This is a genomic window from Geobacillus sp. YF-1 (genome assembly GCF_052692335.1).
The window spans coordinates 1710303-1940988 of sequence record NZ_CP199850.1; the positions used below are offsets into that span (position 1 = coordinate 1710303).

A 230686-nucleotide genomic window follows, 5' to 3' on the forward strand; every position below is an offset into this window, starting at 1 on the left:
GGATGGGAACGGGTGTTTCCCCTCCGCTATCACCACTAGGCAATGGCGACGATATTTATTATAAACCAATCAAAACATTTGTCAAGTTTTTTTGTCGCTCTTTTTCTCTTTCGTGCTTTGAGCATCAGAACGACAATATGAAATTTACTATAAAAAATCGAAAGAGTCAACACCATTTTTCCTCTTTTCGATATGCGCCGTCTCGTTTTGGAAAGTTCTTGTCATCACCTTCGTTGTGCGCGTATAATAAAAGAAACAGAAACGTACAATAAAGCAGGGCACTGGCGGCCACCAATGCCCTGCATGCACAGCCGCTGCAAGAAGCGCAGTGGCCCAAGCCTCGGGCATCGTAACCTACCCTCGCCTCGGCCTAGCAGGGTGGGTTACTTTTTGTCTTTTGCGACGGCGATCACCGCAACGACGAGCGACGCAAACGCAATCATAAGCGTCAGCGCATCGGCAATCGTCACCATCAGCACCACCCCCTTTCATTCAGGGAGTGGCCACTGCCCACCCTGCATCTGGCTATGCATGTTTCATTATACCATCAAATCCGGGAAATGCGAATATACATTCGTATCTTCGATGCGAATTAGGAATGTTTCCCTACCTGAACCTCCTCTCTTACCTCGCTGGCCTCTTCTCCCCTTCTTTCTAGTTCTGATCACCGTTTGAAAACTCCGCTGTTTTCATCAGGCGCTCGAAAAGGTCGGTGAAAACCAACTGTTTCTCTTGATCGATGAGCGAACGTGTGGAAAGCAGAACGGATGCTGCAAGGGTTTTCTATTTAAGAAATAGTCCGCACCCCTCGCCTTCCCGTCGTGTTCTAACCTTTCTGCAAGGTTTTTCTATTTGAGAAATAGTGCCATGAAGCGGTGTTCTCCCCTCAATCACCGACTCTCGAAAAATGATTTGTATAAAATCCGCGTTTTTCCGAATAATGACCATAGACAAATCTCGCTGTTCCAAGGAGGAAAACAAGTGGAGCAGGCAAGGCAGACTCGCGTGCATCGATGGTTATTGCTGATTGTCGCCGCCGTGTTCGTCTGGTCGGCCATTCGTCCGGCCAGCTATGCGGTGTGGGCGCTTGAAGTCTCCCCAGCGCTGATTGGGCTTGCGATGGTGATCGCTCTATACCGGCGTTTTCCGCTGACAACGATGTCATATGTCATCATCGCCATGCTGGCGATCCTCATGTTGATCGGCGGCCATTACATTTACTCCAAAGTTCCCTTTTTCAACTGGATCAAAGAGGCGTTCCATTTCGAACGCAACCATTACGACCGGTTTGGCCATTTCCTCAAAGGGACATTCGCCATCGTCCTAAGGGAGATCGTGCTGCGGAAAACCCCGCTGCCGCGCGGCGCTTGGCTTTTCACGATCGTCACAAGCATGTCGCTCGCCATCGCTGCCCTGTATGAGATCATCGAATGGCTCGTGTCCATGATCTCCAAAGGGGGAAAGGCATCAAAAGACTTTTTGGGCACGCAAGGCGACATTTGGGACACGCAATGGGATATGCTATGTACATTGAGCGGGACGCTGATGGCTCTATGGTTGCTCGCAAAGTGGCACGACCGGCAGCTTGTGCGGTTGGATCAGTCCCGCAGCTAGAAGGCTGGTGATTTCGTGCAAAATACTGCTGATTCCATCCGTTTCTCAATTGGATAAACCTAGAATAATCAGCTTTCTTTTCTGAATGAAAATGCCACCGAATCGTGTGTGACAGCGGTTTTTTACCGGCCTTCTAGGCTCATCATCTAGCGGCTTCCACTGCCAATGAGGAAGCTGCTGTTTTTTATTGCAAGCGCAAACTGCACATATATGATGAGCGGACGCAAAAAATGGAAGCGGGCGAAGTTAAACGTATCTAAAAAATGAAACCGCTCGGTCAATGGAAGCCACCCTTTATAAAACCAAAAGGCGTACTAGGCCGACAGCGCGAAATCACAAAACTCGAATAAAACGGAAGAAGCGTCAGCACGGCGACATTTTTCCACGACCGCTCTCCCTTCCGGATGTTCAAAAACGCCCAAAGCGCAAGCGGCATGCCTAACGTGCTTAACATCCCTGATGGCCAAAACAGCGTCAGCGCAAAGGCGAGCGCCACACCGATGCGAACAGCCATCCACCGCCGCTCAGGCAGGAAGTGCGTTTTCAACAACAAATACATGCCCAAAAACGCCACCACTCTTGTGATCGTCTGGCTGAGCGCATAGGCGGTCATCGTGGGAAACAAGGCGTGCAGCCAGACGATGCCGGTCAACTCCGAGCCAAGGGCGTTTCTTGACAGCTGGCCGTTAGCGATTTGCGGAATGTTCGCATCAAGCGGCCCGGTGATTTGCCCGCTTTCAGCGAGCACTTTATACCAAGCGATGTTGGAATCCAAATTATCGTGGACGCGAATGTGCGCATCCTCGCCAAGGATAAACAGCGGGGATACATAAAGGGCGATGACGCCAAGCGCGAAAAGGATCCATCGCCGTTCGCTTTGTACGGCCATCGGCATCACGCTCCTATCTCTACAATTTCCGTGAAAATGCCGAACTGGCGCGAGATTTTCATTCCTGGGTGGAGGGCAAAACGTTGCCCATGGATCTTTTCTGTGAAGTGGTTTACCCGTATTGTAGCAAGTTTCGCTACGACCACAACATTTTTTAATGTTGCAAATGTTGAGCGAACCCTTGATACAACTACTTCGATGATTCCGACTGGGCTCGAACCAGCGACCTCCACCCTGTCAAGGTGTGGGAGTAGGTGAAATCGGGAATTAGTTCATTTCAAAATGGTCGATTTTACAACATTCTAAAGTCATTATGAACCATAAAAAATTACATGAACAAAAAATTTGGTCAGCAGAATGTCGACAAGATTGTCCGCATACAATATCCTTCAATCCCCACTTGTTAATGCTATACACATTCGTTGACCACATTTCACTAATTGATGACGAATCCATTTGATGGCCCAGCGTCATTGTAGACACCGTCTGCTATATCGAGAACATTCGTGGAATGTGTCTTCTGAAAAAAGATTTCCAACCCCAAAGCAATGCCAAGCTCGTTCTCAAGTAAATACTAGTAATATACCTAGAAGGCTGGTGAAAAGCCGCTGATTTCCTTCATCAATGGAAGAATGATTGAAAAGCAGTCCCGATACAACAAGGTTTTTCTAATTGAGAAATGACATTGGAAAGCTGTATACGCCATTATACATCACCAGCCTCCTAGGGCCGGTGAAAAACGGCTGCCACGAGCAAATCAGCGACATATGGCCAAAAAAGAAGGCTAATTTCGCTAGGCTTTTCTAACTGATAAATAGATGGAATAGCAGCATTTTGTACTAAATCACCGCCCTTCTAGAACATGAATGCTAATATTAGCTTACTACCAAAGACATGAAAACAGGATTCGTTTTTATATAATGTATATTTTTAAAATTACCTTCCGTGAGAAACGAATTGACTTGTTTACGGTTAAAATAATCAAAGCCACTTCCCATTAAGCGTTCAAAGTTACGAGCAATTTGACCGATTAAACCATCACCTCGAATATCTACAATAATGAGCCTTCCCTCTGGTTTTAAGACCCGACGTATTTCATGAATAGCCTCTGTTGGGTTCCACCAGTGATGCATAGAAAAAGTACTTATAACATAATCGAAGGAATCACTAGCAAATGGGAGTTTTTCGGCTTCTGCTATTAAAAACTTCGATTTTCTTCGATCCCCTTCTTTCAATCTTGCTAATCGAATCATCTTTCGGGAAGGATCTATACCTACAAACTTTCCAATGAAACCTTTTTTCCTTAAAAACCTAGCTGCTTCACCTGTACCACAACCTACATCTAAAATCGCAACAGAAGAGCTCAGTTGAATTTGCTTAAATACTGTGGAATAAGCTCTATGAAACACAAACTTGTGTAGAAGATAGTTGTCATAAGAATTGACCCACTGTTCAAACATATAGAATTTCCTCCCTAAAACCTAATTCCTCCGTCCACTCTAATAACAGCACCATTTACAAAATCACTAAGTGATGAAGCTAAAAAAAGAGCGACTCCAGCTACTTCAGAAGTTGTTCCTGGGCGTTTTAAAAGTGTTTCATCCACCTTCATTTGCTTGACAGCAGTTGGAACACGTCGCGACATTTCAGTATCAATCACACCCGGGGATATAGCATTAGCTGTAATCCCTTTTGCACTATATTCTTGGGCAATTGATTTAGTTAACCCGATAATTCCTGCTTTAGAAGCTGCATAGTTGCTTTGTCCTGCATTTCCTAGTAGTCCACTAATGGATGACATGTTAATGATCTTACCATATCGTTGCCTAACCATTTTTCGAAGTGCAAACTTGCAACAAAGAAACGTACCGCATAGATTATTTGAAATAACATAGTTCCAATCATCAACGGACATATTAATTAAAAGTCCATCTTTTGTAACCCCCGCATTATTAACCAATATGTCGATTCGCCCGAATTTATCGCAAGTAAAGTCAATTAATGCTTCTGCCTCTGTTTCTTTTGAAACATCTGCTTGGAACAACTCCGCCCTCCCACCATTTTTTCTGATTTCTTGGACTACTTTTTCAGTTTCTTCTAGGTTATGTGCAAAATTTAACACTACAACTCTTCTTTCAACACAGTGGTCATAACTGGCTTGCAAGGTTCAATTAATGGTGTAATAATGGTACCACCGTTCCACAAAAATTGTCGAAGTGCCTCCTTTTGAGATAGAGTCGGAAGAATTGCTTTTAAACTATATGATGTTGGGGTAGAACCGGTCTTAAATAAGAACCGGTTCCGCACATTAATTACAACCACATCACCCTTATTTAAAACGGGTAAGTCAGTCTCAATTGATGTTATACCTTGAAAATTAGGAAATCCAATTGCGTAGATCAAGATAATCCCTCCTCAGTTTCTACATTTTTTCGGTTATTAATCGGGACGGCAAAGCGGAACGGTAACCACCAATTCGCTTCGCCAAGTACTCTCATTATGGCAGGAACTAGAACGGAACGAATCACAGTCGCATCTAAAAGAATAGCTACTGCCAAACCAAATCCCAGTTCTTTAACAACTTCAACTTTCACCATAGCAAATGCACCGAACACTGCAATCATAATGGCAGCTGCTCCATTAACAAGACCAGCGGTTTCGGAAATACCTTTTACAATACTTTCTATAGTAGGAATCCCTTCGTCTTTCAGCTCCCGAATTCGGTTAATAATAAGAACTTCATAATCCATAGACAGACCAAATAAGACGGCAAACAATACAACAGGAGTAATAGAATTAATTGCTCCTCGGAAGTTGCCCTGTTGGAAAACAGCTACTAACATTCCTATACTAGCCAGTGTAACGAGAGAGTTTAATACCAACGCTTTTACTGGAAGGAGAATTGATCGGAAAGACACTATCAAAACCACGAAAGAAATTACAAAAACCGTAACGATAATCATAGGTAAATTGTTGAAAATTCGTTGATCAAAATCTACTCCAATTGCTGATTGACCTCCAACATAAGGTTCAAAATTTTTTGTCGAATTTCCTTTTAAGAGATTCCGTATTTTTCTAACTAATTCGCGCGATGCTTTACTGTCAGCATCTGTTTTCGGTGATACCAACAATATCGTCGTTGTATGCCCCCGATCATGATTAGTCAGTTTATTTAATTGGTCTTTAACGAAATCCGGAAGTTTGTCATAAGCTTTATAAGCCTGTTGATAATTCGATAATTTCCATTCCATATTCCAGTTTGTTAACGAAACAACTTTATCTACATTATTGAAATTTTGAATATCGTTCGTAATCTGATCAATTGCTTTTAAATTATCATCTGATAGTACTGTACCATGCTTGGCCTTCAAGACCACTTGAATCGGAAACACATTTCCTTGACCGAAGTCCCCCGCTAACACTTCAAATCCTTTTCTAGCAGAATCTTGTTCCGGAAGAATTGAAGCAGAAGCAACAGGAACCTGCATATTTAACTTGTAAGATGGATAGGCCATGAAACTTAGTAATATGAAACTTGGAATTAAAAAAATAACAGGACGTTTCATTAAGAGTACAGCAATTTTCTCCCAATATTTAGAAGGCTTACGTTCTTTAAATAATGGTATTCTTCCCCAATGAATACGTGGTCCCATAAGAGTTAGAAGAGCTGGCAAAAGTGTAATTGCCACCAGTACTGCCATTGTGACCACGATTACACCGCCAAGTGCAATGGAGTTAAAAATCATGATGTTTGGCAAAAACAATGAAGAAAGCGATATAGCAACAGTAGCTCCAGAGAAAAAAACAGATCGTCCAGCTGAAACGATAGCTCGCTGCACCGCTTCAACAGTACTGTGATGTTCTAACTCCTGACGATAACGGCTAATGATAAACAATGCATAATCTACAATTACTCCTAATCCGATCATACTCACTGCATTTTGAAGAAGTATATTCATCGTATAATCTTTCGCAAAGAAATACGCAATTGCCATCGTAATCACTAGCGCAAACGCGGACATCAACAGCGGAAGTACAGTAGAAGCTACTGTTCGGAAAACCAGTAATAAGATAACAATCATTACAGGAAATGCAATCATTTCAGCAAAAGACAAATCTTTTTTCGTTGCATCGTTCAGTGCATAACTTAACGCTGGTCCGCCAGTAACCCACCATTGGTAGTCATCTAACCCCGTTACTTTCTCTTTTAGTTGTCTACTTAATACTGGAACAAAGTTAGCGGCTTCATCTTCACTCATATTTAGTCCAAGGACTAGGAATGTATTGTGCTTATCTTTCCCTATAAAAGCATCATTTTTATGATCGTAATAGCTTTCAATATTTTCTATCTTTGAGTTCTGACGTACGACACTCACAATCCGTTTTACAGCTGTTTCGTAATTGGGGTCATCGACAGTGTACCGACTGCTCTTAATTACAATGAGTAATTGCTGTGGATACTGGTTACTAAAATTTTCCTCGAGGATTTTTTGAGCCTTCATTGATTCACTCTTTGGATCATTAAACCCTCCAGCGGTCAACACGTTCGGTAATTTGAGTGCAAAGCTAATAGATGACAATAAACAAAGAATCCAAAAGAATATAATTTTCTTTGGGTGACTAGTCACCCATTTTGCAAGCCAGTAAAACATGAATATATCAACCCTCTTTCAAATTTTGTGTAAGGCTCAATTCTTAATAACTGTACCATAGCTTCTAGCTTTCTTCTGTCATCCTCAGGACAAATTGAAGGCAATTCAAGAACACGCAGGAAAGTTTTTCTTGCATCTTCAATCAAGTTAAGTTTTAATTGACATTGTCCAAGTCCCATATATAAAAAGATTTCCTCTGGATTCAATTGCATTGCTAGCTGATATTGGGCCAAAGCCTTTTTCGGATCCCCACCAAACATCTTTGGAATGGAAAGATACCACATACCTAGAGCATAGTGAGCATGTGCAAATTTGGGATCTAAACGAATTGCCATTTCAAATCTTCTTTTTGACTTAAAAGCCAAAAAAATCTTTTTAACCGGATTACTTAGAAGAGCCAAACGACCAAGGGCCCTTCCTAATTCAAAATGCGCCCGTGGAAGTTCAGGATTTGTCTTTAGCACTTCCTCCGCAATATACTTTGCACGATAAAATAATAACTTTGGAGGAATTGGGTAGGTTAAGCCTTGCCGTATTCCAATTTCATTCCATTCTGTAGCAACCTCTAACATCTCAAGTGCATTGGGAGGCTTAATTCCATTCTCATTCGAAAGCTTTTCGTAATCTGTTCCAGTTTCATTGCTCAGTTTTGCAATTTCTCTCATAACATGAAGCGTAGCTACCTCAATCTCTTTTTTCCCTCGTCCCTTCCCCGGGTAGATTGGTTCTCCAATTCGGACGATGGCTCTTATCCGCCGAGGAATCATTCGATTTTTCGGAAGGATATCGAAGGTCCTTTCCATTCCGATAGGTACAATTGGAACCTTAGCAAGCATTGCTAATTTAACAGCTCCTGGCTTACCTGGCAACATTCTTCCAGTAAAACTTCTCGTACCTTCTGGATAAATACAAATAATTTTACCATCTGCCAGATAACGAAGCACTGTACGAAAGGCAGTTGTATCCGCTGCATTTCGGTTCAAGGGAATACATCCAACTGAAAGATGCCAGATTCGTGAAAGAAAAGTTTCGAAAGATTCTTTTTTTGTTAGATAGTAAACCCTTTCTTTCCGGTAATATCTAAGCACAGTTGCAATAATAAAATGATCCATGAAACTTGCATGATTTGCTACAATTATATAAGGTCCTTTATCTGGCAAGTGTTCAATCCCATGTATCTTTCCAAGGAAAAATCGACGTGTGATGGCTGTAATAACTGCCCTAGAAATTACGCCGATCATAATAATACCCTCTTTTCTGGATATAATTTTTTATCTCTTTGAAGTCATTTCCATGCCTTGTTTGTCAAACTTCAAACGGTATTCAATTAAATCAGCAATTGTTATATATGGGATATTAAACCTCTTTTTAAATTCAAATAAATCTGGTTGCCTTGCCATTGTACCATCCGGATTAATAATCTCAACGATTACACCCGCTGGCTTGAAACCTGCTAACCGTGCAAGGTCAGTAGCAGCCTCAGTATGCCCCATTCTTGTGAAGACTCCCCCGTCACGCGCAACCAAAGGGAAAATATGTCCAGGTCGAACAAGGTCGTCCGGTACTGCATTTTCTCGCAAGGCTATCTCAATAGTTTTAGCACGATCCCATGCAGAGATACCAGTAGTAACACCAAACTTTGGATGAGCGTCAATCGACACCGTGAATGCAGTTTTTAAATATTCTTCGTTAATTTCCACCATTGGATGAAGTTCAAGTTTATGAGCAAGTTCCGTTGTAATCGGCATGCAAACAAGCCCTTTTCCATAAGTGATCATAAAATTAATTGTTTCTGGTGTTATAAGCTCTGCAATCGCAACCAAATCACCTTCATTTTCCCGATTCTCATCATCTGAAACAATAACCATTTTCCCTTGTGCTAGAGCTTCTAGAGCAACTTCTACAGAGTCAAACTTCATATGCTTATCCCTCCTACATTTTATTGGGTGACCGTTCACCCATAATTATTTAGAAATAGAGAGGGAGTAACCTCCCTATTTCTGTAACAATTTTCGCACAATATCTAAGATAAAGGGTATGCGTTCTTCCTCCTGAACCAAAGGTACACTATTCGGACGTTGAAGATTTGGCATTAGCATTACGATTAACGATAGGATAAAGTAACCTGTGACAGTTGGGTAAGGGGTTGAAAACTCTCCTTTCTCAACACCTTCCTCAATAATTTCGCATAATGGCTGCCGCAAGTCTTTAAAAATTTTTGATACTTCTTCAGGAAATACAGGATTATGTTGGAATTGATGTCGAGACCACAGCTTTAAGTAGAATATGCTTTCTCGTTCCAGCTGGAAGAACGTCTCAATAACAAGCTTAAGCTTTTCAAATGGATTTAAATCCATGGAAACAATCTGCTCAGACATCTCATTAAACCTATCAACAATTGCTCGAATAGTTTCGAGATAAAGATCTTTTTTTGTTTTGAAATAAAGATAGATTGTTCCCTTTCCGATACCAGCCATTATTGCAATTTCATTAATGTTTGCGCCGTCATACCCTTTTTCTGCAAATTCTCTAGCAGCCACTTCAATAATTTCTTCTTTTTTTCTTTTTTGATTTATTATTTCCATTTTACCTCCTTGGGTGACTAGTCACCCATATAATAAAAATTTTTTTAAATGTTGTCAACATATTTTTTTATTAACATTTTCATGATATTTTATCTTCTTAATATTATCAATGGTACTTTATTCATATTTTATAAAGGCAAGGGCTAGAGGGTTCACAGTTTATTGATATTATCTTTAAAGTTTTGAGGGGGCCAAAAGTATGACTTTTGGAATCCTCCCTCTCACGTAAAATCTAATTCCTACCAAACGACAGGGTTCGTAATTTTAGAAGAGCATATTCCATGTCTTTGGTCCGACAATTCCATCCGCCGTAAGACCTTTTCGCTTTTGATATGCTTTCTGTGAAAATGCAGGACTGGCGTGGGATTTTCATCCCCGGGTGGAGGGCAAAACGTTGCCCATGGAACTTTTCCGTGAAAATGCCGAGCTGGGGCGGATTTTCATTCCTAGGTGGAGGGCAAACCATTGCCCATGGATCTTTTCCATGATGATGGTCCTATTGGATACGGTGTGCAATGGGGAAGGAAATGATTCCTGCCGCTGCTGTCGCCTGAGGATAAAAAATGAACGGCTCCGCGTTGGTCGGAACCGTTCGTTTTAATTAGGATACTCTTATCGGATTGATCCCTTGCGTTGATCTTTCCCTCCGGAGAACACATCGTCGCAACGATCAATCAGGCCGGGCGCTGAAACGCACGCTTGGAACAGCAGGCATAGGCGAAACGTTCGCTGTGGCGATGGCCGCTTCGCCTTCCCCCTCGATGGCGATCGCTTTTGCTTGGCCCGATTGATGCCGAGAGGTGAAGGATACAGCACCGTTCGTATTTCCGATGCGGCGCTCGCTGCTCTTTCCTTAACAGATCGATCCTTCGCTCGTTGCGATATCTTCCTCCTGCCGGAATGCGACGTCGATCGCAATCCGCAATCCTTTCACCACCGTTTCCAACGCCATGCTCGGCTGCCCTGGATGACGGGCGGCTTGTTCCGGCAAATACGGAATATGGATGAACCCGCCTCGAATGGGCCGTTGCGACTCAGCGATATAGTGCATGAGTCCATAGAACAGGTGATTGCACACAAACGTTCCAGCCGTATGCGAGACGGAAGCCGGTATGCCGTGCCGTCTTAATTCATGGACTATCGCCTTGACCGGCAATGTGGACCAATAACCGACCGGACCATTGGGAACAATCGGCGTGTCAATCGGCTGATTGCCTTCATTATCCGGAATGCGCGCATCATTCACATTGAGCGCCACTCTTTCAATCGAAAGATCAGGCCGTCCTCCCGCTTGACCAACGCAAATGACAAGATCAGGAACCACGTCTTCCATCGCGGCATACAACGTCTCAATCGCTTTGCCAAATACCGTTGGAATCTCCCTTGTCTCAACCGTATACGTATCGGTTTTCCAACCGGCGAATGGCTTGATCGCCTCTAGCGATGGATTCACCGTTTCTCCTCCAAACGGCGCAAATCCGGTCACAAGTACGGTTTTCATCGCATCTTCATCCCCTTTTGATCATGACTTTATCAGTCCATGAGCGTGACGACATACATCGCCGCAATGTTAAACGCCAACAGAATGAGCGCGGTCGGCACTTGCACGCGAATGACATGATGTTGATCTCGTAGATCAAGCAAAGCGGCGGGAACGATGTTGAAATTCGCTGCCATCGGCGTCATCAACGTGCCGCAGTAGCCGGAAAACATCCCGAGAGCGGCGACATGATTCGCGTCGACGCCAAATTGTTGAATCAGCAGCGGGACCGCGATTCCAGCGGTCATAACGGGGAAGGCGGCAAAAGCATTGCCCATGATCATGGTAAACAATGCCATACCAACGCAATAAGCCACAACAATCCAAAACAGCGAATGCGTCGGAATGATGGTACCGATCCACTCGGAAACAGCGGCACCCACCCCGGCTGTTGTAAAGATCGTTCCTAACGTCGCCAACATCTGCGGCAAAAGGGCGGCCCAACCGATCGTTTCAAGCAACCGGCGCGATTCTTTGACCGCTGCAAACGGAGTCGACCGAGTCATCGCCATGCTGATGAGCAACGCCATGAACGTCGCCACTCCCAATGATACGAGAGTAACGTTGTTCGGATCGAGAAGGAACGCGCCTCCGATTTTGACATTTTTCAGCCAAGTCACACCGATGACAGTCAAGATCGGGATCAACAGCGCCGGGATGAACAGGCGGTTGTTCAAACGCTGGCGATGTTGTTGCCTTTCTTCCGGGGATGCTTCTTCGTATTTTCCCAGCTTCAATCCTCCGAATCCTACAATAGCCACCATGATGAGGACTAGCACCCCTGTATAAAAAGGCGGGATGACGCTGCCAAACAATAACGTCACACCGTAAAGCAAGTAAAACAGCCCGGATGTGAGGCGTTTCGGGTTGCTTCGGTCGGCAAACGTCCAGACGCTTCCTAACGTGACAACGATTCCTAAGAATATGTAAACCGCTTCCATTGACAGCCACATTTATGCTCTCCCCTTTCCATTCTCCCGATAGAGAAGTTTGTGAAGGGAGCGGTCCAGCCGATGAAGGCGGAAGCTGTGCACGATCAACGCAGCTACGGCAGTTGGGATCGCCCATAACGCCATATGCAGCGGATCAGAAGGAATGCCGTTTTGATCAAAAAATCCTTTCATCAACAAAATCGCCCCGATCGCAATGAACACATCTTCGCCGAAAAACAGCCCGATGTTGTCCACGGCTGCCGCATGGGCGCGAATGTCGTCACGGACGCGATCCGGCAATGTTCCGTATTTCGCCTCGGCCGCCCCCTCTGCCATCGGAGCCACAAGTGGGCGAACCATTTGGGCATGTCCGCCCAAGGAGGTGAGTCCAGCCGCGGCAGCCGCTTCCCGTATGACTAAGTACGCGGTCAAAATGCGCCCGGTTGTCGCCGCCTTGATGTTTGACACTACATGTTCGGCCTGTTCGCGCAATCCAAACCGTTCCAAAAGACCAATGACAGGCAAAGTGGCGATGAACACCGCCATATATCGATTGGTTGTAAACGCCTTTCCAAATTGTTCAATAATCTCATAGAGCGATTGATGGGCGAAGAGTCCTGTTGCCAATCCAGACAAAGTGACAACAAGCAGCGGATTGATGCGAATGATAAAACCGACGATCACGATCGCAACACCAATAAGCACCATGTTCTTCTTTTCCCCCTTCGACGTAACTGATTTCGCTGTCCAGCTTTCATCACGCCTTTGCCTTCCCTTTCTTCGCCAGCCTCTCCCTCCCACCTTTGTTCCGAAATTCGGAACAGCTGTTTCAAATTTGTTATTATCATTATATAATTAGGAAAAGTAGAAAATCAATAAATATTGACAAAAATGTTCCGTATCCAACTTGGCTTCATGGCAAAATGACTCCGCCATTCCTTTCCCCATCCTTACGTTTGCCATCCTCCGCTTCCTCGACGTCAGAAAAACGGAAGCGCCCATCCTTTCTTTCGGATATGATATAATGGAAAAACAGGGAGAACTACGTTGGATCTTCCAGCCTTGATGCTCGATGCGGGGAGAAGCCGTTGCCACCGAAAAACAACGGATGTCATGCCGGCCGACAAAACCGATGAGCATGACCCATGGTCCATTGGGCGGACGGCAATGCCGGCAACAAAGGAAAATGACGTCTGTTCGCCTCCCTTGCGCCGATGTTCGACCATCAATCATAAAGGAGTGGCTGCTTATGTCGAAACAACTCCCTCCTGGCCAATTCGAAACGGAAAAATGGCCGATTTTGCACGAAGGAGACGTATACTTATTTGATGAAGCGACGTGGAATTTTCGGCTGTTCGGTGACGTGAAAGAGGAAGTGTCGCTGTCATATGAGGAAGTGATGCGGCTGCCGAAGACGATTTCGACCGTGGATATGCACTGCGTAACGACGTGGTCGAAATTCGACACGACGTTCGAAGGCATCGCCTTCCGCGAATTTTTGCGTTTTGTGGAGCTGCATCCCGATGTCAAATACGTGAAAATTTACGGCTACTTAAACGGCGACCGGTTTGGCTATTCGGCGAACTTGCCGCTTGACGCGTTGATGGGCGATGATGCACTGTTTGTCTACCGCTGGAAAGACAAGCATCACGATTGGCAAGACATCTCGCCGAAGCACGGCTATCCGCTCCGCTTTATTCCGCCGGCGACGTTTTACTTATGGAAAGGGGCGAAATGGGCGTCCGGCATCCGCTTCATGAAAAAGGACGAGCCGGGCTACTGGGAAGAGCGCGGGTATTCGATGACCGCCAATCCGTTTAAAGAAGAGCGGTTCGCCGAATCGGTATCCAAGTTTCGGTTTTGGTGAAGAGAATCGAATCTCCTCACTCATCGACAGCAGAAATGAAAAAACGAGGGGTTGGAACAGAACCCCTCGTTTTTTCGCTATGCTGCCCGGCGTGCGGCAGCCTGTTTTTGTAGCCACGGGCGAAGGCGCAAAAAGAGAAGCATAAACACAACCGCCATAAGCACTCCTTTTGCCGCGTTAAACGGCAAAATCGCAGAAATGACCAATGCTTTTGTTTCCGGCGCACTCATCGCCGGAGCGCCGAGAAAAAGCGTATACGCCGGCAAAAAAACGTAGTAGTTCAGCACGCTCATGATCAGAACCATTGTCGCTGTTCCCGCCGCCAGTCCAAGCAGCATGCCTTTTTTCGATGCCGCTTTTCGATAAATAAAGGAAACAGGCAAAATGAACGCCACCCCGGCCGTGAAGTTGGCGATCTGTCCGATGGGAACGCCGGTGGCACTGCCAACGAGAACATAGTTCAGCACGTTTTTCAGAAGTTCCACAAGCACGCCGGCAAGCGGGCCGTACAAAAGCGCGGCGAAAAGGGCCGGGATGTCGCTGAAATCGACTAGCAAAAAGTTCGGAAACGGTGGAAGCGGAAAATTGAGCATCATGAGCAAATACGCACCAGCGCTCAAAATCCCGACAGCCACAAAGGTGCGGGTGTTGATGAATTTCACGCTTGTTCTCCTCTCCTTCTCGTGATTCATCCTCACAAGAAGAAGGCTGCCGAGCGGGGACGCCAATAAAAACTCCCTTAAACCCAAGGGCGTAAGGGAGAAAAAGGGCGAACTCAACGAAGCGTCAGGCGAATGACGCCAAACGCCGGCAAACCTTCATCTTCTCCCATCCAGACTATACTGTCGGCTCCGGACTCGCACCGGATCCTGCCTTGCGGCTCGCGGGCTGAGAGGCCAAGCGCCTCATCACCGCCGGTCGGGAATTTCACCCTGCCCCGAAGATGAATCGTTTATTCATTTTTATTATTCCGATGAATTTAGTATACAATACCTCTTTTCGTTTGTCTATCATTTTTTTCCACGTTATCCTACTCCGCCGATTTATCCATTCTCCTTTGGCAGCTCATCCCCCGGCTCGAGCACCGGCGGGGCGACTTGAATCAAATCGGCGTATTTCAATCCCGTCCCCGTGTTGAGTACAACGACCGTCTCCCCGTCGCGAATCCAGCCGCTCTCGCGCAGCTTGCGGGCCGCCGCAAACGCCGCCGCCCCTTCCGGACAAATGAACGCCCCTTCCAGTTTCGCCACCGCCTGCTGTTCCGCCAAAATGTCCTTATCGCTGATCGCAATGGCGCAGCCGTCCGTTTCATACACCGCCTCAAGCACAAGGAAATCGCCGAGCGCTTTCGGGACATTGATGCCAAACGCCACCGTATGGGAATTCGGCCAAAACTCCGATTCGCGCTTTTTCTCGTTCCACGCCTTCACGATCGGCGCGCAATGCTCAGCCTGCACGGCGACCAGCCGCGGCATCTTGCCGTCCACCCAGCCAAGCGCCTGCAGTTCTTTGAGCGCCTTGTAAATGCCAATGATTCCGACCCCGCCGCCGGTCGGGTACAAAATGACATCCGGAAGCTGCCAAGCGAACTGCTCGGCGATCTCAAGCCCCATCGTTTTCTTCCCTTCAATCCGGTAGGGTTCTTTTAATGTAGAAGCATCGTACCACCCGTATTCGCGGATCGCTTTCGCCACGATTTGCCCAGCGTCGCTGATGAGGCCGTTGACGAAATACAACTCCGCCCCAGCGATGGCGCATTCTTTTCGCGTCAGTTCCGGCGCATCGACCGGCATGACGACCGTCGCGCGGATGCCCGCCCGCGCTGCGTACAGCGACCACGCCGCTCCCGCATTGCCGTTGGTCGGCATCGCGAGCTGTTTGACGCCCAGTTCTTTCGCCTTGGAAACTCCGACCGCCGCCCCGCGGGCTTTAAACGTTCCTGTCGGAATGACTCCTTCGTCTTTCATATAGAGCGAGTCAATGCCGATGTTCCGGCCAAGGCGCGGCATCGGCACGAGCGGCGTCATCCCTTCACCGAGCGACACGATATGTTCCGGGCGTTTCACCGGGAGCAACTCATGATACCGCCATAAGCTCGGCTCGCGCTCCTTGAGCATCTCGCGCGCCACTTGTTGGCGCATCGCCTCCAAATCATAGGCGACTAGAAGCGGGGAACCGCATTCGCAAAGTTGATGCACGTGATCGACATCATATGTACGTGCACATTTGGGGCAATACAGATGGGACACATAGCTGAATCGCATCGTTTGGCTTCTCCTTTCCGTTTGTTTCATCCGCCCGAGGCAGAAAGCACTTACGTTCGCGTTTCTAACGAGGCACTGGCCTTTTCATTATACCATAACCGTCCTCTGCCACCGGCGCCTGTAATGGCAGCGGCCGTACGCCAACCTCGGGGCATCATAGCGCTAAGTAGGAAATGGTCCCATACCCGTCAAGTTTAGCGGTATAAAATTTTTAAGACGATCCTCGTGTTGATCCCGTCAGTAAATGCTGGGGATCACATCCATTATTGGGCATGGAAATGGTCCCCTCTTTTTTTACCGTTTGAAGCCGCCTATGGTAAAATAAAACGGGAACCGCCTCTTTTTTCTTACTGCATCGGCGGAATGATTCGCTCATTCAAAAAAACTTGTACATAAGGAGATGAATCCATGAAACAGGAACTGATCGAACGCTTCATCCGCTACGCGAAAGTCAACACTCAATCCGATCCAGAAAGCGATACGTGCCCGTCGACTCAAGGACAATGGGAGTTGGCGAACATGCTGGTCGAGGAGCTGAAAGCGATCGGGATGGAAGAAGTGACGGTCGACGAAAACGGCTACGTGATGGCGACATTGCCGGCCAATACGGACAAAAACGTGCCAGTGATCGGCTTTTTGGCTCATATGGACACCGCGTCGGAATTTACCGGGGCCAACGTCAACCCGCAATTGATCGACTCGTACGACGGCGGCGACATCGTGTTAAATAAGGAACAAGGCATCATCTTGTCGCCCAACGATTTCCCGGAGCTTGCCCACTACAAAGGGCATACGCTCATTACGACAGACGGAACGACGCTATTGGGCGCCGACGATAAAGCGGGAATCGCGGAAATTATGACGGCGATGCACTACCTCATCAAGCATCCGGACATCAAACACGGCAAAGTGCGCGTCGCCTTTACGCCGGATGAAGAAATCGGCCGCGGGCCGCACAAGTTTGACGTCGCCAAATTCGGCGCCCAATTTGCCTACACAGTCGATGGCGGGCCGCTCGGCGAATTGGAATACGAAAGTTTCAATGCGGCGGAAGCCAAAATCACGATCAAAGGCAAAAACGTCCATCCGGGCACGGCGAAAGGAAAAATGATCAACTCGATCAAAATCGCCATGGAGTTCCAGCAACAGCTGCCAGCGAACGAAACGCCTGAGCATACAGAAGGATATGAAGGGTTTTACCATTTGCTTTCGTTCCAAGGCAATGTAGAGGAAACGAAGCTCCATTACATTATCCGCGATTTTAACCGCGAGTCATTTGAAGCGCGGAAAGCGAACATGAAAGACATCGCGGCTTCGCTCGCCCAAAAATACGGAACCGATCGAATCACGCTCGAAATCAACGACCAATATTACAACATGCGCGAAAAAATCGAACCGGTGCGCCATATCGTCGACATCGCCCACGAAGCGATGACGAACTTGGGCATCGAGCCGAAGGTGAAACCGATCCGCGGCGGCACGGACGGGTCGCAGCTCTCCTATATGGGACTGCCGACGCCGAACATTTTCGCCGGCGGCGAAAACTTCCACGGCCGCTACGAATACATTTCCGCCGACAATATGGTGAAAGCGGCCGAAGTGATCATCGAGATCATCAAGCTATTCGAGCAAAAATCATCTTGAGCGGTGGAAACCAATCGCTTGAACGATCTGTTTTCGGTCGTTCAAGCACAAGCGGCAGCAACCCCGCCATTCGCAGCGAAAAAAGGTGTCCCCGGGCCTTTGGGGGACACCTTCTTCATTCGCTTGGCGAGCGTTCGCCTTGAGTCAACACGTGTTACGGAAGGCGGTTGATCCGCCCCTCCATCCGTGCCGAAAACGGCTGCGCAAGGCCGCGAATGTACGAGACGAGGGCATCCAAATCGACCGGCCCTACTTCGCGGTTCGTCCCTTGCGTCAGCACCGTGAACCCATCGCCGCCGTCGGCGAGGAAGCTGTTGACCGTCACCGTGTACTCGCCGTTCGGATTGAGCGGTGTGCCATCAGGAAGCTGAATGTCGATGACTTTGTTCCCTGCCGGTCTGCTGGCGCTCCATGTATAGCGGAGGCCGGAGATTTGCAGCATGCGCGTTTGGGTCGGCTGCCATTGTTGATTCAAAAGCTCGCGGATTTGCGCGCCGGTGAGCGTCATTTTCACGAGCTGGTTGTTGAACGGCTGAACGTTGTACAGCTCTCCCCACGTTACCTCACCTTGTTCAATATCCGCGCGAATGCCGCCCGGGTTCATAAAGGCAAAATCGGTGTTCATCGCCGCCCGCTGGGCATCAGCGATCAAATTGCCCAAAGCCGACTCGCCGCTCGCGTTTTGCTCGTCGGTGATCGTTTCAGCCGCCGTGCCGACGACTTGGTTGACAAGCGGTGCGACTTTCGCTTCATATTTTTCGACGAGGGCCCGGATTTCCGGATCCGGCGTGATGCCGTCATGATACGTCGTCACGATTTCCGCTTGTTTGGCCACGACGTCTTTTGTGCGCGGGTCGATTTTCAGATCGACATCAGAAAACGCCGTGCCGTACGAATACGACTGAACGAGCAGCTTGCCGTCCACCACCGCATTCAAATACGCATGGTTATGGCCGGCGAAAATCACATCGACTTCATCATCGACCGTTTTGGCGATGTCGACGATTTCTCCGCTTGCGTTTGTTCCATCCGGATTGGATGCACCTGGGTTATGGGCGAGAACGACGATCGTGCGCACCCCTTTTTTCTTCAGTTCCCGCACGGCTTTGTTAATCGCCGTCGCTTCGTCGATGAATTCCACCCCAGCGACGCCGCTTGGTGTCACGATCGATGGTGTATCTGTCAATGTCACCCCGATGAACCCGATTGGCATGCCGTTGACCCGCTGAATGACGTACGGCGGAAGAATCGGTTGTTTCGTTTCTTTGTCAACGACGTTGGCGCTCACGTACGGAAAATCCGCCCCAGCGAAATCGCCGGTCGCCGGGTGATACCCGCCATGGATCAGGCGGAGCATTTCCGCTACTCCTTCGTCAAATTCGTGGTTGCCAAGCGTGCCGACGTCAAAGCCGAGTTTGTTCAGCACTTCGATCGTCGGCTCGTCCTGCAACAGCGCCGATACCGGCGGGCTGGCGCCGACCGCATCGCCGGCATGGACGAGCAGCGTGTTTTTGTTTTCTGCCTCCCGCTGTTTCAAATAAGCGGCCAAATAATCCGCTCGCCCGACTTCTCGCCCGCCGACTTTTCTCGTCACGTTGAGCTGACCGTGAAAATCGTTGATGCCAAGAAGCTGCACCTCAATATAACGGTGCGAAGAAGCAGGCGGCTCTCCTTTGCTTTTCCCGTTCCCTGCCGCCCCAACCGGCGTTGCCGCCAATACAGCGGCTGCCGCCAATGCCGACAACATCCGTTTTCCCCACCGTTCCGAACCCTTCATCGTTTCCTCTCCTTCCCTGTGTAGTATCTTTCCTTCATCTACCGATTATATCTTTATGAATAAGTAGAATAATAGGGACAAAAGGATTCTTTTTTGTAAATTTTTTGTAAATTAGAAAAAAGGCTGTCCACCAAAGGCCGTCAGACAGGCCTTTTCGAACAACCTCTGTAATCTTATCCGACGGCGTTTTTATTGTTTAACGGCGCAACGCGAATGCCGGTCGTCTCCTTCCAAACGACTGATCACCGTTATCTGTTCCAACAAAAAAGTGTCCCGCAAACGATCGGAACACCTTGTTCATCATATGGTCATCCGGCGCTATGCCACACGAAACGGCCATGAACGCCAAACCCTTCTCCTTGTTAGATCGTCTCCTTCCCGCGCACGCCGTTGATCGAATAGCTCGCCGTAATGGCGGCGTGTAACGAATGGGAGACGGAACAATATTTTTCTTTCGACAGCCGGATGGCGCGGACGACTTTTTCTTCCGGCAAATCGCCTTCAAAGGCGTAATGGATATGAATCTCTGTAAACCGCTTCGGGTGGTCTTCAGCCCGCGTTCCTTCCACTTCCATCGAAAACGCGCGGACCTCTAGGCGCATTTTGCGCAAGATCAGGATGATATCAATGCCGGTGCAGCCGGCTAAGGCGTGAAGCAACAGCTCCATCGGCCGCGCGCCCGAATCGTTGCCGCCGACATCCTTCGCGGCATCCATCGGGATCGTCACCCCGGAGGCGCTTTGACCGCTGAATGACATGTTTCCGTTCCATACAACCGTCGTTTTCATCAAGGTCGCTCCTTTCTCATCTGCCCGGAGTCGGACGAACTTGCCGACAGCCCGTTTCTTCTTTTCAGTTTAGCGGCTATGTCCTTGAAATGCAAAATTCCTGTCTACCGTTTTTGGCCGCACATGATAAAATAGAAACATGCACAAACTTGTTGAGTAAAGGGTGTTGGGCTTCATGACTGCACTGATTTTGCTTCTCGCTTATCTTCTTGGCTCGATCCCGTTTGGCCTTCTTGTCGGGAAAATTGGCTACGGAATCGACATCCGCGAACATGGAAGCGGCAATCTTGGAGGGACGAACACGTTCCGCGTGCTTGGGGCGAAAGCGGGAACGATCGTCATTGTCGGTGACATGCTAAAAGGAACGTTGGCGGCGAGCTTGCCGATGTTTTTTTCCGTCCCTGTTCATCCGCTGTTAGCCGGGGCGGTCGCTGTCGTCGGCCATATGTATCCGGTGTTCGCCAAGTTCCGCGGCGGCAAGGCGGTGGCGACCTCGGGCGGGGTGATGCTGTTTTATTCCCCGTTGTTCTTTTTGTCGCTCATCGCCGTGTTTCTTGTTGTCTTGGCGATTTCGCGCTACGTCTCGCTGTCATCGATGGCCGCTGCGCTGTATGCGGTCGTGTATACGGTCTTTTTCACAGACGATATTCCGTTGACGGTGGCGGTGTTGTTGCTCGCCTCGTTTATCTTCTATCGCCATCGCGCCAACATTCAACGCATTTTGAACAACACTGAGCCGAAGATCAAATGGCCAAAAAAAGGCGCATGACGGTGATCAAGAAAGGAGTTTGGCTGCATTGAAGTTGCCGGAAGCGTTTGCCGCAAAAATGAGAACGCTGCTTCAACAAGAAGCGGACGCGTTCTTGGCTGTCTATGAACGCGAGGAGAAAACGAACGGCCTGCGCGTCAACCCGTTGAAAATCGACCCGGACGCCTGGGCAAAAACGGCGCCCTTTTCCCTTTCCCCGGTGCCGTTTTGCCCGACCGGGTTTTATTATGACCCGAATGAACAACCGGGAAAACATCCATACCACGCGGCCGGTCTGTACTACATCCAAGAGCCGAGCGCCATGGCGGTCGCCGAAACGCTCCGCCCTGCCCCGGGGGAGAGGGTGCTCGACTTGTGCGCCGCCCCCGGTGGGAAAACGACCCAGCTTGGCGCCATGATGGAAAACAAGGGACTGCTTGTCGCCAATGACATTCATTCGAAGCGGGTCAAAGCGCTGGCCGAAAACATCGAACGGCTTGGCTTGACCAATACCGTGGTCGTCAATGAAGCGCCGGAAACGCTCGCCGAGCGGTTCCCTGGCTTTTTTGACAAAATTTTAGTCGATGCCCCGTGCTCGGGTGAAGGAATGTTTCGCAAAGAGGAAGAGGCGGCTTCGTTTTGGAGCCAAGCGCACGTAGAAGAATGCGCGGCCCGGCAGCGCCGCATTTTGCAAAGCGCTTATGCGATGCTGAAAGAGGGCGGCATTCTCGTTTACTCGACGTGCACGTTCTCCCCCGAAGAAAACGAACAAACGATTGAATGGCTGCTTGAGACGTACGAAGATTTGCGGTTGTTGCCGATTGCGAAAATCGGCGGCATCGAGCCGGGGCGGCCGGAGTGGACGAAAACAAAGCGATCCGATCTCGCGCACACCGCCCGCCTTTGGCCGCACCGCGTCAAAGGGGAAGGGCACTTTATCGCCAAGCTGCAAAAGCAGCGGCCCACCCCATCGTGGCGGGGGCGGTGGGCGAAATCGAACGCGCCAAAAACGGTTCTTCGCCTGTATCGCCAGTTTGAACAAGAAGCGTTGCGAACAGAGCGAAGCGGCGTGTTCGTATCCTTTGGAACCCATGTGTCCGTTTTGCCCGATCCTTGCCCTGACTTATCCGGCTTAAAAGTCGTTCGCGTCGGCCTTCATCTTGGCGAGGCGAAAAAGGAACGGTTTGAGCCGAACCATGCCCTCGCCTTGGCGCTTCGGGCGGAAGAAGCACGACATGTGCTGGATCTGGCAAGTACAAGCGAGGAAATCGTCCGCTATTGGCGCGGGGAGACGCTGTCCACCGGTGGCGACCGCGGTTGGCTGCTCGTGACCGTGGATGGATTTCCATTCGCCTGGGGGAAAGAAGTGAAAGGAACGGTGAAAAACTTTTATCCGAAAGGCCTGCGCTTGGGATAGGCGCCCAAAAGTGAGGAACGCGTTTGAAAAGCCGCCGCTCTCCTTGGAGGCTGGTGATTTCATCGTGGATACGGCTTGATGTTGCATCGGTTCTGTTATATAGGCAAAAACACGGCAGCGAACAAAGGGTCTCACCGCTCGGGAGACCCTTCGTTTCCATTTTTGGACGACTTGGTTGGGATCGTCAACGTAAACACAATTTTGTCAGCGGCCAAATCGATGTTTTTCACCGCCACTTGATAGCCGTTGCCAAAGCGAATGTCATTGAGCGCCACATAGACGCGCGCCTTCTCCGGGTCAATGGCGACTTCGTCAGGGAGCGGGGCGTGCTTTTGCAAGTAGCTAAGCACGTATGTCACCGGCAGCTTCCAGTCGCCAAGCAAAATGACCGGCTCGGTCAGCTCGACATTCCCCCCTTGCACCACTTTCGGCACAAACGAGACGACCAATTCCACGCGGCGGCCAAGAATGGGGATGTCGCTCGAAACATAGACGCGGTCGGCTAGCCAAACATGATATGACAGCGGGTGATCTTTCGTTTTTTCCGCCAAATAATCGTGAATGACCGCGTTCAAATGCGCTTTTTTGGCGTATACCGTAAACGTAGCTCCCTCGGCGCTCGGACGCGCCGGCCGCTTCACCGCCGGCGATGGCTGAAACAGCCAAACAGCGGCCAGCATGATGACCGCTGCGTTCACGGCAGCCAAGATCCAAAACGCTCGTTTCCAATTCATCATCGATGCTCCTTACTCTAGAAGGCTGGTGGAAAACCGCCGTTTCCCTTGATCAACGAGGGAACGTGTGAAAAGCAGTCGCGAGGCGACAAAGCTTTTTGAGAAATGATGCCGGGAAGCGACATACTTCCTGAAATCACCGCCCCTCTAGACGGTTGTTCCTGTCCAACCACCAATCTTTTCGTTCACGCAAGGCTTGATGCACCCTGCGGGCGATTTGCTCGTATCCGGCTGCGTTCGGATGAAATTCATCGCGGTAAAGCAAATCGTCGCGGCCGGCAAAAATGTCCTGAATCTCCACAAAGACCGTTCGCGGATAGCCCGACAGCACCGCCTGGCTGGCGCGGTTCCATTCCGCGATGACATCATCGATTTCCGGAACGTTCGGCAGCGTGCTTGAAAACGGATTGTATAGGCCGACAAGCACAATGACCGCGTCCGGATTGAGCGTGCGCAGCGAACGGATCAGACGGTCGAGCCGCGCGGCAAACGTTTCGCTTGCTTGGGCAAACCGCTCGCGCGACAGATCAAAAAAGTGCGAGCGGACAACGTTCATGACATCGTTGCCGCCAATCGTCAACCAAATCAAATCCGCCCGTTCCAATTCTTTATGATGGGCGTCAATGACCGGCGCCAATTCGCTGACACGCCGGCCGCGTTTGCCGAAATTCGCCACCGTCACCGTCCGCACGCCATCCTCCGCGGAAAGCAGCGGCACGAGACGGCCGACATATCCACCTTTTCGCTCTTGATCCCCGACCCCTTCGGTCAGTGAATCGCCGAAAGCGACAACGTAAAGATCCTTTGGCGGCGGCTTGGACTCCCGCTGCTGCTTGGCGGCCGCCTCTTCTGGACGCTTCAAGCTCCCGTTGGCCGGAAAAGCGACGCAGCCAGCGAGCAGCACCATCAGCGCCATCAGCCATCCCCATCGTTTCATGTTTGACACCTGCCTTTTGCCGCAAACAGGGGATCGGCGCCAAGAACGCCAAACGGCCGCGCCGTTTTGGCGTTATCGCGACGATTGCACGATCTCAATATGCTCTAAAATGGTGTCGTACGGCACATCCTGCACCCCGTTGTACGTTTGGACCACCTTGCCGTCCGGACCGACTAGATAAAAGCTCGTGCCATGGACGACTTGATCGTCATTGGCTGGCTTTTGCACGATCGTTTTAAAGCTTTTTTGCGCCAGCTCGCTAATTTCAGCCGGGCTGTATCCAGTCAGCAAATGCCAGTTTGATAGATCATTGGTAAACTGTTTCGCATAAGCGGCCAGTTTTTCCGGCGTATCCACTTCCGGGTCGACGCTGAACGAGACAAACTCCACATCCAGCCCCTTCTCTTTTGCCATTTTCTTTAATTTCGCCATATGAGCCGTCATCGGCGGACAAACTGTTTCGCAGTTCGTAAAAATAAAATCGGCCACCCATACTTTTCCCTTCAAATCGCGCAGCCCAAACGGCTGACCGGACTGATCGACAAACGTAAAGTCGGCGACAGGCCAGTTTTTCGCATCGGGAATCGTTTTGCCGCACGAAGCAAGCAAGCAAACGGCAGCGATCATGATCATCCGTTTCCACATCAATGATCCGTTCCTTTCCATCGTTGAATCACTTCATCGGGCTCTCTTCAAGCACGGTCTTCGTCCCGCTTTTCATTATATAACGAAACGAGTCAAAATCCCACCAAAAAAAAGTTGTTTTGCCGCGGGGCAAAACAACTACGCATTGTGCTTGAGCACCGTTTCTTTAAAGATCTGTTCATACACAGGCCATTTCAACACTTTTTTCAAATGCTCGCGAAATGAGTAAACGGAACGGTTCGTTCTCGACCGGTACACGTTTGCAATAAACGCCTCTAAACGCAGCTGAATCATAAATCGGTACGTGTTCTCTTCCTCCAATACAGGAATTTCGATAATCTTGACCTTCTGTCCATATGCGTTTTTGAACTCGAGGCTTTTGAACAGCAAAATATCAATCCTCTTTTTCACCGATTTATTTATATTATACACCAATCTGGTGAAAAAGTATGTCGGAATGAGTGAATGGATTTCGACTTTTTTCGTCAAATCAACAGATGGAACAAGTTCGGATCTTTGTTGACTTCTTGGAACGGGAAGCCTTTTTTCTTCATCCGCTCGATGAGCGGGGCGTAGTCCTCGCGCCGTTTCAACTCGATGCCGACGAGCGCCGGGCCGCTTTCTTTGTTGTTTTTCTTCGTGTATTCAAACCGGGTGATGTCATCGGTCGGCCCGAGCACCTCATCCAAAAACTCGCGCAGCGCCCCGGCCCGCTGCGGGAAGTTGACGATGAAATAGTGCTGCAGCCCTTCATAAATCATCGAGCGCTCTTTAATTTCCTGCATTCGGTCGATGTCGTTGTTGCCGCCGCTGACGACGCAGACGACCGTTTTGCCGCGGATTTGTTCCTTATAAAAATCAAGCGCGGCGATCGGCAACGCCCCCGCCGGTTCGGCGACAATGGCGTTTTCGTTGTACAACTCCAAAATCGTCGTGCACACTTTCCCTTCCGGAACGACGACGATGTCATCCAGCACCCCGCGGCATAACGCAAACGTCTTGTCCCCGACCGTTTTGACCGCGGCTCCGTCCACGAACTTGTCGATTTCCGCAAGCGTCACGACATGGCCGCGCTCGAGCGCCGCTTTCATCGACGGGGCGCCAGCCGGTTCGACGCCGATGACTTTGGTGGACGGGGAAATGCTTTTCACGTACGTCCCGAGCCCGGCCATCAGCCCCCCGCCGCCGATGCTGGCGAACAAAAAGTCGATCGGTTCGTCGCAATCGTTCAGCACCTCGACACCAATCGTCCCTTGTCCGGCGATAACGTATTCGTCATCAAACGGGTGGATAAACGCACGCCCTTCCGCTTCCGCGCATTTGACCGCCTCGTTGTATGAGTCGTCAAACGTGTCGCCGACAAGGACGATTTCAATCATTTCCTTGCCGAACAGCTGCACTTGTGACACTTTTTGCCGCGGCGTCGTCGCCGGCATATAAATTTTCCCGTGCACGCCGAGCGCCCGGCACGAGTAAGCCACGCCTTGGGCATGGTTGCCGGCGCTGGCGCATACAATTCCGTTGCGCCGCTCCTCATCGGTTAAATGCTTCATCCGGTTGTACGCGCCCCGCAGCTTAAACGAGCGGACGACTTGCAAATCTTCACGCTTCAAATAAACGTTGCACCCGTAACGTTCGGACAAGAGCGGGTTTTTTTGCAGCGGCGTATGGAAAACGACATCTTTGAGCGTGTGGTACGCGATCAAAATGTCCTCGACGTATACCGCTCCTTGCTTTCGTTTCAGTTGCTGTTCCATGCTCTCGTTCCCTTTCTTTTCTAAGTTGTCTTTGATTTGTAGATTATATCACAAATTCGCAAAAAGAAAAGGGAATTTTCGAAAAGTTTTTGTGCCGGGGCGAGCGAATGCCTCATCCGTGCGGTCCCGCCTCGGTGGGTGGTTGGCGCGAAGCAACGGCACGTCTTCCAAAGAAAACAGTCGTTCGCCGGCCGCCAAACAAAAAAAGACCGGCGCTACCGCCGATCTTGATCTCGATCTTGATCAAATTCTTCCTCTTCAGCCAACTCCATCGCCCATCTTCCTTCATCATACCACCGGTGCGCCTCCTCCCGTCCCGCTTCTTCAAGCACGTGGTTTTCCATATACAGATGGAAAAACGCTTCGACCGCCCCGATGGCCAAGGCGCTGAAAAACGCGCCGTACGCCATGTTGACGGACGGGGCAATAAGGGCCACACTGGCCGGCCAAATAAGCAAAAAGGAAAGCGGCACGTCAACAGCGGCGGCGACAAAATGGCCGAAGCGCGGCAACACGAACAAATCGCCGACGACGTAGGAAACGAGCGCCGTGATGATCGTCATGACTGAAATCAACGAGAGCGGAGCATTAAAAATCGTAAATATCGAAAACAAGACGACGCTCCAAGCGGCCAACTTGACGACAAACGGAACGATATGCTTCATCATCTTCCTCCATTTCCAAGCATCGTTCGTATACCGTTATCGTGTCTTTTTTGCCCCGCTTCTATGCAAACAGGGCGCCTTGCCGTTTGGCAACAAGCGCCCTGTTTTTCCGCTCACTCCGCTTTTTTCCGCTCATAAATGAGAAAGGCGTGCTCATATGGATTTTTTTCGTCTTTGATTCCCGGCGTACAGGAGACGATTTTCCACTCTTTTTCGGAAATGGGCGGGTAAAACGTATCACCGGGGAACGAAGCGAAAATGTTCGTGATATACAGCCGGTCGGCCATCGGCATCGTCGCCCGAAACAATTCGGCCCCACCGATGATAAACACTTCATCGCGGCGCGCCGCGATCCATTGCTTGACCTCTTCGAGCGAATGAAGCACAACGCAACCGTCCGGGCGAAACTGCGGGTTGCGCGTGACGACGACGTTTTCCCGGCCGGGAAGCGGGCGGCCGATCGCTTCAAACGTTTTGCGCCCCATCACGATGGCATGCCCCATCGTTACCCGTTTGAAATACGCTAAATCGGCCGGCAAATGCCACGGCAGCCGGTTGTCTTGGCCGATCACCCGGTTCTCGGCCATCGCGACAATGTGCGAGATCATCGCTTTCGCTCCTTTACACCGCCACCGGCGCCGGTATCGCCGGATGCGGGTCATAGCCGACAATTTCGAAATCGTCGTATTCGTAATCGAAAATGGACGGCGGCTTCCGTTTAATGACGAGTTTCGGGAGCGGGCGCGGCTCGCGCGTCAGCTGCAATTTCGCTTGCTCAAGATGATTTTTATACAAATGGACGTCGCCGCCGGTGAAAATGAGTTCACCGACATCAAGTCCGCACTGCTCAGCGATCATGTGCGTCAACAGCGCATAGCTGGCGATGTTAAACGGCAAGCCTAAAAACGTATCGACGGAACGTTGCTGCCACATGCACGACAGTTTTCCGTTCGCTACATAAAACTGAAACGCATAATGGCACGGCGGCAGCTTCATGTTATCCAGCTCTCCAACGTTCCAAGCGCTCACTAGCAGCCGGCGCGAGTTCGGATTTCGCTTGATCTCCTCAACGACCCAAGCGATCTGGTCGATCGTTTTCCCGTCCGCTCCTTTCCACGACCGCCATTGCGCACCGTAAATGGGACCGAGGTCGCCGTTTTCATCGGCCCACTCGTCCCAAATCGTCACGCCGTTTTCCTGCAAATAGCGGACATTCGTGTCGCCTTTTAAAAACCAGAGCAGTTCATAAATGATCGAGCGGATATGCAACTTTTTCGTCGTCACGAGCGGGAATCCGTCCTGCAAGTTAAAGCGCAGCTGACGGCCGAACACCGACAGCGTGCCGACGCCGGTCCGGTCCTCTTTTTCGACGCCGTTTTCCAAAATATCTTCCAACAGCTGCAAGTATTGCCGCAATGTCCTCACCTCACGCTTTATCATACCATAAGGACGGCAGCAAGCAACGATTTTTCGCGCAAAACACCGCGGCGAAAACACGGGCTTGCTCTATCGGCCGCATGACCGGTTGCGCCGATCTTTTGCAAGCGGGCGACGTGTCAGTCTAGCCCCGCTCCGCCAACCGACGGATGAATGCATACGTGTTCGGGGCCAACGCCCGCAGCTTGTCCCGCGTTTCATCGCTGGCGTAGTAATAGGCGAACGATTCAGCGAAATACTCCTCGGGATACGTTAAAAAATAAGACTCGCCCGGAAACAGCCGCGGCGCCTCCTCCCGCCAAATCGCTTGAAAGGCGCTTGAACGGTGAATGCTGTCAAAAACGATGGAATCAAGCGAATGGGCAAACTCATGCAGCTCCAAATTGACCGAGCCGTGCCCTTTTCCTTTCTCGCTATGGCCGAGGCGGACGAGCACTAACTGCGATCCGCCGAGCCCCGGCACCTCATCCCATGTTTTGGATCCCGGCGCATAGCCGCGCGGCGTCTTCCCGCGCAAGTGACGAGCGGTCGGCTCATTCGTGATCGGGCCCGTCACCAGCTGGATGTAAATATGATGAGCAGCCGCCTGCTCCAAAATGGCGCGATCAATGCGGGCAAGCGTGCGAATCGTCTTGGTGGCTTGAGCGGCAGAAAAGTCCGCTTCCGGCACGATGACGATGCGTCCAAGCAGATCGTGCGACGGAATCGTTTGCACCTTCAAGCCGCTTTCGTTGAGCAGCACGCCATGTGCGGCCGGGTACGGTGAGAGCGACAGAAGCGGAACGGCAAACAGCGCCACTAGCAAGCTCATAAGCAGCCGTTTCATCATGGTTTCCCCCGCTTCTTTTTCTTTCAATCTATGAAAATCATAACATAGAACGAAGCGGGGAAAAACGCGCAAAATTAGGAAAGAACCGCGAACCGCTTAGGTGCGCCAGTTCGGCGGCGTATTTTTGGACCAGTAAATTTTCCCAAGCTCATAGTGGGCTTGAAAGCCGTCCTCACAAGTATGATAGTGGAACTGAAACCAATAGCCGTCTTGCGGCGGATGCTCGCGGCGGACGTGAAAGCGGAGCAGATCTTCCCCCGTATCGACCCGATACAAATGAAAGATGCGTTCCCCTTGCCCGCCGGACGGATTTTCTGAAACCGCCAAATAGCGGAGTTCGTCCTCTGGATAACGCTCGGCAAGCTCGGCGATCACCGTTTCGATGCGCGGCAAAATGACGGTGCGAAACTCCTCTTCAATAACCGGAGCGATTTTGCGACCGAATTTTTCATGCGACTGGGTAGCGGCCTTTTCGATCGTCTGCTCAATGAATTGGGCGCGCGTCAAGGAGCCGGCTTCATCGGCACGACCGACTGGATTGTGTTGCCAATCGGGAGACGAGGCATCGTCTGACGGCGGCTCTTTGGCGGCCAGCAATGAGGCGGGCGGCGTGACAAGTCCAAACGTGGAAACGGTAATGGCGGCAACAAGCGCTTTTCGCAGCCAAGCCGGCAGTTTCATCGCTTTCACCTCCCGTTACCGCCGCCTAGCGGCTGAAGACGCGAACAAGCCGGTCGCGCTTAATTTCGCCACCGCGCGGCGCAACACTTCTTCCGGCTGGACGAGGGCGATGCGCACGTACCCTTCACCGCTCGGCCCAAACGCGTGCCCAGGCGTCACCACGACGCCGGCGCGGTCAATCAGTTCGTTCGTAAACGACAGCGATGTAAACCCGTCCGGAATTTTTGCCCACACGAACATGCCGGCTTGTGGACGGTCCACGTGCCAGCCGATTTCGGCCAGACCGGAAACGAGCGCGTCGCGGCGCGCTTGGTAGATGGCGCGAGTTTGGGCGCAAAAAGGAGCACCGTAACGAAGCGCTTCGGCAGCCGCCTTTTGAATCGGCCAAAAAATGCCGTAATCCAAATTTGATTTGAATTCAGCGAAGGCGCGGATCACCTCGGCATTGCCGCATACGTAGCCGACACGGCAGCCGGCCATATGGTAGCTTTTTGACAACGAATTGATCTCCACACCAACGTCCTTTGCGCCTGGAACAGAAAGAAAACTCACCGGCTTGTTTCCGTCATAATACAGCTCGCCGTAGGCAAAATCGGAGACGACAAGCACGTCGTAGCGTTTCGCAAACTCAACTACTTCGCGGTAAAACGATTCCGTCGCCATAGCGGGCACCGGGTTGCCGGGAAAGTTCAAAAACATGATTACCGCCCGTTTGGCGATCTCTTCCGGAATGGCTCCCAAGTCGGGCAAAAATCCGTTTTCCTCCTTAAGCGGCAGAAAATACGGCTCCGCCTCCGCCATGGCCACTCCCGCGGCGTACGCTGGATACCCGGGATCCGGCAGCAAAATCACATCGCCCGGGTCGGCGAACACGATCGGCAAATGTACAAGCCCATCCTGCGACCCGATGACGTACGTCACTTCCGTTTCCGGATCGAGCGTGACGCCGTGCGAAGTCCGGTAATATTCCGCGACCGCTTCATGAAACTCGCGAATGCCTTTTAATGTATAGCCATACGCGTTTGGTTCATGAGCGTAGCGAGCGAGCGCCTCGCGCACAAACGGCGCCGGCGGCAAATCCGGGCTGCCGACGCTTAAATCGATCCATTCGTCGTGAAGATGATGCCGCTGTTTTCGATACGCCGCAAGCTCGGCAAACACAGACGCCGAAAACGCGGCCATTCGCTTCGCTTTTTTCATGGCCATTCCTCTCCCCTTGCCAAGACAAAAACCGCTTTTCCTTTTTGCTTTCGTTGGTATATACTATGGTTATATGAATAGTGTACCATATGTTCAAGGGGAAAATATAGACAGAAAGGCGGGAAAATGGGGTATGAATACGATCTTTTTTGCGGCCAGCCTCATTACGTTGTTGTATTTCATTTACAGCTGCATCGCCAATGCCTAACAGAGGCAAAGAAAAAGAGGGCATCCCCAATGGACCGGGACGCCCTCTTTCTCGCTATATATACGTACTGACTGCTTCTGCCGCACGATATGTTGTGCCTATCTGGAAGGAAGGCGACCTTTTAGGTCAGCTCCTTTTTTAGTCCACTTTCGTTTTTTTGCGGGCGGAGTCAAGCTCATAAGCGCCTGTTTCCGCTTGTGTCGTCCCTTGTCCTCTGACGTCCGGGGCGCTGATGCCCGTTTTCGAACGATCTTTTTTCCGCTTCGGCACGCCGATCACCTCCGTCTTTATCGTTCCCGGCGGCGCGCCTCCGTATGCGAAAGCCAAGAAGGACGGCGCGTCTGTTCGGGAGCGGATGCCAGCGCACCCAACCGCCCGCGAGGCGGCCCCGGCACAAAGAGGCGGACGCAACGGCCATTAGCGGCAATGCGTTTGAAAGGCGGAGACAATATTGGCCATGACCTCTTCTAACGAATGAAATTCAATCTCTTCACGGGGAATGAAATGAACGACTTCTTTTCCTTTTAAGAGCGCCATCGACGGCGAGGACGGCGGATAGCCGACAAAGTACTCGCGCATTTTCGCCGTCGCCTCTTTATCTTGGCCGGCGAACACCGTCACCAAATGATCCGGCTTTTTCTCGCTTTGCAGCACCGCTTGCGTCGCCGCCGGACGCGCCAACCCAGCCGCACAGCCGCACACCGAGTTGACAAAAACAAACGTCGTTCCTTCCACTTGTTCCATAAACTGCTCGACTTCCTCGCTCGTGCGCAGTTCGCGGAAGCCGGCGCGGACGAGCTCGTCGCGCATCGGTTGCACGAGCTGGCGCATATAGTCTTCGTACGCCATCGACATGACCATCATCCCTCCATCTCATCGTGATCGCGTCATCAGCATACTACATTTCAAGCAAGAAAAGCAACGAAGACGGCGGCCGGCCCGGACAAAACCAGCGATGCCGGAAAACGGCATGCTTCCCCACAGCACCGGCCTCTTCAGTCAACCTCTTTTTCCGCCTCTGTTTCTTTTTTCCGGCTTTCGGTCATTTGTTTCCAAACCGACCCTTTTGCCGCTTCACCGCCTTCGATCCGTTCAATGGCCATTTTCACTTGCAAACTCACTTCAAACTCCGGATCGTCTTCCGCCGCTTTTAACGCCGCTAGCGCCGATTCATCGCCGACCTCGTACAAAAACATGGCCGCGCGCCAACGGACGAGCTTGCTTTCGTCCTTCAGTGCTTCAATCATGGCCGGAATGGCCTCCGGATCGCCGATGTCGGACAAACAGTCGCCGGCGGTGCGGCGGACCGCAACGGCCGGATCGTTTAACGCTTCGTACAAATACGGAAGCACCTTTTTGCCGCCGATCATGCCAAGATACGCGGTCGCCAAACGGCGGATGGCCATTTTTTCATCCTTAAGCGCCTTCGCCAACACCGGGATATCGTCCTCGGTCGGCTCAGCCATCTGTTCGAGCGCGGCATACCGTTTGCGCCAGTCCGGGTCATCGAGCATCTCGCTCGTCACTTTGAGGCTTGGCCGCTTTTGCGCCGTTTTTTCCTGCTCGCCGCGGCGGAACATGTTGACGATCCGCTCGAGCCGCTCGGGCGGATAGGCGGCCGACAGCTCATCGACGATTTCGCGGCCGATTTCCTCAAACGTGCCGTAGCGCACTCCTTTTTCAACCCATTTTCGCTCAAACACGACATTTCCCGCGTATTTTTGCGCCTCAATGACCGCGTCCATAAACGGTTTCGGCAGCCCGACGCGATGCTCGCGCTCCCCGTCGACAAGCTTCACTTGCATCGGCAAGCCGTACAACATTTGCACGAACACTTTCACTTCGCCGAAATGTTCGTTTCCTTTCGGCTTGGCCGCGGCGCCGTCATCCGCTTCCTCGCCGAACACTTTGCGCACGTTCGCCAAAATGTCGCGCCAGTCGTATTTCGGATGGCGCTCAATCGCCAAAAAGTCGGCGACATGGTAGATGCTTTTCACCCCGTCAATGCGCAGCAACGCTTGAATGAGCGGCGGCGCTTCGCTGATGTTGTCCGATTTATAGTTATGGCGCACGCCGGATGGCAACTCTTCATCAAGCAAGATTTTCATCGTGTTCGGGCTTGGCGTCGGTTCAATCGCTTGAATGCGCAAACGTCACCCCTCCTTGTTTGACAGCAGCTTTTCAATTTCCTTTCTCAACTCGTTCGGCTTCGTTTGCGGGGCGAAACGAGCGACAACCTCGCCGTTACGGTCGACCAAAAACTTCGTAAAGTTCCATTTGATCGCCTTTGTTCCTAATGCGCCCGGCGCTTGCTCTTTCAAATAGTGAAACAGCGGGTGGGCGTGATCGCCATTCACATCCACTTTCGCAAACAACGGGAACGTCACGCCGTAATTGAGCTGGCAAAATTGCTCAATTTCCTCTTCCGTCCCCGGCTCTTGGCCGCCGAACTGGTTGCACGGAAAGCCGAGCACCACAAACTCGCGATCGCGATAGTCGTCATACAACTCTTGCAGCTCTTTATACTGCGGCGTAAAACCGCAACGGCTCGCCGTGTTGACAATCAACAGCACCTTGCCTTGATAGACGGAAAGCGGTTGTTCCTCACCACGAATCGTTTTGGCGCTAAATTGATATACACTCATGATTTTTCACCTCATCCTCATCATAACGGATTTTATCGTTTCGTTCCACTTTTTGCATCGCTGCTAGTCAACGAACGATTGCAGCTGCTCGAGCGACGAAATCATATACGGCACCATCGCCGGCAAATCGGCCGCATTTTCTTCATAAATGAGGCGGGCAAACTCAACCGCGACTTCATTTTCATACGGACCTTGTTCATATGGAAATGGAAAGCGGAGCGTTTGTCGGATGATTCGCTCCCGTCCCCAAATCGTCCGCAGCGTGCCTTCAATGAACGGACAAACGGACGAACGGCGAACCGGCAGGGCAAACAAAAGAGCGAGTCGGCAGCCGGCTTGGCCGCGATAGAGCCGCTCGTTGGCGAGCTCAGCAAAATCGAGCGAAAGCCGCGCGGTGCAGACGACGAACCGATCCGGCGCATCATTGAGCCGAAATGAAATGGCGTACTCCCGCAACAAACGGGCCAAATCGACAAGATCGCGGCGGTCGACGACGGCGATGCGCCCTTGCAAGTCCGCGTCGTACACGGCCCCTTCCAGCACTGTTTTTAAATTGTCAAACGCCGTCGGATCCAATTGCCATCCCTCCTTTTGATTCGCAAGCGGTTTCAGAGCAAAAAAGCCATTGAAGAATGTTGACAAAGTTTTTATAATTAAGGTATTTAATAGCGAGACCGAAACGGAGGGGACAACCATTGCCAATCAACATTCCAAAAGACTTGCCGGCCAAGGAAATACTCGAACAGGAAAACATTTTCGTCATGGATGAAGAACGGGCTTACTCACAAGACATCCGCCCGCTCAACATCGTCATTTTAAACTTGATGCCGGAAAAAGAAAAAGCGGAGACGCAGCTGCTTAGGCTGCTCGGCAACTCGCCGCTGCAAGTGAACATCACCTTCTTGCGCCCGGCGACCCATGAACCGAAAACGACAAGCAAACATCATTTGGATCAATTTTATACCATTTTTCCGCAAATCCGCCATCGAAAGTTCGACGGGATGATCATTACCGGAGCGCCGGTCGAACAACTGCCGTTTGAAGAAGTGACGTATTGGGATGAATTGACGGACATTATGGAATGGACGAAAACGAACGTCACTTCAACGTTACATATTTGTTGGGGAGCGCAAGCCGGCTTGTATTACCATTACGGGATTCCGAAATATCCGCTGCCGGAAAAATGTTTCGGCGTGTTCAACCATACGGTGGAAGTGAAAAACGTTAAGCTGTTGCGCGGCTTCGACGATGTGTTTCGCATGCCGCATTCGCGCCATACGGATGTCAAGCGCGAAGACATCGAAAAGGTGCCGGAGCTGACGATTTTGTCGATGGCTGAACGAGCAGGCGTTTGTCTCGTCGCCTCAAACGACGGCCGGCAAATTTTCTTGACCGGCCATCCGGAATATGACGCCACGACGCTGAAAGAAGAGTATGAACGAGATTTGGCGAAAGGGCTGCCCATCCAACCGCCGGAATCGTATTTTCCAAACGACGACCCGAGCCAGATGCCGCTCAATACATGGCGTTCGCACGCCAATTTGCTGTTTATCAACTGGCTGAACTATTACGTTTATCAAGAGACGCCTTACGAGTGGGAATAAGCGGCATGTCGGCGAAAAAGCGGCTCGCTTGGCCACCCGGACGATGCCGCGCTCGCCCGCGAAAAGAAAAAACAGCTCGAAAAAACGCCTTCGCTGTTCTGGCAAGGCGTTTTTCTCATTTTCGTCACCTATCGACAATTCCCTCAGTCATTCACGCCGATGCGGCATATCATATGGTAGGCTTGATGGGGAGGTGAATCGGGATGGGCGCTTGGTATGGCAACGGATTTGCCTTGATCGTCGTCTTGTTTATTTTGTTGATTATTGTCGGTGCCGCTTTCGGCGGTTACGCTTACTAACCTGTTCGCCTTGGCCGCTTGTTTGCCAGCATCCGCACGAACGACGGGGAGACGCCGCTGATGGCGTTGCCCCGTTTTTTTGCGTTCGCGAATAAAATCGGTTGAGAGGCGGATGCTAATGATGCAACCCGGCGCAATAAGGAGGTGGCGGCGATGACGAAGCGGCCAAATAAAGGAAGCCGGAATCAAAACACGCCGACGCAAGATCCGATGGCGCTGCTCGACGGTCCGGTTTCCGGTGACAACAGCAAAGGGCGGCGGCAAAACAAAGCCCAACATGACAAAACTGATGAATATCCGTAACCTGCAAAAAAGCGGCCTTGGTTGCGCCGCTTTTTTGTGCTACTAAAATTCAATCCCTTTCATCGCCGTTGTCCCTTGTTCATAGTCGTGCTTCACTAGCTTCATTTCCGTGGCGATATCGGCGGCCGCCATCAGCTCGGGGTGCGCCGCGCGGCCCGTGATGACAAGGTGGAGCGCCGGCGGTCGGGTGCGGATCAGTTCCAGCACATCGTTGACTGATAAGATGTCGCTGATCGGAAACCGGTCAATCGCCAAGGCGTTGTTCAATTCATCTAACACGATGACGTCATACCGGCTGGAATGGACATACTCGTTCGTCACTGCCCAAGCGCGCCGCAGCGCTTCGCGGTGCACTTCCGGCGTTTTCGTCCATGTGAAGCCGGCGCCGAGCTGGCGCACTTCGACACCGAGACGCCGCAACGCCAACTGCTCGCCATACGTACGCTCAGGTGACTTGATAAACTGCAGCACAGCGACTCGCATTCCTCGGCCGACGGCGCGCAACGCCAAGCCCAAGGCGGCCGTCGTTTTCCCTTTTCCATCGCCGGTATAAACGATGACCCGCCCGCTACGACGAGGCGTCGGCATCGACCATGCCCCCTTGCCGCTCCGGAAACCATTGGAGCGTCTCACGCAGACGAACGACCTCACCGATGATGATGATGGCCGGATGAGAAATGCCCGCTTTTTTCGCCTCGTCTGGCAGTGTCGAAAGCGGCGCCGCTACCGTGCGCTGCCGCTCCGTCGTCCCCCATTCGATGATGGCCGCCGGCGTATTCGCCGGCTTTCCGGCCGCCAGCAGCCGGCCGCAAATATCCGGCAAGTTGGCCGCTCCCATGTACACGACGATCGTATCGCAGCCGCGGGCGAGCGCCTCCCAGTCGATCCGCTCGCTCCGATGGCCGCTGACCATCGCCACCGAGGCGGCGTAATCACGGTGGGTGACGGGAATGCCAGCGTACGCCGGCACCGCGATGCCGGATGTCACCCCTAGAACGATTTCAAACGGAATTCCGGCTTTCGCCAACACTTCCGCCTCTTCACCGACGCGGCCAAAGACGCACGGATCGCCGCCTTTTAAGCGGACGACCGTCTGGCCTTGACGCGCGCGGTCAACGAGCAAGTCATGAATCTGTTCCTGCACCGTATCATGTTTTCCCGGCTCCTTGCCGCAGTAAAGAAGCTCGGCGCCGGGCTTCGCATAGCGCAGCAGCTTCCGGTTGATGAGCCGGTCGTAAACGACAACGTCCGCCCGTTCTAGGCATTCGCGGCCGTAAACCGTGATGAGCCTTTCATCCCCCGGCCCGGCGCCGACCAAATACACTTTGCCGACGGTCATGCTTGTTTCTCCCCTTTCTCTTCCCCTGTCGAAATGCCCGCGGACGCAAACGTCGCCATCTCATTCACCATGACGGTTGCCGCCACGTCTTCAAGCCGGCCAAGGCTGCCGGGCGGTTTGGTCAATTGATCAATATAAGCACGGGCTTGTTCCGCCATTTCGCGGCGGATCGGCGGGATGGAAACGTTCATCATGGACGCGCCATCCTCCCTTTTCACGGGAATAGGCGCTTCCTCCTTTCTCATCTAGGATTGCAGGAGCGCAAAAGCCTTTATTTTCAGCCGGTGCCGTGGGAAAAGAAACGAACGAACAACACTTGCTTTCCGCTTCCTGCCTCAAGCGCGCGACCGGGCTCGCTTCGCCGGCGCCGGACTCCGGAAAACCGCAAAGGTCGAAGCGCGGGTCAGTCATGCGAGCGCCTCGTTTTTCAGAGCTTACTCATGCTGAAATTGCCGCATCATCTGTTCGATCCGTTCGACCGCCACATGTTGGCAAACGTGGGCGGCTAACCGGTCAAACGCCGCTTCCTTGAGAGCGCGAAACGGGACGGGTTCCGATAACGACAGCCCTTTTTCCTTGCGAATGTCGTTGAAAAACGCCGCGCGAAACGCATCGTTATGAAACAAATCGTGCATATAGGTGCCGAGAACGCGGCCATCGTCGCGCTTCGCCCCCATCTGGCCCCCATCGTCCTCCATCAGCGGAACATAACCGGCAAGCGGTGTCGAGCGCCCCATATGAATCTCGTATCCTTGCACAGCCAATCGGTTCCCGTTCCATGTCAGCACCGCTTTCGAACGAACGGTCACTTTCGTCCGCTCCAGCGTCGTCTCGATCGGCAACAGCCCGAGTCCTTTGACCTCGGGAAGCGATGTCTCGACCCCATGGGGATCGCGGATGACCGCTCCGAGCATTTGATAGCCGCCGCATATCCCGACAACCCTTGTTTTGCCTTCGGCGACAAGCGCAGCGATGCGGGAGGCGAGCCCGCGCTGTTTCATGTACACAAGGTCTTCGATCGTGTTTTTGCTGCCGGGAAGCACGATGACATCCGGCTCGCCAAGCTCGGCGGCGTGTGTCACTAGCCGGACGCGGCAATCCGGTTCAGCGAGCAGCGGGTCAATATCGGTGAAATTGGCGATTTTCGGACAGCGGATGACAGCGATGTCAATCGCCCGCTCGCCACCAGATGAGGCGGCGAAACGCTCTAGCGCCAGCGAATCTTCGGCATCGATTGCCAAATCGGGCAAGTACGGAACGACGCCGAGCACCGGCACCCCGGTGTAACGCTCAAACCAATCGAGGCCCGGCTGCAAAAGCGACCGATCGCCATGGAACTTGTTGATGATCACGCCAATGACCCGCTTTCGATCCCTAGGTTCCAGCAGCGTCAACGTTCCAACGAGGCTCGCGAACACCCCACCCCGCTCAATGTCGCCAATCAGCACGACCGGGGCGTTGGCAAGCCGGGCGACGCGCATGTTGACGAGCTCACGGTCGTTTAAATTCACCTCGGCCGGGCTGCCCGCTCCTTCGATGACGATCCGCTCATACTCGCTCATTAACGTGTCAAGCGACTGGCGAATGATGGCCAATCCTTGCTCAAAAAATTCACTTCGGTAAGCCATCGCCGGCATGGTGGCGTACAGTCGGCCGAGCACAACCACTTGCGATTCATTCATTCGGCTTGGCTTCAGCAAAATCGGATTCATTTCCGCCCGCGCCGGCACACCGGCGGCTTCGGCCTGAATGCCTTGCGCCCGTCCGATTTCTTTCCCGTCCGGCGTAACGTAGGCGTTCAGCGACATGTTTTGCGCCTTGAACGGGGCCGTTTTCCAGCCGGCTTGGGCAAACAGCCGGCAAAAAGCGGTGGCGATGACGCTTTTACCGGCATCGGAATGGGTGCCTTGAAACATGATGGGCAGCGCTTTAGCCATGGATCGTCACCTTCTCGCATTCAGCGAGCCAGCGCTCAACCATCATCGGTGCGGACGCAAAATGGAAGTGGACATAGCCGGCAACGAGCCGATGCGCCAAATACCCGTCCGGTTTCGTTCCTTTCCGGCCGCTCGTTTCGTAGGCAAACGGCACCTCTCCCCGCGGTTCGTACACGGAATAGTGAAACTCATGGCCGCGCGCCTGTTCTCCCTCCGGCAAAAGAACGTTTCCTTTTCTTCCGTGCACTTCACGATATCCAAGAGCAGCCAGCTTCGTTTTCATCATGACCCGCCCCGGGATGACGCCGGCCATCTCATAAGCCGTGCCGTCCGTCGCGACAAGCTGTTCCGTGAGAAACATAAACCCACCGCATTCGGCGAGCGTCGGCAGCCCGCGTTCGATGGCGGCGCGGATCGACTGCTTGACCGCCGTCTGGCGCGCGAGCTGGTCGGCAAACTCCTCCGGAAACCCGCCGCCGATGTACAAGCCGTTCACCCGATCAGGAAGCGGTTCGCCGGCGAGCGGGGAAAAGTAGACTAGCTCCGCGCCGCAGGCCGAAAGCATTTCTAGATTTTCAGGATAGTAAAAATGAAACGCGGCATCTTTCGCGACCGCTATGCGCGCCCGATACGGCCGCGAGGGGCGAATGAGCGGCGCGGACGGTCCGAAAGCCGGCGCTTGGGCGATGGAAAGCAGCAACTCCCAATCGATCGTGCGCATCACTTTTTTTCCCAGTTCAGCAAAAAACGAGTCGAGCTCCCCCCGCTCTACGGACGGCACCAACCCTAAATGGCGCTCCGGCAAGGTCAGCTCTTCCGCTTTTGGCAAATAGCCGACGACCGGTATTCCACACGTCTGCTCAATCGCCGCTTTGACGAGCCGGAAATGCCCTTCGCTGCCAACGCGGTTGGCAAATACGCCAGCAATATGCACGTCGGGACGGAACGTCTGAAAGCCGCGAACGATGGCGGCCGCGCTGCGGGCCATCCCGGAACAATCGACGACAAGCAACACCGGGCTTTGCGTCAGCACGGCAATTTCCGCCGTCGATCCTTCATCCGAGAGCGGCTGTTTCCCGTCAAACAGCCCCATCACACCCTCGATGATGGCGATATCCGCTCCTTGACAGCCGTTGGTGAGCACCGTTTTGACCGCTTCGCTTCCCATCATCCAGCTGTCCAAGTTGCGCGCCGGCCGGCCGGTGACCGCCGTATGGTAAGTCGGATCGATGTAGTCCGGACCGCATTTAAACCCTTGCACCGTATAGCCTCGCTGCTTCAGCGCCGCCATCAAGCCGAGCGTCACCGTTGTTTTGCCGGCGCCGCTTCCCGGGGCGGCGATGACCAATCGTCGCATGACTCGCTCCCCTTTCCTCGTCTATGGCGAATCAACGCCACGGAAATCGTCACATTGCCCGCTTTCTTTTTTACGAGCGCCATCCGCTCGGCCCCGCTGTACAATTTCGCCGCCGGCTCGCTCACCCCATACGCGCCGGTGTAGCGGTAGACGGTCTCGGACGGCGCTTCGATCGGCACCGCGTTCAGCTCCTCCGGCGTGTACGTGACGAACTCCCAGCCGTATTTGCCGACAACTTCGCGAAGCCCGGGCTCGTCTTTTTTCAAATCGATCGTGCACACCGCTTTGACGCTTTTTGGCGAAAAACGCAGCTCATGGAGCGTCTCGAGGATGACCGCTTCGATTTCATCAGCCGCTGTGCCGCGGTTGCAGCCGATGCCAAGGGCGATCACCTTCGGGCGGTACAGCACACCGTTTTGCAAAATCGCCTCTTCATCCGGCTCAAGCAGACGATGAGTGACCACGAGCGCGGCCGCCGGACGGGCGGCAAGCGCCTCCGCGATTGAGCCGTACACGGTGATGTTTTTCGGCAGCGGCCGCCCCTCCGGCCACCAATCCGGTTCCCCGGACTCTTGCACGATCGCCACCGGCTCTTCGTTCACGACCGCAGCGCTCACCGGCGTCAGCTTGGCATCCGACTCCCATTCCCAGCCGAACTGGCGGCCGAACAAATCAACGGCGATCGTCTGCTGCACGTCAGAAGCGGTCGTAATGACCGGGCGGGCTCCAAGAATCGCAGCGACGCGCCGCGTCAAGTCGTTTGCCCCGCCTAAATGACCGGACAGCACGCTGATCACATGCTCCGCCTTATCATCGATGACAACGACCGCCGGATCGGTCTTTTTGTCTTTTAAGAGCGGGGCGATCATCCGCACGACGGCGCCAAGCGAAATGAGGCAAATAAGGCCGTCATAGCGGGCGAACAGTTCCGGCAGCAGCGCCCGGACGTTGCCGGAAAACAGGCGAATCTGTTGTTCTTGTTCGTCGCCGCGAGCAAACTTGTCCGTATAATAGACGTCTGCTCCAGCTAGGGTGCGGCCCAGCCGACGGGCAGTCTCCACCCCATGCTTCGTAATGGCGACAACCGCATATCGTCCGTGTTCCTCAATCTTGTTCACGCTGTCCTTCCCCCTTCCGGTATCCGTGCGTAAACGTGCGGTCGTACAGGCGCGAACGGTAGCCACGTTCATGAACGGACGGGTCAAGCGCCCAACCGATCAGCATAATCGCGTGCTTCGTCACTCGATGACGGCGCATCTCTTCCGCCATAGCGGCGACGGTCGTGCGAATGATCCGCTCATCCGGCCATGTCGCCTTGTAGACGATCACCGCTGGGGTATCGCCGCTCCAGCCGGCGTCAAGCAGCGCCGCGCTCACTTTTTTCGCCAATGTCGCGCTTAAAAACAAGACGAGGGTGCAATGATGTTTGGCCAGCTCTTCCAGCCGTTCGCGCGGCGGCACCGGCGTCCTCCCCTCAGCGCGCGTGAAAATGACCGTCTGCGTCAGTTCCGGAACGGTGAGTTCAGCCTGCACAGCGGCGGCGGCGGCAAACGCCGAACTGACGCCGGGAACGATTTCCACTTCCACTCCTTCTTCTTTCAACATAGCGATTTGCTCAAGCGTTGCCCCGTAAATCGATGGATCACCGGTATGGACACGCACGACAAGCCGGCCTTGTTTCGCTTGTTCCACCATCGCCGCGACCATTTCTTCCAAATGCATGCCGGCGGTATGAAAAACGTCCGCTTCCGGCTTCCGGTAGCGTTCAATCAATTCCTCGCTCACCAACGAATCGGTGTAAAAAATGGCATCCGCCGCAGCCAAAAGCGCGGCGCCGCGGACGGTGATCAAGTCCGGCGCTCCCGGCCCCGCCCCTACGATATACAGCTTCACTTTCTCACCACCATCAATGTCAAATATTCGAGCGACGCGCCAGCCAATTCCTCAACGTTCCACACTACTTCCTCGCCGGACGTCACCTTCGTGATGACGGCGGCGCGCTGAAGCAAATCGAGCTCCCGCAGCAAGTCGAGCAGGAGATCGATCACTTTCGCCACCTTAAAAAAAACGACGCAATCGTGTCGAAGAAGCGCGGCTTTCATCGCCTCGTAATCGTCGCGCGCCGGCACGATCGCCACCGTTTCATCCCCATCCGCCAACGGCAAACGCAGCCGAGCGGCGGCAGCGTTCGCCGAACTGACCCCTGGGATGACTTCAATCGGCACTTCTGGATAACGCTGTTCCATCACGCGCATCAAATGGATGAACGTGCTGTACAGCAGCGGATCGCCTTCGGTCACAAACGCCACATCGCGTCCGGCCGCCAGTTCCGCCCAGATGGCGTCCGCCGCCTCGTTCCATTTCGGCTCAAGCACTGCTGGGTCTTTTGTCATTGGAAAATGCAAGCCGAGACGCCGCTTTTCATCCGGGGCAAAATAGGCGTCAACCATTTGTTCCGCGTAACTTTTGCTTTGTCGCCCTTTCTTCGGATACGCGATGACGTCCGCTTCTTTCAGGCGGCGATACGCCTTCACCGTCATGAGCTCCGGATCGCCGGGACCGACGCCAACGCCGTACAACGTGCCGGTCATTCGTCTCCCTCCCGTTTTGCCGCGATGATATAAACCGGGTTTAACGCCTCAAAGCGCGTCAAGTCCAAAATCGGTTTGCTGCGCGATGCTTGCGCCAGCGTAATGTCCACTTGAAACCCGCGCTCGCGCAAAGCGGCGCACGCTTCGGCAAGCGTCTCCACCGTCGCCGCGTTGATCACGATGCGCCCGTTTTTCTTCAGCCGTTTCGCACAGACGTCCAACAGCGGCGCCATCGCCCCTGACGTGCCGCCGATAAAGATGGCATCCGGGTCAGCAAACTCATCAAGCCGATCAGGGGCCTTGCCGTGCACAAGCGTGATGTCGACGCGGAATTTGCGCAAGTTTTGCCGGCAAATTTCCACATCATGTTCATTTTTTTCAATGGCGAACACCGCCCCGTCGCGGGCGATTTTCGCCGCTTCAATCGCGACCGAACCGGTGCACGTGCCAATATCCCAGACGACGCTGTCCGGGCGCAAACGCAAAGCGCTCAAGCTGAGCACGCGCACTTCTTTTTTCGTAATCAACCCTTTGTCTGGTTTGCGCTGGAAAAACTCATCATCCTCAATGCCGAGCGGCCAAGAAGGACTGGGCGCCGTCCTCCGCAGCACCACTATATTTAATGGAAGAAACTCGGCTTCCGCCATTTCTTCTAGTTTGAAAAACCGGCACCGCTCATTCGGCCCGCCGAGCTCCTCGCCGACAAACGCCTCATACTCCGTCATGCCGTATGCCAGCAAGTAGCGGGCGATGGCGGCTGGTGAATTTGTCTCATCCGTTAAAATCGCGACTTTGCGCCTCCCGTCAATCCGTTGGGCCAAGCCCGTTAACGGCCGGCCATGGACGCTGAGGAACACCGCGTCTTGCCAAGACTCGCCCATTTTGGCAAACGCCCATTGCACCGAGCTGACAGCCGGGTACACGTCGATCGGCAGTTTGCCGGCTAAATAACTGCCGATTCCATAAAAAAGCGGATCACCGGAAGCGAGCACGACCGTGTTGCGCGTTTCATGGCGGAGCCGCTCGACGAGCTCGCTCAGCCCGCTGCGAATCACGATCGTTTCTCCTTCATATGCCGGAAACATCGCCAGCTGCCGTTCGCCGCCGACAAGCAATTCGCTTTCGTCAATCCAGCGTCGATACAGCTCAGGAAGGCTCGCTGGCCCGTCAGCTCCCACTCCGATCAACTTCATCGTCGCCATCCAACAGCACCGCCTTTCCTAATCGTTGTCCGTTCATCGTGTAAATGGACACAGCCACGTTCAAGCCGCCCCCGACTTCGTGGAGCGCCGCCTGGCAGCACGCTTCGCACAACAGCTCGAAAAACTTCGTGCAGCCGGCTTCTTGCATCATGTCGCCGACTTGCGCCGCCGTATTCGCTCCTCGCACGGCGTCAACCAGCTCCTTGGAAGCCCCGGCTTGTCGAGCGAGCGTTGCCAAAAAACCGAAGTCAACCGGCGCGCTTTTCGAGTGCACCATCATGACGCCTTGGGCGACTTTGGAAAACTTCCCCATCATGCCGACCATCGACACCATTTCCATGCCGAGCCGTTTGCACTGCTTTAACGTAAATCCGACAAAGTCGCCCATTTCGATAAACGCTTCTTCCGGCAAATGGGGATATTCTTGCATGGCGTATTTCTCGCTCCGCCCCCCGGTTGTAATGACGACATGGCGGCAGCCATTCGCCTTCGCCACTTGCAGCGCCTGCACGATGCTCGCCCGATAAGCGGCGGTGGAAAACGGAACGACGATGCCGCGCGTTCCTAAAATCGATATGCCGCCGATGATCCCAAGACGAGCATTCAACGTTTTTTTCGCAATCTCTTCGCCGCCCGGCACGGAAATGACGACGTTCACCCCGCGGTCAACGCCGTGTTGCGCGAGCACTTCGTTGACGGCTTCGTGAATCATTTTGCGCGGTACTGGATTGATCGCCGCTTCGCCGACCGGTACCGGCAATCCCGGCTTCGTGACCCGCCCGACCCCTTCTCCGCCGTCAAGATGGACCCCGGGCTCCGGCGCCCAAGAAACGGTGGCAACGATGCGGGCGCCATGCGTCGCATCCGGGTCATCGCCGCCGTCTTTCACCACCGCCGCGGTCGCCGTCGCGCCGTGGATCACGCACGATTCAACAGCGAAAGTGACGACTCGGCCGATCGGCAGCCGAATCGTCGCCTCCGTCTGCACCTGACCGGTAACGAGCGCGGTGAGGGCCGCTTTCGTTGCCGCCGTCGCACACGATCCGGTCGTGTACCCTTCCCGCAGCGTTTTGTTTGCCCCCATCGCCCGTCACACTCGCTCGGCCAACAGCGATAAAGCGTTTAAAGCGGCGACCGTCACCGTGCTTCCCCCTTTGCGCCCCCGGTTGGTAATAAACGGCACATCGAGTTTCGCGAGCTCCTCCTTTGACTCCGCCGCCGACACAAATCCGACCGGCAAGCCGATGATCAATCCGGGCCGCGCTTTTCCTTCCTTGATCAAACGAATGAGCTCCAGCAGCGCGGTCGGGGCGTTGCCGATGGCGAAAATGCCGCCTTCCGCCTCCTTCACTGCTTTGCGCATGGCGACGATCGCCCGTGTCGTATTGAGCCGCTTCGCTTCAGCGATAACATCTTCATCGGAAATATACACGCGCACCGAACTGCCGAATTTCGCAAGGCGCGCTTGATTGACGCCCGCTTGCACCATTTGCACGTCGACAACGACAAGCTTGCCGCTGCGAATGGCGTCAATGCCGGCGCGAACGGCGTCGGGATGAAAGAGAAGGCTTTTTCCGAGCTCAAAATCAGCCGAGGCGTGAATGACGCGCTGGACGATCGGATATTGCTCAGCCGTAAAGGAGTGCTCGCCGATCTCCTCGTCAATGATTTGGAAACTGCGCGCTTCGATCTGTTCCGGTTGGACGGTCACCGGGCGAAATGTTGTATGAAATTCCATGCTCACTCGCTCCTTTCCTTTTTCCATATCCACACGTGCGTTCCGTCTCTTTTCCCCGCCGCGGCGAAGAAGAGAATGAAGGCCGAACCGCTTCCTGTCGCTGCAGAAACGAAGGAAATGAAGACAAGCGCGCGGACGGCAATCGTTTGCCGCCGCGCGGGACGTTTGGGCGGCGCGCCTCAGCCCGCGGGGAGCGGAACGCGCTCTTTCAATGCCGCCAGCACGCCGGCAAACTCGTGATGCACAATGCCGTACGCCAAGCGCGGACGGCGGATGACGATGACATCGATGCCGAGCTCCTCGGCGGCGGCGATTTTCTCATCGACAAACCCGACTTTGCCGCTTTCTTTCGTCACCACGACCGTGACGCCAAAATGGCGGTACAGCGCCCGGTCGAGCTCTTTTGTGAACGGCCCTTGCATCATGACGATCTGCTCTTGGGAAAAACCGAGCCGCTCGCATTTATCAAGATTGTCTTTGCGCGGCAGCATTCGCGCGATCACCTTGACGTTCGGGCGGCCGATGAGCCTGGCGGCGAAAATGTCGAGCGTTTTGCTGCCGGTGGTGAGCATGACGACGCCGCCCTTTTCCGCCGCCAAGTCCGCCGCTTCTTCATAGCTGTCAACAAATGTCACCCGCTCCGAGGCAATCGCTGTCTCGCGCCGCTCATAGCGGATGTACGGCAAATCCATCTCCGCTGCCGCCTGCATGGCGTTTTTCGACGCCTCTTCGGCAAACGGATGGCTCGCGTCGACAATCACCTTCGCCCCTTCCGCTTTGGCGAGTTCGGCCAGCTGAAAGGCGTCCAGCCGCCCGACGTACGTTCGAATGCCCGCGGCTCGCAACTGTTCCGCGGCGTGATCGGTGACGACGGTCGCCGTCACGTCATATCCGGCGTGCTGAATCATCACCGCTAATTCGCGGGCATCGCTTGTTCCAGCCAACAACAAAATCATCACTGCTTCCCCCTTTCAATGATGATGGTGATGATGGTGGTGATGGGCGGCGTGAATCCGGTATTGACAGACATCACAGTTCATCGCCGCCGTTTGCCCGAGCGCCTCCTCGAGCCGGTCGAGCACAATGTCAGCCAGCTTCGGATGAAAGCCGAAATAGCCGGCAAGCGCAAATGAGAGATGCGAGTGCTCAGCTTGGTATTGCGCCACTTGCCGCTCAAGCCGCTTGATGAGCACGCCGGTGAACAAAAAATACGGCAAGATGACGATCCGTTTCGCACCAAGCGCCAAACAGCGGTGAACGGCATCATCGAGCGACGGGGTGGTCACGCCCATAAACGCCGGCTCAACGAGCGAATAATCGGTCTGTTCCCAAAACAAGCGGGCGATTTTGTATAAATCGCTGTTCGCGTCTGGATCGCTGCCGCCGCGGCCGAGCAAAATGACCGCCGTTCCGTCGCCCGGCTGTTCCGGACGCTCGCCGATTTCCCGCAGCCGGTCGCGCAAAATGGCAAACGTCTGCTCATGAATGCCGATGGGGCGGCCGTAGCGAAACGTAATATGCGGATAACGCCCTTTCGCTTCGTCGATTTCCGCTGGAATATGGAGCTTCGAATGCCCGGCCGGCAATAAAATGAGTGGAATGACCGCGACGTCCGTCGCCCCGGCTTCGGCACAACGTTCGATTCCTTCGCCGATCGACGGACGGCCAAATTCAAGGAAGCACGTTTCGACATGAAAGGAAGCGGCAAGGCGCGGCCGCAGCCGCTCAACAAACTGCACCACTTGTTCGTTTCCTTCCGGATCGCGGCTTCCATGGCCGACAAATAAAATGGCTTTCATCGTTTTCTCTCCTTCTTCATGTATTGGCTCGCCTCCTGCCTTCTAGAAGGACGGTGATTTACTCGCGCAACTGCTTTTTGGGATCGTTTCTGCGGTTTTTCACCGACCTTCTAACGCAAGCGGCAACGAAGCCGGCCGCTGTTTCCGCCGCCGTCGGAAACGGCTTGCGGTTGTCAGTCGCCGCAGGCGGCCGTTTCCACAGCAGCGGCGGCCGTTGCTTCTTCGTGACGAAACGGGCCGATTTGCTTGACGCGGGCGAAAAACTTATGAAACCGTTCGTTCGGATGACCGTGTTCTTTATAGTGTTCAATAATATCAGCGATGACGGTGATGATTTCTTCTTTTGGAATGCCCTCGGCGACAAGCTGGCCAGGGTGGGCGTTGCGGCCGACCGTTTTTCCACCCAAAAACAAATCAAATTTCCCTTTCCGATACACAAGCCCGATGTCTTCGCGCACCGCGCCGTAACACGCCATCCCGCAGCCGTTGATGCCGAGCTTCAGCTCTTTCGGCAACGTCATGCCGCCCAATCGCCGCGCCAGTTCCTCGGCGTACGGAATGGCGTCTTTTTTCTCCCCGTCACAAAAATCACATGCCTTCACCGTCAGCACATCACCGATCGGCATGACCATCAGTCCGGCGGCCTCGAGCCGGGCAATCAGTCCATCCGGATCTTCCGTCACCCGTTCGATCTTCATATAATGATCGGGTGTGTAGGTCATTTTTCCATCCGTCCCTACCACTTCCGCGAGCACGATAAGCTGTTCCGGAGTGAACTGTTTATTGGCCACGCCCGGACTGACGGCCGCCTCGAACAGCACCGGGGCTGGGCGCATAGACCGGTGGGTTAAGGCAGCGAGGGCGTCTTCGGCAACTTCTTTCGCCGCCATGGGACGGTCGACAGGCGGTATGGCCGCCCCCGACTCCTTCGCCTGCCGGGCCGCCGCCGGCAGAGCGGCGCTCGAAGCAGAGAGAGGTAGAGACGCGGATGGCACAGAAACACGGGGTCGCTCAGTCTCTGGCTCGCAGGCGGTTTCAAGAGCGGAGCCGCCGTTCAACGGCTTCGTCTGTTCGAGCGCCCACGGCTCCGCTTCTTTGCGCAGCCGCTCATGCGGCTTGAGCGGCTGGACGGCCGCGGTCAAATGATATTTGCGCTGATAGCCGCGCGGCGTGATCATCAGCCCATCGTGAACAAACGTCGTTGAATTGCCGATAATGACCGTCGTCAACATGCCGATTTCATGATCAAGCATATGGGCTAAGTCGGTGAGGACGATCTGCTGGCGTTCGCGGTACGCGCTTTTCACTAGTCCGACTGGCGTCTCGGGCGACCGGTGGCGAAGCAGAATGCGCTGTGCTTCCACAATTTGCCGCGTGCGCCGCCCGCTTTTCGGGTTGTAAAGCGCGATGACAAAATCGGCCGCCGCCGCGGCTTCGAGCCGCTTTTCAATCAGCTCCCACGGCGTCAAATGGTCGCTCAAGCTGATCGTGCACGCATCGTGCATAATCGGCGCCCCAAGCAAAGCGGCGCACGAGTGAATGGCGGAAATGCCCGGAATGACTTCCACTTCAATCGGATCGTCTTTCGTCCAGCCTTTTTCAATCAACACTTCGTAGACAAGTCCGGCCATGCCGTACAGCCCGGCGTCGCCGCTGGAAATGACAGCGACCGTCTTGCCGCGCTCCGCCCATTTCACCGCCGCTTGGGCGCGGCTTACTTCTTCGGTCATGCCGGTGCTGATGATTTCCTTTCCGGCGATCAAATCGCGCACAAGCTCAATGTATGTTTTGTAGCCAATGATGACGTCGCTTTCTTCAATGGCTTCGCGGGCCCGCTTCGTCATATGGTCAACACTGCCGGGTCCGAAGCCGATGATCAACAACTTACCTCCCATGCGTTTCCCCTCCTTGTTCTTCTGGCCATGGCCGCGGCATCGAAACTCCCTTCGGCCCCCACTCCTTCCAGAACCGAACAAACAGCGGCACGTCCAAACGGACCGCGAGCAGCTGGCGGCGATCGGCAAAAACGTCTTCCGGCGGTCCTTGCTTGACAATCCGGCCTTCGTGCATGACAGCGACCCAATCGGCCCATTGCCAGACGAAATCCATGTCATGTGTGGCGATAAGGACGGTCGTTCCCTTTTGATGAATGACATTGATTTGCCGCAAAAACTGTTTCGTTTGATGCTGGTCCAAATACGCCGTCGGTTCATCCAACACAAGCAAGTCCGGCTTTGTCGCCATCGCCGAACAAAGCGTCAGCCACTTTTTCTGTCCAAGGCTGAGCTGGTGGGTCGGGCGATCGAGCCAATCACCGAGTCCGTATTCATCAACAAGCGCCGACAAAGCGGTTCTCATCTGTTCTTCATTGACCCCAGCGTGAGCGAGGCTAATCGCCAATTCATCGCGCACGAGCGGCGCAATCAGCTGATGTTCCGGATTTTGAAAAACGAGGCTGACTTCACGCCGCCAGCGCCGCCAATCGGCCCCGCGCTCATACATGTTGCTCCCTTTCCAATACAGCGCGCCCGACCGGGCCCGCAGCAATCCGTTCAGATGAAGAAACAGCGTCGTTTTGCCGCAGCCGTTTGCGCCGATGAGCGCGCATTTTTTTCCTGCTGGAATTTCCCAATCAACCCCGTTGAGCACATCGCGCGAGGAATCGTAAGCATAGCGCACTTGTTCCATCCGTAGCAGCACCTTTTTCACCCTTTCCACCAAACCATGCCGAGCAGCAGCCCGATTAACGCGGCGCCGGCCGCCATATCAATGGTATGTGGTTTTGTGTCCAACGGCTGATGTCGATAGACAAACGAGTCGATTCCTCCGCGAGCGGTAAGCGCACACCCGAGCGCTTCGTACGATTGCCCGGCCTTCAGCCACAATTGGTACATGAGCATCCCCCCATGCCGCCAATGTGTTCCCCCGTTGCGGGCGCGCAACGCCAGCCACAGCTCAGCCGCCGCCTGCTCAAGCAAAAAGATGAAGCGGTACATCAAAAAACAAAGCTCAATGACCGCCGCCGGAAGACGGCAACGCCGCAGGACGGCAAACCATTCCGGCGCCGGCGTAGTGATCAAAAGGAAAAACAAACAAGACCACGCCGCCAACGAGCGCACGGCCAATTCAGCGGCCGGCCGCAGCTGGCTATAGGAAATAGACAAATGAAAGGGAAGGGAAATAGAAATGATCATGGTCAATAAGCTGACTCCTAAAAAAACTGAAGCGGCGGCCATTGCTTTTCCATACAGCGAAAGCGGTACACCGGCGCGACCGATGATCCAATACGTCATCCCCGCCATAATGAGCAGCTGTTCGCGCCAGCTGCTTATCATCCCAAGCACCAACAAAATCAGCGCCATCGCCAGCTTCCATTCCGCTCGCCACGTTCGCAGCCGATTGTCGTAGGCGAACCGATCAAACTCGCGAATCATGCCCGTTCTTCCGTTCCGACCGCCCTTTATACAGGCCGATCACGTAGCCGATGACACCGGCGCCAAGGGCGGCTTGCAGCGAAAACAGCAGCGTTTCCACTTCGCCGCCCGGCGGGGTGAAAATCGATTCAAACCACGGCCGGTAATGCGGAGCGAGCGTTTGAATCGCCCGTTCCGCCTGGTCATCGGTGCCGCCAAATTCCGAGCCGCGCGCCCACCAAAGCGGAAGAAGGATCAACACCAAGGCGAAAGCGAACAGCCACCGGTTTTTCTTCATCGAATCACGCCCCCTTTTCCCGTTCAAATAGCGGAGAAGCTTGGTATGAAGCGAGCCAGTTCCAGACCATCACCGTCAAAATGCCTTCCGTCACCGCCAGCGGCACTTGAGTGATGGCAAAAATGCCGGCAAATTTTAAAAACGAAGCGAGCACGCCGCCATCCGGCGCTGGAAACGCGACTGCCAATTGAACGGATGTAGTGACATAGGTCGCCAAATCTGACAAACAGGCAGCTAAAAACAGCGCCACCCGATGTGAAACAAGACCGCGCCGGTGCAGCTGATACACACTAAACGCAACCAGCGGCCCAACGACCGCCATCGACAAAGCGTTCGCCCCCAATGTCGTCAATCCGCCATGAGCAAGCAGCAACGCTTGGAACAGAAGAACTAGCGTGCCGATGACAACCATCACCCACGGCCCAAACAACGCGGCCCCGAAGCCGATGCCGGTCGGGTGGGAACTGCTGCCGGTGACGGACGGAATTTTCAGCGCTGACAGCACGAACGTAAACGCCCCAGCCAAGGCCATGAGCAGCTTTTGTTCCGGATGCTCTTTCAGCGTGCGGACGAGACGACGTAAACCCAACAAGAAAAACGGAAGAAACAATCCCCACCAAAACAGCGCCCATTTCGCTGGCAAAAATCCTTCCATAATGTGCATGGCGTACGCGTCTTGTTCATTCGTCAAGAAGAAGTAACTTGTCAATAGCGCCGCGATGACAAGCCAACGACTTGTTCGCATCATTATCGATTCGCCTCCTTCGGTTCATTGGCCGTTTTCCGCTTCCCAACCGGCGCCTCGCTTTCCCCTGCTGGCGCCCATTTGCATCCTGCCTCCTCATCAAACTCATACGTCGCCCATTCGCGAATCGGCGCCCCTTCACAAAGATGAATGCGCACCACCTCCCGCGCTTTTTCCGGCGTCATTTCTCGGTACCAGACGCCCTCCGGATAGACGATCATCACGCATGCATCCTGGCAGCGGCCGTTGCAGCGCGTTCGCGTCGTATGAACAAGATCGTCCAAACCAAGGCGGGCGATCTCTTCGCGCACCGCCAGCGTCACTTCCTCCCCGCCATGACGGAGGCACGTCCCGCCGTTGCAAATGAACAAATGATGCCTCATTCCCCGCAAATCCCACGTCGCCATCGAATCCCCCCTTTTGGCTAGAATGATAGAATTCAGATGCAGACAGACGAGCAGGTTTCAGGCAAAAGAAAAAGCACCTCTACAGCAGAGGTGCAGAAAAATGTATACAAAAAAGTCTTAAACGAACCAAACAGGCCTTATGCAGCCCTCATTCTCCCGCACGTCTGCCTATAGTCCCGTAGGCATCCGTCCGACCCAAACAAGGCAGGTCTCCTGACTTAGGATCATCGCTTGCGGCGCCTTCCCGAAGTTCTCTTCAGTGACTTGTTGCCGCAAGCTCCCCATCACAGTGGCGGGCACCGTGCCGGATTTTCACCGGACTTCCCTTTTCACCCGAGCCGGTTTGACGAGCTCAGGCACCTTGTGGGTTCTTCACCATATCTACACTGTCATGGAACAAGCATCCGTCTCCATCGTAGTACAAGCGGGACGCTGCCGTCAACCGTTTTTTGCCGACAAATCGTCGCGGGCCACGACGATGCCATCCGCATCGGCGTACACGTACGCTCCCGGTTCCCAACGGACACCGCCAAACTCGAGCACAACATCGCGGGCACCTTTTCCCTCTTTTTTGCTTTTCACCGGGCACGTGCCAATGGCCATGACGCCGATCGGCATCGCACCGATTTCTGCGGAATCGCGGATGCAGCCGTGGATGATGACGCCAGCGAGCCCCCTCTCGCAGGCGAGTTGCGCCAATCGGTCGCCGAATAACGCAACGCGGCGCGACCCTTTTCCGTCGACAACCAACACCGTCCCCGCTGGAACGGTCTCGAGCGCTTCGCGGACAAGCACGTTGTCCTCCCACACGTCAACCGTCGCAATCGGTCCGGAAAACATCTGTTTTCCGCCATATGATTGGAACGGCACCTCGCATACTTGCAGCTCGTCTAAAAATTGATCGCATAAATCGGCTGTTTTCATTGTCGCTCTCCCCTTTCCCTTTTTTGCATTCGCCGCCATTCGCCAAAGTCCTGCCGACTACGCTTTTTTGCGGCGCTGTTTATATTTGAAAAAAGCGGATGTGGAGTTTTGCTAAACTAGACGTTGAACGTATTGGCTCGTCCTCGCTGTCCGGCGAACGAAAAAATGGCCCCGCACGATCTGGCGCGCCTATGCGCCATGGGCGTAGACGGGATCTTTACCGACTATCCCGACCGCCCGGCTCGCATCGCCGCTTGCCGCCGGCCGCCCGACTATTGACTAGCCTTCAGAGAGAAGGCCGGAATTTTAGTTTACATAATATTATTATTGTTTAAAAACAAAATCGTTTCCATCTGATCCGATTCGGTGTATCCTTTATGAAAAAGGAGGCCGCCGCGCCAAGCGAGCCGAAGCGGCTGATGGAACGGATTCAAGAGCCGCAAACGGGGGAACCGGCAAAAAAGGACAGGACGCCATTGGTCCGCCCTTGCGCCAAGCGCCCCGCCCCCTATTTCCTCTGTTGCCTTCATTACCGCTTCGGAAACTGAAACGACAATTTCTTCTCGTTTTCATCCCACACAAGGACAGCGTCAAACGTTTTTCCGCCTTTTTTGAATCCTTTAATGACATTGGTTTTTCCTTTTGCCAGCAGCTTTTTCACATTGGCCGCCGAAATCGATTTGCCGAGAATGCGTTTGGCGATCGTAAACGAGCATTTTGTTTTCGCGTACTGGTCGCAGCCGTACAACGTTCCTTTGTCGATGACGGTCCCTCCGCAAAGCGGGCACGGCCCGAGCTTCTCACCGATCGTTTTTTTCGTTCTCGTCCGCTGGATCGAGGCGGTGTCGACCCCGTTGAAATTCCAAGCTGGGGCGGCGGCGATGGCGTCAGCGACCACTTTTTGCGCCAGCTTTTTCACCTGTTCCATAAACGCGGCGGGCGAGGCCGCTCCTTCGCCGATTTCGCTTAGGCGCTGCTCCCATTTCGCTGTCATTTCCGGCGAGGCGAGAATCGTGCCGCCGAGCGCCTCGATCAATACTTTCGCCTTGTCCGTCGGATAAACGAGGTTATTTTTTACTTCAATGTATTTTCGTTCCTTCAGCATCGTAATGATCGCCGCCCTTGTCGCTTCCGTGCCGAGCCCTTCCGTTTTGGCGAGCACTTTTTCCAGCTCCTCGTCGTCCAAAAATGTTCCCGCCGTTTTCATCAAGGTGATGAGTTCGCCTTCCGTATACCGTTTCGGCGGCTCGGTTTTCCCTTCTTTCACCTTGACAGCGGCCGCCTCCCCCGCTTCGCCCCGCTCGAGCGGCGGCAACACCGCGTCTTTCTCCTCCTCATGCGGACGGATGACGGTGCGCCACCCCTCGTCAACGACTTGCCTTCCTTTGGAAACGAAGCGAGCCCGACCGTCAACCAACGTCGTGACGGTCGTATAATCCATGACCGCCGCTTGGTGGTGGGCGGCGATCAAGCGGCGCACGACTAAATCGTACACTTTCCGCTCGTCGGCCGACAGCTTCTCCGGGTCAACGACCTGTTCCGTCGGAATGATCGCGTAGTGGTCGGTCACTTTTTTCTCGTTTACATAACGTTTATTCTGTAAAATCGACGGCCGCGGCAGCGGAAAATACGAAGCGTACGCCGGAAACGACGACAGCTTTTGCAAGATGGCCGGGAACGTTTCCGCCTCTCCCCTAGTCACATGCATCGAATCCGAACGCGGGTACGAAACGATTCCTTTTTGGTAGAGCGATTGCAGCACATCGAGCGTTTTTTTCGGCGAGAAGCGGTACAGCTTGTTCGCTGTCGCCTGCAGCGTCGATAAGTTGAACAACAGCGGCGGCTGATACGTTTTCCGCTCGGTGCGGACGTCGGCGACTTCCGCTCGTTTTCCTTGGCAAAAGGCCGCGATTTGTTTCGCCATCTCCTCGTCCTTGAGGCGCGTTTGACCGTTTTCATCCGTCCATTTTCCTTCATAGCGCTTATCGCCGATGACAAACGAAGCGACGACTTCCCAAAACGGCTCCGAGCGGAACTGCTCAATTTCCCGCTCGCGCCGGACAATAAGAGCCAAGGTCGGCGTCTGCACGCGCCCGACGGAGAACACATCGTTCATCCCGCGCTCTTTCAGCAACAGGCTGTACACGCGCGAAGCGTTCATGCCGACGAGCCAATCCGCGCAGGCGCGGGCGTACGCTTCTTCATAGAGCGGACGCGTCGTCTGCTCATCGAGCAGGCGGCGAAATCCTTCGGCAATGGCCTTTGGGGTCAACGATGACAGCCAAAGCCGCTTGATCGGTTTGTGGACGCCGCTCAGGCGGATCACGTTACGTACAATGAGCTCCCCTTCGCGCCCGGCGTCTCCTGCATGGATGATTTCCGTCACTTCCGGCTTCCGCAGCAACTCCTTAATCACTTGAAACTGTTTCGCCTTCGCTTTTTCGATCTCATACTCGAACCGTTCCGGGACGATCGGCAACGTGTTGAGCGTCCACCGTTTCCACTCCGGGCGGTACCGCTCGGGCGGGGCGAGCTGGAACAAATGCCCGATCGCCCATGTCATATACGCCCCATCCGGAAACAAGTCATTCGGCAAAATTTCGATATAGCCTTGCCGTTTTTTCGTCTGAAAAATCGAGGCGAGCGTCGCCCCTTGGTCCGGTTTTTCCGCAATAATGACTTTCATCGGCTTCTCCCCTTATGGCACCTCATGCCCCATGGAACTTTGCCAAATGGCGAACCATTGCTCGCGGGAAAGCGGCAAAGACAGCGCCCGCACCGCCCGCTCGATGCGTTCTCGTTTTCCGGAGCCGACAATCGGCATCATCCGCGCTGGATGAACGAGAAGCCACGCATACAGCACTTCATCGATCGTCGCAGCGCCCGCTTCGCCCCGCACTTGTTCAAGCGTCCCGCGCAGACGCACCGCCCGGTCATCGTCAGCGGAAAAAATCGCTCCACCGGCAAGCGGCGACCACACCATCGGCGGAACCCGCTTTTCCAGACAAAGATCCACTGTGCCGTCTGCAAAATTTTCGAGCCGGTACGCCGATGCTTCGATTTGGTTGGTGACGAGAGGAAACGGCAAATACGACTGCAACATTTCCCACTGCGAACGTTTAAAGTTCGAGACGCCAAAATAACGCACCTTTCCATCCTGTTTCAGCCGCAAAAACGCCTCGGCCACCTCTTCGGGGTTCATGAATGGATCGGGGCGGTGGATCAGCAGCACATCGATATAATCGGTGCGGAAATTCCGCAGCGACTGCTCGACCGAAGCGATGATATGATCTTTGCTTGTATCGTACGACTTCATTCCGTACTTTGATGGCCGCTTAATGCCGCATTTCGTCACGATCTCCATTTGGCCGCGCCAGCTTGGCTTTAACGCCAACGCCTCGCCAAAGCGCGATTCGCACGTGTAGTTGCCGTAAATATCAGCATGGTCAAACGTGGTAATGCCGCGCTCAAGGCAAAATTCGATGAGCCCGAGCAGCTGCTCGGCCGAATAGCCCCAGTCGGCAAGCCGCGAACAGCCGTGAATCAGGCGAGAAAAAGTCAAATCGTCTGCTAAACGGATTCGTTCCATGGATCGTCTCCCTTTCTTTTTTTGGCTAAAATCGTTCTGCTTGCGCATACTACCAACAAGAGGAAAACAGGCAAAGGACGTGATCATATGAAGCGCTGGCTCCTTGGGCTCGCCGCCGGGCTTCTTTTGACCTCCCCATGGCCGACATCGGCCGCCGAAACCGCATACGAATGGAATGTAGCTGACATTTACCCATCCGAGCACGAGTGGATGCGCGACTATCAGGCGGTGCAAAACGCCTTGCCGAAACTGGCGGCGTTTGCAGGGAAGCTTGACGATGCCAAGACGATCGCCCAACTGTTCGCCCTCAACGAACAAACGGCCCGCAAGCTCGAAAAACTGTCGCTTTACGCCCATTTAAAACGCGACTTGAACATCGAAGACAAGACGGCCGCGCGGCTCGGGGCAAAAGTGGAAGCGCTCGCCGCCCACTATGCGGCAAAGACTGCATTTATCGAACCGGAGCTGCTCGCCCTTCCGGAGCGGACGCTCAAGAAGCTGCAAAACAGCGAACCGCTGAAGGCGTACCGCTATTACTTCCATGAGTTGCGCGAACAAAAACCGCATACGCTCACGAAACGCGAAGAACAGCTGCTCGCGAAACTATCGCCGGCGCTCGGGGAAGCGGAGAACATTTATGACCACGCCGCCCGCGGCGATTATGAGCCGCCGTCTGTCAAGATGCCGAACGGAAAAACGGTGACATTGACCGATGACCAATACGCCGCCATGCTTGAACACTCGGACCGCCGCTATCGAAAAGCAGCGTTTGAAGCGAAAGCCAAAAGCTATGAAGCCATGGAACAAACTGCCGCCGCGACGCTGTATGCTTCGGTCAAAGCGGATGAATTGTATGCGAACGTGCGCCGCTATCCGTCCGGCCTCGCCGCCGCCCTCGCCGCCGATGACGTACCGAAGGAAGTGTTTGATCACTTGATCGCCGCCACCCGCCGCCACTTGCCGGCGCTTCACCGCTATGTCGAACTGCGGCGGCGCGCGCTCGGGCTGGACCGCGTCCATAGCTATGACTTGTACGTACCGCTTGTCAGTGAACCCATGAAGCCGATTCCGGTTGAAACGGCGAAGACGCTCATCATGGAAGGGCTCAAGCCGCTCGGTGCCGACTATATTCGCCGCGTGCACCGCGCGTTTCAAGAACGATGGTTGGACGTCTACCCGCGCCCGAAAAAATATACGGGCGGCTATAACACCGGAGCGTATGACACCCATCCGTTCATCTTGCTCAATTACAACGGTTCGCTTGACAGCGTGTTGACGATGGCCCACGAACTTGGGCACGCCATGCATTCCGTGTATACGAACGAGACGCAGCCGTACCATTATTCCGGCCATTCGATTTTCACCGCGGAAGTGGCATCAACGGCGAACGAATGGCTCCTGCTCGATTATTTGTACAAACAGGCGAAAACAAAAGAAGAAAAACTCCGCCTGCTCATCGAACAAATCGAGCAAATTCGCGGCACATTGTACACGCAAGTGATGTATTCCGAATTTGAGCGAACGATTCACGACAAGGTGCGCCAAGGCGGCAGTCTCACGGCGGACGAATTGAACGATCTTTGGCTTGGCCTGCTCAAAACGTATTACGGCCCGGCGTACGCTGCCGATCCCGGCGCCGCGCGCGGCTGGCTGCGCATCCCGCATTTTTACGACGCCTTTTATGTATACAAATATGCCACTTCGCTCGCGGCCTCGCACGCCATTGTGCGCGCTATCAAAACCGATCAAAGCGGCGAAGCGGTAAAGCGGTACAAACAATTTTTGCGCGCCGGCGCATCCGATGACCCGATCCGTCTGCTTAAGCGGGCCGGAGTGGATATGACAAGCCCCGAACCGATCGAGCGCGTCTTGCGCCATTTCGCCTTCCTCGTTGACGAACTCGATCGGCAGCTGTCAAGCCAAAACCGGCAACCGTCCACACTGCAAGAGACTAACTTAAAAGGGCGGCTGTCTTCATAAGTCTCAAGCAAAACGTTCTATACGTACGATGTCGCGATGGAAGAGGGTGTCCCGTGCCGATTCGGGACACCCTGCTTTCGTCGTGGCTGTTCAGCTCGTCATTGACCAATCCGTTTCTCATCCCGTGCCGATTCCGCAAACCTTGCTTTCGTCGTGGCGGCCGTCCCGCTGTTTTCCGGACGGCAAGCCCATGGCGCAACTTCCGCCATCCGCGGCAAACAAAAAGGAGGCGGTGCGTCATCCGCCGCTCCACCAGCCGAGAACGAGGTACAGCGAGACGCCTGGTGGGTTCACCATCCCATCGCCGCCTGTCGCGCGAGCGCCGATCCGCCTCTCAGCTTGTCCGCGTCCAGCGGCCGGCTACTCGTTCATCGACATGCGCGCGATCGTTTCTTTCACTTTGCGGATGTTTTCCATCTTATTGTCCCAGCACGCCTGGCTTAAATCGACCGGATATTGCTCGGGATTGAGCGTCCGTTTGTACTCCTCCCAAAACAAGCGCAAGCTTTCTTTCGCATACGCCTGAATGTCGGCAAGCGGCGGCGACGTATAGACAAGTCTGCCATGGTCGAAAACGGTCACATGCAAATCGCGCGCTTCGAAATTGGTGACGAATTTGCTGATGAATGTATACACTGGATGAAACATTTTCAATCGTTCTTCTTGCTGCGGGTTTTCGCTCTCTAAAGCGATGTAGTCGCCTTCCGCTTTCTGGTTGATTTTGTTGACGATGCGGTACACCCGCTTCAACCCCGGGGTCGTCACTTTTTCCGGATTGCCGCTGATTTTGATCGTATCGACCATTTCCCCTTGTTCGTTTTCGATCGCCACCATTTTGTACACGGCGCCGAGCGCTGGCTGATCGTACGCGGTAATGAGCTTTGTGCCGATCCCCCAGACATCGATTTTCGCCCCTTGCGACTTCAAGTTTAAAATCGTATCTTCGTCCAAATCGTTTGAGGCAAAAATTTTCGCGTTCGGGAATCCGGCTTCATCGAGCATTTTCCGCGCTTCCTTCGACAAATAGGCCAAGTCGCCGCTGTCGATGCGGATGCCGATAAAGTTGATTCGGTCGCCCAACTCCTTAGCGACGCGAATGGCGTTGGGCACTCCCGATTTCAACGTATCATACGTATCGACAAGAAAAACGCAATCTTTATGGCGGCGGGCATACTTCAAAAAGGCGGTGTATTCATCGTGATACGCTTGAATCATCGAATGGGCGTGCGTTCCGGCGACCGGAATACCAAACAGCTTGCCAGCGCGCACGTTCGATGTCGCCTCTATCCCGCCGATGTACGCCGCGCGCGCGCCCCAAAGCGCGGCGTCCATCTCCTGCGCCCGCCGGCTGCCGAACTCCAAAGCCGGTTCGTCCCCGAGAATATGCTTAATGCGCGACGCTTTCGTGGCGATGAGCGTCTGAAAATTGATGATGTTTAAAATGGCCGTTTCAATGAGCTGCGCCTCGGCGAGCGGCGCCTCAATGCGCATGATCGGTTCGTTGGCAAACACCACTTCCCCTTCGCGCATCGAACGGACCGTGCCGGTGAAGCGAAGCGTCCGCAAATAATCCAAAAAATCGTCGCGGTAGCCAAGTTCTTGCCGCAAATAGTCGATGTCGCTGGCCGAGAAGCGGAACTGTTGCAAAAACTGGATGACGCGCTCCAACCCAGCGAACACCGCATAGCCGTTGCCAAACGGCAGCTTGCGGAAAAACACCTCAAACACGGCGCGGCGCTCATGCATCCCGTCTTCCCAGTACGTTTCGACCATATTGATTTGATATAAGTCCGTATGAAGCATCAAACTGTCATCGGCATATTTTCCGTTCATGAATGCAGAACCTCCAACGTACAAATGACTGCGCCGCAGCAAAAGAGAACGTTCATCGTCTATTCTATCACGTTTTCGCCATTATTCCACTATTTCCGCGCCCAACGTATGGCGAAAATGGCGAAGCGCCCACTCGTGTCCCGCCGGGTCAAAACTCGCGACCGCCCGCCGGTGAACGACGATGCGAAACCCTTTGTTGTAGGCATCGACGGCCGTATGGAGAACGCAAATATCGGTGCAGCAGCCGACCAAATGCACTTCCGTAATGCCTCTCTCGCGCAATTTGATCTCCAAATCGGTTCCGGCGAATGCGCTGTAGCGCGTTTTGTCGATCCAGTACACATGGTCTTTATGCTTGTTCGCCTCATAGACGGCTTCAAGCTCTCCGTACAGCTTTCGGCCTTCTGTCCCTTCAATGTTGTGCGGCGGAAACAGCTTCGATTCGGGATGGTAACGATCCCCTGCCGTATGTTGATCAATGGCAAACACGACAAAGTCGCCATGATCTATAAACTGTTTCGTCACGCGCACCAGTTCGGCCTCGATTGCCTGCCCCGGTTTGCCGCATGTCAGCGCGCCGTCATCGGCGATAAAATCGACCGTATAGTCGATGATGATCAGTGCTCTCTCCATCAACATACCTCCCGTGTATTTGTCGATCAGATTGTACATTGGCACTGCTATACTTTTACTCTACTCGAACATGCAAAATTTGGGCAAGCAGAAGCCATCAACGAGCGAGTCCATCGAGCCTTCCCTTATGGCTTTTTTTGTCCGAATCATTTTTGCAGCGATTTTCTAGGAGGCTGGTGAAAAACGGTTGTTTCTGTTGAGCAATGGGAGATCGTTTGAAAGGAGATCCTGATGTGACAAGGTTTTTCTATTGGAGAAACGGACCTGACAAGCGGCTTGCTCCCTTAAATCACCAGCCTCCTAGAGGGGAGGTGATTTAACAAACACATCCCCTGCCTGCTTTTGGTTTGGAAAGCAAACAGGGGATGCGGGCTAGTTGTTTTCCGCCGCTTTCGCCGTTTTCAGCTGACTGCGCAAAAGGAGCGACTGAATGATCGAGAAGCAGCCCCCGACGACCCAATAGAGCGACAGCGCCGATGGGACGGAGCTGGCGCCGATAAAGATCATGACCGGCATGATGTATGACATCATCGCCATTTGCGGCAGTTGTTCTTCGGTCATCGATGGCGACAGGCGGAGTGAGATGAGCGTCGTCAACGCCGCCAATACCGGCAAAACGAAATACGGATCGCGATGGCCGAGTTCGACCCACAAAAACGAATGGGTTTTGATTGCCTGCGTCCGTGAAATCGCATAATAAAGCGCCATAAAAATCGGCATTTGAATGAGCACCGGCAGACAGCCGCTCGCCGGGTTGACGCCGTGTTTTTGATACAGCTGCATCATTTCTTGCTGGAGCTTGCGCTGCGTTTCCGGATCTTTGCTTTTATATTTTTCTTGCAGCTTCAACAATTCCGGACGCAGTTTTTGCATGGCGAGCGAGGCGCGAAACTGCTTCAAAATGAGCGGCAGCAAGCAAAAGCGAACGATAAGCGTCAGCACGATAATGGCGATGCCGTAGTTGTCGCCAAACCAATGGCCAAGCGTCAACAAAAGTTTCGACATCGGGTAGACAAAATAATGGTTCCAAATGCCTTGACTATGTTCGTCGATCGGTTCGTTGCGGCTGCAACCGGAAAGAAGCAAAACAGCGCCCAATAAAATCATGATCCATTTCTTCATGAAAAGCCCTCCTTGATCTTGTCCAAACATGATGCGCGTTCATCAAGGAGAGGGCCTTCCATCTTCATCCGTTCGGCTGGCCTGTTCCCGCATCGGGATTTTCCGCCGCCGCGGCAAAAACAGCGGGCGCGATGGAAGCGCCGCGCCCATGGCGCTCCCATTCGCCCCTTGCTCGCGAACAGAGGCCAACATTGGCTCACAAAACAGTGAAGCGGCTCTCCGACGCACGCCCTTATGCCCTTTTACGATCATCCACAATGCCCCGACAAGCGACATATAGACGAATAATTCGATCGGCGCTTCCATCCGTCCCGTTCACCTCCCTTAACCTCTCTTCTCACAATAGCAAACTTCTCGGCAAAAGAAAAGTTTAAAAAACAAAAGTTCGCCCCCTCGTCGGGGATCCTTCTTGAACGTCACCACAAATACTTTACTCACACGGCCGCCGCTCACACCCGAGCCATGCGCTGAAAGGCCGGCTCCTCGGCCGCCAGCGCCGCCCACTCCCCGCTTTCATCGTCGGAAAGAACCCGGTCCAGTTCCCGCTTCGCTTCATCGAAACGCCCAAGCAGAGCAAGATAGCGAGCGCGCTCATACTGAAGACGGACATCTTCCTTGGCACGAACGCACCGGTCGATGGCGGCCAACGCCTTGTCGAGACGTCCCATTTCTTCGTACATCGCGGCGAGGTGCAGATGCCACTCTCCGTCTTCCGAATACCAATCGGCATATCGTTCCCAAAGCGCTGTCGCTTCTTGCCAGCGCCCTGTTTCCTCATATCGCTCGGCAAGCAGGAAGAGCGCGCCACGGGAGAGCGGCTCTTCCGCCACGATCGCCTGCAACTGCCGTTCGGCTTGTTCCTGCCGCCCGTCCTGAAGCCAAACGATGGCCTGCAAAACGCGCAGCTCGACATCATCGGGATCATCGGCGCGCAGCCGATCGAGCCATGTTTGCGCCTCTTGACGTTGATTGACGTCGTCAGCCGCCAACAAATGCTTGACAAATTCCCGCGCCAATTCAGGCTCCTCGCCGCGCGCCAGCGCCTTGCGCCACATTTTCGCGGCATCGTCCTCCAGTTCAACCGCCGCATAAAAGCGAGCCAGCTCGGCATACGCTTCCGGGTTTTCGCGGTCAAGGCTGATCGCCTCTTCGTACAAATCAACAATGGCGGAAAACAACGAAAACTTCCCGACCCATACCTTCATTTTCGTCCACCACCGCCCGGGCATTTCATCCATTCTCCCTAACTCCTCTTCCCAATGGGGAAGAAGAGCTGCGGCAGCGCGCACATAGATCGCGCGTTTTCGCTGGCGGTCAGTCTGCAAACGCTCCAGTCGGCGGCGCAGCTGCGCCAAGCCGCGCCCATGTTTCGGAAACAGGGCGAGGTAAGTAACATACAGCGATTCATCGCCCGGCTGCTCGACGATCAACGACTCGAGCATCTCCATCGCTTCTTTCGCTTTTCCTTCCTTTATCATCACTTTGGCGTAATGGTGAAGCGCCTCGTGATCGTGCGGAGCGAGCGAGAGCGCCTTTTCCACCGCTTCTTTCTCCCGCTCGTTCTGCCCGAGCGCTCCATATACGTAGCCGAGGTTGTCATAATACCACGCCTCCCCAGCCTGCCGGCGGGCGTCAGCCAACGCCGAAAGAAGCGCCGACGGTTCGATGAGCGCCGCCATCGATTCGATATCGGCGCGCAGCGGGGCGAGGCGGACCGCTTGAAGCAAATGGGCGCGCTCCTCTTCTTCCTTTCCTTCCCCTCCGTATAACACAGCCAACCGAAAATGGCAAAGGGCAAAGGACGGATCGGCGCCGAGGCACGCTTCGTAATGCTGCTTCGCCTCGTTTTCGCGCCCAAGCGACGCGCACAGCTCGGCGAGACGGAACAGCGAAAGCGGGTGGCCCATGGCAGCGCCCTCGCGGTATGCGGCCATAGCCTTAGCCGGCCGATGTTGCCGCTCATAAAGAACACCAAGGGCGCAGCGAGCGGCGGCGAGGCGGGGACGGTCGGCAGCGAGCCTCTCCAAAAACTGGAGGCCGCGTCTTGTGAGCGACGGGGTAGTCAGCTGGCTGATGTAAAACTCGTACGCCTCTTCCACGTCAAACTGAGCGAGGCGCAGCCCTTCCTCAAGCCATGCGAGCGCCGTTGCTCGCCCCTCTTCATCATCGGCGAAGCCGTAAGCCATCAGCCACTTGCCCGCATTCAGCCAATACTCGCTGTTGTTGGCAAAACGGGTGCATAGTTCAGCCACGCGCCGTCTTGCCGCCTCTCGCTCTCCCCGCTCCGCCAAAGTCGAGGCCAGTCCGAGATGGGCGAACACGTCATCCTCATCCAAAGCCAGCGCCTGCTCGTAGCAGGCGGCCGCTTTTTCCGCTTCCCCTTCATCGATATAGAAATCGCCAAGCCGAACGTAAAGCGGCGCCGGCCGTTCGGCGGCGGCAATCCCCTCTTGCAGCAGCTGCTTCGCCTTTTCACGCTCACCGGCTTCATGATACAAATCGGCTAACATCCCATATGGATGCGGTTCGCGCGGATCGAGCGCCTTAGCTACGTAAAACCCGCGCTCCGCCTTGCGCCGGCGGCCAAGCTCCATATCGCAGCGAGCTCGCTCATACCAAAGCTGGGCATCGCGCCGTTCGCGGCGCACAAGCATGTCAAACCAGGCGCGCGCCTCAGCCGTGCGCTTGGCGTGGAACAGCAGCACACCATGATTCGTTTCAATAAACAGATCGCCCGGATACAAGCGGACGGCCACTTGTGAACAGACAAGCCCGCGCTCCGTACGGCCGGCATACGCCAAAGCAAGCGCCAAATAGCTCCACACTTCCGGCTGGTCTGGATCCAACTGGAGCGAGGCGCGGAAATAGCGGGCCGCCTCTTCATAGCGGCTCGCGAAAAAGGCGATGCGGCCGCGCAAGTAATGATAGAGCGGGCTTTGGCTTTTTCCTTTTGCCTGCTTGAGCGCTTGTTCCGCCCGTTCCATCTCTTGGGCATACACGTATGCTTTCGCCGCCACCAGCCGCAAATCGTCGTGCTCAGGATACTTGGTCAAGACCCGCTCCGTATAATCCAACACGAGCGGTTTCGCCTCGTCGCTGCTAAAATGTTTCATGACATACAGCCATGTATACGGAATGTGCTCATGGCGGCGCAAAAAAGCGACAAACGCCGCGAAATGGGCTCGTTCATCTTCATCCATTTTTTCGGCAAAAGCGTGGAGCGCGCGGAAATAGCGGTCCTCCTCGTCAGGAAGCTCGATAGCGAGCGCCGCTTTTTCCCGGGGAAGCGCAACGATCGACAAATAATGTGTTCCCGCGTACCATTTTTCGAGCTCGTTTTCCGAAACCACAAACGGTTCAAAGACGTTAGGGTCTTGCACATAAAACGCCTCAAGCCGCTCATCGTAGCCGAACAGCACTTGCACATGGGACGACTGCTCATAATCAACGCTTAAAAGCACGGGAATCCCTTCATCAATAAGCCGCTTCCAGCGCGCAGGCGAACCGATGAAAAAGCGGCAGACGAATCCAAGCCCTTCGAGATAATGAACCGTCGTCGATAATTTGGAGCCGCGCACATCAAAAATCTGTTCAGCCACCTCATCTTGCGTCCGCGGAGCGCCAAGGATGCGAAGCATCATTTCGACGCTCGCTGGCACGCAATAGTTATGCTTTTGCACGACCGGAACAAGCGGCAGCACGACCGCCCGCTCGTTCGTTCTCCCCACCGCGCGGGCGTACGGCGTTTTCTCAAGCTGCGGCACGGCGCTCACCAACGACTCCAGCTTCTCCCATTCCCCGAGCTGATAATACAGTTCAGCGCGCAAATGGTTGAAATAACGGCGATGCATATGGAACGGATTCAAGCGGTCAAGCTCCTCCATCGCCGCCAACGCCTCACGGTGGGCGCGCACATCGCGAAACCGGCGCACGCGCTCCGCGTAAAACGACAGCACTTGCGGAAAGCGCCGCCGCCCTTCTTCCAAGACGGCTAGCGCCTCATGATGACGCCCATCGAGCGCATACAAATCGGCAAGAAGCAAATGACATAGGTCGCCGCGCTCCGGATCGTCCAGCCCGGCCCGAATCACTTGTTCGGCCTTCTGCCGGTCGCCGGCCTCGATATAAAAATACCCCCATTTATCATGCATGGACGCCGTCTCATAGCGGGCCACCACCTCCATCCATTCCCGCGCCTCATCAATCCGCTGCATATCGAGCAGCGCGCGCACGAATACAAACGCCGCCCGCGCCACCGCCTCCTGCGGCTCAGCGGTTCGCCCATCCAACGCTTCGGCTAGGCGCGGCCCCAGCGCCTCTTCGACATCGAGCGGCCGCCGGCTGTCCAGCCACTCATCGCACACCCAAGCCAACGTCTGCAGCGTGTTCAGCCGGCGATGGGCATAGCGGGCCACAATCCCGCTATGACGGTACATGAGCGCATAATCAAACAGCCGGACGAGCGCCCGGAACGGTTCAATGCTGTCCCATGACGCCAATAACGGCCGCCATCCGAACGGTTCGGCTTTTTCTAGCTGCGGCCGCACTTCGGCGAGAGCGTCCACGATTTTCTTTTCCTGAACAAGCAAACGGATGCGTTCTATATTCATAAAGTCGGAACTCCTTTTCGAAATTAGGCTTTTCCACTTCTACTATACTATAACTGTAGATGAGCAAATTTGCTAACATAAATTGACAACTAAACAAAAAAGGAGACATGAACCCAACTCCTTGAGTAAAATAGATGTGCTCAAACCCATTCACACAAGGAGGTTCATGTCTCATGAATAGATTAGCACATCATCAAGGAATCCACAAGTTTTTCATGACGTTGGGATTGGCGCTTTATTTCTCGAAGCCGGTCATCAAGCATCTCGTTTACCTTGTCGACGCCTTGACTACCAAGGGATTTTCGGGGACATTGACGGATGTCCGGTACTGGAGTTTTCATCCCAACCATCGAACCACGCTCAGCCATTTTTTCACGAAAAGCCCTTGGAACGAGGAAAAACTGCTTGAGAAGCTTCAAGAATGGATTCTTCGCCAGATCGAACGCCTAGCCAAACGGGAGAATCAACCCCTTTTTGTTTCGATTGATGATACGATTTGCCAAAAAACGAAGCCTTCGTCACGGGCTGCCCGCGCCATTCAAGGGTGTGATTGGCACTACTCGCACAAAGATCATCAATCCGTTTGGGGGCATTCGCTTGTTTGGCTGATGGTGCATACTTTCTCGCAAGCGTTTCCGTTCGCCTTTCGTCTGTATGACAAGACGGCGGGAAGAAGCAAAATCGACCTGGCGATCGAGATGCTTTCCTCGCTCAAGGGGAAGCGGGCTCAGCCGGTGTATGTGCTCATGGATTCCTGGTATCCGTCCCAAGCGCTCATCGAAGCCTGCCTGAAACAAGGATTCCATGTCATCGCCATGCTCAAGACGAACCGGATTCTCTATCCGAAAGGTATCGCCATCCAAGCGAAGAAGTTCGCCCGCTATATCGAGCCCAACGACACCCACCTCGTCACGGTGGGGAAGGAGCGTTACCGCGTGTATCGCTACGAGGGAGCGATCCATGGCCTCGATGACGCGGTGGTGCTGCTGGCTTGGAAGGCGGATGAACCGATGACGCCAGATCATCTCCATGTCGTCTTGAGCACCGACCGGGAGCTAGGCGATGAAGAGATCTTGCGTTATTATGCCCAGCGCTGGACGATCGAATGCTTTTTCCGGCAGGCCAAAGACCAGCTGAAGCTCGATGGGTACCGTGTTCGTCACATTCGGGCGGTGAAACGGTATTGGGCCGTGGTGCTGTTCGCCTGCGTATACAGCATCGCCGAATCTCAGCAAGACCTCTCTTCCGGCCTGGAGCTTCTTCGGTCTCGGAAAGGGCACAGCGTCGTCGAGTTCATCTACGATGCCGCGAAGCAAAATATTCCCATTGATGTGATCAAAAAACAGCTCCATGTCGCCTAAGGGGTCCCCTGTTTGTCTCTTAGGGCATGGAAATTATTGTAATGAAAAATGCTCATCTACAGTATAAGTTTAGACGAATTTTTCGGAAACGACCATCTATTTTTTCACAAAAATAACGACAAAAAACAAATAGCCGGCCCCGTTTTGAACAGGACCGGCCATAGGCTGGCCGCTCAACCGGCATGGTTGGCGAAAAACTGCAGCGATCGTTCAATGATGAGCGGCTGATCGTAATCGAGCGTTGCCACATGATAGCTGTTGTGAAGGCGGACCATTTCCTTCTCTGACGAACGAATGCCTTGAAAGATGAGATCAGCATTCCCGGGCGGCACGACATGGTCTTCATCGGAAACGAAAATCAGCGCCGGGCAGGTGATGCGCCCGAGTTCGTTTTTCACGCGCTCCATCAATTGGACGAGCTGAAGGAGCGATGCCGTCGGCGTTTTTTCGTACGCCAGCTCTTTCACATCGGGGTTTTTTATGTCCGATCCGATCGAGTCAAGATACCGCGGCACCTCGCCACCGCCCGCCATTCCAGCGGCGATGGCCGGGATGTCGACCGCGGCGTTAATCGGCACGATCCCGCGGATTTCCGGATGCCGTTCCGCCAAATAAAGCGTGAGCGTCCCGCCCATCGACAATCCGGTGACAAAAATGGTTGAGCACCGTTGTTTCAGCCACTCGTATCCTTCTTCGACCGAGGCGATCCAATCGTGGAACGTCGTCCGCTCCATGTCTTCGTAGTGCGTCCCGTGCCCTTTTAAACGCGGCAGACAAACGGTATAACCGGCTTTCGCATACGCTTCAGCGAGCGGGCGCATGCTGTGGGGCGTGCCCGTAAATCCGTGCGATAGCAGCACTCCGACCGGCCCGTTTTCGGCATAAAACGGCTCGGCGCCAGGCAATACACGATATTGTTCGCTCATTTTCCCCTCTCCCCCTGTCCATTTTTGGCTGTCCACATAGGTGATTCGCCGTTTTGTCCCATTTTCCTTTTTCGAATTGATTACCAAATGGCCAAAAGTGACCGCCACCATTCGTAAAACAGCCCGCTGACGCCGAAATAAACGAAGCCGACCCAGGCAGCAGCCACGAACAGCTTTTCCATCCCTTTTCCCGTCCGATAGAGCGGCACTTTCCACCGCTTGGACGAAAACGGCCAAAACAACGGCACCCCTTGGACGGAAAAAAAGTCTTCGATAATGTGAAACAAATAGCCAAGCACAACCCCAGCAGCAAACGGTGACGCCGATTCGCGCCAAACAAGCGCAGCAAGCACCCCCCAGACGATGAGCGAATGCGTCATCCCGCGATGGCCGAACGCTTCTTTTACTTTCCCCGCGACGCCGAACGAACGGCGGCCGACATACGACGACGGCTCATCGATGTCAGGAAGAAGGCTGCCGATGACAAGCCCCGCCGTATAAGCAGCGGTAAACGGAAGCGCCGTATACGCCGTCGCCGCCGCCCCAAAGCATAAGGAAACAATAACATGACTCGAATATCGCAACAAACATCCCCTCAAACTTCCATCGTTTTCCCCATTATACCATAACAAAGAATATTTGTTCGTTTTTTGGCGCATCGTGAGGCGTTGCCTCCATTATACCGTGGGCGGCACGATGACCGTTGTGACCGATATCACACCCGGAAGCAAAAGCGCTCAAAACGCGATCGATTGTTGAAAATAACGGGCAAGCGTCACGATCATCGCCCCCATCCGCTCATGTTCCGGAGCGATGACGCGATGGACTCCCTCTTCTTCCAACGCCTCTTTTGTCACTTTGCCGACGGCGCAGGCGACAACATCGGTGCGGAACGCCTCAAGCAGCGGGGCGATCTCTTTTTTCTCGCGGGCAAACGAAAAGAAAAAACGGACTTGCATCGCCGAGGTAAAACAGACAGCATCGACCTCGCGACCGACCACTTCGTTGTATAACGTCTCAAGCGTCTCTTCATCCGGAGCGACATGTCGGTATGGAAGCAGTTCCGTATAGGACGCGCCCCGCTCAAGAAAAAATTGGCGAAGCGCCGGAGCCGTGTCGCCGTACAGTTGCACAACCACGTTTTGGTTCGCAAAGTCGTGCCCACCGAGAACAGCGATCAACCCTTTCGTCGTCCCGTCCTCGCTTGCGGCCACCGGGGTGACGCCGATTTGTTTCAACGCCGTTACCGTTTTATAGCCACGGGCGGCGACACAAGCATTCTCGATCGCCCGCCTCCACTCGTTGATGATCCCTTCTCTTTCGGCCGCTTCCCAAAGCGCCGCAAACCCAATGCCGGTCGTAAACACGATCCAGTCCGGACGCATCGCAATGGTGGTTCGTATTTCTTCCCCCAACTCGTTTCCTTTCGCCAATACCGTTCCTTGCGCCGGGCGAATGACGGCCGTTCCTCCTTGCTTTTCAATAAGAGTCGTCATCTCATCCAGTTTGCGTGAGGCGCACAACGCAATTCGTTTGCCACGCATCCGTTTTCCCTCCGATCGTCTAGCCGTTGTCGTTTTCATTCTAAAAAATCGCCCCTGCCTATGCAAGAAACGAGACCGAAACGCCCCGAACGGTTTTGCGCACCATTCCGAAAACCTGCAAACGACCGTTCGTTCGGTTAAAAAACAAAATAACCGAAGCTACCGTGACGCGGGAATCGAGCGCTTGTTCAAACCATCCTCCCCCAATCCCAAAAGGTTAATAGAATTTTATATATTAAAAACATTATAAAATAGAAAAAAGAGGAAAGAGACTTTTTTCATAGTTCAAAAGCAGCCCTTTTTACCTATAATATATGGCATTTTTGTTTGACATCTTGCCATCGCTCGTCGTTTTATACTATATCAGCTTGCATTTAGGAGGCGGGTGATTAAATCGTGCATACCGTTTCCTAGCATCGTTTCTCAAATAGAAAAGTCTTGCAACAATGCACACTTTTATTCATCGACCAAAGGAAACCAATGTTTTTCACCAGCCTTTTAGATGAAAACGGAAACGAAAAATCAGAATCTTTTTGTCGAAAAAACAAGATTTATATCAAAAAAAGGCTACGAAATCCGCCTTAACATCCTAGTGGTTTTCCGGTTACAATGTAGTATATTCGCAGTTTTTGTAGAATTTCGGCTATGCAGCTGACGATGGAAAGAAGGTGCCGCGATGATCAGTATTTTCAAAGATCTTTTGCTCAACGTATTCTTCATTCTCCTGCCGGTGTTTCTCGTTCCATTCTGGATGGAGCGGGAAAAGGGGACGGAGCGCCTCCGCCTTTACTTGCCGACGGCTTGTTACGCGGCCGTGATCGTTTTATGCATCACCCTGCCTGTCGGGGCGGGAAGCAGTTTTATTTTCGACTTGCGGCAAATCCCTCTTTGGCTTGGCAGTTTGTATGGCGGAGCAGGAGCGGCAGCGTTTTTGTCGTGCACGGCGATTGTCTATCGTTCCCTATTCGGCGGAGCGGGCGTGCTGGTCAATGCTCTCGTGTCCATCGCCATCGCAGCGGCAAGCAGTGTATTGACAAAAACGTTTGTACGGCTGCCGACCAAACAGCGAACGTTGCTGGCGACAGCGCTCAGCTTTGCTTCCGGCCTGTTGACGACCGTCTTGACGGTGTGGATCAACACTCCGGACCGTCCCCCGCTTTCCGTCTCACTCCTTTTTTTGCTTATGCAGCCGGCCAGCATGGCCGTCGCCTGTCTGTTTCAAGAAATGGTGCACCATAATATCGCGCTGCGCAAGCGGATTATTCGCGCCGAGAAAATGGAGGCCATCACCCATCTCGCCGCGTCCATCTCTCATGAAATCCGCAACCCGCTCACCGCGGCACGCGGGTTTATCCAACTGATCGAAGAGCAGCCGCTTGCCGCCGATAAGCGCCGCCAGTACGCGCGCATCGCCATGGAAGAGCTCGATCGGGCCGAAGCGATCATCACCGATTATTTAACGTTTGCCAAACCGGCGCCGGAAACGCCAGAGAAACTGAACGTCAAGCTCGAAATCGAGCGGGTCATCGACATCATCCGCCCGCTGGCGAACATGAGCTGCGTTGACGTTAAGGCAACGCTCGCCCCTTTTTCCGTCATCGGCGAACGGGAAAAATTCCGCCAATGTTTGCTCAACGTGATGAAAAACGCTATTGAAGCGATGCCCAACGGCGGAATTTTGCACGTATACGTCTCTGTTGAACAAGGGCGGTTGCTCATCCGCATCGCCGACACCGGCGTCGGCATGACGAAAGAACAGCTCGAACGGTTGGGCGAGCCGTACTTTACGACGAAGGGCATCAAAGGCACCGGCCTCGGAATGATGGTCGTCTACCGCATCATTGAATCGATGAACGGCACGATTCGAATCGAAAGCGAGATACATAAAGGGACGACGGTGTCGATTTATTTGCCGCTCGCTCCGTCTCCTTCTTCCGCAACGATTTCCGATAAGGAAAAGCAGCTGTTTGCCGCTTTGTGACAGAGAAGATTGGCGAAACGATCTCGGGGAGCGGTCCTTCCCTTTCGGTCACCAGCCTTCTTTCCATTTAGAACAAATCGCCGCGGTTTCACATCACCGTTCTTTTTGCTACAATACTATCGAAGCGAAACACATCGAGGAAAAGGAGACAGTTGCATGATTCACGTCAAAACCGAACGGGAGATTCAATTGATGCGCGAGGCGGGGAAGATTCTTGCCGCCTGCCATCAAGAAATCGCCAAACGGATCAGACCGGGAGTGACCACGATGGAAATCGACCGGTTCGTCGAGACGTTTTTGGCTAAATACGGCGCCAAACCGGAACAAAAAGGATACCGCGGCTATCCGTATGCGACATGCGCTTCCATTAACGATGAAATTTGCCACGGGTTTCCGCGCAATGAGCCGCTGAAAGAAGGCGATATCGTCACGATCGACTTTGTCGTCAACTGGCGCGGGGCGCTCGCCGATTCCGCTTGGACGTACGCCGTCGGCGAGGTTGACAAAGACGTGAAAAAGCTGCTTGACGTCACCGAACAGTCGCTCTATAAAGGGATCGAACAAGCGGTTCTCGGCAATCGAATCGGCGACATCGGCCACGCCATTCAAACGTACGTCGAAGCGCACGGCTTTTCCGTCGTCCGCGATTTCACCGGACACGGCATCGGCCCGACGATCCACGAAGAGCCGTACGTCCCCCACTTCGGTGAAAAAGGAAAAGGGATGCGCTTAAAGGAAGGGATGGTCATCACGATCGAACCGATGGTCAACATGGGGGCATGGCAAAGCAAAATGGATGCGAACGGCTGGACGGCGCGGACGATCGACGGCTCGTATTCAGCGCAATATGAACATACGATCGCCATTACGAAAAACGGACCGCTCATTTTAACGACGTTGGCGTAAGATGGCAACACCAACCGGCTGTTTGCCAACAGAAAAACCCGGGCAATGATGGCCCGGGGGCTTTTCTATGCTTTTTCCCATTGGCTGACGATATGATTCAGCTATCCTTTTTCCTTGTTTTAATGTTTACATAATAAAATTATGGTTTCATCCCCTGATAACTTTCACGTAAAACGTCCGTTGGCGCGGCCCATCGTACTCGCAAAAATAGACCCCTTGCCACCGTCCAAGCAGCAGCCGGCCTTCGTGAATGATGACGTGCTGCGAGGCGCCAACCGTGCTCGCTTTCATATGGGCGGCCGTGTTTCCTTCCATATGGCGATCAAGCGGATGCTCCCACGGATAGATGTCATCAAAGCGGCGCATCATGTCGCGCTTAACATCGGGATCCGCGTTTTGGTTGATCGTGATTCCCGCCGTCGTGTGCGGACAATAGACAACAGCGACCCCTTCGGTCACATTAGCCTGGCGCACCGTCTCCTCGACAAATGAAGTAATGTCGATCATTTCATCCCGCTTGGCGGTGCGGATTGCAAACGAACGAAGCATACATTCCCCCCCTGCCTGGGCAAACATTTTGTATTGAAAAGAAAGGTTTGCTACTCTAATCATAGCGCAAAAACAAGGAGAGGACCACGATGCCGAAACGATACGAAAATTTAGACAATGTATCTACGCACAAAACATGGGCCGACTTTCGCCGCTGGCAGCAGGAGCGAAAACAAAAACGAAAAGATTTGTCATACGTCGTACCGCATGTTTCCCCCGCTCAATATGAGCGGCTTCAGAAGCCGAACGGACGGCCCCAGCTCTGCTGGATCGGCCATTCGACATTCATCGTGCAGATGAACGACATTACGATCGTCACCGATCCTGTCTGGGCGAAGTGGATGGGAACGGCCAAACGCCTGTCGGCCCCGGGTGTGCCGCTTGATAAGATGCCGCCTGTTGACGTCGTGCTCATTTCCCACGGCCATTATGACCATTTGCATTTCGGCAGCCTCCGCCGTTTGCCCGGCGACCCGCACATGTTCGTGCCCGAGGGGCTCGGCCGCCTATTCCGCCGCCGCGGCTACCGCCATGTCACCGAACTGTCATGGTGGGAAACGGCGTCTTTCCGCGGTCTGTCCTTGACGTTCGTTCCCGCCCAACATTGGACGCGGCGGACGTTGTGGGACACGAACACCTCACACTGGGGTGGATGGGTGATCGAGGCAGACGCCGCCCCCACCATCTACTTCGCCGGTGACAGCGGTTATTTCCGCGGTTTTCGCGACATCGGCGAACGCTTTTCCATCGACTATGCGCTCTTGCCGATTGGCGCGTATGAGCCGGAATGGTTTATGGGACCGCAGCACACCACACCGGAAGAAGCGGTGCAGGCGTTTTTGGACTGCCGCGCCCGCCTGTTCGTGCCGATGCATTACGGCACGTTCCGTCTCGCCGATGATACGCCAAAAGAGGCGCTTGACCGCCTATGGGCCGAATGGCAGCGGCGCGAGCTGGACGATGCCCGCCTGCTTTGCCTGAAGCTCGGCGAGGTGATCGATACTACCCAAGCGTTGGCGACCGTCTCATTCATCGGTGCGCCCAGTCAAACTACGGAAAAACAACAGACATAATGATCGTCACGCGCAACAGTGCCGCGGGCGGCGGGATTCACGGAGAAGAGCGGGCCATCCCGTCGGCGGCCCGCTCTTATTCATTGAATTGACGATATACGTACGGCTCCTTCGGCTTTTCCACCCGCTTCCATGACGTCACCTTGACATACGGGAGCGTCAGATGAAATGGCTGGTAATACATAGTCGATAACGTACCTTTCGCATGAACCCACTCATCATTTTGCAGCGGCACCGCCTTTGGAAACTGAACAAGCAACCCATATACTCCGGAATCGGCCACACAATGAATGATTCCAAAGCGAAGGAGAAACGCCTCATTGGCGCGCGCCGTTTCCTCACGGTAAACAAACCCGGTGAATTCAATGTCGCGGGCGGCAAATGCACCGGGAAACTGATAAATCGTTTCCATGACATTTAAATAGTTTTGCTCATTCAACTCTAAGCGAGCGAGACGACGATACTTCTTTAACTCTTTGTCCATGGCGTTTTGATAATCGTCCCGTCCATAATACATGCTCGAATCCGGACGCAAAAACTGCCGCTGGGCAAACGGGTCGCCGCTGTCAGCCGCCATCCCGGGAATATGGATTCCTTTCGCCCGAACGATATCAGAATCTAGCGTCGCCACTGGAAACAAGAAGGCGGAAACAAGCGGAAAAACAAAAATAAGGTAATGGACCGCCCGCTTCCAGCGCGCGGACGGCTCATGATGGTGATGGCCGCAGCACTCCTCCCCATGATCGCGCGCTTCCTCGTTGCGGCTTGCCAGCACAAATTGCACAACCGTTAAAAAAGCAAACATAATCATCGCACTAAACGAAATATACGAATATCGCATATTAATGTATTGGCTCAACTCTCCAGTAATGTACAAATGAAAAAACAAAAACGCAAACCCAAGCAAAAGATACATGCGAATCATGCCGCCACCTCCTTGCTAGATCAACAGCGAACCGGCAAACACGAACAACGTGATATAAGCAATCAGCTTCCACACAAATCGGGCGCGAAACGACTGGAACAACATGAGCGTATTTTTCACATCAAGCATCGGCCCAAAAACGAGAAACGCGGCCAACGCGTGAAACGGAAACGTGCTTTGAAACGACGAGGCAATAAACGCGTCCGCTTCCGAACAGAGCGACAAGACAAAGGCAAGCGCCATCATGACCAAAGAAGCCGCCGCTTTCCCATTGCCGATCGAAACAAGCGCTGACGTTTTCACATACGTTTGCATCGCCGAAGCAATGAACGCCCCGATGATCAAATACTTCCCGGTCGCAAAAAATTCATCGATCGTATGGCGCAGAGTGCCGATCAGTTTCTCTTTCCACGTGCGGGGCATCGGTGACAATTCGCGCCGCTCGTCGCGCAACTCGCCACCTTTATGCCGAATCGCCACCACGGCGCCGACCGCGACCGCGACAGCGCAAGCAAACAAAGCTCGACACAATACCATCGTCCAACTGCTTCCGAAAGCAATATATGTCGAAAACAGTACGACCGGATTGATGACCGGCGCCGTTAACATAAACGGCACGGCCGCGTAAAGCGGCACCCCTTTCGCGACGAGCCGCCGAGTGATCGGCACGATGCTGCATTCGCAGGAAGGGAAAAACACCCCGAGCAACGTGGCAGAAACAATGGCCAACAAGCGGTTTTTCGGCACCCACCGCTTGACGGTCTCTTCACTGACAAACATTTGAATGACTCCGGAAACAAACACCCCGAGCACAACGAACGGCAACGATTCGATCAATAGGCTGAGAAAAATCGTATTCAGCTGCAAGAACGTGTTCATCATGGGTTCTCCTCTCATTTACAACCGTTCATTTTATCATGAGAAATGACCATTGTCATGAAAATTTGGTAAGAAAAATAATACACTCCATAACAAAAAAGGCGCTCCGCCTTTGGCGAAACGCCTCTTCTTCTATTATTCTTCCACTTCTTTTTTCCACAGCCCGACCATCAAGGCCGTGATGATGGAACCAATCAAAATAGCCAACATATAAAGCCATGCGCTGCCTTTGACGATCGGGATGACGAAAATCCCGCCGTGCGGCGCCGGCAACCCGATATGGAACCACATCGTCAACGCGCCCGCCACCGCCGAGCCGACGATAATCGATGGAATGACCCGCACCGGGTCCGCGGCGGCAAACGGAATCGCCCCTTCGGTAATGAACGAAGCGCCCATGATATAGCACGTTTTTCCAGCTTCCCGCTCCGCTTTCGTGAATTTCTTTTTAAAGAACGTTGTCGCCAGCGCCAATCCGAGCGGCGGCACCATCCCGCCAGCCATAATCGCTGCATGCGGCGCAAAGTTGCCCGCTTCAATCATCGCTAGGCCAAACGTATACGCCGCTTTGTTGATCGGTCCGCCCATATCGACCGCCATCATGCCGCCCAACACCGCGCCAAGCAGCACTAAGTTGGCGGTGCCCATGCCGGAAAGCCAATGTTTCAGCCCTTCATTCAACGCCTTGACAGGATCGATGACGACATACATCATAATGACGCCGGTGAGGAAAATGCCGAATACCGGATAGAGCAGCACCGGTTTAATCCCTTCCAGCGACTGCGGCAACCGGCTGAACAGGTGGCGCAGCCCGACGACCAAATACCCGGCCAGAAAGCCAGCGATCAATCCGCCCAAGAACCCCGCCCCGCCGTTCGCCGCCAGAAACCCACCGACCATCCCCGGCGCAAACCCTGGCCGGTCGGCGATGCTCATGGCGATGAACGCGGCCAGCACGGGAACCATTAACGCAAAGGCATTGCCGCCGCCAATGTCCATCAACAATTTCGCAAACGGATGATACGACGGATCTTTCGGATCAAACGCTTTAATGCCGAAGGTGAAGGAAAGCGCAATCAAAATCCCGCCGCCGACGACAAACGGAAGCATATTCGATACACCGTTCATCAAATGCTTGTAAAAACCGGTGCGCGGCTTCGCTCCTTCCGCGCTGCCCTGAACTTGGCCGCTCGCCCGATAAATCGGCGCATCTTGGCGCAACGCCTGCTCGATCAGCTTTTCCGGCTGACGAATTGCCTGGGCGACCGGCACTTGAATGACGCGTTTGCCGTCGAAGCGGTCCATTTCGACTTGTTTATCGGCGGCGACAATGATCGCCGTTGCCTCTTCAATCTCCTGCGCCGTCAGCGCGTTTTTCACGCCGTCGGAGCCGTTTGTCTCGACTTTGATCGCCACCCCCATTTCCGCCGCTTTCGCCTTCAGCGCATCCGCCGCCATATACGTATGGGCAATCCCGGTCGGGCAGGCGGTGACAGCAAGCACCTTCCGGCCGCTGCCAGCCGATGCGGCCTGCGGCGACGATGCGTTCCCTTCGCTCTCTTTTGCCGCCAGCAAACCGATGACTTCCTCTTCACTTGAAGCGTTTTCAAGCCGTGCGCGGAACGACGCATCCATCAGCAGCGAAGACAATCGGGCCAACGCTTGCAAATGCGTCTGCTCCCCTCCTTCTGGCGCGGCGATCATGAAAAACAAATGGCTTGGCTTGCCGTCGAGCGACTCGTAATCAATGCCGGCGACTGAACGGCCGAACGCCACGGCCGGGCGCTTGACCGCCGCTGTTTTGGCGTGCGGAATGGCGATGCCATCTCCGACGCCGGTCGTGCTTTGTTGTTCGCGCGCCCAAATGGCTTGTTTGAACGCCTCGACATCGCTGACCGCTCCCGCTTCGGCGAGCTTCGCCGCCAACTCATCAATCACTTCGCTCTTTGTCTTCGCCTGAAGATGAAGAATGATCGTTTCTTTCGTTAACAAATCAGTGATATTCATTGTGTGATCCCCCTTGATTTCCGGTTATAAACGCGCGACGCGGACGCGACCAACGAACGTTTCCACTTCTTCTTTCGTGCATAAATCCTCGGAAAACGCCGTCGCGCTTCCGGCAGCCACGCTGTAGGCGAACGCTTCCTCGATCGATTTTCCGCTCGCGTGGGCGGCTAAAAACCCGGCGACCATCGAATCGCCTGCCCCGACCGAGTTTCGGACCGTTCCCTCGGGCGCTTCGGCAAACAGTTCCGCCTCCTCGCCAAAATAAAACGCGCCAGCGCCGCCCATCGACACAATGACATGACGGCCCATCTCGGCCAAACGGCGGCCATAGATGACGACTTCTTCTTTCGTCAGTGCAGAGACGCCAAACAGCTCAGCCAGCTCATGATGGTTCGGCTTGACAAGAAACGGCTGATACGCCAGCAGCGTCCGGAGCGCCGGTCCGCTCGTATCGATGACAAGACGGACCTGCCGCTTCGCTGCCTCCGCAGCCAGCTGTTCATATGCCTCCACTGGCAACGAAGGTGGCGCACTTCCCGCCAACACAAGGACGTCACCGGCGGAAAGCGCTGCGATTTTCGCGATCAGCCGCCTCGCCTCCTCGCTGGCGATCACCGGGCCTTGACCGTTAATTTCCGTCTCAAGCCCGGCTTTTAGCTTCACATTGATGCGCGTCGGGCCGGGAACGTGAACGAAATCGCACGCGATCCCTTCGTTCCGGAGCTCACTTTCGATAAACGCGCCGGTAAATCCGCCGGCAAACCCGAGCGCCGTGCTGTCGACGCCGAGGCGTTTGAGCACCCGCGACACGTTAATGCCTTTCCCACCCGGAAATGTCAACGTTTTCAAAGCGCGATTCAGTTCACCGACGCGCAGTTCATCCATATGGACAATATAATCAACCGATGGATTGAGCGTACACGTGTAAATCATGATGTCACAACCTCTACCGTCGTTTTTGCCTCATACCAATGATGCCAATCTTCATCCAACTGATCGGTAATCAAAACCGCCTCATGCAAATCGGCAATTTTCGCGAACGCGCTTTCATTCAACTTTGAATGGTCAGCCAGCACATACGCGCGTTGCGCCAGCTGCATCGCCGTATATTTCACCAACGCCTCTTCCGGATCCGGCGTCGTATACCCGTAGTCGTAATGAACACCGTTGGCGCCGATGAAGCATTGGTCAAAGCGGTACTGCCGCAGCGACTCGATAGCGCCGCGACCGATCAACGCCTTCGTTTTCGGCTTGATCATGCCGCCAATCAAATACGTCGTCACGTTATGCTCAAGCAACCGCTCGACATGCATCACACCGTTCGTGACGACAGTGACTTCTTTGCCCGCCAAGTGCGGGATCATTTCCCACGTTGTCGTCCCCGCGTCCAAATAAATGCAGTTCCCTTTTTGCACCAAGCTGGCCGCATAGGCGGCGATCCGCCGTTTTTCTTCGATATACTTCAGCGATTTTTCCGATACGCTTAACTCTTCACGTTTTTGCTGCAACAACGCCGCCCCGCCGTGCACGCGGCGCAGCTTCTTTTCATTTTCAAGCTGCGTCAAATCGCGGCGAATCGTCGACTCGGACGAACCAGTCGCCTCCACGAGCTCTTGCAGCTTCACCACTTCTTTTTGCGCCAAAAGCTCCAAAATGAGGCGGTGGCGCTCTTCGGTCAACACGTTCCCACCTCCCGTGAAGGGCGATATCGCTTACAACTCTATCATACGCCAAAGGAGAGAAAAAATCAATCAAAAACATTCAATTTCTATCAATATCAATCAAAAATAAAAACAAACCAATCAAAATCAATCAACATTCCGTTTCCGAATCGATGTTCTTCGGTCTCCGTGAGATTCTAACTACCACTGGAAACTTTCGGCGGACATCCTATCGGCAAACGGTCATATTCATAGTCAAGTGGAGGGCAAACCGCTTCCGAAAAAAATAAAAACACTTGCCATTGGCAAGTGCCTCCCTCTACTCCAACTGTTGCAGTTCCATCAGCGGCAAACAATGTTCACGAACAAACGCGATAAACTTCGCCGCGTATACCGGGTCAAACTGCGTCCCCGCGCAACGGTCGATTTCCTCAAGCGCTTCTTCAAACGTTTTCGTCGGCTGATACGGCCGCTCCGTCGTCATGGCGTCAAACGAGTCGATAATACACAAAATGCGGGCCAATTTCGGGATTTCTTCCCCTTTCAGCCCGTACGGATATCCTCTTCCATCATACCGCTCATGGTGAAGCTCAATCAGCGGAAGCAGGTCATCAAACCGCTTCTCCTCCGCTACAATTTCGCGTCCCCACGTCACGTGTTTTTTAATAATTTCCCATTCATGCTTTTCCAATTTTCCACGCTTATTTAAGATATCGCGCGGCACCTCGATTTTGCCGATATCGTGAATCAGCGCCCCCAAGATCAAGGTCTGCCGCTCATGGTCGGTCAACTCGCTGAGACGGCTGCCAAACTCAAGCGCATATTTAAACACTCGTTTGCTATGGCGGTATGTATACACATCTTTTGAAAGGAAAAACTTCACTTGTTGCTCGAGCGCTTCCAAATCTTGTTTAAAACGAATTTCATCCAATCTCATATGATGCTTATCGTACAGCTGCACGTTATTTTTCCCTTGCGCTTTTGCATAATAGAGCGCCTGATCGGCTCGATGAATCAGCTCCTCGCTTTCATACATATCCTTTTCCATCTCGGCGATGCCGCACGAAAACGACAAACAACGGTACGGGATATGCTCAACGCCTTCAAAATATGTATCGTTCACTTCCTTGCGCAGCCGGTTTAAAAACACGTACGCCTCGTCCTTCATGGTATTGGGCATCAAAATGGCAAACTCTTCTCCGCCATAGCGGGCAACCGTGAAGTTGGTCCCCTCTACCGCGTTTTGCAGCAGCTTTCCAAAAAACGTCAACAACCGATCCCCTTGCAAATGGCCGTTGCGATCGTTATATTTTTTAAAATCGTCCAAATCAAGAAACGCCAACGTCAGCGGCTGCTTCAGCACCTTGCAGTCGGAGAACTGTTGCTTGAGCGTTTCTTTGAAATAGCCGTGGTTACAAAGACCGGTGAGGTGGTCTTTGTTGGCACGGTTAGATACTAACTCATATAGATTTATAAATTTTTTAAATACTACTGATAGAATAATGACTAAAACAATAAACAAAAACAAACCAAAATATTGTTCTTTATCTAATAAAATAGCTAGAACAAGCGATAATATTAAAGTAACACAGTAACTAACCATGGCTTCAAGCAAGACACCAAAGTTAAAAGCACCTTTATATACACGCTCTAAGAAAACAAAGAACATAAATATTAAACTAATATTCACACAAAAATATACTAACAAACTAATCATATACGGAAACAAATGATCAGTTTTAATTTCTCCAATCTGTCCACCAAACAACAAAAAGGAGTAGAAAGCTCCCGCAATCATCAAAGAATACATAGAAAAGTTAAATAGATGTTTCCACCATGCCATTTTTCGCTTATATAAAAATTCTACTAAAATACTAATCAATAGAACCTTCAATGCAAGGGAAATGCCATACAAAAACATAACAGCTAAGTAAATGGCCGAATCCATCGAAAAAGAATTATCCTTAGGCGGGAGATGAACAGAAAAATAGCTTAATAAAAGGACAGCGGACACTAAAAAATAAACAAAAACCCAATCTTTAAGAGATGGAGTAGAAAATCCATCTCCTGTAATAAAAACAATTAAACTAATGGAAGAAATGAAAAATAAATATATTTTCCCTTGCCATTTTAATGTCGGAGTCATCCTATAATCACTCTCATTTTTATCAAAAAAATTCTGTTGGCTCTTTACCACAAAATGTACTAAGAAGGGTGATAAAGAAAACCAAAACAGCATTTTTAAACAACATCTTTACCATATTTGAACTTTAGAAAAATACCCATTCTCTTCTATATTTGTCTACAATTCCGCCCTTCTTAAACTTTAACTTCCAATTCTAAACCCCGACGTCAACGCCACAATCACCGAACCGAGGATAAAGAGATTGATCAACACTTGTTTTGCTTTGACTTTCATTTTCTTCTCCTCCTTAAAAATTGGATTTATTTGTTGATCGCAGGAGCGGTCGTGGTTTCTTTCTCAGCATCATCTGCTCGATGTCGCGGTGCGCTGAGCATCAGATGCTGGATAAAGACGAACGCCCCTACGTTCATCACAACGTCGCCGATGCTGATGACTTGTTGGCGCGGGTACGGCGGAGACAGCGGGATGATGTCGCCGAGAAACGGCAGCAACGTGTCCGATGTGATCGCTTGGTGCTTGCCGTACAGACCGGCTTTTAACGCTTCAATGTATTCGCGGCCAAGAAATTGCGCAGCTTCGACGGATACCGGCATTCGCCCCCCGTTGACAGCCATCACGATAAAGTTGAGCAACACGCCGGCGAAAATCACTGAAAATCCTGGCTGATGGCGGTTGAGCCATAAAAAGACAAGCCCGGTGATGTAGACGAGAAGAAAAATCTCATTGCTTATTTTCGCGATCCATGTTACGTCTTCCTGAAGGAAAAAGATGACCATCTGCACCACCAGCAGCAGTGGAAACAACCAACCGCCGCGCAGTTTCATAGTAGCAAGCCCTTTCAAGCTGCCGCCGCGAAACCAGCCGATCAACAACGACAAGATGATTCCATCGTAAACCATAACGCCGTCCCCTTATACACCGAATTTTCTATCTTTTCTAAAACTAACGTCTTCACTTCTATTTTTACCGTTTTTTTCATCTCATGTAAATAGGCTATTCGTCCTAACTGTGAACAAATTTTAATAAATATCGTCTTGTTTCCCTTGGCTTCATTGTTTTTCGCAACCAAAAGCGACAAAAACAGCGCAATGTACATTTAGAAGGTTGGTGATTGAGGGCAAAATACTACCGATTTTATCCGTTTCTCAATTAGAGAAACCTTGCAGAGCGAGCTTTCTTTTCTGAATGAAAACGCCGCCGATTCGTGTGTGACGGCCGTTTTTCACCACCCACTTAGACAACAGGAACGTCTTCCGTCGAACAATCAAGAAAACGGATTCCGATCACCATCAGGAATCCGTTCCCCTACCGATCATTGCCGCTCTGGTCCGCAGCTGCCAGCGCAACGGTCGGCCGCATGGCATGCAGCGCATCTTCCTTTGGCGCTTTTTTTCACGTGACGGACTAGCGTCCACCCAGCATAGGAGAAAATTGCACCGCCAATGACGAGATTCGCAATCATCATCTTCTCCTCCTTTCATTGAAAACCGAATATCATTCCAGCTTGGTAAACAACAAATGACAACATATAAGCGACTGTTAAGGCAACGCCGATCGACAACAGCATCCATTTCCACGATCCGGTTTCTTTGCGGATCGTCGCTGCCGTCGCTAAACATGGTGTATATAGAAGGACAAACACCATAAAGCTGAAGGCTGACAACGGAGTGAAATGGGAAGCGATCACCGATTTCAATCCGGCCGCCTCATGGACGTGATAAATAATATTCATCGTTGATACAACAACTTCTTTCGCCAAAAAGCCGGTAATTAACGCAGCCCCGGCCTGCCAAGCGCCAAAACCAAGCGGCGCCAACAGCGGCGCAATCATCCCGCCGATGGCCGCCAGCAGGCTGTCATCCATTGAGACCCCAACCCCATGCGGCCCGATATACGTCAACAGCCAAATGGCAACCGAGCCGCCGAAAATAAACGTTCCGGCTTTGCGGACAAACCCTTTCCCTTTCTCCCATGTGCTGCGCCATAATGTGAGCGCCTGCGGCACACGATATGGGGGCAATTCAATGACAAAGAGCGAGCTTTCATTTTTGAATACGGCCGATGAAAACAATTTGGCCAGCCCTAAGGCTACTATGATGCCAAGCACGTAAAGCGAAAAGACGACAAGCGCCTGTTCGCGAACAAAAAACGTCCCCGCAAACAGCGCGTACACCGGCAAGCGGGCGGAGCACGACATAAACGGCAACAGCAACATCGTCAACAGCCGTTCTTTCGGCTGCTCGATCGTGCGCGCCGCCATCACTCCGGGAACGTTGCAGCCAAAGCCGATAATCATCGGAATAAACGCTTTGCCGTTTAACCCAATCGCTTCCATGATTCGATCCATCACCATCGCGACACGCGCCATGTATCCGGAGTCTTCCAGCAATGAAATGAAAAAGAACAAAATGAAAATTTGCGGCACAAATACAAGCACACCGCCGACCCCAGCGACAATGCCATCCAACACAAGCGCTTCGATAAACGGCGACGCTCCCGCCCAATCAAGCAAACGCGACAACCAATCGGTGAGCGGTCCGGAGAAAAAGGCGTCAAGCCGGTCGGCAAGCGGCGTGCCGAGCCAGTTGAACGTGAGCATAAACACGATATACATCAGCGCCAAAAAAATCGGCAGCCCAGCATAACGGTTTGTCACCACCGCGTCGATTTTTTCCGTTAGCGTCAGCGGCTTTGGCGCAAACTCGATGGCCGCCGCCGCGATCGTTTCGCTGATCCAGCGGTCGCGCGCTTCATAAATACGCTTAGCCACCGGGCAGCCAAGCACCTGTTCCGTCTCCGCTCGAATCGCTACAAGCAGTGACAAATCGCAACGGTTGCTCAAATAGGCGGCGATGCGCTCGTTTCCTTCTAGAAATTGCAGCGCCATCCAGCGCTTATCTCCCGGCACGTCATCGGGAAGTTGCTCGGCAATGCGGCGGATCGCGCGTTCCACTTCGATGCCGTAATCAATAAAAATGCGGGAATGGCGTCCGTCTTTTGTCGACAAAATGGTGTGCGATAACTCCTTTATCCCCTTTCCCGTCCGCGCGATGACCGGAACAACCGGGACGCCGAGATGGCGTGACAGCTTGGCGGCATCGATGTTGATGCCGCGCTTTTCCGCGACATCGACCATGTTCAAAGCGATGATGAGCGGCCGGCCAAATTCCAATAGCTGAACCGTCAAATGCAAGTTGCGCTTGAGTTGCGACGCGTCAACGATATTGACGATCACTGAACACGGCTCGGTCAATAAAAAATCAGTCGCCACTCCTTCATCACGCGACAGCGGTTGGAGCGAGTAAAGGCCGGGCAAATCGACGACCGGCACACCGTGCTGGCGAAGCACTCCTACTTTCTTCTCGACCGTCACTCCGCTCCAGTTGCCAACATATTCATAGGAGCCAGTTAAACAATTAAACAATGACGTTTTGCCAGTATTGGGGTTGCCAAACAGCGCTACGTACGCCATCATTTCACCTCAATCGCCGACGCTTCTTTGCGCCGCAAGCCGATGGCCTGTCCATCGACTTCGACCATCACCGGCCCGCCAAACGGCATCGCGGCTTTTAACCGCACCATTTTTCCTTCTTTGACCCCTAGATGAAGAAGACGCTGTTTCAGTGCCTCATTGTCAACAGCCAAACGGACGACGACCGCTGTCTCTCCTTTATGCAAATCGGTCAGCACCATCGTCTTTCCCCCTATTTCCCTGTCTACACTTATTGATGCCAATAATGATTCTTTTTCTCAATTCCTATCATAGCACAACTGAAGAAAAAGGGAGTGAATTTTTTCACAGCGACTCCATATTGTCAACGTTTCTTCAAAATTTGGCGATTCATTAGTTGAACTTTTCAAAAAAATGTATATAATTTCTTGTATATCTTTCCCATCTTTGTTCAAGGAGTGAGTACAGTGAATACACTAGGAAGAATCAGCAACGTTGTCGGCAATACGTTTGCGATCTGGGTGCTTCTGTTCGGCGCGCTCGCTTTTTTCGTTCCCGGCGCGTTTACGTGGATCGCCCCGTATATTGTGCCGCTGTTAGGCATCGTGATGTTTGGCATGGGATTGACACTTTCAGCAGATGATTTCAAAGAAGTATTCAAACGTCCGCTTGATGTGTTGATCGGCGTCGTTGCCCAGTTTCTGATCATGCCCCTTGTCGCGTTTTTGCTCGCTTACTTTCTGCCGGTTTCGCGTGAAGTGGCGCTCGGCATTATTTTAGTCGGCTGCTGCCCGGGCGGAACGGCGTCCAACGTCATGACGTATTTGGCAAAAGGAGATACGGCGCTGTCGGTCGCCGTCACGTCTGTTTCGACGATTTTAGCGCCGATTTTGACGCCTTCGCTCATTTTGCTTTTCGCCGGAAAATGGTTGTCCGTATCGGCTGCGGCTTTGTTTTGGTCGATCGTCAAAGTCGTCCTGATTCCAATCCTTTTAGGACTCATCGCCCAGGCGCTGTTCCAAAAGCAAGTCAAAGCGTGCATCCCGGCGCTCCCGCTCGTTTCGGTCATCGCCATCGTGGCCATCGTCGCCGCCGTCGTCGGGCAAAACCAAGCGGCCATTGCCAAAAGCGGACTGCTCATCTTCCTTATTGTCGTGGCCCATAACGGGTTGGGCTTGTTGCTTGGGTATTGGTTTGCCAAACTGTTTCGCCTGTCACCGCCCAAACAAAAGGCGATTTCCATCGAAGTCGGCATGCAAAACTCCGGGCTTGGCGCGGCCTTGGCGACCGCCCATTTTTCGCCGCTCGCCGCCGTTCCGAGCGCCATTTTCAGCGTCTGGCACAATATTTCCGGTCCGATGGTCGCCACATACTTCCGCAAACAAGCGGATCGCCAACCACCGGATGACAAGACGGTTTCCGCCTAACCTTCCCTCTTGCGCCTTGTCCAACGGCAGGAAACAAAAAAGCGGCCTCCCGGCGGAAACGCTCGTCTTCCGGGTGCCGCTTTTTGTTCATCGCCATGCTCAAGCGGCCAGGCGCTATTCAGACAACGCTCCGTTTGCCATCGTCCCTTCAAACGGAAACACCATTCGCCCCGCCAGTTCAGGGAAATCAATGAACGGGTTGCGGTTGCCTTGGATGAAAAAAATCGCGCTGTTGCGATGATGTTCATACACCGTCGGCGGAAATTGCTCGTGCCAACGGACAAGGAGCGGAATATCGATTTTGCGCCGAAACGGCTTTGCGATCGCCTTCGGATAGCGAAGCAGAAAGTACAGCATGGCCCTTGCCGCCGTCCCTTTGCCGTACTCCGGCTCGAAATAGCCGTTATAGACAACGCCGCAACGGTTTTGCACTTGCTCGTCGGGGTCTTCCGGATTGTAAAACGGAAAATCCGCATACGGAAAATTCGACCGCATCGTGTTGCACTCCGGCTGGCAGACGAACAAATGATGCAAATCACCTTTCATCGGTTCGCGGGCGCCAAACCACGACTGCGGCACGACATGTTCGGCATTGAATTTCCATTGCTGCTCGATCGTTTTCACCCGCTCGTGCATATCGCCGAGCCCATGCTTCATGTTTTTCAACAACTGGCGAAATTCATCGTAGCGCCGTTTCATCGTTTCGACATCTTGGACGATCAACATCTTCGGGTCTTTTCGCTCGCCGGAGTACAAGCTTCGCACCGTTCCGTCCGGCTGCAAGTCGACCCATGTGTACAAATATTCGTCCTTGCTGAAAAAATACGGCAGCCGCCGCTTATGGGTGCGCGCCACCAGTTCGTGATAGCGGACAAACAACATCCATCCGTCCCCGTCAAACGGCAGATGACGATAATATCGGGCGCGCGCCCTCTCATCTTCGGCGGCCTGGTAATACGCGTCCTCCAGAGCGAGCCGCTCGTGCAACGGCTCGAGCTGCGCGACCACATCTTCCGTTTGCCATTGGCTGAGCTCGTCAAGCTGCCGTTCCGTCTCCCCCATCGCCGCTCCCCTCTCTTCCTTTTTCTTTTAGTGTATCACGAAAGGAGAAGAGGCGACAGCAGCGCTAATGCAAAAGAAATGACGTGGCGCCGAACAAAACGGCGGCGATGCCGGCGGCGATGAGCGACGGAACCAGCTTCGTGCGCGCATACTCGATCACCGGCAAATCCAAAATGGTGCACAGCGTCACGGTATTGTCGCTGAGCGGCGACGCGAACGCCCCGAACGTCCCGCTCGCAAACACCGCGCCGATGACCGGTAAAATGTTCGCTCCCGACTGGCTCGCGAGCGTTACGCCAAGCGGCATCAACATCCCCCATGTCCCCCACGACGAGCCGATGAAATAGGAAATGACGGCGCCAAGCAAAAACAAAATCGGGGCGACAAAAAACGGCGGAATCCATTCTTTGACATGGCCCGTAATGTATTGCGAAAACCCTAAATCCTCCGCCACCGCCGACAGCGCCCAAATGAGCGCCAGCATCAAAATGACAGACATAAGTTCATTGCCGCCCTTGACAAAATGAGTCAACAAATCCGTCAAGCGAAACCGCTGCCAAAGGAAGAACGCAACGGTGATCATGACCGTAAACAAAAGCGCCTCTAACATCGCCCCGAGCGCATCGCTTTGCAAAAACGCCTCCCAAAACGTTCTCGCCCCGCGGTGACCGTCCCACCAGCTTAAAAACAACGTCAAAACGAGCACGATCGAAAGGGGAACGATCAAATTCCAAGGCTTGACCGGCGTTTCTTTTTGATACGCGCGCGGGCATGTCTGCATCGCGTCTCCTTCTTCCCCTTGCGCTTCGTTGGGCGGATGGTCAGCCGGTCGCTGTTCTTCCGCCATTTCGAGCGCCAAACGCGGATCCCAACGCTCGATCGGCTTTCCCCCCCGCTCTTTGCTGATCTCCGCCTGTTTTTTGCGCGAGTAGACAAAAAAGCTGTAGTACAGCCCGACGGCGAGAATGGCATACGAGAAAAAGTTAAACGGAATGCTGCGGACGTACACGATGTACGGCTCCGCTCCGATGCCGGCCGTATCAAGCGCCTTGTCGATGACCGACACCATATAGCCGACGAACGCGGTGGCAATTGGGATGAGCGCGACAACCGGGTTGGAGGTCACCTCAATGGCAAAGCCGATTTGCTGGGACGACAGCCCAAGCCGTTTGCGCAGCGCCTTCATGATCGGCGCGACGGTGACGATGCGAAAATCAGGGTCGCTAAACGTCACCATCGTCGAGATCCACGTCAGCAGCATGGCCGCTTTGGCCGATTTCACTTTTTGGCTGACGAGATGGACGAACCCTTTGATTCCCCCGGTATATTTGATCATGCTGACAAGACCGGCAAACACGTATAAAAACATGATGATGCGAATGTTGTTCGTCTGCATCAAGTTATCGACGACGTAATGAAGCATCGTTCGCAATCCGCCGAGCAGCGACGGCGTCAATAAATAGCTTCCGACCAACAGCCCGACAAACAGACCGGGAATCACTTGCTTCGTCCAAATCGAAACGGGAATGACAACGAGAAACGGCAACAGCGCTCTCCACGACGGCTCCATACACTACCACTCCTTTCTTTCTAAAATTATGGGAATGATTTCTCGTTTCTATTCAGCCCGCCATCAATCTTTGTCGCTCGCGCCTGGATGTGAACCATATTTCGCTGCCGCTTCCCGTTCGGCTAAGGGACGATCCTACTGCCGGCGCCAAACGTTCTGCGATGAATACAAGCTTCAGCACAAGACGCGTTTCCCATAGCGATGAAAAAGCGGCCAAAGCTGCCCATTTAGACAGCCTTGACCGCTTCCGTTCCCGCCACAGGCGGCAACGCCATGACGTGGAGCGTCACTTCCGGCTTCGAGCCGATCCGGATGTTCACTCCCGTTTGCCCAAGCCCTTCGTTGATATAAAACGGTTTTCCTTCCCATTCATGATAACCTTTGATCATGTTCCGCTCGGTGAGCGTTTTGCTCATTTTCGCCAAATGGTACGGCTTCGGCCAATGAATTTGCCCGCCGTGGAAATGACCCGACAGCAAGTAATCAAAATGATAATCTTTCATATGCGGCACGATGTCTGGATCGTGCGTCAACACGAGGTTGATGCCGTCTTTCACGCCGGCGTATGCCTTTTTGATGTCACTGCGCCCCGTGTAAAAATCATCGATGCCGATGATATGGACGGTTTGACCGTTGACCGTGATCGTTTTCGTCTCGTTTTGCAAGACGGTGCAGCCGTGCGCCTCAAGCGTCGCTCTCAAGCGCTCAAACGCTTCACCTTGAAGCACGTAATCATGGTTGCCAAACACCGCATACATGCCGTACGTCGGTTTCAATGCATTGAGCGCAGCCAAATACGGACCGAGCTTGGCGATGCTTTCCTCACGGTCCAAAAAGTCGCCCGTCAACGCGATCAAATCGATCGCTTCGTCTTTCAGCTTGTTGTATACATCGTCCGGGGTGATGGACAGTTTTTCAAGATGCAAATCCGACAGCTGCAAAATCCGAAGGGCTCCGTCCCCACCCTCTGGACAGCCGCCGACTTGGACTTTATGCAAAACCGCTTCATACGTGTTGCGGTGGGCTTTACGAATGATGAAAGCAAGCAATAACAAGATGGCAAGAACGCCAAAAAAGATGGTCATCGTCTTCTCTCCTCCCTCGATACCCATTATAGTGAAATGGAGGAGAGAAGAAAGAGGGAGTTAGTGGATAAGATGGCAACCGTAGAGCGAAACCAGCTTTTCTTTTGACATCACCAAATACTTCGGCGGGCGGACGCGAAAAATGAAACGTCGCGTCGTCCGCCATTCCCCTCCACGGCATATTCAAGCCGGGATTCACCATTGATCAAGGAAAACAGCAGGTTTGCCCCTGCCCTCCAAGCCAACTTTTTCCACAGCCCATTTTTTTGAAAGGTAGGATCTTCACGAACGCCTCCGAAAATGGGCGTTCATTTGCCCTTTTAACATTCGCTCGCGCAGCTCTTTCGTCATCTCTTGACGAATTTCCCAAGTCGATACACCTTCCTCGCGTTGATTAGCAATTTTCATCAAATGCTCCACATCGGCGAATGAATATTTGCGAGTTCCTTTGGAACGGTCAGGGAACACCAGCTTCCGTTCCTCGTAATAACGAATTTGCCGCTGCGACAGCCCGGTCAGTTCGCTGACGACACCGATCGAAATGACTTTTTTATATTTGTAATGATCCTCTTGTGGATGAGCAGTCATCTTCCTCACCTCTATACGTTACATTTTCTAACGCAATTATACAAAAAATCATGGTATCTCGTTAACTTTTGTAAATAAAATTAACACATTTTTTAAATTTCCTGTAAATGTGCTTAACACATTCGCTGTACACTAAAGAAAAAGGTGGTATCGTAAAGGTAAAAACAGGGAGGGAGCGACATGGGGAAATGGATGCAACAGGCAGTAAAACAACAAAAACAGTTTTATATTAACCACCTGCTGCGAGTGGGTTTGACCGATGATCCAGCACAGCTCGAACACTGGACGATAGAGGAATTGCGCCGCGAATACGAACGATTTAGACCCATTTGGACCATGAAAGGGGGCCAGTTCCATGAACGAAAAAGCGCTCGAGCTGGCGAAACGCATCATTGAGCTCGATCTGCAGCGCGACGCCATGTTTGAACAGCTGATTCAACTGGTCGGAAACCGCGCTGAGGAGCTGCTCCGCTTTTTCCAAAACCGACTTTAAAACAACGCTAGAAGGTTGTTGGAAATCAGAGGTTTCCTTTGGTCGATGAATAAAAGTTGAGAAACAACTTTGAGAAGCGATTGCGCGAGTCAATCACCAACCTCCCTCCTAAACAGGTGGGCTAGCGGACGATGTCGGTTGACCACCAACGAACAACCGCCCCACAAACAGAAGGTGTCCCCACCCCACATCGTTAAGGGACACCTTCGCTGATGGCCGTTATTCGTTGACAGAAAGCGTTACGTCAATATTGCCGCGGACCGCTTTCGAATACGGGCAGATTTGATGAGCAGCATGCACCAGCTCTTCGGCCGTTGGGCGATCAACGCCTAGCACACGCACTTCGAGAGCAACCGCCAGCCGAAACCCACCATCTGCTTCGTCTTTGCCAAGCACCACCCGAGCGGTCACTTCCGTACCATCGGTTTTGATCTTTTTTTGGCGAATCACTAAATTCAATGCGCTGTCAAAGCAAGCAGCATATCCCGCCGCAAACAATTGCTCAGGATTGGTCGCACCACCCGGTCCTCCGAGTTCTTTCGGCATTTTCACCTCGAGAGAAAGGATCCCATCGTCGGACACTACCTTTCCGTTTCTCCCACCATGAGCTGTGACGGACGTTGAGTAAATCGATTGCATCCTCCAGCACCTCTCTTCCTAAAATTTAATTTTGCACAACTTAATTTTAAACAATACAAATTTAAAAAGCAAGTCTCTCCTCCTCACGAACTGGTTTGCGCCATTTCGAGCCGTTGAAGCAGCGAACGCAACAAAGGCAACAATTGATTCCACTCCTCACTAGGAAGTCCCACTCGTTCTGCAATGGCTTGCGGTATGCATTGCGCTTCTACTTTTAATTTGTCGCCTTTTTCCGTTAGCGTGATGTGGACCACTCGTTCATCTTCCACCGAGCGCGACCGATGAATGAGTCCGTTTTCTTCCATTCTCTTTAACATCGGTGTTAGCGTGCCGGAATCTAAATACAATCGTCGACCTAACTCCTTCACTGTTGATTCCCCCTTCTCCCATAACACCAAAAGCACTAAATATTGCGGATATGTAATTTCAAGTTTTTCAAGCAACGGACGATAAAGTTTGGTCAATTCGCGCGAACAAGCATAAATCGCAAAACAAAGCTGATCGTCAAGTCGCAATGCATCGTTGTACTTCATCAACCATTCCTCCATGATTCAACTTTTTTTATGCCCTCCTTTGTTCATTATACGTTGATCTGCACCACAACTGAAAAGGAAATCACTGCCCTTTGAAAATCCATCTCACAACGAACCGATCAATTCCCCAATGATCCCTTCATCAATGGGAAAATGAGCGAAAACGAGGACCGACGCAACCAGGCTTTTCGAATTGAGAAATGACATTGTAAAGCCGGATCGAAACGAAGTAAGACCGCACTATTCCTCTCCTCTTCGATCACTGCCTCCCTAGTTTTTCATGAAGGTGAAGCAAAACTATCTTTTCCACCTTGTTTCATCCGCATAAACACGAAAAGGTGTCCCTAAGCTCCGGACACCTTTTCGCTGTCTCTTGTTTGATTGCAGCCTTTTATCCAGATCGCTCCACCATACCGTTCGCACGGGGGACATCCTCAACCGCCTGCGCTTGTAAACGGCGCGCCGTCAGCATAGCCCCTCCGAGAACAATGGCAAACAGCCAAAATCCGTATGCCGGGGAACCGAGCCACTGCTTCATCGCCCCGAGCACGTTCGGCAGCAAAAACCCTCCCAACCCGCCGGCCGCCCCGACGATGCCGGTCAGCAATCCGACTTCTTTCAGAAACCAAGTTGGAACGACTTGGAACAAGGCACCGTTTGCCGCACCAAAGCAAAGGAAAAGAACGACCATCAATCCAAACACGATAAAAAGGGGCGGCAATGCGCTGATGAACGCAAGCAAAACCGCTCATCGCCACCATCAGTGGATCGGCCGCGAAGCAAGCAATTCATCGATGATTCGCGAATAATGGTCAACGCGCCGTTCGAGCTCATCGACTTGCTTCTCCAACTGCGTCATATATTGCCGGAACGTAATCGGCACCCCGTGCCGCTGTTCGAGCCGCTTCTCGATTTGCTGCCGCTCGCCGCAGACGGACACGAAAATGCGCATATCGCGGCCAAACACCTCGCGCACCGTCTCGCCGATCAGTTCGCCGTATCTGATTTGCAGCCATTCACATTGAATCTCGTTCACGCATTCGATAATCAGCCAGTCTTCATCCACCGTCGCGGACGTCGACGCGAACCAAGCATCAAAAGAGGCGCCAGACAATTTTTGCGCGAGCTTGGCTTTGACCTGCTCCCACAAATGTTCCTTCACCGCTCCTCCTCCTTCCGCTAAAAAATAGGCCACACTCAACAGTGACAGAGCGAAACAATGCAAAACGAAGAATTCGTGATGAGAAAACATGACGTTTGCGTCGCGCCATGGGCGAAGTTCACCATTCGCTCCCCTCGAAGGCTGGTGAAAAACCACGGATTCCCTTCATTAATCGAGAATGAGTGAAAAGCAGAACCGATGCAACAAAGTTTTTCTAGTTGAGAAATCACATTGTAAAGCCGTATCCCCGATGAAATCGCCAGCCTTCTAGAAAGCGGGGCATGTTGGGTAACATACGGCCAGACGTCACTATTTTTCACCGAAAGAAACCTTATCGAATCCGTTTTTTGGACAAGATGCCGCTGCTTGGCGTCCGGTAACCATCGGTTCATTAGCCTTCTAGAAGGCGGATCAAAACCTCTTGAGCAGCCCCCTTCTTCCCTATTCGTTCGGCTGCCAAAGATGCTCACGCAATGCGCTGCGAATGTCATCCGGAATCCGTTCAGGACGTCCCGTCTCAAAATTGAAATTGACATACACCGCCCGTCCTTTGGCGCAAACCACCCCGTTTTGATGGATCTCCTCATAAATCGTCAGGCTTGTGTTGCCAATACGCTCAATACCGGTGTACACTGTCACATCTTGTCCGTAATACATTTGATGGACATAGTCGACTTCCATGCGAATGATTACCATCCGCCAGCGCCGAAACGACAAATCCGGCGTAAACAGTTTGAAAATTTCATGCCGACCGGCTTCAAACCAAACAGGCACCGTCGTGTTGTTAATATGACCGACACCGTCCGTTTCCGACACGCGCGGCGTGATGACCGTCGTAAACATCCTCTTTCCTCCCTAAAAACACCTCAAATGTATTCGAGCTCGTTGTCGTTCTCTTTTTGTCGAATCGAGACGATTGATGTATATTCGTTCGCTTCAAGAGGCGAAAATTCCTTCTTCACCGTCAAGAAAATGCGGAAAATGTTGCCTTTTGAGCGAAAAAAGCCGTAAACCTAAACATGGAAAACCACTTTCGCTTTCCAAACAAAAAATACAGGAGCCAACCAACAGCCCCTGTATTTCTTCCTTATTCATGGTTCGGTTCGACGATCGTCCCGGCAAACGCGGCTTCGTAAATCGCGCGGATGTCGACTTCCAACAGCGGCAGCGGGCTGCGGGCGAGCAGCCGTTTCTGTTGGACAGCATCTTTCGTCAAGCTTTCTAACGCGCTTTCCGGGATGCCGAATCCGCCCAGCGTCTTCGGAATGCCGACGTCGGCGACAAGCCGTTCCAGTTCCTCGACGCACCGATACGATGCTTCCACTTCGGACAAAAAGCTCGAGTTGCCGCCGAGCGCGTTTAAAATATCAGCCATTCGTTTCGTGCAGCTTTGACGGATGTAGCCCATCACATACGGCAAAAGCACGGCGTTCGATTCGCCATGGGCGATATGAAACTGCCCGCCGAGCGGATACGCGAGCGCATGCACGCCGGCCACCCCGGCGTTGAAAAACGCCAAACCCGCTAGGTAACTACCGTTCGCCATATCCGTGCGCGCCTGTTTGTCCGTTCCGTTTTCCACCGCTTTGCGCAATGAGCGAGAAATGAGGCGCATGGCCGCGATCGCCAACCCATCCGATGTCGGGCTCGCGTTGACCGACACGTACGCTTCGACCGCATGGGTGAGCGCATCAATCCCGGTTGCGGCCGTCACCCGCGGCGGAACGGAAACGGTCAGCTGCGGATCGACGATGGCTACATCAGCCAACAAGTAATCGTGCGTCACGACATCCTTTGTCGTTTCTAAGGACAAGACAGAGATATTCGTCACTTCCGACCCGGTGCCTGATGTCGTCGGAATCAAAATTTTCGGCAGCCCTTTTTTCTCGAGTGCCCGCGTTCCCGTCAAGTTTAGGTAGTCGGCAACCGAACCGTCATGCACCGCCAAAACAGCGGCCAGTTTTGCCAAATCGAGCGCGCTACCGCCACCGACGCCGATGACAAGATCGAACTCCCCATCGCGGGCAAACGCCACCGCCTTTTCCCCCGTCGCAAGCGGCGGCTCGGGCACAACATCCGTATAGACGTGCACGCTGTACCCTGCTTGCCGGAGCGGAGACGTCACTTGCTCGACAAGGCCGATTTTCTCAAGCATTGGGTCAGTAATCACTAAAATTTGTTTCGCTCCCAACCGCTTCACTTCCGGAACCAAATGCTTAAGCGCCCCCCAGCCGACATGGCTGAGCGGCGGAAACACAATGCGAGCTACAGTCATGGTTCTCCCCATCCTTTCTATTCGTTGATCAAACAGCGCCATTTAGACACTCGCTCAAAACGACGCGACCCGCTTTTTCCATCAGACAAATGCAAGGGCTAATTTAGCGGCCCTGCGCCTCCTCCAGCTCCCGCTTCAGTTCCTCGACAAGCTCCGCCGCCGGAAGTTCCCGCGCCAGCCGGTATCCTTCTCCAGCCCAAAGCGACATCCGCTCCGGATCGCCCGCCTTGGCGGCGGCAGCACGCAGCGGCTTCGTCATATGGTGCACGTGCGGATACGCCGCCGGCGCTAGATCGCGATATTCGGCCATAAAGCGGTTCGCCAGCCCGCGCGCCGGCCGGCCGGTAAACGCCCGTGTCACAGCCGTTTCGGTAAACCGCGGATCGGCAAGCGCTTGCTTATGGAGCGGATGCGCCCCGCTTTCTGGGCAGCGCAAAAACGCCGTCCCGAGCTGCACCGCGCTCGCCCCCGCTTTGAGCGCCGCCGCGATGCCGCGCCCGTCCATGATCCCGCCCGCCGCCACAAGCGGGAGCCGAACCGAAGCGCGCACGTCGGCCAACAACGGGAACAACGCGATCGCCTCACCCTGCTTTGGATCGTTGCCAAACGACGCGCGATGCCCGCCCGCTTCCGCCCCTTGCACACAAAGGGCGTCCGCGCCGGCTTCAGATGCAATGTGAGCCTCTTCCACCGATGTCACCGTCACGATCACAAACACCCCAGCTTTCTGCAAGGCGGCGATCACCGTTTTGTCCGGGCAGCCAAACGTAAAGCTCGCGACCGGCACCTGCTCCTGAAGCAGCACATCCAGTTTCGCTTCCCAATCATCGTCCTCCCATTTCGGCTCGCCGACTGTTGCGCCGAGCCGTTCCGCCTCAGCCGCCAATACGGCGCGGTAGCGTTCGAGCGCCTTTTCATCCACCGTTTTATCCCCCGGCACAAACACATTCACCCCAAACGGACGGTCCGTTAGCGCCCGCAGCTTGTGAATTTCTGCCCTCATCGCTTCCGCCGTCTTGTACCCGCCAGCCAAAAATCCAAGCCCCTCGGCGCTCGACACCGCCGCGGCCAGCTCGGGCGTTGATACGCCGCCTGCCATCGGCGCTTGGATGATGGGGACGGGAAGTGTAGAAAGCATAGCGAATTTATCCCACCTTCCCCTAAAAACTAATCCTTTCTTAACTTTTTTCGCGTTCAAAATCAAAAATTCCTATATGAAATAATAAGACCCTTGTCAAAGATTGAATTTTTATATAATCCCGAACCAAAGCAACATATGTTAATATCTGTAGCTTCTATATATTTTAGGCTCTTCACCAAAAGTTGTACTTGATTTTTTCATCACGTACCTGATTTATGCAACCAAGAAAGAACAGGAAACCAATCATGTTTTGCATACACTTGTTCAGAGAAGTGAATCGTCTGTCAAGTACATGTTGTGGTGATGAGCCATATTTTAGGAAGAGAAATACCTTTTGTTATCCTTAGACCACACTTCCCTAAAACGTTTTAGAAGACTAGTAAAAAACCGCTGTCACACACCAATCGGCAGCATTTTCATTCAAAAAAGAAAGATGAAACCCGAAACGAAAAGTCGGAAATTCTTTATTGCAACTTATATAGCAACACCCATAAAAAATAAAAAATTTTTGTATTGACAGACAAAAAGCTCATTGATATCATATATCCAAGTAAACTTATTGGTATTGTAAAAATTGAGTGGTGCTTAAGGAGAGGAGATATATGAATGAGCAATTAAGAAAATCAATCATAACGAAAATCATTTCATTAATCACGATCATTTTCACATTGATATTATGGATGGTCAGTACGAAGCTTAAATGGATTGATCCTGTTTTTCTTCCATCTCCTCAATCCTTATGGAAAACATTTTTGGATTTATGCCATAACGGCTACAAAGATAGCTCCTTAGGTCTTCACATTATGCAGAGCATGTATCGACTATTAGTTGCTCTATTATTGGCGTTTGTGACAGCTGTCCCTTTAGGAATTGTGTGTGGGATGAACAGTTACATATTAGCTATTTTCGAACCTTTTATTGAATTTTATCGTCCATTGCCACCATTGGCCTATTATACACTTCTTGTATTATGGCTCGGTATTGATAATTCTTCAAAAATTGCTCTTCTTTATTTAAGTGCATTTGCACCGCTATTTTTAGCAACTCTATCGAGCGTTAAACAGGTTCCAAAAGATCGAATTCATGCTGCTTTATCGTTAGGAGCCAAACGGATGAATGTTCTGTTTTCGATCATTTTTCCCTCCTGTCTCCCAGATATTATTACCGGATTGCGCACGGCAACCGGAGTCGCTTATTCCACCTTGGTCGCTGCCGAAATGGTTGCCGCAACATCAGGAATAGGCTGGATGGTATTGGATGCCAGTAAATACTTACGCAGCGATGTTGTGTTCGTTGGTATTTTCATCATGGGAGGGATTGCTATTTTGCTTGATGGAGTGATTCGTTTATATCAACGTAAACAGTTTACTTGGGTGGGAAAAGAGTAAACACCGGGCATTAATCACACTAGTGGAGCATAGAGGCTTTCAGCACCAATGGGGAACTACCTCACATCTAGCAGTGTAGGAGGCTGGTGATGAAAGAAGTAGATCACTTCACTACCTTGTTTTTTAAATGGAGAGAACCATTGTGGCGGCGGTTTCTTTCACGTCGGCCAATGTGAACCAAGGGCCAGTGCTATTTTTCACTAGAGTCCTATCGACCGAAGGCAAAAGCGGTCATCTTACCCTAGCGAAATCTGTCCCAATTTACGCTCACAATCAACACCATGTAAAACATTCTTAAAATAAGGGGTAGACGTCCATATGAATAAATTACGAAACTTTATTACATTTTTAACACTTATCATATCTTTTTTTATACTAATGACGGGATGTACTCATGCAAATTCAACTAGTTCTTCTAACAAAACAAAACAAGGTTCAAACACAGCTGAACCTAAAGAAATTCGTATAGGGTACCAAATTTCTCCTAATGGAGAATTATTAGCAAAAGCACTAGGATTGCTCGAAAAAAAATATCCGAACATTCACATTCGTTGGATTAAGTTTGATGCCGGACGAGACGTGATTAACGCGATGGCTAGTAAAAGTATTGACTTTGGCCTTGTTGGCACACCTCCAGGAGCTATCGGAATTGCGAATCACTTACCGTTTAAAGTGTATTATCTTCACGACATGATCGGTGAAAGCGAGGCCCTTGTGGTGAAAAAATCATCTTCCATCCATTCTCTCAATGATTTACAAGGGAAAAAAATCGCAACCACTTTTAGCTCTACATCACATTTTAGTTTATTGAGAGCGTTGCAACATGCGCATATCGATCCTAAAAAAGAACAAATCATCATTCTTGATATGCAGCCACCTGATATTTATGCAGCATGGCAACGAGGAGATATTGATGGAGCATATATATGGCAGCCTACACAAGCAAAATTACTTCAACATGGCGGGAAAGTTATCATCACGTCTGCCGATCTGACCAAGGAAGACATCATCACTGGTGAGTTTGGTATTGTCAGCGATGAATTTGCTCAAAAATACCCATCAATTATCAAGGGATACATTTCTGTTTTAAACCAAGCTGTCCATTATTACCGTGATCATCCAAAAGAAGCAGCGCAAGCTTTATCAAAAGAATTAGGATTATCACCTGAACAAAGCCTACAAACTATGCGACAAATTATTTGGCTTGATGCTTCTCAACAAAAAGATTTTTTTGGCGATCCTGACAATCCTGGAAAACTTTCTCGTGTTTTAAAAGAAACAGGAGATTTTATGAAAGAGCAGGGAAACATAACAACCTCCCCCTCTCTATCAACATACCAACGAGCTTTGTTAACTGATTTGTATCAATAGAGAAATTAAAAATCTATATCATAGAAAAGGAGGCTCAACCGATGACAACATCGCTTACGGTGCGCCCGCAACCGAATTACAATCGCCATCCTCCTTTGATTGATATCCAAAATGTATCATTAGTCTATAAGACAAAAAAAAAGGAAAAACCTACTACGATTCTTGAACATATTAATCTGCAATTAGCGCCCGACGATTTTGTTTGCCTATTGGGGCCTTCTGGTTGCGGCAAATCTTCTCTGTTACGAATGATTGCTGGATTTCAAAAGCCTTCAACCGGTGAAATTGTCATTAATGGGCGGGCGCATCAGCAACCAAGCAGCGAAATCGGTGTTGTTTTCCAACATCATCAATTATTCCCTTGGATGACTATCGAACAAAATGTCGCTTTTGGATTAAAAATGAAGGGAATCAAAAAACGCGAGCGCCTTAAAATTGCTAATAAATATTTAAAACTTGTTGGACTTGAAGAAGTGGGTCACCTACTTCCATACCAACTATCTGGTGGCATGAAGCAACGAGCAGCTATTGCCCGAACATTAGCCGTCGATCCAAAAGCTATTTTAATGGATGAGCCATTCAGCGCTCTCGATGCCTTAACTCGGGAAACGATGCAAACCTATTTAAAAGAGCTTTGGATTCAAACAAAAAAATGTATCTTGTTTATTACACATGATGTTGATGAAGCACTGCTTCTTGGTCGTCGCATTTTAGTCATGCAAGCTCGTCCCGGACAAATTGTACTCGATTTAGAAAACCCGCTTTATCGTTATACATTAACGTCCAATGAATGGAAACAAGAAAAGGAATTTGCGCGTTTACGCCAACAACTATTAACCGCTATTGGTTCCTAAATTACCAATTACAAACAACAAAATTTCTCTTCATATTCAGAAAGGAGTAGAGCGAAATGAGTTTCTTGACACGTTACCCCCGTCCACTGAAATTTGAGAACCGCGACAATTACGTTGGGCCGCGCCAACTGCGCCGCCTTCCTGAAGGAGTTGAAGAACAACCGTATACCCTTTTCGAGATTAAACCATTAACTCCGCTGATTGGTGCTGAAATTTCGGGCGTAGATCTACGTCAACCTGTTTCATCGGATCTTTTTAAAGAGTTGAACAGGGCATTGTTAGAATGGAAAGTCCTCTTTTTTCGCAATCAAGAGATTTCAAGTGAACAACAGCGTGCTTTCGCTAGACTATGGGGAGAACTTGAAATCCACCCTTTTTACGAAAAAGAAGAAAATCAGCTAGAAGAAGTCGTTCGTTTCTCTCGCAATGAAAAACAAGCAGGATTTGAGAATATTTGGCATGCTGATGTTACATTTCGTACCAATCCCGCTAAAGCAGCTGTGCTACGTTTAATTGAAGTTCCACCAGTTGGAGGAGATACGCTTTGGGTTGACATGGCTGCGGCTTATGATAATTTGCCAGACCAAATCAAGGAACGCATTGATGGTTTAACTGCCTTACACGACTTTACACCGGCATTTAGTCATATTTTGAGCCAAGAAAAATTAGAAGAAATGCAGCAACAATTTCCACCAGTCGAACACCCAGTCGTCCGCACTCATCCAGAAACAGGACGCAAAACTTTGTTTGTTAATCCATCATTCACTACGTATATTGTTGGACTAGAACCAGAGGAAAGTGAACAATTATTGCAATATTTGTTTCGACAAGCCCATATCCCAGAATATCAAGTCCGTTTCCGATGGACAAAAAATACAGTTGCCTTTTGGGATAATCGAGCAACGCAGCACTATGCGGTATCCGACTACTATCCTTATCCAAGAAAAGCGGAACGCATAGCTATTGTTGGAGATCGTCCATACTGATTGAGTTTCTAAAAACGGTGGATCGGTACACAAAGACCTAAAAGGCTGGCGAAAAACCGCTGATTCCCTTCAACAATGGGAGAATGAGTGAAAAGCAGGACCGACGCAACAAGGTTTTTCTAGTTGAGAAATGACATTGTAAAGCCGTATCCGTGATGAAATCACCAGCCTCCTAAAAGTAGTATCATTTGGACATTCACTTCCCCACTTTCGTTAAGTTTTTCTCAATTCTCAAGCGGCAAAGTGGGGAGCTCCTTTCACTGCAAAAATATGATAATAATTTGTTTATTGAATCGATCCATCTTTTCGTCTCTAACAAAAATATGTTGAAATTTTGTTTTACATCCAGCTGATCAGACGGTGCACTTCTCTGAACAGGTGAGGCAAAAATGATTGGTTTCCTGTTCTTTCGTGGATGCATAAGTAAGATGTGTGATAGAAAAATCAAGTACAACTTGTGGTGAAGAGTCAATAAAAAGGTGAACCAGAAAATGAGTTGGTTTTTTTTATTGTTTGGAATTATTTTCGAAGTAATAGGAACTACTTGTATGAAACTATCTAAAGGATTTATGAATATCATTCCTTCGATTCTGCTTTTTTTGTTTTACGGACTTAGTTTAACCTTTGTCACCTTATCTCTCAAAAAACTCAATGTTGGCGTAGCTTATGCGGTTTGGTCAGGATTAGGCACCGTGCTGATCACCATCATTGGGATTACATTCTTTCAAGAATCCTATTCATTCGTGAAAATGACAGGGATCTTATTAATTATCATTGGTGTTATCATTCTTCATTTTTATAGCTAATCTATGTAACATTGGTTAGATCGCAATTTCAGAGCCGAAACACAGGAAGAAATCAATCAACCGCTCGATGAAAAGATCGCAAACAGAAACATGCTTCTCCCCCAAACCAGTTGTTGATTTGGGGGAGAAAGATCACAACCGAAACGATTTTAATCGTTTCACCATCTCTTTTGTGTGCGAATACACATCTCGATAGATGGAAAACAGCTCTTTGTATTTCGCCACCGCATCCGGCCGCGGTTCGACGATGGAATCGACTTGTTTGAACGCATCGGCGCATTGCTTGAGCGAATCAAACCAGCCGACGCCGCAGGCGGCGATCATCGCGGCGCCCAGTCCCGGCCCTTGTTCGTTTTTCAATTTTTCCACCGGGATGCCGAAAATATCGGCTTGGATTTGCAGCCACTCGGCGCTTTTTGCCCCGCCGCCGATCGACACGACCGAATCGATCGTTTTGCCGCTCGCTTTGATGATCTCCACCGACTCGTTGAGCGAGAACGTAATGCCTTCGATGACCGCGCGAGCGAAATCCCATTTCGTCTGCGCCGAATCAATGCCGACAAACGACCCGCGAATATCGGCGTCGGCATAAGGCGTCCGCTCGCCGACCAAATATGGCGTAAACAACAAGCCGTTGGCGCCAATCGGCGACTCAGCAGCGTGCTTGACGATCTCGGCAAACGGCACGTCCTCGGCAAACGTCCGCTTCCACCAGTCAAAGCTGTAGCCCGCCGCCAGCGTCACCCCCATAATATAGTAGGCGTTCGGCTCGGCATGGTTGAAGTAGTGCACTCGTCCAGCGAAATCTTTTTCCCCGCTTTGCTCATACGCCAAGACGACGCCGGATGTGCCGATGCTTGACATCATCTTCCCTTCCGCCAAAATGCCGGCGCCCACCGCGCCGCAAGCGTTGTCCGCCCCGCCGGCAAACACGTTCACCGACGCCGGCAGCCCGGTCTGTTCCGCCACCTCCGGACGCAGCGTCCCGACCCATGCCGTCGCCTCAACAAGCGGCGGGCAAAGCGAAAGGTCGACATCCACCGCCCGGGCAATCTCCTCGCTCCACGTTTTCTTTTCGATATCCAGCAACAGCGTCCCCGCCGCATCGGATACATCCATCGCGATCTGCCCGGTCAAACGGAAACGGACGTAGTCTTTGGGCAATAAAAACGTCCGCGCCCGTTCATACAGCTTAGGTTCATGGTTTTTCACCCACAACAGTTTCGGCAGCGTAAACCCTTCGAGCGCCTCATTTTTCGCCGCCGCAAGCAGCGTCTCTCGACCGACTTTCGCTTCAATTTCCCGGCACTCGGCTGTCGTTCGTGTGTCATTCCATAAAATCGCGTTGCGCACGACGTTCCCGTCGCCATCAAGCAACACAAGCCCGTGCATTTGCCCGGAAAAACTCAAGCCCACGACCGACTCCGGAGAAATGCCCGCCGTTTCCCAAACGCGGCGCAGCGCCGTAATCGTCTTCTCCACCCAATCGTCCGGGCGCTGCTCACTATAGCCGGAATGCGGCTGGTAGAGGGGATAGGACTCGGTCCATTCCCCTCTGACTTGCCCATTGCGGTCGACAAGCAACACTTTCACCGCACTGGTTCCTAAATCGACGCCAATGACATATTCCACGCTCATCCCTCTTTCACGAACGAGATCCACTCGGCACGCTGACTTCGAGCAAATATTGATTCAGCAACGTTTTCAAGCGCTCAAGACGGCCGGACGTATTGCGAATGTCGCCAAGCTGCAACGCGTATTGCTCGAGCTTGTGGAAGTCCGCTGTTCCTTCGACGATCTCGCGGCCAATGCCTTCCGTATAGCTTTTGTACCGCTCTTCGATGAATTGTTCAAACACGCGGTCTTCCAGCAAGCGATGGGCGACTTTTAAACCGATCGCAAAGCTGTCCATCCCGGCGATATGAGCGTAGAACAAATCTTCCGGTTCGAACGAGCCTCTCCGCACTTTCGCGTCAAAGTTCAAGCCGCCGCGCCCAAGGCCGCCGTTTTGCAAAATTTCATACATCGCCAACGTCGTCGTATACAAATCGGTCGGGAATTCGTCCGTATCCCAGCCAAGCAGCGTATCACCTTGGTTCGCATCGACCGAACCGAGCATGCCGTGGATGCGGGCGACGCGCAGCTCATGTTCAAACGTATGGCCCGCCAACGTCGCATGGTTCGCTTCGATGTTGAATTTGAAATAATCCTTGAGCCCGTACGTTTGCAAGAACGCCAGCGCCGTGGCCACGTCAAAATCGTATTGATGCTTCGTCGGCTCTTTCGGCTTCGGCTCGATCAAAAACTGGCCATCAAAGCCGATCTCTTTCGCATAGTCGACCGCCATATGCAAGAAGCGGGCCAAATTGTCAAGCTCCAGTTTCATATCCGTGTTCAGCAGCGTCTCATAACCTTCCCGGCCGCCCCAGAACACGTAGTTTTCCGCCCCGAGCCGCTTCGCGATCTCCAACCCTTTTTTCACTTTCGCCGCCACATAGGCGAACACGTCAGCGTTGCACGACGTCGCCGCCCCGTGAACGAAGCGCGGATGGCTGAACAAGTTCGCCGTATTCCAAAGCAGCTTCGTTTTGCTTGTTTTCATGTATTCTTCAATCATATCGACAATTTCATCCAAATTTTTGTACGTCTCGCTGAGCGTTTCCCCTTCTGGAGCGATGTCGACGTCATGGAAGCAGAAAAACGGAACGTTCAGCTTTTCAAACAGCTCAAACGCCGCCTCGACGCGCGCCTTCGCCAAATCCATGCCGCTGTATTTATTCCATGGACGAATCATATTGCCGACGCCAAACGGATCCGATCCATCGCCCGTAAACGTATGCCAATACGCCACTGAAAAGCGCAAATGTTCCTCCATTGTTTTGTCGCCGACTTTTTCTTCTGGATTGTAAAACTTAAACGCGAACGGATTGCGCGACTCCGGCCCTTCATACGCAATCTTGCCGATATTCGGAAAATAAGCCATGTCTAGGTCCCCCTTCATTATGAATCAAGTTCAATCAGCGAAAATGGCTTGCTTCGGTTTTATTATAACGCTTTCACATTTGTTTGTCTATCATATAAACAAAGTGTTCTACAATTCTTTGTACAAAAAGTAGTCAAAATCGGCGTAGTTGTTTTGTCCTGAACCGTCCCGGCAATGCATGCCGACAAACGCCCCGGTAAACGCCGCGCGGCTTTTGATATAGTCGTTTCTATGATTCAAAGGTGACGGGAATCTAAAGCCGTATCCATGAGTAAATCACCTGCCTCCTAGGATTCGACAATCAAAATCAAATTACGGACTGTAGATGAGCAAATTTGCTAACATAAATTGACAGCTAAACAAAAAAGGAGACATGAACCCAGCTCCTTGAGTAAAATAGATGTGCTCAAACTACCCACAAGGAGGTTCATGTCTCATGAATAGATTAGCACATCATCAAGGAATCCACAAGTTTTTCATGACGCTGGGATTGGCGCTTTATTTCTCGAAACCGGTCATCAAGCATCTCGTTCATATTGTGGATGCCTTGACTACCAAGGGATTTTCGGGAACATTGACCGATGTCCATCACTGGAGTTTTCATCCCAATCATCGAACCACGCTCAGCCATTTTTTCACGAAAAGCCCTTGGGATGAAGAGACGTTGCTTCGCAAACTCCAGCAATGGATCCTTCATCGCATCCAGCGAATCGCCAAACAGGAGAATCAACCCCTTTTTGTTTCGATTGATGATACGATTTGCCAAAAAACGAAGCCTTCGTCACGGGCTGCCCGCGCCATTCAAGGGTGTGATTGGCACTACTCGCACAAAGATCATCAATCCGTTTGGGGGCATTCGCTCGTTTGGCTGATGGTGCATACTTTCTCGCAAGCGTTCCCGTTCGCCTTTCGTCTGTATGACAAGACGGCGGGAAGAAGCAAGATCGACCTAGCGATCGAGATGCTTTCCTCGCTCAAGGGGAAACGGGCTCAGCCGGTGTATGTGCTCATGGATTCGTGGTATCCGTCCCAAGCGCTCATCGAAGCCTGCCTGAAACAAGGATTCCATGTCATCGCCATGCTCAAGACGAACCGGATTCTCTATCCGAAAGGTATCGCCATCCAAGCGAAGAAGTTCGCCCGCTATATCGAGCCCAACGACACCCACCTCGTCACGGTGGGGAAGGAGCGTTACCGCGTGTATCGCTACGAGGGAGCGATCCATGGCCTCGATGACGCGGTGGTGCTGCTGGCTTGGAAGGCGGATGAACCGATGACGCCAGATCATCTCCATGTCGTCTTGAGCACCGACCGGGAGCTAGGCGATGAAGAGATCTTGCGTTATTATGCCCAGCGCTGGACGATCGAATGCTTTTTCCGGCAGGCCAAAGACCAGCTGAAGCTCGATGGGTACCGTGTTCGTCACATTCGGGCGGTGAAACGGTATTGGGCCGTGGTGCTGTTCGCCTGCGTATACAGCATCGCCGAATCTCAGCAAGACCTCTCTTCCGGCCTGGAGCTTCTTCGGTCTCGGAAAGGGCACAGCGTCGTCGAGTTCATCTACGATGCCGCGAAGCAAGATATTCCCATTGATGTGATCAAAAAACAGCTCCATGTCGCCTAAGGGGTCCCCTGTTTGTCTCTTAGGGCATGGAAATTATTGTAATGAAAAATGCTCATCTACAGTTACGGAGCTGACTTGATATGCACATCGATCGACTTCGTGATTCTATCCCACAGATAACCTTTCGAGTCAGTCTCTCCTTCGTTGTTGTCCCAAAAGTTTTCTCTTATCGTTCAATGCCGCTCGATAAAATATTACTCATCATTCCTTTTTGCAACAATTTATTTCCCTTGTTGCCACATTTCCTGCTTTTCTTCCATTTTGCCAAACACACGCAATGCAGTGCCCATCACGACCAATGCCATCGTGCTGATACTGAAAAACGGAATCAACCCCGGGATATACATTAGGACGAGAAGCAGTATTCCAACACTGACCAACATGACAAGCGTCATGAGCGGATTGGCCATTCCGATTAAAAAAGCATACTTCATATACTGCCAAAAACGCAATTCATAATGCACATAAATAGGAAACACGTACAACAACATCACCATATAAAAGAGAAAAATAATGAGCAAAGCGACAGAAAACGGAAGTTTCCATCCTGGCGGAACATGAGCGAGATAGATGATATCAATATAGAAAATATACGCCATCGCCATAAGCAACAATCCAATCCGATTGGCCCGCCAAAATTCGCGCTTATACGTCTGGGCAAACGTTTTCAGCACAGGAATCTCTGTATCGTGAAAAAATATCCATTTCCTTATAATTGTAAATAGTGCCACTGTCGCGGGAGCAATCCCGAAGATCCCCAGCCCGATAATAGTAAAAACCATCCACAACAAGTTAACGTATGCGAGCCTTGTAATCCATTCGCAAACCCGATAGAGCTTCCCATCCATCAAACTGATACGCATCATTCATCCACCTTTTGTTTCTTTTTGAACTACTCCCACTTTCGTTTCGCTTCGAAGCGGGAGATTCCTACCAACTTCGCTCGATCGAGCGAATATCTTAGTAGGCGATCCCCGCCGTTCCTGCGGTTCGAAGCCTGATGGCTTTCTTTTTGATATTGATGCTTGCATTCACATCCGGGTCGTGATGGACATGGCAATTTGGACATTCCCATTCACGCAAAGCGAGATGTTTCACGTCTTTATTTTGGTAACCACAAAACTCGGCTAAAACGATAAACTTAGTATACCATAACTGTAGATGAGCAAATTTGCTAACATAAATTGACAACTAAACAAAAAAGGAGACATGAACCCAACTCCTTGAGTAAAATAGATGTGCTCAAACCCATTCACACAAGGAGGTTCATGTCTCATGAATAGATTAGCACATCATCAAGGTGTTTTTTGCAAGCAAAAAGTGCAGAGAATTGCAAGAAAAAATACATAGGCTTGCCGGCTCAATGAATTTACCTTTCAACCGAGTGAGAAGGGAGCGACTGAACGGCAGAAAGCGCATGCCGCAAGCGGTAGCTCTCACCCGTAAACGCGAGAATGTGGGCGTGATGGACCAAACGATCCACCAGCGCTGCCGTCAGGCGGTTGTCCCCAAACACTCGATTCCACTGTCCAAACTCTAAATTCGATGTCACGATGACACTTTTTCGTTCATAACAATCGGCAATGATGTGAAACAGCAGTTCCGACCCCTGCTTTTGGAAAGGTACATAGCCGAGTTCGTCCAAAATCAACAGCTCGCATGTGTCGATGTGCCGTTTGAGCCGTCCGAGGGTGCCGTCTTTTAACGCCTCTTCGAGCTGGGCGACAAGATCGGCGACACGGAAAAACCGAACTTCATGGCCCCGTTCACACGCTTTTAATCCTAATGCGGTGGCGAGATGGGTTTTTCCTGTTCCCGGCGAACCTAAAAGCAGGACGTTCTGTTTTTGCTCCAAAAAGCGAAGGTCGCAAAGTTCTTCCTTCGAGGTCGTGGTCGGCCAATGAATCTGATCCGACCATTCGTCATCGTTGAGCCATTTCAACTCCCGGAACTTCGCCTTCTTGATCAATCGAGCCTGTTTTGCTTTCTGACGGAACGACAGCTCCAACGCCAACACATCACGCAAAAACTGTTCCTTGGTCTCGTAGGCCACCTCCTCGAATCGATCCGCGATGTACGCCAAATGCAGGGCTTTACAAATCTCTTTTACATCCATCTTCATGCCCGGCTTCCCCCTTCCCTTGACGGACAAAGACGTTGATCATACACATGTAAATCGGTTTCATAGTCGACGAAAACGGAAGGGGTATAGGCTTCTTCCCATTTCGCGGGATACTCCGAACGCTTCGCCTCCATCAACACCCCGATCTCATGGGGCGCCAAATCCCACCGTTGATACTTGTCAAGCCACTGAGCGATCTCATAGACGGTGTACCGGTCCAGCAGCTTCTGCACCCCTCGAATGCGTGATGCCGTCTGTTTCGGTTGTTCCATGAAGTATTTCCTAATGGCCTCCGGTAAGTAAACTCGAAACCGCGAATACTCCACCACCCGGGGCTTTTGCGCCCATTCCGCCAAAATGTCCTTCCAAGGGAGCTCCCGTTGCTTTTTCGTGTACGGCCTTGGCGCTTCCAGGTACACCTCCCCTTCTTGGGACAAAACCATGAAACGATCCCATTCCTTTTTGACAAGGACACGGTTGGGGACCGGGATCCCATGAACCACAAACGCCTCCCCATCCACCGTTACTTCCCCGTATTTATTGACATTGGCGTGGTGGAAGGAGAAGATCGGGAGATCTCTCTCCGGCAGGACAAGCAACTCCTTTTGTTCTTCCTGCCATAATTCCTCAATGGTTCTCCCTTTTTCATAGTGGGGGCGGGCTCGATCTTCGATCATCTTGCGATGCAGCCACTCCGTCAGTTCTTCATCCCCCTCGATCAACGGAGCAGGGACAAAGCAGTGTTGCCGAGTATAGTAAACTTTCCGTTCGACATTCCCTTTTTCGTGTCCGCTATACGGATTGCATGCCTGTACGTCAAACCCATAATGAAGCCGGAATCGCTCAAATGCTTCAGTATATTGACGTTCGCCTCCTTTTCGAATCGAAACCACCGCCGCCGCCAAATTGTCGATGCGCAGTTTTCTCGGGACGCCTCCGGCCTGTCGAAAGAGCTGAGTGAGCCCGTGAAGAAAACATTCGCTGTTTTCCGCCGGCAATGGATACGCATACGCGGCGTTGCTGTACGGAAAGCTCAAAATCAGAATTGATCGGTCTTCCTCTTTTCCCTCCTTCGTCACAACGGACATGGTGCCGAAATCCACCTGCGCTTCCCCCGGAGGGTGTTCCAGCCTCTCGTAACGTTGTTCCTTCTCCAGCTTAAGCTGAGGTCTTCGTTTTTGAACGTAGGCGCAAACCGTTCGATAAGACCCTTTAAAGCCATGTTCCTGCTTTAATTGTTCGTACATCTTCTTGCTTGTCCGCCGTTGTTTTCTTGGCAGTTTGGCGTCCTCCTCCAGCCAGTCATCAATGATTTGACCGTATCCTTCTTCCTCCATCATTCCCCGTTTTCTCTTTATTTTTTGTCTGACCGAAATGTCTCCATCCGCATATTTCTTGACTGTTCTCCAGTTAAATCCCGTCCTGCGGACAATTTCGGAAAGCGATAACCCTTTCTTTTCACGCAAATGTTTGATATGATGAATTTCAGGCATTGCTAGCATCCTTTCTTTACCTCCACTGTTTTGTTCTTCACAACCTTAACAGTAGAGGGAATTTTAGGAGCTGGCAAGCCTTTTTTTATGCCATGAAGCTCTGCACTTTTTTGTTGCAGAACTCTGTACTTTCATTTTGCACTAAACATCAAGGAATCCACAAGTTTTTCATGACGTTGGGATTGGCGCTTTATTTCTCGAAGCCGGTCATCAAGCATCTCGTTTACCTTGTCGACGCCTTGACTACCAAGGGATTTTCGGGAACATTGACCGATGTCCATCACTGGAGTTTTCATCCCAATCATCGAACCACGCTCAGCCATTTTTTCACGAAAAGCCCTTGGGATGAAGAGACGTTGCTTCGCAAACTCCAGCAATGGATCCTTCATCGCATCCAGCGAATCGCCAAACAGGAGAATCAACCCCTTTTTGTTTCGATTGATGATACGATTTGCCAAAAAACGAAGCCTTCGTCACGGGCTGCCCGCGCCATTCAAGGGTGTGATTGGCACTACTCGCACAAAGATCATCAATCCGTTTGGGGGCATTCGCTCGTTTGGCTGATGGTGCATACTTTCTCGCAAGCGTTCCCGTTCGCCTTTCGTCTGTATGACAAGACGGCGGGAAGAAGCAAGATCGACCTAGCGATCGAGATGCTTTCCTCGCTCAAGGGGAAACGGGCTCAGCCGGTGTATGTGCTCATGGATTCGTGGTATCCGTCCCAAGCGCTCATCGAAGCCTGCCTGAAACAAGGATTCCATGTCATCGCCATGCTCAAGACGAACCGGATTCTCTATCCGAAAGGTATCGCCATCCAAGCGAAGAAGTTCGCCCGCTATATCGAGCCCAACGACACCCACCTCGTCACGGTGGGGAAGGAGCGTTACCGCGTGTATCGCTACGAGGGAGCGATCCATGGCCTCGATGACGCGGTGGTGCTGCTGGCTTGGAAGGCGGATGAACCGATGACGCCAGATCATCTCCATGTCGTCTTGAGCACCGACCGGGAGCTAGGCGATGAAGAGATCTTGCGTTATTATGCCCAGCGCTGGACGATCGAATGCTTTTTCCGGCAGGCCAAAGACCAGCTGAAGCTCGATGGGTACCGTGTTCGTCACATTCGGGCGGTGAAACGGTATTGGGCCGTGGTGCTGTTCGCCTGCGTATACAGCATCGCCGAATCTCAGCAAGACCTCTCTTCCGGCCTGGAGCTTCTTCGGTCTCGGAAAGGGCACAGCGTCGTCGAGTTCATCTACGATGCCGCGAAGCAAGATATTCCCATTGATGTGATCAAAAAACAGCTCCATGTCGCCTAAGGGGTCCCCTGTTTGTCTCTTAGGTAATGGAAATTACTGTAATGAAAAATGCTCATCTACAGTACCATAAAACAAAAAAAAGAAGGGAGGCTTTGTTTATCCTCCCTCCAAATTCCGGCATAAGCCAAAAAACCGCCATCAACAGAAACAACCGCCCCAGTGACAAACCCGCTTGTCTGAGAATCTAAAATCCTCGGTCCCCTAATCCATTGCCTTAACCGAAGCGATGTGATTTAGATTTACTCGCACAACCGCTTCGCGGAATCGCTTCTCAAATAGAAAAACTTGTTTCATCAGTCTCCATGTTCACACGTTCCATCGCCGATCAAGGCAAACAGCGGTTTTTCACCAGCCTTCTAGAAAGATACATCTATCGGTGTATCGACGAGAGAGGAGAGTCAAAACAAAAGCTGGTCGTCTGCGGCTTGTAAGCCGTCTGACCAGCCAATTCATTCGCCTTGATATTTCATTTTTGTTCACACTGATGATCGTGCGGCAATTCTTGCTTTCATTCAGAAACCGGCAGGAGACAATCGCGATGTTAAATGCCATGATCCCAATCGTGTCTAAGAAAGGAAGAAGAGTTTCGATCAAGATCAACGAAAACTGATGATTTTGATCGTTTCTAAACTTAACCCGGCAACCTCGATATTGATATTTGCCTCGATTTCCAAACTATTTCTCAATGGAAACATTGACATTTTATTTCTCATTCATCCACACCACCATCTCTCCTTCTCCTCGGTTGCACCAAGCATAGTAAGGAATCGCTCGAAACGGAACTTGATATGTTTGAGGTTCAATCGGCCGATACAACTCATCATTCCATGCTGATTCATCAATTCGCTCGGCGGTTCCGGTGATTACCACGACCCCTTCTAGCAAGTCAGGCTCAAAGTGCGCCTCAAGCTTGGCGTCGCGCGGGAGAAACAAATTGGCTAAATTCGGTCCGTTATCGACTTCTTCCAAACAATACACGATCGGCCCGCGCTGCAACGCAACCTTGCCGGCGTTGGCACGCACTTGGGGATGAGCCTTGATTCGTTCGATCGGCATCGGGAAATAGAGCTTGATTTCATCCCCTTGTTGCCACACTCGGCGGATATAAGCGTACCCTTTTTTGATCAGCGGAACAATGTCTACTTTTTCACCATTGATCATTACCTCCGCTGCCCGACACCATCCAGGAATGCGCAATCCGAGCGTAAATTCTCGAGCGGATTCCAGAGAAACCGTCAATCGCACCATTCCATCCCAAGGATAATTCGTCTCTTGCAAGATTTCGACTGACCGCCCATCGAGCTCCATCTGAATGTCGCTGCCGACATAAAGATGAACGAACAGCTCATCCGATGTTTGTGAATAAATATAATGTCCAATCGAAGCGATGAGCCGAGCCAAGTTCGGCGGACAGCACGCACAGCGAAACCATGGTTGCCGCACCGCTTTCACATGGCGTTTGTCATGGCGTTCGCATGCCTTCGGCCACACTTCAAGCGGATTGACGTAAAAGAACTTCTTACCGTCCAAATCCATACCGCTAATGGTACCATTGTATAATGCCCGCTCCATTACATCCGCGTATTTCCCGTCCATCTCCAGTTCCAGCATGCGGCGTGCCCAGAATACTAAAGCAATCGATGCACACGTTTCCCCGTATGCCGTATCATTTGGCAAATCGAAATCAAACGTGAACGATTCTCCAAAAGCGCTGGAACCGACGGCGCCTGTGATGTACATCTGCCGTTTCGTCACGTTTTCCCATAACGTTTGGCATGCTTGTTTCAACGATTCGTCTCCCATTTTCGACGCCAGCCCAGCCATGGCGGTATACATATAGAGGGCCCGCACGGCATGCCCGACAGCTTGTTTCTGCTCCCTGACTGGAATGTGTGCTTGATGGTAGCGATACCCACCGTCATACCAAAATGGCTCCGTTTCCCCTCTTGCTTCTTTTTCCTGATCAAAGTAATGCGGCTGTTGCCCGCGCTGATCAATAAAATATTGGCTCAGTTTAAGATAGTTCTCATTTCCCGTCACCTCATACAGTTTCAACAGCGCCAACTCAATCTCTTGATGTCCGTCGTATCCAGGAATTTGGCCTTCTCCCCGGCCGAATACCGTGCTAATATAGTCGGCATATTTGCACATGATATCCAAAAAGCGCCGTTTGCCTGTGGCTCGAAAATAAGCGACAGCCGCTTCGATCAAATGACCGGCGCAATACAACTCATGGTTGTCGCGCAAATTCCTCCAACGCTTGCCAGGCTCCTTGACCGTATAATACGTATTAAGATAGCCGTCCGGCTGTTGAGCCCGTCCTAACAATTCAATTACGTCATCCGCGAGTTTTTCCAATTCTGTATCGCGCTTCGTCTCTAACAGGTACGCCACCGCCTCCAACCATTTTGCCACATCGCTGTCTTGAAAGACCATACCGTAAAACTCTCCATCTAATTCACCAGCGGCGATGCGAAAGTTTTCGATCGCATGGCTCGGTTCGGCATCAGGAATGCGGTCATTGAGCGCTTTCCATTGATAAGGAACGACCTCATTCCGCACGACATCGATGTACCGTTTCCAAAACCGATCCTTGACGTTCACGTTTGTTGCTACTTTTTCCACTCCCATCCCCTCCTATCATTCCACAAAAATCCACTCATTCAAAAAATAGAGTATGGTGAAACGATTCGGGCGCAGCCGATGGGCTTCCTTTAAACTACGCTCTACTAGCCAGCGGTCGATACCAAGCTGTTGTGGCGCAACCGCCCCACCTACTCTCTCGACCATTGAGCGAAGACGCTCTGGGGACGGCAATGATTCGAGCAGCTCCCGAATAGAAGCGGTATGCGCTTTGAGCCGTTCCCATATCGTTTCGTCCATGGACGTTCGGCATTTTTCTAATTCACTTAACAAAGGCCAAAAGACGCGTTGATAGTGCTCCACAATGATCGGAGTCGATACTCCCACTTTTGCGCCGTGGAGCACTTGCCGTTTGTTCTGGCGCAAAAATTCTATTTCCCAATAGTGGGAAAGGTGGTGTTCAGCGCCCGAAGCGGGGTACGATTGACCCATGAGCAACATGGCGATGCCCGATTGCAACAGCGCATCCATTACTACACGAATTCCTTGTTCACCGCCATCGGCAATGTCATCGAGGTGATCGACACACGTTTGCAACGACTGTTCCGTCAACTGATGAACGAATGGGCAATATGGCTCATCCGTCATCCAATGGGCAAACTGCCAGTCAGCCAATGACGTATACTTCGCCAGCATATCACCAACCCCAGCAGCGATCATCGCTTTCGGCGCATTCCGCAACACTTCAATATCGGCAAACACTGCCATCGGCGCCTGTGCTTGAATGGTTTTTTTCACCCCGCGAATGATGAGCGGAGCACCCATGGATGTAAATCCATCGACCGATGGAGCAGTAGGAACCGAAATAAACGGGACTTTCATTTTATAACTGCCAAAACGGGTAATGTCGTGAATCGTTCCCGCCCCTACGGCAATGAACGCATCGACATCGTCCGGCGTTTCCAGCAGCACTTGCACGATGGCACGCTCATCGGCGATGACATCGCCATTTTCATCCGGTTGCACGAAGCATACCGTGCAGCGAATCGCTTCATTTTCCAGCTCATCACACAATGATTGTCCCGCCGCCGCAAACGTCCGCGCGTCGGCCACCACAGCCACTTTCTTATATCGCTTGTACTGCAAATAAGCTGCCAGCCGTTTGAACGCCTCATGGCTCACGACAATTTGTTCAATCGGAATATCATAATGACGATGCCCGCACTGACATTGCTTGGCTAATGAAACGATGCCGTCCACTGTTTGATTCACTGCATGATCTCCTTCCCTAAGCGGATGATGTCACCAATCGAGTCCAACACATAATCGGGCCGTTCCTTGGCCCGCAATGCGTCAAGCTGACTCCGCTTTGTATTACCGGTCAACACAAGAGCCGTCTTCATCCCGTGCATCCGCCCCATGCGAAGATCTGACTCCACACTGTCACCAATGAGGAGACAACGGTGAGGCGGCACTTGCAGCTGGCGCAAGGCCGCTTCCGCCATAAAGCAAGAAGGCTTGCCTAACACGATTTCCACTGTTCGGGCTGTCGCCGCTTCAATCGCCCCGACCATCCCCGCCACATCAATGGCATTCCCATGTTCACTCGGAAACGTTTTATCGATATTGGTCGCCATGATGCGCGCTCCATGCCAAACCGCGCGAAAGGCCAAATCTAACTCTCGATAGGTCACGGTCTCATGCAACGTGATAACGAGAAAGTCCGCTTCCTCCGGCACGGCTGCCAATCGAACGTGGTGGAGGCGCAACTCTTCGCGCAGCCCCTCATCCCCCAGCGTCCAAACTTGACAGAGCGGATAGTGTTGGCGCAAAAATTGCGCCGTGACCGTCGAAGATAAAACAATCTCCTCCTCTGCCACAGCCACCCCGAATCGTGTAAACTGTTCATAGCACATGCGCCGCGACCAATTGCCGCGATTGCTGACGAACACGATTCGTTTTCCAAGAGAGCGGAGGTAGGCAACCGCCTCCTCCGCCTGCGGAATGAGTTCATTTCCCCTCCATATCGTCCCATCAAGATCAATCAACACCCCTGCGATTTCCTCCATCAAGGGCAATCCACCTCCCATCCGTCTATGATGTCCGCACGCCAAACCGATAGACCGTCGTTGATACCCGCTCCTTGTCAGCCGGCAATACGATCGAGGGAAACTGCGGATGGTGAACCGCATCCGGCAACCCTTGCGTTTCTAAGCAAATGCCGAGATGTTTCCGCGACGGCACGCCGCCTAAATCTATTCCTTCCGGCAGCTGGTTCGATGTGTACACGACCACGCCGACTTCGTCCGTCTCCACCGTCAACGTTCGTCCGCTCTCTTGGTCGGAAAGAACAATTTCCTTGTCATGATGCCGGTCGAGCCAAAACGGATGGTCATAGCCCCCACCAACGAGTTCGATTTGCGGATGCCCAGATTCAACCGCCTCCCGGATCATCTTTCCGTGCCGCAAGTCAAACGGCGTGCCGGCGACATCCAAGACGCGCCCGGTCGGAATCAGTTGCTCATTTAGCTCGAGCACACGCGAGCTTTGGATCGTTAGCGTATGGTCCAAAATATCCCGCTTGCCGTTGCCGCTCAAGTTAAAATACGTATGATTCGTCACGTTGAGCAACGTCGTTTTGTCCGAACGGGCTCGGTACGTCACCGTCCATTCGTTGTCATTGTTCAGCCAGTACGCCACTTGCACTTCCAAAGTTCCCGGATACCCTTCCTCCCCGTCCGGGCTTGTGTACGAAAAAACGACGCCGACCGCATCATCGCGTTGAACGGTCTCAGCCTGCCAAAGCACGTGATGGAAGCCATTCGGACCACCGTGCAGATGGTTGTTGTTTTCGTTTTTCGCCAATTGATACGTGATTCCATCGAGTTCGAAGCTCGCCCCGCAAATGCGCCCCGCCACCCGGCCGATGACCGCGCCAAAGTACGGCGCGTTTTCGATATACGGTTCAAACCGGTCAAACCCGAGCACGACATTTTCGATGTTGCCGTTTCGGTCAGGAACGCATAGCCTCGTGACAACACATCCATAGTTCATCGCCGACAATTCTACGCCCCGATCATTGGTCAATGTAAACAAAAGCACGTCTTTTCCGTTATATCCAGCCCATTTCTCATATGTCACTTTCATGTTGCTTCCCCTTCCTTATAACCTTACGATGTTTCCCGTTTTCATCGATGTGCGGCAAGCGTCGAGCGCCCGCGCTTGTTTGATCATGCGCTCTGGCGAATACAACAGCGGTGTTCCTTCAAGACTGGCGCGCGAGAAGTGCTCGATTTGCAGCGCGTATTGATCGCCTGACACCATTTCCTCGCGCTCCCTTCCATCAGCCGTTACGATCGCAATCCGTCCCTCACCGCCATGGACATCCGGCCGATACGCCCGCGAGACAACGATTTTTCCCTTCGTGCCCATCACTTCGTATTCGTTCTGAAAGAACATGTCAAAACTGCACGTGAACTGCGCAAGCACACCGTTTTCCATCCTCATCCACCCATTCGTCGTTACATCGACCGAACGGTGCGGATCAAAATGGGACTGAACAAATAGCTCCATAGGTTCGGCGCCAAGGATGTGTCTTGTCGAGTGCACGCAATAGCAGCCGACATCGAACAAGCTCCCCCCGCCAAGCTCAGGGTTCATGCGGATATTCGTTTCCCGGCCTTGCAAGTAAAAAGAGAAATGGGCACGCATGTACGTGACGTCACCGATCTCACCGGCAGCGAGAAGCTGTTTGACTCGCTCATGCTGCGGATGGAACTGGTACATGAACGCTTCCATGAATAAAACATCGTTTCTCTCGCACGCCTCGATCATGCGTCGGACATCCTCTTCACATAAGGCAGCCGGTTTTTCGCAAAGCACATGTTTTTTCTTCTGTGCCGCTTTGATCGTCCATTCCGCGTGCAGGCTGTTCGGAAGCGGAATGTACACCGCGTCGATGTCCGGATCATCAAGCAGCTGTTCGTAGTTGTCATACACCTTCGGAATGCCGAGCTCCCGCGCCGCTTCGCTGGCTTTCCCGCTTTCACTGGCGATCGCCACGACTTCGGCGCGATCCGTCCGGCGAATGGCCGGAATCATCACGTCTTTGGCAATGGCCGCTGTACTCATAATACCAAAGCGAACTTTACGCCCCATGTTTCGTCTCTCCTTTCCGTTTTCAAAGGGAGAGGCTGGCCATCAGACCAGCCTTCATTTCCTTATCGTTTTCCTAAACGAATCACATTCCACGATAACTTCGACAACGTCGCCGACACTTTCCCGCCGGACAGTTGAGCATCGCCGTTGCGGTGCGGAACGACCGGGGAAGATTGCGCGGAATTCGTTTGTTTCACGTTTTCATGTTCCAATACGATATGTTCAATAACGCGATAATCGTCAAAATGGCGGACATCGCACTCAAGCAATAACGAATCGTCCATATCACGGTTGACCGCGAAAATCGTCACTTCTTCTTTTTCTTCATTGTAAACCGCGATCGCCTCTAAATACGGAACATCTGTGAAGTCTTTGCTGTCGTATTTCGGGCTTGAAATAACTGGGTGCAACGCCACTCCTCTGCCGTAAACCGAGGCATGCATAAACGGATAGTAAATCGTTTGCTTCCATGCCGGCCCGTTCGGTTCCGTCATGATTGGCGCAATAACGTTCACTAACTGAGCCAAGCAAGCGATTTTCACCCGGTCGGCATGTTTCATGAGCGTAATAAGCATGCAGCCGACAAGAAGCGCATCTTCAAAGTTATAAATATCCTCTTAGCAAGTGTAAGTTTTTCTTAACTATTCAAATAAATCAGAGGAGTAAGAAAGTCATTCCAATGATATGCAATCGATAAAACTGCAATTGTTGTCAAAGCAGGTTTTATTTGTGGTAAAAGTACTTTGATAATATAGTTTGAAATGAATTTGCGCCCTCAATCGAAGCGGCTCGTCTAATCCTTTAATACTTGACCTTACAAACGTTGTATTTTCGTGTGATTATACTTTATGTTGTACGTATAAATTCCAACTTCATTGTACCATTGTGTATATTTTTTTCAATAAAAATTTCGAAAAAATCTAGAAATATTTCGGCCTAACTCACATTGACGCTAAAGGATGTCCATATAACTTCCCTTGCGTTCTGTGTTAATTGCTGCGGTTAAACCATCCCCTCTATTGATTGCCAACGTTTATATAAAACTACTTGATGAAAAGCAAGGACATGAGCCCTCCTTCCAGCCCATGCCCTTGGTGTCGTGCCATATGGATTTGCACGCTGGCTTCACCTTACCGCCCCCGCCAGAATACTTCATTCCATCTTAGTTCGTTCTTGAATGAGGAGACGGACGTATGTTCATTGATCACGACGCATTCAATGCCGGTCATTTCCGCAAAGTCTTGCAATTGTTCTGTTGTGACGGCAAACGAGAAGCACGTATGGTGGGCGCCGCCGGCTAAAATCCATGCTTCGGCCGAATCGCGCAACGATGGGCGCGGTTTCCATAAAATGCGGGCGACCGGCAATTTCGGCATGTCGTGTTCTGGCTTCACCGCATCGACTTCATTGACAATGAGACGGAAACGGTGCCCTAAATCGATCAGCGAAGCATTGACCGCCGCGCCCTCGCCGCCGTCAAACACGAGGCGGGCTGGATCTTCTTTTCCGCCAATCGAAAGCGGATGAACTTCGATGCGCGGCCGCGTTGCCGCGATCGTCGGACATACTTCGAGCATATGAGCGCCGAGAATCAGTTCGTTGCCCGGCTCAAAGTGGTACGTGTAGTCTTCCATAAACGACGTCCCTTTGCCATCGGCCATCACTTTCATCAACCGGACGAGGGCGGCCGTTTTCCAGTCGCCTTCGCCGCCGAATCCATATCCTTCCGCCATGAGCCGCTGAACGGCGAGTCCTGGGAGTTGCTTCATGCCATGCAAATCCTCGAATGTCGTCGTAAAGGCGGTGAAGTTGCCATCTTGCAAAAAGGCTTTTAACCCAAGCTCAATCCGAGCCTGCTCACGGATGGACTCGCGAATCGGTCCATCTTGACGGCCGGCGGGTACAATGTCATACAGCTCCTCGTATTCATCGAGCAACTCGTTCACTTTTTGTTCGGAAACATCGCGGATGTATTGCACCAAATCCCCGATGCCATAACCGTTGACCGACCAACCGAATTGAATTTGCGCTCCGACTTTGTCCCCTTCTGTAACTGCCACTTCGCGCATGTTATCGCCAAAACGAGCCACTTTTAGGTTTCGGCTTTCCGCAAAGGCAACAGCCGTCCGCATCCATTTCGCCAGCCGCCCGCGGACTTCTGGGTCTTCCCAATGACCAACGACCACTTTCCGGGCCACTCCCATTCTCGCACCGATAAATCCGTATTCCCGGTCACCGTGAGCCGATTGGTTTAAGTTCATAAAGTCCATATCGATGCTGTCCCATGGAATATCACGATTAAACTGCGTATGAAGATGCAATAACGGTTTTCGCAACTCCAACAGGCCGCCAATCCACATTTTCGCTGGCGAGAACGTATGCATCCAGGTGATCACCCCGGCGCATTGTTCATTCGCATTCGCCTCAAGGCAAACGCGCCGGATTTCCTCTGGCGTCGTTACGACTGGTTTAAAAACGAAGGGGAACGGGAACACGGAATCCTGATTCAACTCATTGACGATCGTTCTTGAATGCTCTTCCACTTGTTGTAACGCTTCTTCCCCGTATAAATGCTGGCTTCCTGTCACGAACCAAAATTCATAAGGCCGGAATGATAACATGATTGCCCCTCCCCATTTACGATAAAGTCACCGATTCGTTCGCCGTCCGTGCAGTTTCTCTCCAATGTTTGAGCCGTTTCATGACATCGTTTTCCCCACGGCCGAAATAGTCATGAAGCTTCGTATATTCTTGGTACAACTGCTCGTAGATCGCGACATTCTCTGGAATTGGCTTGAACGTCTCTTCGCGTACTTTCCCCATCTTTTGGGCTGCGTCGACGATCGATTCATATCCACCGTTTTCTTTGCCGGCCGCAACCGCCGCGAACATGGCAGCCCCGACTGCCGGGGTTTGCTTGGACGCCGCAATTTTAATCTCACGGTTGGTCACATCAGCGTAAATTTGCATGAGCAGCTTATTTTTTTGCGGCAATCCGCCGCACGCGTACAATTCGTCAACCTTGACACCGTTTTCAACGAAAGCATCGATAATTTTGCGCGTGCCAAAGGCCGTTGCTTCCAGCAATGCGCGGTAAATCTCTTCTGGTTTCGTCAGCAACGTATAGCCGATGATCAGCCCGGTTAAATCGGTGTCGACCAATACGGAGCGGTTGCCGTTCCACCAGTCCAACGCCAACAGCCCGGTTTCTCCCGGCCGATAGGCAGCAGCCCGCTTCTTAAGCCATTCGTGGACGCCGACTCCTTCTTTTTCTGCCGCTTCTTTCACATATGCCGGAACACCTTGCTCCACATACCAAGCGAAAATGTCACCAACTGCGGATTGGCCGGCTTCGTAACCGAAATACCCGGGAATGATGCCGTCCTCGACGACCCCGCACATGCCTTCGACATATTTTTCTTCCGTGCCCAGTAGCATGTGGCAAATCGAGGTTCCCATCGCCATCACCAGTTTGCCTGGTTCAACGACCCCGACACCCGGTACGGCCGCATGGGCATCGACATTGCCGACGGCAACGGCGGTTCCCGGAAGGAGGCCCATCATGGCCGCCATTTCCTTCGTCAGCACTCCTGCTCTTGTGCCGAGCGGAACGATCGGGCCGCGCAGTTTCGTTTCTGTTACGTGTTCCAGCCGCGGGTCGAGCGCCCGGAAAAACTCCTTGCTCGGATAGCCGTCTTGTTTATGCCAAATCGACTTATAACCGGCCGTGCAGCTGTTGCGCACCAGTTGACCGGTCATTTTGAAGATCACCCAGTCGGTTGCCTCGAAAAAGAGATCGGTTTGGTCGTAAATATCCGGCGCTTCGTTCAGAATCTGCCAAATTTTCGCAATCATCCATTCGGATGAAATTTTACCGCCGTATCTCGGCAAAAACGCTTCGCCCCGTTTGGCGGCGATTTCATTGAGCAAGTTTGCCTCATCCTGAGCGGCATGGTGCTTCCACAATTTCACCCAGCTGTGTGGGCGATGTTTAAACTCCGGTTTCAAGCAAAGCGGCTCACCGGCAGCATCAACCGGCAGCATCGTGCAAGCGGTAAAATCGATCCCAACCCCGATCACATCCGCCGGGTTGACCCCTGACTTTTGCAATACAGCTGGAACGGCGGTCGCCAACACTTCGATATAATCGCCCGGGTGCTGCAGTGCCCAGTCTGGTTCTAGTTGTACGTTCGATTCCGGCAACACTTCATCAATGACTCCGTGAGGGTACGGGGTGACATGGTCCGCAATTTCGTTTCCTTCCAGATCAACGAGAACGGCGCGTCCCGATTCCGTCCCATAGTCGATGCCGATGACATACTTTTTCCCCATCGCAGTCTCCCTCCCTTATTGGCCATAGTAAGCGTTTACGCCATGCTTGCGTAAATAATGGCGGTCAAGCAGTGACTGGCTGATCGGCTGTGCATTTGGATTGAGCATGTACGTTCTTGCCGCCATTTTCGCCACTTCTTCCAAAACGACAGCATTGTGGACGGCATTGGCCGGATCTTTGCCCCAAGCAAACGGTCCATGGCCATGCACCAAAACACCCGGTACTTGCAACGGGTCGAGAAACCGGAACGTTTCGGTGATCACTTTGCCGGTTTCAAGTTCGTACGCCCCTTGAATTTCCTCGCGGGTCATCGGCCGGGTGCACGGAATTTCGCCATAAAAATAGTCAGCATGCGTCGTCCCCAACGCTGGAATCCCTCTCCCGGCCTGTGCCCAAACAGTCGCCCAAGTCGAATGGGTATGGACAATTCCGCCGATTCCTAGAAATTGTTTATACAGCCAGAGATGGGTCGGAGTGTCCGATGATGGTTTTAAGGCTCCTTCTACCACGTTGCCGTTTAAGTCCACAACCACCATATCATCGATCGTCAGTTTGTCATACGCCACCCCGCTTGGCTTAATGACAACCAACCCGCACTCCCGGTCAATCCCGCTCACATTTCCCCACGTAAACGTCACGAGGCGGTATTGCGGGAGCTGCAAGTTAGCCTCTAATACGGCCTGTTTCAACTTTTCAAGCAAGGGCCTCACTCCCTATAAAAATATCTCCACCTCCATTATAATTTTGTACGTACAATTTTTCCATACTTTTTTATTGATCTCGGACATATTTTTATATTTCTTTTGTAGAATTCCGGACAATTAACTCAGGTTTATAAATAATATCTCTGATCGTTTCAGCCGTTGGCTGCTCGATCATTTGAATCAACAGCCGCGCCGCTTCGATCCCCATTTCCGTTTTTGGATGGCGAATCGTTGTCAACTTCACTTCCGTCGCTGTCGCAAACGTCGAATCATCGAATCCGACAATCGAAATGTCATCAGGAACCGATAATCCTTGTTGGCGAATGACATCAAGAAGCAAAATCGCCAGCTCATCATTGTAGCAAACAAACGCTGTCGGCCGCTCCTCTTTCGGCCGTTGCAAAAACTCCCGCGCCACCTCAAGCGGTCTGGTCGTTTTCTCCTCGGTTGTGTAGGCTAGAAGATACTCCGTCGCCACGGGCACCTCGTGTTGCTGATGGGCACGAATAAACCCCCGCAAACGATCCACCCCTTGCAAATCGTCCGTTTTAAAGAAACCAGTGATTCGGCGATGGCCTAAACGAATGAGGTGATCCGTCAACAAAAACCCGCCTTCTTCGTCATCCATTTTCACGCATGGACAGCTCACTTCCAAATAGCGGGCGTTGATCATCACATACGGAATATGGTGGTTGTTAAGCGACAAGTAGTAGCCTAAATTAGGGTTTCCTTGCGCGCTTTTCGTCGGCTCGATGATCAGCCCGCTCAACGGCTCCCGAATCATCTCCTCAAGCCGTTCTTTTTCTCTCTGTTTATCGTTATTTGTGCTCGCCAACAAAAGGCGGTACCCTTTTTCCCGCAACGTCTCTTCCGCACCGCGTACAATATGAGGGAAAATATAATCGGAGATATAGGTCGTCACGATCCCGATCGTTTTCGTGTCAACCTGTTCTTTCGGTTTTGGTCGGGACACAAATGTGCCGCTCCCTTGGATTTTGTACAGCCATCCTTCCTTCTCAAGCTCACCGAGCGCCTGCCGAACCGTATGGCGACTTAACTGAAACTGGTTGGCGATTTCATGCTCAGTCGGAATTTTCTCATCCGGCTTTACCTTGCCTGAAACAATCCATGATAAAATTTCTTGCTTTAATTGCGCATATTTGGGCAGCGTTTTCTCCTTCATAGTCCACCTCAACGATAAATGAGATATAAATTAATTTTATTATAGCAGTTTTTATTTGTCCGTATCATTGTGCTAAGAGCAGACGGCGGAAAATATATGAGGTGCCTGTACACGCCCTTTTTCGAACGAAAGAGAACAAGGGGAGAAAACGCTCCAACCTCCAAAACCACTTGAAATGTGACTCAACATACGGATCATATGAACCGATCGAACTCTTTTCGAGCATAAAAGCCTTTTGTCCGCCTTTTGACCATTTGACAAAAAAGCCAAGCAATGCGCTTGGCCCTTCGCTTTCGCATTAAGCAGCTTTGTTTTTGTTGTAAATATCAAAAGCGACCGCAATAAGCAATACAAGCCCTTTAATGGCTTGTTGCCAGTCAATCCCCAACCCTAACAACGACATGCCGTTGTTCATCACACCCATCACAAGACCGCCGATAATCGCTCCCCCGATCGTGCCAACACCGCCATAAGCGGATGCACCTCCGATAAAGCATGCCGCAATGGCATCGAGCTCAAACAAGTTCCCCGCTTTCGGCGTCGCGGCGTTGAGGCGAGCGGCAAAAATCAATCCGGACAAAGCGGCCAGCACACCCATGTTAACAAACACCCAAAATGTGACGCGTTTCGTTTTAATGCCGGACAATTGCGCAGCCTTCTCATTACCACCAATCGCATAAATATGGCGGCCGACGACCGTCCGATTCGCCACAAAGGAATAAGCAATGATCAACGCAGCCAAAATCACTAGAATCGTCGGAATTCCTTCATACGTCGCTAAAATATAAGTGAAAATCATGATCACAACGGCGATCGCAGCGAGTTTCAACGCAAACATCGGCGCAGGAACGACGGCAAACCCATATTTCTTCTGGCTGTTTCGTTTTCTCCATTCCAGTGCAATAAACAAGAGGGAAGCAGCAACACCGATCACGATCGTGAACAGATGAATCGCTCCGCCATGAAATACGTCTGGGAGAAATCCAGAGCTCATGTTTTGAAATGTTTTCGGAAACGGAGCGATCGACTGTCCCTCCAAAATAACCATTGTCAACCCCCGAAACAGCAACATCCCTGCCAATGTAACAATGAACGATGGGATGTTTACGTACGCCACCCAAAATCCTTGCCATGCGCCAATCAAGGCTCCGAGCAATAAACAAATGAGCATTGTCAACCACACTGATGCTTGGTGCTGAACCATCAGAATGCCGGCCAATGCCCCGACAAAAGCTGCCACCGATCCGACAGACAAATCAATATGTCCAGTGATAATGACAAGCATCATGCCGACAGCCAGAACCAAAATATAACTGTTTTGCAAAATCAAGTTTGTAATATTCAATGGCCGCAACAAAATGCCCCCAGTTAACACTTGAAACAATAACATAATCAAAATGAGAGCGATCACCATGCTGGAACTTCTCATATTATTTTTGATCAACTGACCGAGCGATAACCGTTGATTTTCTACAGATTGCCCTGAGGAATGATGCACTGCTTTCCGCATTGGTGCTTCCATTTTATGCTCCCTCCTGAATCGCTGTTTTCGTCATGAGCCTCATTAGTTTTTCTTGGGTCGCTTCTTCCCGTGGCACCTCGCCAGTGATTCTCCCTTCACTCATCACATAAATTCGATCGCACATGCCAAGAATTTCCGGAAGCTCGGACGAGATCATTAAAATGCCCTTCCCTGCATCGGCTAGCTGCTGAATGATTGTGTAAATTTCATATTTCGCGCCGACGTCAATTCCCCGTGTCGGTTCGTCAAGAATCAAAATATCGGGCTCAGCGAAAATCCACTTGCTCAGCACCACTTTTTGCTGATTTCCCCCACTAAGGGCTTCTACTTTTTGAAATACGCTTGGCGTTTTAATTTTGAATTGGTCACGAAAGCGCTCCGACTCAACAATTTCTTGGTTTTCATCAACGACCAAATGACTCGAGATTTTACTTAAACGTGAAAGGGTAATGTTTTTCCTGATATCTTCCATTAAGATAAGCCCGTTCCCTTTGCGGTCTTCTGTTACATAAGCAATTCCATTAGCAATGGCCTTGCTGACATCACTGACATCGATTTTGGACCCGTTTTTCCATACTTCGCCACTGATTTTCTTTCCGTATGACCGACCAAAGATGCTCATGGCCAATTCCGTTCGTCCCGCCCCCATGAGGCCAGCGATCCCGACAATTTCTCCTCTACGAATCGACAGATTGACGTCATCAATCACCTTGCGCTCGGAGTAAACGGGGTGATACACCGTCCAATTTTTCACTTCAAATATGATTTCGCCGATCTTCGGTGTTCTTGTCGGATAACGATTGGTTAAGTCGCGCCCAACCATTCCACGGATAATCCGGTCTTCGGTCACTTCATCATGTTTCATATCCAACGTTTCAATCGTTTTTCCATCCCGTAAAATCGTGATCGAATCAGCGACTTTAGCAATTTCATTTAATTTATGGGAAATAATAATGGCCGATAAGCCCTGTTGTTTCAATTCCAAAAGCAAATTCAGCAAGTTTTCGCTGTCATCTTCATTCAAAGCCGCTGTCGGCTCATCCAAAATAAGCAATTTGACTTCTTTGGCCAATGCCTTCGCGATTTCCACAAGTTGCTGCTTGCCGACACCAAGTTGGCCGACCGATGTATGCGGTGACTCCTCTAATCCGACTTTCTGCAGCAGTTTTTTTGTTTGAGCAATCGTTTCATTCCAGTTAATGATGCCTTTTTTCGCTCGTTCATTCCCTAAAAAAATATTTTCGGCAATAGATAAATACGGAATTAAAGCCAACTCTTGATGAATGATAACAATTCCTAACTGTTCGCTCTGTTTAATATCTTTAAATCTACATACTTCACCTTTAAATAAAATTTCTCCGTCATACGTGCCGTACGGATAAACACCGCTCAACACTTTCATTAATGTCGATTTTCCTGCCCCGTTTTCTCCACAAAGCGCGTGAATTTCTCCTTCCCGCACCTTTAAGTTCACATTATCAAGCGCTTTTACTCCAGGAAATTGCTTCGTAATCCCCCTCATTTCTAAAATAAATTCAGCCATCTTCTGTTGCCCCCTTGTCAGAGAGTTACGGATATAAGGGGTTGCAGATCCCTTATATCCGTTTTCTCGGCATCTTTTATTTTTCCAAATCTTCTTTTTTGTAATAGCCGCTGTCGATCAACACTTTTTCATAATTGGATTTATCAACCGAAACCGGTTCCAACAAATACGCTGGGACAACTTTAACTCCGTTATTATACGTTTTCGTATCGTTCACTTCCGGCTTTTTCCCTTTCAACACCGCATCCGCCATCTCAACTGCTTTTTTCGCTAATTCCCTCGTGTCTTTAAACACCGTTTGCGTTTGTTCCCCTGCGATAATCGATTTCACCGAAGCCAATTCCGCATCTTGGCCAGTAATCACCGGCATCGGCTTGCTCGGAGTTCCGTAACCGACCCCTTTTAAGGAAGAAATGATGCCGATGCTAATGCCATCATACGGGGACAAAACCGCATCAACGCGAGCATTCGTATAATGCGCGCTTAACAAGTTATCCATACGCGCTTGAGCCGTCGCCCCATCCCAGCGCAATGTCGCTACTTGGTCAAACTTCGTTTGCCCGCTTCTCACCACTAACTTTCCGGAATCAATGTACGGCTTTAATACCGACATCGCTCCATCAAAGAAGAAATAGGCGTTATTGTCATCTGGGGAACCGGCAAACAACTCGATGTTGAACGGTCCCTTTCCTTCTTTCAATCCGAGCTTTTGTTCAATGTACTGCCCTTGCAGCACACCGACTTTAAAGTTATCAAACGTTGCATAATAGTCGACATACTTGCTGTTTTTAATCAAACGGTCGTACGAAATGATCTTAATTCCTTGTTTATGCGCTTTTTCCAACACGTCCGTCAACGCTTCCGCATCAATCGGAGCAATCACTAACACGTTAACCCCTTTGGTGATCATGTTTTCAATTTGCGATACTTGGTTTTCAACCACGTCCTCAGCATATTGCAAATCCGTCTTATAACCGAGTTTTTCGAATTCTTTCACCATATTTTTCCCATCATGAATCCAGCGCTCTGAAGATTTCGTTGGCATAGAAATGCCGACAAATCCATTTTTTCCACCATTCGCTCCAAGTCCTCCGCAGGCCGATAATGACAGGACAAATATCGACAAAATTAGTACAAACAAAGACTTTTTCATTTTCTCCCTCCTCAAATTTGTACGTATATTTAATTTCTGTTTTTACTATACCACGGGACAAATTGTCCGTCTTTTTAATTAATTAACTATTTTTATAAAAATTTAACTTTGTTGAAGCGTTTTCAAAAACATCCATGAGGACACCCCCCTTCTGATCCCGACATAGAATGATGGATCAAGGTACGGACATTTTTGCGGAAAGTTCCATGAGTAGCGCGATCTGCTCTCCACCCGGAGATGAAAATGACCGCTTGCCGACGAGGTTTTCACGGAAAGAAAAAGGTGTCCCCATAAGGATCGGGACACCCTTTTTCACTAATTGTATCCATTTTGGTAACGGATAACCTTTTCGATCTGTCTCCTCTCATCCAATACTCGCTCCCCCCTGATCATCTCAAAAGGTATCCTTTGTTATGTGCATTTTCCGATATTGATTTGGAGACACCCCTATCGTCTTTTTAAAAGCCGTGCTGAAATAATGCTGTGTATCATAGCCGACGCGTTCAGCAATTTCATGAATCGGCAACTCAGTAGACAAAAGCAATTCCGCCGCCTTCTCCATCCGAGTTTTCGTCAACAAATGGGTAAATGAAATGCCGAGTTCTTGTTTGATCATTCGGCTTAAATAAACCGGGGAAACATTGAGAAACTGAGCCACGGACTCAAGCGTTAAATCCGGCTGGCTAAAGTGTTTCTGTATATACTGCCTAGCGCGGCGGACAATCGGAGAAATACGGCTTTCTTTCTCCATTTGCTCTTTGCATTTTTCATATGCCGCCCTCACCCCGCCCATTCCTCCCTGCACTGCTTCTATATATACACTAGCTTTGATATGCAGATGTTGCCTCAGTGCCATTTCAATTTGCCTGCACTGTTCTTCGCTGATCGCTTTCCAGCTGATCACAACAACGAGCTCGTTCGAATCGCGAAAAATAATTTTTTCGCCATCTTCCAATAATTCAGAGACGGCCTTTTCGATGGCAAATAAAAGCAACTGCCGATCCCGATCGCTCACAATGGGCTGATTTTTAAATGAAAACCATTGGATGACAATGATTTGCGCAGGGCAAGACCACGAAAGTCCAAGCAAGGACAGTTGCTCGATCATCTCCTCCTCTGTCAGTCGCCCTGCCACCCATTCCATTCCTAATTGCTGGCGAAGCACGTGAGTATGCTTCTGTACTTGATTTGTTAACAGTTCCATATATCGTTTTTCCTGTTGCTCCTGTTCGAGCTTCTCCTTCACTTTTGCGACTACTTCGCGCAATTGCTGCGGATGAGTGGGTTTTAATAAATAATCATCCACTTGAAGACGAATCGCCTCCTGTGCATACGAAAACTCATCATAACCGGTAATCACAATCATACGGCAATGGGGCAACTTCTCCCGGGCATGCTTCATTAGTGTAATCCCGTCCATAATTGGCATGCTTAAATCGACAAACAATACATCGACTCGATGCTGCAAGGCGAATTCCAACGCCTCTTCCCCATCTTCTGCTTCTGCAACAACTTCCATGTTAAACTCATGCCAATCGATTGATTCCCGAATTCCTTCACGAATGATAGCCTCATCGTCCGCAATCAACACTTTCCACATGAATCCATTCCTCCTAAGGAAGATGGGGGATGATCGGGTGCACAATTGTCACGGTTGTCCCTTTCCCTTCCTGACTATCGATATACAGTCGATAGCGAGGACCAAATGTTAACTGTAAGCGGGCTTGTACGTTCACCATTCCGTACCCTTTCACCTTTTTCATCTTTCCTTCTTGGTCTCCCGATGTAAAGTCAATGGCTAAACTTTTCTGCAACTCTTGTAGCCGCTCCCGTGACATTCCGACGCCATCGTCTTTTACACAAATATACATCGCTCCTTCATGTTCTCGCGCTTGAATCCAAATATGCCCTTGTCCTCTTCTCTGTTTGATACCGTGATAAATCGCATTCTCTACAATCGGCTGCAATAGCAACTTTAACACATAAAATTGTTGCAGATGTTTCGGAATATCAAAGGTATAGTCCAACTTATCTTTATAGCGAACTTCCTGGATACGTAAATAACTTTTCGTATGTTCTACTTCCTCAGCCAAACGAATCATATCCTTCCCCTTGCTCAATCCAATGCGGAACAACTTTGCCAGATTGTTGACCAACTCGGCAACATCATCAGCCCCTTTTTTGCGCGCCATCCATTGAATAGTGTCTAATGTATTGTAAAGGAAGTGCGGTTTAATTTGTGCTTGCAATCCCCGCAACTCTGCCTCCCACCGCTGTCGCTCTTGCCATTCCGCCAAAGAAATAAAATGCTGCATTTGATCCAACATGTGGTTGAAACTTCGACCCAATATCCCAATTTCATCCATGCGCTCCCCATGATAACGAACCGTTAAATCGCCTGCTTGCGCTTTTTTCATAAATGCCGTCAGCTGGCTGATCGGACGAGATAATGAAAACGACAGGTAATAAGAAGTGCCAATGGCAATAAAACAGACGAAAAAAATAAAACTGACGATATAAAAACGGATTTCTTTCACTTCTAGTGCTGATTCATCACTGGGAAACACTCCGATTGTTGTCCAATTCGTAAACGGCGAGCGCTGGTAAATAAACTGAACGTGTTGTCCATTGATGTTCTTGAAAAATGAACCGCTATTTCCTTTGATCCAGCGCATCGGGACAGCTGTCACTGTGGAACGGCTCGGAGTATAGATGCTTTTCCCTTGCTCATCCATCACCAGTAAATATCCCCATTTTCCAAGACGAATATTTTTGGTCGCTTCCGCAATGACTCTCAACTTTAAATCAACCAGTACAACCCCTTTCACGTTTTGTGTCTCCGGATCCACAATGGCTCGAACCGCGGATATGACTTCTGCACTTGTATAATGGGCATGAGAAATAACATTTCTTCCAACCGGATGACCGAGCATTTTAAAAATCCCTTTATTTTTCACAGCCTCACGATACCATGATTCCTTTGTCAACGGCCGGGGAGAACGGCTGTACATTTCATTGCTTATATAGTCGCCATACTCGTTAACAACTAAAATCCCCGCAATCTCGGGATACAACGTAGTGATTCCTTGCAAAAATTGACGCATTTCATAATCATTGCGAGGCGCTCTACGATCCAAGAACGCTTTTATTTGCGGATTAAAAGCAATCAGATACGTTGCGTTTTGCATATTATTGGCATAAAACTCTAATGTCTGATTGACTTGGCTAATCAATTGCAACGTATTTTCATTTACTTGTCGTTCAATAATTCGATCCACCGTCCACCCTACCAAGCTTCCTAAGCAGAGTGCAGGCACAATCATTGAGATGAGTAACAACGAAACAAACTTGTATCGTATCGGCCAATGGCTAACCCGCCAACGCTTCAGCATTCGCAACGTCAATCACTCGTTTCTCTGTAGTCATTTGGCATAAAAATGATCCACATTTTCTCGTGTAACGATCGTAATTCCTGTATCAACATACGCGGGTAGCGGTAAATCCCCCGATCGTGATGGTGAGGTAAGATGATGATGGAGATGAAATAAAAACTGCAGCGACCAGTACCCCATATTCCATGTTCCTTGCGCCAATGTCGCAGCAATCACCCCTTCCTTCACCAAATCTAATGTTTGTTTTTCTGTATCAAAACTAATGACCGTAATCTCTTTCTTATTTAGCTCTTTGATTGCTTCCGCCACGCCAACTCCTCCGTTTGCTTCTGTGGCAAAGATCCCTTGCACATCCGGATAATCTCGCAAAATCTCTATTGCCGCCTGTTTTGAGACCATAGTGTCTCCTTTTCCATTCTTCACAGCCACCACTTGCATTCGTGGATATTTTTCATAGATCGTCTCAACAAATCCTCTCGTTCGCTCTTGATGATTAAGTTGATGGGGGGAGGTAATCACGGCAACGTTTCCGCCATTTCTCAGTAGTTTTGCCATTTCGTGAGCAGCTGTCACTCCCGCACTATAATTATTCGTCCCTAGAAACGAAAACGCCTTGCTTCCCGAAGCATTCGAGTCAAATAATACAACTGGAATCCCTTTCTCAACAGCTTTATTGATTGTCTTTGTCAGCGCGGTCGGATTAATGGCGGAAACAGCAATACCTGCCGGTTTTCTCGCGATCACTTGTTCCAGCACCGTGACTTGCTCGTTGACATCATATTGGGTAGCCCCCCGATATTCCACGGAGACGTTCAATGCTTCCGCTGCATCTTCAAATCCTTTCAGACAGCGCTTCCAATAATCCATACCTGATTGGAAAGTGACCATGACGTATTTTTCATCTGGTTTGCCTTGAAACGCTGTCTCTCCTTGAGAAGCTAAACGGAGGCGAGAAATTTCTAAATGATAGCGGTATATATAAAGAATAAACAAACTGACTAAACAAGCATAAATGAGTAGTAACTTCTTCACTATGCTCATCCCCCTTGAACTCTCCTGAATCAAAAACTTATGGCAACAAAAACTGGCGGAATGATGCAGGATTTCCCCTAAGTATAGATGACGTTTCTTTCGAGGGCAATAGGAGAAGGCTTTTCCTTAATCAATGTACCATGTCTGAACGGCAAAATCCAAAACAAAAAAGATTGTCTCAAAAACAGGTGAGACAACCGTTTCATCATAATTTCATTCGATGGATTAATCGTTCTGTTCTCTTTTCGCTATTAGAATGATGTCAATCCAAAAAATGGATATAGAGAACAAAGGGAGTATAATAAACTTAAATAGGTTCAAGGTGTGTTCAATCATGAAAAAGAGTACATTGGATAAAGTGTACCAGATTTGAAGCGATTGAATTATGCTTCGAACGGGAACAAGTATCCACCCCCATCGCCCACATACCAAAATGCCCCATGTTTAAAGGGAGAGAGCTGGCCTGAAAAAGAACCAGCTCTCTCCCTTTTTTCTTCAATCAAACCGCTCAAACCATGTGAGATTCAACTCGCCTTATCCTTATTTGAAATGTCCATCCAAACAGCGATAACTAAAATTAACCCTTTCACGATATATTGCCAAAAAGTCTCAATATTCATCATACTCATGCCATTATCGATACTAGCCATAATCAGAGCGCCGATGATTGCCCCAATGATGTTTCCCCTTCCCCCCATTAGACTTGTACCGCCAATCACGCAAGCTGCAATGGCATCCAGCTCATACATCTCTCCAGCGCTTACCGTAGCGGCATTCAACCGACTTGTCAAAAGAACACCCGCTATGGCAGAGAGAATTCCCATTAAAACAAAAACGGACAGCACAACTCTCTTAATGTTGATTCCGGATAATGCAGCCGCCTCAATATTCCCGCCGATCGCATAAATATATCGTCCAAATGGTGTCTTTACAGCGATGAAAACAAAGATCATCGCTAGTAAAACAACAATAAGCATGGGGATGGGAACACCATAGTAACGGTTTAGCATGTACACGAGAACAAAAATACACAGCGAATAGCCTAATATTTTTCCATAATCATTTGCCTTTGAATTAAGCGCCAAACCTAGCTCTTTTCGTTTTTTTCTATTTCTCTCTACGGAAACAAATAATAGAATGATGCTAACAATCGCTAAAATATAACCGATTGCATAAGGAAGATAACTGTTTCCAATCGCTTCAAAACTATTATCTAACGGTGCTACGGTTTCACCATTGCTAATCCCGATTAAAATCCCTCGAAAAATTAACATTCCTCCCAAGGTGACAATAAAAGCAGGAACACCGCGATAAGCCACCCACCATCCTTGCCAGAGTCCAATCAACGCTCCGGCGGCAATTGCCACTAAAATGACACTGATGGTCCCCCAACCATGCCATACTTGCAAAATCGCAGCAATCCCTCCAGTCAGTCCAACAACCGAACCCACTGACAGATCAATGTGACCAGCTATAATAATCAGTGTCATTCCAATGGCTAAAACAGAAATCACAGACATTTGCATAAATAAGTTAGACAAATTCCGGGACGAAACGAATTCCCAGTCAGTTAAGAAACCAAAAATCACAGCGATTAAAAATAGTGCGATAATCAGTGTATAAGAACGGAAGTCAAATTTCCATTGCACCTTCTGATCCGTTCGGTTTCCCAATGTAGTTGTAGGAATTGGATTTTTCATCCTTTTTTCCTCCCGTTGCACAAATCATAATGTTTTCTTGCGTTGCCTCATGTCGTTGAAATTCCCCGGTTATTCGTCCTTCTGACATGACTAAAATGCGGTCTGACATTCCCATGACTTCTGGCAGCTCAGATGAAATCAAAACAATTGCCACCCCCTGTCTAGCCAGCTCGTTAATGATTTTATAAATTTCGTATTTGGCTCCGACATCGATTCCACGAGTGGGTTCATCCAAAATTAATATTTTAGGATTGCTCAAGAGCCACTTGCTCAACACGATTTTTTGCTGATTGCCTCCACTAAGCTGAGATACTTTCGCTTCTAAAGAAGGGGCTTTTAATTTCATTTTTCTTGTGATTTCTTCCGCCTGTTTGACCTCCAGCGCCCGATCAATCACATGCCGCCTTGCCACCTTTTTTAATGCAACAAGAGTAGTATTTTTAATAATATCCATCTCTAAAACAAGTCCATACTTTTTCCGATCTTCAGACACATACGCCATTCCACATTCAATCGCTTCCAAAGGCCGGTGAATATGAACTTGTTTGCCATCAATCCAAACAGTTCCTTCTTTCTTTCCGCGATAAGCGCCAAACAGGCTAGTAAACAGTTCTGTCCTTCCAGAGCCCATCAATCCGGAAATTCCTAAAATCTCGCCTCTCCGTAAGGAAAAAGAGACATCCCCGATGATTGTTCGTCCTGTCCTTTGATCTCTAACAGAATAGTTTTCTACTTTAAGCACTTCTGGTCCAATATCTCGAGGTTCATAAGGATATAACTCGTCCAGTTCCCGACCTACCATCTTTGCAATAATCCGTTCTTCCGTCAACTGATCAATAGAATCCGTACTAACGGTTTGTCCGTCACGTAAAACTGTTACTGTGTCAGCCAATTCCATAACTTCGTTTAGTTTATGGGAAATATAAATACAAGTAACTCCTTGGGCGCGAAGGTCTCGAAGAATTTGTTTTAACACTTTTACATCACTGTCCGTCAGTGCAGCTGTCGGCTCATCTAAAATAATGATCTTAGCGTCTTGGGCGAGTGCTTTGGCGATTTCTACTAACTGTTGCTTGCCTACCGTTAAATCTCGAATCTTTGTTTCCGGGTCAATATTCAACCCGATTTTTTGCAACCATTTTTGCGTCTCCGAGTACAACCGATTCCAGTCTATATATCTCCGTCGCATTAACTCATGACCAAGAAATAAATTCTCGGCAACGGTCATTTCGTCAACCAACGCCAATTCTTGATAAATAATAGCAATTCCCGCTGCCTGTGACTCTTTAATGTTTTTAAATCGAACTTCCTTTCCCTCAATATAAATCCTTCCCTCATATGTCCCATATGGATAAACGCCGCTGAGAACTTTCATCAACGTCGATTTCCCAGCACCATTTTCTCCACAAAGGGCATGGATCTCTCCCTTACGAACGGAAAAAGTCACGTTGTCCAATGCCCGAACCCCTGGAAACTCTTTTGTAATTCCCTTCATTTCCAAAATATATGGTTGCATAGATCCCACCTACTAACAAAGAAAGTTAAATTGGTAAACTAAGTTTAGAAACGACGGACAGCATTCGCGCCTTTAAGCGAAGATGCTGTCCGTCCATCGATTCTAGCGAATTATGGACGCGGCGGGCGTTTATCTTCGGGCACATTTTTATAAACTTCATCATACGAGTGGAATCCGTCTTTAATAACGGTATCAATGACATTATCTTTATCCACCATGATTGGATTCAACTTGATAAATGGTACATCCACTTTTCCATTATTTATCGTTTCATCAGTTTGAATTTTCTCTCCTTTCGCCAGCTGTACAGCCACTTCCGCGGACTTTGTCGCGATGCTCTTAATCGGCTTGTACACCGTCATGGATTGAGTGCCTTCGACAATCCGCTGAACGGCAGCCAAGTCGGCGTCTTGACCAGAAATCGCCACTTTTCCGTCCAATCCTTGAGCTTTCAACGCTTGGATCGCCCCGCCTGCCGTGCTGTCATTTGATGCTACAATCGCATCAATTTGGTTTTTGTTGGCCGTCAATGCATTCTCAATAATTCTCATTGCTTCAGAAGCTTGCCAGTCTTTTGCCCATTGATCCCCGACAACCTTAATATCACCTTTATCGATTAATGGTTGCAATACCTTCATTTGCCCTTCTCTAAACATTTTGGCATTATTGTCAGTCGGTGAACCGCCTAATAAAAAGTAGTTTCCTTTAGGAACTTTTTTCACCAAATATTCCGCTTGCATTTCGCCGACACGTACGTTGTCAAAAGACACATACGCATCGACATCTGCATTCATGATAAGCCGGTCGTAAGCAAGCACTTTGACCCCTTCTTTTTTAGCCTGTTGAATGACTGGCGATAAGGATTCCGTATTAACGGCTACAATGACTAAAACATCAATCCCTTGGGAAAGCATATTTTGAATTTGCGACAGTTGCTTCTCGCTATCCCCGTTTGCAGACTGAACTAAAACATCGGCCCCTAACTTCTTAGCCTCTTCAACAAAAATGTCACGGTCATGCTGCCATCTTTCAAGCGTCAGGTCGGATACCGAAAAACCAATTTTTATTTTTTTGTCTTGGCCCGCCTGATTTCCGCTGTTGTTTCCGCTTTCATTTTTGGCGACATCCTGCCCGCAGCCGGACAACAACAGGAAGATAAGAGAAAGTAATAAGACAGGGCTTAAGAACTTTGAAACCTTCTTCATAGTAACCCCCCTAATGGCTAGTAATTTTAAAACTTTTAAGTAAATTATAAAGCAATTATCTTTGTTTGTCTATAATACAAACAAATGATTTTGCTTTTTATTTTGTGAGAGAATATATTGAGGTAGAGACAGTAGTGATGATAGGTTTATGATAACTGTCTAAAAACAAAGTGGTTATCTAAAGACTAATCTCTATGATATCCATTGTACTACTTGTCTCACAGGAGATATTCTATACGTCCCGAAAGAAGTATGCAGTGTATGAAGTATGCCACATAAACTGAGAAATAGTATCTCAAATAATTTTACTTTCCTATCCATTCAACAACCCCTGAAAAAGAGCACCTTTCCTGTAGGCGCAAATAGCCATTCGGAAGAGGTGCCCCTATAAACCATAAACTTACCCTTGAATTGGCTGTATCGTTTGATCATGAAAGGAGCAGGACATGATCCTTCAATTAGGATGGCGGGCGATAATGGAGCAGGTTGCTTCACCGCCTTATTGAGAAACCTTATGGTATCCACTTCTCGTTTCACGTCATCGGACGTCAGCTAGGGACAACCGCTGTTTTTCACCAGCCTTCTATATAAGTTGAAATTTTGTTCTACATCCCGCTGATTCCTCTCATATCGACTTGTACTTAGATGAAACCCGCAACGAAAAATTCGGAAATTCTTTATTGCAACTTATTATAGAAATGAAAGCCAGCGCTCACAAACGAAAAATTTTCGCATAACGGGATTAGACCATCGTCAAGAATCAACAGCAGTGTGAACACTATTTTTATGCCTAAGCAGCAAGAAACCTCATTGATACTCCTTATGAATCATTTTATTCAGCAATGGAATCCATTCCCCGTGCTTCCATGCTACAATCAATCCGACTGCGACCAGCCCGAGCGTCCCCGAGAAGTAAAACGCGAATTGGATACGGATCGACTCATTCAGTATTCCGGCCAGATACGGACCGCCAAACATGCCAATAGCATAAATGGCCTGATATGTTCCCATGGCGGTTGCTTTCTTGGCCTCATCGACAAACTCAATCGCCATTCCTAATAACAACGGAAACAACAGCCCAAGGAAAAAGCCGTTGCCAGCTTGAACAACATAGAAAGAAAGGCTTCCACTAACGGCTGGAATCATGAACGTAAACAGCGCTGTTCCAGAAAACGCTATAAGAAGCGAGCCCCACTTGCCCCATCGCGGAACGAGCGTTTTTCCAATAAAAAAAGTCGCCAAGGCATGCGGAATCATAAAGCAAAACGTTAACATACTTAAATCTCCTTCTTTTAGACCGATCTTCAACGCATAGGCTGGGGTAAAGCCAAACATCGTCGTAAAAATGATCCCATGAGCCAATACCGATAAAATAGAAACTTTCCATAGCTGTGGTTCCTTGATCACAAGAAGAAGATGTTTCAGTTGAATCGTTTGTCTTCGTTCGTCGTTTCGCTTCGGCTCGCTAACCCATATAGAAAGAAAGGCGCCCATCGCACCAAGAACCCCGCCAGCCCAAAACGGAGCGTGCCATCCCCATTGATCCACCATATATCCGCTAACCGTCATGCCGGTCAGTTGTGCCAAAACGACAATCAGCGAAATTTGACTCATCGCCCGATGAGTTTCTTTGGAGTGGAAGTAGCAAGAATACAGCACGGTAAAAGCTACCCATGTTGCCGCGGCAATTCCGGCCAGTGCCCTTGATGTAAGCGCCCATCCTAAACTGTCGGTGAGGGCAAACAAAAAGCCACTCCCCATGGCGAAGACCATCCCTAAAATGACAAACGTTTTTCTTCTTTGTGCCAGGTCGGATACAATCCCAATAGGCAGGCGGCACAACAACTGCATAAGGCCGTAACTGCCTAATACAAGCCCGATAAACGAGTATGTGCCCCCTATCTCTTCAATATAGGGAGATAAGATCGGCATATAAATAAAAAGGGACAGCCAAAAGAAAAACGAGGCGGTAAGAAAAAGGACACGATCCTTGTACCACGGGCCACGATGCACTTCCACTCCCCCCTTGGTCTGTTTGCGGACCGCTATTGTGAAAATGAAGGCAACAAAGCTTCTTTCGCTTTCCCTGCCGAACCAAATTCGCGAATTTTTCGTCTTACGGTCTGTTTTACTTCTTCCCTTCCCGCTCCAAGGTATTTTCTTGGATCGTACAGACTGTCATTCTCATTGAATAAGCGGCGAATTCCCCGGGTAAAAGCCAATTGGTTTTCCGTGTTGACATTAATTTTCGCTGTTCCTAACGAAATGGCTCTGCGGATATCATCCAAGGGAATTCCTGTTCCCCCATGCAATACAAGAGGCACACCGGTTAAGCGCTGGATTTGTTCCATTTGCGCAAATCCTAATTTCGGTTTCCCTTTATACGGGCCGTGAACCGAACCTAGCGCCGGTGCCAGACAGTCGATCCCCGTTTCTTTAACGAGCCGCTCACATTCTTCCGGAATGGCGTACATTGCTTCCGCCTCCTCGACCACTACGTCATCCTCTTGCCCTCCGATTCTTCCAACCTCGGCTTCAACGGAGACACCAAAGGACCTTGCTGCCTCAACGACTTTTTTTGTCATCGAAATATTTTCTTCTAAAGGGAAATGGGATGCATCGATCATCACCGATGTAAACCCGGCTTCCATCGCCTCAAGGCATTGCTCATAGGAGGAGCCGTGGTCTAAATGGAGAGCGACAGGCACGGTAATGCCGTATTCTTTCACGAGTTCTTTGACCATGGCTGCTGCCGTTCGCAGCCCGCCAAGATGTCCGATATATCCCGGGCTCACGGCCAAAATGACAGGTGCCTCTTCTTCCTCGGCCCCTAGGAGAATGGCTTGGGCAAATTCCAAGTTGTTCACGTTAAAATGCCCGACAGCATAGTTTCCTCGTAATGCGCATTGCAACATGTTCTTCATTGAGACAAGCGGCATTTTGATTCCCCCTTCTGTTCACACATACGAGAAAAGCATCAAGCGCCATAAGGCGCCTGATCCTTTTCCACCACTCTTACCAGCGAGCAGTGAGCATTTTCTTACGCGTATAAAACTCCACACCGTCCATGCCGTTGGCGTGAAGGTCGCCGTAGAACGAATTCTTCCACCCAGAGAACGGGAAGAAGGCCATCGGTGCTGGAACGCCTAAGTTGACCCCTAACATCCCGGCATCGATTTCATCGCGGAACTTACGAACATTTCCTCCATCTCTTGTGTAAAGGCATGCCCCGTTGGCGAATGGAGATTTGTTGGCGACTTCAATGGCTTCATCTAATGTATTAACACGCACAATCGAAAGAACAGGGGCGAAAATTTCATCTTTCCAAATTGTCATGTTGGTGGTGACCCGGTCAAAGATGGTCGGACCGATAAAGTATCCATTGTCCTGAACCGCGGCATCCTTCCGCCCGTCGCGCACTAAAATGGCTCCTTCTTTTTCTCCGAGTTCAATATATTTGACCGTCCGTTGTTTATGAGCTTCGCGAATGACGGGGCCTAAAAAGACGCTCTCCTCTAACCCGTTGCCTATCTTAATTTCACTCGCGGCCGCCACTAGCTTCTCAACTAATTCATCAGCAATGTCCCCAACCGCGACAACGACCGACGCCGCCATGCACCGCTCTCCAGCCGAGCCGAACGCCGCGTTAATAATTTCACGAACAGCCAGTTTCAAGTCCGCATCCGGCATGACGATGGAATGGTTTTTGGCCCCCGTCAGCGCCTGAACGCGTTTGCCGTGAGCCGCTGCCGTTTTATACACATACTCGCCGACTGGTTGAGAACCGACGAACGAGATTGCTTTCACATCTGGATGTTCCAAAAGTCCGTTCACGACATCATGCGCCCCATGAACGATGTTGAGTACTCCGTCCGGAAGCCCTGCTTCTTTAAAGAGTTCAGCCAGGCGATTGGCCAACATCGGCGTGCGTTCGGACGGTTTTAAGACGAACGTGTTTCCGCACGCAATCGCCAACGGGAACATCCAGCAAGGAACCATCATTGGGAAGTTAAACGGCGTGATGCCCCCAACGACACCAATCGGATAACGATACATTCCTGATTCAATGCCAGTCGCAATGTCAGGAAGCTGTCTTCCCATCATGAGTGTCGGCGCACCTGCGGCAAATTCCACGCATTCAATTCCACGCTGCACCTCCCCGTAGGCTTCGTTGTAGCTTTTTCCGTTTTCTAATGTCACTAACCGGGCCAGTTCTTCCCAATGTTCAACAAGCAACTGCTGGTATTTGAATAAAATCCGCGCCCGGCGCGGCACCGGCGTTTTGCGCCATGTTTTGAACGCCTCTTTGGCAGCTCGGACCGCTTCGTCCAACTCCTCGCGGCTTGAAATCGGAACGTAGGCCAGCACTTCGCCCGTCGCCGGGTTCGGAACGGCTTCCGTCTTCCCGGAACGAGACTCAACCCATTGCCCGCCAATATAGTTTTTTAAGGTTTGCACTCCCGTTGTCATCGTCATGTTCGTTAATCCCCTTTCATTATGATTTCGCAGCGGCCGAGCTGCTTCTATGTTGTTGAATGAACTGTTCAATTTGGTCCAACGTTGGCATCGCATCAGAGCAACTATGGCTCGAGATGACAATCGATGCGGCAGCTGCGCCATATTCCATCGCCTTCGGAATCGTCCATCCATTCATTAATCCGTAGATAAACCCAGCAGCGTAAGAATCGCCCGCTCCAAACGTTTTGACAATATTCGCCGGGAAAATCGTGCCGATAAATGTTTCTCCTGTTTTCGTATAGGCGATCGACCCGTCTTTGCCATGCTTAATGACAACGATTTTCGCGTTGTAATCAAACCATTTTCGCGCTGTTTGTTCATCATCGCTCTGCTGGCCGTCAAACTGCTCCATCATGTCAAATTCTTCTCTCGTGCCGATGATCACGTCGCATTTTTCCGCGGCTAAGTTGTAATAGATTGCCGTTTCCTCTTTGGATTGCCACGTATACGGGCGATAATCCAAATCGAAAAAGACAACGACCCCATGACGTCTTGCATACTCCAACGCTAAAAACACCGCTTCTCTTGACGGGCTTTTCGCCAAAGCCGTCCCGGAAATTAGCAGACATTTTGCCTGTCGAATATAGTCTTCATGAATGTCGTTCGGTTCCAGTTTCAAATCAGCGACATTATCGCGATACATGAGGATGCTGCAGTCGGTCGGGCTCTTGATTTCGGTAAACGCCAAGCCCGTCACACTGCCGGACTTGTCGGTAATGACATGGGATGTATCAATGCCATTGTTTTTTAAGTACCGAACAATAAATCGGCCCATTTGGTCGTCGGCCACTCGGCCGATAAACCCTGTTTTCATGCCAAGCCGGGCCATGCCGATGGCAATATTCGCCGGAGATCCGCCGACATATTTCGTAAACGTCACCGTTTCTTCCATCGGCCGATGGATCTCATTGGCGTTTAAATCGATGCATAACCGGCCGACAGCGATAAAGTCCAACGGTTTTTGCTGGTCAAATGGAAGTAAATTCATCGAACCGCCTCTTTCCTGTCATCTTTTTGGATCGTTTCTACTTCTGTTTGGCCGCGAGCTTGCTTTCCATCACCCACTCATGGTCCGGGTCATTATGAAACTTCCACGTCCGTACGGGTCCGGCCATGACGTTTAAGTAATACCCCTCATAACCTGGGGGAGCGGAAACCGGGTGATAACCTTTCGGCACCAAGACAACATCTCCGTTTTTCACGACCATCGTTTCATCAATCGAACGGTCATCGGTGTAGACCCGTTGCACCATAAAACCGTGGTCCGGATGGATTCGATGATAATACGTTTCTTCTAAATAGGATTCATACGGCAAATTGTTCTGGTCATGTTTATGCGGTGGGTAACTCGACCAGTTTCCTTCCGGCGTAAATACCTCAACGACAAGCAAGCTGTCAGCCGGTTTAGACTCCGGAAGAATGTTATGCACCCGCCGTTCAATGTTTCCCGCCCCGCGTATTTCGACTCCTACTTCGCTTGGGGGGATCAATCGCGCTGGATATGTACCTTTCCCCGGCGCTAAACAAACCGCTACTTCCACATCGGTCATCGCTTCGACTTCATACACATCGTTTGCCGGAACATAGACCGAGTATGGCGGAACTTTCTCAAACACATCCATTCTCAATCCGATCTGTTCCCACCGCTCCAGCTTCGTAGATATGTTCGCTTTCCCTTTGAGAAGAACAAGGCAAGCCTCCTGATCCTTCGTCTCTTTTCGCAATGTTTGTCCTTTTACCAACACATACACTTCAAACCCGACGTACTCCCACCCCACTGATTCCGGTGTTACGCGGACGACGTTCCCCTCTTCATTCGGCGAATGGCCTGGTATGATCAGTCGGCTCATCGTTTCATCCTCCCCCTTACCGCTTTTGGGCCGCCAAGAGATGATGAACAAGGCGGTCAATATATTCTTTGGCCATTTTGGCGTACGTGTACGGGTGCGCCACAGCCGGGTCTTGTTCTGCTTCGACGATGATCCAGCCGTTATAGTCCATCTCAATTAATTTGGAAAAAATCGGAACAAAGTCAATGCATCCATCTCCAGGAACCGTAAACATGCCACGCAACACTGCCGTGCGAAAGTCGAATTGTTCCCGTCTCACCAGCTCGAGCACATCGTGCCTTACGTCTTTCAAATGAACGTATTGAATGCGAGCCGCATACCGATGCAACAGTTCAACTGGATCATATCCGCCATATAACGCATGCCCTGTATCATACAAAAGATGGACAAGGTTCGGATCTGTCAACTGCATTAGGCGATCAATCTCGTCAGCCGTTTCGACAACCGTTCCCGCGTGAAAGTGGTAAACGAGCTTCATTCCCAGCTCCTGGCATATATGTGCGGCACGATGCAATCCGTCGACAAGGGATTCCCATTCGGAATCCGTGAGCCGTTGAATCGTTTTTTCTTCTGGAGCCCGGCGTGGATCCCAATGCATCGATCCCCCCATTTCGCAGACGATCGCATACTTGCATCCCATGTCACGCAAATATTCTGCCCAAGACCGGAACGTCTCGAGTTCCTCTTCGAGCCGGGAACGATCCGAAAAGAGTACACCGATAAATTTGCTGGCGAGCTCGATGCCATATTGGTTCAGTTTTGCCCTCAATGACGGGGGATCTTGGGAAAAGAGGCGTCCCATTTCCGTTGCAACATAACCAAGCTCCGCCATTTCGGATAACACTTGATCTTGTGTGTAATGGTCACCCAATCCCGGGATATCATCATTGACCCAGCTAATCGGTGCAATACCGATACGAAAAGGATTAACCGTTTTTTCCATCTCTCTCACTCCAGTTGTTCAATATTTTCTTGCCCTTTGCAATTGTTGTTCTTTCCGTTTGTATGCCTCCGCAATTTTTGGGTTCCGAGACACTTCCGCCACCCCGACATGCCACCATGACTCATAATCATGGGTCATCGTTTTTGGAAGCACCTTAATATCGATCAATGTCGACACCGATTGTTGTTTGGCATCTTCGAGCGCTTCTTTTAATTGCTCGAGCGTGTGCACTTTATACGTTTTCACCCCGTAACCGGCCGCGCTTTGCGCGAAGTCAATCGGAATCAAGCTCCCGTCCAAGCGCCCGGTTTCTTCGTTGCGGTAGCGGAATTCTGTGGCGAAACTGCCCATTCCATGACCCATTTGCAAGTTGTTAATGCAGCCGAATCCACCATTATCAAATAGGAGAACATTGATTTTTTTCTTTTCCTGAATGCTCGTTACAAGCTCCGAGTGAAGCATCAAGTAGCTGCCATCGCCGACCATCGCATAGACTTCTTTATCCGGCTCCGCCATTTTCACGCCAAGCGCACCAGCAATCTCATACCCCATGCACGAATAGCCGTACTCCATATGATACGTATTGGGCCGGCGCGCCACCCACATGCGCTGCAAATCCCCCGGCAAGCTGCCTGCCGCTCCGATGATAATGGCGTCGTCGTCGATCCACTTGTTAATCGCGCCAATGACTTCCGTTTGCGTTAACGAAGAACATAAAAAATCAGAATACTCAGTCAAAAGCTCATCGAGATGGCCGGCCACCTCCGGCTGAAAGCCCGACTGACGGTAGCGGACGTGATGCAGCCGGTTCAGCTCTTCTTTCCACGCCTTTTTCGCCATGTCTATTTCATTCGTATAGCCGGATCGATACCCGATGTGCTCCAACTCCTCGGTTAAGGCGAGAAGAGCGAGTTTCGCATCGGCCACAACGCGGACAGCATCCAATTTGCAAGCATCAAAGACCGAGACATTGATCGTCAAAAACTCCACTTCAGGATGTTGGAAAAGCTGTTTTGAGCCTGTCGTAAAATCGGTGTAACGGGTGCCAATCCCAATGACTAAATCGGCTTCCTTTGCGATCGTATTGGCGGCAAGATTGCCGGTAACGCCAATTCCTCCAAGATTATACCGATGGGTGCTTTCTATCGCGCTTTTGCCGGCTTGCGTTTCCCCGTAAGGAATGTGAAATTTCTCGGCAAACTGTTTCAGTTCTTCCGCTGCTTCTGAATAGCGGACGCCGCCGCCGCAAATGATGATCGGTTTTTTCTTTCTGCGAATGAGCCCCACCGCCTCATGAATCGCCGCTTTCGCCGGAACGCGGCGTTCAATGTGGTGAATCCGTTTTTGGAAAAAGGATTCAGGAAAATCGTACGCTTCCCCTTGCACATCTTGAGGCAAGGCAATGGTGACTGCTCCGGTGTTGGCGGGATCGGTCAGTACCCGCATCGCTTGAATCATCGCCGACATCAGCTGCTCGGGGCGGCTGATGCGATCCCAATATTTGCTGACGGCACGAAACGCATCGTTTGTGGAAATGGTCAAATCATTCCAGTGCTCGATTTGTTGAAGCACGGGATCGGGCTGTCTTGTCGCAAACGTATCTCCCGGAAGCAATAACACCGGAATGTGGTTCGCCGAAGCTGTCGCCGCTGCCGTCACCATATTCGCCGCCCCGGGACCGACGGATGACGTGCATGCCATGATTTGCTGACGGTGTTTTTGTTTTGCAAAGGCAATCGCCGCATGTGCCATTCCTTGTTCATTGCGCCCTTGGTACACTTCGAGCTCTCCGGGATCTTCCTCAAGCGCTTGACCAAGGCCGAGTACATTACCATGGCCGAAAATCGTAAAAACACCTTTGACAAATTTCTGTACACGACCATCGAACTCCACGTACTGCTGGTTTAAAAACTTGACTAATGCTTGGGTGGTTGTTAAGCGGATCGTGTTCACCGGTTTCCCCTCCCGTAGATGTTCAAACTCGTTCGATCTCAAAATACCGACGGAGAACGTTCTCCATTTTGATCTTTCCGGTTTGAATTGCTGCCTCTGCCTCCCATTGCCAATACTCAGGTCGAAATAACTCAATGGATGCCATATCATTGTAACCAATGGATTGAAGCGTGCGTAAAATGCCATCCAAGTCAATCACCCCGTCCCCCGGCCACACTCGATGACGATCGCGTAACGCTCCTACCGGCAAATCTTCACAATCATCGATATGAAAGACGAAAATGTCCGTTGGATCGGCCGCCTGCAAGTCTTCGAGTCGGGAGTTCATGGCGTGAAAATGGAAGCAGTCCAGAACAAGGCCCACTTGACTGCTGTCCACCGCTTTGACAATCTCATACGCCTGCGCGAACGTGTTGACGGAACAATTCGGGTATCCACAAAACTCGAGGGCAATTTTTACGCCGTACGGTTCGCTGAACTCGGCTAACTCCCGAAGCACGCGAACGGTTTCCGTTTTTATTTCCGACTTCGTATAATCACCGACATCAAACGTCGGAACCACAATCACCGTTTGGCAGCCAATTTGTTCGCCAATTTCGCACAAAAACTGCAGATCGCGACGGATTTGGCCGAATCCTTCCTCATCGCGGAACGTGATGAACTCCAGTGCATTGAAAGCATACGGTTTCAAACAATGAGAAGCAAAGAATTGTTTCAAGTCGTCAACTGTATAGGAAGCGAGAAATTCTTTCAACTTATCAAGCCGAATTTCAATGCCGTCATAACCATATTTTTCACATAGCTCTAAGTCATTCTTTAATGTAGAATTTTTTAACGTCGTCGCCTCATTAAATACAAGCTTCATCATTTTCCTCCAACCCTATGATTTTCGGTTTTTGCGAGAATCGATGAACACCGCCACTGTAATAATGGCGCCTTTGAGAATTTGTTGCCAGTATGGTGAAACATTCAACAAGTCGAGACCGTTATTCATGACCCCGATAATGAGCGCACCGACAATCGTGCCGCCGATCGTCCCGATCCCACCGGCAAGGCTTGTTCCGCCAATGACCGCGGCAGCGATGGCATCGAGTTCATACATGACCCCGGCCGTCGGCTGCCCCGAGGAAATGCGCGAGGTCAAGATGAGTCCAGCCACCCCTGACAATAGCCCGGCATATGCGTAAACGAAAATCTTATATTTATCGACATTGACTCCGGCAATTATGGCCGCCTGTTCATTTCCGCCAATTGCATACACGTATTTGCCAAACTTCGTTTTATTTAATAGAATGTAGGAAATGCCCCCCACAAGCGCAAAAATGAGAATCGGAACCGGAATTCCTAGAATATCTCCTTGCCCAATCCATAAAAACGACGGCGACAAATTGCCGATTGGTCTTCCATCACTGAATAACAGTGCTGCACCTCTAGCTGCTGTCATCATCCCTAATGTCACAATAAAAGGAGCAATTTTCGCCTTCGAAATAATCGTCCCGTTGATGACTCCTATAAAGAGTCCTAGTCCAAGACCAGTCAAAATCGGAACAGCAACCGGATACGTATCTGGGTGCGCAAAGCTAGCCGCAACGACAGAGACAAGAGCAATGACAGAACCGGATGACAAGTCAATGCCGGTTGTAATAATCACAATCGTGACACCAATCGCAACAATTCCAACAACAGACATTTGCCGAACAATATTTAATAAGTTGCCGGTTGTAAAAAATGTCGGTGAAAGAATGGACATCAAAATGACGAGTGCTATCAGAATCACCAACATGCCATATCGGTTTAAAAATCGATACAATTTGTCCTTGGACGTAGCCGTCGAAGAAATCCCTGCCTTCCCCTGTTTGTTCGTAACAGAAACTTGGCTTTCCATACCCATTCCCCCTGTTCTTTATCGCTTCGCCTCGATCAACTGGCCCGTTGCCAGCTGCATAATCTGCTCTTGGGTTGCTTCTTCCCTTGTCAGCTCTCCTGTTTTTCTTCCTTCATGCATAACGATAATCCGGTCGCTCAATCCCAATATTTCCGGCATTTCCGAAGAAACTACGACGATCGCTTTTCCCTTCTTGGCGAGATCAAAAATTAAATTGTAAATTTCCGCCTTCGCCCCTACATCAATTCCCCTCGTCGGTTCATCGAGAAACAAAATATCCGGATTGTGAAGCAGCCATCGGGCAATGAGCGCTTTTTGCTGATTGCCCCCGCTTAAATATTTGATCAATTGCTGCAAACTCGGCGTTTTAATCGCAAGCTGTTCAGCTAGCCTTTGACAGTCTTCGCGGATTTTTCGTTGTTGCAAAAAACCCGCCTTCGTATACTGGTTGACCGTAACCGTGATCATGTTGTCCTCGACAGACAACGGTAAAAACAGCCCTGTCAGTTTTCGGTCTTCCGTCAACAGGCCCATCCCATATCGAATCGCGTCCCGTGCCGAGCGAATCGCAACCTTTTTTCCGTGAACATAAATGTCTCCCGCGTCCGGTTTGACAACGCCAAAAACGCTTTCTAATACTTCTGTTCTTCCAGACCCCATCAACCCAGCAAACCCGACTATTTCCCCTTTCCGTACTTCAAAGCTCACATCATGAAATTTCCCTTTTTTCGTCAACCCTTTGACCGACAACGCCACTTCTCCGATCGGAATCTTTGGCTTATGGAAAATTTGATTCAATTCCCTTCCGACCATCATTTGAATGAGTTCATCCCTTGAAATTTGATGGCTCGGCTTCGTCCCGATGTACTTCCCGTCCCTCAGCACGGTCACCTCATCAGTAATTTGTTCGAGTTCATCCATTTTATGAGTAATATAAATAATGGATACGCCCTCTTTTTTCAAAGAGCGAATGATGTGGAAAAGGTGATGAACCTCTTTCTCCGTAATGGCCGACGTCGGTTCATCCATAATGATCAGCTTCGAATTGTAAGAGATCGCTTTCGCAATTTCCACCATCTGCATATTGGCAATGCTCAAATCCATCATCTTCGCATTGGGGTCAATATCGATCTCAAGCTGTTCAAATAGTTGTCTCGTCTTTTGAATAAGTTCCTTCATTTTGACCCAACCCGCGAACGGATAACTCGGTTCTCTGCCGAGAAAAATATTTTCCGCCACCGTCATGTTCGGAACCGGGCTCAACTCTTGATGAATCATCGAAATGCCTTTATCGAGCGCTTGTTTAATCGTGGAGACTTTCAGCTCTTCCCCATCGAACATGATCTTGCCTTGATCGGACGTGTAAATGCCGATCAGGATCTTCATTAAGGTAGACTTCCCCGCTCCATTTTCCCCCATCAGCGCATGTACAGTTCCTCTTTTCACTCTCAGCTGCACCCGATCCAAAGCCTTTACTCCAGGAAACTCTTTTGTAATATCGATCATTTCCAATACATAATTGTTGCTCATTCGTACCCCGCCTTTTCGCTATAGATTGCCCCTTTTATCAAAGCGGATGGTTGTCCCGCGGCTTTATAACGTCGGCCGTTCTATGAGCTTAAGTAGGCTAGTTTCACAAAGGAACAGTGAATGTTAGGAAGGATGTCAGCAACGCGGCAGCATCCTTCCTTTCCACTCTTCTTTTCTCACTGCCACTTTTTGATGTACTCATCGACATTCTCTTTCGTAACCAGCTCATACGGAATCCAATTGTATTTCTCTACTTTTTCTCCTTTTGCCGCTTTAATAGCCGTCTCTAATCCAGCTTGTCCTTGGCCTTTCGCGTTTTGATAGACGGTAACTTTTAATTTTCCTTGCTTAACATATTCAAGAGCATCCGGCGTCGCATCAACTCCTGCTACAACAACATCATTTAACTTTCCAGCAGCCTCCAGTGCCATAATCGCACCGATGGCCATTTCATCATTGTTAGAGACAACAGCATCAATTTTTTTGCCAGACTGCAACCAGTTTTCCATCAACGACATTCCTTTGGCACGATCCCATTCTGCTGTTCCTTCTAGAACGATTTTCATCTCCGAATATTTTTTTATCACTTGCTTATTTCCTTCTGTCCGCTTGATTTGTGCTTCCTGACCCATTTGGCCATTGATAATGGCGATGTTTCCTTTGCCTCCTAAAATTTTCGCCACTTCTTCCATTTGCATGATGCCAGCTTTGATCGATTCAGAACCAACATAGGCTGTTGCCTTGTCTACCCCGTCAAAAATACGGTTTACAACCACGATCGGAACGTTCGCTTGATTCGCTTTTTCCACCATTTGCGGCGCCGAAACCGTATCGACAGGAATCAATACAATGGCATCCACTTTTTGTTGAACAAAGTTTTCCACTTGAGACAATTGCTTGTTTGCGTCATTCATCGCATCAACGTAAATGACTTCCACATCTTTTTGCGTTTTGGCATATTCCTTCATTCCGTCTTGCAAGTAACTCAGCCATTTGTCATCAAAATCTGGAAGGGCCGCGCCAATGACAATTTTTCCTGGTTTGTCCCCTGATTGGGCTGTTTCTTGTTGTTTGTTGCAGCCAAAAAGCAACGAAAAACTAAACAGCAATACGACCAATGAAATCCACTTCATTCGACCTTTCATCTTCCTTTTGCCCCCTTGTCCCCTTTGTTTCTTTAAAACTTCCTTGTCCATAGCGGCCTTTCTCGCCACTCAATAGGGGGCGAAAGCCGCTACGAACCATGTTCTATGACAAACGAAGCCAAAGTGGCCTCGCTGCCTTCGATTAGCGTGTTTGCTCAGCTACATGCCCTTCGAGCCATACTGCTTTTCCGCTGTCAAACGACTCGGTCGCCGCAATGGCAATTTGTAGGTTCATTTTTCCGTCAATTTCAGTTACTTTTGGTGTTTGCCGGTTTTGAACGCATTCGATAAAGTGGACAAGCTCTAAACGGTACGCATCGTTGAATCGCGTTTGGAAATCAGGGATGATTTCGTATGTGCTTCCTTTGGCATTCAACAATGTGACATTTTGATTGCGAAGAGTGCCGATAAACAAGGAGCCTTCTGTGCCGATAATTTCTGTACGAATATCGTGCCCGTATGGCGAGTTCCGGCTTGCCTCGATATCCCCAGCTGCGCCAGAGTCAAAATGGACATACGTAATTGCCTGATCCACATCTTTAAACTCTTTCATAAATGAATGCAACAGTACTCTTCCATGAGCGGAAACAGACGTAATTTCTGCCCCCATTAAGTAACGGGCAATATCATAGTCATGAATCGAAACGTCCAAAAATACGCGGCCGCTATGTTGAATAAACTCAGCCGGAGGTGAACCAGCATCTCTTGTAATCCCTTTAAAGTAGATTGGTTTGCCAATATCCCCCGCTTCAATTCTTCTCTTCGCCTCGGCATAAGCAGGATCAAACCGTCTCATAAAGCCGACTTGACAAATGACACCTGTCTCCTGAATCGTTTGAATGATGTCATCGGCTTCCTCTAAACTTTGGGTAAGCGGTTTCTCGACGAAGATGGCTTTACCGTTTTTGGCTGCTTTTGCAATCATCTCTGCATGAGTGCTCGTCGGGGTTACGATCACGACGGCATCAATTGTCGGATCCTCGAATACATCATCCGGGTTCTTGGTCCAGTGCTCAATCCCGTATTCACGTGCGAACTGCTCCGCTCTTTCTCCAAGGGGATCAACGACACTCACTAATTTCGCCCCGCTCACTTGATGAGTTGCCAAGTTTTTCGCATGGTGGTGTCCAAGGCGCCCTAATCCAAGAACTGCACAACGAACGGTCATGATCCACACACCTTTCTTTACTTCATGTGATCGCTTTCTAAATCGTCGTATTTCATCAACGCGGTTGCACTTGCACTGACGGTAGCACTTCAGAAATGCTTACCCATCCTCCAGTTTGCACCGACCGTTCCACCGCCTCAAGCACGGCTTGATTGCGAACGCCGTCTTCGAAGTTCGGCGAAGGGCTGTACCCGCCGGCAATGCCATTCATCATTTCCACCAACAAGTTAATAAATGTATGTTCATAGCCAATAATGTGCCCAGCTGGCCAATAAGCCGAGGCATACGGATGCTCCACCTCTGTGCAGTTGATCGTCCGAAATCCTTGCAGTCCGCGCTCATCGTCTTCGAGGTACACTTGAAGGTTATTCATATTTTCCATGTCCCAACGGATCGAGCCACGTTCCCCATTAATTTCAAAACGGTTTCCTGCCCGATTTCCTCTGCTAAAACGGCTGACTTCAAACACTCCTAAAGCCCCGTTTTCAAAACGGGCCAAGAAGGCGGAGGCATCATCAACATCCACTTCTCCCCATGCCGTGCCTTCCACACGCCCTTTTAAATGGATATCCATATCCCCAAGCGGCCGTTTTTTAATAAACGTCTCCATCATGCCGACAACTTCGCGGAATTCCCCGACTAAGAAACGGGCTAGGTCGATAATATGCGCCCCAAGATCTCCGTGTGTGCCTGATCCAGATACTTCTTTTTTCAGGCGCCATATTAACGGGAAGTTCGGATCCATCAGCCAGTCTTGCAAAAACGTAGCACGAATGTGGTAAATTTTCCCCAGTCGCCCTTGTGCGATCAACTGCTTGGCAAACTGAACCGCCGGAGCAAAACGGTAATTGTGACAAATCATATGAACTACACCTGCTCGCTTGACAGCTTCCAACATTTCAAGCGATTGTTCCAATGTGAGAGCAAGCGGTTTTTCACAAATGATATGTTTTCCTGCTTTCGCTGCCGCGATTGCAATTTCCGCATGCGTATTGTTTGGGGTAACAATATCGATGACATCGATATCATCCCGTTCCATCAGACGGCGCCAATCTGTTTCATACGATGCCCATCCCATTTTTTTCGCCGCTTCTTTAACTCCTTGCTCATCCCGGCCCGCAATGGCTTGCAGAAATGGGATGACATCTGTGTCGAAGTAAAAGGGAAGATCGCGAAACGCATGGCTATGCGCTTTCCCCATAAACTTATAACCAACCATGCCAATCCGGATTTGTCTTTTCTCTCTCATTCTCTCACCCGCCTTTTTATTTTGACGGAGCTGTTTGGCGAAAGTGGATTATTTTCCCTGTTTTAGCACTTTCATAAATCGCCTCTAGCAATTGAATCGAGCGGAAGCCATCTTCAGCTGTCACCGGGGGCTTTGCGCCATGAACAATCGCATCAATAAACAGCCGATCTTCTTCCGCATATCCCCACTTTTCCTCAACGGTCAACTGATAAAAATCATGAATTTGCGCCGCCTGCTGCAACCCTGGAGCATACATCACTTTTTCAAGTTCTTGGGTAGCGACCGTGCAATACTTTCCATAAACCTCTAAACTCTCAAACGGGAAACTCCATCCAGCATGAGCATACGTCACAAAATTGACGATTGTCCCTGAAGCAAACGTCATCATAATCGCGAATGTGTCTAATTCCTCTGTCGAAATGTTCTGTTTTGCTTCGCAGTAAACCGTTTGTACTTCACCAAATAAATAACGACACAGATCCATCAAATGAAAAGGAGTTTCATACAAGAAGCCTCCCGTCACCTTCGGGTTTGCCGTCCAAGGAGGATTTAACAGTTCGCCGCGGTTCATTTTTACATGAGCCAAATAGGGGGTTACCTCCCCGGAATCAACCAATTCCTTGACTCTTTTATACACCGACGCATACCGGCGGTTCATTCCCAAGTTGTAAATCGCCTTTGATCGTTCAGCCGCTTGCCTGATCTGCTCTGCCCCCTCCAAAGAAGTTGCCATCGGTTTTTCTGAGAAGACATGCACATTGTTTTCCAGACATTTTAGTACCGGCTCAACATGCATCGTGTTTGGCGTCGTCACGTAAACAGCATCTACACCAAGATCAAATAATTCCTCGAGGCTTTTGACCGCTTTTGCTTCCCCGGCTTCCTTCGCCAATGAAGCGGCTCTTTCTTCCACAATATCCGCTACCCCAATAATTTGAACCCGCTCATCTTTCTTTAGGATCGACGTATGTACCTTGGCAATCCCTCCGGCTCCCAAAATCCCTACTTTCACCCGAGTCATTATTTTCTCCTCCTCATCTCCGTTGTAGCAGGGAAGCGCTTTCTAATACATCGAAAACAATGGTTATCATGTCCATTAATAATAGTGCAATCTAATCTCCATCGAACTTTTTGAGCAAGCGCTTTCCTTTTGTTTTTTATTTTACCCTCAACCTATTATTTTATCAAGTGTTTTTTCTAAATTTATAGAATTTTTATTAAAAAATAAAAGAACAGCTACTTACAGCTGTTCTTCTCATTAAATTCAACGTTTTCTCCAGTAACATCTATTATTCCATAAAAACAATCTGCTCACATCCTTACGATTTCACTTTAGCGATATGACAGGCCGATTTCCTTACCACTAGATGAGGCGGCAAAATGATCCGCTGTTTCGTATGATTGGTCTCTTCAATTTGGGCGATTAGCAGGTCAACCGCTTGCCTTCCCATTTGTTCAATAGGTTGGGCGACTGTCGTCAACGGTGGATCGATAATGGCCGATAAAATCGTATTATCAAATCCAACCACTGACAGATCATCGGGAATGCGGAGTCCCAACTCTTTGGCCGCCTGATAAGTGCCAACGGCAAGAGAATCAAAACAGGCAAAAATCGCTGTCGGCCTTGGGGTCGACTGCAACAGCTCCATCGCCGCCTTTTTTCCATCAGCCATCGAATAGTCCGTATATACAATCCAAGATTCTTCGCATTTCAAGCCGTTCTCTTGAAGCACCTGCTGATAGGCCTGCAATCTGTATTTATCACTTGTGCGACTTAAATTCCCTAGCATGATCGCGATCTGTCGATGGCCTAGGGAAACAAGATGCGAGACGGCTTGATACCCTCCTAAAAAATCATCAACTCTCACTACGTTAATGGCTAGCTCTGGGATATCTTGAGCAATAAAAACCAAAGGGAAATTCTCTTCCAACAACTCTTTGATCATTGTATAATTGTTCGTTGTCGTTCCGATGATGATGCCATCCACGCTTTTTTGACGTAACAAAGAAAGATACATTTCTTCCGTCTCCGGGTTGTTATCCGTATTGCACATCAGAACGTTAAACCCTTGTTCTCTTCCTCGATCTTCCACTTTCCTAGCGATTTCAGAAAAAAACGGGTTTGCTACATCAGGAATGACAAGGCCAATCGTTCTTGTCCGCTTCCCGGTCAACGCCGAGGCGACCATACTCGGTTGATAATGCAACTCTTCCATTACTCGAAGGACTCTTTTTCTCGTTCTTTCACTTATACGTCCCGTATTATTGAGCACTCTTGATACCGTCGAAATAGATACACCAGCTTTTTTCGCTACATCGTAGATTGTCACTTTCATCGTTTACCAATCTCTCCATTGATTATAGTTAACCTTGTTAAGTAAAGCGCTTGCCCTTTTAATGTTATTCTAATTCTTTTTCCACTTTCTTTCAATGCTTTTTTCGATTTCATAATAAATGAAGCCCATATAAAAACCGGCCTGAATTGACCGGTTTTAAGCAAAAATATCGTCGTTTCTCCTACCTCCCCCGAAACACCGGTTTCCGTTTTTCTAAAAAGGCGCGGACGCCTTCGCGGTGATCTTCGGTTTGCCGCATGCGCTGTTGGGCGTCGGTTTCAAGCTCTAGGACGCGAAGCAAGTCCGTCTTTGTTTGCTCGGCGTACAGCTGTTTCGTGGCGATCATGGCTTGGAGCGGTTTTTCCTGCAAGGAGGCGATCCATTGTTCCGCTTGCTCCTCATGATCGACAACGAAATCGACGAGGCCCAGCTGCTGCGCTTCATCGGCGCTCATCGGTTTTCCTTCCCAAATGATCTGTTTTGCTTTTGCCGTACCGACGCGCTGCGCCAAGAGGAAATGCCCGCCGCCGTCAGGGACGAGGCCAATGCCGATAAAGTTCATGGCGAGGCGTGCTTCTTTTGTAGCGATCAGGTAATCGCTTGCCAACGCAAAGCTGAACCCAAGGCCAGCAGCGGGTCCATGGATGAGCGAAACGGTGATTTTCGGCATCGTATACAATCGCATGATCATCTCTTGGATCGTGTTCATCACCGTCTGAAATTGACTCGGGTCATTCACGGAAAGCATCGTCTTAATGTCGCCGCCTGCCGAGAATCCCCTTCCCTTGCCGCGGATGACGACGATCGAAACGTCACTTTCTTCGATTTGCCGCAACGCGTCGACAAGTTCCGTTAACATTTGTCCATCCATCGCATTGAGTGACTGCGGGCGGTTCAGTTCCAATATTGCTTTGTTTTGGTCAAATGTCAGCACAACTGTTTCCATTGCTCTCCCCCTCTGAATGATGATTCATTTATTCATTCTCTATAGAGGCTCTTAACTCCTTGCAGCTACCAAAAATATTGTGAAAACATCAGTGCTTGACATATTCATTGATTTGTAATAAGTTCTATCACGGCGTTACTTTATTACATCCGTTTGCCTATGAAGGGGTCGGTATAATGAGAAAGACAGGCTATTTGCGAAACGTGTCGTTTTATGTATTGGCGGGATTGATATTTTCTATGATGGTTTACAATGTCTTTTATAATCTCGGAAAATTCCCTATTTCCAGCTGGGACGAAGCGCGACATGGCGTCAATGCTTATGAAATGTTAAAAAATAGAAATTTTATCGTCAACACATATCTTAGCCACCCTGATTACTGGAATTTAAAACCTCCCCTTAGTTATTGGGCTATTATGGTTGGTTATAAGTTGGTTGGGCTGAACGCTCTTGGTTTGCGACTGATGTCTGGCGTTTGCGCGATCTTCATGGCTGTAGTCATTGCTTTATTTATGAAAAATCGATTTGGCCGCATGGCTGCTATCATATCATTGCTTGCCTTGTCGACTAGCACCCAATATCTTCTCAACCATTGCGCTCGCACAGGAGATGCAGATTCGCTCTTTGTATTTTTCTTTACGTTATCCATCATTTCTTTGCTGTCGGCCAGACGGCAGACGCAATGGTTGTATGCAGCTGGCCTTGCCTGTTCACTCGCTTTTTTAACGAAAAGTTGGCATGCAGGGAACATTTTGTTGATCATGGCTGTGTATTTCCTACTTACTCGACAATGGGAGTCATTTCATTGGCGCGCCTGGTGGAGGGCAGCCCTCAGTTTCGCAGTTCCTGTGCTCGCTTGGGTTCTTGCCCGCTACCACTATGATGGATGGCGGTTTTTGAAGCAAATGATCGCCTATGATTTGTTGTTACGCTCCTCCCGGCCTATTGAGGGTCATATTGGCGATGAAACCTACTACGGCATCATTCTTGTTCATTTTTTCTTTTGGTGGCTCGCACTCTTGATCGGCATCATGGTCATCAGCTATATACAAGACGTTCGTCTTTTAACCTTTGATCAAGCGAATCATCGTTTGAAAGCGGATGTGGTCGGGATTTTAGTATGGATTTGCGTCCCGCTTCTCATGTTTACCCTAGCTAAGACGAAAATCAGATGGTACATTCTCCCTGTTTACCCACCGCTTTGTATGCTGATTGGCATTTGCGCCAGTCAATTGTGGAGAAAAGGAACGTGGAGAGCACGTGGGTTGTTGCTTGCCGGTCTGTTGTTTGTCGCATCGTTTTACGAAATGAATATTCAAAAGTATATTCATCATCCGAAACCAAATTGGGAACTGGCATTACTTCAGCAGACCGCCCAAATGCCTGTTCACGGGTACGAACTCTTTATGTACCATCCATTGCATCGGAAAGATCACTGGCCGCAAAATGCGGTCTTGACAGCAGAGCTGGCGAATGACCTTAAACCTCGGCATGGAGGGCTGAAAACGTTCTTGCATACGAATCGAAGCCTGCTTCTCGTGAAAAAAGCATGGTTCAGCAAACAGCTCGAGCATAAATACCACCTGTCTGTTCTCGCCTCGAACCGTTGGGGATATATTTTGGAAAAGCACGCTTAAACATACAGCCTTGGAGTGCCACTCTCTCCAAGGCTGCGCAACTATTCTTTCTATGTGAAAAGTGTTAGGAATAAAATTCTATTCCCTCTTCTTCTCATCTCGCTTCATTCTCGTTGAAAATAATCAACTTCAACTCCGTCATTTCTTCGATCGCATAGCGGATCCCTTCGCGGCCGAACCCGCTTTCTTTCACGCCGCCGTACGGCATATGGTCGACGCGGAACGTCGGGATGTCGTTGATGAGCACGCCGCCAACGTGCAGCTGCTTCGCCGCTTTCCACGCGGTATGGACGTTATCGGTGTAAATGCCCGCCTGCAAACCGTAGCGCGAGTCGTTGACAAGCGCAATCGCTTCGTCGATCGAGCGGACACGGTTGATCAAGACGATCGGGGCGAACACTTCTTGGCATGACACTTTCATTGTCGGTTGGGCATCGACAATGACCGTTGGAAGCAAAATGTTGCCGTCGCGCTCGCCGCCAAGGACGACATTCGCGCCGCCTTGTTTCGCCTCTTCAATCCAAGCAAGCGCGCGATCGACATCGTTTGGCGTGATTAACGCCGACACATCCGTTGCTGGATCGAGCGGGTCACCTGTTTTCAACTGTTTCGCGGCAGCGACGAATGTTTCAACGAACTCGTCATAGCGTTTTTCATGGACATAGATGCGCTGGAGCGAAATGCACACTTGCCCTTGGAACGTGAACGCGCCAAATACGCAGCGCGGGATGATGCGATCAAGATCGACCTGCTCGTCAACGATGACGGCAGAGTTCGAGCCAAGCTCCAACGTCACCCGCTTTAAACCTGCTTTATTGCGGATCGCGATGCCCACTTCCGGGCTGCCGGTGAACGTGATCATGCTGATGCGGGGATCGGCGACGATTTGGTCGCCGACCGTGCGGCCGCTTCCGGTGACGACGTTGAGCGCCCCTTTCGGCAAGCCTGCGTTCTCGAACAGCTCGGCGATAAAGTAGGCCGACAGCGGCGTTTGGCTCGCTGGTTTCAACACAACGGTATTGCCTGAAGCGACAGCCGGACCAAGTTTATGGGCGACTAAGTTCATCGGGAAGTTAAACGGCGTGATCGCTCCGATGACGCCGATCGGTTCACGGACGGTGATGGCGATGCGGTTTTCCCCGCCCGGCGCCGCATCAAGCGGCAATGTTTCGCCATGGATGCGCTTCGCTTCTTCGGCGGCGAATGTATACGTCTGGATCGTGCGGGCGACTTCCCCTTTCGCCGTGGTGATCGGCTTGGCGGCTTCCAAGGCGATCAACTTCGCCGCTTCTTCTTGCCGCTCTTTCAACTGTTCGACGACCCGCTCTAAAATAGCGGCCCGTTCATGCGCCGGCATGGCGGCCATCGTCTGCCGCGCCGCATACGCCGCGGCGATCGCCTCATCACCTTCTTGTTCGGTAGCCATCGGAATTTCGGCAATCGTCTCGCGTGAATACGGTGATTTCAGTTCGGTGTAAGACTTCGCTTCCCGCCATTCGCCGTTGATGTATAGTTTTTTTCTTTCCACCATGTTCTCATCCTTTCCCTAACTAGTATTTGCAATCCAAACATTGCCTGTGTTAATAACACTTTTTATTTCGTCGCAAATTTGTTAGAATCCTCTTTTCTGATCCATTTATAGGACATGTTGCTGATCCTCTATCTCCTCTTTTAGATTGGCGGATGGGAAAAGGTAGGAAAAAATCACAATCGAAACGATACTCGCCCCAATTCCATATATAATCGGATAGGTTGAGCTTAATCCCTCCATCGCTAAACCAACCAGCACAACGATGGAACTAATAACGATAGAGTAAAAGCCAGCTTTCGCCGTTGCTCGCTTCCAAAAGAAGCCAAAAATCACTGGTACGAAAATGGCGCCTGACAAAATGGCATAGGCGACATCCAATGCAACAAGCACATCCTGAATCCAAATAGCAAAGATAATGGCGACAATCCCCACTGCTAGCGTCATCATTCTGGATAATAGGACAAACTGTCGATCACTTATATTCTGAAACCAATATTGCTTCAAAATATCATGTGATAACAGAGTAGATGAGGCAAGCAATGTTCCGGAGGCCGTTGACATAAGAGCAGAACATACACTGGCCAAAATGAGCCCTAACAAGCCGTGCGGCAAAATCTCTAATGACATATTGGCAAATACGTTTTGTGGATCGTTTATATTCGGAAAAACGATCACCCCGCACATGCCAATGACGCTTAACGCCACGGCATAAGCGATGCTGTAAAGACCCGCATATACTGCGCCACCTCGAGCAATGTTCGGTGTTTTGGCCGTAAACACCCGTTGCCAAATATCTTGTGATACCACCATTCCTAATGTATAGAGCAAGAAGTATTGAAAAATATTTGCCCATCCCATCGATGTCAGATCAAAATGTGACGCTGGCAATCGGTCCAAAAGTGATGTCCATCCACCGACATAGGACAAACTCATCGGCAGCATCACGAGGAAAATGCCAACAGTCATGACGATAAACTGAATGATATCCGTCATCGTCACGCTCCACATTCCTCCGAGAATCGTATAAAACAACACGATCCCCCCGCCAACTAACATCGAAACGGTCATGCTCCTACCGGACAATGTTTTGGATTAGCATATGGAAGTTGGTACGTCAAGCCGTTGGGCTGCAAGTATTTCCGATATTTGCTTTTCGATGTGCTGACACTAAGCGCCCCTAACGAACGGCCATGAAAACATCCGGTAAACGAAATGACGTATGGTCGTCGTGTCACATGTTTCGCTAATTTGATTGCTCCTTCAATCGCCTCTGTTCCACTGTTGGCAAAAAAGAAGCAGTCAAGCCCTTCCGGCAAAATTTTTGTCAGCTCTTCGGCCAAACGCAAAATTGATTCATACATGATGACACCGCTCGGCCCATGCATCAGGCGGTCTGCGGCCTCTTTGATAGCCTGCACGACTTTTGGATGGCGATGACCCGTATTGGCCACAGCAATACCGGAAGTGAAATCAAGATATTTTTTTCCATCCAGTCCGTAATAGTAACATCCTTCTTCCTTCACAACCGGCAAATTCGGGTGGTCTTTCGCCATCGTTGGCGCGAGCAAATCATGCATTTTGTGAAAGAGAGGTAGCCAGTTGCCTTGTGTCATGTACATCCCCCTTCAGCCAAGCCATTTTGTTCATCGAAAACGGATTTGCAAGTTCTGTGCCACCTTTAAAACTATTCTTTATTTTTAGTTAATTATAATCGTTGATTCTATCCCTCTGTTTTAACCGGTTCCTATCATGACAGCTTTGTTTAGAATTCCACAACGGATCTAATTCATTGTTAAATCAAATAATTTATTTTTGAATCGACACGGATTGCTCTTCCTTCAGAAAACATTCTCTCGGAGTAGAAAGTCTCAAATCAAAAAACCGCACCACAAAAAGGTGGCACGGTCTCAAAAAGATAATATCGCCATCACTTTTTCGACTGCATCACGAAGTTTCCACAAGTAGTTTGACTAGGAACCACTGATCACGCCAATTCAGCAATGACCTCTTCGATGACATCCAATGCTTCCTCCAGCTGTTCATCTGTGATGACAAGCGGCGTTAATAGACGAATGACATTGCTGTATAGGCCCGCACTCATGATGATGACACCACGTTGATGGCATGCTCGCAAAATGGCGGCCGTTAATTCCCTATTCGGTACTTTTGTCTTTGCGTCAGTGACAAATTCGATGGCCACCATAGCCCCAAGTCCCCGTACATCCCCGATCGCCTCATACTTCTCCTGCAGCTGTCTGAACCGATTGATAACGATTTGTCCAATGTCATTGGCCCGTTCTACCAATCCTTCTTGTTGCAACATGCGAATCACTTCCAAAGCGGCCACGCAACCAAGCGGGCTGCCCCCGTATGTCCCGCCGATTTCTCCCGGATTGGGTGCATCCATGATTTCTGCCCTTCCCGTCACCGCACTGATCGGTACACCCGCTCCGATGGACTTCGACATGGTCATTAAATCAGGCACAACGTCAAAATGTTCAATGGCGAACATCTTCCCTGTTCGTCCAAATCCGGTCTGGATCTCATCGGCGATAAACAAAATCCCGTATTTTTCACAAATTTGTTTGACCCCTTGAACGAATGTTTTTGACGGAACAATAAATCCGCCTTCTCCTTGCACAGGCTCCATAATGATGGCAGCCACCTCGTCCGCCGGGACTTCTGAGAGAAAAAAGTCCTCAAGCCGCCGCAAAAGCTCGGCGTCCAATTCCTCGTTGGTCATGCCTGCTGGTTTTCGGTAATAATAGGGATACGGAAGTTTGTACGTATCCGGGGCAAAAGGTCCAAAACCAAATTTATATGGTTTCACTTTGCTTGTCAGCGACATCGCCAACAAGGTTCGCCCATGAAACCCTCTTTCAAAAGAGAGAATGGCTTTTCTCCCTGTATACTTTCGTGCAATTTTGACGGCATTTTCGACTGCTTCTGCCCCGCTGTTCAAGAAAAAGGTTTTTTTATGATGAGCACCTGGCGTGATGCGGTTTAACGTCTCGGCCAACTCAATATACGGCTCATACATCATCACATGGAAACACGGATGAATATACTGCTCCGCTTGTTTTTGGATCATTTCCACCACTTTCGGCGGGCAATGGCCGACATTGAGGCTTCCAATCGCCCCGGCCAAGTCGATAAACGTATTTCCATCCACATCGGTTAAGAGCGCTCCTTCTCCTTTTACCGCAAACGTCGATACCGTGTTAAACGGTCCCCGCGGAACATTCTGTTCTTTTTTTCTTAATAGCTCCTTTGCTTTTGGTCCCGGAATCGCTGTTTTTACTTGGATATATTTTTTTGTTTCTGCCTTCATCTTCTCCCTCCGTCCCATTGTGTATCATGATCCATCTTTTTAGATATGCAAAAAACATGCCAAAAACTTCATGCAAAATCATATAACAAGGAAAAAGGATTTTTTCGCCTCTTTGATAAAGTTAGTAATAGAAGCCTCACAGACTGCTAGGAGGGAAAGTATGCACCGTACAGCTGATGTTTTGGAATTCGAGTTGGACGCGATATTGAAATCATCAAACGACAATATTGTGATCGCAGACGAAAACGGGATCATTCTTCGCGCCAGCCCGAATTGCTTGTCCATATACGGAAAGGACGTCTCTTATTTAGTCGGAAAATCGGTTTATCAATTAGAAAAAGAAAACGTCTTTTGCCCTTCAGTTACAGCGAGAGTATTACGGGAGAAAAAAGAGGTCCAATTGATGCAGCAAACCGCCACCGGACGAGTTGTCATGGCGACAGGCGTGCCTGTATTTGACCACCAAAACCGCCTTGTCCGGGTCATCAGTTTTTCCCATGATTTAACAGAGTTAGAGCGTTTGAAAGAAGACTATGAAAAGCTGAGAAAGCAGATGGAACATTATCAAATGGAAATAGAGGAGTTGAAGCCGGAACATATCGTTATTCAAAGCAAGGCGATGGAACGAATTTGGAAGCTCGTGCACCGCGTGGCCCAATCGGACGCGACGGTTCTTTTCCTCGGCGAGTCTGGAGTCGGAAAAAACGTATTCGCCCGTTCCCTTCACCTCCATAGCCCGAGGCGGAATGAACCGTTTATTGAGGTCAACTGCAGCGCCATTCCTGAATCACTGTTTGAATCGGAAATGTTCGGCTATGAAAAAGGATCCTTTACCGGTGCGCAAAAAACAGGAAAACCGGGGCTGATCGAACTGGCCGACAAAGGAACTCTCTTCCTTGATGAAATTGGCGAGCTTCCCCTTTCGATGCAAGCGAAACTGCTAAAAGTTTTGCAAGAGAAAAAAGTCATACGCGTTGGAGGCATTAAAGAACGAACGGTCGATTTTCGCCTGATCGCCTCGACAAATCAGAACCTAGCAGAGATGGTGAAGCAAGGAAAGTTCCGCCAAGATTTATTTTATCGTTTGCATGTGATTCCGATTTACGTTCCTTCTTTGCGTGAGAGAAAAGAAGATATTTTCATGCTGGCCCAATACTTTTTGAAAAAATTCAACCAAAAATATCAAATGGATAAATACTTTCATCCATCCATTGTCGACCATCTCGTTCAGTACGACTGGCCAGGCAACGTGCGTGAGCTGGAGAATATGATCGAACGGTTAGTCATTACTTCTGAAACGAGAGCCATTTATCCGGAATATCTTCCTTTTTCGATCCAGAAATATCCAGAGGTGATCACTCCCCATCAATCGTTGGAAAAACGGAACGAACCGTCGACATTAAAAGAAGCCATTGAACAAGTGGAACGGCAATGGCTCCTGCGTGCAGCCAAACAGTGCAAAACAACATACGAGATGGCTGATTATCTTGGCATCAGCCAGCCAACGGTCGTACGAAAGCTGAAAAAATACGGTGTTGATTCAAAAACGAATTAAGATTCATCTTTGAATGAAGCGTTCGCTCATTTTTGAACATACGCAAGCAAGGATGGACGTAAAAGCAGCCTTGTTTGCGTATTTCTTGTCTGCTTCCCCTTTTTGGCACACTTTTTGCTTCTAAAACCATCGCGAACCATTTTTCACTGCCCAAGGAGGTCTTGACATGTATCAACCGAAAGATTCTTCCCAATCACCCCGTTTTTGTGGGGTTCGCACCTTTATGCGGTTGGAACAGATCAAAACAACAGACGATGTCGATTTTGTCATAGTTGGCGTTCCTTTTGACACCGCGGCATCAAACCGAACCGGACAACGATATGGCCCACAGCACATTCGCAATTTCTCTGTCTTGCTTCGCCCTTACAATCCAGATATGGATATTGATATTTTTGCCTATTGTTCCGGCGTCGATTACGGGGATATTGATGTCATTCCCGGCAATGCGTTGCGCACGTATGATCGTATCGTCGAAGAGCTGCGACCATTGTTGAAGAAAGATATCGTTCCGATTCTGATGGGCGGCGATCACTCCATTACATTGGGACACTTGCGGGCTTTTTACGAACGCTTTGGCCCCATCGCGCTCGTTCATTTTGACTCGCATAGCGACACGTGGGACCATTACTACGGAGAAAAATATATGCATGGCACGCCGTTCCGCCGCGCTGTCGAGGAAGGGCTGCTTGATGTGGATCATTCCATTCAAATCGGGATGCGCGGACCGCTTTACAGTGCTGATGATATCGAGGACGCCCGACGGCTTGGTTTTGAAGTCATTCCGATGAAAGAGGTCCGGCAAATGGGCTTTTCGGAAGTAATGCGCCGCATCCATCAACGCGTCGGTGACAAACCGGTTTTCGTTTCTTACGATATTGACTTTGTCGATCCTGCTTTTGCCCCGGGGACTGGCACACCGGAAGTGGGCGGACCAACCAGCTACGAGGCACTCGAATACGTAAGGGGACTCGATGGACTAAATATTGTCGGGTTTGATCTCGTCGAAGTTTTGCCTGCTTACGACAGCGGAGAAGTGACCGCTCTATTGGCTTCTGCGATTATGTATGAGATGATTACACTTGTGGCGTTGAAGAAAAAGCGGTCACAGGCCAACAACCTATCGACAACGACAACATCCTAAAAACATGTCACAAACAAAAAGGAGCGGCTTTCAATGGCTCAGGACCATGTGTATATCAACGGAAAATGGTACAAAGGAGAAGGAGAAAAAAGGGCGGTGATCAATCCTTCGAATGAGGAAGTCATCATAGAAATCAATGAAGCATCCCAACAACAAACAGTAGAAGCAATCCAAGCGGCCCGTCATGCCTTTCAATACACCGATTGGCCATCGAATCCGGCAAGAAGAATGGCCGTCCTTCGGCAACTGGCTGATTTGTTGGAACAGAACGCGGAAACATTCGCTGCCATTGAGACGTTGAATACAGGGAAACCGATTCGCGAATCGCGCCTCGATGTCAGTGATTCGATCCAATGCCTCCGTTACTACGCCGATTTTGTTGAGCAACGGACCATCGAGGAAAAGAAAAGAACCGATGGCACGACAAGCAAAGTCATTGAGGAACCGATCGGGGTATGCGCTCTCATCGTGCCTTGGAATTTCCCCCTCTTATTGGGGATATGGAAATTGGCCCCGGCGCTTGCGGCGGGAAATACAGTGGTATTTAAACCATCAGAACTGACGCCGCTATCATTCATAGAGCTGACGAAGCTGATCGATTCCATCGGTCTCCCGCCGGGCGTGTTTAATCTCGTGCTTGGCAGTGGTTCGCCGGTTGGAGAAACATTAGTGACACATCCTGATGTGGAAAAAATATCGTTTACTGGCGGAACGAAAACCGGACGATGGATTTACGAACAATGTGCTCGTGGGTTGAAGCGAGTGTCTTTGGAACTCGGCGGAAAATCCCCGCTGCTCATTTTTGACGATGCCGATCTTACTAGCACCGTCGAGTGGGCACTGTTTGCCTCCTTCTTCAATCAAGGGGAAGTGTGTGTGGCTGCTTCGCGCATTCTTGTACAACGGCGTGTTTATAATTCGTTGATTGATCAGCTAACCCAAAGACTGGCTTCCCTCCGTATTGGCGATCCTTTCGCGGAAAACACGGAGATGGGACCACTAATCAGCTCCTCACATTTAGAAAAAGTGGAAACATATATCCAGATTGGCTTGCAGGAAGGAGCGGTGCTGCTACAGGGTGGAGAACGAATCAAGGAACGGGGGTATTATCTCACCCCTGCTGTTTTCGCCCATGTCCGTCAAGACATGCGTATCGTCCAAGAAGAAATCTTTGGTCCTGTCATTACTTTGCAACCGTTTGAACATGACAACGAAGCCATCGGCTTGGCGAACGATACAATATACGGACTAGCAGCTGGCATATTCAGCCGCGATCTTGAACGGGCGGAACAAATCGCCGGAAAATTGAGAGCTGGAACCATTTGGATTAACAGTTATCACACTCCTTATGTCGATGCTCCTTGGGGCGGCATGAAACAAAGCGGAATCGGTCGGGAGCTTGGGCCGCAAGGATTCGCCGCTTTTACGGAAACAAAGCATGTGAACATCAGCCAACACGGCAAACCACTCGGATGGTATCCATCACGCTCCTGATTTCGTCCTTAGGACGAAATCAGTGTAAGGTTATTATTCTGAATATTAAAAATAGAAAAAAACAAGGAGGATCGATCATCATGAAATGGATAGAACGGTTGGGCCATGATGATATTCGCCCCACCCCGATGAACGAACGAAGCATGAACTTCTTTAGCACGTTTACCCTTTGGATTGCGGCAAATGTGGTGATTACGACTGTCATGACGGGTATGATGTTTGTTCCTGACATTTCCTTTTCCAACGCCATGCTGGCGATCATTGTCGGTTCGGCGATCGGTGCTATTCCGCTCGCCCTTACCGGAAACATCGGCATCCGCACCGGGCTCCCTACAATGGTGATCACAAGAGCGGCCTTTGGACAAAAAGGAGCCATCCTTCCCGCCCTTGTCAACACCATCATTTTAATCGGCTGGAGCTGGATTCAAGCCTATATGGCTGGCCTTAGTCTGAATTATGCCGTTCATTACACCACTGGATACAGTAATATTAATCTATTTGTGATCTTGACAGAGCTTCTTGTTGTAGTCATTACAATTTTTGGCCACCGAGGTGTGGAACGGATAGAGAAATATATATCGATTGCTATGCTGATTTTATCGTTCCTCGTTTTTTACAAAATTTTTACGACTTACGACATTTCAACACTCGTCGAAATGAAATTGAGCGAGCATCCATCCATCACCACGATCATCGCCTTTGACATCGTCGTCGCCACCGCCTTTTCTTGGATGTCGACGGTTTGCGATTTCAATCGCAACTGCCGCTCAGAAACAAGCGGGTTTTGGGGAACGTATTTTGGCTATCTTGTCGCTTCCATTGTCGCAATGGGGCTCGGCGCTGTCGTCAGCGGCTTTAGCATTGCCTCCAACATGGAACGGACGTATGATCCTACCATTCTCCTTGCCGCTTACGGGTTTGGATTGATCTCATCCATCGTCGTTTTCTTTTCTGTACTCTCGACCAATGTCATGGCCTTATATAGCGCCACGATGTCGTTTATGAACATCTTCCCACGCGCAGGCTTTTGGAAACCGACATTGATCATGGGAGTGATTTGCACACTTGGCGCCTTGCTGAAAGAAGTGCTAATGTCTCAGTTCTTTAACTTCATTATGCTGATTGCCACGTTGTTCATTCCTGTGTTTGCGATTGTGCTCGTTGATTACTTTTTTATCAAAAAAGGGGTATATGATGCTGAAGATATTTTGTACGATACAAAAGGTCACTATCGCTATCAAAAAGGAGTCAACATCGCCGCCTACTTCACCTATATCGTCGGAGCTGTCTTCGCCTATTATTTTACGTACATTCATCCGCTTGCCGTCGGCTCCACCATGCTGACATTTCTTTTATCAGGGACGGTTTATTTTGTGTTGATGAGATGGACAAAACAAATCGCTGCAAACATGAATTCTGTCGAACTTGAATCTCCTACTAAACTGGAGGGATGATATGAACCTATCGTTTGACATCGCGTTGGCGCAGATGGCATCAGTAACTGGTGATATTGGCGCCAACTTGGCCAAAATGAAAGTGATCATCAATGAGTGCAAACGACAGTTCCCTAATGTCCGCCTTCTTCTGTTCCCGGAACTTTGCACTACTGGTTATGTACTGTCAGAAGTACTAAAAGAACTGGCTGAGACACCTGATGGGTCTACGTTCCAGTATATGAGCCGGATGGCCCAACAATTTCAATTGTACATTGCTTACGGATACGTTGAAAAGGACGATATAGAAAATATATACAACTCTCTTATGTTGATTCATCCCAATGGACAATGTATCGGAAATTACCGAAAAATCCACTTGACTCCTTTTGAAAAAGCCTGGTTTTCTTCGGGAGCCGAGCCGGTGCTGGTGGATACCGACCTTGGCCGTATCGGTCTGATGATTTGTTGGGACTTAGCTTTTCCGGAACTAGCAAGATACCTAGCCGTCCATGGATCCGAGCTTCTTCTCGTTCCATGTGCTTGGGAATCTCCATTTCATGCACCGTTTCAAAAATTAGCCATGGCCAGAGCGATCGATAATACGGTTTATGTTGCTGCATGCAATCAAATCGGACGGCCTTCTTCTTTCCATTTCTTTGGTTTATCCTCTATTTATGGGCCGGATGGAAGTGAAATAGCCGCAGCCAACATGGACGAACGGGAAGAAATCATACACGCAATGATCGATCACAACCAACGCCAAGAGTTAAAGAAAAACTTTTATACAATGATGGACGAACGACGGACAGACCTTTACCGAGAATGGACTTGGAAGGAATGACGAGAAAATGATCATCAAAAAACTCATCGACCTCTCCATGCCGATCACGGCCCAAACTCCGGTTTACCCCGGGGATCCGAAGCCGCACATCGAACCGGCGGCCACGTTCGCCGCTGACGGCTACCATGTCAGCCGCCTTGTGCTCGGTTCGCATAGCGGCACCCATGTCGATGCGCCGTTCCATTTTTGCGAGCACGGCTGGCGGTTGGATGACGTGCCGCTCTCTTATTTTCTCGGCCGCGGCGTTGTGATCGATGCCACGGGGAAAACGGAAGGGGAAGCGGTGACGATGGCGGATGCTGCCGTGTATATGCCGAAGCTGTCGCCGGGAATGATCGTTTTGTTTCACACCGGCTGGTCGTCGTACGTCGGAACGGAGCAGTATTTTCGCCACCCGTACGTCGCGCCGGATGTCATTGAAGCGATGCTCGAACGGGGCGTTCGCACGTTTTTGATCGATGCCCTGAACATCGATCCGTCGGATGGTTCCTCGTTTCGCGCTCATGAACTTATTCTCGGCGCCAACGGGGTGATCGGGGAAAACTTCACCAACTTCGATCAAATCGATTTTGATGACCCATACATTATCGCTCTGCCCCTTTCCTTGCCCAGCGGCGACGGCTCGCCTGTTCGGGCGGTGGCGGTGCAATGGGGGTGACCAGTCGATCGGACATACGAAACGCCCCGTATCTTCTTCGATGCGGGGCGCCCTCTCTCTAGTTATTTTATCCACTTGATGACTCGCGCTGGGTTTCCGCCAACGACCGCGTTAGCGGGAACGTCCTTTGTCACGACAGCGCCTGAGGCGATGACAGCGTTGTCACCGATCGTGACACCTGGGTTGATCACAGCTCGTCCGCCGATCCAAACGTTATCCCCGATAGTGACCGGTTTCCCGTATTCGCGGCCGCTGTTCCGCTCGTGCGGGTCAAGCGGATGCGTCGCCGCATAAATGTGCACACCAGGACCGATAAAACAATGATCGCCGATCCGCACTTCACAGACGTCTAAAATGACGCCATCAAAGTTCATGAAAAAATGTTCGCCAACATGAATGTTATACCCATAGTCACAGCGGAAGTTCGGCTCGATGTACAGCTGTTTTCCTGTTGAGCCGAACAGTTCCCTTAACAATTGAACCCGCCTTTCATATTCCGTTTCCAATGTTTCATTATACAAGCGAACGAGCCGTCTCGCCCGCTCCCGCTCTTTCACAAGCTGCGGATCGGCCGAAAAAGCCGTCATGCTCTTTCGGCGGCATCACCCTTGCCGGCGTTTCCCTTCCTGATAGTAGGCATCCATCACGTCCTTCGGCACCATGCTTCCGCCTGTGGCCCAGCAAATATGGGTGGCTTGGTTCATTTTTTCTGTCAACTGATGCTGCTTGAGATACGTTTGCCCCGCTTGGTCTTGACACAAACGAACAGGCCCTGCGACCCCTGCCAATGCCGACGGTTCCAAGCGGATCTCCTCCGTATCGATCATCGCCGCGAGCAGCCGATAAAGGGTGGAATCATCCACTGTATAGACGCCGCTGATGACGTGTTCGAGCATCTTTCCGACCAGTCGCGAAGGGCGGCCGACGGCCAGCCCGTCGGCTTCGGTTCGGTTATCTATGCCAAACTCCTGCACCGAGACGCGATCGTGTTCACCCGTCATCAGCCCAAGCAGCATACAAGGCGAATGGGTTGGCTCGGCGAAAAAGCAATGCACATGATCCCCGTACACGAGTTTCAAACCAAACGTCACCCCGCCCGGTCCGCCGCCAACTCCACAAGGAAGGTAGACAAACAGCGGGTGATCTTCATCGACGATGATGTTCTTGTCTTCTAACTGTTGCTTTAACCTCAACGCCGCCACCGCGTATCCTAAAAACAAATGAATCGAATTCTCGTCATCGATAAAATACGAGGTTGGGTCTTCAGCCGATTGTCTTCTCGCCTCTTCGACCACTTTGTTGTAATCGGTGAGATGTTCGACCACCGTCACCCCTTTGCTTCGCAGCAAATCTTTCTTCCACTGTTTCGCGTCCGCCGACATATGCACCGTCACATGAAATCCAAGACGCGCGCCGATGATTCCGATGCTCAGTCCTAAATTTCCCGTTGAACCAACGACAAGCGAATAGCGGGAAAAGAACTTCCGAAACTCCTCGTTAGCGAAGACCGCGTAGTCATCCTCTATGGAAATCAAACCGTTTGCGAGCGCGAGGTCTTCGGCATGTTTCAAGACCTCATAAATCCCCCCTCTCGCCTTGATCGATCCGGAGATGGGAAGATGGCTGTCGCATTTTAGCCATACTTCCCCTTCGATCAGCTGCCCGCTCATCTCTTCCAAATACCGTTGCATTTTCGGAATCTTTATTAGCGGCGATTCAATGATTCCGCCAGTGTCCCGTGTTTCCGGAAACACCTTGGCGATATACGGGGCAAAGCGCGCCAACCGTTCTTCAGCTTCCTTGACATCGCGTTCACCGAGCGGAAGATGTCGGGTGGCTTGATCAAATGAACAAATGTTTGGATTCGGCCAAAACACTTCTTCTGTTCTGATCATATTCTCCAACAACGGAAGTTCCCTCATCCATTGTCGAATCGTTTTCCCCGCTACGATTCGGTTCTCCATGTCTTTCCTCCTCATCCCTATGTAAAAAGCATCTACTTCCAGTATAATAGAAAACGTGAATCGCTGGTATAGGGGAGGAAAACGGTCTTGAACATCGTCCCAACAAAACAATTAGACCGCGCTCTAGTCAACCAGTTTTTTATCGAACATTGGGGAAGTCCACAAATGGTAGTGTCGACTGGTGTTTATGACTGCAGCGAGCTGGATGGATTTGCGGCTGTTGAAAATGGAAAACGAATCATCGGACTTGTTACGTTCCTTATTCGCAAAAACGAATGCGAGATCATCTCGCTAGACAGCATAATGGAAAACCGCGGCGTCGGCAGCGCCCTTTTGCATGGGGCAGAAACATGGGCGAGGCAACAAGGGTGCACCGTGGTTCGACTGATCACGACGAATGACAACTTGCATGCACTTCGTTTCTACCAAAAGCGCGGCTATCAAATCGTGAATGTCTTTCCGAACGCCGTCGACAAGGCGCGGCAAATCAAGCCAAGCATTCCGCTGATGAGCGCTGAGGGCATTCCGATTCGGGATGAGCTGTTGCTTGTGAAACAGCTTGATGGTAGAGCGGCTTGATGGAAACCAACCACTTTCTTCCATAAATAATTTTCTCAGGCTCTTCACCAAAAGTTGTACTTGATTTTTTCATCACATTCCTTAACTTATGCATTCAAGAAAGAACAGGAAACAAATCATTTTTTGCATACATTTGTTCAGAGAAGTGCATCTTCTGTCAAGTACATGTTGTGGTGATGAGCCTTTTTTCAATCAAAAAAAGTATTTTTCGCTGCACTGGCCATGGAAGCACTGTGCCTTTTGAATATATAGTGACTCAAAACCATTGATCCCCAAATGGAACACAAGATATAGAACCGCAAAGTCGCTCAGCGTATATTTCATAGTAAGAAATGGGCTGACCCAAAAGGTTATTGCCTTCAAGATCGGTACAATCGATTGTGCGGCAGAAGCAGTCAGTACGTATATAGAGCAATGAAAGAGGGGTCTCGATCCTTTCGAGACACCCTCTTCCACTCTGTTGTTATAGAACCACATTCAACAGCAAGACGAACATAAACGCCACCACCGAAATAATCGTTTCCATCACTGTCCATGTCATGAGCGTTTCCTTGACCGTCATGCCGAAATATTCTTTGATCATCCAGAACCCGGAGTCATTGACATGTGACAAGATCAACGAACCGGCGCCGGTCGCCAAAACGAGGAGCTCTGTGTTCGTTCCCGGGATGCTCGCAGCAATCGGTGCAACGATGCCGGCTGCGGTCATCATCGACACAGTCGCTGACCCGGTCGCCACGCGGATGAGAGCAGCGATGCCCCAGCCTAACAGGAGCGGAGATAAGTGCGAGTGTTTCGCCACCTCTGCGATTTGATTGCCGATGCCGGAATCGAGCAGCACTTTGTTGAACGCGCCGCCCGCTCCGATGACAAGCAAGATGTTTGCGACTGGGCCGAGGCAGTCGTTGGCGAATTTCAGGACGGCGTCGCGGGTAAAGCCGCGGGCATAGCCTAGGCTAAAGAATGAATAAACCGTGGCGATCAACAGCGCGACGATCGGATCACCGATAAAGCGCAACACTTTCGCTGCTTCAGACTTTTGATCAAGCGTCACGTTGGCCACAGAAGCAATCAACATCAAAATAACGGGAAGCAAAATGGTAAACAGCGTATTTCCAAAGCCCGGAAGTTCACGCGCTTCTTTCTGCTGCACGAGCTGCTCGGCGATGTCGACCGGCACGGATTTGTGTATGCGCGAGCCGATCCATTTGCCAAACAGCGGTCCAGCAATGATTGCCGTCGGCAGGCCGACGATGATGGAATAAAGAATCGTCTTTCCGACATCTGCTTTAAAGATGCCGACAGCCGCCATCGCCGCCGGGTGCGGCGGGACGAGGCCGTGCACCACCGACAAACCGGCGACAAGCGGAATGCCGATCGTCACAAGCGAGATGCCCGTCTCGATTGCGATCGTAAAGACGAGCGGAATGAGCAGCACAAATCCGACTTGGAAAAAGACCGGAATCCCGACTAAAAAGGCGACGACCATCATCGCCCAATGGACGCGTTTTTGGCCAAACCGATTGATTAACGTTTTCGCAATGCGCTCCGCACCGCCCGACTCAGCCATCATTTTGCCGAGCATCGTCCCGAGCGCCAAGACGATCGCTAAAAAGCCGAGCGTATTGCCAAGCCCTGCTTTAATCGAGTCGATGATCCCTGGTGTTTCCGGCGACGGAGCGATGAGCGGCATCCCCATCGCCAGCCCGACACCGACGGAAACGGAAATGAGTGCAACAAACGGATGCATTTTCGCCGCGGTAATCAATAACAATAAAACAATAATGGCGGCAATGACAATGGCAATTCCCATGACTTGTTCCCCCTTGTATTCGTCTATTTGAGAAAGCGGTGAAAAACAGCGGTTTCTCCCAATCCATAAGCGTCCATTATGCAAAGAAGAACCGTTGTGGCAAGGTTTTTTCGATTGGAGAAAACGATCCGCCGGAAAAGCGGTATACGCTATGTCATCACCATTTATTGATTGCCTCTTCGACCATCGTTTCTTCATTGAGTGATGTGCTCACGTGGCAGGTGCGCAACCATCAAGGCTGAGGTTTCATCCTGCCGACGCTCTTCACCCCCTTTCCTTTTCTCAACATCTCGAATCAATCGATTTCGCTCAGGGAGCAAGCGTTTTCAACAAGAAGTAGGCGAGGCCGTACGTTCTCCTAAATCGATTTAGGAGCAATCGATGCTTCCTAAACCGATTTAGGTGACAGCGCCTGTTACCTTCCTTGCCGCTGAAACGCTGCGATGATGTCAAACTCCTCTTTTAACCGCTCATATAAGCGGCTGTACAAATCAAACAGCTCAGCGTAAATCAGCGTATGTTCTTCCTTCGGCTCATGGCGGGCGGTCGTGTCCATCCACGTTTTCACCATTTCCAAAGAAGGCAGTTCCCCTAACGCATGCAGCGCCACTGCCGCCGCTCCCAGCGCCGACGCCTCGTGCGTCTGCGGCACAATGAGCGGTTTGCCGAGCATATCGGAAAGCATTTGCCGCCAAAACGGCGATTTCGCAAAGCCTCCGGAGACGCGGATTTCGGTCATTGGTCCCGTGACATCGCGGATCGCGAGCGCTACCGATACGATGCTGAAGCAGACGCCTTCCATCACCGCCCGAATCAAATGTTCGCGCCGATGGTGAAGGCCAAGGCCAAAAAACGTCCCGCGCGCGTTCGCGTTCCAATACGGCGCCCGCTCGCCTGATAAAAACGGCAAAAACACCAGTCCTTCCGCTCCGGGCGCGACGCGTTCGGCATATTTCGTCAATAAGTCGTACGGATCAATGCCGAGCTTTTTCGCCACTTCCCGCTCTTGAGCGCCAAACTCGTCGCGCAGCCAGCGAAGCAAAATGCCGCCGTTGTTCGTCGGTCCGCCAACGACCCAATAGCTAGGCGTTAACGCATAACAAAACGTCCGCCCTTTTTCATCGGTCGTCGGGGCAGCGGCGATCGTCCGCACTGCGCCGCTCGTCCCGATCGTAATGGCCGCCTCGCCCGGAAGCACCGCGCCGACACCGATGTTGGCGAGCACGCCGTCACTTGCGCCGATGACGACCGGCACATCAGCGGATATCCCCATTTTATCCGCCCATTCTTTCTTCATCCCTTGCAAGACGTATGTCGTTGGGACTAAACGCGGCAGCCGCTCGCGGCTTATGCCAAGAAACGAAAGCACGTCCTCGTCCCAATCAAGCGTATCGAGGCGGAACAACCCGGTCGCTGAAGCCAACGAATGGTCAGCGATATAATCGCCATATAAGCGGTAAAGCACATAATCTTTCACAGAGACAAACCAACGGGCTTGCCGAAACACATCCGGCTGCTTCTCTTTCAACCAAAGCAGTTTCGGCAACGGAGACATCGGATGGATCGGCGTTCCCGTCCGCCGATAAATGTCAAGACCGTTGTTCTCTTTCAGCAGCCGCTCCGCTTGGGCGACGCTTCGGTTATCGGCCCAAATGAGCAAGCGAGTGAGCGGCCGCCCGGATTCGTCAAGCGCCATGATCGAGTGCATCGCCGCACTCAATCCGATCGCTTTCACCTGCTCGGGACGAATCCGATGGCGGATCGTCACCGCTCCGACGGCTTGAATGACTGCCGCAAACAGCTCTTCCGGATCTTGTTCGGCAAAGCCCGGATGCGGCTGGATGATCGGATAATCAACGGCATAGGAAGCCAACACCCGACCGCATTCGCCGAAAACGACCGCTTTCGTGCTAGTCGTCCCGATATCGATGCCAATGACCACCTGTTCATGGATCGTCACCCGTTTCTCCTCCTTTCCTCAAGCCTTTTCCCGTCTAATCGATGTCCGTTCCTTCAGTATCGGAGAGAAACGAAACACGTGCGGTTTGCCCGACCGTTTCCGATCGATTTGTAAAAATACCTGCTCAGCTGCCTTTTTCCCCATCGCAAACGTCGGCTGGGCGATCGTCGTTAGCGCTGGCGTGTAAATATCGGCAAACGGCACGTCGTCAATGTTGATCAGCGCGAGTTCGTCCGGCATGCGAATGGCGTTTTCTCTTACAAACCGTAAAACGCCCATCAATGTCAAGTCGTTAATCGCAAACAAGGCGTTGGGCCGGTGGGACTCAGCAAACCGTTTTTTCAGTTCCCGAGGCAGCACGGCCGGATCAGCGGCGATGACATTCCTATCGTCAATGTCAAATCCCCTTTTCGCCATCGCCGCCCGAAACCCTTCCATCCGTTCCATCCGCGGCACGTTGTAAGGAACGAGCGGTGGGGTGACAATGGCGATGCGGTCATAACCGCCCGTTGCTAAATAATCCACCGCCATCTCCGCTGCGCCAAAGTTGTCTAACAGCACGCTGTCCGCCTCAACTCCCGGCACCATCCGGTCAACAAAGACGAGCGGAAACCGCTCGGCGGCAAGGCGTTGGTAAACGTCTTCATTTTTCCCCGTCGGAAAGACGATCAACCCGTCGACCTGTTTCGCCAGCAGCATCTCGATGTATGTTCTCTCTTTTTCCGGATCATCGCCGGAGTTGGAGACAATGACTTGAAAGCCGCGTTTTTGGCACTCTTCTTCAATCGCGTGCAGCACTTGCGTCGTCAACATATGAAGCATATTAAAAACGATCACGCCAATGGTCGCCGTCGTTTTTTGTTTCAAACTGCGGGCGATCACGTTCGGCTGATAGCCAAGTTCCTCAATCGCCTCGGCGATGCGCTTTCTCGTTTCCTCGCTCATATACTCGTAGCGTTTGTTCAAATATTGCGAAACCGTGCTTTTGGAAACGTTGGCCAATTTCGCGACATCGGCCATCGTGACTTTTTTCAACAGGGATCCCTCTCTTGCCCTAAATCGATTTAGTCCCCAAAACGCTTTCATAAACCGGTTTAGCTTTATTATAAACCAAATGAAAGCGGTTTACAATACTTCTTCGTAAAATTCCCTTGATTTTCGTCCTCTCGCCGGAAAACATACAGACTCCTATCATCGAGTGATTATTCCGTTTGATGAAAGCACCCTTCTCTTCTTCCTTATACCCCATTTTGCTTACCAACGCGGTGGCGACGGGGTTGTCATGGCGAATGGACGCGCGCCACGGCAGTTTGCATAGCTCCACCGTCAAATAACGAAAATCGAGAACGGTCAAGAACGGAAACTGGATGCGCCACGAAGAAGGTTCATCGCGGGATTCGTCATAGCTGAAGATGGCAATTGGAACAATGCGGCGCGGCATTTTCACGGAAAGCAAAAAAAGTAACGTTATGGCCCTTTAGATAGCAGCAGTCTTCCTCCCATACCGCCGCCACACGAAACTTACGAAAACAACAGTCGCGCGGCATAGACGACGCCCGTTACTGTGATGGCACTAAGCATCGTGGATAACAGCACTGCTTGGGCAGCGTAGTCGGGATGACAATCGTATTCAAGCGCGTACAAAGCGGTGTTGCGCGAACAAGGATAGGAGCTGGCGATGAGCAGCGCTTGGGCCGTCACCCCGTCAAGCCCTAACAGAAGGATGAAGGCCGCAGCCAATAACGGCGAAACAAGCAGGCGGCCCAACACGCTCACATACAATAGCGGCGGCAAAGCGGTAAAACGGGCATAGGCGATTTGCGCTCCTAATGTAAAGAGGGCGATGGCTAAAAACGCGTCAGCGGTGCGTTGAAGCGGCGTCCATACAAATGAGGGAATCGGGACATGCAGCCAACGGCAAACAACACCTAGCCATAACGCATGAAGAACCGGATTTTTCCATAGTTCGGCAACCCACTTTCCTTGTTTCCCGTTTCCCGAAACAAACTGATAAACGCCATATGTATTCGTGAGAAAGTTTTGAAATATCGTCACGACAATTTGAATGGCCGCCCCAAGCGGCTGCTGGTGAAACACCAATTGGCTCACTGGAATGCCAAAGTTGCCTGAGTTGTTGAGCACAATCGTATTTTGAAACACCGCCGCCATGCTTCGATCAAGTTTGAACCATTTTGCCATCATCATGCTCAACACGATCAATCCGCTGCTTTGCAAAAAAAGAAAACCGAATACGGACGCCAACACATTCCCGTTCAATTCGCTGTCATACACGTTAATGAACGCAACAGCCGGCAACAGCACATACATATTCAGCTTGGACAAGGTATTCATGTCAAAATGAAACAGACGGTGCAATAGCGCTCCCGCCCCGACCATAAGCAGCATCGGAACCATCACTTGAAGCAAAATGCCACTAAAAACGGCCAACGCTCTTCCCCCGCTTTCTTTATCCATGATGAAGGCTGCTTTACTTCTTGCTCAACCTCTCTTTTTATAAATCCGTTCCGGGCGGCCGACTGATCCGTAAACAATATCAGCTGATACTTGCCCTGTGGAGACAAGGTACTCTAAATACCGGCGGGCCGTCGTTCGGCTCGTGCCGATTTGCCGTCCGACTTCTTCGGCCGTCACACCATCTTGACACTGTTTCACCACCATCAGCACTTTTTCAAGGGTTAACGGCTGAATGCCTTTTGGAAGCATCGGTTGGTCCCTAACCGGAGCCTCCCGCCCGATCAGTTTGTCGACATCCTCTTGATCGATCCACTCTTTTTCTTTCATCCACTGCTGCATTTTACCGTGATACTCTTTATACCGATTTAATGTTTCCACAAAACGGTCAAACATCATCGGTTTGATAATATAGTCAAACACCCCGCCGTGCAGCGCCTGTTTTAGCGCGTCAATTTCACGGGCTGCTGTGATCATAATAATGTCGATATTGGAAAAACGTTCACGCACCCACTTTAAAAAAGAGAGGCCGTTCATATCCGGAAAATAAACGTCAAGCAACAGAACGTCCGGCCGCAGCACCTCGGTCAGCTCCTTCGCTTCTTCAGCGTTTGTGGCGATGCCGACCACTTCATACCCTTCTACTTTTTCCACAAAGCGCCGATTGATCTCGGCAATGCGGCGGTCGTCCTCAATAATCAGCACACGAATCACCGACATCTCTTCCCCCCTCTCAATGATGGCCAGCCTGAGCTAGCCGCTTCGGGATAATGACGGTAAACACCGTTCCCGCTCCTTGTTTCGACTCGTATGTGATTTGCCCGCCAAGCATCGCCAGTGCTTTACTGACGAGATCCAGCCCATATCCTCGACGGCCATTGGCTTTTGTCGAAAACCCTCGTTCATATATTCGTTCCGCCAAAGCCGGATCAATGCCGGGACCGTTATCTTCCACTTCAATAATCAAATCGTCGCCCAAGTCCGTCAAAAAAATGGTCACTCGCTTCTCTTCTTTCCCGTTATGGAGAGCCGCCTCCATAGCATTGTCCAATAAGTTGCCGATAATCGTCACCAAATGGTCGCGGTCGATCGCAGGTGGCACATCGCGGAAACTGCTTTCCCGATCAATCGTAAACGTAATTTTTAGCTCGTTGGCGCGATTGAACTTGCCGATCAACAGCCCGCCAATGATCGGATCCGGAATTTCCTTCATGATAAACCGGACAATGTTTTGTTGCAAGTCGGTTTCTTTTGTAATCCATTCAAGCGCTTCCTCATACGATTCCAATTGAATCAGACCGGAGATCAAATACAACTTATTCGAAAACTCGTGCGTTTGCGCCCGCAACGCATCCGCATAGCTTCGCAGCTGCGACAGCTCTTTCGTTAGGCGGTACAACTCCGATTTGTTGCGAAACGTCGACACCGCTCCAATCACGCGGCCCGTTTGATCTTTTATCGGAACGCGATTCGCAATGACCGTTTCTTCACCTAACACCATTTCATCGTCAAATTCCGCCTGCCCCGTTCGAATGACTTCAGGCAACCTCGAGTGGGGAATAAGCTGTAAGATAGGCATTCCCAATACACCACGTTCGTTCTCATACCCAAGCAACTTCAACGCGGTTCGATTGACCATTGTAATCGTTCCCTCTTGATTGATAGCAACAATTCCTTCACGAATCGCTTCTAAAATCGCCTGTTTTTCTTGATACAACAAGCCGATTTCTTCCGGTTCAAGACCGTGAATCGATTTTTTCACCGCCTTGGCAATCGCCACTGCGCCCGCCGCCCCGAGCAAAAGGGCAAGAACGGAGAAAAGAAAGATCTTCACACTATACGACCACACCGTGCGCTGAATATCCTCCAGCAAAAAACCAACTGAAACAATGCCGATCACATGTCCGTTTTCATCCAAAATCGGCGCTTTTCCGCGGATGGCCGGACCGAGCGAACCGACCGCCTCGGAAATAATGGCCTTGCCTTTGAGCACTTCTCCGTTGTCACCCCCCACCATCGATTTGCCGATCCGATCCGGCAGCGGATGGGCGTAGCGAATGCCTTGGCGGTTGCCGATCACTACATATTCCGCCCCCGTCTTTTGGCGGATGTGCTCGGCAAACGGCTGCAAGCGCACGGACGGATTCGGATCGTGAAACGCCTCACGCACAAGCGGAGTGGAGGCAACGGTCTCCGCCACGTTTAGCGCCCGCATGCCGATTTGTTGTTTAAGCGTTGCCGCAAACATATGTTGAAACAGAAACGTTAAAACCACAATTACAAGCAGCAACAATGAACAAATGATGACCATTAACCGTGTCTGAAGCTTCATTGCTTTTGCCCCTCAAACGGAAATAAAGAAAGACAATCCCCCATTAGGCGGAACGTCTTTCTTCTATATACTACATATCTTCACTGACAATGACCCTTTTCCCTCTTAATTTCATGACAAACGGCACAGTAATCCATAAAAAGGCGATCACCAACAAAACAAGCGAAATCGGCTTTTCAACGAAAACGAGATAATCGCCATTCGATGCCGTCAAGGCCCGACGCATATTGTTTTCAATCATCGGCCCGAGAACAAGCCCTAGCACAAGCGGTGCCAATGGATAGTCGTGCTCCGCAAGCCAGTAGCCAAGTAGACCAAACGCCAGCAGCAGGAACACATCAAACGTCGTCACTTGCACCGCATACACGCCAAAAACGGAAATGGCAATAATAAGCGGCAATAAATATTTCGTCGGCGTCTGGATAATTTTCGCGAACACTTTGACGAGCGGCATGTTGAGAATGAGCAACATGACGTTACCGATAAACATGCTGGCGATCAATCCCCAAGCAACAGCCGGATGCTCATCGAACAACAACGGACCCGGTTGGACGTTGTACATAATAAGCGCACCCATCAAAATCGCGGTTGTACCCGAACCGGGAATCCCTAGTGTCAAGAGCGGAATCATCGCTCCCCCAGAAGCGCCGTTGTTCGCCGACTCCGGCGCCGCGACGCCGGCGATCGTCCCTTGGCCAAACTTTTCTGGATGTTTGCTGATTTTCTTTTCAAGAATATAAGAGAAAAAGGAAGCGAGTGTCGCTCCAGCTCCCGGCAGCACGCCGATGAAAAACCCGAGCAGCGATCCGCGGGCGATCGGCCCCGCACTTTCTTTCAAGTCCGATTTGGTCGGCAAGATGCGCCCGATTTTGGCGATGTCCCCGTCGTTCGTCTCATGATGGAGAATGGACTTGAATACCTCTCCTAACGCAAATAGCCCGACCGCTACGGTTAAAAACTCGAGACCTCCGTATAAATAGGAAATGTCGTACGTAAAGCGGGCCACGCCGGAAACATTGTCGAGCCCAATCGTAGAAAGCAACAAACCGAACACGGTCATGATCCACGCTTTTGTCATCGATTTGCCGGCCAGTCCGCTCACCGCTGCCAACCCGAGCAGCATAAGTGAAAAATATTCCGCCGGGCCGAACTTCAACGCGACATTCGATAACGGCTGAGCTAATAGCACGAGGCCGATGAGCGAAACGATTCCGGCGACAAAAGAGCCGATCGCGGCAATGGCAAGCGCCGCCCCCGCCCTTCCTTGCCGGGCCATTTGATAACCGTCCAGCGTCGTGACAACCGATGACGATTCCCCAGGCGTATTTAACAAAATCGATGTCGTCGAACCGCCATACATCGCCCCGTAATACACGCCGGCCAGCAAGATGATCGAACTGGCGGCCGCCTGCTCCGGACTCAAGCCCGATGTCATCGACGCCGTCACCGGAATAAGCAGCGCCACCCCGCTCATCGGGCCAATCCCAGGGAGCACACCGACCGCCGTGCCGATCAGCACCCCAATAAACGCAAACAGCAAGTTATGCGGCTGCAGCGCCGTCTGAAATCCGTCAAGCAAAAACGATAGTGTACTCATGCTGCTCCTCCTTTCATTGGAACCAAATCGGCCAGCTTGGCAGCGTTCCTTGCAACAGTTTCACATAGAGGCCGTAGACGCCGAGCGAAAAGCCGGCGGCAATGGCGATCGACTTCCATAGCGCCCCCTTTTCCATCGTTTGAAAGCCGATAACAAGAAACAGAAACGTCGTGATTACATACCCAACCGTTTCAAGCAACGCTGCATAGAAAACAGCAGCAATGAAAATAATGAGAAACTTTTTGTACTGCCGAGGCGGCTTCTCCCCCGCCGAATCCTTATAGCCTCTCGTTTCAAACAACAGCTTGATGCTTAATAATGCCAGAACAAGTCCAAGCAAAAACGGAAATACGTTCGGTCCTACCGCACTGCCGTAGGCGCTTTTCGATAGGCGCAAGCTTTCCGCCATAAACAGGGAACCAACCGCCAAGAATGCCACCGCCGCGATCCGATCAGCCGTTTTGTTCATCGTTGCACCTCCTGTCTTGGAAAAAAGGGGAAGAACGTTCTTCCCCATGATCTTTACTTATGCATACCGAGCGACTTTAGGAGATCACCGACTTGTTGCTCTTGCTCTTGCAAAAATTTCGTAAACTCGTCCGAATTGCGGTATTCCGCTTCCCAGCCTTGTTTTTGCAGTTCTTCTTTCCACTTCTCATGCTCAGACAACTTTTTCAATGTTTCTTCCCAAAACGCTTTTGCCTCGGGAGACATTTGCTTCGGCCCAAAAACTCCGCGCCAAATTGTAAATTCCGCATCAATGCCAAGCTCTTTCATGGTTGGCACGTCTTTCAACACACCGCCGAGGCGCTCCGGAGCCGAAACCGCCAACACCCGCACTTTACCGGCTTTGAGATATTCGCCAACGGAAGAGGCATCGGTCGCAATGACATCGGCGTTGCCGCCAAGCAACGCAGCCATTGCTTCCCCACCGCCATCGTACGAAACATATTTGATCGATTTCGGATCAATGCCAGCTTTATAGATTGGCAGAATGGCGACTAAATGATCCATCGAGCCTGGCGCCGATCCCCCGGCCACAGTGACCGATTTCGGATCTTGCTTAATCGCATCAAGCAATTGGGTCAATGTTTGAAACTTGGAATCGGCCTTGACAACAATGACTCCGAAGTCTTTCGTCAACTGGGCGAGCGGCGTCGTGTCTTTGTAACCAAACGGGCTGTTCCCTTCTTTTTTCAAGTTATTGATAATAATCGGTGGAGAGTTGACAAATAGTTTGTAGTCGTTTTTCACATCTTGGGTGGCGTATTCAGCCATAAAGACCGCCCCGCCGCCGCCCGGTTTGTTTTCCACCGTCATGGTCTGTTTGACAAGCCCCGCCTCATCGAGCACTTTCGTAATCGCGCGGGCCGTTAAATCCCAACCGCCGCCCGCCCCGGACGGAGCGACAATGGTGATCGGCTTCGTCGGATAGTCTGAGGCCGATGAGCCAGCGTTCGAACCGGATGATTTCGATCCTGATGATTCATTGCCGCCACAGGCTGCCAAGGCGAGTGTCATCATCCCAACGGCGAGCAACCCCCGCCATCTTTTTTTCTTCATTCTCCCTTGCCCCCTTGTTTTCTTTGATAACGTTTTCATTCATAACGTTACCACGCCGCTAGATCGGCGTGAAGTTTTTGAAAATAAAATGAATTTTGTTCATTTTGTTCACAAGATTGCCCCGCTGTAAGCATCCTTCACCCAACTTCATTTCTTTCATCGCGGAAGACAATGGCTTCCATCTCTCAAAACAAAAGAAGAAGACCGCCATATAGACGGCCTTCTCTTGGTTCAGGTCTCATAGGTACGATAAAAACTGGCTGTAGGCATCTACATTCGTGTATCAACAGAAGAAGTTTCAATCCCTCATAGGTACGATAAAAACGAGTACCACACCGCCACATTCTTTAATAATGCTTGTGTTTCAATCCCTCATAGGTACGATAAAAACCTCTATCGCAAATTCAAGGTCCGAAATCATTCCTCGTTTCAATCCCTCATAGGTACGATAAAAACCTTCAAGTCCCCGACGCTCCCCTTATGTTCAAAAACGTTTCAATCCCTCATAGGTACGATAAAAACCGACCGAGAAATGTTTGTTGTTGCTTGTTTGAACAAGTTTCAATCCCTCATAGGTACGATAAAAACTTGCCAGTTGGCACTCGGCGAAAACGGTCTTTTTCTGTTTCAATCCCTCATAGGTACGATAAAAACGAACTGAACATTACATTTTTTAGACTGAATTGACTGTTTCAATCCCTCATAGGTACGATAAAAACCGATATCGTGAAAACTCAAGACCGCCCTTCATATGTTTCAATCCCTCATAGGTACGATAAAAACGTTGCAAGAATACAAGGAGCAGGGAAAACAAGTATGTTTCAATCCCTCATAGGTACGATAAAAACCAAACAAAGCCCGTGAAATCAGGTGTTTCCGTTGGCAGCTGTTTTCAGAATAGCATGTTTCAAAAATTGTGTCAATTTCTTTTTCCTTCGGTAGCTGGAAGGTGGGGGCGCTTTCAACGGTTGTCGTCGACCCCCGGGGGTTTTTGCGCGATTGGAGGTCGACGACAGAATATAAGAGATCTCCGAGCTTAACGCGAATCCATTTGTTTCATTTGAGCATATTCTTCCTTCACCGCCACGACGAGCGGATGGTCATGCTCCAGTCCCGCGTATTGCCGAAGCGCGCCTTCGATCCCGTGTTGTTCAATCGTTTGCTGAAGAACAGCAGCTTCGGCATCGCTAGGCTCATCAAACCGCAAGAGCGCGGCGATGCCTTTGACAAGCCCGGACGGCACGCTGTCGAATAAAGTGTAATATTGCACAGCCGGAGCGATGAGCCGGTCGTTCGGCCCGAGCTTGCGGATCGGTGAACGGGCGACGCGGACGATATCATCGGAAAGGGACGGGTTGGTGAAACGCCCGATCGTCGTTTCGATATAGGAACGGTGCTCTTCTTCATTCCATCCGTGCTTTTTCACTAAAACGGCTCCCGACTCACCGAGCGCCTGCTCGACATCGGCTCGGATGTCGCTGTCTTTCATGGCTTCCTGAACCGTTTCGTATTGTTTTTGGTAGCCTAAATAGGCGGCCAACGCGTGGCCGGTATTGACCGTAAACAATTTGCGCTCGATATACGGCCCTAAGTCAGCGACAAAATGAGCCCCTTGAATCGGTGGAACGGCGCCGATGACGTTTCGCGTTTCAATCGCCCATTCAAAAAACGGCTCGACTGTCACCGCGAGTGGATCATCGCTCGTTTGGTTTGGAACGATGCGGTCGACGGCGCAATTGAGAAAACCAACGTGTTCATCTGCCAGCTGTTGCCCAGCGGCGGAAAGATGGGCAAAGACGTGCGTTTTCAGCGCTTCTGTGCCGCCGATCATGTTTTCACAGGCAATGACGTGAAGCGGCTGCTGATGAACCGTGAAGCGCCGCTCGAGCCCAGCGGCGATGACTGGCGCAATGGCCGGCAAAATGTGCGGCCCGACCGCGGTTGTCACGAGATCGGCGGCCGCGATCGCCTCCATGACATGTTCCCGTTCCGTTTGGCTGTTGAGAGCGGAAACGCCGCGCACCCACTGTTCTTCCCGCCGCTCGCCGGCAACGATGACGCGATACGCTCCCCGCTCCTTCAACAAACGGACGATTTGTTCGTTGACATCGACAAACACGACCTCATATCCCGACGCCGCCAGCAGGCTGCCGATAAAGCCGCGGCCGATGTTGCCGGCGCCGAAGTGGACGGCCCGCATTAGCCGTTCACCTCATGAAGAAGCTCGAGAATTTCCTCAGCCGTTTTGGCGTTCGCCATCGCTTCGACATGGTCCGCTTCCGCGCAGACAAGCGCGAGTTTCGAAAGAATATCTAAATGTTCCCCGTCTTTGCCGGCAATGCCGATGACGATCATTGCCTCGTTGCCGCCGCCAAAGTCAACACCGCCTGGAACTTGCACGATCGAAATGCCGGAATGCCTAACGAGTGATTTCGCTGCTTCCGTTCCGTGCGGGATGGCGACGCTGTTGCCGATATAGGTGGAGGTCAGTTCCTCCCGCTCCAGCATCGCGTCCACATAGGCTGGATCAACATACCCCTGCTTGACGAGCACATCGCCGGCTAGGCGAATCGCTTCTTCTTTCGTTTTTGGTTGGGCATTTAGCACAATGTTTTCTTTGTTTAAAATGGAATGGGTCAACATACATTTCACTCCTTCGTCGATGTCCAATAATGATCAAAAAATTGTTCTAGGTGGGTGCTGATGAGCGAATACACTTGTTTCTCATCGCCGTGCGCCAAGACGGCGATGCTTTGCTCATCTTTGACTAACAGCGAGCTGATATGGCTTAAAACAGCAAGCGTCGCCTCGTCCGCATCGGCAGGGCCAAGAAGCAGCACAACGGTGTTGATTTCCATCGGGTTCCCGTCCATGCCCGCCACCGTCTGCGGCTCATCAAGCCGATACATCGTCAGCGAAGGGCGAAGGACCGCGAAGCTGCGGGCGTGATAAAGCGCGAGCGACGTGTCAGGGACACCGAGCCCGCCCAGCGACTCCCGCCGCCGCAGCTCCCCGATGACGGCTTCGGCATCGACGATGACGCCGCTTTGTTCAAGGCGGCGGCAAGCGTCGGACAAGAGCCCGTGAACGGTGCGGTGCTTGACAACCTGCAGCGAAAATCCTTCTAACATGCCGACGATCGTCTCACTGATGCGCCCGATGGCTTTCATCGTTTTCAGTGTCTGTCGGTTAGGCTGCGCGTCTTGCCCGCGTTCTACTGGTTTTGCCACAGCGGCCGATTTTCGCTCTAAAAACGCGCGGATCGCCCGCGCTTCTTCCTCCCGCAACATCGGGCTGACGATGAAATACGGGCCGCGTTCCTCCGCAAGCGGCACGGTGGAAATGACGAGGTCGTACGCGCTTACGTCTTTCGTTTTCCATTCAAACACGGACGCTTGTTCGATGACAGCGATGTCCGGAATCTCTTTCTTCAGCCTTGTCGCCAAAATTTTTGCCGTCCCGAGCCCGCTTGAACAAATGACGAGCGCCCGCCAGCCTTTTTTCTCGCGCATGAGTGCAGCCGCAAAATGAAGCACTAAATAGCCGATCTCCTCCTCCGGCACTGAAACATCGCCAAACAGCTGCTTTGTTCCGGCGGCGACAATGGCAAACAGTTCCGCGTAGTCTTGCTTAATTGGATCAAGCAGCGGGTTGGCGACCCCCATCCCGTGCTCTAAACGGTACAAAGCCGGTTTCAAGTGAACGACGAGATCTTCGTATAGCGTCCGGTCGGCGGACAAATCGACACCGAGCTCCCGGCTGACGAAACGGATGAGCTGCTGCGCTTTCATGCCGACGGCTAAACTCGGCTCCTCCATCACCATTCCTTGGCGGCTGCGCCATTTCGCTCCCATTAGGTGCATCGTCATATAGCCGATCTCTTCTTTGGGGATGTCAATGCCAAACACTCTTTCCAACGATTCGGCAAGCACCTCCGCGATTTCATACTCTCTCGTCGCCTGAAGCGCCTGCAAATCACGCAGGTCGAAATGAATCGCTTCCCCCCGCTTGATGCGCTCGATGGCGAGCGCCAAGTGAACGACGAAGGCGATGTACGAACTGTCGGCCATCGTAAACGGGAACGTTTCTTTCACCTGCGCGATTTGTTGTTCAATGACGGCCAACTTTTTCCGGTCGACCAGCCCGAGCAGTTTTTCCGCCACTGTATCGAGTGGGTCGTCCGGCCGTCTCTGAATCGTCTCTTTCATCAGCGCCAAAAATTCGTGTTCATCGACATGGCGAAATAGCAGTTCGCCAATGAGGCGCCGTTTCGCCGATTCGGAACCGGTAAGCTCGACGCCGTACCCGCGCTTGCGAATGAGCGAAAGCCCGTACGCTTCAACCGTTTTCTCCAGTTTATCCAAATCCAAGCTGACCGTAGCGACCGTAACATTTAGGTCATTCGCCAATGAGACGAGTTTCACCGGCTCGTCTGCTTCCAACAAGGCGATTAAAATCATCAGCTGCCGCTCTTCCGGCGTATATTCATGGTGAGAAAGATGAAGCAGCTCCACAGCCAGCGCCTGCTTCTGTTTCTTTTCTCCCGCGAGACGAATGCCAACCCCTGCTTTTTTCACCAACTCGAGCCCGTAGCGCCGCAAAACGGATTCAAGACCTTGCAAATCGCGGTGGACCGTGCGGGCGCTGACATTCAGCTCCTCAGCCAGTTCGCCGACCGTCATTTCCCGATCATCGGCCAACAAACGCTCAAGCAGCTTTCGCTCCCGTGCCGATACGTACATCGCTGTTCACCTCCGATCCTAGGGCCATACTGTTGACACGTTTAAAATGTTTGATCGTCTTTTCATTTCTTATTGTAAGGGCTTTTTTCTTGATGTGACAATGAATAGATGTTTCGTTTTCGTCATTGTTATTGTTGACAGTTTTTAATTGGTCATACGTTCCGTTGTTCCAGCCACAGGGCCGCTTACGACAAAGATAGGACCGTTTGATCCACGACGGGTCTCATCGGCATGGTCAAAGACAAAGCCGGGCGGGAGCCTTCACCAATGACATCCTCCCACCGCCTGCGCCCACGCGGAGACGTAGAGAACTTCTTCTGTTTCGGATGATAAAAACGCAGGGGACCATTGGCTCCCCTGCGTTCTATTCAAGATTTAGGCATTCTTTTTCAATTGCTCGATCAACTCATCGTATTTCGGGCTGCTGAGGAAGTTTTCCACCGACACATGGTACGCGTTCGGCAGTTTCGCTTTCGCCCGGTCGGTTAAATTTTGGTGGGTGACGACAATATCGGCGTCGGCCGGCAGCTGATTGATCGCCGTGTTCGTGACTTCAATATCAAGGCCGGCTTTTTGTACTTTGTTGCGCAAAATCGACGCCCCCATCGCACTCGACCCCATTCCGGCATCACAGGCAAACACAATTTTTTTCACCCGGCTAGGAACGGCTTGAGCCACCGCTGGCGAAGCCGCTTCATTGTGTTGCAGCGCGGCAGCGACTTGGCTCTTTTTCCCTTTCAACTGCTCCATTTTCTCCGCCGCTTTCGCCAAATCTTCTTCCTCTTCGTTTTGCTTCGCCGCTTTTAAGAAAACCGAAGCGACAAGGAACGACACCGCTGCGGCGACGAACACACCAGCGAGCACGCCAAGATAATTTCCTTTTGGCGTCATCGCCAGCAAGGCAAAAATGCTTCCCGGCGACGGCACAGCCACCAGCCCGGCATGGAATACCGTAAACGTGAACACTCCGCTCACTCCACCGGCCATCGCCGCCAAAATCAAGATCGGACGCATGAGAATGTACGGGAAGTAAATTTCATGAATCCCGCCTAAGAAGTGGATAATCACCGCCCCTGGCGCCGACTGTTTCGCCATTCCTTTGCCAAACAGCCAGTACGCCAGCAAAATGCCAAGTCCTGGTCCAGGGTTTGTTTCCAACAGGAACAAAATCGATTTCCCGGTTTGCGCTGCTTGTTCGACGCCGAGCGGGCTTAAAATTCCATGGTTGATCGCGTTGTTCAAGAACAGCACTTTCCCCGGCTCGATGAAAATATTCGCCAGCGGCAACAAGTGCCAAGCGATAATTTTTTCGACCCCTGCCGCTAATGTTTGGCTGATCAAAGAAATGATCGGGCCCACCCCTTTAAAGGCGAGCAGCGTCAACACGCCGCCGACAATCCCGGCCGAGAAGTTGTTGACAAGCATCTCAAACCCTTGTTTTACTTTTCCTTGGAAGAGGCCGTCCACTTTTTTGATCACATAGCCGCCGAGCGGCCCCATGATCATCGCGCCTAAAAACATCGGAATTTCCGAACCGACGATGACCCCCATCGTCGCCGTCGCTCCGACGACACCGCCGCGGACGTCATAAATCATTTTGCCGCCCGTATACCCAATCAACAGCGGCAACAAGTACGTAATCATCGGCCCGACCAGCTTGGCAAACGTCTCATTCGGCCACCAGCCGGTCGGGATAAATAACGCCGTGATCATCCCCCAGGCGATAAACGCTCCGATGTTTGGCATAATCATGCCGCTCAAATAACCACCAAACCGTTGAATCTTTACACGGAAGCCTGTTTCGTTTCCGGTTGTATGCGTCATAAAGCTGTTCCTCCTTTTTGTTTGACTGTACCTTTATCTTAAAACGCTTACAACCGGCCTTCAATGAGAAGTAAACGCGACTTTGGCAAGGGGGTTGTTGACAAGGGTTAAAAAGAAAAAAGGCCAGCGTGGTGGGCAGGGCTACAGCGTTTCTTCCGCTAGTGATAAAGACGTCGGGAAAGATAAAATCCATTTTCAAGAAATAGTTCAGACAAAAGAGTCAATTGCCCAACGATCGACAGACCTATAATCGGTGTAGAATTGACCGTGACTCTATTCATTGTGATCCCTATTTTCATTACTCAATTTTTGCACCGTGTCCCAATCATCTTTGATGTGTTCCTCCGTATATTCCATCCAAGGAATCGCCTTCGAACGCAATACATCGATAAATTCTCCTAAGGATTTTCCGGCCAACTCAGCCGCTTTTGCCAGCGTCACCTGTTTTCCAACAAACAAACCAATCGCCAATGAAAGTTTTATTTTTGCCTCAACTGTGTTGCCTTCCAATTCATTAATGGCGGGCAAAAACTCTTTCGGCAAGTTCACCTGAAAATAGTCCATGGCCATTGAACTCACACCCTTTTTTGTTTTATTCTATCACACTCTGCTCCTTTTGGATGTGGTCACGGAACGAATAGCATTCCATAAATTTTTACTACACGCTCAACATGCCGGAAAATAAAAACAACTCAATTGAACACTCCTCACCCGCGCTCACGCAGAGAACTAAGGGATTATTGGAAGCAACCTCTACGGTAAGCTATCGGCTACGCCATCCTTGCACATCTCACCGTTGAACTTCCTCAAAACGATCGCAATCGAAACGTTTCTTTTGTTCTTTTGGCGCAAGAGGAAGATGTTAGTGACAGACGCCGGTTCATCCCTACTTACGCTCCTACTTGGAAGTGAAGGACTTCTCGGTTCGAGGTGATAAAAAAGCAGCCCTTGTCTAAACGGGCTGCTTTTCAGTCCATTTTACTGATATCTCGCCGTCACCATTTTCTTTCTCGTGTAAAACTCGACGCCGTCGCGGCCGTTGGCATGAAGATCGCCATAGAACGAGTTTTTGTAGCCCGAGAACGGGAAAAAGGCCATCGGCGCGGGGACGGCGACGTTGACGCCAAGCATGCCGGCGTCGATTTCTTCGCGGAACTGGCGGATCGCTTTGGCGCTGTCGGTGTAAATGCAGGCGCCGTTGGCGAACTCCGACCGGTTGGCGATCTCAATCGCTTCGTCCAAATCGCGGGCCCGGACGACCGACAGAACCGGGGCGAAAATTTCGTCCGTCCAAATCGTCATGCCCGGCTTGACATGGTCAAAAATCGTCGGGCCGATAAAGTAGCCTTTGCCGCTTGTCGCTGAGTCGCGGCGGCCGTCGCGGACAAGGAGCGCGCCTTCTTTTTCGCCGATTTCAATGTATTTGATCGTCCGTTCTTTATGCGCCTCGCGGATGACCGGGCCCAAAAAGACGCCTTGGTCAAGCCCGTTGCCGATTTGGATGCGGTCAGCGGCTTCTTTGAGCCGTTCGACCAACTCATCGGCGATCCCGCCGACGGCAACGACGACCGAGCACGCCATGCACCGCTCACCCGCCGAACCAAAGGCGGCGTTGATGATGTTTGTCACCGCCAGATCAAGGTCAGCGTCCGGCATAACGATCGAATGGTTTTTCGCCCCGGCGAGCGCCTGCACCCGCTTGCCGTGGGCGGCGGCCGTTTTGTATACGTACTCCGCAACCGGCTGCGAGCCGACGAACGAGACGGCTTTAATGTCTTTATGTTCTAAAATGCCGTTCACGACCTCGTGCGCTCCGTGGACAATATTGAGCACTCCCGGCGGCAGGCCGGCTTCGGTGAACAGCTCCGCCAGACGATTGGCCAACATAGGAGTCCGCTCGGACGGCTTCAGTACAAACGTATTGCCGCAAGCAATGGCGAGCGGGAACATCCAGCACGGCACCATCATTGGGAAGTTAAACGGCGTAATCCCAGCGACGACACCGAGCGGATAGCGATACATGCCCGATTCGATATTCGTCGCAATATCGGGCAGCTGCTGCCCCATCATGAGCGTCGGAATCCCCGCCGCAAACTCGACGCATTCAATGCCGCGCTGCACCTCGCCGTACGCGTCCTCGTATACTTTGCCGTTTTCTAGCGTCACCATTCTAGCCAACTCTTCCCAATGCTCGACAAGCAGCTGCTGGTAGCGGAACAAAATGCGGGCGCGGCGCGGAACCGGCACTTTCCGCCATTCACGGAACGCCTCTTTGGCGGCCGCCACCGCCGCATCCAGCTCCTCACGCGAAGAGAGGGGCACTTTGGCCAGCACTTCTCCCGTCGCCGGGTTCGGCACGATTTCTTCTTTTCCTGATGTCGAAGCGACCCATTGGCCGCCAATAAAGTTTTTCAATGTTTTTGTTTCGGTTACAGAGCCCATGAATGAAACCACCTTTCTAGAAAATCGAGGATAAGAGAATGGCCAAGAACATGCCGGCGAGCAATATCGAAACGAAAAGAATACGGATTGTGTTGTATGTCCGCTTACGCATTTTATGGCAAACGGTACGGATCGTCGTCACAACAGTAGCGAATTGAGCCCGCCGGAAGCTTGGCCGTTGCTTTATTAACGGCTGACAGTGTTCGTGTCATACTGGTAGTCGTAACAATAATGGTACAGGGCAACGATTTCCTCGTGGGTCGGCACTTTCGGATTGTTGCCGGGACTGCCGCTCGCAAGCGCGTCGGCCGCCATTTTACCGACCGCTTTGTCGAATGCCGCTTTGTCAATGCCCCATGTTTTCATATTCGGGATGTGCAAATCACGGCAAAGCTGTTTCACTTCTTCGACAAGCGCATCGGCCGCTTCGGCATCGGAAACGTCCTTCAGCTGCGGGTTGATGAGCCGGGCAATCACCGCCAACCGTTCTCTGGCGCTGTCTTTTGTAAATTCAAGCACCCCCGGCAACAGCATCGCATTGGACACGCCGTGCGGCACGTGGAAGAGCGCTCCGATCGGCCGCGACATGCCGTGCACAAGTGTTACCGAGGCATTGGAGAACGCCATGCCGGCCTTCATGGCCGCGATCGCCATTTTCTCCCGCGCTTCGATGTCCTGACCGTTTTCGTACGCCCGGCGCAAATGGCCGATGATCGCCTCAATGGCGGATAGCGCTAACACATCGGTCACCGGATGGGCGCGTCGGGAAATATACGCCTCGATCGCGTGACAAAGCGCATCGACACCGGTTGCCGCGGTAACGGATGGCGGGCATGAGACAGTAAGAAGCGGGTCAACGATCGCCACGGCCGGAAGGAGCGCCGGCTGGGAAATCATCATTTTGACGTCTGTCTTCGTATCAATAATGACCGTCACTTTCGTCACTTCAGAACCGGTGCCGGCCGTCGTCGGAATGGCGATGAGCGGCACTGGTTTTTCCGTGAACATCCTAGCGTTGCCAACATAGTCGCTGATCGTTCCCTCATTCGTCATCATCACTGCCACCGCCTTCGCAGCATCGATGCTGCTGCCGCCGCCAAGAGCGATGATGACATCGCATTGCTCACTCCGGCAGACGTCAAGCGCTTCTTTTACATGAACATCCGTCGGTTCCTTGTCGACCCCTGTGTACTTGGCAAATGGCACCCCCTCCTCTTGCAAATAGTGTTCACACCGGGCGACAAGGCCGATGTTCTCCATCACCGGGTCGCTCACAATGAGCGCTTTCGACCCAAGCGCTTTCGCTTGCCTGCCGACTTCACGAAACGTTTCGCGCCCATAAATGACCCGACTCGGCACCAACAACTCGTACATCATTCCGCCTCCCTCTTCATTTGATACCGTTTTCAATATCTTCTATATGCAAACTTTGTGCCAAACTAGAAAAGCGTTACGATTAGGAATTTTCCATCTCCTTAACGCAATATCCTCCCTACACTTTACCTACATATTCCCTACATTATCCGACATTCTCCCGACATCCTTTTCCCCTCAACAAAAAAGAAACAACGGTCAGTCTGCCGTTGTTGATCATCACGGACGAGAAGCCCTCCTTCTCAGCGGGGAGCGTTCAAAATCCATACTTTTTTAATTTCTCATATAATGTAGATCGGTGAATGCCGAGTCTCCTCGCTGCTTCCGCCTTATTGCCGTTCGCCGCGACAAGGGCGGCAGCGATGCGTTCGCGTTCGGATTGGTAGACCATTTCTTTCCATCGGTCGGCGATGTTCGCACCGCCATATGGCATAGATGCCGCCATCGGCTGAATGGCGGACAAATAGGCAGGCAAATGTTCGCGCTCAATCTTCTCCCCTTCCACCATGCTAATGAGCCACTCGACGACATTGACCAGCTCGCGAATGTTTCCCGGCCATGAATAGCTGATCAACACCTCCATCGCCTCTTTCGTAAACGATTTCGTCGTGACGCCGAACTGCCGGCAAAGACGCTCCATATGGTAGGCAAGCAAGGCGGGAATATCTGTTTTCCGTTCACGCAGCGGCGGGAGATGGATGCGGATAATGTTCAGGCGGTAAAACAAATCTTCCCGGAACGTTCCGCCCCGCACCATCTCCTCGAGCGGTTTGTTCGTCGCGGCAATGATGCGCACATCTACCTCCGTTTCGGACAGTCCGCCGACTTTCTCTACTTTCTTTTCCTCAAGCACGCGCAAAATCTTCGCCTGCATCGCAAGCGGCATATCACCGATTTCGTCTAAAAACAGCGTCCCTCGGTGGGCAAGCTGAAACTTGCCGGGCTTGCCTCCCTTTTTCGCTCCGGTGAACGCCCCATCCTCATAGCCGAACAGCTCCGCTTCCAAAAGCGCTTCCGGGATGGCGGCGCAGTTCACGCTGACAAACGGTCCGTCCGCATGCGGGCCCGCCTCATGAATCGCCCGCGCCGCCACTTCCTTCCCCGTTCCGCTTTCGCCGGTAATCAACACCGTCGACGGCACGCGCGCCGCCCGGCGGATCATTTGTTTCACTGCCGCAATCGTCGGATGGCGGCCAATGATGCGCTCCACTCCTACGGCGGCGGAGGTGGCCGCCTCCTGTTTTGGCGCTGCCGCCTCGTTTTTCCCTTTTCGGCTTGCCTCGCGCGACAGCTCTTGCAGGCGCCGGAAAATTTCGTATACTTCCGATACCCCTTGGAAAATCAGCATGCCAACCGCCCCGATCACCTTGCCGTCGCGCCAAATCGGGATGCGGTGCACGACCATCGGCTGGCCGTAAATTTTTTGAATATATCCGCGCTCTGGAATGCCGGATTGCACGCAAATGTGCAAACGGGTATTTTCGATCACTTCCGTCACATGTTTTCCGATCGCATCCTCTCGCCGGATGCCGAGAAACTGGCAGTACGCCCGGTTGATTTCCCGAATGACCCCGTTCCCATCGACGACGACGACCCCTTCATACGCCGCATCCAGCACCGTTTTCATCGTTTCAGCCAGACGGTGCGTTTCCTCCAGCTCGCCCCTTAATCGTTCAAGCTCAGCTGCCGCGCTCGAATCATTTTCTGCATCGGGCGTTTCCGAGCGGGCGTTCCTCTTCTCTGTTTCACCCTCTAATGAAAACACCGCCAATACATCTTCTACTGTCATCGCGCGATCCATCATTCCATCCGCCACCGCCCGCAGCACCGTCCGCCACGTGCATCGCCCGACCGTGCGCCCGTATTCATCGACGACATCAACGGCGTCTATCCCGTGTGCCGCCAGCAACTGAACCGCCTCCTGCAACGTTTGATGGCGGCCAAGGGTCGCTGATGCGCCATGACCAACCGTCATTGTAATCCCCCTTCACTGTTCTTTTTCACGTACCGTTCGCCGCCGGCATCAAAAAATCCTTCTGTTTTTGTCTTGAAAATCATGGCGAAAAAACGGTCGGCCGGCAACCGGGGGCGCGAATGCGTTCCATTCATCAAAAAACGGAGACAGGCGCTCACTGGCCCGTCTCCGTACTCCGGTTACGCTAAAATCCCCTTCATTTTCTCCAGCACCTCTTCGCTTAACACAACATCGACCGCCTTGACGTTTTCTTCCACTTGTTCCGGGCGGCTGGCGCCGATTAAGGCGCTGGCAACGTTCGGCTGGCGCAATACCCAAGCGAGCGCAAGCTGCGATAATGTAATGCCAAGTTCAGCAGCGACTTTTTCGAGCTGCTCCACCTTCATTAACACTTCGTCATTGAGCAATCCTTGGATGAACGTGTTCGCTTTCGGATCGGCGGCGCGGCTGTCAGCCGGCAACGCTTGCCCTCGTTTGTATTTGCCGGTCAGCACCCCTTGGGCGAGCGGCGAGAAGACGATTTGGCTGATGCCGTTTTGTTCGCACACCGGAATGATTTCTTTTTCGATGTAGCGGTGAAACATGTTGTATTGCGGCTGGTTGACGACGATTCGGTCGAGCAAATAGTGATCGGCTACGCCGAGCGCTTCTTGAATTTGCTGGGCTGTCCATTCGCTGACGCCGACATAGAGCACTTTCCCTTGGCGGACGAGGTCGTCGATCGTGCGCAGCGTTTCATCGACCGGCGTCTCTTTGTCATAACGGTGGCAGTAGTAAATATCGACATAATCGAGCTGCAGCCGTTTTAAGCTCGCATGGAGCTGCTCAAATACGTGTTTGCGGGACAAGCCGCGGTCGTTCGGGCCGTCGCCCATCGGCCAAAACACTTTCGTTGCCAAGACGTACGACTCGCGCGGATATTTGCGGAGCGCCTCGCCGACGATTTTTTCCGCTTCCCCGCGCGCATACACGTTCGCCGTGTCAAACGAGTTGATGCCCAACTCATACGCTTTGTCAATGACGCGGATGGCGGTTTCTTTTTCCACCGAGTTGCCGTATGTAAGCCAGCTACCTAAACTGATTTCGCTCACCTTAAGCCCGGTGCGGCCGAGTTTTCGGTACTTCATCGATCTTCTCCCCTCTCCTCATTGGCATCGATCGATGCCCAATTATCCATATCCTAATTATACTAGTTGACTGTTCATTTGTAAAAAATTTGCCTTACTATTCAAAAATGTCAAACCTGAGAAATGCTCGCTCTTCATTGCCGCCATGGCGGCCGATGAAGTTGTTCCGTTCATAGGGTGGATTTCGCAACAAACGGACGAATTTCTTGTAGATTCCCGTAGATTTTCGTAGGCGCATATTTACAATCAATTCGAAAAACATTCACAAATTTGTCACAAAGGAGGGGGGATATTGATTTATTTCCACCAGGTCAACAAATACTACGGCGATTTTCATGTGCTCAAAGACATTAACTTGACGATCAACCAAGGAGAAGTCGTCGTCATCATCGGGCCATCCGGCTCAGGCAAAAGCACGCTTGTGCGCTGCATCAACCGGCTCGAGACGATCTCAAGCGGCGAGTTGATCGTTGACGGCGTCAAAGTGAATGACAAACAGATCAACATCAATGAACTGCGGCGCAATATCGGCATGGTGTTCCAACATTTCAACTTATACCCGCATATGACCGTCTTGCAAAACATCACGTTGGCGCCGCGCAAAGTGCTCGGCATGTCGGAAAAAGAGGCCAATGACATCGCCATGTATTATCTCGAAAAAGTCGGCATTCCAGATAAAGCAAACGCTTACCCGTCCGCGCTCTCCGGCGGCCAGCAGCAGCGCGTCGCCATCGCCCGCGGATTGGCGATGAAACCGAAAATCATGCTGTTTGACGAACCGACATCGGCGCTTGACCCGGAAACGATCGGCGAAGTGTTGGATGTCATGAAGCAACTGGCGAAAGAAGGGATGACGATGGTTGTCGTCACCCATGAGATGGGGTTTGCCCGCGAGGTGGCTGATCGCATCGTCTTTATGGATCAAGGGCGCATTTTAGAGGAAGCGCCGCCTGAGGAGTTTTTCGCGTCTCCGAAAGAGGAACGGGCGCGTGTCTTTTTAAGCCGCATTTTAAACCATTAATTCCGGTCAATCAAAGGGGGTTTTCTCATGAGAAAGAAAGCATGGAAATGGTGGATTACCGTCGCCTTAACGGCCTTATTGAGCGCTATCGCCTTGACAGGCTGCAGCACGACGGACAAAGGAGAAGGCGGAACATCGTCAGAAACGGCAAAATCGACCAATACGCTTGAAAAAATTAAACAACGCGGCAAACTTGTCGTTGGCGTCAAATACGATTTGAACTTATTTGGATTGAAAAATCCGGAAACCGGCAAAGTGGAAGGATTTGATATCGATATTGCCAAAGGGTTGGCGAAAAAAATTCTCGGCGATGAAAACAAAATTGAATTGAAAGAAGTGACATCCAAAACGCGCATCCCGATGCTGAACAACGGGGAAATTGACGCCATTATCGCCACCATGACGATCACCGAGGAACGGAAAAAAGAAGTGGATTTCTCGGATGTGTACTTTATGGCGGGGCAATCGCTGCTCGTCAAAAAGGACAGCCCGATCAACAGCGTGAAAGACTTGAAAAAAGGCATGACCGTTCTGACGGCGAAAGGCTCGACATCGGCGGAAAACATCCGCAAAGCAGCGCCGCAAGTCAACGTGCTTGAATTTGAAAACTACGCCGAAGCGTTTACCGCGTTAAAAGCCGGCCAAGGCGATGCGCTGACAACGGACAACGCGCTGCTTTGGGGGATGGCGAAACAAGACCCGAACTACCGCGTCCTTGATGAAACGTTCACCGAAGAGCCGTACGGCATCGCCGTCCGCAAAGGGGACAAAGAACTGCTGCAAGTCATCAATGAATACTTAAAAGAAATTAAAGAAAACGGCGAATACGATAAGATCTACGAAAAATGGATCGGCAAAAAACCGCAACAATAATCGGCCAGCCGCCGGGCGGATCATCTGCTCGGCGGTTTGCCCCATGAACGCGCATAGGCCGGGACACGGCCCGATCGACAGAAAGGGGGCTTTGCCATGCTGCGCTATTCGATTTTAGTGGAACATTGGGATCTATACATGCAAGGATTTGGCCATACGATTAAAGCGAGTGTGCTGGCGCTTGTCGGCAGCCTGCTCATCGGCACCATTATGGCCATTTTCCGTATCGCTCCGATCCGGCCCCTCAACTGGGTCGGAACGGCGTATGTCGAATTTATCCGCAACATTCCGCTCGTCTTAATTGTGTTTGTCTTTTTTATGGGTTTGCCGGCTATCGGCATCCGCTTCGACTCGTTTACAGCTGGAACGCTCGGGTTGATGGTATATACGGCCGCCTTTATCGCTGAGGCGATCCGCTCGGGCATTCAAGCCGTTCCGAAAGGGCAAATGGAAGCGGCGCGCTCGTCCGGGTTGACATACTTGCAGGCGATGCGCTACGTTATTTTGCCGCAAGCGGTAAAGATGGTCATTCCGCCGCTTGGCAACCAGTTTATTAATCTTGTGAAAAACTCATCCGTGCTTGGCGTCATCGCCGGGCTCGATTTAATGTATTATGGCGACTTAATTTCTTCAAAAACGTTCGTCACATTTGACGTGTATATTTTTGTTGCGCTGTTTTATCTCGTGTTAACGATCCCGCTCAGCCTCGGCGTCGGCTACTTGGAACGGCGCTGGCTGAAGGTGCGGTAAGAAAGGAGGCGGTACGATGGATTTTGCCGGTGCCTACGCGCCTGCCCATTTGAAATTTTTGCTTGAAGGATTTCTTGTCACGCTGGAAGTCGCGTTGATTTCGATTGTTTTGAGCTTTTTGTTCGGCATTATCATCGGCGTCGCCCGTTATACAAAGCTCCCTGTGCTTTCGCAGCTGTTGGCGGTCATCGTCGAAACGATCCGCAATCTTCCGCTTTTATTGATTATTTTCTTTACGTATTTTGCCCTGCCTGAAATCGGCGTGAAACTCGATAAACTGTATGCCGCGATTGCAGCGCTCGTCTTATTTGAGTCGGCCATGCTATCGGAAATTGTCCGCAGCGGCCTGCAGTCGATCGATAAAGGGCAGATCGAAGCAGCCCGTTCTTCGGGGCTTACGTACATCCAAACACTATGGTATATCGTGCTGCCGCAAGCGCTGCGGCGCATGGTGCCGCCGATTGTCAGCCAGTTTATTTCTCTATTAAAAGACACATCACTGGCAATTGTTATTTCCCTGCCGGAGCTGATGAACCATGCGCAAATCATTAACGGCCGCAACGTCAACTTTGTCATTCCGATTTTTATTCTTGTGGCGTTCATGTATTTTATCGTCAACTATTCGCTGTCGCTCGTCTCGCGCCGGTTGGAATACCGACAGCGGTAATGAAACCGTATCCCCTTCTTCAGCCGGGGCATACGGTTTTTTCCTTCCGTCTTGTTCCGTAAATCTAAACGTCCCTTGGACGGTTGTGTTTCTGGCTCAACGAAGAGCCAAAATGGCCATGGACGTTTTTATGAAAAAGATCCGTTGTTCTCGCTTTCCTGTTATATAATAGAATTAGAGATTAGCCCTTAACCTTCACAAAGGCGGTGACGTCCACTGACACCCGCAAAAAAAGAACCGCTTTGGCTTCTGTTGCTTTTGCTTTCTGCAACCGCATTCCTTGGCGAAATGAAAATGAACCCGTTTGACAGCCCGTTTCGCGTCTCGCTCGGCAGCGCCGTTTTTGTTCTTGGGTTGGTCGCCTTTTCTTCCCTTCCCCCGCTTGTCATCGGCGTAAGCACCGGAGCGGTGGTTGTCGGGTTTCGCGTTTTTCTCGATGTCTTAACGGGGGAAACATCCGCATCAGAAAGCCTATGGACTCACCTTCCGGCTGCCGGATATTACATCAGCTTTGCGGCTATGGCGGCCATGGTTCACTTTCGCCGGCAAATGGCGGCGCCCATCCGCGCGGGAGTGATGGGAGCCGCGCTGGACTTTCTCGCCAACGGCTGCGAGCTTGCCATTCGCTATGGAATGGGAGAATCGTTCCTGTTTAGCGGCCACATGCTCGTCGTGCTGTCGCTGTTTGCCATTTTGCGCAGTTTCTGTGTCATTGGCGTTTACAATATGTGGGTAACCAAACATGTCCGCTCGCTGGCCGAGGCAAGAAAAGAAGAGCTTGAGCGGCTGATGATGGTCAACAGCGGGCTTTACGAAGAGATGGTTTACTTGCAAAAATCGATGGCGCTCATGGAAGACATGACGCGCCAAAGTTATGATCTGTACTCGCGCCTTGTGGAAGGCAAACCGGTTGAACCGCGCATCGCCCTCGACCTTGCCGAACATATTCATGAAACAAAAAAAGATATGCAGCGCATTTTCGCCGGTCTGTCCAAACTGATCGGCCGCCAGTCAGGAAGGGGGCGCATTCCCATCACCGAATTGTGCGCGATGGTGATTCGTGCCAATGAAAAATACGCCAGCCTGTCCGGAAAAGCGATCACGTTTTCCTATCACGGACAGATCGACTTGACCACTGATCAGCTCTATCCACTGCTTTCCGTATTGAACAATTTAGTGTCCAATGCGGTCGAAGCCATTCGCGAAAACGGAGCGATCGAACTGCGGGCGCGCTTGGAAGGAAACGGGTTGGTCATCGAAGTGGAAGATAACGGCCCCGGTATCGCTGCTGATGACATCGCCTGGATTTTCCAGCCGGGCTTTACGACGAAATATGACCGCCAAGGCAATCCGTCGACGGGCATCGGGCTTACCCACGCTTGTGATATCGCCCAAACGCTCGGCGGTCATCTGCAGCTCGTCAAAAGCGAACCCGGCCAGACCGTCTTCCGCCTCGTTGTTCCGACGGCCCGTCTGCTGCAGGCGCAAACCGATGCCTTTCAGAACGAGCATCCACCTGTACCGCCGCAAGGGGCACATCTTGTTTGAACGGCTGCGGCACCATCAAGAAAGGGGAGAACAAAGGGATGGGAGGACTTCGCTTTTTTCTCATCGAAGACGACCCCGCAGTCCGCAAGATGCTGGAAAAGTTAATCCATGAATCAGGGCTCGGCGAGGTGGTCGGCTGCGCTGAAGATGGCTTGAACGTCCGCACCGCCGATTTGCTTGACGTCGATGTCGTACTCATTGATTTACTCATGCCGGGGCGCGACGGCATTCAAACGATCAAGGCGCTGCGGGAAGAAGGATTTGCCGGAACCTTTATCATGATTTCTCAAGTCGAAAACAAAGAAATGATCGGCCACGCCTATTTGCAAGGCATCGACACGTACATTCAAAAACCGATCAACCGCTACGAAGTGCTGTCCGTGCTCAAGCGGGTCGCCGATCATATGTCAGCCATCCGTTCGCTTGAGTCGATCCGCCAAGTGCTGAAAGGTTTTGAGCCGCCGTCGGCCGCTCGTGAATCCATTCCGAACCAAGCCGCCATTGAACAGCAGGCCGAGCAGCTTCTCCTTCTTCTTGGCGTCGCCGGCGAGGCGGGCAGCGCGGATGTGCTTCTTGTGATGCGCTGGCTGGCCGAACAGGAAGCAAAAGGACGTCCGGTGCGGGAACTGCCACCGTTGAAAGAGCTGTACGCGGAACTCGTTAGGCGGGAATATGGACTGTCGCCTGTGGAAACAAGCAAAGAAGCGCGAGCGATGGAACAGCGCATCCGTCGGCTTGTCTTGCAGGCGTTCACCCATCTCGCCTCCCTCGGCCTCACCGATTACACCAATCCGACGTTTGAGCATTTCGCGCCCAGACTGTTTGATTTTGCGGACATCCGCCGGCGGATGAAAGAGCTCGAACGAGGCCAGAGCGAGACGAAATGCCGCATGAATGTGCGGAAGTTTTTAATGGCTTTGTTTCTTGAACTGAAACGGATCTAGCGGGTGATGATACACCTTTTCAACGTCGAGGGCAGGCCATGGGCTTGCCCTCGTTGCCCCTAGGCGCGACGAAGAATCAGGCAGCCACCTCTCTATATCTTCATCACGCCAGCGGCCGACGGGGCTCCCCGCTAGCAGCGAATGAGACAAAATCGTCGGCCGCCACGAATGTACCGAAGCAACGGCATATCTTCCTCTATCACCTGACCGATGACATTGACTCTATCATCAGCCGGGAGATCGACCAAAGTCATTTGCAATTCACCGACGTAACGGCCGTACCGTTCGTTGTCAATCGTGATGCTGCCTGTTCGACGAGGCGCGGCAGGGATAGGCTGCAGCGCTTCCTGCGGCCATGCCATGGAGCAACGCGATTCAACGGAACGAATTACATCGCGAGCCGCATCGCGCCGGTTCGTATGCATCGTTTCGACCAAAGCCAACCAACCCGCTCGGACAATCGGCCGGTAGCGGATGGGAATGACATCTGACAGCACCCAATCTATGCGCTTAAGCACCCCATCCGACACGGCGAGGTCACCGACGAACACCTTATTCACGCCGTAGGTTTCCATAAGTTCAATATAAGCATAAACCGGATCGACGTTCCGATGTGCCTCTAATGTCGGCAGCCCTTCATAGAGAGGACTTCGTTTTTTCGCATCCCCAGGGATAAACGCACCGATCGTCTCGATGCCATACTGGCGCAACAATTGATTTTGCGCTAGCATCGTCTCCCCTCCCAAACCTGTCTCCGGTCGCGGATAAAAATTATGCCATGCTTCCACATTGGATTCGTCCGCTTGATAAGAGGCTAGCTCCTTACATTCCCTTTCTGTCACCGTGCTTGCGTTCAACACGACACTCATTTGTTTGGACAACGAAGCGGCTTCTTTCATAGAAAAACCGTCATCCAACCGCAGCCCGACAATCCCCCAACGCCCGAGCACCGTTGTGATGTCGGCATCAGCTGACAGACGTGCTATGACGGCGGGGGTGGCATCAGCCACGACCCCAATGCCATAGCGGGAAGCAAACTGGCCGATATGATCAAGCTTTTTTCGCTCCCTAAGCTCTTGGCCTTTTGAAACATGCAATGAGGTGAACAATTGTTTCGCCCCAAGCTGCGCTGCAAGCCGAAAGATGTCTTCAATTTGCTCGAGCGGCTGAAAAAGATAAAACGAAAAAGAAAGCATTATCATCCCTCACTAAATATGCGCGGCCATTTCTTCTTTAAACCCGAACCAATACGTAAATAGGAAGCCAAACGTGTACGAAATGACGAGTCCAATGAAATACATCACATACTTTCCATCGGCAATAAGCGGGATGAGTGACAGCCCGGATACGCCAATGCCAAGCGCCGCTGTTTTCATCACCGCTTGAAATGCACCGCCGACCGCCGCCCCAAGACACGCGGTCACAAACGGCCGCCCAAGCGGCAATGTCACCCCGTACAACAGCGGCTCCCCGATGCCTAAAAATCCAACCGGCAACGCCCCTTTGATAATGTTGCGAAGCCGCTCGTTTTTTGTTTTGACATACACGGCGATCGCCGCCCCGACTTGACCGGCTCCGGCCATCGCCAATACCGGCAGTAGCGGCGTCGAGCCCAATTTTTGAATCAACTCCATATGAATCGGGGTTAATCCGTGATGCAGTCCGACCATCACGAGCGGCAAAAACGTTCCGGCCAACACAGCCCCCGCGACTACTCCCCCAATGTCAAGCACCGCTTTCAGCCCGCTTGTAATCGCGAACGACAACCAACCGGCAAGCGGCTGCACGGCGATCAAGGTAAACAAACAGACGATTAACACGGTGATAAGCGGCGTGACGATAATGTCGACCGCATTCGGCACAAACGAACGCACCCGTTTTTCGACCGCCACCATGAGCCAAGCGGCAAGCAAAACGGCAAACAGTCCTCCCCTCCCAGGTGTAAGCGCTTCCCCAAATAGCTTTATATCAGCCAATGCCGGGTTGAAGACGAGAATACCGGCAATCGCCCCTAATACAGGAGTGCCGCCAAACTCTTTCGCTGTATTATATCCCACTAACACGCCAAGTGAGGCAAAAATCCCCCCGCCTATCAACAACAACAGCTGCAGCCACGTCGTCTGTGGATCAACGCCGGCGTTTTTCGCAAAGTTGGCGATTCCGTTAATAATCCCTGACGCCACCAATCCGGGAATGAGCGGGATGAAGATGCTGCCGATTTTGCGAAGCAACCGCTTTAGCGGCGTTTGCTGACGCGCTTTCACCCTTGCTTTTGTCCGCTCCGCAATATCCTCAGCCTCATTTTCGATCACTTCCCCAAGTTCTAGACCGGTAAGTTCGCATAGCGCAGCCGCCACTTTATTGACAACACCAGGACCAACGACAATTTGCAAAGTCTCATCCTCTATGACTCCCATGACCCCTTCGATCTGTTTTAAGGCGTCCATGTTCGCTTTGCCCGGATCCCGCAGCGACACGCGCACCCGCGTCATGCAATGGGCAATGCGGATGATGTTTTCTTTTCCCCCAACGTACTGAAGTATCGATATGGCGATTTGTTGTTCTCGAGTCATGATCGTTCTCTCCCCCTTATTTCGTTATTCAAGCGCTTTACGCACAAACCCCTTTGCTTGTTGCAGTCGTTTTTTTGCCTCTTCATAACCGCATTGGCGCAAAATCATCACGATCGCCGTTTTCACCTCCCCTTTGGCCTGTTCATAATAACGGGACGCCTCTTCGGCGCTGACTCCTGTCGCCTCTATTAAAATGCGCTTGGCCCGCTCTTTTAACTTTTCATTTGTCGCCTGTACATCGACCATCCAGTTCCCATACACTTTGCCAATACCGACCATCGCTGCCGTAGAAATCATGTTGAGCACCATTTTTTGCGCTGTCCCAGCTTTTAACCTCGTTGAACCAGCCAACACTTCCGGCCCTGTTTCGATTTCCACCGCCGCATCGGCATACTGACTGATGGGGGCTCCTTTATTGCAGGCGATGCTTCCGGTCGATGCCCCGATTTGTTTGGCATAACGAAGGGCGCTAATCACATATGGCGTTCGGCCGCTTGCTGCAATGCCGATGACAACATCGTTTTCCGTCAAGCCGACTGCCTGTAAATCGCGAACAGCAGCCTCTTCATCATCTTCCGCTCCTTCCACCGCCTTCGCAATCGCTTCCGGTCCTCCGGCAAGGACCGCCTGCACCATGGACGGTTCAGTTCCAAATGTCGGCGGGCATTCGACCGCATCAAGCAATCCGAGCCGGCCGCTCGTCCCCGCCCCGACGTAAATCAACCGCCCGCCGCGCCGAAATGCGGCGATGACAAGATGGACGACTTTTTCAATACAATCAAGTTGCTCAGCTACTGCGGCAACTGCGGCCTGATCTTCCTCGTTCATGACGTGCAAAATTTCTTTTGTCGTCATTTCATCCAAATGTTTCGTTTTTTCGTTTCGTTGTTCTGTCGCAAGATGTTCAAGCAATTTTGTCACCTCTTTGCACGTTTTAAGAAATTATATTTCATAATTATATTATAAATTTATGAAACAAAATATCAATGTATTCTTTTTTGTTTGAAACATTCCCACAAAAAAAGCGGGCCCGTCTCAGGCCCGCTTTACCTCCGCAACCGCACCACTTCTTCTCTTGTTTGATGAAATCGTTCAATGACCCGGCTTCCCACCCGATGGAACGTAATCAAATACAAGGCATCGATCACGTTGAGCTGCACCATTCTCGATGCCATACTGCCAATGCGATGATCTTGCTCAACGTCCGGCAGCGCAAGTCGAATATCCGCTTCCTTATATAACGGTGATGAAGGATCAAGCTTTGTAATGGCAATGACCGTCGCCTGCTGCTTTTTGGCAAACCGGGCGATCTCCAATACATCTTTCGTCCGCCCTGACGTCGATATGGCCACGAACACATCTCCTTCTTTCAAATGGGCCACCAGTGGCAGCATCGTATGAAAATCAGGCGATGTTGCCGCCATGTAGCCAAGCTTCGTAAACTTATAACTAGCGTCCACCGCTGCGGCTGCAGAGCCGCCTACTCCGTAAAAAACCATCTTCTTGGCTTTGATCATCGCCTCAGCGGCTTTTTCTAACTCGCGCTTATCGAGTGTTGTCGTCGTCGCCTCAATGGCCGCCTTATTCACATAGGTCACTTTCATAAACAGCTCATACGGCGCATTCGGCTTGTCAATGATGGAAAAATCATTAATGTTCATATCCGCCATCGCCAACTCACGGGCAAGCGCCAGCTTCAATCCCGGAAAGCTGCCGATGCCGATCGCCTTGCAAAAGCGAACGACACTCGCCTCGCTTGTATCAGCTGCCCGCGCCAACTCTTTGGTGGTCATCGTCGGAATCAGCTCCGCATGGCGAAGAAGATAGGCAGCCACTTTTTGTTCCGCCGGTGACAATTGCTCGAGCTGCTGTTCGATTTTCGCTAAGATCCCTATTTCATTCATCATGGTCCCATCCTTTCCGGCCACTGTTGCTATTTCCATCTTATCATGGATATCCCTTTGGACTCTACACCACAAAAAACTTGAATAAAAAATGTTTGAATTCAAGATATATATCTGCTATGATTAATGATGGAATGATGAAGTAACCAAGAGGGGGAGAACAATGACAACATTCCAACTTGACAAAGCGCACAGCTCGATCACTTTTCAAGTCCGGCATATGATGATTTCCAAAGCAAAAGGAGAATTTACCAACTTTGACGTCGACGTGCAAGGCGATGTGAATGAACTGGAGTCGCTGAAAGTAAAGGTAACGGTTGACGCCGCTTCAATCGATACGAAAAACACCGACCGCGACAACCACCTCCGCTCGGCCGACTTTTTCGATGTCGAGAACTATCCGACCATCACGTTTGTCAGCGACTCGGTGCGCAAACTGTCCGACACTGAATACGAAGTGACCGGACAGCTGACGATTCGCGGCGTGACGAGAACGGAAACGTTCAAAGTCGAATACAACGGTCAAGTGAAAAACCCGCTTACCGGCGGCATCACCGTCGGCTTTGACGTCGAAGGAACGATCAATCGTGAAGATTACGGATTGGTGTGGAACGTCGCGCTCGAAACTGGCGGATTCCTCGTCGGAAAAGAGGTAAAACTCAACGCCAGCTTTGAGTTCGCCCTCAGCTGAGCGGCGCAGCGAAGAAGGTGTCCCGTTGCCTCGGGACACCTTCTTTTGCGGCTATATACACATCGAACAACACGATGCTGCATTGAAGGCGAATCCCCTTTTCCTAATAAGACGCACACAAAACCATTTCGACCACATGTTCTGGCGGATCACCTTCAGAGTCAATCCTTTTCGGCTTTGAAACGAAACCGCTGTGCGATGGCAGCCTTTTGTTTCGCCTCATTGCGCCGTATATCCGCCATCGATCACGACCGCCTGCCCGGTGATGCCTTTCGCTTGTTCGCCTGCCAAAAAGAGAACATAATGGGCGACTTCTTCAACGGACAAGAGCCGCCGCTGCGGCACGAGCGGGTAAATGACTTCCTCGAGCACCTTCTCAAGCGGCACCTTCCTTGTCGCCGCCAAATCAGCGAGCTGATTGCGGACGAGTGCTGTGTCGACATACCCCGGACAAAGCGCGTTCACCGTAATCCCGTACGGTGCCCCTTCTAGCGCCGCCACTTTCGTCAAGCCGATTACCCCGTGTTTTGCGCTGTTGTAGGCGGCTTTTCCGGCAAACCCGATCAACCCGTTGATCGACGCCATGTTGATGATGCGGCCGTAGCGCTGCTCCTTCATCAGCGGAAACGCGTGCTTAATGGCCAAAAACGGTCCAACGAGCATGACGCGGATCAACTGCTCAAACTTCTCGGTCGGAAAATCTTCGATATTGGCGACATATTGCAAACCGGCGTTGTTCACGACAATATCGAGGCGCCCCCACCGTTTGACCGTTTCATGGATCGTTTGCTTCACCTCTTCTTCCGCCGTCACATCACACTTGACGCCGACGGCCTCGCAACCTAGCTGCTGCAACGACTCTGCCGCCTGTTCCACCTCTTCCTGCTTCAAGTCGGCAAGCACGACGTTCACGCCGTTGGTTGCCAACGTTTTCGCTACTTCATAGCCGATCCCCCGCGCCGCTCCGGTGACGAGGGCTGTGCGATGCACGATCATTCCCCTTCCCCCTGCTTCATCTGCTCATACACCTCATCATACTGCTTCGCCAAATCAAAATCGAGCATCGTCAACCCTTTCGCACGCCACGAAGACAGCTTCACCGTGATCAACTTGTAGTCGATGGAAATGAACGGATGGTGGTTGGCGTTTTCGGAAATGGCGGCGATTCGCCGGACGAACTCAATGCCTTGCAAGTAGTCTTGAAAGCGGTATTTTTTCACGATCCATCGCTCGTCGGTGAGCTTCCAGCCGTCTGCTTTGGCAAGCAGCGCTTGCACTTCCTCTTCGGTTAACCGCACTGTGATCCCTCACTTTCTATGATTCCTTTGCAATACTGATGGACAAATGAAGGAGCTGGTGTCATGTTGTAGGGCGCGCCGTTGATGATCTTCCACCTTCCATCCCACTTGCCATAAACGTATACCGTTCTTTTGCCGCTCGATCGACTTCGCGCCCATTCCCCATCCGCTTGCTTTACCCTTATTATACCATCGGACATCCGCGGCCGTCATACAGCTTAAGAGCTTGCTCCGCAAAAAACATTCATAAGCCCTTGCTTCCTATATAAGTTGCAATAAAGAATTTCCGATTTTTCGTTGCGGGTTTCATCTAAGTACAAGCCGATATGAGAGTAATCAGCGGGATGTAAAATAAAATTTCAACTTATATAGCTTCGCATAAAAATGACGGATCAAGGCAGCGCATGTTCACGAAAGATCTATGAGCAACGCTTTGCCCTCCACCCAAGCATGAAAATCACGATACACCGGCGAGTTTTCACAGTAAAAGCCATCCGATCGGGATGGCTTTTTCGCCCAACGCTTGTTTTAAGGCCGCAAGCCTGCCAACTGCTCGGCAAGGCGCAAATAAAAGGAACGAATCGGAAACAACGGATTCGGGTCAACGCCAATGACTTCCAAATGATCGACATTGTACGTTCCCATGTCATTCCAAACCCCTTTTCGTATTGTCCCATCATACGGCACGATTCGATCGCTCGACCCACGTTTTGGACCGTTCATCGAAACCGTATTGACGATGCCGTCGTTTTCAAGCCAGCGATCGTCAACACCGAGCGCCGGATTGCGGTACGAACCGAGAAACGGAGCGCAAACGACCGCACTAAACGCGTTCATGCCGAGCTCCGGATAATGGTTTCCAGTCCATGCACCTTGCTCCGTTCGCTCGGTGGAAAAACTCAAATAATACGTGTGGGGACTCGCTTGCACCCACCGATTCAACGCTTCAGCGCCGGGGATGGATAAATCGTAGCGGGCGGTATCTGTGGACGTCCAAACCGGGGAGCGCTTGAGCCGTTCCACATAATGATCGAACGATTCACCCGGCTGGCGGCGCAGTCCCCATTGGTCGAGTTTGAAGTCGTACACGCTGTCTGTGTAAGGCACATTGCTGGCGACAGCCGCCGTTTTCAGCACCGCTTTTTGCAAGTCAAAGAAGCGGTCGGTGAAATCGACCATATTGACAAGCGTCGTTCCGTCATGAGGAGTGGCGATCGTCGTCACGCTTAACACGAAACGATGGCCGCCTTCGAACAACGGTGACAACGACACATTGTGCGCCTTGGCGTACTCCCGCTCTTCTTGGCTGCCATTCTCTAGGAGTGAGACAAGCAAGCGGGCCGTCTGTCCTCCTTGGCTATGGGCGATGATATGAATGCGCCCCCCCTGTTTCAATTCTGGCAACAGGCCGGGATACGTGCGGCCAAACCGCGCATGACCGTGCTTTGCCGCATGGGCTGCCCCGTAATCGACCGTCCCGCCGACAAGCTGAGCATACGCTTCACACGCTCGGTCCCAATTGCTTGAGAGCGGTCCGACCGCCAGCGTATAAGTTCGATAACCGTTGTCGTTCAACCATTGTTCAATATCGCCGCGCACGCCGCCCCAGTACTTAAATCCAACCATTTCGTCCCTTCCCCAACCGGTAAAACCGTGGAGAAGCACGATGGGGGCATCATTGGCGCGCGAAGCTGCCGCTTCGGCCCGCCCTCCCGCGACCGATAGGCCGAACACAAACCATAATCCGAGCAACAGAAACAGAACCCGACAACATTTCATTATGCTCCCCCCATAATTCTGAATTACCTGAATATTTTATCTATAAAACTATTCCGCTTCAATCCCCGCAATTGTCGGGATTTCGACATGAACAAGCCAGCGCGTTACACCGAACCGTTCCCCTCTTACCAAGCCTATTTAAAACAATATAATGGACGGCGCCAGCCTAGTTAGCGAGCTGGTTGCTCATAGAAGATAGTGCGCTGATGCTCCTCTTTTTCCAATTCTCCAGTCGATACTAAATACTCTAAATGCGCGAGCGTCTCGGCAATCGCCAATCGCCATTGGGTCGGAGTCAATCGCTTATGGTCAAACAAACGCCGCGCGATGTCGTAGGCGGTTACCCGAGCCGTCGCAAGCGCTTTTATGGCTTGCAACCGCTGTCCATGGTGGCGGACAATAGCGCTGACCCGCTCGCGAAACTGGTGGATGGCCCCGCCATGGGCAGGCCAAGCGATATCCACTTCCAACTCCTCGACTTTGCGCAAAGAAGTGAAATATTGCTGCAACGGGTTCGGGTCGGCTCCCGGCCATACACCAATATTCGGGGTAATGCGATCAAGCACGTGGTCCGACGCGACCAATTGACGCAATTCGGGCTGATAAAAACTGATGAGTCCATCGCTATGACCGGGAACCGGGACAATCGTCCACCGCCGCTGTCCAAGCACAATGTCGGAAGCGTCCAAGACAGTGAGCACCGGGAGCGGACTCACACGCATCGACAGCTTCCACATGTCTTTCTCCATTTGCGCTGTCAGTTCCTCTGGCGCACCATGGCGGCGAAACAAAGCCGCCACCTCGCCTGCTTGGATGCCTTCTTCCCCCCAGACCCGTTCTGCCATGTGATAATCGGGCGCGCTGATCCACACAGGAGCCTCGGTTTGCTGCTGCATCCAGCCAGCCAAGCCAAAATGATCCGGATGAAAATGGGTAAGATAAATGGCACGAACATGGCGAGGCTTTATTCCCAGCTCTCGAAACGCTGACTCCCAGGCGCGCATCGCCTCGCGATCGCGAAACCCAACGTCCACAATACTCCAGCCGTCTGCCTCCTGGCATACGTAACAGTAGACATATTTCATCGGAAACGGGACGGGAATCGGAACACGGTACATCCCCTCCCCGATCGTTTCCACCAGCGTAGACGCCATTTCTTCCCCTCCCCTTGCCTTTCGGGTATTGTCAAAAGTTTATCCTCCACACTCACGGTTTTCCCTTGAGTTTCAACGGTTGAACGAAAAAAAGCTTGCCACCCCCATTGTTTTCGGCCATCATTGAGGTAACGACACCCAACAGCCAAAACAAAGGAGTGACAAGCTTTGTTACCTCAATTATTAGCCTATTTGCTCGAAATTATCAAGACCCAATATCAAATCATTGTGTATTTAATGGGTGTGATATTGGGGAAATCCTTGCATCTCGAGGACTGGGACGAACCCATCCAAAAGCCGTACCGGAAACTTCAGGTCGATGACCTTCCGATCATCGATGTGCCGGAAACCCTTGATTACCGGAAGCTGTTGGCAGACTATGAAGCCCAGCACAGACGTCCTTTACGGCCCATCCAGCGCCGCGCGAATGCGAAACACCGTGTGCCGGATTCGTTGACCTGCCCTCGCTGCCAGGCTCCCTCTTCTTACCTGTACGCCAATAACGGCGGAAAAGGGCAATACCAATGCAAAGTGTGCCAATGCCGGTTCAACCACCGAAATCGGTTCACCAAGCAAGCGGTCTTTCGTTGTCCGCACTGCAAAAAGACGTTGGAAAAAATCAAGGAGCGCAAGGAATACAACATCTATAAGTGCAAGAACAACGATTGCCCGTTTTACCAGGCCAACCTTCGCCGGATGACGAAGAAAGAGCGCCAACAGTTTCAACAGAATCCTCAAGCCTTCAAGGTGCGGTATTTGTTTCGGGAGTTCTTGTTTGACTTTCTCCCGTTGGCTTCCTCGTCGCTCATCAAGCCGAAGGTCGATTTGTCCCGGCTGGCTGCGTCGCCGCACGTGTTGGGGCTCGTGTTGACGTACTACGTCAACTTTGGGATGTCCTCGAGGGAAACCGCCGCCGCCCTGAAGGACATCCATGGCGTCTCGATCTCTCATCAGACGGTGCTCAACTACGCCAACAGCGTCGCGCTTTGGATCAAGCCCTTTGTCGACCGATTTCCGTATGAGCTGTCCGGTTCGTTCTGTGGGGACGAGACATATATTCGTGTGAAGGGCCGTTGGCATTACCTATTCTTTATGTTCGACGCGGTGAAAAAGATCGTGCTGTCCTATCGCGTCTCGCCCAACCGGGACACGCTCTCGGCCATCAAGGCGATCAATGATGTCCTCAGGAAGCTGCCGTCCCTTCCAGACGACTTGTCGTTCGTCGTGGATGGCAACCCGATTTACCTGTTGGCGCAACACTTCTTTGCCCAGCACGGGATTTCGTTTGACGTCCGCCAGGTAATCGGCCTGACCAACGAAGATCCGGTCTCGGAAGAATTTCGCCCTCTCAAGCAGATCATCGAGCGATTCAACCGGACCTTTAAAGGCAACTACCGCCCGACCCATGGGTTTGGCGCCGAGGAAGGCTCGGTGTCCTTTGTGACGCTGTTTGTGGCGTATTTTAACTTTCTGCGCCCGCATAGCGCGCTCGAAGGCCGGGTGCCGGTCGTCATCCCGGAGCTCGCCGAGCTGCCGCATATGCCGGCCCGGTGGACGAAGCTGATCGCCATGGCTCAGGACTTCCTTCAAAACGAGGCAGCCTAACTTTTTTGTCCTCCAGAGCCCGTTGAACAGAACTCCTGCCGGATTCGGCGAAGCGAACCCTTGACCAACCGAACACCGCCAAAGGTAAAATTCGGTAAAGGCAAGGGCGGCTTTCCTATTGCCTTCTTTTTTGTCCCCGTCGCCCTTGACGACTCTTCCGCACCTTTGGCGGGTGTTGGTCAAGGGCGAATCCGGCTCTCTGCATGCCCCACGATGCTCAATGGGATGGTCTGTGTGGAGTTTTCATAGAACTTTTGACGCTACCTGCCTTTCGCCATTTCTTGAGAACTGGGATGTTCTACCCATTCTTTCGATTCAAAGCTGTTCGTTCAATGGATGGAAGATCGGACGGTGTTGGCCAATCGATAATCGCCTTCCCTGCTTGCCAGAGTTGTGCCTTTCACGTTTCTTGGGAGACTTCTTTCGGAAATGACATGCGAACGAGGATGTGCAGCTTGTTGTCAAGAAGAGTGCAATGTCTGTTGCTCAAGTATGGCCAACCTGTGGTCTGAAGCTGTGGAGACGTTTGCAAGCCCGGTGAACGCGATCAATCATTCTCCCGGTCATCTGTACGCCTCTCCTGTCGGCAAAACTGACTACTCTGCCAATCACCTTCCATCGCCCTCGGAGATGAGCGCGCATGATGAAAGCGGAATCACCTTTATTTTACACTTTCTATTCTTTTGCAGGCAAGACAAACAAAGAACAGACAAGTGCCGAAACAACTTCGCTCCGGCTTAAGAGGAACGAGATGAAAATCGAAACGAAACATGAGAAATTCTCTATTGCAACTTATAACGTTTTTCTAAACAAAAAAATTCCATATATTTCTCTATTTTCATCCTTCTCATGTCCCTATATACTGAATTCGTATATCAAACAAACGGAGGTCACGACATGAAAAACATCGTTCCTTTTGCCTTGGCCGCATCCATCGCCACTGTATGGCCAGCTTCAGCGTTCGCCATTGAACGCAACGATCCAGCTTTAGAGCAGTATTTAAATGAAGCCGGGATCACAGTCGAAGAGCTGGAAAATTATTTGGACTATGAAGGCTATTCGCTCGATGAGTTTGACAGCGTGGACGAATTACGCCGCGAACTCGGCGAGCCGCTCACGGAAGAAAATTTAGCTCAGTTGCTCGCCAAACACGGATTGACCGAACAACAGCTTCGACAAATGCTTATCGACAATGGAGAAATGGAAGAGGCACAGGCCATTACCGATGTGTTTTTATTTTACAATGATCTCGAAGAATATATCGAACTGTTTAAACATTACTCCGTTCCGATCACTGATGAAACGCTAGCCGCCTTTCTAAACGAACACGGAATGACAAAGGAAGAGCTCATCGCTCTTCTTGATCAGCACGGCGAATCGTTGGCCGATTACCACTCAATCGGCGAGCTGAAAGATATTGTCGATTATTATCAAAATTTGACGCCGTTGACCGAGGAAACATTAAACGAATTTTTGCAAGAAATTGGCATGACGAAGACGCAGTTGGAAAAACTGCTGTCTAAAAACGGCGATTCGCTTGACCATTATGCGACGGTCGAGGAACTGTCGGAGGCCGTCATCGACTACTTGCTTCCGGATTTGGACGAGCTCGGTTTGACGGACGCAGAGTTGGAAAAGCTCTATACCCATTTTGAATCGCTGAATATGGAAGATCCGCAATTCGCCAAGAAAATGGAAGAAATCGGCCAACGGCTTGAGGCGATCGGGGCGTACGATTTCACCAGCATGACGGAGCTATCGCCAACGCAAATCGCTGAGATCGCCGATGTATGGACCGATCTGCTTTCCACATTCCAGCTGGAAGCAAAGTTTTATTTGACGAAAGACGGCGAGAAAAAGCCGCTCAGCCTGTCGACGCTGCTGACAATGGAATCAGCGAACGGCTACGATTTGCTTGTTGAAATTTACAGCACTGACGGCGAGCGACTGGCTGATTTTGTCGTGACCGAAGAGATGTTTGCTTCTGACCTATTCGATGAAATCGGCAAAGACTTACAACAAGGCGGCCAGGCAGCGAAAATCGAAAAAGTAGTGAAGCCGGCGACGCCGAAACCGCTGAAGCGGAGCGAAGCCGGAGCCAAACTGCCGAAAACGGCATCCCCGTATGCCGCTTATATGCTGTTTGGCTTGGCATTCATCGGTGCCGGTGCATTCCTTGTCCGCTTCCGCCAAGGAGCCGAGGCGAAATAAATGAACGGGAAACGGCTCGTGCGCTTTTTTGGAGCAAGCTTGATCGCAGCAGGAATCGCCGTAGTTGGCGTTAGTGGTCTGAAATGGAAAAGCGGCCTAGAAGCGGCCAAGCCGATGTCCGCTGAAACAGAGCGACCAGTGGACGCCGCGCCGATTCGAAGCCAAGCTCCTCTCTACGCAAAACAACCAAAAATCGGTGAACAAATCGGCGTACTCATCATTCCGAAGCTCAACGCCAGCCTGCCGATTTACCACGGTACAGATGAAGACGAGTTGGAAAAAGGGGTCGGCCATTACGCGGGCAGTGTCCTGCCAGGCGAGGCGGACAACTGCGTGCTTTCTGGCCATCGCGACACGGTCTTCCGCCGTCTTGGCGAAGTCGGCCAAGGCGATCTCTTGATCGTCCGCACGTCCGCTGGCACATTCACCTATAAAGTGCGCAAAGTGCGCATCGTCGATGCCGACGACCGGACGGTCATCGTTCCAAAGCCGAAAGCGACACTCACCGTTTCCACGTGTTATCCATTCCGCTACGTCGGCCCCGCTCCGCAGCGGTACGTGCTCGTCGCCAACTTAATCAATGAACGCTCTTAACGTTGCGAAAATCGAAAGGATGGCCGAAACAAGGGCCATCCTTTTTTACTTCCCTTCGTACGCCGTCCAAGTCGGCTTTTTGATTTTCGCCGACAGCGAGACCATTTTCCGTTTCACCCGGTCTGCTTCCTTTCCCGTTAACGGCATCGGCTGATAATTGTTTCTTGTCGTCACCGATGAAATGCGAAATGGGATGACGCGGATTTCTTTTTTGGTCGTCCGCTTGCCGTTTTGAAAAGAAAACACTTGCTGGAAGACAAACGTATCTTTGTCGCTCGGATTTTTGTTTCCGCCAAACATAAAATTGCCAAGGCTGTAAACGATGAATTTGCCTTTATACTCTTCAATCCCCTGAACGACGTGCGGATGATGGCCGACGACCAAATCGGCGCCGCTGTCAATCGCAAAGCGGCCGAGCGCCTTTTGCGTGCTGTTTGGCACATAGCTTCGTTCCACTCCCCAATGAAAATGAACGAGGATGAGATCGGCTCCTTGTTTCCGAAGCATGCGAATATCGTTGGCGATTTGCTTGCGCAGCGTGCTGGTGTTGCTCCAGCCTTCATAGCCGAGCGCCCCGATTTGGACTCCTTTCACCGTTTTCAACAGCCGGAGCGTGCGACCGAAATAACCGATATTTTCCTTTTTTAAACTAGCAATTGTGTCCTTGTATCCTTGTTGCAAATAATCGTACGTATGGTTATTCGCGAGATTGACCGCATCAATGCCGCCATAGGTTAAGATTTTTGCATAACTCGGGTGGCCGCGAAAACGAAATTTCTTGCTTGCCTTCCGCGTCGAGGTCGTCAGCGTCGTTTCCAAATTGACGGTCGTAAAATCATCTTTCTTGAAGATCGGCTCAATGTATTTCGTAAAATAACGCAATCCATGCTTTTTCACTTCTTCATCAAACGAATACGTATAACCGTAGTTTTCATCACGCCCAAGCGTCACATCGCCCGCAGCGCTGATGGTGATGCGTACTTCATCCGGTCTCCGCACAGTGGATTTCACTGCCGCTCGCGCTATAGTCGTCTTATCAGCCGGGCTAGGCAGCGGCACGGAGTTCACCTCTTCCTTTCGCGCTGCTAACACTTCATCTCCCCCATGTTCAACAACTTTGTCACACGAGAGCAACAGCAGCGCTGAAACGAAGAGAAGCGCTAAACCTTTTCTTTTTCTCTGGATGTTTTTTCTCCGTATGTCCATATCCCTTCTCCTATCTTTTTCCCTGCCGTTTTGTATATCCTTCCTGTAGATGAGCAAATTTGCTAACATAAATTGACAGCTAAACAAAAAAGGAGACATGAACCCAGCTCCTTGAGTAAAATAGATGTGCTCAAACTACCCACAAGGAGGTTCATGTCTCATGAATAGATTAGCACATCATCAAGGAATCCACAAGTTTTTCATGACGCTGGGATTGGCGCTTTATTTCTCGAAACCGGTCATCAAGCATCTCGTTCATATTGTGGATGCCTTGACTACCAAGGGATTTTCGGGAACATTGACCGATGTCCATCACTGGAGTTTTCATCCCAATCATCGAACCACGCTCAGCCATTTTTTCACGAAAAGCCCTTGGGATGAAGAGACGTTGCTTCGCAAACTCCAGCAATGGATCCTTCATCGCATCCAGCGAATCGCCAAACAGGAGAATCAACCCCTTTTTGTTTCGATTGATGATACGATTTGCCAAAAAACGAAGCCTTCGTCACGGGCTGCCCGCGCCATTCAAGGGTGTGATTGGCACTACTCGCACAAAGATCATCAATCCGTTTGGGGGCATTCGCTCGTTTGGCTGATGGTGCATACTTTCTCGCAAGCGTTCCCGTTCGCCTTTCGTCTGTATGACAAGACGGCGGGAAGAAGCAAGATCGACCTAGCGATCGAGATGCTTTCCTCGCTCAAGGGGAAACGGGCTCAGCCGGTGTATGTGCTCATGGATTCGTGGTATCCGTCCCAAGCGCTCATCGAAGCCTGCCTGAAACAAGGATTCCATGTCATCGCCATGCTCAAGACGAACCGGATTCTCTATCCGAAAGGTATCGCCATCCAAGCGAAGAAGTTCGCCCGCTATATCGAGCCCAACGACACCCACCTCGTCACGGTGGGGAAGGAGCGTTACCGCGTGTATCGCTACGAGGGAGCGATCCATGGCCTCGATGACGCGGTGGTGCTGCTGGCTTGGAAGGCGGATGAACCGATGACGCCAGATCATCTCCATGTCGTCTTGAGCACCGACCGGGAGCTAGGCGATGAAGAGATCTTGCGTTATTATGCCCAGCGCTGGACGATCGAATGCTTTTTCCGGCAGGCCAAAGACCAGCTGAAGCTCGATGGGTACCGTGTTCGTCACATTCGGGCGGTGAAACGGTATTGGGCCGTGGTGCTGTTCGCCTGCGTATACAGCATCGCCGAATCTCAGCAAGACCTCTCTTCCGGCCTGGAGCTTCTTCGGTCTCGGAAAGGGCACAGCGTCGTCGAGTTCATCTACGATGCCGCGAAGCAAGATATTCCCATTGATGTGATCAAAAAACAGCTCCATGTCGCCTAAGGGGTCCCCTGTTTGTCTCTTAGGGCATGGAAATTATTGTAATGAAAAATGCTCATCTACAGATCCTTCGACACTTTTCCCGTTCTTTCCTTTCTGACTAGCAAATTTTTTTGCGTGATGGCTTCCATGTTTCGTGATATAATGGCCTCACAGGCATTTCCTTCCTCACTCTCACACCTCACACATCCCTTCCACTGCACTGTCGGAAATGCCCTTTCACTCACCAAATCGGATCAAGGAGGTTGCCTTTTCTGATGGAGGAACAACTGTTGCGTCAATTGACAGAACTCGTGCAGCATCTCGTTCACGACATGACCGGAGTCAAACAAAATTTGCAAACGGTCGTGCAAAACATCGCCACCCTTCAAAAAGATGTCGATACGTTGAAAAAAGATGTCGATACGCTGAAAAAAGACGTGGATATCATGAAAAAAGACATGGACATCATGAAGAAAGACATGGACATCATGAAGAAAGATATGGACATCATGAAGAAAGACATGGACATCATGAAGAAAGATATGGATGCCATGAAAAAAGACATGGATACTATGAAAAAAGACATGGATGCCATGAAACAGGAAATCCAGCTCGTGAAACAAAAGGTAGACAAGCTCGAACGGCGCATGGATCGGCTTGAACAACGGATGGACAAACAAGAAGAAGAACTGCGCTGGCTAAAAGAGCAAACAAAAGAAAATACGGAGATGATCAAAGCCATCCGCGACAATCAACTCGAGCAGCGAAGCATTCAAGACGGCATGCGCCATGAAATTGCCAACCTTCGCGGCGAAGTCGTCGACATTCGCGGAAACATGGCGACCAAAGAAGACATCTCCCTCATTCATCAGCGTCTTGATTATCAACTTGGCCGCATCGCGCGGGTGGAAGAGGAAATCCACTTGTTGAAGGCGGCAAACTAGCAGGCATGGTGAGCACGTCTAAGTGAACATCTTCCGCGGCTCGTTCGTCAATTCCGTCAAGGCGTTTCAGGAGCACAATAGTCTAAGCGAACATCTTCCTTTCGCTTTTTGTTTGGCTGCCAACCTTACGATGCGAGCTATCATATCCTCTCCGGGCTCGGTCCATCGCTTGGGCTGCAATGGTTGTTTCGACGTCCATCCAGCCTTTGGCCAGCAAAAGAACGAATTCGGACGATAAACAAAGCCACACGGGTAAATGTTGTGTGGCTTTGTTTGCATCTCCATATGACCATTCGATCAATTGGTTTTTTGCAATACCCGATTCGTCTCCTTGGCCGCCTGATCGAGCGCCTCTTGCGGATCTACCCCTTCATATAGCTGCTCCATCGCCTTTACTACGTGTTGGCGCGATTCCGGAAATACCGTTATGAGCGCCCCTTGAGTCGCCGCCGTTGGCTTCGTTTCATGGAGCTGGTCAACAGCTACTTTCAATTGCGGGTACTTTTTCCACTCTTCTTTAACGAGCGGTTCATCGTAGGCGGCGGGATTGATGGCAAAATACCCTGTGCGCACGTGCCACTTGGCTTGAACGGAAGGACTGGTTACGTATTTCATAAACTCCCAAGCCGCTTTCTGCTCCTTCTCGCTGCTTCCTTTCATCATCCAAAGAGAAGCGCCGCCGATGACCACCCCTTGGCGCTCAATCCCGTCCGGAACGGGCAAATACGAAACCCCGACCGAAAACGGTGAGTTGTCGATTAGCGACTTGAGGCCAGCCGATGAATCCAAATACATGGCTATTTTTCCTGCTTGAAACGCCGCGCGCATATCGTCCCAATTTTGCCCGGCGTTATAAAACGTGCCGTCCCGATACATATCGCGGATCAGCTCAAACACTCGTCTTCCTTCCTGTCCATGAAACACCGCTTCGGTGGCATCCGCGCTTCTGCCGTTGTCATGGTTGACATACAATCCGCCTTGCACGGCGATCATCTCTTCAAAAAACCAGCCGTAGTTCAATATCGAGAATCCATATTGTTTTGTTTCCTTTCCGCTTTTCTTTGTCAGCTTTTTCGCCGCTTCTTTCAGTTCACTGTAAGTGAGCGGTGGTTTTTCGGGATCGAGCCCCGCTTTTCGGAACGCATCCTTATTGTAAATTAGCACCGGCGTCGATGAGTTGAACGGCATGGAGTAAATTCGCCCGTTGACTGTATAATAACGAACAATGTTTTTCTCCCATTGCGAAACGTCGTACTGGTCCTTGTCGATCCATGTTTGTACCGGAACGATTTGCCCGCTGTCGATCATATGCTTCGTCCCGACTTCAAACGTCTGCATGATCGTCGGCGCTTCTTTCGTTCCGGCCACCGCGTTCCATTTCGTCAATGCTTCTTCATATGTACCTTGAAACACAGGTTTGACCTCAATGTCTGAATGAGTTTGATTAAAATCGTTGACAATTTCCTCTAACACCGGCTGCAAATCCCCGCTCATCGAGTGCCAAAACACCACTTCCGTTTTTCGATTGGCGGTCTCCCCCTTGGAATCCACACTTGAACATCCAGCGATGATCGATACGAAAGCGAGTAGTAATCCAAGCAAAACATTTTTCACGTTGTTCTCCTCCCCTGTTATTGGATGGCCCCTTGCATCAATCCTTTACGCAACTGCTTCTGGCCGACAAACAACAGTGCCAATGTCGGCAGCATCGCCACAACGGCCGCTGCCATGACGACGCCCCAACTGTTCGCCATTTCTTGCGTCTGCAGCTGCTTCAGCCCGATCTGCACAGTGCGGACGCGATCATCGCTCGTGACAAGCAGCGGCCATAAGTACATGTTCCAAGCATCCAAAAAACTATAAACCGCCAGTGTCACCAAGCCGGTTTTGGAAAGCGGCAACGCAATGCGACAAAAAAAGCGGAAATTCCCGATGCCGGACAGACGAGCCGCCTCATACAGCTCGTAAGGAATTTGGCGAAACTGTTGCCGCAATAAAAAGATGCCGAACGCCATCGCCCAAAAGGGAATCGTTAATCCGAAATAATGGTTCGTCCAACCGAGCTGCTGGACCGTTAAAAAATTCGGAATGACCGTCGCCTCCCACGGAACGAGCATCGTTGCAATGCAAATGTAAAACCAGGCATCGCGGCCGGGAAAGCGGAGAAACACAAAAGCGAAAGCAGCCAAGCTCGAAACGATCAGGCGACCGATCGTAATCACGGAAGCGACAAACAAACTGTTGAGCAAATACGACCCGAGCGGCGCCTGTTTGAACGCCGCTTGATAGTTGGTCCACTCCCACCGCTCAGGCCACAGGCGCCCAGCAAAGATATCGGCTTTATCCATAAAGCTCATCAACAGAGCATAGACCATCGGAAATAAAAGAAGCGCTGAACATATGCATAGCCCCCCATAATAAGCAACAAACCGGACCGTTTTCATTGATAATGCACCTTCCTCTCGGCAAACCGAAACTGCAAAAATGTAATCGCGGCGATGATGACAAACAGTACGATCGCCTGGGCGCTGGCGAAACCGAACTGATAGTTGACGAACGCCTCCCGGTAAATGGCATACACGAACACATTGGTGGCATCCACCGGCCCGCCTTTCGTTAAGAAGTCGATTTGTCCGAACGTTTGCAGCGCTTGGATGAGCGAGACGGTCGTGACAAAAAACAAAGTCGGCGATAGCAACGGCACGCTCACCGTCCATAATTGGCGCCAATAGCTAAGTCCAGCGATGCGCGCGCTTTCGTACAAGGACGGATCGATGTTTTGCAGGCCGGCCAGCAACAACAAAAAGGTGAAACCAATATTCATCCATATCGTTGCGACCGCCACCGCATACAACGCCGTATCGGGATCAAGCAGCCACGAAACAGCGGGAAAGCCAAGCGCAGACAACAAGCGGTTCATGATCCCGATGGCTGGGTTGTACATAAACATCCAAATAATAGAAGCTACGGCCACGCTCATTCCCATCGTCGAAGCGAACAATGTTCGAAAGATCCCGATTCCTTTCCGCTTTTCATGGACGAGCAGCGCTAGGCAGAAAGCAATGGCGACCGTTGTCGGAACGGTAAGGACGGCAAAAGAAAACGTCGTCTTTACACTGTGCCAAAACGATTCATCTTGAAACAGGGCGGCAAAATGCGCCCAACCTACAAAACGGATGGGAGCTCCTTGGTAATTCGTAGAAAACATGCTTAAGTACAACGTTCTTGCCAACGGATAGAACAGAAAGACGCCAAACAACAGCAAGGAAGGCAAAAGATAGACCATCCCTTCCATCCATGCCTTCATCGCCGTCCGCCGCACCGTCGGCTGGGTTGGAACGGGCCATGCTGATGGCATGGGGGATGAAACCCGGTCATTCATCGCTCAAATGCCTCCTCTTCTCTTCTCGTCAGCGGCCCGATCCGCTTGCTGTGGCCATCGAAAAAGTGGAGGGCATGTTCATCAAACGAAAATGACGCCACTTCGCCGACAGCCACATTTGCTTGTCCGTTCCAACGCGCCGTCCAATGAATTTGTTTCGTCAATTCAAACGTTACAAGCGTTTCGCTGCCAAGCCGCTCTACATGGACGATGCTAGCCGTTACATGCCCGTCTCCGAGCGCCGCTCGATGAATATGCTCCGGACGAAGGCCGATCGTCACCCGTTCTGTCTTCGGCAAAGGGCGGCGCATCAAGCGAACGGGGCGCTCGTTTTGCAAAAGAAGCGAATGTTCAAGCACGTGCGCCTCTGCCAAGTTCATAGGCGGCGTTCCAACAAACGAAGCCACGAACGTATTGGCCGGATGATTGTATATATCAAGCGGGGCGCCAACTTGCTGCGGATGCCCAGCCCGCAAAATCATGACCCGATCCGCCATCGTCATGGCCTCGGTTTGGTCATGGGTGACGTAAATCACCGTCATGCCGAGCTGCCGCTGCAAACGGCGGAGCTCAACGCGCATGGTCGCTCGCAGTTTCGCATCCAAATTGGAGAGCGGTTCGTCCATTAAGCAAAGCGGCGTTCTCGCTACAATCGCCCGCCCTAAAGCGACGCGCTGGCGCTGTCCTCCCGACAGTTCCCGCGGTTTTCGTCCTAATACATCCGTCAGCCCGAGCATTTCCGCCGCTTCTAGGCAACGGCGCCTTTGCTCTTCTTTCGGCACCTTTTGCGCTTGCAAAACGATGCGCATGTTTTGCTCGACGGTCAAATGCGGATATAACGCATAGTTTTGAAAAACCATCGACAATCGGCGCGCATGAGGCGGCCAATCGTTCGCTACCTGCCCGTCGATCAATATGTAACCGGACGTCAGCGATTCAAGGCCAGCAATAAGCCGCAGCAGCGTGCTTTTACCGCATCCCGATGGGCCGACAAGCACAAAAAACTCTCCTGATTCAATCGCCACACTCACATTCTCCACAACCTGCTTTTTGCCATCATACGATTTCGTCACATCAATAAGCTCAAGAAACGCCATTCCCTTCCCCCTCTTTTCCCGTTTTCGATTCCATCGTAATCCATTTTTGTAAATATGGTCTGAATGTATATTTTGATTTATGTAAATATTTCGTAATGAAATTCCCCACGTTACCACTTCAAAGTGCAAGACTCTTGCCCCTCTCGTTCTCCGGCACACGGTTCATTAAGCTGTCACCGTACGGACTTATGTTGAGGGCGATAAAAAAGACGCCCTGCCAACGCAGAGCGTCCTGTCTTTAAATACGATTGTCTTCCTAAACAGCGGCAACCATCCGCCCAATTATCGGACCCCTCTCATCAACCGCTGGATGCTTGGTGCGAGCGCGAATAAGATGAAGCTTAAGACGAGCGCGACACCGCCGATCGTGCCAAAGTACGCCGTTTCATTCTCCGGCGTGTAAAAGCGGACGAGCTGGGCGTTGATCGCTTGCGCCGCCGCGTTTGACAAAAACCAAAGGCTCATCGTTTGCGCCAAAAACGCCGCCGGGGCGAGTTTCGTCGTCGCCGACAGACCGACCGGCGACAAGCAAAGCTCGCCGAGCACGACGATGAAATAGCTCAACACAAGCCAAATCGGATGGACGAGCTCACCACCGCTCAAATGCCCAGGCACGAGGATAACGATAAACGACAGGCCGGCAAACAACAGGCCAAGAGCGAATTTTTGCGGGATCGTCGGCTGCCGTTTGCCGAGCTTCACCCACATCCAAGCGAACACCGGCGCGAAGATGATAATGAACAACGGGTTGAGCGACTGAAACCAAGCTGGCGAGAGATGAATGCCAGCGACATCCAACTGTGTCCGTTTATCCGCATAGTTCGCCAAAATGGTCGACCCTTGTTCCTGGATGGCCCAAAACATCGCCGAAGCGACAAACAGCGGAATGTAGGCGATGACGCGCGACCGCTCTTCGGCTGTCGTTTTCGGGCTGCGATACATCACGACAAAATAGATGATCGGGATGATGATGCCTAAAATACCAACAAGGGAAATAAACGTTTCCACCGTAAACCAACCGTTGGGAATCAAAATCGCGAGCAGCACAGCAATCACGACCGCTGCGCCCCCGGCGACCGCCGCCGTTTTTTTCTTTTCTTCTGGCGTCAGCGGGTTGGGGACATAGGTCCCGGCCAGCCCAAGATTTTTCGTTCTTGTCGCCACAAACACAACTAGCCCAAGAAACATACCGACAGCAGCGAGCCCAAAACCGAGATGGAAGTTGTATTTCATCCCCACTGTGCCAACAACAAGCGGAGCCAAAAACGCCCCGAGGTTGATGCCCATGTAAAAAATGCTGAACCCGGCGTCGCGGCGATCATCGCCAGGCTTGTACATATCGCCGACAATGCTCGAGACGTTCGGCTTTAACAACCCGGTGCCAAGAACGATGAACGCCATCGACACAAACAGCGCCGCCGCCCCGCCCGGAACGGCCAACGCGATATGGCCAGCCATAATGAGAAGGCCGCCGTAAAAGACCGCGCGCGACGTACCGAATACACGGTCGGCAAGCCAGCCGCCGATGATTCCCGACATGTACACAAGCGCCCCGTAAATCGACATGATCGCGAGCGCTAGATGCTCATCGAGCCCCAATCCGCCTTTCGACACTTCATAATACATGTAATACACTAAAATGGCGCGCATGCCATAGTACGAAAAGCGCTCCCAAAAC

203 protein-coding genes, 1 rRNA gene, 8 pseudogenes, 1 CRISPR repeat array and 2 riboswitches (2 of these 215 only partly in view) are annotated in these 230686 nt (G+C 51.0%); of the genes and pseudogenes, 44 read left to right on the forward strand and 168 right to left on the reverse strand.

The window, feature by feature from the left end:
* Positions 1-40, reverse strand: a 5S ribosomal RNA gene (gene rrf / locus ACTVIM_RS08580); it reaches 77 nt to the left of the window's first position.
* A 343-nt stretch (positions 41-383) separates the two neighbouring features.
* On the reverse strand, positions 384-473 hold the full coding sequence (locus ACTVIM_RS08585; RefSeq protein ID WP_223812045.1) for a putative holin-like toxin: 90 nt from the start codon (positions 471-473) through the stop codon (positions 384-386).
* Positions 474-981: 508 nt separating this feature from the next.
* Between ACTVIM_RS08585 and ACTVIM_RS08590 the strand changes: the two genes are divergently transcribed.
* Positions 982-1614: a DUF2238 domain-containing protein gene (locus ACTVIM_RS08590; RefSeq protein ID WP_445614256.1), complete on the forward strand. Its 633-nt coding sequence runs from the start codon at positions 982-984 to the stop codon at positions 1612-1614.
* Positions 1615-1796: 182 nt separating this feature from the next.
* Here the strand turns inward: ACTVIM_RS08590 and ACTVIM_RS08595 are convergent.
* From ACTVIM_RS08595 to ACTVIM_RS08655, 13 genes and pseudogenes are all read right to left on the reverse strand, one after another.
* A pseudogene (locus tag ACTVIM_RS08595) lies at positions 1797-2503 on the reverse strand (DUF6044 family protein); the annotation flags it as partial.
* Between the two features lie 404 nt (positions 2504-2907).
* A pseudogene (locus ACTVIM_RS08600) lies at positions 2908-3066 on the reverse strand (IS982 family transposase); the annotation flags it as partial.
* 312 nt (positions 3067-3378) lie between these two features.
* Complete coding sequence (locus ACTVIM_RS08605; RefSeq protein WP_445614257.1) at positions 3379-3963, reverse strand: class I SAM-dependent methyltransferase; 585 nt, start codon at positions 3961-3963, stop codon at positions 3379-3381.
* A 14-nt stretch (positions 3964-3977) separates the two neighbouring features.
* On the reverse strand, positions 3978-4625 hold the full coding sequence (locus ACTVIM_RS08610; protein ID WP_445614258.1) for an SDR family oxidoreductase: 648 nt from the start codon (positions 4623-4625) through the stop codon (positions 3978-3980).
* Positions 4625-4906, reverse strand: a complete 282-nt coding sequence (locus ACTVIM_RS08615; protein ID WP_445614259.1) for a hypothetical protein — start codon at positions 4904-4906, stop codon at positions 4625-4627. Before ACTVIM_RS08615 ends, ACTVIM_RS08610 begins: the two co-directional genes overlap by 1 nt.
* Complete coding sequence (locus tag ACTVIM_RS08620) at positions 4903-7155, reverse strand: MMPL family transporter (protein WP_445614260.1); 2253 nt, start codon at positions 7153-7155, stop codon at positions 4903-4905. Before ACTVIM_RS08620 ends, ACTVIM_RS08615 begins: the two co-directional genes overlap by 4 nt.
* Positions 7128-8396, reverse strand: a complete 1269-nt coding sequence (locus tag ACTVIM_RS08625; protein WP_445614261.1) for a 1-acyl-sn-glycerol-3-phosphate acyltransferase — start codon at positions 8394-8396, stop codon at positions 7128-7130. The genes ACTVIM_RS08620 and ACTVIM_RS08625 overlap by 28 nt, the downstream gene beginning before the upstream one ends.
* A 30-nt stretch (positions 8397-8426) precedes the next feature.
* Positions 8427-9074, reverse strand: a complete 648-nt coding sequence (gene ribB / locus ACTVIM_RS08630; RefSeq protein ID WP_445614262.1) for a 3,4-dihydroxy-2-butanone-4-phosphate synthase — start codon at positions 9072-9074, stop codon at positions 8427-8429.
* Between the two features lie 75 nt (positions 9075-9149).
* Positions 9150-9740, reverse strand: a complete 591-nt coding sequence (locus tag ACTVIM_RS08635) for a TetR/AcrR family transcriptional regulator (protein ID WP_445614263.1) — start codon at positions 9738-9740, stop codon at positions 9150-9152.
* A gap of 264 nt (positions 9741-10004) precedes the next feature.
* Positions 10005-10049: pseudogene (locus tag ACTVIM_RS08640) on the reverse strand (hypothetical protein); the annotation flags it as partial.
* Between the two features lie 544 nt (positions 10050-10593).
* Complete coding sequence (gene pcp, locus ACTVIM_RS08645) at positions 10594-11241, reverse strand: pyroglutamyl-peptidase I (RefSeq protein ID WP_445614264.1); 648 nt, start codon at positions 11239-11241, stop codon at positions 10594-10596.
* A 32-nt stretch (positions 11242-11273) separates the two neighbouring features.
* Positions 11274-12233 (reverse strand): DUF979 domain-containing protein, encoded by a 960-nt coding sequence (locus ACTVIM_RS08650; RefSeq protein WP_445614265.1) that lies wholly within the window; start codon positions 12231-12233, stop codon positions 11274-11276.
* Positions 12234-12920 carry a DUF969 domain-containing protein gene (locus ACTVIM_RS08655; protein ID WP_445614266.1) on the reverse strand — a complete coding sequence of 229 codons (687 nt, stop codon included), beginning with the start codon at positions 12918-12920 and terminating at the stop codon, positions 12234-12236.
* Positions 12921-13461: 541 nt separating this feature from the next.
* Here ACTVIM_RS08655 and ACTVIM_RS08660 point away from each other — a divergent pair.
* Positions 13462-14079 carry a sulfite oxidase-like oxidoreductase gene (locus ACTVIM_RS08660; protein ID WP_033020810.1) on the forward strand — a complete coding sequence of 206 codons (618 nt, stop codon included), beginning with the start codon at positions 13462-13464 and terminating at the stop codon, positions 14077-14079.
* Between the two features lie 77 nt (positions 14080-14156).
* Here ACTVIM_RS08660 and ACTVIM_RS08665 read toward each other — a convergent pair whose 3' ends face one another.
* Together ACTVIM_RS08665 and ACTVIM_RS08670 are read right to left on the reverse strand one after the other, a co-directional pair.
* Positions 14157-14741, reverse strand: a complete 585-nt coding sequence (locus tag ACTVIM_RS08665) for an ECF transporter S component (protein WP_061912128.1) — start codon at positions 14739-14741, stop codon at positions 14157-14159.
* Positions 14742-14895: 154 nt separating this feature from the next.
* Positions 14896-15028, reverse strand: a riboswitch (FMN riboswitch).
* A 94-nt stretch (positions 15029-15122) separates the two neighbouring features.
* The gene (locus tag ACTVIM_RS08670; RefSeq protein WP_445614267.1) at positions 15123-16343 is read right to left on the reverse strand and encodes a threonine synthase; all 1221 of its coding nucleotides are present in this window, start codon (positions 16341-16343) and stop codon (positions 15123-15125) included.
* Positions 16344-16751: 408 nt separating this feature from the next.
* Between ACTVIM_RS08670 and pepT the strand changes: the two genes are divergently transcribed.
* On the forward strand, positions 16752-17987 hold the full coding sequence (gene pepT / locus ACTVIM_RS08675) for a peptidase T (RefSeq protein WP_445614268.1): 1236 nt from the start codon (positions 16752-16754) through the stop codon (positions 17985-17987).
* Positions 17988-18141: 154 nt separating this feature from the next.
* Here pepT and ACTVIM_RS08680 read toward each other — a convergent pair whose 3' ends face one another.
* Together ACTVIM_RS08680 and ACTVIM_RS08685 are read right to left on the reverse strand one after the other, a co-directional pair.
* On the reverse strand, positions 18142-19764 hold the full coding sequence (locus ACTVIM_RS08680; protein ID WP_445614269.1) for a bifunctional metallophosphatase/5'-nucleotidase: 1623 nt from the start codon (positions 19762-19764) through the stop codon (positions 18142-18144).
* Positions 19765-20126: 362 nt separating this feature from the next.
* The gene (locus tag ACTVIM_RS08685; RefSeq protein WP_445614270.1) at positions 20127-20552 is read right to left on the reverse strand and encodes an OsmC family protein; all 426 of its coding nucleotides are present in this window, start codon (positions 20550-20552) and stop codon (positions 20127-20129) included.
* A 175-nt stretch (positions 20553-20727) separates the two neighbouring features.
* Between ACTVIM_RS08685 and plsY the strand changes: the two genes are divergently transcribed.
* Positions 20728-21321, forward strand: coding sequence for a glycerol-3-phosphate 1-O-acyltransferase PlsY (gene plsY / locus ACTVIM_RS08690; protein ID WP_033020798.1), 594 nt, complete (start codon positions 20728-20730; stop codon positions 21319-21321).
* A 28-nt stretch (positions 21322-21349) separates the two neighbouring features.
* The gene (locus tag ACTVIM_RS08695) at positions 21350-22717 is read left to right on the forward strand and encodes an RsmF rRNA methyltransferase first C-terminal domain-containing protein (RefSeq protein WP_445614271.1); all 1368 of its coding nucleotides are present in this window, start codon (positions 21350-21352) and stop codon (positions 22715-22717) included.
* Positions 22718-22848: 131 nt separating this feature from the next.
* On the opposite strand, the gene ACTVIM_RS08700 is transcribed toward ACTVIM_RS08695, so the two are convergent.
* The 16 genes from ACTVIM_RS08700 to ACTVIM_RS08775 all read right to left on the reverse strand — a co-directional run bounded on the left by ACTVIM_RS08700 (position 22849) and on the right by ACTVIM_RS08775 (position 35031).
* On the reverse strand, positions 22849-23451 hold the full coding sequence (locus tag ACTVIM_RS08700) for a YpmS family protein (protein WP_445614272.1): 603 nt from the start codon (positions 23449-23451) through the stop codon (positions 22849-22851).
* 136 nt (positions 23452-23587) lie between these two features.
* Positions 23588-24388 carry an SGNH/GDSL hydrolase family protein gene (locus tag ACTVIM_RS08705; protein ID WP_445614273.1) on the reverse strand — a complete coding sequence of 267 codons (801 nt, stop codon included), beginning with the start codon at positions 24386-24388 and terminating at the stop codon, positions 23588-23590.
* A gap of 72 nt (positions 24389-24460) precedes the next feature.
* Positions 24461-25033 carry an SCO family protein gene (locus tag ACTVIM_RS08710; RefSeq protein WP_445614274.1) on the reverse strand — a complete coding sequence of 191 codons (573 nt, stop codon included), beginning with the start codon at positions 25031-25033 and terminating at the stop codon, positions 24461-24463.
* A gap of 138 nt (positions 25034-25171) precedes the next feature.
* Positions 25172-25423, reverse strand: a complete 252-nt coding sequence (locus ACTVIM_RS08715; RefSeq protein WP_033844913.1) for a YpmP family protein — start codon at positions 25421-25423, stop codon at positions 25172-25174.
* A gap of 95 nt (positions 25424-25518) precedes the next feature.
* Positions 25519-26790, reverse strand: a complete 1272-nt coding sequence (gene ilvA, locus ACTVIM_RS08720) for a threonine ammonia-lyase IlvA (RefSeq protein WP_033843860.1) — start codon at positions 26788-26790, stop codon at positions 25519-25521.
* A gap of 215 nt (positions 26791-27005) precedes the next feature.
* The gene (locus ACTVIM_RS08725; protein WP_144974521.1) at positions 27006-27455 is read right to left on the reverse strand and encodes a YndM family protein; all 450 of its coding nucleotides are present in this window, start codon (positions 27453-27455) and stop codon (positions 27006-27008) included.
* A 113-nt stretch (positions 27456-27568) separates the two neighbouring features.
* Positions 27569-28063, reverse strand: a complete 495-nt coding sequence (locus tag ACTVIM_RS08730) for a dihydrofolate reductase (protein ID WP_445614275.1) — start codon at positions 28061-28063, stop codon at positions 27569-27571.
* 13 nt (positions 28064-28076) lie between these two features.
* The gene (gene thyA / locus ACTVIM_RS08735; RefSeq protein ID WP_445614336.1) at positions 28077-28871 is read right to left on the reverse strand and encodes a thymidylate synthase; all 795 of its coding nucleotides are present in this window, start codon (positions 28869-28871) and stop codon (positions 28077-28079) included.
* A gap of 145 nt (positions 28872-29016) precedes the next feature.
* Positions 29017-29718: an anthrax toxin lethal factor-related metalloendopeptidase gene (locus ACTVIM_RS08740; protein WP_445614276.1), complete on the reverse strand. Its 702-nt coding sequence runs from the start codon at positions 29716-29718 to the stop codon at positions 29017-29019.
* Positions 29719-29817: 99 nt separating this feature from the next.
* Positions 29818-30396: a YpjP family protein gene (locus ACTVIM_RS08745; RefSeq protein WP_445614337.1), complete on the reverse strand. Its 579-nt coding sequence runs from the start codon at positions 30394-30396 to the stop codon at positions 29818-29820.
* Positions 30397-30417: 21 nt separating this feature from the next.
* A complete protein-coding gene (locus tag ACTVIM_RS08750; RefSeq protein ID WP_445614277.1) occupies positions 30418-31608 on the reverse strand; it encodes an LL-diaminopimelate aminotransferase in 1191 nt (396 codons plus the stop codon).
* A 340-nt stretch (positions 31609-31948) separates the two neighbouring features.
* Complete coding sequence (locus ACTVIM_RS08755; protein ID WP_081897296.1) at positions 31949-32080, reverse strand: YuzL family protein; 132 nt, start codon at positions 32078-32080, stop codon at positions 31949-31951.
* Between the two features lie 147 nt (positions 32081-32227).
* A complete protein-coding gene (locus tag ACTVIM_RS08760; RefSeq protein WP_033843853.1) occupies positions 32228-32665 on the reverse strand; it encodes a BrxA/BrxB family bacilliredoxin in 438 nt (145 codons plus the stop codon).
* Between the two features lie 140 nt (positions 32666-32805).
* Entirely contained in the window at positions 32806-33960 is a 1155-nt protein-coding gene (locus ACTVIM_RS08765) for a conserved virulence factor C family protein (RefSeq protein WP_445612321.1), read from the reverse strand.
* A 3-nt stretch (positions 33961-33963) separates the two neighbouring features.
* The gene (locus ACTVIM_RS08770; protein ID WP_445612322.1) at positions 33964-34455 is read right to left on the reverse strand and encodes a glutathione peroxidase; all 492 of its coding nucleotides are present in this window, start codon (positions 34453-34455) and stop codon (positions 33964-33966) included.
* 63 nt (positions 34456-34518) lie between these two features.
* Positions 34519-35031 (reverse strand): hypothetical protein, encoded by a 513-nt coding sequence (locus tag ACTVIM_RS08775; protein ID WP_445612323.1) that lies wholly within the window; start codon positions 35029-35031, stop codon positions 34519-34521.
* A 119-nt stretch (positions 35032-35150) separates the two neighbouring features.
* Between ACTVIM_RS08775 and metA the strand changes: the two genes are divergently transcribed.
* The 3 genes from metA to ACTVIM_RS08790 all read left to right on the forward strand — a co-directional run bounded on the left by metA (position 35151) and on the right by ACTVIM_RS08790 (position 36661).
* Positions 35151-36059, forward strand: a complete 909-nt coding sequence (metA, locus tag ACTVIM_RS08780; protein WP_144974533.1) for a homoserine O-acetyltransferase MetA — start codon at positions 35151-35153, stop codon at positions 36057-36059.
* 203 nt (positions 36060-36262) lie between these two features.
* Positions 36263-36358 carry a YjcZ family sporulation protein gene (locus ACTVIM_RS08785; protein WP_081897213.1) on the forward strand — a complete coding sequence of 32 codons (96 nt, stop codon included), beginning with the start codon at positions 36263-36265 and terminating at the stop codon, positions 36356-36358.
* 153 nt (positions 36359-36511) lie between these two features.
* The gene (locus tag ACTVIM_RS08790) at positions 36512-36661 is read left to right on the forward strand and encodes a hypothetical protein (protein WP_445612324.1); all 150 of its coding nucleotides are present in this window, start codon (positions 36512-36514) and stop codon (positions 36659-36661) included.
* Positions 36662-36703: 42 nt separating this feature from the next.
* Here the strand turns inward: ACTVIM_RS08790 and cobO are convergent, their stop codons facing one another.
* The 20 genes from cobO to rraA all read right to left on the reverse strand — a co-directional run bounded on the left by cobO (position 36704) and on the right by rraA (position 54411).
* Positions 36704-37249 carry a cob(I)yrinic acid a,c-diamide adenosyltransferase gene (cobO, locus tag ACTVIM_RS08795; RefSeq protein ID WP_033020776.1) on the reverse strand — a complete coding sequence of 182 codons (546 nt, stop codon included), beginning with the start codon at positions 37247-37249 and terminating at the stop codon, positions 36704-36706.
* The gene (gene cobA / locus ACTVIM_RS08800) at positions 37230-38000 is read right to left on the reverse strand and encodes a uroporphyrinogen-III C-methyltransferase (protein WP_445612325.1); all 771 of its coding nucleotides are present in this window, start codon (positions 37998-38000) and stop codon (positions 37230-37232) included. The genes cobO and cobA overlap by 20 nt, the downstream gene beginning before the upstream one ends.
* The gene (locus ACTVIM_RS08805; RefSeq protein WP_445612326.1) at positions 37997-38194 is read right to left on the reverse strand and encodes a nicotinate-nucleotide--dimethylbenzimidazole phosphoribosyltransferase; all 198 of its coding nucleotides are present in this window, start codon (positions 38192-38194) and stop codon (positions 37997-37999) included. Before ACTVIM_RS08805 ends, cobA begins: the two co-directional genes overlap by 4 nt.
* 240 nt (positions 38195-38434) lie before the next feature.
* Positions 38435-39937: a cobyric acid synthase gene (locus ACTVIM_RS08810; protein WP_445612327.1), complete on the reverse strand. Its 1503-nt coding sequence runs from the start codon at positions 39935-39937 to the stop codon at positions 38435-38437.
* On the reverse strand, positions 39930-41294 hold the full coding sequence (locus ACTVIM_RS08815; protein WP_445612328.1) for a cobyrinate a,c-diamide synthase: 1365 nt from the start codon (positions 41292-41294) through the stop codon (positions 39930-39932). The genes ACTVIM_RS08810 and ACTVIM_RS08815 overlap by 8 nt, the downstream gene beginning before the upstream one ends.
* On the reverse strand, positions 41240-42412 hold the full coding sequence (locus ACTVIM_RS08820; RefSeq protein WP_235207617.1) for a cobalt-precorrin 5A hydrolase: 1173 nt from the start codon (positions 42410-42412) through the stop codon (positions 41240-41242). The genes ACTVIM_RS08815 and ACTVIM_RS08820 overlap by 55 nt, the downstream gene beginning before the upstream one ends.
* On the reverse strand, positions 42399-43187 hold the full coding sequence (cobM, locus tag ACTVIM_RS08825) for a precorrin-4 C(11)-methyltransferase (protein WP_445612329.1): 789 nt from the start codon (positions 43185-43187) through the stop codon (positions 42399-42401). The genes ACTVIM_RS08820 and cobM overlap by 14 nt, the downstream gene beginning before the upstream one ends.
* Positions 43184-43885, reverse strand: coding sequence for a precorrin-2 C(20)-methyltransferase (cobI, locus tag ACTVIM_RS08830; protein ID WP_445612330.1), 702 nt, complete (start codon positions 43883-43885; stop codon positions 43184-43186). The genes cobM and cobI overlap by 4 nt, the downstream gene beginning before the upstream one ends.
* A complete protein-coding gene (gene cbiE / locus ACTVIM_RS08835) occupies positions 43882-45087 on the reverse strand; it encodes a precorrin-6y C5,15-methyltransferase (decarboxylating) subunit CbiE (protein ID WP_445612331.1) in 1206 nt (401 codons plus the stop codon). Before cbiE ends, cobI begins: the two co-directional genes overlap by 4 nt.
* Positions 45053-46171: a cobalt-precorrin-5B (C(1))-methyltransferase gene (locus ACTVIM_RS08840; protein ID WP_445612332.1), complete on the reverse strand. Its 1119-nt coding sequence runs from the start codon at positions 46169-46171 to the stop codon at positions 45053-45055. Before ACTVIM_RS08840 ends, cbiE begins: the two co-directional genes overlap by 35 nt.
* Before the next feature lie 6 nt (positions 46172-46177).
* Complete coding sequence (locus tag ACTVIM_RS08845; protein WP_033020766.1) at positions 46178-46825, reverse strand: precorrin-8X methylmutase; 648 nt, start codon at positions 46823-46825, stop codon at positions 46178-46180.
* A 179-nt stretch (positions 46826-47004) separates the two neighbouring features.
* Positions 47005-47781 carry a precorrin-6A reductase gene (gene cobK, locus ACTVIM_RS08850; protein WP_445612333.1) on the reverse strand — a complete coding sequence of 259 codons (777 nt, stop codon included), beginning with the start codon at positions 47779-47781 and terminating at the stop codon, positions 47005-47007.
* A 15-nt stretch (positions 47782-47796) separates the two neighbouring features.
* Positions 47797-48624, reverse strand: a complete 828-nt coding sequence (locus ACTVIM_RS08855; protein ID WP_445612334.1) for a sirohydrochlorin chelatase — start codon at positions 48622-48624, stop codon at positions 47797-47799.
* Between the two features lie 173 nt (positions 48625-48797).
* Complete coding sequence (gene cobJ / locus ACTVIM_RS08860; protein WP_445612335.1) at positions 48798-50519, reverse strand: precorrin-3B C(17)-methyltransferase; 1722 nt, start codon at positions 50517-50519, stop codon at positions 48798-48800.
* The gene (locus ACTVIM_RS08865) at positions 50509-51324 is read right to left on the reverse strand and encodes an energy-coupling factor ABC transporter ATP-binding protein (protein ID WP_445612336.1); all 816 of its coding nucleotides are present in this window, start codon (positions 51322-51324) and stop codon (positions 50509-50511) included. The genes cobJ and ACTVIM_RS08865 overlap by 11 nt, the downstream gene beginning before the upstream one ends.
* Before the next feature lie 5 nt (positions 51325-51329).
* Positions 51330-52058: an energy-coupling factor transporter transmembrane component T family protein gene (locus tag ACTVIM_RS08870; RefSeq protein WP_445612337.1), complete on the reverse strand. Its 729-nt coding sequence runs from the start codon at positions 52056-52058 to the stop codon at positions 51330-51332.
* Positions 52042-52335: an energy-coupling factor ABC transporter substrate-binding protein gene (locus ACTVIM_RS08875; RefSeq protein WP_033020760.1), complete on the reverse strand. Its 294-nt coding sequence runs from the start codon at positions 52333-52335 to the stop codon at positions 52042-52044. The genes ACTVIM_RS08870 and ACTVIM_RS08875 overlap by 17 nt, the downstream gene beginning before the upstream one ends.
* A gap of 4 nt (positions 52336-52339) precedes the next feature.
* Entirely contained in the window at positions 52340-53080 is a 741-nt protein-coding gene (locus ACTVIM_RS08880; RefSeq protein WP_445614338.1) for an energy-coupling factor ABC transporter permease, read from the reverse strand.
* A gap of 2 nt (positions 53081-53082) precedes the next feature.
* The gene (locus ACTVIM_RS08885) at positions 53083-53487 is read right to left on the reverse strand and encodes a (2Fe-2S) ferredoxin domain-containing protein (RefSeq protein ID WP_033020759.1); all 405 of its coding nucleotides are present in this window, start codon (positions 53485-53487) and stop codon (positions 53083-53085) included.
* Positions 53488-53673: 186 nt separating this feature from the next.
* Positions 53674-53866: riboswitch (cobalamin riboswitch) on the reverse strand.
* Positions 53867-53925: 59 nt separating this feature from the next.
* Positions 53926-54411: a ribonuclease E activity regulator RraA gene (gene rraA, locus ACTVIM_RS08890; RefSeq protein ID WP_445612338.1), complete on the reverse strand. Its 486-nt coding sequence runs from the start codon at positions 54409-54411 to the stop codon at positions 53926-53928.
* Positions 54412-54582: 171 nt separating this feature from the next.
* On the opposite strand from rraA, the pseudogene ACTVIM_RS08895 reads away from it, so the two are divergent.
* Positions 54583-54690: pseudogene (locus tag ACTVIM_RS08895) on the forward strand (glycerophosphodiester phosphodiesterase); the annotation flags it as partial.
* A gap of 250 nt (positions 54691-54940) precedes the next feature.
* On the opposite strand, the gene ACTVIM_RS08900 reads toward ACTVIM_RS08895, so the two are convergent.
* Positions 54941-57097: a DNA topoisomerase III gene (locus tag ACTVIM_RS08900; RefSeq protein WP_445612339.1), complete on the reverse strand. Its 2157-nt coding sequence runs from the start codon at positions 57095-57097 to the stop codon at positions 54941-54943.
* Positions 57098-57109: 12 nt separating this feature from the next.
* The gene (locus ACTVIM_RS08905; protein WP_445612340.1) at positions 57110-58000 is read right to left on the reverse strand and encodes an aldo/keto reductase; all 891 of its coding nucleotides are present in this window, start codon (positions 57998-58000) and stop codon (positions 57110-57112) included.
* An 87-nt stretch (positions 58001-58087) separates the two neighbouring features.
* On the opposite strand from ACTVIM_RS08905, the gene pepF reads away from it, so the two are divergent.
* Positions 58088-59980, forward strand: coding sequence for an oligoendopeptidase F (gene pepF / locus ACTVIM_RS08910; RefSeq protein WP_445612341.1), 1893 nt, complete (start codon positions 58088-58090; stop codon positions 59978-59980).
* A gap of 360 nt (positions 59981-60340) precedes the next feature.
* On the opposite strand, the gene ACTVIM_RS08915 is transcribed toward pepF, so the two are convergent.
* The 5 genes from ACTVIM_RS08915 to ACTVIM_RS08935 form a co-directional block, all read right to left on the reverse strand.
* Positions 60341-61813 (reverse strand): nicotinate phosphoribosyltransferase, encoded by a 1473-nt coding sequence (locus ACTVIM_RS08915; RefSeq protein ID WP_445612342.1) that lies wholly within the window; start codon positions 61811-61813, stop codon positions 60341-60343.
* 81 nt (positions 61814-61894) lie between these two features.
* Positions 61895-62446 (reverse strand): cysteine hydrolase family protein, encoded by a 552-nt coding sequence (locus ACTVIM_RS08920; protein WP_033020830.1) that lies wholly within the window; start codon positions 62444-62446, stop codon positions 61895-61897.
* Positions 62447-62818: 372 nt separating this feature from the next.
* On the reverse strand, positions 62819-63568 hold the full coding sequence (gene yidC, locus ACTVIM_RS08925) for a membrane protein insertase YidC (protein ID WP_445612343.1): 750 nt from the start codon (positions 63566-63568) through the stop codon (positions 62819-62821).
* 42 nt (positions 63569-63610) lie between these two features.
* Positions 63611-63874, reverse strand: a complete 264-nt coding sequence (locus ACTVIM_RS08930) for a hypothetical protein (protein WP_033020745.1) — start codon at positions 63872-63874, stop codon at positions 63611-63613.
* Positions 63875-64017: 143 nt separating this feature from the next.
* Positions 64018-68178, reverse strand: coding sequence for a tetratricopeptide repeat protein (locus ACTVIM_RS08935; protein WP_445612344.1), 4161 nt, complete (start codon positions 68176-68178; stop codon positions 64018-64020).
* Positions 68179-68351: 173 nt separating this feature from the next.
* Here ACTVIM_RS08935 and ACTVIM_RS08940 point away from each other — a divergent pair, with 173 nt between their 5' ends.
* The gene (locus tag ACTVIM_RS08940; RefSeq protein ID WP_445612345.1) at positions 68352-69539 is read left to right on the forward strand and encodes an IS701 family transposase; all 1188 of its coding nucleotides are present in this window, start codon (positions 68352-68354) and stop codon (positions 69537-69539) included.
* A 173-nt stretch (positions 69540-69712) separates the two neighbouring features.
* Here ACTVIM_RS08940 and ACTVIM_RS08945 read toward each other — a convergent pair whose 3' ends face one another.
* The 3 genes from ACTVIM_RS08945 to ACTVIM_RS08955 all read right to left on the reverse strand — a co-directional run bounded on the left by ACTVIM_RS08945 (position 69713) and on the right by ACTVIM_RS08955 (position 72009).
* The gene (locus ACTVIM_RS08945; RefSeq protein WP_445612346.1) at positions 69713-70465 is read right to left on the reverse strand and encodes an alpha/beta hydrolase; all 753 of its coding nucleotides are present in this window, start codon (positions 70463-70465) and stop codon (positions 69713-69715) included.
* A gap of 80 nt (positions 70466-70545) precedes the next feature.
* Positions 70546-71049: a metal-dependent hydrolase gene (locus ACTVIM_RS08950; RefSeq protein ID WP_445612347.1), complete on the reverse strand. Its 504-nt coding sequence runs from the start codon at positions 71047-71049 to the stop codon at positions 70546-70548.
* 153 nt (positions 71050-71202) lie between these two features.
* On the reverse strand, positions 71203-72009 hold the full coding sequence (locus tag ACTVIM_RS08955; RefSeq protein ID WP_445612348.1) for a uroporphyrinogen-III synthase: 807 nt from the start codon (positions 72007-72009) through the stop codon (positions 71203-71205).
* Between the two features lie 676 nt (positions 72010-72685).
* Between ACTVIM_RS08955 and ACTVIM_RS08960 the strand changes: the two genes are divergently transcribed.
* Together ACTVIM_RS08960 and map are read left to right on the forward strand one after the other, a co-directional pair.
* The gene (locus ACTVIM_RS08960) at positions 72686-73990 is read left to right on the forward strand and encodes an ATP-binding protein (protein ID WP_445612350.1); all 1305 of its coding nucleotides are present in this window, start codon (positions 72686-72688) and stop codon (positions 73988-73990) included.
* 156 nt (positions 73991-74146) lie between these two features.
* Positions 74147-74896 carry a type I methionyl aminopeptidase gene (map, locus tag ACTVIM_RS08965; RefSeq protein WP_445612351.1) on the forward strand — a complete coding sequence of 250 codons (750 nt, stop codon included), beginning with the start codon at positions 74147-74149 and terminating at the stop codon, positions 74894-74896.
* Between the two features lie 147 nt (positions 74897-75043).
* Here the strand turns inward: map and ACTVIM_RS08970 are convergent, their stop codons facing one another.
* The gene (locus tag ACTVIM_RS08970) at positions 75044-75445 is read right to left on the reverse strand and encodes a secondary thiamine-phosphate synthase enzyme YjbQ (RefSeq protein ID WP_445612352.1); all 402 of its coding nucleotides are present in this window, start codon (positions 75443-75445) and stop codon (positions 75044-75046) included.
* Between the two features lie 89 nt (positions 75446-75534).
* Here ACTVIM_RS08970 and ACTVIM_RS08975 point away from each other — a divergent pair, with 89 nt between their 5' ends.
* Complete coding sequence (locus ACTVIM_RS08975; RefSeq protein ID WP_445612353.1) at positions 75535-76518, forward strand: MBL fold metallo-hydrolase; 984 nt, start codon at positions 75535-75537, stop codon at positions 76516-76518.
* A gap of 76 nt (positions 76519-76594) precedes the next feature.
* Here the strand turns inward: ACTVIM_RS08975 and ACTVIM_RS08980 are convergent, their stop codons facing one another.
* The 10 genes from ACTVIM_RS08980 to ACTVIM_RS09025 all read right to left on the reverse strand — a co-directional run bounded on the left by ACTVIM_RS08980 (position 76595) and on the right by ACTVIM_RS09025 (position 87829).
* Positions 76595-77443, reverse strand: coding sequence for a TIGR03943 family putative permease subunit (locus tag ACTVIM_RS08980; RefSeq protein WP_445612354.1), 849 nt, complete (start codon positions 77441-77443; stop codon positions 76595-76597).
* Positions 77444-77458: 15 nt separating this feature from the next.
* Positions 77459-78325, reverse strand: coding sequence for a permease (locus ACTVIM_RS08985; protein WP_445612355.1), 867 nt, complete (start codon positions 78323-78325; stop codon positions 77459-77461).
* A 132-nt stretch (positions 78326-78457) separates the two neighbouring features.
* Positions 78458-80329, reverse strand: a complete 1872-nt coding sequence (locus ACTVIM_RS08990; protein ID WP_445612356.1) for a PTS fructose transporter subunit IIABC — start codon at positions 80327-80329, stop codon at positions 78458-78460.
* A 24-nt stretch (positions 80330-80353) separates the two neighbouring features.
* Positions 80354-81262: a 1-phosphofructokinase gene (gene pfkB, locus ACTVIM_RS08995; protein WP_445612357.1), complete on the reverse strand. Its 909-nt coding sequence runs from the start codon at positions 81260-81262 to the stop codon at positions 80354-80356.
* Complete coding sequence (locus ACTVIM_RS09000) at positions 81259-82011, reverse strand: DeoR/GlpR family DNA-binding transcription regulator (RefSeq protein ID WP_033020726.1); 753 nt, start codon at positions 82009-82011, stop codon at positions 81259-81261. Before ACTVIM_RS09000 ends, pfkB begins: the two co-directional genes overlap by 4 nt.
* A 298-nt stretch (positions 82012-82309) precedes the next feature.
* The gene (locus ACTVIM_RS09005) at positions 82310-84136 is read right to left on the reverse strand and encodes a bifunctional diguanylate cyclase/phosphohydrolase (RefSeq protein WP_445614339.1); all 1827 of its coding nucleotides are present in this window, start codon (positions 84134-84136) and stop codon (positions 82310-82312) included.
* A gap of 299 nt (positions 84137-84435) precedes the next feature.
* Complete coding sequence (locus ACTVIM_RS09010) at positions 84436-85035, reverse strand: DUF5317 domain-containing protein (RefSeq protein ID WP_033021550.1); 600 nt, start codon at positions 85033-85035, stop codon at positions 84436-84438.
* A gap of 413 nt (positions 85036-85448) precedes the next feature.
* Positions 85449-85598, reverse strand: coding sequence for a FeoB-associated Cys-rich membrane protein (locus ACTVIM_RS09015; protein ID WP_108209760.1), 150 nt, complete (start codon positions 85596-85598; stop codon positions 85449-85451).
* A gap of 15 nt (positions 85599-85613) precedes the next feature.
* On the reverse strand, positions 85614-87608 hold the full coding sequence (gene feoB / locus ACTVIM_RS09020) for a ferrous iron transport protein B (protein WP_445612358.1): 1995 nt from the start codon (positions 87606-87608) through the stop codon (positions 85614-85616).
* Positions 87608-87829 (reverse strand): FeoA family protein, encoded by a 222-nt coding sequence (locus tag ACTVIM_RS09025; protein ID WP_445612359.1) that lies wholly within the window; start codon positions 87827-87829, stop codon positions 87608-87610. Before ACTVIM_RS09025 ends, feoB begins: the two co-directional genes overlap by 1 nt.
* Before the next feature lie 225 nt (positions 87830-88054).
* Between ACTVIM_RS09025 and ACTVIM_RS09030 the strand changes: the two genes are divergently transcribed.
* Entirely contained in the window at positions 88055-89014 is a 960-nt protein-coding gene (locus ACTVIM_RS09030; RefSeq protein WP_445612360.1) for a bile acid:sodium symporter family protein, read from the forward strand.
* Positions 89015-89128: 114 nt separating this feature from the next.
* On the opposite strand, the gene ACTVIM_RS09035 is transcribed toward ACTVIM_RS09030, so the two are convergent.
* The 4 genes from ACTVIM_RS09035 to ACTVIM_RS09050 all read right to left on the reverse strand — a co-directional run bounded on the left by ACTVIM_RS09035 (position 89129) and on the right by ACTVIM_RS09050 (position 93319).
* Positions 89129-90076: an endonuclease I family protein gene (locus ACTVIM_RS09035; protein ID WP_445612361.1), complete on the reverse strand. Its 948-nt coding sequence runs from the start codon at positions 90074-90076 to the stop codon at positions 89129-89131.
* Between the two features lie 64 nt (positions 90077-90140).
* Entirely contained in the window at positions 90141-91646 is a 1506-nt protein-coding gene (locus ACTVIM_RS09040) for a Na+/H+ antiporter NhaC family protein (protein WP_033017764.1), read from the reverse strand.
* A 227-nt stretch (positions 91647-91873) separates the two neighbouring features.
* Positions 91874-92731: a metallophosphoesterase gene (locus ACTVIM_RS09045; protein WP_445612362.1), complete on the reverse strand. Its 858-nt coding sequence runs from the start codon at positions 92729-92731 to the stop codon at positions 91874-91876.
* Between the two features lie 282 nt (positions 92732-93013).
* The gene (locus tag ACTVIM_RS09050) at positions 93014-93319 is read right to left on the reverse strand and encodes a MerR family transcriptional regulator (RefSeq protein WP_033017766.1); all 306 of its coding nucleotides are present in this window, start codon (positions 93317-93319) and stop codon (positions 93014-93016) included.
* Positions 93320-93511: 192 nt separating this feature from the next.
* Between ACTVIM_RS09050 and ACTVIM_RS09055 the strand changes: the two genes are divergently transcribed.
* Both ACTVIM_RS09055 and ACTVIM_RS09060 read left to right on the forward strand, forming a co-directional pair.
* Positions 93512-93715, forward strand: coding sequence for a Fur-regulated basic protein FbpA (locus ACTVIM_RS09055; protein WP_231559894.1), 204 nt, complete (start codon positions 93512-93514; stop codon positions 93713-93715).
* Positions 93675-93812, forward strand: a complete 138-nt coding sequence (locus tag ACTVIM_RS09060) for a hypothetical protein (protein WP_165570902.1) — start codon at positions 93675-93677, stop codon at positions 93810-93812. Before ACTVIM_RS09055 ends, ACTVIM_RS09060 begins: the two co-directional genes overlap by 41 nt.
* Before the next feature lie 219 nt (positions 93813-94031).
* Here the strand turns inward: ACTVIM_RS09060 and ACTVIM_RS09065 are convergent, their stop codons facing one another.
* The 7 genes from ACTVIM_RS09065 to ACTVIM_RS09095 form a co-directional block, all read right to left on the reverse strand.
* The gene (locus tag ACTVIM_RS09065) at positions 94032-94451 is read right to left on the reverse strand and encodes an organic hydroperoxide resistance protein (RefSeq protein ID WP_445612363.1); all 420 of its coding nucleotides are present in this window, start codon (positions 94449-94451) and stop codon (positions 94032-94034) included.
* 83 nt (positions 94452-94534) lie between these two features.
* Positions 94535-94984, reverse strand: a complete 450-nt coding sequence (locus ACTVIM_RS09070) for a MarR family winged helix-turn-helix transcriptional regulator (protein ID WP_445612364.1) — start codon at positions 94982-94984, stop codon at positions 94535-94537.
* Positions 94985-95375: 391 nt separating this feature from the next.
* Entirely contained in the window at positions 95376-95726 is a 351-nt protein-coding gene (locus ACTVIM_RS09075) for a hypothetical protein (RefSeq protein ID WP_445612365.1), read from the reverse strand.
* A gap of 18 nt (positions 95727-95744) precedes the next feature.
* Positions 95745-96146, reverse strand: coding sequence for a DnaA N-terminal domain-containing protein (locus tag ACTVIM_RS09080; protein WP_033019076.1), 402 nt, complete (start codon positions 96144-96146; stop codon positions 95745-95747).
* A gap of 441 nt (positions 96147-96587) precedes the next feature.
* Entirely contained in the window at positions 96588-96989 is a 402-nt protein-coding gene (locus ACTVIM_RS09085) for an acyl-CoA thioesterase (RefSeq protein ID WP_033019077.1), read from the reverse strand.
* 244 nt (positions 96990-97233) lie between these two features.
* Positions 97234-98421, reverse strand: a complete 1188-nt coding sequence (locus ACTVIM_RS09090; protein WP_445612366.1) for an iron-containing alcohol dehydrogenase — start codon at positions 98419-98421, stop codon at positions 97234-97236.
* A gap of 103 nt (positions 98422-98524) precedes the next feature.
* A complete protein-coding gene (locus ACTVIM_RS09095; protein WP_445612367.1) occupies positions 98525-99559 on the reverse strand; it encodes an NAD(P)H-dependent flavin oxidoreductase in 1035 nt (344 codons plus the stop codon).
* 605 nt (positions 99560-100164) lie between these two features.
* Between ACTVIM_RS09095 and ACTVIM_RS09100 the strand changes: the two genes are divergently transcribed.
* The 5 genes from ACTVIM_RS09100 to ACTVIM_RS09120 all read left to right on the forward strand — a co-directional run bounded on the left by ACTVIM_RS09100 (position 100165) and on the right by ACTVIM_RS09120 (position 104967).
* Positions 100165-100950, forward strand: coding sequence for an ABC transporter permease subunit (locus tag ACTVIM_RS09100; protein ID WP_445612368.1), 786 nt, complete (start codon positions 100165-100167; stop codon positions 100948-100950).
* A gap of 318 nt (positions 100951-101268) precedes the next feature.
* A complete protein-coding gene (locus ACTVIM_RS09105; protein WP_445612369.1) occupies positions 101269-102321 on the forward strand; it encodes a taurine ABC transporter substrate-binding protein in 1053 nt (350 codons plus the stop codon).
* 41 nt (positions 102322-102362) lie between these two features.
* Positions 102363-103175, forward strand: a complete 813-nt coding sequence (locus ACTVIM_RS09110) for an ABC transporter ATP-binding protein (protein ID WP_445612370.1) — start codon at positions 102363-102365, stop codon at positions 103173-103175.
* A 56-nt stretch (positions 103176-103231) separates the two neighbouring features.
* A complete protein-coding gene (locus ACTVIM_RS09115; RefSeq protein WP_445612371.1) occupies positions 103232-104161 on the forward strand; it encodes a TauD/TfdA dioxygenase family protein in 930 nt (309 codons plus the stop codon).
* 491 nt (positions 104162-104652) lie between these two features.
* The gene (locus ACTVIM_RS09120) at positions 104653-104967 is read left to right on the forward strand and encodes a DMT family transporter (protein ID WP_445612372.1); all 315 of its coding nucleotides are present in this window, start codon (positions 104653-104655) and stop codon (positions 104965-104967) included.
* 132 nt (positions 104968-105099) lie between these two features.
* Here the strand turns inward: ACTVIM_RS09120 and xylB are convergent, their stop codons facing one another.
* From xylB to ACTVIM_RS09135, 3 genes are all read right to left on the reverse strand, one after another.
* Positions 105100-106599, reverse strand: coding sequence for a xylulokinase (xylB, locus tag ACTVIM_RS09125; RefSeq protein WP_445612373.1), 1500 nt, complete (start codon positions 106597-106599; stop codon positions 105100-105102).
* Between the two features lie 13 nt (positions 106600-106612).
* Positions 106613-107950: a xylose isomerase gene (gene xylA / locus ACTVIM_RS09130; RefSeq protein WP_445612374.1), complete on the reverse strand. Its 1338-nt coding sequence runs from the start codon at positions 107948-107950 to the stop codon at positions 106613-106615.
* Positions 107951-108058: 108 nt separating this feature from the next.
* Positions 108059-108190 carry a beta-xylosidase family glycoside hydrolase gene (locus tag ACTVIM_RS09135; RefSeq protein ID WP_445612375.1) on the reverse strand — a complete coding sequence of 44 codons (132 nt, stop codon included), beginning with the start codon at positions 108188-108190 and terminating at the stop codon, positions 108059-108061.
* Between the two features lie 196 nt (positions 108191-108386).
* On the opposite strand from ACTVIM_RS09135, the gene ACTVIM_RS09140 reads away from it, so the two are divergent.
* Positions 108387-109574, forward strand: coding sequence for an IS701 family transposase (locus ACTVIM_RS09140; protein ID WP_445612376.1), 1188 nt, complete (start codon positions 108387-108389; stop codon positions 109572-109574).
* A gap of 221 nt (positions 109575-109795) precedes the next feature.
* Here the strand turns inward: ACTVIM_RS09140 and ACTVIM_RS09145 are convergent, their stop codons facing one another.
* The 4 genes and pseudogenes from ACTVIM_RS09145 to istA all read right to left on the reverse strand — a co-directional run bounded on the left by ACTVIM_RS09145 (position 109796) and on the right by istA (position 113198).
* Positions 109796-110437 (reverse strand): YesL family protein, encoded by a 642-nt coding sequence (locus tag ACTVIM_RS09145; RefSeq protein WP_445612377.1) that lies wholly within the window; start codon positions 110435-110437, stop codon positions 109796-109798.
* A 97-nt stretch (positions 110438-110534) separates the two neighbouring features.
* Positions 110535-110699, reverse strand: a pseudogene (locus ACTVIM_RS09150) (zinc ribbon domain-containing protein); the annotation flags it as partial.
* A gap of 244 nt (positions 110700-110943) precedes the next feature.
* Entirely contained in the window at positions 110944-111696 is a 753-nt protein-coding gene (istB, locus tag ACTVIM_RS09155; protein WP_445612378.1) for an IS21-like element helper ATPase IstB, read from the reverse strand.
* Positions 111693-113198 (reverse strand): IS21 family transposase, encoded by a 1506-nt coding sequence (gene istA / locus ACTVIM_RS09160; protein WP_445612379.1) that lies wholly within the window; start codon positions 113196-113198, stop codon positions 111693-111695. Before istA ends, istB begins: the two co-directional genes overlap by 4 nt.
* Positions 113199-113281: 83 nt before the next feature.
* Between istA and ACTVIM_RS09165 the strand changes: the two genes are divergently transcribed.
* Positions 113282-114505 (forward strand): IS701 family transposase, encoded by a 1224-nt coding sequence (locus ACTVIM_RS09165; protein ID WP_445612380.1) that lies wholly within the window; start codon positions 113282-113284, stop codon positions 114503-114505.
* A 702-nt stretch (positions 114506-115207) separates the two neighbouring features.
* Here ACTVIM_RS09165 and ACTVIM_RS09170 read toward each other — a convergent pair.
* The 35 genes and pseudogenes from ACTVIM_RS09170 to ACTVIM_RS09340 all read right to left on the reverse strand — a co-directional run bounded on the left by ACTVIM_RS09170 (position 115208) and on the right by ACTVIM_RS09340 (position 160052).
* On the reverse strand, positions 115208-117136 hold the full coding sequence (locus tag ACTVIM_RS09170; protein WP_445612381.1) for a glycoside hydrolase family 127 protein: 1929 nt from the start codon (positions 117134-117136) through the stop codon (positions 115208-115210).
* Between the two features lie 9 nt (positions 117137-117145).
* Positions 117146-118360: a sn-glycerol-1-phosphate dehydrogenase gene (locus tag ACTVIM_RS09175; protein WP_445612382.1), complete on the reverse strand. Its 1215-nt coding sequence runs from the start codon at positions 118358-118360 to the stop codon at positions 117146-117148.
* A complete protein-coding gene (locus ACTVIM_RS09180; RefSeq protein ID WP_445612383.1) occupies positions 118357-119157 on the reverse strand; it encodes an HAD-IIA family hydrolase in 801 nt (266 codons plus the stop codon). The genes ACTVIM_RS09175 and ACTVIM_RS09180 overlap by 4 nt, the downstream gene beginning before the upstream one ends.
* Before the next feature lie 25 nt (positions 119158-119182).
* Positions 119183-120235 (reverse strand): aldose epimerase family protein, encoded by a 1053-nt coding sequence (locus tag ACTVIM_RS09185; RefSeq protein ID WP_445612384.1) that lies wholly within the window; start codon positions 120233-120235, stop codon positions 119183-119185.
* Positions 120236-120250: 15 nt separating this feature from the next.
* Complete coding sequence (locus ACTVIM_RS09190) at positions 120251-121246, reverse strand: Gfo/Idh/MocA family protein (protein ID WP_445612385.1); 996 nt, start codon at positions 121244-121246, stop codon at positions 120251-120253.
* A gap of 62 nt (positions 121247-121308) precedes the next feature.
* Positions 121309-121863 (reverse strand): annotated as a pseudogene (locus ACTVIM_RS09195) (alpha-L-arabinofuranosidase C-terminal domain-containing protein); the annotation flags it as partial.
* Positions 121864-122376: 513 nt separating this feature from the next.
* A complete protein-coding gene (gene araA / locus ACTVIM_RS09200) occupies positions 122377-123867 on the reverse strand; it encodes an L-arabinose isomerase (RefSeq protein ID WP_445612386.1) in 1491 nt (496 codons plus the stop codon).
* A gap of 16 nt (positions 123868-123883) precedes the next feature.
* Positions 123884-125578 (reverse strand): ribulokinase, encoded by a 1695-nt coding sequence (locus tag ACTVIM_RS09205; RefSeq protein WP_445612387.1) that lies wholly within the window; start codon positions 125576-125578, stop codon positions 123884-123886.
* Positions 125579-125593: 15 nt separating this feature from the next.
* A complete protein-coding gene (gene araD, locus ACTVIM_RS09210; RefSeq protein WP_445612388.1) occupies positions 125594-126280 on the reverse strand; it encodes an L-ribulose-5-phosphate 4-epimerase in 687 nt (228 codons plus the stop codon).
* Positions 126281-126371: 91 nt separating this feature from the next.
* Positions 126372-127466 carry a GntR family transcriptional regulator gene (locus ACTVIM_RS09215; protein ID WP_445612389.1) on the reverse strand — a complete coding sequence of 365 codons (1095 nt, stop codon included), beginning with the start codon at positions 127464-127466 and terminating at the stop codon, positions 126372-126374.
* Between the two features lie 298 nt (positions 127467-127764).
* Positions 127765-128988: a multiple monosaccharide ABC transporter permease gene (mmsB, locus tag ACTVIM_RS09220; RefSeq protein ID WP_445612390.1), complete on the reverse strand. Its 1224-nt coding sequence runs from the start codon at positions 128986-128988 to the stop codon at positions 127765-127767.
* A 1-nt stretch (position 128989) separates the two neighbouring features.
* Positions 128990-130531, reverse strand: coding sequence for a multiple monosaccharide ABC transporter ATP-binding protein (gene mmsA, locus ACTVIM_RS09225; protein WP_445612391.1), 1542 nt, complete (start codon positions 130529-130531; stop codon positions 128990-128992).
* 76 nt (positions 130532-130607) lie between these two features.
* A complete protein-coding gene (gene chvE, locus ACTVIM_RS09230; protein ID WP_031409169.1) occupies positions 130608-131684 on the reverse strand; it encodes a multiple monosaccharide ABC transporter substrate-binding protein in 1077 nt (358 codons plus the stop codon).
* Between the two features lie 394 nt (positions 131685-132078).
* Entirely contained in the window at positions 132079-133284 is a 1206-nt protein-coding gene (locus tag ACTVIM_RS09235; protein ID WP_445612392.1) for a response regulator transcription factor, read from the reverse strand.
* Between the two features lie 13 nt (positions 133285-133297).
* Entirely contained in the window at positions 133298-135076 is a 1779-nt protein-coding gene (locus ACTVIM_RS09240) for a cache domain-containing sensor histidine kinase (RefSeq protein ID WP_445614340.1), read from the reverse strand.
* Positions 135077-135106: 30 nt separating this feature from the next.
* Positions 135107-136108: a substrate-binding domain-containing protein gene (locus ACTVIM_RS09245; RefSeq protein WP_031409164.1), complete on the reverse strand. Its 1002-nt coding sequence runs from the start codon at positions 136106-136108 to the stop codon at positions 135107-135109.
* 524 nt (positions 136109-136632) lie between these two features.
* Positions 136633-137808 carry a sugar ABC transporter permease gene (locus tag ACTVIM_RS09250; RefSeq protein ID WP_445612393.1) on the reverse strand — a complete coding sequence of 392 codons (1176 nt, stop codon included), beginning with the start codon at positions 137806-137808 and terminating at the stop codon, positions 136633-136635.
* Entirely contained in the window at positions 137741-139324 is a 1584-nt protein-coding gene (locus tag ACTVIM_RS09255; RefSeq protein WP_445612394.1) for a xylose ABC transporter ATP-binding protein, read from the reverse strand. The genes ACTVIM_RS09250 and ACTVIM_RS09255 overlap by 68 nt, the downstream gene beginning before the upstream one ends.
* Before the next feature lie 110 nt (positions 139325-139434).
* A complete protein-coding gene (xylF, locus tag ACTVIM_RS09260; protein ID WP_445612395.1) occupies positions 139435-140529 on the reverse strand; it encodes a D-xylose ABC transporter substrate-binding protein in 1095 nt (364 codons plus the stop codon).
* Between the two features lie 807 nt (positions 140530-141336).
* On the reverse strand, positions 141337-142542 hold the full coding sequence (locus ACTVIM_RS09265; RefSeq protein WP_445612396.1) for an MFS transporter: 1206 nt from the start codon (positions 142540-142542) through the stop codon (positions 141337-141339).
* A gap of 32 nt (positions 142543-142574) precedes the next feature.
* The gene (gene fba, locus ACTVIM_RS09270; protein WP_445612397.1) at positions 142575-143468 is read right to left on the reverse strand and encodes a class II fructose-1,6-bisphosphate aldolase; all 894 of its coding nucleotides are present in this window, start codon (positions 143466-143468) and stop codon (positions 142575-142577) included.
* Between the two features lie 76 nt (positions 143469-143544).
* A complete protein-coding gene (locus ACTVIM_RS09275; RefSeq protein ID WP_445612398.1) occupies positions 143545-145005 on the reverse strand; it encodes a CoA-acylating methylmalonate-semialdehyde dehydrogenase in 1461 nt (486 codons plus the stop codon).
* Between the two features lie 19 nt (positions 145006-145024).
* Entirely contained in the window at positions 145025-146035 is a 1011-nt protein-coding gene (gene iolC, locus ACTVIM_RS09280) for a 5-dehydro-2-deoxygluconokinase (RefSeq protein WP_445612399.1), read from the reverse strand.
* Between the two features lie 37 nt (positions 146036-146072).
* The gene (gene iolB / locus ACTVIM_RS09285; RefSeq protein WP_445612400.1) at positions 146073-146897 is read right to left on the reverse strand and encodes a 5-deoxy-glucuronate isomerase; all 825 of its coding nucleotides are present in this window, start codon (positions 146895-146897) and stop codon (positions 146073-146075) included.
* A gap of 16 nt (positions 146898-146913) precedes the next feature.
* Positions 146914-147840 carry a myo-inosose-2 dehydratase gene (gene iolE / locus ACTVIM_RS09290; protein ID WP_445612401.1) on the reverse strand — a complete coding sequence of 309 codons (927 nt, stop codon included), beginning with the start codon at positions 147838-147840 and terminating at the stop codon, positions 146914-146916.
* 18 nt (positions 147841-147858) lie between these two features.
* Positions 147859-149793, reverse strand: a complete 1935-nt coding sequence (gene iolD, locus ACTVIM_RS09295; protein ID WP_445612402.1) for a 3D-(3,5/4)-trihydroxycyclohexane-1,2-dione acylhydrolase (decyclizing) — start codon at positions 149791-149793, stop codon at positions 147859-147861.
* 22 nt (positions 149794-149815) lie between these two features.
* The gene (locus ACTVIM_RS09300; protein ID WP_445612403.1) at positions 149816-150658 is read right to left on the reverse strand and encodes a sugar phosphate isomerase/epimerase family protein; all 843 of its coding nucleotides are present in this window, start codon (positions 150656-150658) and stop codon (positions 149816-149818) included.
* Between the two features lie 15 nt (positions 150659-150673).
* Positions 150674-151678 carry an ABC transporter permease gene (locus ACTVIM_RS09305; RefSeq protein WP_445612404.1) on the reverse strand — a complete coding sequence of 335 codons (1005 nt, stop codon included), beginning with the start codon at positions 151676-151678 and terminating at the stop codon, positions 150674-150676.
* Between the two features lie 18 nt (positions 151679-151696).
* The gene (locus ACTVIM_RS09310; protein ID WP_445612405.1) at positions 151697-153208 is read right to left on the reverse strand and encodes a sugar ABC transporter ATP-binding protein; all 1512 of its coding nucleotides are present in this window, start codon (positions 153206-153208) and stop codon (positions 151697-151699) included.
* 176 nt (positions 153209-153384) lie between these two features.
* Positions 153385-154353 (reverse strand): sugar ABC transporter substrate-binding protein, encoded by a 969-nt coding sequence (locus tag ACTVIM_RS09315; protein WP_445612406.1) that lies wholly within the window; start codon positions 154351-154353, stop codon positions 153385-153387.
* A gap of 142 nt (positions 154354-154495) precedes the next feature.
* Positions 154496-155521, reverse strand: coding sequence for a Gfo/Idh/MocA family oxidoreductase (locus ACTVIM_RS09320; RefSeq protein ID WP_445612407.1), 1026 nt, complete (start codon positions 155519-155521; stop codon positions 154496-154498).
* A gap of 55 nt (positions 155522-155576) precedes the next feature.
* On the reverse strand, positions 155577-156770 hold the full coding sequence (locus tag ACTVIM_RS09325; RefSeq protein WP_445612408.1) for a Gfo/Idh/MocA family protein: 1194 nt from the start codon (positions 156768-156770) through the stop codon (positions 155577-155579).
* Positions 156771-156786: 16 nt separating this feature from the next.
* Positions 156787-157791 (reverse strand): Gfo/Idh/MocA family protein, encoded by a 1005-nt coding sequence (locus tag ACTVIM_RS09330; RefSeq protein ID WP_445612409.1) that lies wholly within the window; start codon positions 157789-157791, stop codon positions 156787-156789.
* Positions 157792-158089: 298 nt separating this feature from the next.
* On the reverse strand, positions 158090-159106 hold the full coding sequence (locus tag ACTVIM_RS09335) for a LacI family DNA-binding transcriptional regulator (protein ID WP_033019083.1): 1017 nt from the start codon (positions 159104-159106) through the stop codon (positions 158090-158092).
* Between the two features lie 181 nt (positions 159107-159287).
* Complete coding sequence (locus ACTVIM_RS09340) at positions 159288-160052, reverse strand: enoyl-CoA hydratase (protein WP_445612410.1); 765 nt, start codon at positions 160050-160052, stop codon at positions 159288-159290.
* Positions 160053-160228: 176 nt separating this feature from the next.
* Between ACTVIM_RS09340 and ACTVIM_RS09345 the strand changes: the two genes are divergently transcribed.
* Positions 160229-161689 carry an ArnT family glycosyltransferase gene (locus ACTVIM_RS09345; RefSeq protein WP_445612411.1) on the forward strand — a complete coding sequence of 487 codons (1461 nt, stop codon included), beginning with the start codon at positions 160229-160231 and terminating at the stop codon, positions 161687-161689.
* A 94-nt stretch (positions 161690-161783) separates the two neighbouring features.
* On the opposite strand, the gene ACTVIM_RS09350 is transcribed toward ACTVIM_RS09345, so the two are convergent.
* The 4 genes and pseudogenes from ACTVIM_RS09350 to gabT all read right to left on the reverse strand — a co-directional run bounded on the left by ACTVIM_RS09350 (position 161784) and on the right by gabT (position 166551).
* Complete coding sequence (locus ACTVIM_RS09350; RefSeq protein WP_445612412.1) at positions 161784-163220, reverse strand: aldehyde dehydrogenase family protein; 1437 nt, start codon at positions 163218-163220, stop codon at positions 161784-161786.
* Between the two features lie 105 nt (positions 163221-163325).
* Positions 163326-164252, reverse strand: coding sequence for a sodium:solute symporter family transporter (locus tag ACTVIM_RS09355; protein ID WP_445612413.1), 927 nt, complete (start codon positions 164250-164252; stop codon positions 163326-163328).
* A 38-nt stretch (positions 164253-164290) separates the two neighbouring features.
* A pseudogene (locus tag ACTVIM_RS09360) lies at positions 164291-164833 on the reverse strand (aminotransferase class III-fold pyridoxal phosphate-dependent enzyme); the annotation flags it as partial.
* A gap of 371 nt (positions 164834-165204) precedes the next feature.
* A complete protein-coding gene (gene gabT / locus ACTVIM_RS09365) occupies positions 165205-166551 on the reverse strand; it encodes a 4-aminobutyrate--2-oxoglutarate transaminase (protein ID WP_445612414.1) in 1347 nt (448 codons plus the stop codon).
* A 160-nt stretch (positions 166552-166711) separates the two neighbouring features.
* Here gabT and ACTVIM_RS09370 point away from each other — a divergent pair, with 160 nt between their 5' ends.
* The 6 genes from ACTVIM_RS09370 (at position 166712) to ACTVIM_RS09395 (ending at position 173676) form a co-directional block, all read left to right on the forward strand.
* Positions 166712-168106, forward strand: a complete 1395-nt coding sequence (locus ACTVIM_RS09370; RefSeq protein ID WP_445612415.1) for a sigma-54 interaction domain-containing protein — start codon at positions 166712-166714, stop codon at positions 168104-168106.
* Positions 168107-168272: 166 nt separating this feature from the next.
* Positions 168273-169247: an agmatinase gene (gene speB, locus ACTVIM_RS09375; RefSeq protein ID WP_445612416.1), complete on the forward strand. Its 975-nt coding sequence runs from the start codon at positions 168273-168275 to the stop codon at positions 169245-169247.
* A 33-nt stretch (positions 169248-169280) separates the two neighbouring features.
* Positions 169281-170741 (forward strand): aldehyde dehydrogenase family protein, encoded by a 1461-nt coding sequence (locus ACTVIM_RS09380; RefSeq protein ID WP_445612417.1) that lies wholly within the window; start codon positions 169281-169283, stop codon positions 170739-170741.
* 80 nt (positions 170742-170821) lie between these two features.
* Positions 170822-172195, forward strand: coding sequence for a purine-cytosine permease family protein (locus ACTVIM_RS09385; protein ID WP_200878274.1), 1374 nt, complete (start codon positions 170822-170824; stop codon positions 172193-172195).
* A 1-nt stretch (position 172196) separates the two neighbouring features.
* Positions 172197-173018: a carbon-nitrogen hydrolase family protein gene (locus ACTVIM_RS09390; RefSeq protein WP_033019098.1), complete on the forward strand. Its 822-nt coding sequence runs from the start codon at positions 172197-172199 to the stop codon at positions 173016-173018.
* Positions 173019-173025: 7 nt separating this feature from the next.
* Complete coding sequence (locus ACTVIM_RS09395; protein ID WP_033019099.1) at positions 173026-173676, forward strand: cyclase family protein; 651 nt, start codon at positions 173026-173028, stop codon at positions 173674-173676.
* Positions 173677-173738: 62 nt separating this feature from the next.
* Here the strand turns inward: ACTVIM_RS09395 and ACTVIM_RS09400 are convergent, their stop codons facing one another.
* The gene (locus ACTVIM_RS09400) at positions 173739-174263 is read right to left on the reverse strand and encodes a sugar O-acetyltransferase (RefSeq protein ID WP_445612418.1); all 525 of its coding nucleotides are present in this window, start codon (positions 174261-174263) and stop codon (positions 173739-173741) included.
* 15 nt (positions 174264-174278) lie between these two features.
* On the reverse strand, positions 174279-175640 hold the full coding sequence (locus ACTVIM_RS09405; protein ID WP_445612419.1) for a D-serine ammonia-lyase: 1362 nt from the start codon (positions 175638-175640) through the stop codon (positions 174279-174281).
* 87 nt (positions 175641-175727) lie between these two features.
* Between ACTVIM_RS09405 and ACTVIM_RS09410 the strand changes: the two genes are divergently transcribed.
* Complete coding sequence (locus ACTVIM_RS09410) at positions 175728-176219, forward strand: GNAT family N-acetyltransferase (RefSeq protein WP_445612420.1); 492 nt, start codon at positions 175728-175730, stop codon at positions 176217-176219.
* Positions 176220-176682: 463 nt separating this feature from the next.
* Here the strand turns inward: ACTVIM_RS09410 and ACTVIM_RS09415 are convergent, their stop codons facing one another.
* From ACTVIM_RS09415 to ACTVIM_RS09505, 19 genes and pseudogenes are all read right to left on the reverse strand, one after another.
* The gene (locus tag ACTVIM_RS09415) at positions 176683-178032 is read right to left on the reverse strand and encodes a GntP family permease (RefSeq protein ID WP_445612421.1); all 1350 of its coding nucleotides are present in this window, start codon (positions 178030-178032) and stop codon (positions 176683-176685) included.
* A gap of 415 nt (positions 178033-178447) precedes the next feature.
* Positions 178448-179992, reverse strand: coding sequence for a gluconokinase (locus tag ACTVIM_RS09420; protein WP_445612422.1), 1545 nt, complete (start codon positions 179990-179992; stop codon positions 178448-178450).
* An 18-nt stretch (positions 179993-180010) separates the two neighbouring features.
* The gene (locus ACTVIM_RS09425; RefSeq protein WP_445612423.1) at positions 180011-181027 is read right to left on the reverse strand and encodes a LacI family DNA-binding transcriptional regulator; all 1017 of its coding nucleotides are present in this window, start codon (positions 181025-181027) and stop codon (positions 180011-180013) included.
* A gap of 190 nt (positions 181028-181217) precedes the next feature.
* A pseudogene (locus ACTVIM_RS09430) lies at positions 181218-181436 on the reverse strand (DUF4351 domain-containing protein); the annotation flags it as partial.
* Positions 181437-181513: 77 nt separating this feature from the next.
* Positions 181514-182440, reverse strand: coding sequence for an AEC family transporter (locus tag ACTVIM_RS09435; protein WP_445612424.1), 927 nt, complete (start codon positions 182438-182440; stop codon positions 181514-181516).
* 51 nt (positions 182441-182491) lie between these two features.
* A complete protein-coding gene (locus tag ACTVIM_RS09440; RefSeq protein ID WP_445612425.1) occupies positions 182492-183184 on the reverse strand; it encodes a response regulator in 693 nt (230 codons plus the stop codon).
* Between the two features lie 13 nt (positions 183185-183197).
* The gene (locus ACTVIM_RS09445; protein ID WP_445612426.1) at positions 183198-184796 is read right to left on the reverse strand and encodes an ATP-binding protein; all 1599 of its coding nucleotides are present in this window, start codon (positions 184794-184796) and stop codon (positions 183198-183200) included.
* Positions 184797-184866: 70 nt separating this feature from the next.
* Positions 184867-186393 (reverse strand): tripartite tricarboxylate transporter permease, encoded by a 1527-nt coding sequence (locus tag ACTVIM_RS09450; RefSeq protein WP_445612427.1) that lies wholly within the window; start codon positions 186391-186393, stop codon positions 184867-184869.
* 13 nt (positions 186394-186406) lie between these two features.
* A complete protein-coding gene (locus ACTVIM_RS09455; RefSeq protein WP_445612428.1) occupies positions 186407-186862 on the reverse strand; it encodes a tripartite tricarboxylate transporter TctB family protein in 456 nt (151 codons plus the stop codon).
* Between the two features lie 53 nt (positions 186863-186915).
* Positions 186916-187956 carry a tripartite tricarboxylate transporter substrate binding protein gene (locus ACTVIM_RS09460; RefSeq protein WP_445612429.1) on the reverse strand — a complete coding sequence of 347 codons (1041 nt, stop codon included), beginning with the start codon at positions 187954-187956 and terminating at the stop codon, positions 186916-186918.
* Positions 187957-188251: 295 nt separating this feature from the next.
* Positions 188252-188804: a CRISPR direct-repeat array (repeat unit 30 nt; unit sequence GTTTCAATCCCTCATAGGTACGATAAAAAC).
* Between the two features lie 188 nt (positions 188805-188992).
* Positions 188993-190156: a mannitol-1-phosphate 5-dehydrogenase gene (locus tag ACTVIM_RS09465; RefSeq protein WP_445612430.1), complete on the reverse strand. Its 1164-nt coding sequence runs from the start codon at positions 190154-190156 to the stop codon at positions 188993-188995.
* Positions 190156-190599, reverse strand: coding sequence for a PTS sugar transporter subunit IIA (locus ACTVIM_RS09470; RefSeq protein ID WP_033019124.1), 444 nt, complete (start codon positions 190597-190599; stop codon positions 190156-190158). The genes ACTVIM_RS09465 and ACTVIM_RS09470 overlap by 1 nt, the downstream gene beginning before the upstream one ends.
* Before the next feature lie 5 nt (positions 190600-190604).
* Positions 190605-192698, reverse strand: a complete 2094-nt coding sequence (locus ACTVIM_RS09475) for a BglG family transcription antiterminator (RefSeq protein ID WP_445612431.1) — start codon at positions 192696-192698, stop codon at positions 190605-190607.
* Between the two features lie 375 nt (positions 192699-193073).
* Positions 193074-194522, reverse strand: coding sequence for a PTS mannitol transporter subunit IICB (locus ACTVIM_RS09480; protein ID WP_445612432.1), 1449 nt, complete (start codon positions 194520-194522; stop codon positions 193074-193076).
* Between the two features lie 273 nt (positions 194523-194795).
* The gene (locus ACTVIM_RS09485; protein ID WP_237746902.1) at positions 194796-195092 is read right to left on the reverse strand and encodes a UPF0175 family protein; all 297 of its coding nucleotides are present in this window, start codon (positions 195090-195092) and stop codon (positions 194796-194798) included.
* Between the two features lie 408 nt (positions 195093-195500).
* Entirely contained in the window at positions 195501-196964 is a 1464-nt protein-coding gene (locus tag ACTVIM_RS09490; protein WP_445612433.1) for a CoA-acylating methylmalonate-semialdehyde dehydrogenase, read from the reverse strand.
* A gap of 186 nt (positions 196965-197150) precedes the next feature.
* On the reverse strand, positions 197151-198338 hold the full coding sequence (locus ACTVIM_RS09495) for an iron-containing alcohol dehydrogenase (protein WP_445612434.1): 1188 nt from the start codon (positions 198336-198338) through the stop codon (positions 197151-197153).
* Between the two features lie 256 nt (positions 198339-198594).
* Positions 198595-200313 (reverse strand): sigma 54-interacting transcriptional regulator, encoded by a 1719-nt coding sequence (locus ACTVIM_RS09500; protein WP_445612435.1) that lies wholly within the window; start codon positions 200311-200313, stop codon positions 198595-198597.
* 179 nt (positions 200314-200492) lie between these two features.
* Positions 200493-201440, reverse strand: a complete 948-nt coding sequence (locus tag ACTVIM_RS09505) for an aldo/keto reductase family protein (RefSeq protein WP_445612436.1) — start codon at positions 201438-201440, stop codon at positions 200493-200495.
* 292 nt (positions 201441-201732) lie between these two features.
* On the opposite strand from ACTVIM_RS09505, the gene ACTVIM_RS09510 reads away from it, so the two are divergent.
* From ACTVIM_RS09510 to ACTVIM_RS09535, 6 genes are all read left to right on the forward strand, one after another.
* Positions 201733-202461 carry an amino acid ABC transporter ATP-binding protein gene (locus tag ACTVIM_RS09510; RefSeq protein WP_445612437.1) on the forward strand — a complete coding sequence of 243 codons (729 nt, stop codon included), beginning with the start codon at positions 201733-201735 and terminating at the stop codon, positions 202459-202461.
* 27 nt (positions 202462-202488) lie between these two features.
* Complete coding sequence (locus ACTVIM_RS09515) at positions 202489-203334, forward strand: glutamate ABC transporter substrate-binding protein (protein WP_445612438.1); 846 nt, start codon at positions 202489-202491, stop codon at positions 203332-203334.
* Between the two features lie 96 nt (positions 203335-203430).
* The gene (locus ACTVIM_RS09520; RefSeq protein WP_445612439.1) at positions 203431-204084 is read left to right on the forward strand and encodes an amino acid ABC transporter permease; all 654 of its coding nucleotides are present in this window, start codon (positions 203431-203433) and stop codon (positions 204082-204084) included.
* A gap of 16 nt (positions 204085-204100) precedes the next feature.
* Positions 204101-204751: an amino acid ABC transporter permease gene (locus tag ACTVIM_RS09525; RefSeq protein ID WP_445612440.1), complete on the forward strand. Its 651-nt coding sequence runs from the start codon at positions 204101-204103 to the stop codon at positions 204749-204751.
* 288 nt (positions 204752-205039) lie between these two features.
* On the forward strand, positions 205040-206299 hold the full coding sequence (locus tag ACTVIM_RS09530) for a sensor histidine kinase (RefSeq protein ID WP_445612441.1): 1260 nt from the start codon (positions 205040-205042) through the stop codon (positions 206297-206299).
* A gap of 38 nt (positions 206300-206337) precedes the next feature.
* Positions 206338-207243: a response regulator gene (locus ACTVIM_RS09535; RefSeq protein ID WP_445612442.1), complete on the forward strand. Its 906-nt coding sequence runs from the start codon at positions 206338-206340 to the stop codon at positions 207241-207243.
* A gap of 131 nt (positions 207244-207374) precedes the next feature.
* Here the strand turns inward: ACTVIM_RS09535 and ACTVIM_RS09540 are convergent, their stop codons facing one another.
* From ACTVIM_RS09540 to ACTVIM_RS09555, 4 genes are all read right to left on the reverse strand, one after another.
* On the reverse strand, positions 207375-208439 hold the full coding sequence (locus tag ACTVIM_RS09540; RefSeq protein ID WP_445612443.1) for a MupG family TIM beta-alpha barrel fold protein: 1065 nt from the start codon (positions 208437-208439) through the stop codon (positions 207375-207377).
* A 12-nt stretch (positions 208440-208451) separates the two neighbouring features.
* A complete protein-coding gene (locus ACTVIM_RS09545; protein ID WP_445612444.1) occupies positions 208452-209816 on the reverse strand; it encodes a PTS transporter subunit EIIC in 1365 nt (454 codons plus the stop codon).
* 24 nt (positions 209817-209840) lie between these two features.
* The gene (gene murQ / locus ACTVIM_RS09550; RefSeq protein ID WP_324699155.1) at positions 209841-210728 is read right to left on the reverse strand and encodes an N-acetylmuramic acid 6-phosphate etherase; all 888 of its coding nucleotides are present in this window, start codon (positions 210726-210728) and stop codon (positions 209841-209843) included.
* Positions 210729-210862: 134 nt separating this feature from the next.
* The gene (locus tag ACTVIM_RS09555) at positions 210863-211720 is read right to left on the reverse strand and encodes a MurR/RpiR family transcriptional regulator (RefSeq protein WP_031409050.1); all 858 of its coding nucleotides are present in this window, start codon (positions 211718-211720) and stop codon (positions 210863-210865) included.
* A gap of 163 nt (positions 211721-211883) precedes the next feature.
* On the opposite strand from ACTVIM_RS09555, the gene ACTVIM_RS09560 reads away from it, so the two are divergent.
* Positions 211884-212411, forward strand: coding sequence for a YceI family protein (locus ACTVIM_RS09560; protein ID WP_171660627.1), 528 nt, complete (start codon positions 211884-211886; stop codon positions 212409-212411).
* 219 nt (positions 212412-212630) lie between these two features.
* Here ACTVIM_RS09560 and ACTVIM_RS09565 read toward each other — a convergent pair whose 3' ends face one another.
* The 4 genes from ACTVIM_RS09565 to ACTVIM_RS09580 form a co-directional block, all read right to left on the reverse strand.
* Positions 212631-213407 (reverse strand): 3-hydroxybutyrate dehydrogenase, encoded by a 777-nt coding sequence (locus ACTVIM_RS09565; protein ID WP_445612445.1) that lies wholly within the window; start codon positions 213405-213407, stop codon positions 212631-212633.
* Positions 213404-213709: a 4a-hydroxytetrahydrobiopterin dehydratase gene (locus ACTVIM_RS09570; RefSeq protein ID WP_445612446.1), complete on the reverse strand. Its 306-nt coding sequence runs from the start codon at positions 213707-213709 to the stop codon at positions 213404-213406. Before ACTVIM_RS09570 ends, ACTVIM_RS09565 begins: the two co-directional genes overlap by 4 nt.
* Positions 213710-214237: 528 nt before the next feature.
* Positions 214238-215488: an esterase/lipase family protein gene (locus ACTVIM_RS09575; protein WP_445612447.1), complete on the reverse strand. Its 1251-nt coding sequence runs from the start codon at positions 215486-215488 to the stop codon at positions 214238-214240.
* A gap of 170 nt (positions 215489-215658) precedes the next feature.
* Entirely contained in the window at positions 215659-216642 is a 984-nt protein-coding gene (locus ACTVIM_RS09580; protein WP_445612448.1) for an MBL fold metallo-hydrolase, read from the reverse strand.
* A 168-nt stretch (positions 216643-216810) separates the two neighbouring features.
* Between ACTVIM_RS09580 and ACTVIM_RS09585 the strand changes: the two genes are divergently transcribed.
* From ACTVIM_RS09585 to ACTVIM_RS09595, 3 genes are all read left to right on the forward strand, one after another.
* Positions 216811-218247 carry a DDE-type integrase/transposase/recombinase gene (locus ACTVIM_RS09585; RefSeq protein WP_445612449.1) on the forward strand — a complete coding sequence of 479 codons (1437 nt, stop codon included), beginning with the start codon at positions 216811-216813 and terminating at the stop codon, positions 218245-218247.
* 897 nt (positions 218248-219144) lie between these two features.
* Positions 219145-220458, forward strand: coding sequence for a processed acidic surface protein (locus ACTVIM_RS09590; RefSeq protein ID WP_445612450.1), 1314 nt, complete (start codon positions 219145-219147; stop codon positions 220456-220458).
* A complete protein-coding gene (locus tag ACTVIM_RS09595; protein ID WP_445612451.1) occupies positions 220459-221052 on the forward strand; it encodes a class D sortase in 594 nt (197 codons plus the stop codon).
* A 45-nt stretch (positions 221053-221097) separates the two neighbouring features.
* Here ACTVIM_RS09595 and ACTVIM_RS09600 read toward each other — a convergent pair whose 3' ends face one another.
* Positions 221098-222258 carry a CapA family protein gene (locus ACTVIM_RS09600; RefSeq protein ID WP_445612452.1) on the reverse strand — a complete coding sequence of 387 codons (1161 nt, stop codon included), beginning with the start codon at positions 222256-222258 and terminating at the stop codon, positions 221098-221100.
* 160 nt (positions 222259-222418) lie between these two features.
* Here ACTVIM_RS09600 and ACTVIM_RS09605 point away from each other — a divergent pair, with 160 nt between their 5' ends.
* Positions 222419-223606: an IS701 family transposase gene (locus ACTVIM_RS09605; RefSeq protein WP_445612376.1), complete on the forward strand. Its 1188-nt coding sequence runs from the start codon at positions 222419-222421 to the stop codon at positions 223604-223606.
* A gap of 521 nt (positions 223607-224127) precedes the next feature.
* The gene (locus ACTVIM_RS09610) at positions 224128-224529 is read left to right on the forward strand and encodes a hypothetical protein (protein ID WP_081917020.1); all 402 of its coding nucleotides are present in this window, start codon (positions 224128-224130) and stop codon (positions 224527-224529) included.
* Positions 224530-224826: 297 nt separating this feature from the next.
* Here the strand turns inward: ACTVIM_RS09610 and ACTVIM_RS09615 are convergent, their stop codons facing one another.
* From ACTVIM_RS09615 to ACTVIM_RS09635, 5 genes are all read right to left on the reverse strand, one after another.
* A complete protein-coding gene (locus ACTVIM_RS09615; protein ID WP_445612453.1) occupies positions 224827-226143 on the reverse strand; it encodes an ABC transporter substrate-binding protein in 1317 nt (438 codons plus the stop codon).
* Between the two features lie 17 nt (positions 226144-226160).
* Positions 226161-226973, reverse strand: a complete 813-nt coding sequence (locus tag ACTVIM_RS09620; protein WP_445612454.1) for a carbohydrate ABC transporter permease — start codon at positions 226971-226973, stop codon at positions 226161-226163.
* Entirely contained in the window at positions 226970-227911 is a 942-nt protein-coding gene (locus tag ACTVIM_RS09625; RefSeq protein ID WP_445612456.1) for a carbohydrate ABC transporter permease, read from the reverse strand. Before ACTVIM_RS09625 ends, ACTVIM_RS09620 begins: the two co-directional genes overlap by 4 nt.
* Entirely contained in the window at positions 227908-229008 is a 1101-nt protein-coding gene (locus tag ACTVIM_RS09630; RefSeq protein WP_445612457.1) for an ABC transporter ATP-binding protein, read from the reverse strand. Before ACTVIM_RS09630 ends, ACTVIM_RS09625 begins: the two co-directional genes overlap by 4 nt.
* Before the next feature lie 282 nt (positions 229009-229290).
* Positions 229291-230686: the 3' portion of a peptide MFS transporter gene (locus ACTVIM_RS09635; RefSeq protein WP_445612458.1), read on the reverse strand. The gene runs 95 nt beyond the window's last position; 1396 of the gene's 1491 nt are visible here — the last part of the coding sequence; its start codon lies off the right edge, out of view; it ends in the stop codon at positions 229291-229293.

Coding starts and splice junctions, on each gene's coding strand:
- ACTVIM_RS08585 (WP_223812045.1), bottom strand. CDS start 473: ATGGTGACGATTGCCGATGCGCTGACGCTTATGATTGCGTTTGCGTCG.
- ACTVIM_RS08605 (WP_445614257.1), bottom strand. CDS start 3,963: ATGTTTGAACAGTGGGTCAATTCTTATGACAACTATCTTCTACACAAG.
- ACTVIM_RS08620 (WP_445614260.1), bottom strand. CDS start 7,155: ATGTTTTACTGGCTTGCAAAATGGGTGACTAGTCACCCAAAGAAAATT.
- ACTVIM_RS08625 (WP_445614261.1), bottom strand. CDS start 8,396: ATGATCGGCGTAATTTCTAGGGCAGTTATTACAGCCATCACACGTCGA.
- ribB (WP_445614262.1), bottom strand. CDS start 9,074: ATGAAGTTTGACTCTGTAGAAGTTGCTCTAGAAGCTCTAGCACAAGGG.
- ACTVIM_RS08635 (WP_445614263.1), bottom strand. CDS start 9,740: ATGGAAATAATAAATCAAAAAAGAAAAAAAGAAGAAATTATTGAAGTG.
- pcp (WP_445614264.1), bottom strand. CDS start 11,241: ATGAAAACCGTACTTGTGACCGGATTTGCGCCGTTTGGAGGAGAAACG.
- ACTVIM_RS08650 (WP_445614265.1), bottom strand. CDS start 12,233: ATGTGGCTGTCAATGGAAGCGGTTTACATATTCTTAGGAATCGTTGTC.
- ACTVIM_RS08655 (WP_445614266.1), bottom strand. CDS start 12,920: ATGGTGCTTATTGGTGTTGCGATCGTGATCGTCGGTTTTATCATTCGC.
- ACTVIM_RS08660 (WP_033020810.1), top strand. CDS start 13,462: ATGTCGAAACAACTCCCTCCTGGCCAATTCGAAACGGAAAAATGGCCG.
- ACTVIM_RS08670 (WP_445614267.1), bottom strand. CDS start 16,343: ATGCGATTCAGCTATGTGTCCCATCTGTATTGCCCCAAATGTGCACGT.
- pepT (WP_445614268.1), top strand. CDS start 16,752: ATGAAACAGGAACTGATCGAACGCTTCATCCGCTACGCGAAAGTCAAC.
- ACTVIM_RS08680 (WP_445614269.1), bottom strand. CDS start 19,764: ATGAAGGGTTCGGAACGGTGGGGAAAACGGATGTTGTCGGCATTGGCG.
- ACTVIM_RS08685 (WP_445614270.1), bottom strand. CDS start 20,552: ATGAAAACGACGGTTGTATGGAACGGAAACATGTCATTCAGCGGTCAA.
- plsY (WP_033020798.1), top strand. CDS start 20,728: ATGACTGCACTGATTTTGCTTCTCGCTTATCTTCTTGGCTCGATCCCG.
- ACTVIM_RS08700 (WP_445614272.1), bottom strand. CDS start 23,451: ATGAATTGGAAACGAGCGTTTTGGATCTTGGCTGCCGTGAACGCAGCG.
- ACTVIM_RS08705 (WP_445614273.1), bottom strand. CDS start 24,388: ATGAAACGATGGGGATGGCTGATGGCGCTGATGGTGCTGCTCGCTGGC.
- ACTVIM_RS08710 (WP_445614274.1), bottom strand. CDS start 25,033: ATGTGGAAACGGATGATCATGATCGCTGCCGTTTGCTTGCTTGCTTCG.
- ilvA (WP_033843860.1), bottom strand. CDS start 26,790: ATGGAACAGCAACTGAAACGAAAGCAAGGAGCGGTATACGTCGAGGAC.
- ACTVIM_RS08725 (WP_144974521.1), bottom strand. CDS start 27,455: ATGAAGCATATCGTTCCGTTTGTCGTCAAGTTGGCCGCTTGGAGCGTC.
- ACTVIM_RS08730 (WP_445614275.1), bottom strand. CDS start 28,063: ATGATCTCGCACATTGTCGCGATGGCCGAGAACCGGGTGATCGGCCAA.
- ACTVIM_RS08740 (WP_445614276.1), bottom strand. CDS start 29,718: ATGAAACGGCTGCTTATGAGCTTGCTAGTGGCGCTGTTTGCCGTTCCG.
- ACTVIM_RS08750 (WP_445614277.1), bottom strand. CDS start 31,608: ATGGCCATGAAAAAAGCGAAGCGAATGGCCGCGTTTTCGGCGTCTGTG.
- ACTVIM_RS08760 (WP_033843853.1), bottom strand. CDS start 32,665: ATGTCGATGGCGTACGAAGACTATATGCGCCAGCTCGTGCAACCGATG.
- ACTVIM_RS08770 (WP_445612322.1), bottom strand. CDS start 34,455: ATGAGTGTATATCAATTTAGCGCCAAAACGATTCGTGGTGAGGAACAA.
- ACTVIM_RS08785 (WP_081897213.1), top strand. CDS start 36,263: ATGGGCGCTTGGTATGGCAACGGATTTGCCTTGATCGTCGTCTTGTTT.
- ACTVIM_RS08790 (WP_445612324.1), top strand. CDS start 36,512: ATGACGAAGCGGCCAAATAAAGGAAGCCGGAATCAAAACACGCCGACG.
- cobO (WP_033020776.1), bottom strand. CDS start 37,249: ATGCCGACGCCTCGTCGTAGCGGGCGGGTCATCGTTTATACCGGCGAT.
- cobA (WP_445612325.1), bottom strand. CDS start 38,000: ATGACCGTCGGCAAAGTGTATTTGGTCGGCGCCGGGCCGGGGGATGAA.
- ACTVIM_RS08805 (WP_445612326.1), bottom strand. CDS start 38,194: ATGATGAACGTTTCCATCCCGCCGATCCGCCGCGAAATGGCGGAACAA.
- ACTVIM_RS08810 (WP_445612327.1), bottom strand. CDS start 39,937: ATGGCTAAAGCGCTGCCCATCATGTTTCAAGGCACCCATTCCGATGCC.
- ACTVIM_RS08815 (WP_445612328.1), bottom strand. CDS start 41,294: ATGCGACGATTGGTCATCGCCGCCCCGGGAAGCGGCGCCGGCAAAACA.
- cobI (WP_445612330.1), bottom strand. CDS start 43,885: ATGACCGGCACGTTGTACGGCGTTGGCGTCGGTCCCGGCGATCCGGAG.
- cbiE (WP_445612331.1), bottom strand. CDS start 45,087: ATGGCGACGATGAAGTTGATCGGAGTGGGAGCTGACGGGCCAGCGAGC.
- ACTVIM_RS08840 (WP_445612332.1), bottom strand. CDS start 46,171: ATGGGGGCAAACAAAACGCTGCGGGAAGGGTACACGACCGGATCGTGT.
- ACTVIM_RS08845 (WP_033020766.1), bottom strand. CDS start 46,825: ATGGAATTTCATACAACATTTCGCCCGGTGACCGTCCAACCGGAACAG.
- cobK (WP_445612333.1), bottom strand. CDS start 47,781: ATGATTTTGTTGTTGGCTGGAACAAGCGATGCCCGCGAATTAGCGGTG.
- ACTVIM_RS08855 (WP_445612334.1), bottom strand. CDS start 48,624: ATGAAAGCCATTTTATTTGTCGGCCATGGAAGCCGCGATCCGGAAGGA.
- cobJ (WP_445612335.1), bottom strand. CDS start 50,519: ATGGGAGGTAAGTTGTTGATCATCGGCTTCGGACCCGGCAGTGTTGAC.
- ACTVIM_RS08870 (WP_445612337.1), bottom strand. CDS start 52,058: ATGATTCGCGAGTTTGATCGGTTCGCCTACGACAATCGGCTGCGAACG.
- ACTVIM_RS08875 (WP_033020760.1), bottom strand. CDS start 52,335: ATGAAGAAAAACCGGTGGCTGTTCGCTTTCGCCTTGGTGTTGATCCTT.
- ACTVIM_RS08880 (WP_445614338.1), bottom strand. CDS start 53,080: ATGCGAACAAGTCGTTGGCTTGTCATCGCGGCGCTATTGACAAGTTAC.
- ACTVIM_RS08885 (WP_033020759.1), bottom strand. CDS start 53,487: ATGGCGACGTGGGATTTGCGGGGAATGAGGCATCATTTGTTCATTTGC.
- rraA (WP_445612338.1), bottom strand. CDS start 54,411: ATGAAAACAGCCGATTTATGCGATCAATTTTTAGACGAGCTGCAAGTA.
- ACTVIM_RS08900 (WP_445612339.1), bottom strand. CDS start 57,097: ATGAAAGTCATTATTGCGGAAAAACCGGACCAAGGGGCGACGCTCGCC.
- ACTVIM_RS08905 (WP_445612340.1), bottom strand. CDS start 58,000: ATGGAACGAATCCGTTTAGCAGACGATTTGACTTTTTCTCGCCTGATT.
- pepF (WP_445612341.1), top strand. CDS start 58,088: ATGAAGCGCTGGCTCCTTGGGCTCGCCGCCGGGCTTCTTTTGACCTCC.
- ACTVIM_RS08915 (WP_445612342.1), bottom strand. CDS start 61,813: ATGAACGGAAAATATGCCGATGACAGTTTGATGCTTCATACGGACTTA.
- ACTVIM_RS08920 (WP_033020830.1), bottom strand. CDS start 62,446: ATGGAGAGAGCACTGATCATCATCGACTATACGGTCGATTTTATCGCC.
- yidC (WP_445612343.1), bottom strand. CDS start 63,568: ATGAAGAAATGGATCATGATTTTATTGGGCGCTGTTTTGCTTCTTTCC.
- ACTVIM_RS08930 (WP_033020745.1), bottom strand. CDS start 63,874: ATGGAAGCGCCGATCGAATTATTCGTCTATATGTCGCTTGTCGGGGCA.
- ACTVIM_RS08935 (WP_445612344.1), bottom strand. CDS start 68,178: ATGAATATAGAACGCATCCGTTTGCTTGTTCAGGAAAAGAAAATCGTG.
- ACTVIM_RS08940 (WP_445612345.1), top strand. CDS start 68,352: ATGAATAGATTAGCACATCATCAAGGAATCCACAAGTTTTTCATGACG.
- ACTVIM_RS08945 (WP_445612346.1), bottom strand. CDS start 70,465: ATGAGCGAACAATATCGTGTATTGCCTGGCGCCGAGCCGTTTTATGCC.
- ACTVIM_RS08955 (WP_445612348.1), bottom strand. CDS start 72,009: ATGCGTGGCAAACGAATTGCGTTGTGCGCCTCACGCAAACTGGATGAG.
- ACTVIM_RS08960 (WP_445612350.1), top strand. CDS start 72,686: ATGATCAGTATTTTCAAAGATCTTTTGCTCAACGTATTCTTCATTCTC.
- map (WP_445612351.1), top strand. CDS start 74,147: ATGATTCACGTCAAAACCGAACGGGAGATTCAATTGATGCGCGAGGCG.
- ACTVIM_RS08970 (WP_445612352.1), bottom strand. CDS start 75,445: ATGCTTCGTTCGTTTGCAATCCGCACCGCCAAGCGGGATGAAATGATC.
- ACTVIM_RS08975 (WP_445612353.1), top strand. CDS start 75,535: ATGCCGAAACGATACGAAAATTTAGACAATGTATCTACGCACAAAACA.
- ACTVIM_RS08980 (WP_445612354.1), bottom strand. CDS start 77,443: ATGATTCGCATGTATCTTTTGCTTGGGTTTGCGTTTTTGTTTTTTCAT.
- ACTVIM_RS08985 (WP_445612355.1), bottom strand. CDS start 78,325: ATGATGAACACGTTCTTGCAGCTGAATACGATTTTTCTCAGCCTATTG.
- ACTVIM_RS08990 (WP_445612356.1), bottom strand. CDS start 80,329: ATGAATATCACTGATTTGTTAACGAAAGAAACGATCATTCTTCATCTT.
- pfkB (WP_445612357.1), bottom strand. CDS start 81,262: ATGATTTACACGTGTACGCTCAATCCATCGGTTGATTATATTGTCCAT.
- ACTVIM_RS09005 (WP_445614339.1), bottom strand. CDS start 84,136: ATGACTCCGACATTAAAATGGCAAGGGAAAATATATTTATTTTTCATT.
- ACTVIM_RS09010 (WP_033021550.1), bottom strand. CDS start 85,035: ATGGTTTACGATGGAATCATCTTGTCGTTGTTGATCGGCTGGTTTCGC.
- ACTVIM_RS09015 (WP_108209760.1), bottom strand. CDS start 85,598: ATGATTGCGAATCTCGTCATTGGCGGTGCAATTTTCTCCTATGCTGGG.
- feoB (WP_445612358.1), bottom strand. CDS start 87,608: ATGGCGTACGTAGCGCTGTTTGGCAACCCCAATACTGGCAAAACGTCA.
- ACTVIM_RS09025 (WP_445612359.1), bottom strand. CDS start 87,829: ATGGTGCTGACCGATTTGCATAAAGGAGAGACAGCGGTCGTCGTCCGT.
- ACTVIM_RS09035 (WP_445612361.1), bottom strand. CDS start 90,076: ATGGGGGAGACGGAACGGCAGCTTGACGAGCTCAGCCAATGGCAAACG.
- ACTVIM_RS09040 (WP_033017764.1), bottom strand. CDS start 91,646: ATGGAGCCGTCGTGGAGAGCGCTGTTGCCGTTTCTCGTTGTCATTCCC.
- ACTVIM_RS09045 (WP_445612362.1), bottom strand. CDS start 92,731: ATGACCATCTTTTTTGGCGTTCTTGCCATCTTGTTATTGCTTGCTTTC.
- ACTVIM_RS09050 (WP_033017766.1), bottom strand. CDS start 93,319: ATGACTGCTCATCCACAAGAGGATCATTACAAATATAAAAAAGTCATT.
- ACTVIM_RS09055 (WP_231559894.1), top strand. CDS start 93,512: ATGCAACAGGCAGTAAAACAACAAAAACAGTTTTATATTAACCACCTG.
- ACTVIM_RS09060 (WP_165570902.1), top strand. CDS start 93,675: ATGAACGAAAAAGCGCTCGAGCTGGCGAAACGCATCATTGAGCTCGAT.
- ACTVIM_RS09065 (WP_445612363.1), bottom strand. CDS start 94,451: ATGCAATCGATTTACTCAACGTCCGTCACAGCTCATGGTGGGAGAAAC.
- ACTVIM_RS09070 (WP_445612364.1), bottom strand. CDS start 94,984: ATGAAGTACAACGATGCATTGCGACTTGACGATCAGCTTTGTTTTGCG.
- ACTVIM_RS09085 (WP_033019077.1), bottom strand. CDS start 96,989: ATGTTTACGACGGTCATCACGCCGCGCGTGTCGGAAACGGACGGTGTC.
- ACTVIM_RS09090 (WP_445612366.1), bottom strand. CDS start 98,421: ATGACTGTAGCTCGCATTGTGTTTCCGCCGCTCAGCCATGTCGGCTGG.
- ACTVIM_RS09095 (WP_445612367.1), bottom strand. CDS start 99,559: ATGCTTTCTACACTTCCCGTCCCCATCATCCAAGCGCCGATGGCAGGC.
- ACTVIM_RS09100 (WP_445612368.1), top strand. CDS start 100,165: ATGAATGAGCAATTAAGAAAATCAATCATAACGAAAATCATTTCATTA.
- ACTVIM_RS09105 (WP_445612369.1), top strand. CDS start 101,269: ATGAATAAATTACGAAACTTTATTACATTTTTAACACTTATCATATCT.
- ACTVIM_RS09110 (WP_445612370.1), top strand. CDS start 102,363: ATGACAACATCGCTTACGGTGCGCCCGCAACCGAATTACAATCGCCAT.
- ACTVIM_RS09115 (WP_445612371.1), top strand. CDS start 103,232: ATGAGTTTCTTGACACGTTACCCCCGTCCACTGAAATTTGAGAACCGC.
- ACTVIM_RS09120 (WP_445612372.1), top strand. CDS start 104,653: ATGAGTTGGTTTTTTTTATTGTTTGGAATTATTTTCGAAGTAATAGGA.
- xylA (WP_445612374.1), bottom strand. CDS start 107,950: ATGGCTTATTTTCCGAATATCGGCAAGATTGCGTATGAAGGGCCGGAG.
- ACTVIM_RS09140 (WP_445612376.1), top strand. CDS start 108,387: ATGAATAGATTAGCACATCATCAAGGAATCCACAAGTTTTTCATGACG.
- ACTVIM_RS09145 (WP_445612377.1), bottom strand. CDS start 110,437: ATGCGTATCAGTTTGATGGATGGGAAGCTCTATCGGGTTTGCGAATGG.
- istB (WP_445612378.1), bottom strand. CDS start 111,696: ATGAAGATGGATGTAAAAGAGATTTGTAAAGCCCTGCATTTGGCGTAC.
- istA (WP_445612379.1), bottom strand. CDS start 113,198: ATGCTAGCAATGCCTGAAATTCATCATATCAAACATTTGCGTGAAAAG.
- ACTVIM_RS09165 (WP_445612380.1), top strand. CDS start 113,282: ATGAAGCTCTGCACTTTTTTGTTGCAGAACTCTGTACTTTCATTTTGC.
- ACTVIM_RS09170 (WP_445612381.1), bottom strand. CDS start 117,136: ATGGGAGTGGAAAAAGTAGCAACAAACGTGAACGTCAAGGATCGGTTT.
- ACTVIM_RS09180 (WP_445612383.1), bottom strand. CDS start 119,157: ATGGAGGAAATCGCAGGGGTGTTGATTGATCTTGATGGGACGATATGG.
- ACTVIM_RS09185 (WP_445612384.1), bottom strand. CDS start 120,235: ATGAAAGTGACATATGAGAAATGGGCTGGATATAACGGAAAAGACGTG.
- ACTVIM_RS09190 (WP_445612385.1), bottom strand. CDS start 121,246: ATGGGGCGTAAAGTTCGCTTTGGTATTATGAGTACAGCGGCCATTGCC.
- araA (WP_445612386.1), bottom strand. CDS start 123,867: ATGTTATCATTCCGGCCTTATGAATTTTGGTTCGTGACAGGAAGCCAG.
- ACTVIM_RS09205 (WP_445612387.1), bottom strand. CDS start 125,578: ATGGGGAAAAAGTATGTCATCGGCATCGACTATGGGACGGAATCGGGA.
- ACTVIM_RS09215 (WP_445612389.1), bottom strand. CDS start 127,466: ATGAAGGAGAAAACGCTGCCCAAATATGCGCAATTAAAGCAAGAAATT.
- mmsB (WP_445612390.1), bottom strand. CDS start 128,988: ATGGAAGCACCAATGCGGAAAGCAGTGCATCATTCCTCAGGGCAATCT.
- mmsA (WP_445612391.1), bottom strand. CDS start 130,531: ATGGCTGAATTTATTTTAGAAATGAGGGGGATTACGAAGCAATTTCCT.
- chvE (WP_031409169.1), bottom strand. CDS start 131,684: ATGAAAAAGTCTTTGTTTGTACTAATTTTGTCGATATTTGTCCTGTCA.
- ACTVIM_RS09235 (WP_445612392.1), bottom strand. CDS start 133,284: ATGTGGAAAGTGTTGATTGCGGACGATGAGGCTATCATTCGTGAAGGA.
- ACTVIM_RS09240 (WP_445614340.1), bottom strand. CDS start 135,076: ATGCTGAAGCGTTGGCGGGTTAGCCATTGGCCGATACGATACAAGTTT.
- ACTVIM_RS09250 (WP_445612393.1), bottom strand. CDS start 137,808: ATGAAAAATCCAATTCCTACAACTACATTGGGAAACCGAACGGATCAG.
- ACTVIM_RS09255 (WP_445612394.1), bottom strand. CDS start 139,324: ATGCAACCATATATTTTGGAAATGAAGGGAATTACAAAAGAGTTTCCA.
- xylF (WP_445612395.1), bottom strand. CDS start 140,529: ATGAAGAAGGTTTCAAAGTTCTTAAGCCCTGTCTTATTACTTTCTCTT.
- fba (WP_445612397.1), bottom strand. CDS start 143,468: ATGCCGCTTGTCTCAATGAAGAACATGTTGCAATGCGCATTACGAGGA.
- ACTVIM_RS09275 (WP_445612398.1), bottom strand. CDS start 145,005: ATGACGATGACAACGGGAGTGCAAACCTTAAAAAACTATATTGGCGGG.
- iolC (WP_445612399.1), bottom strand. CDS start 146,035: ATGAATTTACTTCCATTTGACCAGCAAAAACCGTTGGACTTTATCGCT.
- iolB (WP_445612400.1), bottom strand. CDS start 146,897: ATGAGCCGACTGATCATACCAGGCCATTCGCCGAATGAAGAGGGGAAC.
- iolE (WP_445612401.1), bottom strand. CDS start 147,840: ATGGAAAAAACGGTTAATCCTTTTCGTATCGGTATTGCACCGATTAGC.
- ACTVIM_RS09300 (WP_445612403.1), bottom strand. CDS start 150,658: ATGAAGCTTGTATTTAATGAGGCGACGACGTTAAAAAATTCTACATTA.
- ACTVIM_RS09305 (WP_445612404.1), bottom strand. CDS start 151,678: ATGGAAAGCCAAGTTTCTGTTACGAACAAACAGGGGAAGGCAGGGATT.
- ACTVIM_RS09310 (WP_445612405.1), bottom strand. CDS start 153,208: ATGAGCAACAATTATGTATTGGAAATGATCGATATTACAAAAGAGTTT.
- ACTVIM_RS09315 (WP_445612406.1), bottom strand. CDS start 154,353: ATGAAAGGTCGAATGAAGTGGATTTCATTGGTCGTATTGCTGTTTAGT.
- ACTVIM_RS09320 (WP_445612407.1), bottom strand. CDS start 155,521: ATGACCGTTCGTTGTGCAGTTCTTGGATTAGGGCGCCTTGGACACCAC.
- ACTVIM_RS09325 (WP_445612408.1), bottom strand. CDS start 156,770: ATGAGAGAGAAAAGACAAATCCGGATTGGCATGGTTGGTTATAAGTTT.
- ACTVIM_RS09330 (WP_445612409.1), bottom strand. CDS start 157,791: ATGACTCGGGTGAAAGTAGGGATTTTGGGAGCCGGAGGGATTGCCAAG.
- ACTVIM_RS09335 (WP_033019083.1), bottom strand. CDS start 159,106: ATGAAAGTGACAATCTACGATGTAGCGAAAAAAGCTGGTGTATCTATT.
- ACTVIM_RS09340 (WP_445612410.1), bottom strand. CDS start 160,052: ATGGAAACAGTTGTGCTGACATTTGACCAAAACAAAGCAATATTGGAA.
- ACTVIM_RS09345 (WP_445612411.1), top strand. CDS start 160,229: ATGAGAAAGACAGGCTATTTGCGAAACGTGTCGTTTTATGTATTGGCG.
- ACTVIM_RS09350 (WP_445612412.1), bottom strand. CDS start 163,220: ATGGTGGAAAGAAAAAAACTATACATCAACGGCGAATGGCGGGAAGCG.
- gabT (WP_445612414.1), bottom strand. CDS start 166,551: ATGAAGGCAGAAACAAAAAAATATATCCAAGTAAAAACAGCGATTCCG.
- ACTVIM_RS09370 (WP_445612415.1), top strand. CDS start 166,712: ATGCACCGTACAGCTGATGTTTTGGAATTCGAGTTGGACGCGATATTG.
- speB (WP_445612416.1), top strand. CDS start 168,273: ATGTATCAACCGAAAGATTCTTCCCAATCACCCCGTTTTTGTGGGGTT.
- ACTVIM_RS09380 (WP_445612417.1), top strand. CDS start 169,281: ATGGCTCAGGACCATGTGTATATCAACGGAAAATGGTACAAAGGAGAA.
- ACTVIM_RS09385 (WP_200878274.1), top strand. CDS start 170,822: ATGAAATGGATAGAACGGTTGGGCCATGATGATATTCGCCCCACCCCG.
- ACTVIM_RS09390 (WP_033019098.1), top strand. CDS start 172,197: ATGAACCTATCGTTTGACATCGCGTTGGCGCAGATGGCATCAGTAACT.
- ACTVIM_RS09395 (WP_033019099.1), top strand. CDS start 173,026: ATGATCATCAAAAAACTCATCGACCTCTCCATGCCGATCACGGCCCAA.
- ACTVIM_RS09400 (WP_445612418.1), bottom strand. CDS start 174,263: ATGACGGCTTTTTCGGCCGATCCGCAGCTTGTGAAAGAGCGGGAGCGG.
- ACTVIM_RS09405 (WP_445612419.1), bottom strand. CDS start 175,640: ATGGAGAACCGAATCGTAGCGGGGAAAACGATTCGACAATGGATGAGG.
- ACTVIM_RS09415 (WP_445612421.1), bottom strand. CDS start 178,032: ATGGGAATTGCCATTGTCATTGCCGCCATTATTGTTTTATTGTTATTG.
- ACTVIM_RS09440 (WP_445612425.1), bottom strand. CDS start 183,184: ATGTCGGTGATTCGTGTGCTGATTATTGAGGACGACCGCCGCATTGCC.
- ACTVIM_RS09445 (WP_445612426.1), bottom strand. CDS start 184,796: ATGAAGCTTCAGACACGGTTAATGGTCATCATTTGTTCATTGTTGCTG.
- ACTVIM_RS09450 (WP_445612427.1), bottom strand. CDS start 186,393: ATGAGTACACTATCGTTTTTGCTTGACGGATTTCAGACGGCGCTGCAG.
- ACTVIM_RS09455 (WP_445612428.1), bottom strand. CDS start 186,862: ATGAACAAAACGGCTGATCGGATCGCGGCGGTGGCATTCTTGGCGGTT.
- ACTVIM_RS09460 (WP_445612429.1), bottom strand. CDS start 187,956: ATGAAGAAAAAAAGATGGCGGGGGTTGCTCGCCGTTGGGATGATGACA.
- ACTVIM_RS09465 (WP_445612430.1), bottom strand. CDS start 190,156: ATGCGGGCCGTCCACTTCGGCGCCGGCAACATCGGCCGCGGCTTTATC.
- ACTVIM_RS09470 (WP_033019124.1), bottom strand. CDS start 190,599: ATGTTGACCCATTCCATTTTAAACAAAGAAAACATTGTGCTAAATGCC.
- ACTVIM_RS09475 (WP_445612431.1), bottom strand. CDS start 192,698: ATGTACGTATCGGCACGGGAGCGAAAGCTGCTTGAGCGTTTGTTGGCC.
- ACTVIM_RS09480 (WP_445612432.1), bottom strand. CDS start 194,522: ATGACGCATACAACCGGAAACGAAACAGGCTTCCGTGTAAAGATTCAA.
- ACTVIM_RS09485 (WP_237746902.1), bottom strand. CDS start 195,092: ATGGCCATGGACTATTTTCAGGTGAACTTGCCGAAAGAGTTTTTGCCC.
- ACTVIM_RS09490 (WP_445612433.1), bottom strand. CDS start 196,964: ATGGGCTCTGTAACCGAAACAAAAACATTGAAAAACTTTATTGGCGGC.
- ACTVIM_RS09495 (WP_445612434.1), bottom strand. CDS start 198,338: ATGTACGAGTTGTTGGTGCCGAGTCGGGTCATTTATGGGCGCGAAACG.
- ACTVIM_RS09500 (WP_445612435.1), bottom strand. CDS start 200,313: ATGACGGTTGGTCATGGCGCATCAGCGACCCTTGGCCGCCATCAAACG.
- ACTVIM_RS09505 (WP_445612436.1), bottom strand. CDS start 201,440: ATGAAGTACCGAAAACTCGGCCGCACCGGGCTTAAGGTGAGCGAAATC.
- ACTVIM_RS09515 (WP_445612438.1), top strand. CDS start 202,489: ATGAGAAAGAAAGCATGGAAATGGTGGATTACCGTCGCCTTAACGGCC.
- ACTVIM_RS09520 (WP_445612439.1), top strand. CDS start 203,431: ATGCTGCGCTATTCGATTTTAGTGGAACATTGGGATCTATACATGCAA.
- ACTVIM_RS09525 (WP_445612440.1), top strand. CDS start 204,101: ATGGATTTTGCCGGTGCCTACGCGCCTGCCCATTTGAAATTTTTGCTT.
- ACTVIM_RS09530 (WP_445612441.1), top strand. CDS start 205,040: ATGAAAATGAACCCGTTTGACAGCCCGTTTCGCGTCTCGCTCGGCAGC.
- ACTVIM_RS09535 (WP_445612442.1), top strand. CDS start 206,338: ATGGGAGGACTTCGCTTTTTTCTCATCGAAGACGACCCCGCAGTCCGC.
- ACTVIM_RS09540 (WP_445612443.1), bottom strand. CDS start 208,439: ATGCTTTCTTTTTCGTTTTATCTTTTTCAGCCGCTCGAGCAAATTGAA.
- ACTVIM_RS09545 (WP_445612444.1), bottom strand. CDS start 209,816: ATGACTCGAGAACAACAAATCGCCATATCGATACTTCAGTACGTTGGG.
- ACTVIM_RS09555 (WP_031409050.1), bottom strand. CDS start 211,720: ATGAATGAAATAGGGATCTTAGCGAAAATCGAACAGCAGCTCGAGCAA.
- ACTVIM_RS09560 (WP_171660627.1), top strand. CDS start 211,884: ATGACAACATTCCAACTTGACAAAGCGCACAGCTCGATCACTTTTCAA.
- ACTVIM_RS09565 (WP_445612445.1), bottom strand. CDS start 213,407: ATGATCGTGCATCGCACAGCCCTCGTCACCGGAGCGGCGCGGGGGATC.
- ACTVIM_RS09575 (WP_445612447.1), bottom strand. CDS start 215,488: ATGAAATGTTGTCGGGTTCTGTTTCTGTTGCTCGGATTATGGTTTGTG.
- ACTVIM_RS09580 (WP_445612448.1), bottom strand. CDS start 216,642: ATGGCGTCTACGCTGGTGGAAACGATCGGGGAGGGGATGTACCGTGTT.
- ACTVIM_RS09590 (WP_445612450.1), top strand. CDS start 219,145: ATGAAAAACATCGTTCCTTTTGCCTTGGCCGCATCCATCGCCACTGTA.
- ACTVIM_RS09595 (WP_445612451.1), top strand. CDS start 220,459: ATGAACGGGAAACGGCTCGTGCGCTTTTTTGGAGCAAGCTTGATCGCA.
- ACTVIM_RS09600 (WP_445612452.1), bottom strand. CDS start 222,258: ATGGACATACGGAGAAAAAACATCCAGAGAAAAAGAAAAGGTTTAGCG.
- ACTVIM_RS09605 (WP_445612376.1), top strand. CDS start 222,419: ATGAATAGATTAGCACATCATCAAGGAATCCACAAGTTTTTCATGACG.
- ACTVIM_RS09610 (WP_081917020.1), top strand. CDS start 224,128: ATGGATGCCATGAAAAAAGACATGGATACTATGAAAAAAGACATGGAT.
- ACTVIM_RS09620 (WP_445612454.1), bottom strand. CDS start 226,973: ATGAAAACGGTCCGGTTTGTTGCTTATTATGGGGGGCTATGCATATGT.
- ACTVIM_RS09625 (WP_445612456.1), bottom strand. CDS start 227,911: ATGAATGACCGGGTTTCATCCCCCATGCCATCAGCATGGCCCGTTCCA.
- ACTVIM_RS09630 (WP_445612457.1), bottom strand. CDS start 229,008: ATGGCGTTTCTTGAGCTTATTGATGTGACGAAATCGTATGATGGCAAA.